The organism is Cellulosimicrobium sp. KWT-B (assembly GCF_002127155.1).
Lineage (GTDB): Bacteria > Actinomycetota > Actinomycetes > Actinomycetales > Cellulomonadaceae > Cellulosimicrobium > Cellulosimicrobium funkei.
This window is the reverse complement of record NZ_NEDO01000002.1, coordinates 568,105-798,790: the sequence shown is the minus strand read 5'-3', so window position 1 is coordinate 798,790 and position 230,686 is coordinate 568,105. Positions and strand designations below refer to the sequence as shown.

The window sequence follows — 230,686 nt, the reverse complement described above, 5'->3', positions numbered from 1 at the left end:
GCGGGCGAGGCAGGCGCGCGCGGCGCGGCCGAGGCGCGCGAGGACGACCTCCCGGCTGGGGGTCCACGCCGTGTACGACCCGAGGACCGTGCGATGTACGTCGACACGGTGATCGACCAGGCGGTCCGACGCGGCGAGTTCGACGACCTCCCGCTCGCGGGCAAGCCGATCCCCGGGCTCACGGGCACGCACGACCCGGACTGGTGGCTCAAGGCGGTGATCGAGCGCGAGCAGCTCACCGGTCTCGGGCCGCCGGCGATGCTCCTCAAGACCGAGGACCGCGAGCTCGACGACCGCCTCGACCGCGAGCTCGACGAGCAGGCCGTGCGCGAGATCCTCGCGGACTTCAACGCGCGCGTCGTCGACGCCCGTCGTCAGCTGCTCGGCGGGCCGCCCGTCGTGACTCCGACGCGCGACGTCGAGCACGAGGTCGCGCGCTGGCGCGCCCGTCGCACCGCCCGCTGACCACCGGAACCGGCTCGACCGGACCCGACCCCGGCCGACCGGTTCGCGACCCGCCGGGCGGGCGGCCGTCGTCGGGCCCGCCTAGGGTCGGCGGCATGGCGGACTGGCAGCCCGACGTCCTGGGCGACGACTACGAGCAGCTCACGCTGCCGCTCGCGCCCGACGAGGAGGGCGACGTCGTCGCGACGCTCGTGCGGCGCCGGCGCCCGGGGCCCGACCCGTACCTCGACGTGCTGTACCTGCACGGCTGGTCCGACTACTTCTTCCAGACCGAGCTCGCCGACTTCTGGGAGGCGCACGGCGCGCGGTTCCACGCGCTCGACCTGCGCAAGTACGGCCGCAGCCTGCGGCCCGGCCAGACGCCCGGGTTCGTCGCCGACCTCGCGACGTACGACGAGGACATCGAGGCCGCGCTCGTCGCGATGGGCCACCGGGGCGACGGGCGGTCCCCGCGCGAGGTCGTGCTCATGGGCCACTCGACCGGCGGCCTCACGCTGAGCCTGTGGCTCGCGCGCCACCCCGGGCGCGCGGCGGCGCTCGTCCTCAACAGCCCGTGGCTGGAGTTCCAGACGCGCGAGGTCGGCCGCCTCCTGCTCGAGCCCGTGATCGGCGCGCGCGCCCGGCTCACGCCCACGCGCCCGCTGCCGAACGTCGACCTCGGCTTCTACACGCGCTCCGTGAGCAAGGAGTTCGACGGCGAGTGGTCGTACGACCTCACGTGGCGTCCCCAGCACGGCTTCCGGACGACGCCCGCGTGGCTGTCCGCCGTCTTCCACGGCCAGCAGACGGTCGCGCGCGGCCTCGGGATCGGCGCCCCGGTGCTCGTCCTGCTCTCGGCCCGGAGCACGCTGCTGCCCCGCTGGTCGCCCGAGATGATGCGCACGGACACCGCGATCGACGTCGACGGCGTCGCGCAGCGCTCGGTCCAGCTCGGCGACCTCGTCACGGTCGCGCGCCTCGACGGCGCCCTGCACGACGTCGTCCTCTCCTCCCGGCCCGTGCGCGCGCTCGCGTACGGACGCATCGCGCAGTGGGTCGGGGCGTACCTGCCGCGGCCCGCGCCCGTCACCCCGCCCGTGCCCGACGCCGTCGCCCCCTCTCCCCGCGGCGCGCCGCGCGCGACGGGCGGCGTGGGCCGCGCGCTCGGCCGGCTCGGTGCCACGGTGCGTCACGCGGGACGGTCCGTCGCGCGGTCCGTGGGCACCGCCGTCGGGACGCTGCGCGGGCGGACCCGCCGCCGGTGACGCTCGACGACGACCTGCCTCTCGCCGACCGCACGACACATCGGAGTGACGCATGACGCTGCCCCCCGCCCCGCCCACGACCCCGGGCGGCGTGGCCCCCGTCGCCCGTCCCGCCCGTCGGCGGCCGCCGTGGCTGGTCCCGCTCGTCGTCGTGCTCGCGCTGGCCTTCGTCGCCGCGGTCGCGCTCGTCGCCACCCTCGTGCTGCGACCCGGCCTCGAGCGCCGGGCGAACATCGCCGCGGTGTCAACGGCGTTCGACGAGTGCGCCCTCGGCGGCACGGGGGCGACCGTCGACCGCGAGAACGGCTTCGTCGACCTCCGCCGCGTGGGGTCCTCGTACGGCCCGAGCTGGACCGACGTCGAGTGCCTCACGGACGCGCTCGCGATGCCGCCGGAGCACCTCGCGGCGCTGCAGGAGCCCGGGGGCACGGACTCCGAAGAGGTGCGCTGGGACGCCTACATGGCGCAGCGGCTGGAGGGCGACGGCGAGACGTACGTCTTCCTTTACCACGACTGGTCGGCGCCGATCTACGGGGACTGACCGCTCCTCGCGGTCGGAAGGGCCGACGCACCGCGGGTCGTGCACGGTCCGGTCCACCCGCAGGGGGAGGGCGCCGCGGCCGGGGTCGCACCGTCGGGGGATCTCCCGGGTGGCGGGGCACCGCTACCGTCGGCGACGTCGTGCGTGGCGTCGTCAGCTGAAGGAGCGGTTCGAGTGTTTCGCGAGGTTCCCGTCCTCCCCGTCGTCGTCCCGCTGGGGGCGGTGGTCCTCGGGCTGCTGCTGTGGCGCCTGCACCGGTCCGGTCGTCTCACGCTGCCGCGGGCCGCCGTCGCGCTCGCGCTCGCCGTCTACGCGGCCGGAGTCGTGGCGAACACGGTGTTCCCGATCTTCCTCGACAAGCCGGCGAGCAGCGCCGCGTGGGACGCCCACCTGGTCCTCGTGCCCCTCGTGGACTACGAGGTCGCCGACGCGGTGACGAACGTCCTCGTGTTCCTGCCGCTGGGCGTGCTCCTGCCGCTCCTCCTGGCGCGGCCGTCGTGGTGGCGCGTCGTGCTCATGGCGGCGGCCTTCAGCCTCGCGATCGAGGTCACCCAGTACGTCACCTCGCACCTGCTGGGTGGCGGTCACATCGCGGACGCCAGCGACCTGCTCTTCAACGTCGTGGGCGGCGCGCTCGGCCTCGGACTGTTCACCGTGCTGTGCCGCGTCCCCGCGCTCGACGCGTTCTTCGACCGCTTCCGCTGGTCCACGGCGTCGCGGCCGCGCAGGTCGCGCGCCGACAGGACGGACGCCCGTCGCGCGCGCTCAGCCGTCGAGCTCTGAGCGCACGAGGTCCACGATCCCGTCGGCCGCGGCCTCGACCTCGGCGAGGCAGTCCTCGAAGTCCTGCTGCCCGCCGTACCAGGGGTCGGCGATGTCGAGCACGTGCTCGGACCCGCCCGGCTCGACGCGCGGCGCCGCCGGGTCGAACGAGCGGTACAGGCGCACCGGCGCCGACGCGTCGAGGCGCCGCAGCGCCCGCGCGTGCTGGGCGGTCATCGCGAGCACGAGGTCGCGCGCGGCGAGGTCGCCCGCGCGCACCTGGCGCGCCCGGTGCGTCCCGTCGACGACGTACCCGTGCTCGGCCAGGACGGCCCGGGCGCGGCGGTCGATCGGGTTCCCCCGCTCCTCGTCGCTGATCCCGGTCGAGTCCACCACGACGCGGTCGCCGAGACCGGCCGCCTCGAAGCGGTCGCGCAGCACCACCTCGGCCATGGGGGAGCGGCAGATGTTGCCGGTGCAGACGGTCATGACGCGGTAGGGCCCGGGGCGGGTCTCGGCACTGGACATGGCCCCATTCTGCGCGAGGAGGGCGTTCCCCTCGCGTCCAGGTCGGTCGTCGGGCGGCCCGTGACCAGGGCGCCTACCGTGAGGAGATGATGATCGGGGCGGGGTCGGGACGGGTCGCCGTGACGGGCGCGAGCGGTCTCCTGGGGTCGAAGCTCGCGTTCCGGCTCGCCGCCGAGGGCGCGCCGCAACGCCTCGTGGTGCGCGACGCTGCTCGCGCGCCCAGCCTGGGCGACGACCCGCTGCCGGAGTCGGACGTCGCCGTCGTCGCCGGGTACACGGACACGCGCGGCATGGTCGAGGCGTTCACGGGGGTGGACACGGTCCTGCTCGTGTCCGCGCGCGAGGACGTCGACCGCGTCGCGCAGCACCGCGCAGCCGTGGACGCGGCCGTCGCGGCGGGCGTCCACCGCATCGTCTACGTGTCGTTCGTGGGCGCCGCCGCCGACGCCGTGTTCACGTTCGCGCGCGACCACTGGCGCACCGAGGAGTACATCCGCGCGACGGGCGTGCGGCACACGTTCCTGCGCGACAACCTCTACCACCGCGGGCTCGCGCTCATGGTGGGCGACGACGGCGTGATCCGCGGCCCCGCGGGCGACGGGCGCGTCGCGTCGGTCTCGCACGACGACATCGCCGACGTCGCGACCGTCGTGCTGCTCGACGCCGACGCGCACCGTCACGACGGCGTCACCTACGACGTCACGGGCCCCGAGGCGCTCACGCTCGCCGAGGTCGCGGCCGAGCTGTCGTCGGCCACGGGCCGCGACATCACGTACCACCCGGAGACCGTCGACGAGGCGTACGCGTCGCGCGACCGGTACGGGGCGCCGCGGTTCGAGGTGGACGGCTGGGTGTCGTCGTACACGGCGATCGCCGCGGGCGAGCTCGCGCACGTGAGCGACACGGTCCCGCGGCTCGTCGAGCGGCCCGCGCAGTCGTTCGCCGCGTGGCTCGACGACTACCCCGAGGAGTGGGCGCACCTGCGCCCCGCCTGACCCCCGTCGAGCGCGCGACGACGGCCTGCGCGTCGCCTGGTCGCCCCTCGCAGGACCGACCGGGCGACCCGGCGGGTCGCTCCACGGCGGTTCCACGCCGTGGGCGAAAACCCCTGGCGTGGCCGCGGGAGGCGGACGTACCGTCGTCGTACACGCGAAAGGAGGTGGTCCTGGAAGTGAAGATTCTTCGGACTCGTGAGGTGGTTGCGCGCTAGTCGTCGCGCAACCGATCCAGCAACGGACCGGATGCGGTGAGCCCGTGAACCGGGCGGGGTCTCCCGAGGGGAGCCCCCGGCGGCGAGCGAGTACCACGCAACCACCGGAGCCCGCGGGTGTCGTGCCCTCGTCCAGCACGACAGGAGGAACCCTCCAGCCCGCGGGCTTCTTGCTGCCCGCACCGTGCACTCACCGGACGGCGGGGGCGGGAGTCGCGGTGTCGGCGGCGTCGGGAGCGGCCGGCCCGACGGCGGCCCGGCGGCGCGGCGCCCCCATCGCCACGGCCGCGAGGGCGAACGCCGCGACGGGGACCCACAGCGCGGTGTGGAAGGCGGCGAGGCCCGCGTCCGGGCCCGTCGCGTCCCCGAGGGCGAGGACGCTGACCGCCGTCGCAGCCGAGATGCCGATCGCCGCACCGAGCTGGAACGACGTGTTGAGCACCCCGCCCGCGACGCCCTGCTCGGCGTCGGTCACGCCCGTCGTCGCGGCGATCGCGATCGGCCCGTAGACCAGCGCGAACGCCACCCCGACGAGTGCCAGCGACGGCACCATGACGGCGTACGCCCAGTCGAGCCCCGACCCGAGGAACCACGCCGCGGCGAGCGTGCCGGCGACCAGGCCCCCGACGATGACGCGCGGCACCCCGAACCGCTCCACGAGGCGCGGCGTGAGGACGGGGGCGAGCACGACGTCGATCGCCATGAGGAGCATCGCGAGCCCGGTCTGGAGCGGCGTCCACCCGCGGAGCTCCTGGAGGTACAGCGTGAGGAGCACCTGGAACCCGTAGAACCCGCCCGCGAAGAGCACGGCCGTGACGTTCGCCCGGACGAGCTCCACCGACCGGAAGAGCCGCAGCGGCAGCAGCGGGTGCGGGGCACGACGCTGCCGGCCGACGAACCCCGCCAGCAGCGCCGCGCCGCCCCCGAGCGCGGCGATCGTCCACGCGAGCCCGTCGCCCGGGTGCTCGAGGCGCACGATGCCGACGGCGAGCAGGACCATGGCGGTCGTCGCAAGGACGGCACCGAGGACGTCGAGCGCACCGCGGACGCGCGTCGTCGTGTCGCGCGGGACCGTGACCAGAGCGAGCGCGAGCAGCACGACGGCGACGAGCACCGGGGCGAAGAAGACCCACCGCCAGTGGACGGCCGCCAGCAGGCCACCGACGACGAGCCCGAGCGAGAAGCCCGCCGCCCCCGCGGCCCCGTAGACGACGAGCGCGCGGTTGCGGCGCGGCCCCTCGGCGAACGACGTCGTGATGAGCGACATCCCCGCGGGCGTGAGGAAGCCGGCCGCCACGCCCGTGACGAAGCGCGACAGGAGGAGCATCCAGCCGTCGGTCGCGAACCCGCCGAGCCCGGAGAACACGAGGAAGACGAGCAGCCAGACGACGAACATGCGGCGTCGGCCGTAGAGGTCGGCCGCGCGTCCGCCGAGGAGCATGAACCCGCCGTACCCGACGACGTAGGCGGTCACGACCCCGCCGAGCTCGCCGGTCGCGAGGCCGAGGTCGGCGCGGATGCCCGGGAGCGCGACGGAGAGCATCGCGATGTCGCTGCCCTCGAGGAAGATCGCCCCGCACAGCACGAGGAGCAGACCCCAGTCCCGGAGGCTGAACCGTGCGGCCTCCCGCGCGGCCTCGCGGCCGGCCTCCCGGCTGCTCTCGCGGCTGCGGCTCGTCGTCCCGTCGCCCATGGACGCCCCCTGTCGTCGTGAGCACCCTTCGGCACCCGGTTACCTCTTGATACCGAACCCATCGTGGGCCAGGATCAGGAGGCATGGAAGACGGCACATCACGCCCACCTGGTATCAACGCGGATACCGAGGCGGCGCGCCCTCGACCGGCGGGCGCGGCCGACCACGCCGCGACGGAGGAGGCGTGCGACCCGCGACCGCCCTCGCGCTGGGAGAGCGACGCCGACGTCTGGCAGTGGGACGCGCGCGAGGACTGCGAGGTGCGGCAGATCCTCGACCGCATCGCCGACAAGTGGTCGCTGCTCGCCATCGCGCTGCTCGACCGCCGCGTCATGCGCTTCACCGAGCTGAAGCGCGAGATCGACGGGATCAGCCAGCGGATGCTGTCGCGCACGCTGCGCCAGCTCGAGCGCGACGGCATCGTCGAGCGCACGGTCTACCCGACCGTCCCGCCACGCGTCGACTACGCCCTCACCGAGATGGGGCGCTCGCTCCACGCGACGACCAAGGCGCTCGTCGTCTGGACCGAGGCGCACCAGGAACGCATCGCGGCCGCCCGCAGCGCCTACGACGAGCGCGAGGCGGAGCTCCGGGACCTGTGACCCGCCCCGAGACGCCACCCCGCCCCTGGGCGCAGGAGACAGTCGCGTCCGGCAGGTCCCGGCGCGCGACTGTCTCCCGCACTCACGGGGTGGTGAGGTGGGGCTCCACGAGCTCGACGTAGCGGCGCGCGAGCGTGGCGACGACGTCGGCACCGGGAGCGGCCCAGACGTCGGCGTGGAAGATCTCGACCTCCACGTCGCCCGCGTACCCGGCGGCCGCGACGGACCGCGTGAAGGCCGCGAAGTCGACGTGGCCGTCGCCCATCATGCCGCGGCCCAGCAGCGTGTCCGCGGGCAGGGGCGTGATCCAGTCGCACACCTGGTAGCTGACGATCCGCCCCGCCGCACCGGCGCGCGCCACCTGCTCGTGGACCTTCGGCTCCCACCACAGGTGGTACGTGTCGACGACGACGCCCACCTCCGCGGGCGCGAACGGCTCGGCCAGGTCGAGCGCCTGCTCGAGCGTCGACACGACGCCGCGGTCGGCGGCGAAGATCGGGTTCATGGGCTCGATCCCCAGCGTCACGCCCGCGTCGCGCGCGGCCGGGACGAGCGCTGCGATCGCGTCCGCCGCCCGGGCGCGCGCCCCGACGAGGTCGCGGTCGCCCGCGGGCAGGCCGCCCGGCACGAGCACGAGCGTGCGCGCCCCGAGCGCGGCCGCCTCCGCGATCGCGGCGAGGTTGCTCGCGTGGGCGGCGGCGCGCGCGTCGGGGTCGCTCGCGGTGAAGAACCCGCCGCGGCACACGGACGAGACGCGCAGCCCGGCGTCGCGCACCCACCGCACGGCGGTGTCGAGCCCGACGTCGGCGACGGGCTCGCGCCACACCCCGATCGCCGGGAGCCCTGCCGCGACGCAGCCGTCGATCGCCTCACGCAGCGACCAGCCCGCCGTCGTGCGCTGGTTGAGCGAGAGCCGCGCGAGCCGCGGGTCGCCGACCGACGGCGTCGCCACACGAGCCGGCACCATCGACGGCACGTCTACGCTCCCCCGGCCCCCGCCGAGCAGGTGGTCCTGGTCCGTCCCACCGCCCGGACGAGCCGGGACGGCCTGCTCGCCTGACAGGATCGACCTGCTCGAACCCGACGGGAACTCCGAGATCTCGAGGCTCATGCGACCTCCTGCCCGACGACGGCCGGCACGTCCGCGCCCACCTCGACGCCGGCCGCCGCGAGGACGAGGCCGAGGCGGTGCGCAGCGAGGTCCGGGTCCGGCAGGAGGCGCGCCTCGTTGGCGAGCTCGAACGCGCGCGCGAGGTGCACGACGCTCCGGGCCGACTGCAGACCGCCGACCATCGTGAAGCCCGGCTGGTGGCCCGCGAGCCAGGCGAGGAACGCGATGCCGGTCTTGTAGTAGTACGTCGGCGCCTCGAACACGTGCCGCGAGAGCGCGAGCGTCGGCGCCATCTCGGCGTCGTAGCGGTCGAGGTCGCCGTCGTCGAGCGCGGCCAGCGCGGCCGAGGCGGCGGGCGCGACGGCCGCGAACGCGCCGAGCAGCGCGTCGGAGTGCCGTTCGCCGTCGCCCCGGATCAGCTCGGGGTAGTGGAAGTCGTCGCCCGTGTACAACCGCACTCCCTCGGGGAGTACAGCGCGCAGGCCCACCTCGTGCGCGGCCGAGAGCAGCGATACCTTGACCCCGTCGACCTTCGCGGCGTGCGCGCGCACGAGGTCGACGAAGGTCGCCGTCGCGACGTCGACGTCGCCCGACCCCCAGTAGCTCCGGAGGTTCGGGTCGAACGCCTCGCCCAGCCAGTGCAGCACCACCGGCTCGCGCACCTGGGACAGGATCGCGTCGTAGACGCGCACGTAGTCGTCCGCGGACGTCGCGACGCGCGCGAGGTGCCGCGACGCCATGAGGATCACCTGCGACCCGGTGCCCTCGACGAACTCGACCTGCTCCGCGTAGGCCCCGATCACGTCGTCGACGGTCCGCAGCTCGTCGGGCGCACGGTGGTCCGTGCCGGCGCCGGACGCGATGCGCCCGCCCAGCTCCTTCGCCTGCGCTGCGCTGCGCGACACGAGCTCCTGCACCGCGGGCCAGTCGAGCCCCATGTTGCGCTGCGCGGTGTCCATCGCCTCGGCGACCCCGAGCCCGTACCGGAACAGGTGCCGCCGGAAGGCGAGCGTCGAGTCCCAGTCGACGACGGCCGGGGCGCCCGGCACGTTCTCGCCCCGCGGGTCCGCCACGACGTGCGCCGCCGCGAACGCGACGCGCGAGCGGTACGGGCCGGGGTGGTCGGTCCACTCCCGGGGCGCACGGAGCTCGACGCGGCGCGTGCCGCCGTCGGCCAGCGGGACCCGCACCGCGTCCCCGGCCGTCACGCGCCCGCCTCGACGGCAGGCGCGACGAGGCCCGACGGGTCGGAGCCCGCCCCGAGCTCGACCCGACGACCCTCGCGCGACGACGCGTAGCCGGCGTCGACCAGGCGCAGCCCGCGGACTCCGGCGTCGAAGTCGTACGGGTGCGGCCGGCCGGCGTGGACGTCGCGCAGGAACTCCTCCCACTGGGCGCGGAACCCGTTGACGAACTCTTGGTTGTCCGGGACCTGCTCCCACTGGGCGCGGAAGTCCTGGTCGGTCGGCAGGTCCGGGTTCCACACGGGCTTGGGCGTGCGGGCCCGCGGCTGGACGCGGCACCCGAAGAGCCCTGCCACGGCGGACCCGAGCGTCCCGTCCACCTGGAACTCGACGAGCTCGCCCCGGTCGACGCGCACGGCCCACGACGAGTTCACCTGGGCCACGACCGGGCCGTCCGGCCCGGCGAGCTCGAAGATCCCGTACGCCGCGTCGTCGGCCGTGGCCCGGTAGGGCTCGCCGCGCTCGTCCCAGCGCTCCGGGATGTGCGTCACGGCCTTCGCCATGACCGCCTCGACCGGGCCGAACAGGTTCTCCAGCACGTAGTTCCAGTGGCAGAACATGTCGAGGACCATCCCGCCGCCGTCCTCGGCGCGGTAGTTCCAGCTCGGACGCTGCGCGGGCTGCCAGTCGCCCTCGAACACCCAGTACCCGAACTCGCCGCGCACCGACAGGATGCGGCCGAAGAACCCGCCGTCGATGAGGCGCTTGAGCTTGATCAGCCCCGGCAGGTACAGCTTGTCGTGCACGACGCCGTGGATCACCCCCGCGGCGCGCGCCGCGTCCGCGAGCTCCTCGCCGTCGGCGACGGACTCCGCGATGGGCTTCTCCGTGTACACGTGCTTGCCGGCCGCGAGCGCCGACAGCAGCGCCTTCTTGCGCTCGGACGTCACCTGGGCGTCGAAGTAGACGGTCGCCGTCGGGTCCGCGAGCGCCGCGTCGAGGTCGGTCGTGAACTCGGCGACGCCGTGCCGCTCGGCGAGCTCCGCGAGCTTCGTGCGGTTGCGGCCCACGAGGACGGGCTCCACCTGGAGGCGCGTGCCGTCGTCGAGCTCGACGCCGCCGTCGTCGCGGATCGCGAGGATCGAGCGGACGAGGTGCTGGCGGTATCCCATGCGGCCCGTGACGCCGTTCATGACGATGCGGACGGTGCGGTCGGGCGTCGTCGCGCCCGTGGTCTGGCTGGTCATCCTGCGGGTCATCCGTTCTGCGAGAGCGAGCGCTCGGCGGGGCGTCCGCCGAGGTAGAGCTCGGAGAGCTGGGGGTCGGCGAGGAGCTCGGGCGCGGGGCCGGTGATGTGGACGCGGCCCAGGTCGAGCACGCACCCGATGTCGGCGGTCTCGAGCGCGCGGCGCGCGTTCTGCTCGACGAGCAGCACCGCGACCCCGGCGTCGCGCATGCGCACGACCTGCTCGAAGACCGTCGACGTCGTCTTGGGGTCGAGGCCCATCGAGGGCTCGTCGAGGAGCACGACCTGCGGGCTCACCATGAGCGAGCGGGCGAACTCCACCTGCTTCTGCTGCCCTCCGGACAGCAGGCCGGCGAGCTGCTTCCACCGCTCGCCCACGACGGGGAAGAGGTTCTGCACGAACGCCACGCGCTCCGCGACCTTCTCCTTGTCGCGCAGCGTGTACGCGCCGAGGAGCACGTTCTCCGCGACGGTCATCTCGCGGAACACGCTGTGCCCCTGGAGCACGTGGGCCAGGCCGGAGGAGAGCATCTCCTGCGGCCCCTGGCCCGTGACGTCGCGCCCGCCGACGAGGATGCGTCCCGAGCGCGGCTTGAGCAGCCCGCTCGCGACCTTGAGCACCGTCGACTTGCCCGCGCCGTTCGGTCCGACGAGGCACACGACCGTCGACGCGGGGACCTTGATGGTCAGCCCGCGCAGCACCATCGCGGCGCGCCCGTACCCGGCCTGGACGTCGTCCAGCTCGAGGAGGTACTCCTGCTTCGCCCCCGTCCCGGGGGTCGGGTCAGACACCAAGGTAGGCCTCCAGCACTCGCGGGTCGGCTTGCACGACGGCGGGGGTCCCCTCGGCGATGGGCCGGCCCCGGTCGAACACGATGACGTGGTGGGACAGGCTCATGACCATGTCCATGTTGTGCTCGACGACGAGGAACGTCTTGCCCTCGGCGTTGAGCTCCTGCACGAGCGTCCCGATGCGCCCGATGAGCGCCGGGTTCACGCCGCCCGCCGGCTCGTCGAGCATGATCGTGTCCGGGTCGCCCATGAGGACGCCCGCGAGCTCGAGGAGCTTCTGCTGCCCGTAGGACAGGTTGCGCGCCTCGACGTCCTCCAGGTGGTCGATGCCGACGCGCACGAGCAGCGCGCGCGCCTTGTCGATCTCCTCCGGGTTGCGCGCCCCGGCGAGCAGCTCGCGCACCTTCGTGCGCCGCACCGCGACGAGCATGTTCTCCAGGACGGTCATGCGGGGGAACACGCGGCAGAGCTGGAAGCTGCGCCCGATCCCGGCGCGCGCGATCTTGTGCGGCGCACGCCGCGTGATGTCCTCGCCGCGGAACGTGACCGTGCCGGAGTCCGGCTTGATCATGCCCGTCACGCAGTTGAAGAACGTCGTCTTGCCCGAGCCGTTGGGCCCGATGAGTGCGTTGATCCTGCCGTGGTGGAACGTGACCGTGGCGTCGCGCACGGCGTGGACGCCCCCGAACGACTTGGTGAGGCCGACGGTCTCGAGGTTGCGGGTCGTCGGCGGGGTGGTGGTCGTGGTCATCGGTCCTTCTCCTCTCCCGTGCCCTCTGCCCTCGGCTCGCCGTCCCCGTGCCGCCCGTCCTGCCCGACGGCGGTGGCCGGCCCGGCGGTCGCGGCGCCCGCGGACGTGGTGGGGTCGGCTGCGGCACGGTTGCGCTCGAGGAGCTCGGCGGCCGTCATCTCGCGGATCGAGGAGTCCTGCGGGCCGAAGCGCTTCACGAGCGCCTGGGCGGCGGGGATGATCCCGTCGGGCATGAAGAGCACGACGACGCCGAGCAGCAGGGCCGTGGCGACGAGGTGGAACTGGGTGTCGCCGAACTCGAGCTTGAAGTACTCCAGGCCGGTGCCCACGACGACGGCACCGAGGAGCGGGCCGAAGAGGTGCCGGACGCCTCCGAACAGGGCCATCAGGACCATGTAGGAGCCGAGCATGATGGAGAACTGGAAGATCGGGTCGAGGTCGCCGAACCACAGGGCGTACATGCCGCCCGCGAGGCCGGTGAACGTCGCCGAGACGACGTACGCGACGAGCTTGTAGTTGCGCGTCGGGACGCCGAGCGCCTGGGCCTTGTCCTCGTCCTCGCGGATCGCCTTGAGCCCGGTGCCGAAGCGCGAGCGGTCGATCGCCCACCACGCGACGAGCATGACGGCGAGCAGCGCCGCGAACAGGTAGAAGAACGTGCGGTGGTGCTCGGGCCGCAGCAGGTCGGGGAACGGGCGCGGGACGACGAGGCCGTCGGACCCGCCCGTGAAGGACCCCCACGCCTGGAAGACGAGCAGCAGGATGAGCACGAACGAGATCGACACGATGACGAACGACGCGCCGCGCACGCGCAGCGCCGCGATCCCCACGGGGATGGTGACGAGCAGGACGAGCGCGCCTGCGACGAGCCAGGCGACGAAGCTCGGGAGGCCGACGTCGCGGATGAGCAGACCGGTCCCGTAGGCGCCGAGCCCGAAGAACGCGGCGTGCCCGAGCGAGACGTAGCCGGTGAACCCGCCCATGAAGTTCCAGGCGGTGGCGGTGCACGCGTAGCTCGCGACGACGATGCCGGCGGAGAGGATGTAGGCGTTGGGGGCCAGAGCCGGGAAGGCGAGGACGAGCACGACGCCGACGGCGAGCGCCGCGAGGCGGGCCACGCGGGCCCACGGGCGCCGAGCGGCAGGTGCGCCGGGGGCGGAGGGAGCAGCCGCGCCGTCGGGCACCGGGCGGGCGGCGGCGGCACCGCGGCGGCTCGCGGGACGGGTGTCAGAAGCGTTGGGCAAGGCGACCTCCGAAGAATCCCTGGGGCCGCAGCATCAGCGTCGCGAAGAGCGCGACGTAGAAGATGGTCTGCGCCCACGTGGTGCCGAGCGGCACCTGGAGCAGGCTCTGGCCGATGCCGAGGACCATGGCGGCGATCGCGGCGCCCGGGATGGACCCCAGGCCGCCGACGACGATGATCGCCATGAGCGGGCCGATCCAGTGCCAGTGCAGCGACGGGTAGATCGTCGCGTCGAGCGACAGCGCGGTCCCGCCGATGGCGGCGGTCGCGAGGCCGAGGCCGAAGCCGTAGCCGGCGACGCGGTCGGTCTTGATGCCGACGAGCTGCGCGGCCTCGCGGTGCTGGATCGTCGCGCGCAGCGCCTGGCCGAACCGGCTGTGCTTCATGAGCAGGTAGAGCAGCGCGAGGGACAGCGCCGCGAGCGCGAAGGCCACGAGCTTCACGACGGCGATCCGCGCGCCGAAGAACTCGATGCTCGCGCCCGAGTACGGGAGCTGGATGCGCCGCTGCGTGCCGCTCCAGACGAAGCCGATCATGCCCTCGATGAAGAGCGCGACGGCGAACGTGAGGAGGACCGACATCATCGTGAGCGTCGCGGGCCGCAGGCGCGTGATGAGCAGGCGCTGCATCCCGACACCGACGAGGAAGAACAGCGGCACGGTGACCACGAGCGACAGCAGGGGGTCCATGCCGGTCTGCTGGTTGAAGAACCAGGCGAGGTACGCGGCGAGGATGAGGAACGCCGAGTGGGCGATCATCACGACGCGCATCACGCCGAAGTACAGGGTGAGGCCCGCTGCCAGGAGGGCGTAGAGCCCTCCCAGCAGCACGCCGAGCACGAGGCTCTGGAAGAGCAGGGTTCCCGTCACGAGGCGATCACCAGGCCGGCTTGGGAAAGACGAAGTCGGCTTCCTTCGCGTCCTGCGGGAGAACGATCTGGATCTCGCCGCCGACGTACTGCTGGATGAGGTGGGCGCCCTGCGGCTTGCCCGTCTCGTCCCACGTCAGCGGCCCGACCACGGTCTCGACCTCGTTGTCCCGGAGCCACGAGACGAGCTCCTGCTGGCACTCGCCCTGCTCGGCGCACCCGACGGCCTCGACCGCGGCGGCGACGACCTGGCCGGTCGTGTACGCGTTGGCCTCGTCCTCGCCGGGCGGGTTGCCGTGCAGCTCCGTGTACCGCTCGACGAAGTCGACGTTCGAGGGCCAGCTCGCGGTCTCCGTGTAGCCCGTGGGCGAGAGGATGCCCTCGGTCTTCGCGCCGATCGCGGCGGAGAACTCGGGGTTGGTCGGCGCGGTCGAGAACGCGGCGAGCATCGGCTGATAGTTGAGCTGCTGCAGCGCGACGATGAGGTTCACCGCGTCCTGGTACTGCGTGCCGCCGATGACCATGTCCGCGCCGGAGTCGTTGATCTTCGCGGCGATCGAGGAGAAGTCCGTCGTGTTGGGCGGGTAGACCTCGTCCACCACGATGTCGAGCCCGGCGTCGGCGAGCTTGTCGCGCAGGCCGTACGCCGTGCCCTGGGCGAACGGGTCGTCCATCGCGGCGACGGCGACCGTCTGCGGCCGCTCGGCCTCGGGCATGTCGAGGATGTGGTCGGCGAGGTAGTTGTAGTGGTCGTCCGCGACGGCCGGGGCGGCGTAGAAGAGGTTCTCGAAGCCCTGCTCGAACACCTCGTTCGCGGCGCCGGCCGGCTCGACGAAGAGCATCCCGTACTCCTCGGCGACGCGGGCGCTCGGCACCACGAGTCGCGTGGAGAACGGGCCGAAGACGAGGTCGACCTCGTCCTGCGCGATGAGCGCCTCGTAGTCCTGCACGACGCGGTCCGCGTTGGACTGGTCGTCGAGGATCTTCAGCTCGACCTGACGACCGAGGAGGCCGCCGTCCTCGTTGACGAACCGGGCCCAGGCCTCGTAGCCGCGCTGGACCCCCTTGCCGGGCTCGGAGAAGTCGCCGGTGAGGGGGAGGGAGATGCCGACGACGATCGGGTCGTCCGCGCCACCGCCTCCGCCCCCGCCGTCGGACCCGCCGGAGCACGCCGTGAGGACGAGCGCCGCTGCGGACGCCCCGGCCACGAGGGCGAGCGCACGGCGTGCGCGGGGGCGGGTGGACATCCGTGGAGTCGACCGAGAATGCATGGACGTGACTCTCCCTACTTCGTCGTAGTGAAGACCTGAGGCCGTATTGCTCCGTACGAGACCGCTGCATTGCGAAAGCGCTTTCGTAAGCGCTTCCGCTAGAGTACGGTGCGGACAGCGGATGTGGCAAGCGTCACGTCGGGGAGGGCCCTCGGGTCGCCGACCGGGCGACGCACGGACGAGCGGAGCAGGGGTGCGTCGAGAGGGTCGGGCCACGAAGGGCCGGAGCGCGCTGCGGCTGGTGGACGTCGCCGAGCGGGCAGGCGTGTCCCTCGCGACCGCGTCGCGCGCGCTGTCCGGCAGCGACGGCGTGTCGGAGGTGCTGGCCGAGCACGTCCGCGAGGTGGCCACGCAGATGGGCTACATCGCCAACCCGCACGCCCGCACGCTCGCGGGGGGCACGACGTCGGTCGCGGGCCTGCTCGTCTACGAGATCGGCGACCCCTACTTCTCCGAGATCGCGAGCGGCGTCGTGCGCGTCGCGACCGAGCACGGCTGGAGCGTGCAGATCAGCCACACCGAGCGCGAGCCCAGCGCCGAGGTCACGCAGATCCGTCTCATGCGCGCGCACCGCGTGGGCGCGATCCTCGTCGCCGGGTCCGGGTACGTCGAGCCCGCGATGGAGGCCGACGCCGCGCGCGAGCTCGAGGCGTTCGAGGAGGCCGGGGGGCGCGTCGTCGTCATCGGGCGGCACCACCTGCCCAGCGACGCCGTGCTGCCCGACAGCGAGGCGGCCGCCGCGACCCTCACCGAGCACGTGCTCGGCCTCGGCCACCGGCGCCTCGCGATCGCCGCCGGGCCCGAGCGCCTGACGACCGTCACCGACCGCACCGCCGGCATCCGGGCCGCCGTCGCGGCGCACGGCCTCGACCCGGACGACCTGGTCGTCGTGCACGCGCCGTTCACGCGCGAGGGCGGCCGGGACGCCACCGCGCGCATCCTCGACGAGGCCCCCGGCACGACGGCGATCCTCGCGCTCAACGACGCGATGGCCACGGGCGTGCTGTCGCTCTTGCGCGAGCGCGGCGTCGTCGTGCCGCGCGACATGTCGGTCACCGGGTTCGACGACATCCAGGTCGCGCAGGACCTCGCGCCCGCGCTGACGACCGTGCGCCTGCCGATGAGCGAAATGGGTGCCGCCGCGTTCGAGATGGCGCTGCGGCCGCCGTCGGCCCGGCCCCGCCGCAAGCGCACCGACCACGTGCTCGTCGTGCGCGACTCCACGGCCCCACCCCGCCCGGGCCCGCCCCCGTGACCCGGGCCCTCGCCACCACCGCGCCAACAACGCGCCACCCGTGAGGCGGCGCGGGCGTCAGAAGGGCTTGCGCGCGACGACGAGGAAGCGCGGCGCCTCGTCGACGAACTCGTGGCCTGCGGCGAGGTGCAGGTGCAGGGCGCGCAGGGGCGCCTCGTAGCGCGCGACCGCCTCGGGCGAGAGCGACGCGAGCTCCGGCACCTGCCAGGCCATGAGCCGCAGGTACCAGAGCAGGGCGGACAGGTCGCGGAACCGGCGCAGGCCCTCGTGCTCGCGCGCGGCGTCGACCACGAACCCGGCCTCGCGGAGCACCTCGACCGCGGCGTCGAGCGTGACCGAGTCCGGGTCCCACGCCGGCTCGGCGCCGAGCGCGGTGCTCAGGCGCACGCCGTCGCGCGAGTCGGCCTGCTGCGTGAGGAAGACGCCGCCCGGCTCCAGCACGCGGAGCACCTCGTCCGGGTCGAACTCCTCGTGCCGGTCGAGGACGACCGCGAACTGGCCGTCGAAGAACGGCAGGAGCTGCTCGTCGTCGCCCTCCACGGGCCGCACCTCGACGCCGAGGGGCTCGAGCCGCCGTCGGGCCACCGGGAGGTTCGGGGCCCAGCCCTCGGTGGCCGCGGAGCCCACGGGGAACGGGCCGAGCGTGGAGAGGAGCTCGCCGCCGCCCGTGCCGAGGTCGAGCACCGGCCCGCGCCCGCTCGCGACGAGCTCGCGCGCGAGCGCGACGTAGTCCCACGGCAGCGGGTCCTCGACGACGCGGCCCGCCACGGGGGAGAGGTCGAACCCGACGACCGGGACCGCGCGGGCCCACGCGACGTGCTCCTCGAACGAGGCGTCCCGGGCGGGCACCGGCGCCTCGCTCGCGCGGTCGGGGGTGGCGGGGGTGTCGGGTACCGCGTCAGGCATGGGTCGATTGTCACCCGCCCGGGCGCCGGAGCCGAACGCGAGCGGTGCGCGGGCGCGGGCGCGCCACGACCCGACGGGGAGGACTCCCCATCGCCCGCACGACGGCGGGCACGGTAGCCTCCCCGGTGCCCGCCTCGCGCGTCCCGGACACCGGGTGCCGGCGGGCCGGACGACCGACGAGGGGACGAGGACGACGTGAGCGGTATGTGGGGCGCGGACGTCAACGAGCTGCGGAGGCTGGCGCAGTCGCTGCGGTCCGCCTCCGACCAGCTCGTGAGCACGACGTCCGAGGTCAGCGGCCTCGTCGAGGCGGCGGGCCGCTGGCAGGGCGGCGACGCCGACCAGTTCCGCAGCGAGTGGACCGGCACGTCCGTCGCGCTGCTGCGCGGCGTGAGCCAGACGCTCTCCGAGGCGTCGCAGGCCGTCCTGCGCCACGCCGACCAGCAGTTCGCGACGAGCACCGAGGGCGGGTCCATCCCGTCCCCGGGCGTCCCCGGGCCCGGCGTGCCGACCGGCCCCGGCGGCGGTCCTCCCGGCGCGGGCGACCCGCTCGACGGCTCGATCTGGGACGTCGGCGACACCGCGCTGTCCGCGTGGGGGGCGGGGAGCGGCGCGTGGATCGCGTACCGCACGTTCCTCGCCGCGCGCGGCTTCCTCGACGCGAGCCGGCTCGCGGCGCTGTCGCCCGCGGCCGCGAGCGCCCTGCAGCTCACGCGCGGGATGGCGGTCGGGGACGCGCTGAGCGTGCTCGGGCGCGCCACGACGTTCTCCCGGTTCATGGGCTTCGCGGGCGGCGCGGCCGGCGTGGTCGGCGGCATCAACCAGATCGTCAACACCCAGTACGACGGCGTGCGCGGCGGCGTCGACCGCGGCATGGGCGTCCTGTCCGTGATCGGCGGCGCGGGCACCATGGCGATCGCGGCGGGGCTCCTCACCAACCCGGTCGGCATCGCGGTCGTCGCGGGCGCGGCGGCGGTCGCGGGCGTCTGGGCGCTCGGCAACCTCGTCTACGACAACTGGGACTCGATCACGGGGTTCTTCTCGGACCCGGGCCCGTACCTCGCGGACGGCTGGAACGACGTCACGAGCTTCGTCGGGGACGCGGCCGATACCATCGGCGACGTCGCGTCCGACGTCGGTGACGCGATCGGCGACGGGCTCTCCGCCGCCGGCGACTTCATCGGAGGCCTCTTCTCGTGACCCAGCAGCCGACCATGCAGTGGTCCGCGGCCGACATCGCGGCCGCCGAGCAGACGCTCGCGCGCGCGGCCTCGGGCGAGGTGACGCACGTCGTCACGCTCACGGACGAGGAGGTCGCGATCCTCGACGGCCTCCAGAACCCGCAGCTCGTCCCGCTGCCCTGGCTCGACGCGCAGGAGGGCGCGGACCGCACGCTGGTCGGGCGCGTGGCCCTGCGGTCGCTGCTCGCGCGGGGTCTCGTGGTGCCGTCGGACGAGGAACGCCCGCCTGGGCCGGGCGGCGAGCCGCAGGTCGGGATCGACGCGGTCCCCGAGGTGACGGGCCCGCTCGTGCTGCGCCGCACGGCGTCGGCGATCCTGTCCGCGGACCGCACGACGGCGCTCGGCAAGCACTGGGTGTACGTCTACCTGCACGACGAGGACCGGGTGCTCGAGGAGGAGGTCGGGCCGAGCGGCCACCACTCCTTCAGCGTCTACCCGCTCGCCGAGCTCGCGGGGCGCCTCGCGGTGTTCCTCGACCCCGCGGCGAAGGCCGTGCTCGACGGCCGCGCCCGCACCTTCACGACCGAGCAGTTCGCCGCGGAGGCCCGCACGTCGCCCGAGCTCTCCGGAGCGGTCGCCGTCACGGTGCTCGGCGCGGTGCGCGCAGGCTCGGACACCCTCGTCCGGGTGAGCGTCTACGCGACGCCGGACGGCGTGTACGTCGTGCGCGGCGGCGAGCACGGCCCCGACGGCGCGCCCGTCACGCTCGAGCTGTCGGAGGTCGGGCCCGCGACGCTGCGCCGCCTCCCCGCCGAGCTGCTCGGCCGATGACGGCCGCACCGACCGGCGACCGCGCGACGCGCAAGGTGCGCCACTGGGCCGACGCGTCGCGCCTCGGCCGCCTCCGGCACGTCGAGGCCGCGACGCCGAACGGCCCCGCGTGGGCCGTGGTCCTCGTGCTCGTGCTGCTCGCGCCGGTCGCCAGCCTGGCCGACGGCGAGGTCGTCGCCGCGGCCGCCCTCCTCGTGGCCGTCGCCGCGGTGCTCGGCGTCCTGCTGTGGTTCCTCGGCTCGGAGAAGCTGCTCGTGCTCGACGGCGGCATCGTCGTGGGCTCGTTCGCGCCGTTCCTGCGCCCCACGGTGATCCCGTGGTCGGGGATCGACCCCCGCACGGTGTCCGCCGTCGTGGGCAACCAGCGCACGATCGGGCTCCTCCTGGCCGACCGCGGCGTGAGCGGCGCGTCCCGCACGGTGCTCTGGTCGCGCCGGCCGGTCACGTTCCTGGCGGTGTCGCCGGTCGTCGCGCGGCACGCGTGGGCGCAGGGCCAGCCCGTCGACCTCGCGACCGCCCCCGGCTTCGACCTGTGGGTCTTCTCGACGCGGCGGCCGTCCCGGCAGGCGCCCCTGGTGCACGCACTCGCCGCCGCGATGCACGACGCGCGGGTCCCCGGCGCCGACGCGGTCCTCCCGCACGCGCTCCCGCCGCGGCGGCTGCGCTCGACCGCCGAGGACGCCGACCACCTGGGCATCCCCGAGCGGTTCCGCCGCGCGCAGCTCCGGCGCGTCTGACTCCCCGGCGCGGTCAGGCGGAGGCGGGACCGAAGGCCGCGGCGAGGGGCGCCGTCGGGCCGTCGCCGGCCGTGCTCGCGCCGCCCAGCGCCCCGACCTGGAGCACCATCCACGGGCTGAACGCCCACGGCGTGGCGGCGACCCCGCGCGCGACGTCCCGCGGGTCGGCCCAGGCGAGCTCCATCACCTCGTCGGGGTTCGCCTCGACCGGGCCGGCGGCACGGGCGGCGTAGACGGGGCAGATCTCGTTCTCCACGACGCCCGACGCGTCGACGGCCCGGTAGCGGAAGCCGGGGACCGCGACCTCCAGGTCCGCGATCTCGAGCCCGAGCTCGTGCCGCGCGTGGCGGACGATGGACTCCTCGGTCGACTCCGTCCAGCGCGGGTGCCCGCAGAACGAGTTGGTCCACACGCCGGGCCACGTGCGCTTCGCGAGGGCGCGCCGCGTGAGGAGCAGGCGGCCCGCGTCGTCGAGCACGTAGCAGGAGAAGGCGAGGTGCAGGGGCGTCTCGGTCGTGTGGACCGCGGCGCGCTCGAAGGTGCCGGTCCGGCGGCCCTGGTCGTCGACGGTGACGACGTGGTCGGCGGCGACGGGGACGTGCGAGGTCATGCGGCCACTCTCGCACACGCCGCTCGCGGACCGGCAACCCCCTCCGGCACCGACGGTGAGCGGGGTCACTCCACCGGGTTCGCGGACGATCTTGCCGGACCCTCCGGGGCGTGAATTAAGGTGAGGGTAACCTCACTAGTGATGACCCGCCGGGCCGAGCGCCCCCGAGCAGATCCGAGCACCATGACCTCGCCCGCGACCGCCGCCACGACGGCCGACGTCCCCGGCGGCACGGCACCGGCCGGGACCGACCCCGCCGACCGTCCGGCCGGGGTCGCCCGCACGAACGCGGGGCGCAGCGTCGGGCTCGTCGTCGCCCTCGCGGTCCTCGTGCTCGCGATCGTGCTGAGCCTCGTCGTCGGCTCGAAGCCGGTCCCGCTCGGCACGGTCTGGGACGCCCTCACCGGCTACGACGGCTCGGGCGACCACGTGATCATCCGCGACCTGCGCCTCCCGCGGACGGTCGTCGGGCTGCTCGTCGGCACCGCGCTCGGCGTCTCGGGCGCCCTCATCCAGGCCATGACGCGCAACCCCCTGGCCGACCCGGGCATCCTCGGGGTCAACGCGGGCGCCGCGTTCGCCGTCGTGCTCGCCGTCGCGTTCCTCGGGCTCACGGACATCGGGTCGTTCATCTGGTTCGCGTTCGCGGGCGCCGTCGTCGCGACCGTCGCGGTGTACGCCATCGGGTCGCAGGGCCGCGGGGGAGCGACGCCCGTGCGCCTGACGCTCGCGGGCGTCGCGCTGGGCGCGGTGCTCGGCGGTGTCTCGCAGGGCATCACCCTGCTCGACCCGGCGGCGTTCGACCGCATGCGCTTCTGGGGCGCCGGCTCGCTCGCGGGCCGCACGATGGAGATGGCGGGGACGATCGCGCCGTTCGTCGTGATCGGGCTCGTCATCGCGCTCGTCGTCGCGCGCCCGCTCAACACCGTCGCGCTCGGCGACGACCTCGCGAGCTCGCTCGGCGCGCACGTGGGGCGCACACGCGTGCTCGTCGGCGTCGCGGTCATGCTCCTGTGCGGCGCGGCGACGGCCGCGGCCGGGCCCATCGCGTTCGTCGGCCTCATGGTGCCGCACGTCGCGCGGTGGACGGTCGGCCCGGACCAGCGCTGGATCCTCCCGTACTCGGCGGTGCTCGCGCCCGTCCTGCTGCTCGTGTCCGACGTCGTCGGCCGGGTCGTCGTCATGCCGGGCGAGCTCCAGGTCGGGATCGTCACGGCCTTCGTCGGTGCCCCGGTCCTCATCGCGCTCGTGCGCCGCTCGAAGGCGAGCGGGCTGTGAGCGCCCCGGTGCAGGACCGCCTCCCGGCCGAGGCGCCCGGTCCGGACCGGCGCGTCGACTTCGGCCGCCCGACGCGCGTCGTGCGCGGCCGGGGCGTGAGCCTGCGGCTCGACCTGCGCACGCTAGCGACGTGCGGGGCGCTCCTGCTCGTCGCGCTGGCCGTCGGCGTGGTCGCGCTCACCACCGGCGACTACCCGCTCACCGTGCCGCAGGTGCTCCAGGCGCTCGTCGGCGCGGCCGACGGCCCGGTGCACATGGTCGTCGTCGAGTGGCGCCTCCCGCGCGCGCTCATGGCGCTCGTGCTCGGCGCGGCGCTCGGCGCGAGCGGTGCCATCTTCCAGTCGCTCACGCGCAACCCGCTCGGCAGCCCCGACGTCATCGGCTTCAACACGGGCGCGTACACCGGGGCCCTCGTCGTCATCATGCTGCTCGGCGGCGGGTACGTCGGGGTCGCGGCGGGCGCGCTCGTCGGCGGGGTCGTCACCGCAGGCGTCGTGTACGTCCTCGCCTACCGGCGCGGCGTGCAGGGGTTCCGCCTCATCATCGTCGGCATCGCGGTGTCGGCGATGCTCGCGTCCGCCAACCAGTGGCTCATCGTCAAGGCCGACCTCGAGACGGCGATGGCCGCCGCCGTGTGGGGCGCGGGGTCGCTCAACGGCATGACGTGGGCGCAGGCGGTCCCCGCGTGCGTGCTGGCCGTGCTCCTGGCCCTGCCGCTCGTGTGGCTCGCCCCGCGCATGGGCCTGCTCGAGCTCGGGGACGACGCCGCGGCCGCCCTGGGCCTGCGCAGCGAGCGGGTGCGGCTCGCGCTCGTCGTCCTCGGTGTCGCACTCACCGCGCTCGTCACCGCGGCGGCCGGCCCGATCGCGTTCGTCGCGCTCGCCGCACCCCAGCTCGCGCGCCGCCTCACGGGCAGCGCGGGCGTGCGCATCCTGCCCGCCGCGTGCATGGGCGCGGTGCTCCTGGCCGCGAGCGACCTCGTCGCGCAGCGCGCGTTCGCGCCGACCCAGCTGCCCGTCGGCGTCGTCACCGTGAGCGTCGGCGGCGCCTACCTCGTCTGGCTCCTCGTCCGCGAGGCCCGCAAGTGACCCCGACCCCGCAGACCGGAAGGACCCCGGTGGCACCCACCCAGCTCGCGGACGCCCCTCACGACGCGGCCGCACCCGGCACCGCCGACCGTGCTTCGGCCCCCGCCGCCGACCGCCTGCACGCCGACGGCATCACCGTCGGCTACGACGACCGCGTCATCTCCTCCGGGCTCGACGTGACGATCCCCGACGGCTCGTTCACGGTGATCGTCGGGCCGAACGCGTGCGGGAAGTCGACGCTGCTGCGGGCGCTGTCGCGCCTGCTCAAGCCGTCGCAGGGCGAGGTCGTGCTCGACGGCCGCTCCATCTCGTCCATCGCCGCCAAGGAGGTCGCGCGCCGCCTCGGCCTCCTGCCGCAGTCGTCGATCGCGCCCGAGGGGATCACCGTCGCGGACCTCGTCGCGCGCGGGCGCTACCCGCACCAGAAGCTCCTGCGCCAGTGGTCCCGCGAGGACGAGGCGGCCGTGGTCGCCGCGCTCGCCGCGACCGGCACCACGGACCTCTCGGGCCGGCTCGTCGACGAGCTGTCCGGCGGCCAGCGCCAGCGCGTGTGGGTCGCGATGGTCCTCGCGCAGGAGACGCCCCTCCTCCTGCTCGACGAGCCGACGACGTTCCTCGACATCGCCCACCAGATCGAGCTGCTCGAGCTGTGCGCCGACCTCAACCGGGACCGCGGGCACACGCTCGTCGCCGTCCTGCACGACCTCAACCACGCGTGCCGCTACGCGACCCACCTCATCGCCATGAAGGACGGCGCGATCGTCGCCGAGGGCGCGCCGGGCGAGGTCGTCACGGCCGAGCTCGTGGAGGACGTGTTCGGCCTCCCGTGCCGCATCATCGCCGACCCCGTGACGGGCACCCCGCTCGTCGTGCCCGAGGGCCGGCCCCGCCGCGCCTGACGCGGCCCCGTTCTCCCGGTCGGACCACCCGCCCGACCGGCCCCCCACCGTCCTGCGCTCGCCCGCACCGCCTCGTCGGAGGAGCACCGCATGACCCGCACGACCCGTCTCTCGTCCACCCTGCCCGGCGCGCCCCGTGCGCGGCGCCGGCCCGCGCGCACGGTCGCGGCGGCCACGCTCGCGCTCGGTCTCACGGCCGTCGTCGCGGCGTGCTCCCCGGGCACCGACGCGGGCTCCGACGGCGCCGGGGACGACCAGCCGTCCGCGAGCGCTGACGGCTGGTCGTGGACGTCCTCGGGCCACGGCACGACGTACGAGCTCGACGAGGCGCCGGACCGCCTCGTCGTCGACGGCTACTCGGCCGCCGCGCTGTGGGACTACGGCGTGCGGCCCGACGGCGTGTTCGGGTACGGCTTCTCGGACACCGGGGCGCTGTCGATCGGCAACGCGCGGGTCGACGAGATGGAGGTCGTCGGCACCGACGCCGAGCTCAACCTGGAGAAGCTGCTCGCGCTCGACCCCGACCTCGTGATCGGGTTCGGCACGGAGGACGGCACGGCGTGGCGGTGGTGGGACGACAAGATCACCGAGGAGGCGACCGCCGTCGCGCCGTTCGTCGGGATGAAGTTCTCCGGCCGGCCCGTCGTCGAGGTGATCGAGGACTACGCGTCGCTCGCGGAGGCGCTCGGCGGCGACGCGGACACCCCGGAGGTCGCGGAGGCGCGCGCCGCGTTCGACGAGCGCCTCGACACCCTGCGGGCGATCGCCGCGGAGAAGCCGCTGACGATCCTGCCGCTCAACGGGGCCGAGGAGCTGTGGGTCGGGCAGCGGACCCTGGGCCAGCTCGCGCTGCTGGAGGAGCTGGGCTTCACGATCGGCGGCCCGCAGGACCAGCAGGCCTGGGCGGAGCTGAGCTGGGAGCGCGTGCCGGACTACCCGGCGGACGTCGTGCTCAGCTACACCGGCTCCGACGAGGCCATGGCGGCGAACCCCGTGTACGCGGGCCTGCCCGCGGTCCAGGCGGGGCAGGTCGTGGGCTGGGACGACAAGCGCCCGTTCACGTGGGCGAGCTACGTCGAGTGGTTCGACGAGCTCATCGCGGTGCTCGACGGCGCCGAGGTCGTCTCGGGGCCGCCCGCGTCCTGACCGTCCCACCAGTCGAGGACGACGGTCGCGTGGTACGTGAGCCAGCGGGACGGCTCGCCCGCGGGGGCGTCGACCTCGAACCACACGCGGCCCGGGTGGCGCCGGCCCTGGAGCCAGGTGCCGTCCGGGCGCCGCGCGCGGCGGACGTGCTCGACCGCGTCCGCCGCGCGCGGGTCCGGCGGCGTGCCGTCGAGCAGCGACGCGGCGCGCAGGTAGACCAGCGCGTTGAGCACGCTGTAGTACCAGCGGAACGGGTAGGCGAGGCGGAACGCCCAGTCCCCGACGGGCTCGCCGGTGCCGAGCCGGCGGAACAGGCCGCGGCGGAGCAGGTACTCCTCGCCGGCGCGGCGCGCGGCGCGCAGCTCGTCCGTGGCCCCGGCGTGCTCCTGGTAGGCGAGGAGGCCCTTGAGCGCGTTGAGCGTCGAGTGGTACGACGACACGGTCGCGCCCTCGACCCACGCGCAGTTCCACCCGCCGTCGGGCAGCCGACCGTCGAGGACGGTGCGGAGCAGCCTCGTCACGTCGACGCCGAGCCACGCGCCCGCGGCGAGCGTGTACCCGTTGATGCACCAGTCGACCTCGCCGCCCCAGTAGGGCAGGTCGTCGTACTCCCAGCGGCAGTGCTCGGCCAACAGCTCGGGCGTGCGGCGCGCGCGGAGCACCTCGGGGTCGAGGCCCCACTCGCGCAGCGCGACGAGCGACCAGGTGGTCGCGGTCCAGGGCTGGCCCTCCTCGGGCCTGCCCTCGGCGTCCGGCGCGGCCGCGCCGTCCACGCCGACGTCCGCGGGGAAGTACGCGCCGCCCGCCCACTGCCCGTCGGGGTCCTGGAGCGCGAGGAGCCGGGCGCCGAAGCCCTCGGTCGCGACGCGCGCCCGCGTCGCCCGCCACACGGAGGGCGGGGCGTGCACGACGTCGCGCTCCACCTGCCAGCGCAGCGCCGGGTCGGCGTCGAGCAGCCAGCCGACGACGTCGTCGTCGACCGGCCCGCCGGACGGTCGGTCGGCCATCCCGTCACGCTACGCCCGGGGACGGCCGACCGCCGTCGGTCAGACGAAGCCGAACACGGGCGGGAACACGAGGGCGACGACCGCCGCCCACGCCGCGTAGACGGGGAGGAAGCGCGTCTGCCACGCGACGAGGTCGGCGAACGGCCGGCGCCCGCGGAGGAACGCCGTCGCGAGCACGGCCGACCACGCGAGGTGGACGAGCAGCAGGAGGTTGAGCCCGAGCGCCGCCGCCTTGTTGGGGCTCACGCCGAACTCGGCGATGCGCGTGAGCATCGCGGTGAGCGCGACGGCGTCGACGGCGAGCGCCGCGCCGACGAGGACCACCAGGAGCCCGTCGAAGAACGAGCCGGGCGCGAGCGGGTCGCGCGCGGAGACGGAGTAGAGGAGCAGGCACAGGACGAGCACGAGGATCGCGTCCATGAGGATGAGCAGCTCACGGTCCACGGCCGCGAGGTTCCCCGCGGTCGCGAGGACGACGAACGCGGCGAGGAGCATGACGAGCGTCAGGGGCGTGAACACGCGCGTGAGCACGGGCGCGATGTTCTCGACGACGTTCTGCTTGGCCTCGACGAGCCAGGCGGCCACGATGAGCGCCGCCGGGACGCACAGGGTGAGGATCCAGGTGTCGAGGTAGGGCTCGAGGTCGACGCCGGCGAGCGAGAAGACCCCGATCGTCAGGCCGAGCAGCACCCCGCCCCCGAGCGCGATGAGCGTGTAGTACACGGCGAGCTCGCCCGTGAACCGCACGAAGTCCATGCGACGCGCGTCCGAGCGCCACCGCCCGCCCACGTAGGCGAGCCCGACGACGGACCACAGCGTCACCGGGGCGGCGAGCGCCGCGAGGACGAACGTCGCGTCCGTGGGCGCGAACGGGTACACGTTGAGCACGACGCCCAGCACGACGAACGGCACGACGAGCGCGCCGACGACACGCAGCGTGACCTGGCGCTTCCACGCGAGGTAGGCCGTGAGGAACGGCAGCACGAGGAGCCCGACGTTGAGGCCGACCGTCTCCCAGGGCAGGAGCACGGTCGCCACCTTGACCGTGACGCCCACCGCGACGGCGAGCCCGAGCACGACCGCGAGCTCGCGCCACGAGCGGGTGCGGCCCGGCTGCTGGCCCACGAGGACGAGCTGCTTCCACAGGCGCTCGGAGTGCTCCTGCGCGAACTCGCGCGACAGGTCGTCGAGCGTGCCCATGCGCTTCACGGCGACGAGGAAGGCCTCGTCGTCGTCGAGGCCCGTCGCGCGCAGGTCCTCGACCCGCTCGCGCAGGTGGTCCTCCATCTCGTCGACGTCCGCCGCGGAGATCGCCTCCCGGCGCCGGACGTACCCGCGCCACTGGTCGATCTGCGCCTCGAGCGCGGCGTGCGGGCCGGGGCTCGCGGCGCCGGCCGGCGCGGTCGCGGCGCCCATCAGGCCCACCCCTCCGCGACGCGCGGCGGGCTCTGCAGCCCGTCCTGGGCGGAGCGCCACACCTGCTGGAGCGCGTGCGCGACGACGTCCCACTGCGCCTGGCGCTCGACGAGCGCCTCGCGCCCCGCGGCCGTGATCGCGTAGTGCTTGCGACGCCGGCCGACGTCGGACGTGCCCCACGACGCCTCGACGAGCCCGAGGCGCTCCAGCCGGTGCAGCAGCGGGTAGAGCATGCCGTCGGTCCACTGCATCCGGCCGCCCGAGAGCTCGTCCACGCGCTTGAGGATCGCGTAGCCGTAGGACTCGCCGTCGGCGAGGATCCCGAGCACGAGCGGGGTGGCCGAGGCGGCCACGAGGTCCTTGTCGATACGCATAACGCTCCTATGCCTAGTTGTTCTAGGGGTTACGACCCTAGCAGATCTAGGGTTGGCCTCGGCGGCCTCTCCCGGCGCTACGGTGACGCGATGGACGCCGCGACCCACGCCCGCCTCGTGCGAGGCCACCTCGACGCCGCGACGCCGGAGGCCGTGCGCCGCCTGCGCGCCGTCGTCGACGCGCTCCCGGACCGCGCGGAGGAGATCGTCGTCACCGTCTTCCCCGACCAGGACGGCGAGGGCACGTTCGACGTCGTCGTGTCGCTCGACGGCCCCGACGCCGTCGTGCTCGACCGCGCGATCGCGCCGCACCGCACGCTGTTCGAGGTCGTGCACGGCGAGGACGGCCCCGTCCCGGACGTGCCGCTCGTGGCGCCCGGCCGCGAGCCGTACGACGCGCGCGACGTCGTCGTCGACACCGCCGCCGACTGGGTCGTGGAGGTGTGGGACGCCGCAGCGCGCGACAGGTCGCGCGTGCCGGGCGTGGTGGAGGGGCACGACGGCTACGGCACGTCCGTGCCGCGCGCGCTCGCGCCGTGAGCGGGGGAGCCGGGCCACGCGTGGTCACCGGGGGCGACCCCCGGAGGCGCCGCCTGGAGGAAGAGCACGGGCCGGGAATGCGAAAGTCCCGGTCAGGGAAGACCTGACCGGGACCTCGTCACGTGCGCGAGGGGGGAGTTGAACCCCCACGCCCTTTCGGGCACACGGACCTGAACCGTGCGCGTCTGCCTATTCCGCCACTCGCGCGTGCCGCAGAAGACTAGCACGGCGCGGGCGACCGACCGGCACCGCGCCGTCCTGCGTGACGCCCGCCACCCGGACGCACCGCGGCGTGGCCCCGTCGCCGACCACGACCTTCGTCGCCATCGAGCACGTCGTCGCTCCCGGGAAGAGCGGCGAGACGACGGCAACCTCGTGCTCGGCGGGGGAGCGGACGCCCGACGTTCACACGCTCCACCACGAAAGCGCCACATCCGTCCGGTAATCGTCCGACGAAACGGGCCTGCTGGTCCGACGCGATCGATACGATCTAGGTAGTCTGCCCGGACGCGGGTGCGCGGGGGCCACCGGGGGAGGGCGCCGGCAGAGCAGACGAGATCCGCGCGGCGTGAGCCGCGGCACGAGCGAGCACGAGGGAGGAGGTGGCATGGGAGTCCTGGACCGCTTCGAGAAGGGCGTCGAGCGCGTCGTGAACAACGCGTTCGCGAAGGTCGGGCGCAGCGAGGTCAAGCCCGTCGAGCTCGCGAGCGCGCTGCGGCGCGAGGTCGACGACCGCGCCGCCGTCGTCGACCGCGAGCGCACGGTCGTGCCCAACGAGTTCACCATCGAGCTGTCGGTGGACGACTTCGGCCAGGTCGAGGGGTGGGGCGCGGAGACGCTCGCCGACGAGCTGGCGTCGAACGTCACCCAGTACGCCGCGTCGCAGCACTACGCGTTCGTCGGCCCCGTGAGCGTGAGCTTCGAGCAGAACGACACGCTCGACGTCGGCCGCTTCCAGCTCCGCTCGGCGAGCGTGCGCGGCAACGTCGCCCCCGCCACGACGGCGTCCCCGAGCACGCGCCACCCGCTCGTCGACATCGACGGGCAGCGCTACCTGCTCACCGGTCCGGTCACGGTGATCGGCCGCGGCTCGGAGGCCGACATCGTCGTCGACGACCCGGGCGTCTCGCGGCGCCACCTGGAGATCCGCGTGACCCCGGAGGGCGTGATCGCGACGGACCTCGGCTCCACGAACGGGCTGTTCGTCGAGGGCCACCAGGTACCGGCCGCGACGCTGCTCGACGGGAACTCCCTGACGATCGGCCGGACCCGCATCATGTTCTGGACCGGCGCGTCCGACAACGAGGAGTGGTGATCCGGCCCGCATGACCGATCTCACGTTCACCCTGCTCCGGCTGGGCTACCTGGTGCTGCTCTGGGTGTTCGTGCTCTCCGCGATCGGGGTGCTGCGTCGGGACCTGTACGGCACGAAGATCACGCCGCGCCGCGGCAAGAAGGGCGGCCCCGCCCCGGCCGCCCGCCCGACGTCGGGCCCCACCCCGGCCGCGCCGGAGCCCTCGCGGCCCGCCGCGCCCGCGGGCCCGTCGCGGCTCGTCGTCACCGCCGGCCCGCTGACCGGCACGACGATCCCGCTCACGACGTCGTCGATCCTCATCGGCCGCGCGCCGAGCTGCACGCTCGTCCTCGACGACGACTACTCGTCGTCGCGCCACGCCCGCATCTTCCCGCAGCACGGGTCCTGGTTCGTCGAGGACCTGGGCTCCACGAACGGCACCTACGTCGAGGACCAGCGGATCGCCCAGGTCACCCCCCTGGGCCCGGGGACGCGGGTGCGGATCGGTCAGTCCGTCGTCGAGCTGCAGAGGTAGCCCGCAGTGAACATCGCCCTGCGCTACGCCGCGCGCTCCGACGTCGGGCTCGTGCGCTCCAACAACCAGGACTCCGGCTACGCGGGCCCGCACCTGCTCGTCGTCGCGGACGGCATGGGCGGCCACGCGGGGGGCGACGTCGCGTCGTCCATCGCGATCGCCGCGCTCGCCCCGCTCGACGGCGAGTCGCACGGCCCGGACGACGCGCTGGCCGAGCTCGAGCGCTCGATCGACCACGCCCGCCAGGACCTCGTGGACCGCAGCGTGACCGACCCCGAGCTGGTCGGCATGGGCACCACCGTCACCGCGATCCTGCGCGCGGGCAACAAGCTCGCCATGGCGCACCTCGGCGACTCGCGCGCCTACCTGCTGCGCGACGGCGAGCTGAACCAGGTCACGACCGACCACACGTTCGTCCAGCACCTCGTCGACACGGGGCGCATCTCGGCGGACGAGGCGGAGACCCACCCCCAGCGCAACGTCGTCATGCGCGTGCTGGGCGACTTCGACATCGACCTCACGCCGGACATGTCCGTGCGCGAGGCGAAGCCGGGCGACCGCTGGCTCCTGTGCTCGGACGGCCTGTCCGGGTTCGTCAGCCAGGAGACCATCGCGCAGACGCTCGCCGACACGGACGACGTCGACGCGTGCGCCGACCACCTGCTCCAGCTCGCGCTGCGCGCGGGCAGCACGGACAACGTGACGGTCGTCGTCGCGGACGTCGTGGACGTCGACGCCCTGCCCGACGGCGGGGCCCCCGGCACGGGCGCGCAGGTCGTCGGGTCCGCGGCGATCGACCGCGACGCCCCGACGTCGGCCGCGGACGGCCCGGCGGCCCGCGCGGCCGCGCTCATGGCGAGCACGAAGGCGACCGCCCCGGCCGAGGACCCGGACGCCGACGCGGCGGACGAGGACGGCGCGGAGGGTCGCACCACCCCCGAGGGCTCCGGCGACGACGAGGACGACGTGCGTCCCGGTCGCGCGCCCCGGCGCTGGGTCACCGTGGTCGCGATCCTGCTCGTGGTCGCGGGCCTGGGCGTCGCGGGCTGGGCGGGCTACCGCTGGACGCAGTCGCAGTACTACGTGGGCGTCGCCGACGGCCAGGTCGCGGTGTTCCGCGGCATCCCGGAGAACGCGGGCCCCGTCACGCTGTCGACCCCGATCGAGCTCACGGGGACGCGCGTCGACGAGCTGCCGGGCTACGTCGTCGACCGCCTGGAGACCACGATCCCCGCGCAGTCGCTCGAGGACGCCCGCGCCCGCGCCGAGCGGCTGGTCGCCGAGGCCACGGAGGACACCACCGAGACCCCCGCGACCGACGGCTCGACCGAACCGCCCGCGGACGGGACCGTCGACGGCGCGACGACGGGGACGCCGGACGCCGACGCGCCGGACGTGACCCCCGCGCCCACCGACGGCGCCGGCTCGGGGGCCTGATGGCCACGGTGGAGACCACCGAGGTGCGCCCCGGCCGGGGCGCGGAGCTCGGTCTGCTCGTCCTCGCGCTCGCGCTGGGCATCGGGGCGTACGCGCTCGTGGGCCTGCAGCTCACGGGCGAGCTCCCAGGGCGCTTCTACGTGTACAGCATCGGCACGGTCGTGCTCGCGGGCGCCGCGCACGTGCTGCTGCGGTTCAAGGCGCCGTACGCGGACCCGGTGATCCTGCCGATCGCCGTCGCGCTCAACGGCATCGGCCTGGCCATGATCTTCCGCCTGGACCTGGGCTCGCAGGTCACGGGTGGCACCCAGGACCTCGCGCCGCGCCAGCTCCAGTGGACGGCGCTCGGCATCCTCTGCGCGTTCGCCCTCGTCTGGTTCCTGCGCGACCACCGGACCCTGCGCCGCTACACCTACACCGCGATGATCGCGGGCATCGTGCTCGTCGCACTGCCGCTCGTCCCGGGCCTGGGCACCCGCATCAACGGCGCCCAGATCTGGATCAACCTGTTCGGCTTCTCGCTCCAGCCGGCCGAGTTCGCGAAGGTCGCGTTCGCGATCTTCTTCGCGGGCTACCTCGTGACGAACCGCGACACGCTCGCGCTCGCCGGCCCCCGCGTGCTCGGACTCCAGCTCCCGCGCCTGCGCGACCTCGGGCCGATCATCATCGTCTGGCTCGTCTCGCTCGCGATCCTCGTGTTCGAGCGCGACCTCGGGACCTCGCTCCTGTTCTTCGGCCTGTTCGTCGCGATGCTCTACATCGCGACCGAGCGCGTGAGCTGGGTCGTCATCGGTCTGCTCCTCATCGCGGTCGGCGCGGTGCTCGCGGCGTCGACGTTCGGGCACGTTCAGGCGCGCGTCGACGTGTGGCTGCACCCGTTCGACCCGGAGATCTTCGGCCGCAGCCCGGGTGGCTCGGGCCAGCTCGTTGGCGGCCTGTTCTCGCTCGGCAACGGCGGGCTCTTCGGGACGGGCTGGGGCGCGGGCTACCCGCGCACGGTCCCGTACGCGTTCTCCGACTTCATCTACGCGTCGCTCGGCGAGGAGCTCGGTCTCACGGGGCTCATCGGCATCCTGCTCGCGTACCTCGTCCTCGTGGAGCGCGGCCTGCGCACCGCGATCGGCGTGCGCGACGGGTTCGGCAAGCTGCTCGCGGGCGGTCTCGCGTTCGTCATGGCGTGGCAGCTCTTCGTCGTGGTCGGCGGGATCACGCGGATCATCCCGCTCACGGGCCTGACCATGCCGTTCGTCGCCCAGGGCGGTTCGTCGCTCCTCGCGAACTGGCTCGTCGTCGGGCTGCTCCTGCGCATATCGGACGACGCGCGGCGCCCCTCCTCCCTGCCCGTGCGCGGGCAGGTCGCGCCCGGCGGCGCGCGGAGCCGCACCGACTCCGACCCGGTCGCGGTCGTGGGCGGCGGCGCGGCCGTGGGCGCCCTGCCCGACGACGCCCCCACCACGGTCGGCGCGCCCGCCGTCCCCGGTCCGTCCACGGGCCCCGCGCGCGCGACGACGGGCGTCCAGCCCGCCGTCGGCCGCACCGGGGAGGTCCCCGACCACCCGGACGACCTGCGGACCGAGGTCGTGCAGCGCCCGGACGCGGGTGCCGAGACCGACCGTGACCCCTGGGGAGGAGCCCGGTGAACGTCCCCCTGCGTCGCGTCGCGACCGTCGTCCTCGTGATGTTCCTCGCGCTCATGGTGTCGACGACGTACATCCAGTTCGTCCAGGCCGACTCGCTCAACAACGACTCGCGCAACGCCCGCACGATCTACCGCGAGTACAACAAGTTCCGCGGCCCGATCGTCGTCGCGGGTGACGCCATCGCGTCCTCGACGCCGGTGGACGACGCGTTCGGCTTCCAGCGCCAGTACTCCAACGGCCCGCTCTACGCGCCCGTCTCCGGCTTCCTGTCGCTCACCAACGGGCGCACGGAGATCGAGGACAAGGAGAACGACTACCTCAACGGCGAGGCGAGCTCGCTGTGGCTCGACCGCCTGAGCGCGCTCTTCACGGGGCAGCAGCCGCAGGGCGCGTCCGTCGAGCTGACGATCGACCCGGCGGCCCAGCAGGCCGCGTGGGACGCGCTGGGTGACCAGCGCGGCGCCGTCGTCGCGATCGAGCCGAAGACGGGCCGTGTCCTCGCGCTCGTCTCGAAGCCGAGCTACGACCCGAACGAGCTCGCGACGCACGACACCGCCCTCGCGCGCCAGCGCTACCAGGAGCTGCTCAACGCCGAGGGCAACCCGATGTCGAACCGGGCCATCCGCGGCAACACGTACCCGCCGGGCTCGACGTTCAAGATCGTCACCTCCGCCGCGGCGCTCGAGAGCGGGCAGTACACGCCCGAGACCGTGATCCCGGCCCCGGACGAGCTGCCGTACCCCCAGTCGACGCAGACGATGAAGAACTTCGGCGGCACGCGCTGCTCGCCCACGGGCGAGATGACCCTCGCGGACGCGCTGCGCATCTCGTGCAACACCGCGTTCGGCGACCTGGCGATGACCCTCGGCGAGGACGCGATGCGCGACCAGGCCGAGGACTTCGGCTTCGACGCCTCGCTCGAGATCCCCATGGACGTCACGCCGAGCCGCTTCCCCGCCGAGGGCACGCCGGGCGCCGACGCCGCCGGGATCGCGCGCGCCGGCATCGGCCAGGGCGAGGTCAAGGTCACGCCGCTCCAGATGGCGATGGTCGCCGCCGCGATCGCGAACGACGGCGTGCAGATGGCCCCGTACACCGTCGAGACGATCCGCAACCCCGACCTCGACGTCGTCCGGCAGTCGGAGCCGCGCCGTCTGCGCACCTCGGTCTCCCCGTCGACCGCCGAGCAGCTCACCCAGATGATGGTGGGCGTCGTGCAGAACGGCTCCGGGAAGTCCGCGCAGATCCCGGGCGTGCAGGTCGCGGGCAAGACGGGCACCGCCGAGACGGGCGGCGAAGCCGCGCCGCACGCGTGGTTCACGAGCTTCGCCCCGGCCGACGACCCGCAGGTCGCGGTCGCGGTCATCGTCGAGAACGGCGGCTCGATGGGCAACGAGGCGACGGGCGGCGCGATCGCCGCGCCGATCGCCCGCGCCGTCATGGAGGCGGTGTTGAACGGATGAAGCCGGTCCGGGGGCTGACGCTCGGCAACCGCTACCGCCTCGTGCGGCGCATCGCCGTCGGCGGCATGGGCGAGGTGTGGGTCGCGGCCGACGACGCGCTCGGCCGCGAGGTCGCGGTCAAGGTCCTGCGGAGCGAGTACGCCGGCAACGAGGACTTCCTCAACCGCCTGCGCACCGAGGCCCGCAACAGCGCGGCGCTCTCGCACCCCAACATCGCGCAGATGTACGACTACGGCGAGACCAACGGCTCCGGGTACCTCGTCATGGAGCTCGTCGTGGGCGAGCCCATGGCGGACCTGCTGGAGCGCGAGCCGGTGCTCCCGCCCGCGCGGCTCCTGCCGATCCTCGCGCAGACCGCCCGGGCGCTGCACGCCGCCCACCTGTCCGGCGTCGTGCACCGGGACGTCAAGCCCGGGAACATCCTCATCGACCGCTCCGGCACGGTGAAGATCACCGACTTCGGGGTCTCGCTCGCGGCCAACCAGGTCCCGATGACCGCGACGGGCATGGTCATGGGCACGGCCCAGTACCTCTCGCCCGAGCAGGCCGTCGGCCAGGCCGCCACCGGCGCCTCGGACATCTACGCGCTCGGCATCGTCGCGTACGAGTCCATCGCGGGGAACCGCCCGTTCACGGGGTCCACGCCGGTGGACATCGCGGTCGCGCACGTCAACGAGCCGGTGCCGCCGCTGCCGACGTCGGTCGACCCGGAGCTCGGCGAGCTCGTCATGGTCATGCTCGCCAAGGACCCGCTGGCGCGGCCCCACCCGGCCGACGCGCTCGCACGCGTCTTCGAGGGCATCGCCGCGCGCCTCGCGAGCGACCCCTGGTCGGCACGCACGGGGGCGCCCGCCCCCACGCGCCACGCGCGCCGGGCCCGCACCACCGCCGACGACGTCCCCGCGCCCGAGCCGGACCCGGCACCCGTCATCACGCCGCTCGTCATCCCGGCCGCGGTGCGCGACCCGCACGCGCCCGACCCGGCGAACCCGTGGGTCGCCCCCGAGCCGCGTCGCGCCGCGCACGCCGCGCAGGCGGAGGTGCCGCCGTCGGCCGCGACGCCCCCCGGGCCGCCCGACGACGACGCCACCCGCGTCCGCCCGCTCGGCCGGCACGGCGGGACGGTCCCGGAGACCGCCGAGCCCGTCCCGGCGCCGCCCGCACCGGACGACGCCGCGCCCGGCCCCGCCCTCCCGTGGGAGCGCCCCGTCCCCGCGGCCCCGGCGGACGACCCGGCCGCCCCGCGGTCGTACCCGCCGCGCCGCGAGATGCACGGTCCGACGCGCTCCTCACGACGGCCGCAGCCCACCCGCGCGGGCACGCGCCCGGCCGGCGCGCCCGGGGGCTCGACGCGCGCCGAGCCCGTCGCCCCGGCGACCCGCGCCGAGGCGCGACGTCAGTCGCAGTCGGCACCCGTGCCCTCGCGCTCCGCGGGGCGCCGCACGTCGACCACGACGGGCCGCCGCCTGGGAGGCCTGCCCAACGGCCTGACCTGGCCCCTCGTCGCCCTCCTGGGCCTCCTGCTCGTGCTGGTGATCGCGACGATCGCCACGCTCGGGGACCGGGACGGCGACGGCGGCGACGCCGCCCCCGTGCGGGGCGCGGAGACCTCCGTCGAGGTCGCCGTGCCCGACGCCGAGACGCTCCCCGGACGGGTGACATCGTGACGACATCGTGGTGTTCCCCGCGTGGCCGCAGGGTCGCGGGTGGGATGATTGCGCCAGCTGTGCCGTGGGCGGACGCGCCCACGGCTCCGACGACACCGAAGGACGAATGAGTGGTGGACAACGCTCCCCGAGTGCTTGCCGGGCGCTACCAGGTCGGTGAGCTCATCGGCCGTGGTGGCATGGCCGAGGTGCACATCGGGCACGACAACCGCCTCGGTCGTACCGTCGCGATCAAGATCCTGCGCTCCGACCTCGCGCGCGACCCGTCGTTCCTCGCGCGCTTCCGTCGCGAGGCGCAGGCGGCGGCCTCCCTGAACCACCCGGCCATCGTCGCGGTCTACGACACGGGCGAGGACGTGCACGAGGACGCCACCGGCAACGCGGTGCACGTCCCGTTCATCGTCATGGAGTACGTCGAGGGCCACACCGTGCGGGACATCCTGCGCGACGGCCAGGCCGTGCCCATCGACGAGGCGGTCGAGATCACGGCGGGCGTCCTCGCGGCGCTCGAGTACTCGCACCACGCCGGGATCGTCCACCGCGACATCAAGCCCGCTAACGTGATGATCACGCCGACGGGCGCGGTGAAGGTCATGGACTTCGGCATCGCCCGCGCGGTCGCCGACTCCGCGGCCACCATGACCCAGACGCAGGCCGTCATCGGCACCGCGCAGTACCTCTCCCCGGAGCAGGCGCGCGGCGAGACGGTCGACGCGCGCTCCGACCTGTACTCGACCGGCTGCCTGCTCTACGAGCTGCTCACGGGGCGCCCGCCGTTCATCGGCGACTCGCCCGTCGCGGTGGCCTACCAGCACGTGCGCGAGGCGCCCGCCACGCCGAGCGCGATCGCTCCCGACGTGCCCGAGGTGCTCGACCGCATCACCCTCAAGGCGCTCGCCAAGGACCGCACGGCGCGCTACTCGAGCGCCGCCGAGTTCCGCGCCGACCTGGAGAACGCCGTGCGCGGCGGGTCGATCACGGCCCCGGCGCTCGGGGTCGCGGCCGCCGCCGCCGGCCTCGGTGCCGCCGCCGCGGCCGCCGACCTCCAGCCGACGATGGTCGAGTCCGCGACGCAGGTCATGGCACCGGCCGCCGCGGCGGCGAACCCCTGGGCGACCAGCGCGGCACCCGCCGTCCCGCCGGGGGAGCAGCCGCCCGGCGAGGACGACGAGCAGCCCAAGAGCCGCAAGGGCCTCATGTGGACGCTCATCGCGATCGGCGTGCTCGCGCTCGCCGCGATCATCACGATGATCGTCATCAACAGCCAGGGCGAGGACGAGCCGACGACCGGCACCGTCCCGACGCTGTCGGCGGGCGTCACGCCCGCGGAGGCCGAGCAGAGGATCACCGAGGCGGGCTTCGAGTACGCGCAGGCGATCGACCAGGACTCCACGGAGCCCGAGGGCACGTTCACCCGGACCGACCCCGCCGGCGGCACCACCCAGGAGCTGGGGGTGACCGTCACCGCCTTCTTCTCGGCCGGTCCCGACGCCGTCACCATCCAGGACCTCAAGGGCAAGACGCAGGAGGAGGCCCGGCAGTACCTCTCCGACGCCGGGCTCAACGTCGGCGACGTCAACACCGAGGACTCGCCGGACGTCCCGAAGGGCGCGGTGACGAAGACCGACCCCGGCGCCGGCCAGTCCGTGCCGGCAGGCTCGACGGTCAACCTGTTCGTGTCGAGCGGCCTCGTCGCGCTGCCGGACGTGACGGGCCAGCAGTTCGACGCCGCGAAGTCGACCGTCGAGGCGCTCGGCCTGAAGGTCGACCGCAGCGAGGAGGAGTCCGACGAGCCGGAGAACCAGGTGCTCTCGCAGCAGCCCAACGCGGGCAGCGTCCCGCAGGGGTCGACCGTGACCCTCAAGGTCGCCATCCCGCGCGCGGCGGAGACGACGACGGTGCCGTCGAACCTCGTCGGGATGACCGAGGACCAGGCGAAGGACGCGCTCGGTGGCGCCGAGCTGAACGTCGGCACCCGTCAGACGCAGGAGTCCGACCAGTGGCCGGCCGGCGTCGTGATCGGGTCCGACCCGCGCGGCGGGGCAGAGGTCCCCGTCGGCACCCAGGTGTCGCTCATCGTCTCGACCGGTCCCGGACCGTCCAACGGTGGGAACAACGGCGGCGGGAACAACGGCGGCGGGAACGGGAACGGCGGGGGCAACGGCGGAGACGGCGAGGGCTGACCCACCGCCCCCGGACCCTCCACGACGACAGGCCCTCACCTCGACGGAGGTGAGGGCCTGTCGTCGTGCGGGGCGTCCGAGGGGCCGGCGCCGCGCGGTGCTCGCTACTGGCGCACGAGCGGGGCCATGCCCGCGGAGCGCTCGACGGCGCCCTCCAGGCCGCACGCCTCGAGCCAGTTCGCGAGCAGGCGATGGCCACCCTCGGTGAGCACGGACTCCGGGTGGAACTGGACCCCGTGCAGCGGCAGGTCCTTGTGCTGGAGGCCCATGATGACGCCCCCGGCCGTCGTCGCCGTCACCTCGAGCTCCGCGGGCACGGTGTCGCTCACGACGGCGAGCGAGTGGTACCGCGTCGCGGTGAACGGGAGGGGGAGGCCCGCGAGCACGCCCTCGCCCTCGTGCTCCACGAGGCTCGTCTTGCCGTGCATGAGCTCGGGCGCGTGCGTGACCGTCGCGCCGTACACCTCGGCGAGGGCCTGGTGGCCCAGGCACACGCCGAGCATCGGCGTGCGCGACGCGGCGCACGTGCGGATCACGTGCTCGCTCTGCCCGGCCTCCTTCGGCGTGCCGGGCCCGGGGGAGACGAGGACGCCGTCGAACACGGTGCCGTCGACGTCGCGGAAGCGACCGTCGGCGTCGGGCTCCGGCACCGCGTCGTTGCGCACGACGAGGGTCTGCGCGCCCAGCTGGTCGAGGTAGCCGACGATCGTGTAGACGAACGAGTCGTAGTTGTCCACGACGAGGATGCGGGTCGGGTGGGTCATCGCTGGGCCTCCACGGACGCTGCGCCGGCGGCGTCGGTCTGGATGTTGGGGTCGTTGAACGGCATGTACTCGGACACGAGCGGGAACAGCCACTCGAAGCACGCGAGCACGACGGCGGCCGCGAGGACGAGCAGGATCAGCACCCGCAGCCACGCCGGGCCGGGCAGCACGCGCCACAGCGCCCCGTACATCACGAGCCTCCTTCGGCGGCGGGAGCGGTCTGGCCGACGAGCTCCGGCGGCGTGCCGTCCTCGACGGGCATCCAGTAGTCGAACTTCGCGTTGACGATGTACCGCGCGACGAGCGAGTTGAGGCCGATCGGGTGGCACGTCGTCAGCGTGAGGTACCGCTCGGTGGGCTCGACGCCGGGCTGCCACGGGACGGGCGCGATCGCCTCGACCTGGTCGGGCTTCACGGCCTGCATGTGGTCGACGCGGTAGACGTACCACGTGCCGTCGGCCTCGACGACGATCGGGTCGCCGATCTCGAGCTCCTCGACGTCGTGGAAGATCTTGCCGTACGTCTGCCGGTGCCCGGCGAGGGAGAAGTTCCCGACGGCGCCCGGCATGACGGTCTCGGGGTAGTGCCCGGCCATCGCCTGGTCGAGGATCGACCGCTTGTCGGTGCCCTCGGCGATCGGCATCATCTTGCCGTCCCAGCGCGGCACGTAGAGCGTGCCCCACACCTCGCCGAGCGCGGGCGCGGCGGGGACGGGCGGGTCGTCGCGCAGGATCGTCGTGCCGACGTCCGCGGCGTCCGGGGTCGGCGCCTGGATCTCCTCGAGCACCTGCGCCTGGACGCGGTCCGCCTGGACGTCCGTCCACCAGAGCTGCCAGACGACGTACAGGCCGAGCAGGATCCCCAGCGTGATGAGCAGCTCGCCGAGCACCCCCACGACGGCGGACACCGGCCCGCGACCCGAGCCGCGGTGCCCCGCGTGCCGGGCCGGTGCGGGGCTCGTCGCAGTCACGACGCCACCGCGTCGGACGGGCGCGCGTAGCGGAGCTCGAGCGCCCCCTGGTAGCCCGGCATCTCGATGTCGCTCTCGTCCTCGACCGACCAGCCGAGGTTCACCGCGTCGACGTACTCCTTGTACACCTGGACGCCCGGCGAGCGGTCGAGCGCGTCGCGCAGGGCCTCGGGGTCGCCCACGGCCTCGACGACGTAGGGCGGGGAGTAGACGCGGCCGTGCAGCAGCAGGATGTTGCCCGCGCAGCGGAACGCCGACGTCGCCGTGACGCGCTGCCCCTGGAGCGTCATCGCCTCGGCACCGCCCGCCCACAGCGCGTTGACGACGGACTGGATGTCCTGCTGGTGCACGACGAGGTCGTCGGGACGGATCCCCGCCGGGTAGCTGCCCTCGGGGGGCGCGTCGTCGAGCGTCACGGAGACGCCGGCACCCTGGACGGGCGTCGTCCCCGCGGCGACGGCGGTGCGCGCCGCGAGGTCGGGGTCGACGCCGGTGGGCGCGTCCCCGGTCTGCGACAGGCCCGCGACCTCCGCCGTCAGGGCGTCGACCTGCGTCGCGAGGTCGGCCACGCGGTCGGACTCGCGGTCGACGAGCTGCGCGAGGTTCTCCGGGTGCCGGGACTCGTCGCCGCGCGCCAGGCGCGCGTTCGCCGTGAACATGACCCCGGCGAGCGCGAGGACGAGCGCGACGGTCACGGCGGACCGCACGCGACGCGCGCGCGGCGTGCCGCCCGGGGCGGACGACGGCCCCTCGGCGGGGTCGTCCGGGCCCGTGGCGGCAGGGTCCGTGGTGCTCACGCGACCGTCTCCTTCCTGGGGGCGGACGAGGTCGTCGACCGGGTCTGCGTCGTGCGTCGGCGTGGTGCGTCGGCGTCGTGGACTGCGTGGTGCTGAGGTCGTGCGCGGCACACCTCGCGGCACGTCCTCCGCGCGCGGTGTCCGTGCCTATTGTGTGCGCCCACTACGCTAGTCGACGAACGTCGTCCACGATCGTGACGGACCTGTGCTCCGGCAGAGCCTCGCGGCGCGTCGACGACCTTCGCCCGACCCATGCACGGTTCCTGCACGACGACGGCAGGCGTCCGCTCCCGCGGTGCGTCCCGGCGCCGGCGCAGCGAGCCCCACCAGGACAGGAGCCCACCCTCGTGCCCGAGTCGAAGTCGCGCAAGAAGCCCAAGCCGCAGCGTCCGCCGAGCGTGCCAAAGCCCGAGACGGGCAACCCGCGCTGGCTCGTGCCCACGATGCTCGGGCTCATGCTCGTCGGGCTCGCGTGGATCGTGCTGTTCTACCTCAGCGGTCCGAAGCAGCTCCCCGTCCCGCCGCTCGGCGCGTGGAACCTGGGGGTCGGCTTCGCCTTCATCATCGCGGGCTTCGCGCTCACGACGCGCTGGAAGTAGCCGCACGCCGGGCGGGGCCTGGGCCCCGCCCGGTGCCGTCGGGCCGGGCCTCACACCGGTGTAGTTCCACACCTGTGAGTAACCCTGGGGATAACTCCTGTGGCCGCCTCGTCAGGTGAGATGGCCGAACTGGTCCGCAGCGGCGTAGGTGAGCCAGGAGGCGGCGACCAGCGCCACCACGACGACGACCGTCGCCCCCACGGACACGAGGGTGCGACGCTCGCGCGGCGCGTAGGCGTAGGCGGCGCCGAGCGCGAGCCCCACCACGAGACCGCCCAGGTGGGCCTGCCACGCGATGCCGGGGAAGAACAGCCCGATCGCGAAGTTGATGCCGATGAGCACGACGATCTGCATCGCGTTGCGGCCGGTCCGGCGCAGGACGAGCAGGATCGCCCCGAACAGGCCGAACACCGCGCCCGAGGCGCCGACGACGGGCTGGTACCAGGCCTCCGACGTCGGGCCCCCCGCGAGGAGCAGGTAGCCGACGGAGCCGCCGAGCGCGGAGAGCAGGTAGAGCGCCGTGAAGCGCAGCCGGCCGAGCTGCTGCTCGAGGAACGGGCCCGTGATCCACAGGGCGTACATGTTGAAGAGGATGTGGACGGGGCTCGTCGAGTGCAGGAACGCCGCCGTGAGGAAGCGGTAGGGCTGCAGCTCGCCGACCCAGGGCGCGAACGCGAGCATGTTCGTCCACGTGCCGCCCGTGACGAGCTGGAGGAGCCAGCTCACGACGCACAGGCCGATGATCGTGAACGTCACGACGGGCGGCCCGCCGCGCACCTTCCCACCCAGCGCGGTGCGCTGCGTCGGCGCCTGGCGGGCGGCGTCGCGCACGCAGTCGACGCACTGGACGCCGACCGCGGCCGGTCGCTGGCACTCGGGGCACGCCGGGCGCCCGCACCGCTGGCAGCGCACGTACGACACGCGGTCGGGGTGCCGCGGGCACACCGGCGGGACGGCGGGACCGTCGTGCGGTCCGGCCGTCCCGTACGCCGGCGGGCCGGGTGGCCCGGGAGGTGTCGCCGAGATGGTCAGTCCTCGATGGTGACGGACGTGATGACGATGTCCTCCTGCGGGCGGTCGCCCGGACGCGTGGGCGTCGCGTTGATCGCGTCGACGACGGCGCGGGACTCGTCGTCCGCGACCTCGCCGAAGATCGTGTGCTTGCCGTTGAGCCACGGCGTGGGGACCGTCGAGATGAAGAACTGCGACCCGTTGGTGCCCTCGGCCTCGCCCGTGACCGGGTTGCGGCGCACGCCCGCGTTCGCCATCGCCAGCAGGTACGGGCGGTCGAACTGGAGCTCGGGGTGGATCTCGTCGTTGAACGTGTAGCCGGGGCCGCCGGTGCCGGTCCCGAGCGGGCAGCCGCCCTGGATCATGAAGTCCTGGATCACGCGGTGGAAGATCAGGCCGTCGTAGAAGGGCTCGGTGCGCTCGGCGCCGGTGCGGGGGTCGGACCACGTCGTGGTGCCCTGGGCGAGCCCGACGAAGTTCGCCACCGTCTTCGGGGCGTGGTTCGGCAGGAGCTCGATCCGGATGTCACCTGCGGTCGTGTGGAGGGTTGCGAACATGGGCACCATCTTCCCACGAGACCCGCGCCCGACCCGTCCGGGGCGATGTCTCGCGGCGTGGCCGGGGTGGTGGCAGAGTGGGCGGAAACGCATCGCATCCGCACATTCGTCCCGTCGGACGACGACCCCGGGGAGCACGCATGACCCGTACTCGCTCAGCGAGCGACTCCGTCAAGGACACGCTCGAGTCGATCGACACCGAGAAGCTGAAGGAACAGGCCGCGCAGGCCGCCGCGACCGCGCAGAGCGCCGCGACCCAGCTCGCGGACCAGGCCAAGGACGCCGCGGTGCACGCCAAGGAGTGGGGCACGCCCAAGGTGGAGGCGTTCCTCGAGTGGCTCCAGCCGCGCGTCGAGAAGGCGTGGCAGGACAGCATCCAGGCCGCCGCGCCGCGCGTCGAGAAGGCCGCGACCAAGGCCGCGCCCGCGATCGACACGGCGCACGACCGCCTCGTGGAGGACGTGCTGCCGAAGATCGTCGCGAGCTTCAACGCCGCCGCCGCCAGCGCGGCCGACTCCGCCCAGCGCGCCGCGGACAACGCGGCCGAGGCGACCGCCGCCGCCACGGCCGCGGCAGCCGCCGCGTCGGGCAAGAAGGCGCGCAAGCTCGCGAAGCAGGCCAAGAAGGCGACGACGGAGGCCGCGAAGCAGGCGCAGAAGTCCGCGGGCAAGGCCGGCAAGAAGGCCGCCAAGCACGCCGACAAGACCGCGGAGAAGGCGGCCGCCAAGCTCGCCGCGGCCGCGGACAAGGCGGCGGCCAAGGCCGCCGAGGCGGACTCCTCGAAGGGCAAGGGCCGCACGCTCTGGTGGATCGCCGGTGGCGTGACCGCCGCGGGCGTCGGCTACGTGCTCTACCGCCGCGCGCAGCCCACGACCGACCCCTGGGCCGAGCCGTGGGAGCAGGAGCAGCAGCAGGTCCACTTCGACGACGTCGTCGGCGACGCCAAGCACGCCGTCGGGGATGCCGCCGAGTCGATCGGCGAGGCCGCGGGTGCCGCCGTCGCGAAGGGCCGCGAGGCCACGGACAAGCTGGCCGAGCGCGCCGCCGAGGTCCGCGACGACGTCACCGACCGCGTCACCGAGGCCGTCTCCGACGCGAAGGACGCCGCGAAGAAGGCGACGAGCCGGGCACGCAGCACCACCCGCGGCGGCGCTGCCGGCGCGAAGGACGCGGTGAAGGACACGGCGGAGGACGTCAAGGACGCCGCCGCGGACGCCAAGGACGACCTGGGCGACGCGGGCAAGAAGGCCCGCGAGGCCGCCGAGTCCGCGGCGCAGGACGCCGCCAAGAAGGCCGACGACGCCTGACGCTCCACCCCGCCGTCCTCGGACGGCGACAGACGACGAGGGGCCCGTCCCAGCAGGGACGGGCCCCTCGTCGTCCCCAGGGCGGACACCTCACGAGCACGCGGGCACGGCGGCGGCACGGCGGCGGCACACAGCCTCGGCGGCGGCACACAGCCTCGGCGGCGGGCACGCCGAGGCCGGACGCACGAAGACCCCGTCCGCAGCCGGACGGGGTCTTCGTGGTCGTGACGATGGTGGAGCCAGGGGGACTCGAACCCCCAACCCCCTGCTTGCAAAGCAGGTGCGCTACCAATTGCGCCATGGCCCCGGGTGACGCGGCCGGGGCCGGTCAGCGGCGAGAGGTGCTCACTCGAAGGTGTCGGTGACCTCTGCCCAGAGGTCGCGCTCGGCGTTGTCCTCCGTGTACTTGCGCCACACGAGGTACCCGGCGCCGGCGGCGAGGAGCAGGAGCAGAAGCTTCTTCATGGTGTTCCCCCTCGAGTGGGTTGGCAGTGGGCCTAAGAGGACTTGAACCTCTGACCTCTTCCTTATCAGGGAAGCGCTCTAACCGTCTGAGCTATAGGCCCGCACGCGCCTCGCCGGACAGCCCCAGGAGGGCTGCTCCGCTCGCAGGCAGCGATTGAGGTTACCCCACCGGGAGCCGCAGACCCAAACCGAGGGCCCGTGCCTCCCGGTCGGGGAGCCGGTGCGCGGTCAGTCGTCGGTGAGCGTGAGGTGCACGCCACCCACGAGCGCCGCGACGATGTTGTACAGGAACGCCATGATCGTCGAGAGCGCCGTGATGATGACGACGTTCACCACGCCGAGCAGCGTGGCGATCGAGATCACGCGGCCGAACGCGACGTACTGACGGATGTCGACGTCCGTCTCCGTGCCGACGATCTGCGTGAACAGCTCCTCGATCTTGTAGAAGACCTGCATGCCGTCCAGCACGTACCAGACGACGGCGGTCGCGACGACGGTCATGATCCCGATGGCGACCGCGAGGAGGAAGCCGAGCTTCATCGCGGACCACGGGTCGATGCGCGAGACCGCGAGCCGCACGCGGCGCGGGCCGCCGTCGGGCCGGACGGCGGGCGTCGCGCCCGTCGCGGTCCCCACGGCGGGCGTGGCGCCCGTGAGCGGGCTCGCGGTGCCCGTCACCCCGGCGGCGGAGTAGTGCATGGAGGCCCCGGCGGGAGCGCCGGCGGTCGCCGCGCTCGTGGGGGCCGAGGTGGTCGTGGGCACGCGCCTCACCGTCTCGTCGTCGATCTCGTCGTGCCCGCGCTCGGGCTCCGTCTCTGCGGGTGCGGCGGGGACCGCCGCCGACACCTTCTTCGCGGCCGTCTTCGCCGCCGCGATCGCCGCGGCCGCCGCCTTCACCGCCCCGGCACGCGCGACCGCGACACGGCTCTCGCCCGACGCGCGCTCCATGCCGTCGTCGTCCACCGTGCCCTGCGCGGGCGCCGCCTGGGCGGACGGGCCCGGGGGCGGCGGGGGAGGCGGCGGGACGGCGGCCGACGCCCCGTCACGCGGGGTCGCCGCCGCCGAGGCGCCCTTCGACGAGCCCTTCTTCGACGAGCCGTTCGACGACGTCCCGTCCGCCTCGCCGTGCCGGCTCGGGGACGCGGCCCCGGAGCGTGCCGACGCGTCCGTGTCCGGCCGCGGCACGGTCAGCCGCGGCGTGATGGTCGGCGGTGCGTTGTTCTCGCTGCTCATCTGGTTTCCTCGGTGGTTCCGGGGGCCGGGTCGGTCCCGCCCGCCCCGTCGGACGAGGCGGTCGCGTCGGTGGTCGGTGCGCTGCTCGTGTCGGTGACGCCCGGGGCCGTGCCGGTCCCGTCCTCGCCCTCCACGGTATCCCGATCCTCTCCGAGACGACGCTCGACGTTCCGCGCGACCGCGATGATGCGGTCGCCCTTGTCGGGCTTCGCGAACGTCACCCCCTGCGTGTTCCGACCGGTGAGGTTCACCTCGCCGACCGCGGACCGCACGATCTTCCCGCGCTCCATGATGACCAGGACCTCGTCGTCGGCCTCCGTCACCAGAGCCCCCACGAGATCTCCACGAGCCTCCACCAGGTTGGCGACCTTGATGCCCAGACCGCCGCGGCCCTGGACGCGGTACTCGTCGATCCGCGTGCGCTTCGCGAACCCGCCCTCCGTCACGACGAAGAGGTCGGAGCCCTCCTCGACCACGTCGGCCGAGAGCAGCTCGTCGCCGTCGCGGAACTTCATGCCCGTGACGCCCGACGTCGCGCGGCCGAGCGGCCGCATCGTGTCGTCGTCGGCGGGGAAGCGGATGGACTGGCCCTTGCGCGACACGAGGATGAGGTCGTCGTCGGCGTCCACGAGGAGCGCCGCGACGAGCTCGTCGGGCGTCCCGGACTCGTCCTCGCGCAGGTTGATCGCGATGAGGCCGCCCGAGCGCGGCGAGTCGTACTCCGACAGCCGCGTCTTCTTCACGAGGCCGCGACGCGTCGCGAGCACCAGGTACTGCGCCGCGTCGTAGTCGCGCAGGTCGAGGACCTGGGCGATCTTCTCGCCCGGCTGGAACGCGAGCAGGTTCGCGACGTGCTGGCCCTTGGCGTCGCGCCCGCCCTCGGGGAGCTCGTACGCCTTCGCGCGGTAGACGCGGCCGAGGTTCGTGAAGAACAGCAGCCAGTGGTGCGTCGTCGTCACGAAGAAGTGGTCGACGATGTCGTCCTCGCGCAGCTGCGTGCCGCGCACGCCCTTGCCGCCGCGCTTCTGGGCGCGGTAGCTGTCGCTGCGCGTCCGCTTCACGTACCCGCCGCGCGTGATGGTGACGACCATCTCCTCCTCGGCGATGAGGTCCTCGATGGAGACCTCGCCGTCGAACGGGAGGATCGTCGTCCGACGCTCGTCGCCGTACTTCGCGACGATCTCGCCCATCTCGTCGCCCACGATCGACCGCTGCCGCTCCGGCTTCGCCAGGATGTCCTGGTAGTCGAGGATCTGGCGCTCGAGCGCGTCGTGGTCGTCGAGGATCTTCTGCCGCTCCAGGGCCGCCAGACGGCGCAGCTGGAGGTTGAGGATCGCGGTCGCCTGGACCTCGTCGACGCCCAGCAGCTCCATGAGGCCCGTGCGGGCCTCCTCGACGTCGGGCGAGCGCCGGATCAGCGCGATGACCTCGTCGAGCGCGTCGAGCGCCTTGAGGTACCCGCGCAGGATGTGGATGCTGCGCTCGGCCTCCGCCAGCAGGTACCGCGTGCGGCGCACGACGACGTCGAGCTGGTGCGTCGTCCAGTGCCGGACGAACGCGTCGAGGCTCAGCGTGCGCGGCACGCCGTCGACGAGCGCCAGCATGTTCGCGCCGAACGTGTCCTGGAGCTGGGTGTGCTTGTACAGGTTGTTGAGGACGACCTTCGCCACCGCGTCGCGCTTGAGCACGACGACGAGGCGCTGGCCCGTGCGGCCCGACGTCTCGTCGCGGATGTCCGCGATCCCCTGGACGCGGCCCTCCTTGACGAGGTCCGCGATCTTCGCGGCCAGGTTGTCCGGGTTCACCTGGTAGGGGAGCTCCGTGACGACGAGGCACACGCGGCCCTGGATCTCCTCCACGTTGACCACGGCGCGCATGGTGATCGAGCCGCGGCCCGTGCGGTACGCCTCCTCGATGCCCTTGTGGCCGAGGATCGTGGCGCCCGTGGGGAAGTCCGGGCCCTTGATGCGCTGCAGCAGCGCCGCGAGGAGCTCCTCGCGCGAGGCGTCCGGGTGGTCGAGGTGCCACTGCACGCCCGCCGCGACCTCGCGGAGATTGTGCGGCGGGATGTTGGTCGCCATGCCGACGGCGATGCCCGCCGAGCCGTTGACCAGCAGGTTCGGGAACCGGGCCGGCAGGACCGACGGCTCCTGGGTGCGGCCGTCGTAGTTGTCCTGGAAGTCGACGGTGTCCTTGTCGATGTCCCGGACCATCTCCATGGCGATCGGCGCCATGCGGCACTCGGTGTACCGCGGGGCGGCCGCCGGGTCGTTGCCGGGGGAGCCGAAGTTACCCTGGCCGGCGACGAGCGGGTAGCGCAGCGACCAGTCCTGCACGAGGCGCACGAGCGCGTCGTAGATCGCGCTGTCGCCGTGCGGGTGGAACTTGCCCATGACGTCGCCGACGACGCGCGAGCACTTCGAGTAGGAGCGGTCGGGGCGGTAGCCGCCGTCGTACATCGCGTACAGCACGCGCCGGTGCACGGGCTTGAGGCCGTCGCGCACGTCCGGCAGCGCACGACCCACGATGACGCTCATCGCGTAGTCGAGGTACGACCGCTGCATCTCGAGCTGCAGGTCCACCTGCTCGATGCGCCCGTGGTGCACCGCGACCGCCGTCCCGTCGGCGTGCACGATCTCCTCGGACCCGTCGCCGGGAGCCGTGGGCTCGTTCTCGGGGTTCTGCTCGTCGGTCACGGTCTACCTCGTTCGTTCGTCTCTTCGTGCGTCGTCGTCCTGGAAGACCTCCGGACCCGCCCGGGAGGGCGGGCCGCGCCGGGGCGTCCGGTCCTGCCGCCCCCCGGCTCCGCGAGGAGCGGCTCAGATGTCAAGGAACCGCACGTCCTTCGCGTTGCGCTGGATGAAGCTCCGGCGGGACTCGACGTCCTCGCCCATGAGGACGGAGAAGATCTCGTCGGCCGCCGCGGCGTCGTCGAGGGTCACCTGGTTGAGGGTGCGGTGCTCGGGGTCCATGGTCGTGTCCCACAGCTCCGAGTAGTCCATCTCGCCCAGACCCTTGTAGCGCTGGATCCCGTTCTCCTTGGGGATCCGCTTGCCGGCGGCCTGCCCGGCGGCGAGGAACGCGTCGCGCTCCTTGTCGGAGTACACGTAGTCGTGCGGGGCGTTCGACCACTTGAGCCGGTAGAGCGGCGGCTGCGCGAGGTAGACGTGCCCGTTCTCGATGAGCGGGCGCATGTACCGGAACAGCAGCGTGAGCAGGAGCGTCGCGATGTGCTGGCCGTCGACGTCGGCGTCGGCCATGAGGACGATCTTGTGGTACCGGAGCTTCGTGAGGTCGAAGTCCTCGCCGATGCCGGTGCCGAACGCCGTGATGATCGACTGGACCTCCTGGTTGGACAGGGCCCGGTCGAGGCGCGCGCGCTCGACGTTGAGGATCTTCCCGCGGATCGGCAGGATCGCCTGCGTCCGGGGGTTGCGCCCGCGCACGGCCGAGCCGCCCGCGGAGTCACCCTCGACGATGAAGATCTCGCACTCCTCCGCGCGGTTCGACTGGCAGTCGCGCAGCTTGCCCGGCATGCCGCCGGACTCGAGCAGGCCCTTGCGGCGGGTGGCCTCGCGCGCCTTGCGGGCGGCGAGACGCGCCTGCGACGCCTGGATCGCCTTGCGGATGACGTCGCGACCCTCGTTCGGGTGCGCGTCGAACCAGTCGGTGAGCTGCTCGTGCACGACGCGCTGCACGAAGGTCTTGGCCTCGGTGTTGCCGAGCTTCGTCTTCGTCTGGCCCTCGAACTGCGGCTCGCCGAGCTTCACCGAGATGACCGCCGTCAGGCCCTCGCGGATGTCGTCGCCCGTGAGGTTCTCGTCCTTCTCCTTGAGGATGCCCTTGTCGCGCGCGTAGCGGTTGACCAGCGAGGTCATCGCCGCACGGAAGCCCTCCTCGTGCGTGCCGCCCTCCGTCGTGGAGATCGTGTTCGCGTAGGTGTGGACGGACTCCGAGTACGCGCTCGTCCACTGCATCGCGATCTCGACCGAGATGCGCTTCTCCGTGTCCTCCGACTCGAAGTCGATGACGTCGGGGTGGACGAGCTCGACCTTCTTCGCCGTGTTGAGGTGCTTCACGTAGTCGACGAGGCCGCCGTCGTACTTGTAGGTCACGGTGCGCGCGGGGGACGAGCCGGCCGCCGCGGTGCCGTCGGCCTCCGAGACGCCGTCGGCGTCCGCCACCGCGTCGTCCCCGCCCGTCACCTCGTCGCCGGTGTCGAGGTGGGCCGGACGCTCGTCCGTCAGCGTGATGCGCAGCCCCTTGTTGAGGAACGCCATCTGCTGGAAGCGCGCACGCAGGGTCTCGAAGTCGTAGTCGGTGGTCTCGAAGATCTCCGGGTCGGCCCAGAAGGTCTGCGTCGTGCCCGTCTCCTGCGACGGCTCGAGCCGCTCGACCGGCGCGACCGGCTTCCCGCCCTCGGTGAACTCCTGCCGCCACGCGTACCCGTCGCGCCGGACCTCGGACACCATGCGCGTCGAGAGCGCGTTGACGACCGACATGCCCACGCCGTGCAGACCGCCGGAGACGGCGTACCCGCCGCCGCCGAACTTGCCCCCGGCGTGGAGGATCGTCATGACGACCTCGAGCGTCGGCTTGCCCTCGGTCGGGTGGATCGCCACGGGGATGCCACGGCCGTTGTCGACGACGCGCACGCCGCCGTCGGCCAGGAGCGTCACGTCGATGGTGTCCGCGTGCCCGGCGAGGGCCTCGTCCACAGAGTTATCCACAATCTCGTACACAAGGTGGTGGAGACCGCGCTCACCGGTGGAGCCGATGTACATGCCCGGACGCTTGCGGACCGCCTCGAGGCCCTCGAGGACGGTGATGTTGCTCGCGTCGTAGCCGCCGCCCGCCGAGGGTGCCGCCTCCGCGGACGCCGTCGGGTCGGGGATGGCGGTGTCGGTGTGCTCTGCCACGGGCAGGACTGCTCCTCGTCGTCGTGCGCGCGACCGCCGTGTCCGTGCCGGACCGGCCGCCGCTGCTCAAAGGTTCCGGGCCCGCACCGCCGCCTGCGCCTGCTCCGTGCGAGGAGCGTCCGACCGGCCGCGGACGGCCGGTGGAGGCACCGCGGACGGGTTGCGCGGGCGGGTGGTGACAAGACCCGGAATGACCTCCCCAGTCTACCCGCCACGAGCCGAATTCCGCGGATCTCGGCCGTCCGGAGGACATCTCGCAGGACATTCGCGACGCGATCCGCGCCGTCCCGGCGGAAGTTCTCCACACGGTTGTCCACAGGCTCTGTGCACGACACTCGGGCGACCGTCGACGGTCGTCGAAAAAGTGCCCGCAGCAACCGTCCTGCGCTCCAGGTGGGAGCGCTACCGCAACCGACAAGTCGGGAATCGGTGTTTCACGCGGAAAGTGGTCTAATACCACACACCATCCTGATTCGCGCGTCGTCCGCGCAGCAGCGATATCACGCGGGCGGCTCGACCCCGAAGGGACCCCACTCAGTGAAGAGACTCCTCGCGAGCGCTGCGGCGACGGCGCTCGCGCTCGGCGGCCTGCTCGTGGCCACCGCGGCACCCGCCTCCGCTCACACGCCCGACGTCACCGCCGACTGCACGACGCTCTCGGTGAAGCTCTGGGCCTACTCGAAGAAGAGCAACGAGCTCACCGTCACCGTGGACGGGAAGGAGGTCGAGTCCACGACCTTCGAGCGCCAGCTCACGCGGTCGTACGACCTCGACCCCACGCAGGACCACACCTGGACCGTCTCCGTCGACGCGTCTGACGGCCGCCAGTACGACTACGAGCGGTCCGGCTCGACCCGGGCCTGCGAGACACCCGACGCCCCGGTCCAGGTCGGCGTCTACGTCTACCCCAAGCTGGACAGCACGAAGGACGCGGCCTGGGAGAACTCCGGCCCGCAGAAGATCGTCACGAGCGCCGAGATCACCCCGCCCGAGAAGCCGTGGGACAAGGCGTGGGTCGTGCAGCCCCTCGACCTGGACGACGTGCGCGAGGTCGCCCGGGCGATCCAGCCGGACGTCGACGCGGCCGGGCTGTGCACCGCCTGGGCCGTCCAGCAGGACCTCGTGGACCTGCCCGGCGGTCTCGACGACCTCCCGACGGACATCCGCTACTCGCCCGACGGCAAGCACCTCGGGGAGTTCCCCGAGGGCACGCTCGTCGCGTGGGACCACCAGGACCTCGCCGATCTCCTGCCTGAGGGCGCGTGCGACACCCCGAGGCCCGGTGCGCCCGCCCAGCCGGTCCAGGAGGAGGTCGACGTCCTCGTCACGCCGGCCGTGCCGACCGCCGTCGAGGTCTGCGGCACCGAGCTCACGGAGCAGAACCTCCCCGCCGAGTCGGAGGACGTCCGGTACACCCTCACGGACGAGGGCGTCGTCGCCGAGCCGAAGGACGCCGCGGCGACCTTCTCCCCCCAGACCGAGGAGCTGGGTTACCTCGTGACCGAGGACGGCCGGTTCGCGCTCTTCCCGCTCGAGGACCTCCTGCCGTCCGACGAGGCGTGCGCGCTCGTGCCCGGCGAGATCGGCGCCGTCTGCCAGGGCGACGTCCCGTACCTCGGCTACGAGATCGGGCTGCCCGAGGGCGTGACGGTCGACTCGGAGACCCCGCTGACGATCACCTTCCTGCACCCGAACGGCGGCGAGGACTACGTCGTGACGGACCAGCCGCTCAGCGGGACCCTCCTGTGGCCGGGCGCCTCCGCCGAGGAGCCGAGGCAGTGGCCCGGGTTCGTCCGGAACGAGGACGGCTCGTACACGGAGACCGACGGCAACTACGCCTGGACCCGCGACGGTGCCGAGGTGCTGTTCGAGGTCAACCCGTCGTACTCGACCGTGGTCGAGTACCCGCCGGCGACGAGCGCGTGCGCGAACCCGCCCGTCGCCCCCGTGGCCGTCGAGGACGTCGCCGGACCCGAGGAGCCGACCGGCCCCGCGCTCGCCACGACCGGTGCGACGGTCGCCGGCGCGGCCGCGTTCGCCGCGCTGCTCGTCGGCGGCGGGGCCCTGGTGCTCTGGCTGCGCCGTCGCGCCCAGGCCTGACCCCCCTGACGTGGTGACCAACGCCCCGGTCACCACCCGCGAGGCCCGCCGTGCCCCCTGCACGGCGGGCCTCGTCGTCGGTCCGGACCCTCTCAGCCCCAGGTGTCGCGGGGACCCGGCCCGCGGACGGACTTCTTCCCCCGGCGGAAGCTCGGGCCCGCCGGCCCGAGGACGGTCACCGTCTCGACGACCCCCTCGCCCACCTCGCGCGCGAGCCGCTCGAGCAGCTGCGGCGTGAGGAGCCGCACCTGCGTCGCCCACGCCGTCGAGTCGGCCCGCACGACGAGCACCTTGTCCTCGAACGTCTCGGGCTCGCAGTGGTCGGCGACCTGGTCGCCCACGACCTCGCGCCACCGCCCGACGACGCCCCCCACCGACACGTCCGCGACCCAGTCCCGCTCGCGCAGCAGGCGCGCGACGACGTCGCCCAGGAGCTGCGGGTCGCGGCCGCCCGGGCGCGCGCCCGACGTCGGCGGGTCCGCGAGGATGCGTCGGCGAGGCTCCTGCCCGGGCCGCAGCCCTTTCGCGCGCGCCGCCGCCTTGGCGCGGTTCAGGGCCTGTCGCGCCACCTCCGCCGGCGGGGTCAGCTCCACGACGTGGCCGACGGGCAGCCCCGTGGCGCGTCGCTCCGGGAGGTCGTCGGCCGTGCCGGGGCGCGCGTCGTCGTCCTGGCGGTCCGCCGGATCCCGGTCCGCGGGCTCAGTCCTCGACACGGTGCACCGTCCCGTCGTGCACGGCGAACCGCGCGCCGTCGAGCCGGCTCGGGACGTCGTCGGGCACGGCCGCGGTGATGATCACCTGGCCCGCGTCGGCCACGAGCTCGGCGAGCCGCTCGCGCCGCCGGACGTCGAGCTCGGCGAACACGTCGTCGAGCACGAGGATCGGCTCGCCGTCGGGCCCCCACTGGTCCGCCCACAGGAGCGAGTCGAGGCCCGCGGGGGCGCCGTCGCGCAGCAGCCGGTACGACGCGAGCCGCAGCGCGAGCGCGAACGACCACGACTCGCCGTGGCTCGCGTAGCCCTTCGCCGGGAGGCCGCCCAGGGTGAGGACGAGGTCGTCGCGATGGGGACCGACGAGGTTCACCCCGCGGTCGACCTCCTTCGCGCGCACGGCCTCCATGGCCTCCAGCATGCGCCTCTCGAGCGTCGCCACGTCGGGGATGCCCGACGCCGGTGCGTCGCCCGGGTCCGCGGCGTCACCTGTGGCGGGCGGCCCCACGGGACCGTCGTCCGCGTCGAGCGCCTCGTCCACGGACGAGCGGTACGCGATGCGCGCCTCGCCCTGCCCCGCGCTGACCTGCTCGTACGCCTCCGCGACGTAGGGCGTGAGCGCGGCCACGAGCTGCAGGCGCAGCGCCGTGATCTCCGCGCCGAGGCTCGCGAGACGCGCGTCCCACACCTCGAGCGTCGCGAGCGGCGAGGCCGCGGTCTCGGGTGCGTCGTCGTCGGGCGGCGGCTCGACGGCGGACGGCCTCCGCCGGCCGCGCCCGCGCAGCGCCGTCGCCGACTTGAGCAGCGCGCCGCGCTGGCGCAGCACCCGGTCGTAGTCCGCGAGGAGCGCCGCCACGCGCGGCACCAGGAGCACCGCGAGCTGGTCGAGGAAGCGGCGCCGTCCGTCCGGGTCGCCCTTGACGAGCGCGAGGTCCTCCGGCGCGAAGAGCACGGTCCGCACGATGCCGAGCACGTCGCGCGGCCGCTGGGCCGGGGAACGGTTGATCCGCGCCCGGTTGGCCCGTCCCGACGCGATCTCGAGCTCCACGGTGCTCGCCCGGTCGCCCCGCACGACGCGGGTCCGCACGACGGCGCGCGGAGCCCCCGCACGGACGAGCGCGGCGTCGCCCGCGACGCGGTGGCTCGCGAGCGTCGCGACGTACCCGATCGCCTCGACGAGGTTCGTCTTGCCCTGCCCGTTCTGCCCGACGAGCGCGTTCACGCCGGGGACGAGCTCGACGTCGACGGACTCGTACGAGCGGAAGTCGACGAGGGAGAGGTGCGAGACGTACATCGGTGCGGCGAAGGTCGAGGAGGTCGGAGGGGACCGGTCAGGCCGGGGGTTCGAGCGGCCCGGCTCCCGGGGAGGCCGGACCGGCCGCCTTGACCGCGTGCCCGCCGAACTGCTGGCGCAGCGCGGCGACGGCCTTGAGCGCGGGCGACTGCTCCTGGCGCGAGGCGAAGCGCGCGAAGAGGGCGGCGGAGATGACCGGCAGCGGGACGGCGTTGTCGATCGCCTCGTCGACCGTCCAGCGGCCCTCGCCGGAGTCGTCGACCCAGTCGTCGATCGCGGCGAGCTGCGGGTCCTCCTCGAGCGCCTTGACGAAGAGGTCGAGGAGCCACGAGCGCACGACCGTGCCACGGGTCCACGCCTTCATCGTGCCGTGCACGTCCTTGACGAGCTCGCTCTTCGCGGCGAGGAGCTCGTAGCCCTCGGCGTACGCCTGCATGAGCCCGTACTCGATGCCGTTGTGGACCATCTTCGCGAAGTGCCCGGCACCGACCTCGCCCGCGTGGACGAAGCCCTCCTCGCGCGGGCCGTCGGGACGCAGGGCGTCGAAGACCGGCATGGCCGCCTCGACGTACGTCCGGTCCCCGCCGACCATGAGCCCGTAGCCGTTCTCGAGGCCCCAGACGCCGCCCGAGACGCCGACGTCGAGGTAGCCGACGCCCTTCTCGGCCAGCTCCGCCGCCCGCGCCTGGTCCTCGGCGTAGTAGGAGTTCCCGCCCTCGATGACGAAGTCGCCCTCGCCGAGCAGGCCGCCGAGCTCGGTGACCACGCCGCGGGTCGCGTCGCCCGCCGGGACCATGACCCACACGATGCGCGGGCCGTCGTCGGGCAGCGCGGCCACGAGGTCGGCGAGCGTCGCGACATCGGACACCTCCGGACGAGGGTCGTAGCCGACGACCTCGATGCCGGCGGCGCGGACGCGCGCCCGCATGTTGTTGCCCATCTTGCCGAGGCCGACGAGGCCGATGCGCGTGACCATACGAGTCCTCCGGGGTGCGGTGGTGCGGTGCGAGCCGTCCGGCTCCGTCGGGGTCAGCCGGCGAAGCGGATCGGCACCAGCAGGTAGCGGTAGTGGGACGAGTCCTCGCCGTCCAGGGAGTCCTGACCCGTGAACTCGACCGGCTTGTTCGGGTGCGTGAAGCTCAGGCGCACGAAGTCGGTGCCGAGCGCGCCGAGGCCGTCGAGGAGGAACTGCGGGTTGAACGCCACCGAGATGTCCTCGCCGACGAGCACCGCCTCCAGCGCCTCGGACGCCTGCGCGTCGTCGCCCTGCCCGGCGTCCAGGACGACCTGCCCGTCCGTGAAGGACAGACGGATCGGCGTGTTGCGCTCGGCGACGAGCGACACGCGCTTGGCGGCGTCGATGAGCGGGGCGGTGGGGACGACGGCGTGGATGGGCGTCTCGTCCGGGAAGAGCCGGCGGACCGCGGGGTAGTCGCCGTCGACGAGCTGCGACGTCGTGTGACGGCCCCCGGCCTCGAAGCCGATGAGGTCCACGCCTGCGCCCGTGTTGAGCCCGATGTTGACGAGACCCGAGCCGCCGAGGGACTTCGCCACGTCGTTGAGGGTGCGCGCGCGCACGAGGGCCACGGCGGAGTAGCTCGGGGTCACAGGCGTCCAGGTGAGCTCGCGCAGGGCGAGGCGGTACCGGTCCGTCGCGAGGAGCGTGATCTTCTCGCCCTCGATCTCGACGCGCACGCCCGTGAGGAGGGGGAGCGTGTCGTCGCGGCTCGCCGCCACCGTGACCTGCGCGACGGCGTTCGTCAGCTCGTCGCCCGAGACGGTCCCGGAGAGCTCGGGCATCGCGGGCAGCGCCGGGTACTCGTCCACCGGCATGGTGAGGAGCGTGAACCGGCTCGCGCCGCACGTCACCGTGACCTTGTTGCCCTCGAGAACGACGTCCACGGGCTTCGCGGGCAGCGCCCGGGAGATCTCGGCGAGCAGCCGGCCGGAGACGAGGACCGTGCCGGGCTCGCTGACCTCGGCGGGGATCTCGGAGCGGGCCGAGACCTCGTAGTCGAAGCTCGACAGCCCGATGGTCCCCGACGCGTCGGCCTCGAGCCGGACCCCGGCGAGGACGGGCGCGGGCGGGCGGGTCGGCAGGGTTCGCGCCGTCCAGGTCACCGCGTCGGCCAGGACATCACGCTCAACCCGGAACTTCATCCCACACCCTCTCGTCCCCACGTCTCGGTCGGACCCGATCTTCACATGTGCCGCCCTGCTTCGCCGCGACGCCGGGCTCGCCGTCGGGGCCGCTCGTCCTCGCTCGTCCACCGGACAGGTCTGCCGCTGTGGACACGAGGTGCCGGGTCGCAGGTCCGCGCACACGTGTCGTGCATGAACCCTACGCGAGGAGGCGGGTGGGAGGAACTGGAACGGCAGGCCTGGGGACGGAGGCCCGACGGCGGTCTCCGCCGACGTCGCGCCCTCGCCGCGGCTCGACGAGGATCGGGAGCAGGCTCGTGGAGCACAGGTCGCACCGTCGGCCGCCGGAGCCTGATGAAGGCGTGTGGAATTTCCCCTCTGAGAACACTTTCGTCGTCGTCATAGGGGTTGTGGATCTCGTGGAAAACCGGTGTCCGCCCAGGTCAGAGGGCACAAATGCGTGTGGACGAACCGGTGAGCCCAGTGTGGGAAAGTCGCGGCGCCTGTGGGCGGCCGATCTGTCCCCACACGTCGTCCACCGATCGAGGGTGCCCCGTCCACACCGAGAGGGCCTTCGTCCACAGCTGTCCACAGAACTGTGCACATCCCCGGTGCGGGTGGGCCGTCCACAGGGTGTGTACGAGGATCTCCGTCCACAGGTTTCGGGGGGAAAACCATGATGTTGTCAGGATTTGTCGCGACACACGAGACCCTGTGGTCCACCGTCGTCGTCTGTATTCCGCGGATGTGAATACCCACAGGAGTCCTGTGGATGACTGTGGACAACTCCACCCACATGCTGTGTACGAGTGTCGTTCACGACCGTGGCTGGGTAGTCGCGTGGGCGCGTGGAGCCGATATCCACAGAATATGGCACCGCAGTGGGCAACCCTGTGGACAGCACGCGAGACCGGTGAGGAAGGGTCTTCGGGAGCTGGTGAGACCCTCCAGCGGCGGTGGACGACCCCGATGACACGTCGCTCGGGGAGGGGCGCGTCCGGTCCGCCCGGGGTCGTCGGACGGCGTCGCGTCGCGACGAGGCTCGACAGCCGGAAGAAGATCGGCCTGGTCGCCGAGGGATCTCGGTGATCTCGGACCCGCTCCGCGGGGGGTGACGAGAATCTCCGGGCAGAGACCTGGAACGTGATGGACGTGGATCGTCCGAGCTCGACGCAGGGCGAGGAGGGCCACCGGGGCGCGTGACGAGGAGGGCCACCGGGGGCGTGCGGTGCGACGCGAGAGAGCCCGGCCGCGACGCCCGACCGCGACGTGTGCCAGAGCAGCACCGTCCGGGCACGGTCGCGCCGCCTCAGCCGCGGTGCTGCTGCTTGATCCGGCTCGTGAGCTCCGTGACCTGGTTGTACGTGGAGCGGCGCTCGGCCATCTGCTCGGTGATCTTGCGGTTCGCGTGCATGACCGTCGTGTGGTCGCGGCCCCCGAACTGCTGCCCGATCTTCGGGAGCGACAGGTCGGTGAGCTCGCGGCACAGGTACATCGCGATCTGGCGAGCGGTGACGAGGACGCGCGATCGCGAGCTGCCGCAGAGGTCGTCGATCGTCAGGCCGAAGTACGCGGCCGTCTGCGCGATGATCGCGGCGGGGGTGATCTCCGCGCTGTCCTCGTCGGTGATGAGGTCCTTCAGCACGATCTCCGCGAGCGGGAGGTCGACCTGCTGGCGGTTGAGGTTCGCGAACGCGGTGACACGGATCAGCGCGCCCTCGAGCTCCCGGATGTTCGTCGAGATGCGCGACCCGATGTAGGACAGCACGTCGTCCGGAGCGGCGAGGCGTTCGCTCGACGCCTTCTTGCGGAGGATCGCGATGCGCGTCTCGAGGTCCGGCGGCTGGACGTCGGTGATGAGGCCCCACTCGAACCGGGAGCGCAGGCGGTCCTCGAACCCGTTGAGCTGCTTGGGGGGCAGGTCGGACGTGATGACGACCTGCTTGTTGGCGTTGTGCAGCGCGTTGAAGGTGTGGAAGAACTCCTCCATCGTCTGCTCCTTGCCCTGCAGGAACTGGATGTCGTCGATGAGGAGCACGTCGACGTCGCGGTAGCGCCGCTGGAACGCCCCGGCCTTGCCCTCGCCGATGGAGTTGATGAAGTCGTTCGTGAACTCCTCCGAGTTCACGTAGCGCACGCGCACGTTGGGGTACAGGTTGTGGGCGTAGTGCCCGATCGCGTGCAGGAGGTGCGTCTTGCCGAGGCCGGAGTCCCCGTAGATGAACAGCGGGTTGTAGGCCTTGGCGGGTGCCTCGGCGACCGCGACCGCGGCCGCGTGCGCGAACCTGTTCGAGGAGCCGATGACGAACGTCTCGAAGACGTACTTGGGGTTCAGCCGGCTCGGCTCGGCCTGGGGACGCGGCGGGGGAGGTGCCGGCAGGTCCGGGAGGAGCACGTCGTCGGGCTCGATGTAGGGGCGCTCCACCGCCGGCCGCGACGCGGGCGCGAGGACGGGGTCGGAGCTGAGCTCCGGGTCGACGGTGATGCCGAACCGGACGTCGCGCCCGAGGCAGGAGGACATCGCGGTCACCAGCTCGTCGCGGACGCGCGTCTCGAGGTACGTGCGGGTCTGCTCGTGGGGGACCGCGATGAAGACGGTGTCGTCCAGGATCGCGAGCGGCTTGGCCAGCCGGATGAACGCGATCTGCCGCGGGGTGATGTCCGGGCTCGCCTCGAGGATGCTCAGGGTCTGTGCCCAGACGTCGGCGATGTTCTCGTCCGGGTTGGCCACGGGCAGTTCCTCACGGGGGTCGACAGCGTGCGCCGGGCAGAGCTCCGGCCGTCGAGCACGCTGACGGGCCGGGCGGGGCTGCGCCGACGAGGAGTAAGGTCACGGATGGGGTGATGCTGGGGTCGATCGTGCCACGGGAACCCCTCATCCACATAGTTGTCCACAGGCTGTGGGTTGTAGGGTGAGGATGCTCTCACCGGCAGGATGCCGGGATCCGGGACGACGCCGCGCCATCGTCGCACGCGGCGAAGGTCACCCGTCGTGGTTTGACCCGGAGGGGTCGCGCAGCGTAACGTCAGACAGCCGTTCCAGGTGTTCTTGGCGCGCCCGCGTGGAGGAAACTCGACGCGAGGCCTCACGTCAGGAACTCCCTGCGAGGACCCGGTGCCCCCAGCAATGGCCATCCGGTCCGCGCGCCTGAGCGGTGACCGGGCGGGGGACCGCCCGGCGCACGACCCGAACCACCGGCAGGAGCCAACCGGAGCCTGTCACTGCATCGTCGAGGACATAGACGGTGTACCTCCCCGACGTTCTTGGAGTACCTCGTGAGCAAGCGGACCTTCCAGCCGAACAACCGGCGCCGGGCGAAGACCCACGGCTTCCGGCTGCGCATGCGGACCCGCGCCGGCCGCGCCATCCTGGCTGCCCGCCGCCGCAAGGGCCGCACCGAGCTCTCTGCCTGATCGCACGTGCTCCCCGCGGCGCACCGACTGCGCCGTTCCGTCGATTTCGAGCGGGCGGTGCGCCGCGGCGTGCGTGCTGGTAGGTCGACCGTGGTCGTGCACCTCTCGGAGGATCCCGAGGGCGCTGCTCAGCCGCAGGTCGGCTTCGTCGTCTCCAAGGCAGTGGGGAACGCGGTGCACCGCAACCTCGTGAAGCGCCGACTGCGCGCCGCCACGGCGTCGCGCCTCTCCGTGCTGCCCGCGCACGGGCGCGCCGTCGTCCGCGCGCTTCCCGGCGCGGCGCTCGCCTCCTTCGAGGAGCTCAGCGCCGACCTCGACAGCGGTCTCGTGCGTGCGACCCGTCGGCTCGACGAGCGAGCGGGCGAGCGTCGATGACGACGACCCACCCGCCGCGCGTCCCTGCGCCGTCCTCGCCCGAGGAGCCGGGGACCGACGAGCGCGGCATCGTCCGCCGGGTCGTCGACCTGCTGCGCCGGGTCCCCGCCCTCACGCTGATCGGCATGATCAGGGCCTACCAGTCGGTGATCTCCCCGATGACCGGGCCCACGTGCAAGTACTACCCGTCCTGCTCCCAGTACGCCCTCACGGCGGTGCGTCGTCACGGCGCCCTGCGCGGAACGGGCCTCGCCCTCTGGCGGCTGCTGCGCTGCAACCCCTGGAGCCTCGGTGGGGTCGACGATGTTCCGCCGGCACGACACACGCACTAGCCCGCTGCCCGGGAAACGGGCTTTCACACGCTTTGTCTGAAGTTGAGGGAGCAGTCACGGATGGACTTCTTCGCGTTTCTCTACCCGATCGAGTGGGTAGTCGCTTGGATCATGTACTTCTGCCACCAGGGGCTGACGTTCCTGGGGTTCTCCGATGGTCCGGGGCCCGCCTGGGTGTTGTCGATCGTCGGCCTGGTCATCATCATCCGCATCCTGCTGATCCCGCTGTTCTTCAAGCAGATCAAGGCCTCGCGCGGCATGCAGCTGCTGCAGCCCGAGATGCAGGCGATCCAGAAGAAGTACAAGGGCAAGACGGACCCCGCGTCTCGTGAGGCCATGAGCCGCGAGACGATGGAGCTCTACCGCAAGCACGGGACGAACCCCTTCGCCTCGTGCATGCCGATCCTGCTCCAGTCGCCGATCTTCTTCGCACTCTTCCGGGTGCTGAACTCGCTGAAGCCGATCTCGGACGGTACGTACTCGCGCGACAGCATCGGACCGATCGACGCTTCGGTGGCGAGCGACATCGAGAGCTCGTCGGTCTTCGGCGCCAAGCTCTCCGACGTCTTCCTCCAGACGGACGACCTGCAGACCCGCATCGTCATCGCCGTGCTCATCCTGGCGATGTGCGCGACGACGTTCTTCACGCAGCGACAGCTGACGATGAAGAACATGCCGAAGGCCGCTCTCGAGGGCCCGATGGCCTCGACGCAGAAGATGATGCTCTACGTCTTCCCCTTCATCTTCGCCGTCTCCGGCGTGAACTTCCCCGTCGGTGTCCTCGTCTACTGGACCACGACGAACCTCTGGTCGATGGGGCAGCAGTTCTACACGATCCGACGTATGCCGGCCCCCGGTTCTGAGGCGGAGCGCCTCCTCAAGGAGCGTCAGGCGCGCAAGCGTGCGGCGAAGGGCGTCGTCGAGGACGCGACGCCGGTCATCGAGCAGCCTCGCGGCCAGCGTCAGCAGCCCAAGCGCAAGGACCGCCAGAAGAGCGCCCCTCGTCCCGTCGGGACGGTGTCCGCGACCACCCCGGAGGATGCCCCGGTGGAGGACGCCCCGGCGGACAAGCCGACACCGGGCGGTGCCGCGAAGGGCGGGTCGGGTACCGGCGCGTCGAAGCCCGCGCCCAAGAAGAAGAAGCAGAAGTAGACCTGCGCCCGAGCGCGCACGTGCCGTGAGGAGCAACGCATGACGCCTACCGAGACGCCCGCGCCCGACGCGACGTCCACCGAGGAATCCGCCCCGGAGACCACCCGACTCGAGGAAGAAGGGGAGATCGCGGCGGACTACCTCGAGGAGCTCCTCGACATCGCGGACCTCGACGGTGACATCGACATCGACGTCGAGCACGACCGGGCCGCTGTCGAGATCGTCGCGGACGACCCCGCCGCTCTGAGCTCTCTCGTCGGCGACGACGGCGAGGTGCTCGATGCGCTGCAGGAGCTGACGCGCCTCGCCGTGCAGGCCAGGACGGGGGAGCGGAGCCGCCTCATGCTCGATGTCGCCGGTTTCCGTGCGGGCCGCCGTCGTGAGCTCACGGCGCAGGCCGCAGAGGCGATCGAGCGCGTGCGTGCCGAGGGCGCCAAGGTCTCGCTCGAACCGCTCAACGCGTTCGAGCGCAAGGTCATCCACGACGCCGTGGCCGCAGCCGGGCTGCGGAGCGACTCGGAGGGTGTCGAGCCGCAGCGCTACGTCGTCATCTACCCGGCAGACTGACACCGCCGGACGACTCCACCGCTTCTTCGCCCCGCGTTTCACGTGAAACGCGGGGCGAAGTGCGTTCCTGAGGGTGTGCAACTGCCCACGAGGTGCGAGTGATTCTGGGTGCGTAGCTGCTGACGATCCCGCCGGCAGGGGAGCCGCACAGGAGATGCGGGGCGCGGCGAGCGCCGGTGGCGGGGCGTGTGCGGTCCCGGGCCGATGCCCTGATAGACGGCGTTCGCTACGTCGCGACGACCGCCGTTCCTCGGGTCGGCGAGGAGAAGCGTGACGACGATCCTCGGAACGTGCGGGACCGTGGTCGGAGCGCGTCTTACCTCGCTCCGCACTCGGTGGGCCGCGCACGCTCCACGTCGTTTCACGTGAAACGATGAGGCGTTCGCACACGAGGAGGCAGACGACCCGATGCAGCACGAGGCCGCAGGCAACGAGGAGCCGGACATCCCCCGGGAGGCGTTGATCGAGTACTTCGGTGACTCGTTCGTCGTCGTCGAGAAGTTCGCCGAACGGTTGCGGAACGAAGGCGAGCTGCGCGGTCTCATCGGTCCGCGGGAGGTTCCGCGCATCTGGGATCGTCACATCCTGAACTCGGCCGCCGTCGTGCCCTTCCTGCCCAGGACCGGGCTGATCGCTGACGTGGGATCGGGCGCCGGCCTGCCGGGCGTCGTGATCGCCGCCATGCGGCCGGACGCCACCGTCTACCTCATCGAACCGATGGAGCGACGCTGCGCCTGGCTGACGGAGATCGCCGAGGACCTCTCCTTGCCGAACATCGAGGTCAAGCGAGGACGGGCCGAGGAGTATCACGGGGCGTTCGAGTGCGACGCGGTGACGTCACGAGCTGTCGCTGCACTCGACAAGCTCGCGCGACTGTCGCTCCCGCTGGTTCGACCCGGCGGAGAGATGATCGTTCTCAAGGGTCGCAACGTGAGTCGCGAGATCGATCCGGCGCGGAAGGTCCTGCGGAAGCTCAAGGGGTCGGAGCCGGAGATCATCGAGGCACCGACGCTCCCCGGCGTGGAGACCACGACGGTCGTTCGTATCGTGCGGCAGACTGGATCACGCTGATCTGGGGACGGGTGCCGAGGGCGTGAGCGACACGCCCGATCTCGGCCCCGAGATCCGTCGAAAGCCATGGCGCACGGCGGATGCTGAGAGGCGACGACGGAGAGGATGAGACGCGTGACGCAGAGCCCTGTGGGCCCCGACGGCTCCGAGGAGCAGGTGACGCTCTCCCACGACGGGGAGGGCGATCGGAGCATGGGAACCGAGGACGACCGCCGGGCAGCGCTGATGGCGAGTCTTCCCGTCGCCGACGAGTCGACGCCGTTGGCGGCCCAGCTCGCGGAGGACGCTCGCCGTCGGATCGACCTGCACGGGCGTCGCTTCCCCCGACCGGTGACCACCCGGATCATCACCGTCGCGAACCAGAAGGGCGGCGTCGGGAAGACCACGACGACGGTGAACCTCGCCGCCGGGCTGGCGATGGCCGGGCTCAACGTCCTGGTGATCGACAACGATCCCCAGGGAAACGCGTCGACCGCTCTCGGCGTCGAGCATCGTGCAGGGACGCCGTCGGTCTACGAGGTTCTCGTCGATGGCGACCCGTTGGCGAGTGCGGTGCAGCAGTGTCCCGACATCCCCACCCTCTGGTGCGTCCCGGCGACCATCGATCTCTCGGGTGCAGAGATCGAGCTCGTGTCGCTCGTTTCACGTGAAACACGGCTTCGTCGTGCGCTCGACGAGTATCTCGCCCAGCGTGAGCGCGACGGCCTCGAACCCATCGACTACGTCCTGGTGGACTGTCCCCCGAGCCTTGGCCTCCTGACGGTGAATGCCTTCGTGGTCGGTCGGGAAGTGCTCATCCCGATCCAGTGCGAGTACTACGCCCTGGAAGGCCTGAGCCAGCTCCTCAAGACGATCGAACTGATCAAGGCGCACCTCAACCCGGGGCTCCATGTCTCGACGATCCTGCTCACCATGTACGACGGTAGGACGAACCTGGCGCAGCAGGTCGCCAGCGAAGTCCGCGAGCACTTCCCGGAGCAGACGCTGCGCACGACGGTCCCGCGCTCCGTGCGCATCTCGGAGGCCCCGAGCCATGGGCAGACGGTCATGACCTATGACCCGGGCTCGACGGGGGCTCTCGCGTACCTCGAAGCGGCCCGCGAGCTCACGCAGCGAACGGAGAACCGCAGCGACGAGGGGGCGAGCGAGGACCGTCAACGGAACGCCGACTTGCGGCCACCCCAGGACCCTCCGGGGTCAGCACATTCCGGTTCCACGTCTCACCACGATCATGAGTTCGCCGGCACCATCGGTGGTCCCGGCCTGCGGCAGGAGGAACAGCGATGAGCGAGAAGCGCCGAGGGCTCGGTCGAGGACTAGGTGCCCTGATCCCGACGAGCTCCGAGGGCAGGCGGCCCGTCGACGTCTTCTTCCCGAGCCCTGCCACGGACGAGGCGAAGCACCACGAGACGGCCGGCGCCGCAGAGAGTTCTGTCGACCAGCAGGCCAAGGAGGGGGCAGCCACGTCGAGTCTGACGACTCTGGTGGCGGACGCGGACGCCGGGCCCGCTGACCTCGCGTCCCTCACCTCGCTCTCGGACGCGGACCTCGCTGAGCTGGATGCTGTGGCGGCGGGGGACACCGCCGACTCGAGCGCGAGCCTGGCGCGGACTCGCGACTCGTCGACGGCAGACCAGGCGACGACAGACCAGGCGACGATCGACTCGGTGACGACGGGCACGGTTTCACGTGAAACGATGTCGGGCTCCAGCCCGAAGGCGGGCGATGAGCAGATCTCCGAAACGGAGACTGGTGCCTCTTCACCTGCGGGATCGACCAGCGTGGAGGAGTGGGCAGGTGGGGCCGCCGACGACCTGGTGCCCGTTCCGGGCGCGCGGTTCGCCGAGCTCCCGACCTCGTCCATCCGACCCAACCCGCGGCAGCCGCGCACCGTTTTCGACGAGGGCGAGCTCGACGAGCTCATCGGTTCCATCCGGGAGATCGGCGTGCTCCAGCCGATCGTCGTGCGCCCGGTGCCGGGGGAGTCCGGCGCGTATGAGCTGATCATGGGCGAGCGCCGTTGGCGCGCGACGCAGGCAGCGGGTCTTGATGTCATCCCGGCTATCGTCCGTGAGACCGACGATGCCGACCTGCTGCGCGACGCGCTCCTGGAGAACCTGCACCGCAGTGCTCTCAATCCCCTCGAAGAGGCGGCCGCGTACCGGCAGCTTCTGGACGACTTCGGCTGCACCCACGAGGAGCTGGCGGACCGCATCTCGCGAAGCCGTCCGCAGATCTCGAACACCCTGCGTCTGCTGCGCTTGCCTCCGCTGGTACAGCGTCGGGTTGCTGCCGGAGTGCTGTCGGCAGGACACGCCCGGGCGCTCCTGGGGCTCACGGACGGTGCGGAGATCGAGCGCCTGGCGCAGCGCATCGTCGCCGAAGGCCTTTCCGTGAGGGCGACGGAGGAGATCGTCGCGATGGGCGGTCTGGACGGGGAGCGTCGCCCGCCGCGAACTCCTCGGGCCGGACAGCGGTCCGCGGCGATCGACGAGCTCGCGCATCGGTTGTCCGACCGCTTCGAGACGCGCGTCAAGGTGGACCTGGGCAAGAACAAGGGCCGTCTCACCGTGGAGTTCGCCTCCGTCGAGGACCTCAACCGCATCCTCGATGTCATGGCGCCCGACGATCCGGGTCTGTTGCGGAAGTAGACGACGATCGCGCCGGTGTTGTGGGCGCGGCTGCGTCGACCAGCGTCGGCTCGCGGGATCACCTAGCGGGGCGGGTGCGCACGCCATACGGCGAGTGCACCCGCCCCGTTGGCCTGTCGGGAGGACGGGCCGCACCTCGTCTGCTCCGCATTCTTACGGTGAGACGCCCGAGCCGGCCTCACGGGCGCGCGTCTCTGAGTCACATTGCCCGCAACCCCTGTCGGCCGGTCGCCACAACGCGCTGTGCCCGTGGTGCGTGGTGGGAACTGCGCATCTAGAGCCCACCCGCCTGGAGAAGGGGGGAGGGAAGACCGCCGTGTGAAGCACGAGGTTGTTCGGCGTGTGCTGGAACGCCTCGCTGCCGAGGACGGCCGTGTCTCGATGGCCGGCCTTCGGTCACTCCCTTCGAGCATTGTGTGCACGCGACGGTGATGGTTCCCGCCGGGAGGGAAGGGCGGGTGTTTCACGTGAAACGGCAGACCAGCGGCCGCGCGCGGTCGTACGCCGTGGAGCGCTCGCGGCTCGGCGGACCCGGCCTCGCCGAACGCTTCGCCGGGAGCGCCCGCATCGCGTACGCGCGCGAGGTCGTGGCGCCCCGGCTCGGGCCGACGCCGTCGCCGTTCGCCGCGTTCCTCCTCGCGTAGGGAGTCGAGACCCTCACCACGGAGCAGGCTGTGGTCGCGACGTGTTTCACGTGGAACATGTCCGGGACGACGTGGCTGCTGATCCGCTCCACGACGGCGAGCAAGCAGACGGTCGACGCCGAGCTCCTCATACGCTGCAGCGCCGGCTCATCGTCGAGGCAGCGTAGGCCCGCGGCGCTCTCCGCTCGGAGGCGCGCGCGTCGGAGGCGAGGCCAAACCGCCCCGGAGACGTTGGGCAGATCAAGCGCTCCGTGATGTGGCCGCTCTGGCACCCTGCCAACGGGTCGATGTGCGGGGCTGCGCCTCGCTGGTCTTTGCGCCGGAGACCGAGGAGCCCCGACACCGCGCAGATGCTCTGCCAACGGGATGGCCCGTGAGCGGGGCGGCCCTCGGGTCTTCGACGATGGGCCGCAGAGCTGTCGCTCACGGTTCGATGGCCGACGCCGCTCGATGCCGTTGCCATGCACCACGGCCGACCTCGGGCGCCGGTGGACGGTCCGCCGGAGTCCTCTCGTGAGAACACAGCGGCGCCGCGGTTGGTCGGTACGCGCGCGGGCCGGACAACGCGGCGCCCTTCGCTCACGCGCCGTGACTGCTGTTTCACGTGGAACATCGGAAGGTCGTGGCACCGTCCGATGCGGCTGGGCTGGACGCCGCGCACCTACCCGCACCGCGTCGTCCGGCTCCGCAGGTGAAGCGCCAGGGCGCGCGACGCATCGGCGGGGCTGGAGGCCACAGCCCGGCACCGGGGGAGGGGAGGGCTCCCGTGATGCGCCGCCAGGATCACCGGGGTGGACCTGGATGCAGGGGAGGTCAGAAGTGCCTGGGTCGGGAAGCCCGCCGCGTGAGGCTCGCTCTTCCCCCTCGCGACCATCCTGGCCCCGCGGCAGTCGTGGACGGTCAGCGACGTGACGCATCGGGACGGGCGAACCTCCGCCCAGCCGACACCTTCGCCTCCGTGGCTCCGTTGCACCGTGCGCGTCGCCGTGGGTGAGAAAGGTCTCCGTCTTCGGAGAATGAGACGACACAGGTGCGTCCACGCGAGCCAGACGTCTCCTCGCTCCGCAAGCGCGACGCCGTGCGGCGCACAGTCCATGGGCGCGGGTCCGGGAACGCCGGCCGGGGGGACGCGCGGGCGACGCCGGGCCGACTGCTCGTAGAGTGGGTCCGCTCGAAGTCGGCCGGTCTCATCGGGGGTGTTTCACGTGAAACGACGCGCCTGTCGGCGATCCTGACCCGACCTGTCGGAAGGGCGCGTAGTTCTCCGTACGAGGTCATGACGGGAACGCGGGTCGGCCGGGGAACGAGCATCTGCGCCAAGGTCGGGGTGGGGTCGCATCAGTCGGTGCCATCCCGTCAGGCCAACGCACCCGCCAACTCGGCCGCGGCAGGCCGTGGCATCGCCGTGGCTCTCGCTCACCAGTCCCGCCGGAGTGGGCCGAAAACGAACAGCGCCGCTGTTTCACGTGAAACAGCGGCGCCGGTCTCCCAGGCGGAAAGGAATCAGTGCCGGACGTGCGCGTTGACGAGAGACCGGTAGAGGTGCCCGAGATCGAGTCCGGCAGCCCGTGCCGCCTGGGGGAGGAGGGAGGTCTCGGTCATCCCCGGCGCGACATTGACCTCGAGGAACTGCACGACCCCGTCAGCGTCGAGGATGACGTCCGTCCGGGAGAGGTCGCGGAGACCGAGCGCGGAGTGGGCCCGGACGGCGACCTCGCGGACGACGCCGAGGACGTCGTCGTCGAGCCGTGCCGGCGCGAAGTACTCGGTGCGGCCCGGGTTGTAGCGTGCGTCGAAGTCGTACGGGCCCGTCGTGACGATCTCGACCGGCGGCAGGGCCTCCGGACCGCGGCCCAGGTCGACGACGCTCACGGCCAGCTCGACACCGCGGACGGCCTGCTCGATGAGTGCGACCTCGCCGTAGGCGAAGCAGTCCACCATGGCGCGAGGAAGCTGGTCGGCTCGCTCGACGAGCGTGACGCCGAGCGCGGACCCGCCATGCGTCGGCTTCACGACGAGCGGCAGCCCGAGGCGTGCGACGACCGCGTCGAGAACGGGCTGGGCGCCGAGCTCGCGGAACAGGCTCTGGGGGAGGGTGACGTACTCCGGGGTGCACAGGCCGGCCCCGAGGACGACGTTCTTCGCCACGGGCTTGCTCCAGGCCGCACGGCTCTCGCGCGGACCGGTGCCGACGTAGGGCACGCCGACGAGCTCGAGGACGTCGCGGATGGAACCGTCCTCTCCGCTGGCACCGTGGAGGAGCGGCCAGACGACGTCGGGTCGTGCGGACTCGAGGAAGGGGAGGAGGTCGGCGTCGACGTCGTGCACGGTCACCTCGAGACCGGCCGCGCGGAGGCTCTCCGCGACACGGCGCCCGGAGCGGAGCGAGACGTCGCGCTCGTGCGAGAGACCGCCCGCGAGGATGGCGACGTGCCCGCCCGGGGGGACGTCGTCGTCGGGCCGGAGAAGGTGAAGGTGCTGGTCAGGACGCTGCGCGTCCGTCGAGGTCGTGCTGTCGGCTACGCCGCTCGTCGTGGGGCTGCCCGTGGTCGTGTCCACTGGTGACGGACTCCTGTTCGGTGCCGCGGCCGCCCGGTGGGGCGGCCGCGGCGTCGTGTGGTGAGGGGCTTCAGGCCAGGTTCGGCGAGGGGTTCTCGACGTCCGTGACGTCGGGGTCGAGCTCGGCGTTGGTGCCGAAGATCTCGACGAGCTCCTGCTCGGCGTTCACGACGCCCGCGAGGCGACGGACGCCCTCGCGGATCCGCTCCGGGGTCGGGAAGCAGTAGGAGAGGCGCACATGGCTCGCGCCCGTGCCGTCGGCGTAGAACGCGGTCCCGGGGACGTAGGCGACGCGCGCGGTGACCGCGCGGGGGAGCATGGACCGCGCGTCGAGCCCGTCGGGGAGCTGGACCCAGGTGTAGAAGCCGCCGTCGGGCACCGTCCAGCGCGCCGAGGGGAGGTGCTCGGCGAGGGCGCCGATCATGGCGTCGCGACGCTCGCGGTAGAGCTCGCGGAACTGCTTGATCTGGCCCTTCCAGTCGCACGTGTCGAGGTAGGCGGCGATGGCGAGCTGCGACGCGTTCGACGGGCACAGGATCGCGGACTCGCTGGCGAGCACGAGCTTCTCGCGGACGGCGTGCGGCGCGACGACCCAGCCGACGCGGTAGCCCGGGGCGAAGGTCTTCGAGAACGAGCCGAGGTAGAGGACGCCGTCCTCGTCGAGGGATCGCAGCGCGGGGAGCGTCTGGCCGTCGAAGCCGAGCAGCCCGTAGGGGTTGTCCTCGATGACGAGGACGCCGTACCGCTGCGCGATCTCGAGGATGCGAGGGCGGCGCTCGGCGGTGAGGGTCACGCCGGCGGGGTTGTGGAAGTTCGGGACGGTGTAGAGCAGCTTGACGCGACGCCCGTCGGCGGCGAGGCGCGCGAGCGTCTCCTCCAGCGCCTCCGGGACGAGCCCGTGCTCGTCGAGGGGCACGTGCACGACGTCGGCCTGGTACGACCGGAACACGCCCAGCGCCCCGACGTAGCTCGGCGCCTCCGCGACGACCACGTCGCCCGGGTCGACGAAGATCCGCGTGACGAGGTCGAGCGCCTGCTGCGAGCCGGTCGTCACGACGACGTCGTCGGGGTGGCACTCGATGCCCTCGAGCCGTACGACGTCGAGGATCCGCTCGCGCAGGGTCTCGTCGCCCTGACCGGAGCCGTACTGGAGCGCCGTGGCACCGCGCGTCGCGACGAGGCGCTGCATGGTGTCGGCGATCTGGTCGAGGGGGAGGCCTTCGAGGTACGGCATGCCGCCGGCGAGCGACACGACCTCCGGCCGGTTCGCGACCGAGAACAGCGCTCGGATCTCCGACGCTCGCATCCCGTGCGCTCGCTCTGCGTAGGCACCGAACCACGGGTCGAGGCGGGTGCCGCTGGGAGCGGGCTGCTGCGAGGGAGTCGTCGGTCCAGTCACGATCCCCAGTGTGGCACGGAGGATCGGGGGATCGCGTGAAGACGCCGGAGGGCGGACCACCGTGCTGGTGGCCCGCCCTCCGGCGTGCGTGGTGCGAGGTCGCTCCGCAGACCGTGCGGTCGCGGGAGGCGACGGCTCAGACGGTCGTGGCGAGCACGGCGTCGATCTCCTCCGTGAGCGCGCGCTTGGGGCGCGCACCGATGATCGACTTCTGCAGCTCGCCGCCGACGTACACGTTGAGCGTCGGGATCGACACGATGCCGTAGGCGGCGGTCGTCTCCGGGTTCGCGTCGGTGTCGAGCTTGGCGATCTTGATCTTGCCGTCGTACTCCTCGGCGAGCTCCTCGAGGATCGGTGCGACCTGGCGGCACGGGCCGCACCAGGTCGCCCAGAAGTCGACGAGGACGGGGACGTCGGACTCGAGGACCTCAGCGCGGAAGGTGGCGTCGGTGACGGGGACGGTCGACATGGTGAACCTCCTGGGGACGTCGGTGGCTGCGGTGCAGGGTCAGGCCTGGAGCTCGGCGAGCGCCTCGGGCAGCTCGTCGGGGTTCGGCGTCTGCGGGGTGCCGGCGAGGTCCGCGAGGCCCGCCGCGTCCGCGAGCTCGGTGAGGTAGCGCTGCGCGTCGAGGGCGGCGGAGCACCCCGAGCCGGCGGCGGTGATGGCCTGGCGGTAGGTGTGGTCGACGGCGTCGCCGCACGCGAACACGCCCTCGAGGTTGGTCGCGGTGGTGCGCCCGACGACCTGGATGTAGCCCTCGTCGTCCAGGTCGATCTGACCCTTGACGAGCTCGGTGCGGGGCTCGTGGCCGATGGCGACGAACAGTCCCGTCGCGGGGAGCTCGCGCTCCTCGCCGGTCACGGTGTCGCGCAGCGTCACGCCCTCGACCTTCTTGTCGCCCTCGATCCCGGCGACCTCGCTGTTCCAGGCGAACTCGATCTTCGGGTCGTTGAGCGCGCGGTCGGCCATGATCTTCGACGCGCGCAGCTCGTCACGACGGTGCACCAGCGTCACCTTCTCGGCGAAGCGGGTGAGGAACGTGGCCTCCTCCATCGCCGAGTCGCCCCCGCCGACGACCGCGATGTGCTGGTCGCGGAAGAAGAAGCCGTCGCACGTCGCGCACCAGGACACGCCGCGGCCGGACAGGCGCTTCTCGTCGTCCAGGCCGAGCTCGCGGTAGGCGGACCCGGTCGCGAGGATGACGGCGCGGGCGCGGTAGGTGTCACCGTTGCCCGTCACGACGGTCTTGACCGGCCCCTCGAGGTCGAGCAGCGTGGCGTCGTCCCACTCGATGCGCGCGCCGAACCGCTCGGCCTGCTTCTGCATGTGGTCCATGAGCTCGGGGCCCATGATCCCGTCGGGGAACCCGGGGAAGTTCTCGACCTCGGTCGTGTTCATCAGCGCACCGCCGGCGGTCACCGACCCCGCGAGCACCAGCGGGGACAGGCCCGCGCGCGCCGCGTAGATCGCCGCGGTGTACCCGGCGGGACCGGACCCGACGATGATCAGGTTCTGGACGGCTGACTGCTCGGTCACGTGCTGCTCCTCGGATGCTCGGTGCGTGGCGGCCGACCACGCGAGAGTGTGAACGCCGCCGGGGCGGCTTCTGTTCCACGGTACGGGGGTTCGCGGGTCGGCGGGTGCTCGGCTCACCGTGGGTGCGAACCGACCGGCACCCGGCTCGCCGCGGCGATGGTCCCGGCGCCAGCCCGCGGCCGTGCCCGCCGACACGGTGCCGTGGGCGGGCGCTCCACGGCCTCGTGGCGCCAGAGCGACGGGCGGCCGGCGGCGTCGCAGGTGTCCGCGACGAGCACCGCACCGCGGGCACGAGCACAGCGGCAGGCGACGCCGTGGACCGTGGGGGACCCGGCGTCGGGCCCCCCACGACGTCAGGAGACGAGGATCTCGTTGATCTCCGCGCGGTACTCGCCGGCCGGGTTCTGCGGCAGCTCGGTGAACCACAGGACGATGGACTCGGCCTCGACCGGCTGCTCGAAGGTGAACGTCGCACCGGGGGAGAGCGGCCCGGAGGCGAGCACGGTGCCCTCGGTGGGGGTGTCCGGGCTCGTCGCGCGGATCTCGACGTTGCCGCCGTTCGTCGCGGTGTCGATGACGATCGACGAGACGGGAGCCTTCTCCTCCAGGGTGACGGCGAAACCGATCCCCGAGCGCAGCCCGGCGAAGTCCGCCGCGTTGTAGCGCCGCGAGATCCACGTCGTGTCCGGCTGCTGGTCGTGGGCCAGCGACGCCAGCTCAGGGTGCTCGCCGTCGTTGTTGCCGGCGGCGTCGCCCTCGGGGTCGAGCGCGGTGCCGGACGCGATCATCGGGCGGACCTCGGGCGCAGGCGGTGCCTCCTCACCTGCGGAGGCGTCGCCCTCACCGCCCTCGGCCGGTGCCTCCGACCCGCCCGCGGTGGGCTCGTTGGTCTGCACGGCGGGGCCGAAGCCGTCGAACGCCGTGTTGACGGCCCAGACGACACCCCCGACGACGAGGGCCAGCACGAGCACGAGGACGATCGGGGTCGCGTTGAACCGTCGCGGCCCGCGCCGCGACGGGACGGGCTCGCTCCAGGCCTGCGCGGCGTCGGGACCGGCGGGCGGGGGCGGCGGGGACGCCGGGTCGTACGGCAGGGGGACGGTGCCCGCGTCGTAGCCGACGGGCGGCGGCGGGACCGAGTACGCCTCGGCGGTGGGCGGCGGCACGGCGGCGGTGGCCCCGGTCGCCGCCCCGGCGGCGTACGCCGCCGCTCCCGCACCGGCCGAACCCGGCACCGCGCCGACGCGGTGGATGCGTCCGGTCGTCGGACGGCGGACGGGCGGCGCGGGCGGCGGCGTCCCGGGCGGCGCGCTGGCCGCGCCGTCGAACGCCGTCCGCACCGACTGGCGGCTCACACCGGCGGCGGGCTGCACGAAAGCGGGCAGCGCCGCGACGACGGAGACCTCGCCCCAGGGCTCGACCGCACCCACGACGTCGGCGGGCGAGCGCGGGCCCTCTCCCAGGGGCGTCGCGGTCCACTCCGCGGCGGTGCCGTGGGTGCCGGCGAAGGTCTCGGCGCACAGCTCGTCGAGCTCGGCGGGGACGTCGGGACGGACGTCCGAGAGGGCGAGCACGCTGTCGCCCGCGCGCTGCGCCGGCAGCGGGTGGATGGAGTCCGCGGCGATCCAGGGGACGTCGAGGGACGGCCCGGCCCAGCGGGCCGTCATCGCGTAGTAGAGGAGCGCGACGAGCCCGACGGCGTCCGCGCGCGAGGTCTGCTCGGCGTCGTGCTGGTCGTGGCCCGCCACGCCCGCGTCGAGCCCGAGGCCTGTGACGAGCACGCGGCTGCCGTCGACGCGCACCGCGTCCGGGCGCAGCGCGAGATGGTGGACACCGCGGCGCCGGGCGACCTCGAGCGCTGCGGCAGCCTCGCCGACGATGGCGCGCGCCTGCTGCGGGTCGACGATCCCGCCGGCGACGACCTCGCTCAGCGTGATGCCCGTGTAGCGCTCGGTCACGACGTACGCCACGCCGTCCTCGGACCCGACGTCGAGCACCCGCGTGAGGCGCGGGTCGACGACGAGCGCCGCGCGTCGTGCGGAGTCGAGCGCCTCGGCCACGTGTGCGCCGGTGACGACCGAGAGCCGCACCGGTCGGTCGAGGATCTGGTCGTGGGCCGACCATGCCGTGACGTCCGACAGGTCGGACGCGAGCTGCTCGTCGAGCCGGTAGCGCGCGACGAGCAACGTTCCTGGGGCCACGCCGTTCACCGGACCTCCTCCGTGTGGGACTCGTGGTCGAGACCCCATGGTACGCGGGCCCGGATTGCCCCCGTATCACCGGATACCCGCACGTCAGACGTGTCGCGTCACCGGCGGACGAGGCGTCTGACGCGGCCCACGAGCGGTCCCGCGAGCTGGTCGAGCTCGCGCACGCGCATGAGCTTGAGGCCGCCCGCGTAGACGAGGCCCATCACGGTGCCGCCGACCGCCACGACGACGACCGACTGCCACCACGAGAGCCCGTAGATCCCGTCGGCGGGGTCGCCCGAGAGCACGACGAAGGCCCGCAGCACGCCCCACCCGGCGACGGCGCTCACGAGCGCGGCGAGGCCGGCCTTGACGTGCAGGCGGAGGATCCGTGCGCCGTCGAGCCCGTGGAGGGTGCGCCGCAGGCCGACGGTGCGGAGCCCGACCGCCACGAGGTTGGACAGGCTCATCGCGAGGCCGATGCCCACGACCCACAGCTGGGGAGGGAGGACCTGCGTGCCGAGCCACGACACGCCGACGAGCACGAGCGTGCCCGGCACCTGGATCCAGAAGACCGTGCGCCCGTCCTCGAACGCGTAGTAGACCCACTTCATGAGGACCATGCCGCCGAGCGGCACGAGCCCGAGCGCCATCGCGCGCAGCACCATGGACACGGCCTCGCCCGAGGCGGCGTCCACCGAGGGCACGAGCAGCTTGGTGACGGGCAGGGCGAGGACGACGAGGACCGCCGTCGCGAACACCGTGAACACGCCGACGGTGCGCACGCCGCGCGAGAGGTCGTGCCGCACGCGCGCGAGGTCGCCCGCGTGGGCGGCCGCGCTCATGCCCGTGAACAGCGCCGTCGCGATGGAGACGGTCACGAGGGAGTGCGGCAGGAGGTAGATCATCAGCGCCTGCGTGTAGGCCGCGTTGCCCGCGACGGCCAGCGCGTCCGAGAAGGCGCCGGGGGCGCCCGTCACGAGCCCGGTGACGGCGCCCAGGGTCCCGGGGTCGTCGCGGTAGGCCCCGAAGGTCTGCGCGAGCGCCGCACGGGGCGCCTCGCTCGCGAAGCGCGTCGTGAACAGGACGCCGACCTGCTCCAGGAGGACGGCGGCGAACGTCCACAGGGCCACCTGGCCCGCGGACCGCAGGCCGATGCCGTGGAGGCCGAACCGCAGGTGCCAGCGGAAGCCTGCGCGCCACAGCGGGACGACGAGGATGAGCGCCTGGGCGGCGACGCCGAGCGTCGCGGTGCCGGCGAGGAGCGCGATCTTGGTCCCGTCCCACTGCGTGAGGTCGTCGACGTTCCCGGTCGCCGCCGGGCCGTACAGCGCGATGAACGCCGCGAACCCGGCGATCGACACGACGTTGTTGAGCACGGGCGCCCACATGAACGGGCCGAACTGCCCCCGCGCGTTGAGGACCTGCCCGAGCAGCGTGTACAGGCCGTAGAAGAAGAGCTGGGGCGTGCACCAGAACGCGAACGCGACGGCGAGCGACGTCTGCGGTGCCGTCCAGCCCGGTCCTGTGTACAGCGCGACGAGGATGCTCGAACCTGCCGTGAGCAGCGCGGACAGCGCCAGCAGGATCACGCCCGAGAGCGTGAGCAGCTTGTCGAGCCGCTCCTGCGTGTTGCGCGCGCGGTAGGCCCGCACGATCTGGGGGACGAGGACGGCGTTGAGCACGCCGCCCGCGAGGATCGCGAAGAGGACGTTGGGGATCTTGTTGGCGACGTCGAACGCGTCGGCGACGAGGCCCGTCGTGCCGATCGCGGCGACCAGCAGCACGTTGCGCACGAGGCCGAGGCCGCGCGAGACGAAGGTGCCGGACGCCATGAGCGCCGACGACCGGCCGAGACTCCCCGTGCGGGGCGCCGGGGCCTCGGTGGCGCCCGCCTCCGCGGTCTCGTCGGGGGTGCCCGACGCCGCGGGGTCGCCGGGGAGCGCGCCGCGGTCCGGGGCGACGGCACGCGCGGTGCCGGGGCGTGGCCCCCGTCCGGCACCCGCGGGCCGGACGTGCCGCGGCTGGCCGGGGCTCACTCGACGCGCTCCTCGTCGCGGCGGGGCGGTCCGTCGGGCCCGCCCGGCGCAGCGGCCGGCGGGTCCTGCGGTGACGGCTGGTCGAGCGTGGCGCCGGCCAGACGACGGGGCGAGCGGCCACGACGCACGGTGCGCCAGATGCCGGCGAACAGGGCGATGACGAGCAGGACGGCGACGACGACCGTGCCGACGGACTCCCAGTCGGCCCGCACCCGGACCACGAACTGCTGCGGCTCCGCGACCCGAACCTGGGGCTGCGCGGCGCTGACGAGCTCGACCTCGACCGTGACGTTGCCGCTCCCGAAGCCCTCGACCGGCACCCCGACGCTCGCCTCGGTCGGGACGAGGTCGCCGTCCGCGTCGCGCGTCGCCGCCGGGATCGTCACCGTCGTGCGCTCCGGGGCCCGCAGCCGGGGGTCGTCCGGACGGAGGACGACCTGGACCGTCGCGTCCTGCGTGAGGGTGCTGCGCACCCGGACCGGCAGGTCCTCCTGCTCGGCGACGAAGAAGAACGACGAGCGCGTCTCCACCGAGAGCCCGCCCCGCACCGCGGCGGACCGCTGCTCGGCCTGCTGGACGGCGAGCGTGCGCGACGGCGGCGCCGCGCGGTAGGCGACGGCCGTCGGCGTGACGAACGCCGGCTCGAGCGGGCGCGTGAGCGCCGTCGGGTCCGCCGCGACCGTCGCGAACGCGGCGAGCTCCGCGCGCGACCGGTCGAGGGACCGGAGCTCGGCGGCACCGATCTCGCCGTCGGCGGGGGCGTCCTCGGGCAGTGCTGCGCGGTCGACGGCGGGCGGCTCGACCGCGAGGAGCTGGTCCACGGGCGCGAGGTCGACCCAGCCGGAGTCGCGCAGCGCGTCGAGCCGCGCCGTGAACAGGCCGGGCTCGGGCTCCCACGACCGGGGCAGGGCGGCGAGGACGTGCCGCTGGTCGGCGGGGCGCTCGCGCGCGATCACGGCCGTCTCGGCGAGCAGGCGCTGCGTGGCGGAGACGCCGGAGCCGTCGCCGGCGGAGAGCAGCGCGGTGAGCACCGGGTCGGCGACGAGCGCCGTGACCGGTCCCGCGGACGTCGTCACCGTCGCGACGCCCGAGGGCGTGTACGTGAGCGACTCGTCCGGCGCGAGGCCGCCCGGGCCGACGACCGTCGCGGTCGCTCCCGACGCGACGGCGAGCGTCGTGGTCGCGAGGTCGGGGACGGCGTCGGCCGGCCAGGCGAGGTCGGTGCGCCACCCGCTCGTCGGGTCCGGGGGCGCGGGGCTCCCCGTCTCCGCGGCGTCGTCGGCGCCGTCGGTCGTGTCGTCGGCCGCCGTGCCCGACGCCGGGTCGGACGAGGTGCCCGACGACGGCAGCGGCGTCCCCTCGGGCAGTGCGAGGCCCGCGTGCGCGAACGCCGCGACGTCCGGGTCGTAGGCGCGCAGCGCGAACGTGGAGCGCCCGGCGGTCGCCCCGCTCACGGCGTCCGCCCAGGCGTTCACCGCCGGGTCGGCGGCGACGGCGGCGGCCGCGAGCAGCGCCGGGTCGGCGACCCAGCCCACGTCGGACGTCCCGCCCGTCGCGGCGAGCAGGCGGCCGAGCCGTCCTTCGCTGGCGACCGCGGCCGAGAGCGCGTCGTCGTACGCGACCGGGTCGGGGTCGACCGGGGGGCCCGTCACCGCCGCGACCACGCTGAGCCGCACGGGAGACACGTCGTCCGCCGGGGCCCGGAGCGCGAACGTGCGCTGCACGGCGAGGCGCGTACCGCCGTCGGACACGGCGACCGCCAGGCCGCGCGGGCCCGGGTCGTTGCCCGTGCCGAGGCCGAGCTCGGCGGCCGACGCGGAGAGCGTCACGTCGGCGCTCTCCCCGGGGGCGAGCGGCCGCCCGACGTCCTCGGTGGCGACGGTGGCGCCGACACGCCCGTCGAGACCGGTCGTCGTCCAGCTCTCGAGCGCGGACCGCGTGCGCAGCGCGCGGCGGTCGACGCCGAGGGTCACCGCGGGGGAGCCGAGCGTCTGCTCCGTCCCGTTCGTGACGCGCGCGGTGACGGTGAGGGTGCTGTCCTGCGCGAGGACCGTCGGTGCGAGCGACGTGAGCTCGAGCGTCACCGCGTCCTCGCCCTCCGGGACCGTGTCGGCCGCGGCGGGCGGGGCCGCCGTCGTGCCGCCGAGCAGGACGCCGGCCGCGACGACCAGCACCAGGAGCAGGGCGACGAGCAGCCGTGCGGACGGACCGCGGAGCGAGACCGGCGCGGCGCCGGGAGGGCGCGCACCGCTGCGGGAGGAGGGCGTCATGAGTGGTCGGTCGAGCTCCGTGGGGCGGGCGGTGCCGGGCCGCCGCGGCCGTCGTGCGGGTGGCCGTGCGGGCGGACGATCGTCCGGGTCACCCTACTCTCGACCACCCCGTGGAACCGCGTGCGACGGCCCTCGAGGACGCCCTGCGCGACGACGGCGATGCGCCGCTCGTTCGGGTACGCCAGCCGCGCGGGGAGGTCCGCGACCGGGATCCAGGCGACGTCCTCGGCCTCGCCGTCCGGGTCGCCCTCGACCGTGAGGTACCCGCCCGTCGCGCGGAGCAGGAAGTGGTGGACGACCTTGTGCACGCGCCGGTCGTCGCCGGTGAACCAGTAGTCGATGACGCCGAGGGGCTCCTGCACCGCGCCGCGGATGCCCGTCTCCTCGGCGATCTCGCGGACGGCCGCCTGCTCCGGCGTCTCGTCGCCCTCGAGGTGGCCCTTCGGCAGGCACCACTCCAGGCGGCCCCCGCGGTTGCGCCGCGCGATGATCGCCGCGCACGGGTGACCACCGTCGACCGTGATGACGAGCCCGCCCGCGGAGACCTCGTCGACCACCGGGAGAGGCGCCGGCGCGGGGCCCGGTCGCGAGCGCGGGTCGATGCGGAGGGCGTGGCCGCCCGGCGGGGCCGGGACGGGGGCGGGCTGCCCGCGGCCGTCGCCACGCCCGCCCGCCGGATCCCTCCGGGGGTCGTCGGCGTGCGCGGGGGTGGACATGGGTTCAACTTTACCGAGTGGGCACCCACCTCCCCGGGACCGGCTCCCCGGCGCGGGCGCCGCATCTGGCAGGCTTGGGTGTCGTGCCCCAGCCTTCGTCCCCCTCGCCGTCGCCCCAGCCGACACCGCCCGCGACGCCGCACGCGCTCGAGCTGCAGCGCCGGGCCCTCGCGGTGCTCACCGAGATGGCGCCCGCGGCGATCGAGCTCGGCGAGGCGTTCCGCGCCGCGGGCCACGAGCTCGCGCTCGTCGGGGGACCGGTCCGTGACGCCTTCCTCGGGCGGGCGAGCAACGACCTCGACTTCGCCACCTCCGCGTCGCCCGACGAGACCGAGGCGATCCTCGCGCGGTGGGGCGACGCGCACTGGGACATCGGCAAGGAGTTCGGCACGATCGGCGCGAAGCGCTTCGGGCGCGGCGGCCCCGGTGACGACCTCGTCGTCGAGGTGACGACGTACCGGACGGACGAGTACGACCCGACGTCGCGCAAGCCCGTCGTCGCGTTCGGCGACACGCTGGAGGGCGACCTGTCCCGCCGCGACTTCACCGTCAACGCGATGGCCGTGCGCGTGCCCGACATGACGTTCGTCGACCCGTTCGACGGCCTGGGCGACCTCGCCCGCCGCGTCCTGCGCACCCCGATCGCCCCCGAGCGGTCGTTCGACGACGACCCGCTCCGCATGATGCGCGCGGCGCGGTTCGCCGCGCAGCTCGAGTTCGACGTCGACGGCGGCACGCTCGCCGCGCTCGTCCTCATGACCGAGCGCATCGAGATCGTCTCGGCCGAGCGCGTGCGCGACGAGCTGTCGAAGCTGCTGTGCGGCGCCGCGCCGCGGCGCGGGCTCGAGGTCCTCGTGGACACGGGCCTCGCCGACCACGTGCTGCCCGAGCTGCCGGCGCTCAAGCTCGAGATCGACGAGCACCACCGGCACAAGGACGTCTACGAGCACTCGCTCACGGTCCTCGACCAGGCCATCGCGCAGGAGACCGGGCCCGACGGCGCCGTCCCCGCGCCCGACCTCGTGCTCCGCCTCGCGGCGCTCCTGCACGACGTCGGCAAGCCGCCCACGCGCCGGTTCGAGGACGGGGGCGGCGTGAGCTTCCACCACCACGAGGTCGTCGGCGCCAAGATGGTCGCCAAGCGGCTCAAGGCGCTGCGGTACGACAAGCAGGTGGTCAAGGACGTCGCGCGCCTCGTCGAGCTGCACCTGCGGTTCCACGGCTACGGCGACGGCGCGTGGACCGACTCGGCCGTGCGCCGCTACGTGACCGACGCCGGCCCGCTGCTCGAGCGCCTGCACCGCCTCACGCGCGCCGACTGCACGACCCGCAACCGGCGCAAGGCCCAGCGGCTGCGCGAGTCGTACGACGACCTGGAGCGCCGCATCGCCGACCTCCAGGCGAAGGAGGAGCTCGACGCCGTCCGCCCCGACCTCGACGGGCAGCAGATCATGGAGATCCTCGGGATCCGCCCTGGGCCGGTTGTGGGGAAGGCGTACAAGCACCTGCTGGAGCTGCGCCTCGACCGCGGCCCCGTCGACGAGGAGACGGCACGCGCGGACCTCCTGCGGTGGTGGGCCGAGCAGCCGGAGTCGTCGGTGCCCTGAGCGGGGCCCGTCCGCGTGCGCGCGGGTGAGCGCTCGGGGGCGAGAAGGAGCGGAAACACCGAAGGGGTGCCGCTCTCGGGCTGAGAGCGGCACCCCTTGCCGTGCTCGCGGGTGCGACGTCGTGCCGGACGCCTCAGACGTCGTCGGTGGCCAGGGCGGCCTCGACCTTCGCGTCCTCGGTGCGCGAGTCCACGGTGGGGGCGTCCTCGACGGGGGCGTCCTGCGTGCCGGGCTGCGCCGCGCCGTGGCCGTGCGCCGGCGGCGCGCTGCGGCGCAGGAGGAACGACAGGCCGACGGCGACCAGCATGACCGCCGTGCCCCAGACGAACGCGTCGCCGACGCCCTCGGCCAGCGCCACCCGGGGCGACGCGCCCGCCTCGCCGTAGGCGATCGAGCGCGACGTCATGACCGCGACGAACATCGCGGTCCCGGCGGCGCCCGCGAGCTGCTGCACCGTGCCGATCGACGCGGAGCCGTGCGAGTACTGGTGCGGCTCGAGCGACGAGAGCGCGGACGTGAACAGCGGCGTGAACATGAACGCGAGGCCCAGGCTCAGCGTGACGTGCAGCGCGAGGACGAACCACGGCGACGAGTCGGCGTGGATCGTCGTGAAGGCCGCGAGGGCCACCGCGACGACGCTCACGCCCGGGATGACGAGCGGACGCGGTCCCACCCGGTCGTAGAGCCGGCCGACGGTCGGGCCGAGCAGACCCATGAGGAGCCCGCCCGGGAGCACGATGAGCCCGGTCGCGAGCGGCTCGAGGCCCATCGCGTCCTGGAGGAACAGCGGCAGGAGGATGAGCGACCCGAACATCGCGACCATGCCGACGGCCATGATGCCGAGCGGCACGCTGAACCCGCGGTGCGTGAACACGCGCAGGTCGAGCAGGGCGCGGTCCTCGCGCTGGAGGATGATCTGCCGCCACGCGAACGCGGCGAGCGCGAGGACGCCGAGAGCGAGCGGCACGGCGGGCGGGACGACGGGCGTGTGGCGCGCGGCCTCCCCGATGCTCGAGAGCCCGTAGACGAGCCCGCCGAACGCGAACGCCGCGAGGACCAGGGAGAACGGGTCGAGGCGCGAGTGCGTACGGTCCGCGACGTCCCGGATGTACAGGAAGCCGAGGAGGAGGGCGACGAGACCGATGGGCAGCACGATGCCGAAGACCCACCGCCAGCTCAGGGAGTTGAGGATGAGGCCCGAGAGCGACGGCCCGAGCGCGGGCGCGGCGGCCATGACGATAGAGATGTTGCCCATGACCTTGCCGCGGATCGCCGGCGGCACGAGCGTCATGATCGTCGTCATGAGCAGCGGCATCATGATGGCCGTGCCCGACGCCTGGACGACGCGCCCGACGAGCAGCCACGCGAAGCCGGGGGAGAGCGCGGCGAGCAGCGTGCCCGCGCTGAACAGCGACATCGCGAGCAGGTACGCGCCGCGCGTCCCGAGCCGCTGGAGCAGGAACCCGGTCGCGGGGATGACGACGGCCATGGTCAGCATGAACGCCGTCGTGAGCCACTGGCCCGTGCTCGCGGTGATCCCGAGGTCCGCCATGAGCGGCGCGAGCGCCACGCTCATCGTCGTCTCGTTGAGGATCACGACGAACGCCGAGCCGAGCAGCAGCGCGATGACGAGGAAGTCCGCCCGGGGGAGGCGGTCGACGGCGGCCGAGGTGTCGTGGGTGGGGGAGGCTGTCACGGTGTGTCTCCGCTCGCGTCGGTGGCGGCCCGGGCGCAGGGTCGGACCCGGTCGGGGGCAGGGTGCGCTGCAGGGCAGCGCGACGGTCGCGTGCGGGGGCACGCGACGACGGTGTCGGTTCGGTCGGCGGGGCCACGAGCAGGGTGACGCGACCCGGGACGGCCCGCGCGGCGCTCGCCGCGACGATCCGTACCCTGTACGACCATTCACCATCCTGCGTTATTCCCGCCGACGGTGACGACCTCTTTTCCGCCCCGGACTCATCGGTACGCCGAGGGCAGAAGGCGGCCCGCGCGCGTCGCGCAGGCGGTCGAGCGGAGGGCTGCGTCAGGCGGGGGACGTGCGGGGGGAGGTCCCGGCGTCGGGCACGACGGCGTCGCCCGGCTCGGACGGCGTGCGCGCGCCCCGCGTCCACAGGACCAGGGCGGCGACGCAGTAGGCCACCGCCAGCACGGCGAACACGCCGCGCGACCAGCCCGTGTCCGGGAGGGTGAACGCCGCCAGGGCCGCCGCGCCCACGAACGCCGCGTTGTAGAGCACGTCGTAGAACGCGAACGCGCGGCCGCGGAACTCGTCGTCCGTGTCGCGCTGGACGATCGTGTCGACCGCGATCTTCGTGCCCTGGGCGGCCAGGCCCAGCAGCGTCGCGCCCGTGAACACCACCGCGCGCGACGGCGTCGTGACGAGCAGGAGCTGGCTCGCCGCCGCGAGCAGCAGCATGATCGCGATCCACACCTGCGGGCCGGTGCGGCGCGACAGGAACGGGGTGATGACCGCCGCCGCGGCACCCCCCACGCCGGTGAGCCCCACGACGAGCCCGAACGTCACGAAGCCCGCGTCCTGGTCGCCGGGGCTCAGGAGGTTGCGCGCGATGAGGATCGACGCGATGAACACCACGCCGTAGAGGAAGCGGTGCGTCGCCATCGCGAGCAGCGCCTGCCCCGGCGTGCGGCGCGCGACGAGGTACCGGGCGCCGTCGGCCAGACCGCGCGCGACCCGCGCGATCTCCGAGCGGATCGCGGACTCCGCCGGGCGCTCCGGGCCGAGCTGCGTGCGCCCGAGGCGCAGCGCCAGGAGCGACGCGACGCCGAAGACCAGCGCCGCGCACACGAGCGCCGACGAGTCCTTGACCCGGCCCGGCTCGAACGCCAGCCCGAGCACCACGCCGATCCCGCCCCCGACGAACGCCGCACCCGCGCCGAGCGTCGGCGTGAGGGAGTTCGCCGTGAGGAGCAGCGGGCCGTCGACGACCCGCGGCAGGCCCGCCGAGAGCCCCGCGAGCAGGAAGCGGTTCACGGACAGCGCGGCCAGGCCCAGCGCGTAGATCCAGCCGCTCACCCCGCCCGTCAGCATGAGCACCGCCATGCCGAGCGTGATGACGACGCGCACCGCGTTGCCCCACGCGAGGACCTGACGCCGCTGCCAGCGGTCGAGGAACACCCCGGCGAACGGGCCGACGATCGTGAACGGCGCGAGCATCACCGCGAACGCGCCCGCGATGGCCGCCGCCGTGCCCTGCGACTCGGGGGAGAAGAACAGGAGCGACGCCAGGCCGACCTGGAACATGCCGTCCCCGGCCTGCGACACGAGCCGGACGGCGAACAGCTTGCGGAAGCCGTCCAGACGCAGCAGCGCCCGCAGCTCGGAGATCACACCCACGCGGTCACCCTACGTTCGTCGTCGTGCGGTCGGACATGCGGTTGTCCCCCGTGGGGCATCGTGCGGGGGGTCGGAGGGTAGGGGGCCGACGACGTGGGTCGCGCTGGGAGGTCGGGCGGGGAGGCGCGCCGCGTCTACCATCCGCCGCTCGTCCCTCGCGGCTCCCGCCAGACCCGCCACGACGCGGCGCGCCTCCCCGCCCTCCCGGTGCCGTCTCACCTCGAGCGCGGCCGCGGCCGACGACGAACCCAGCCGAGCGAGGTAGAGCCCTGGTCCTCCTGCCGGACGACCAGGGCTCTACCTCGGCGGAGCGCTCAGTTTTCAGGGCTCCAGGTCAGCGCTCGACTCTTCGGTCGCGCTGGCCCTGCGCTCCGCTACGGCCGGGAGCCCGGCGAAAAGCGTGCCGGGCTCTCGACCTTCGCTGCACTCCGGATCAGCGCTCGACCTCACCGGCGATGAAGGCCTCCAGCTGCGCACGGCCCTTCGTGTCCTCCATCTGGACCGGCGGGGACTTCATGAAGTACGTCGAGGCCGAGAGGATCGGGCCGCCGACGCCGCGGTCCTTGGCGATCTTCGCGGCGCGGACGGCGTCGATGATGATGCCGGCGGAGTTGGGGGAGTCCCACACCTCGAGCTTGTACTCCAGGTTCAGCGGGACCTCGCCGAACGCGCGGCCCTCGAGGCGCACGTACGCCCACTTGCGGTCGTCGAGCCACGCGACGTAGTCCGACGGGCCGATGTGGACGTTGCGGTCCTCCTTCTTGCCGCCGAGCGGGCCCTCGAGGTTCGAGGTCACGGCCTGCGTCTTGGAGATCTTCTTGGACTCCAGGCGCTCGCGCTCGAGCATGTTCTTGAAGTCCATGTTGCCGCCGACGTTGAGCTGGTACGTGCGGTCCAGCACGACGCCGCGGTCCTCGAAGAGCTTCGCGAGCACGCGGTGCGTGATCGTCGCGCCGACCTGCGACTTGATGTCGTCGCCGACGATCGGGACGCCGGCCTCCTCGAACTTCGCGGCCCACTCCGGGTCGGACGCGATGAAGACGGGGAGCGCGTTGACGAACGCCACGCCGGCGTCGATCGCGGCCTGCGCGTAGAACTTCGCGGCCTGCTCCGAGCCCACGGGGAGGTAGCAGACGAGCACGTCGACCTGCGCCTCGCGCAGCGCGGCGACGACGTCGACCGGCTCCGCGTCCGACTCCTCGATCGTCTGCGCGTAGTACTTGCCGACGCCGTCGAGGGTCGGGCCGCGCTGGACGGTCACGCCGAGCGGCGGGACGTCGGCGATCTTGATCGTGTTGTTCTCGGAGGCGTTGATCGCCTCGGAGAGGTCGAAGCCGACCTTCTTCGCGTCGACGTCGAACGCCGCCACGAACTCCAGGCTCGACACGTGGTAGTCGCCGAACTGGACGTGCATGAGGCCCGGGACGGTGCTGCTCGGGTCGGCGTCACGGTAGAAGTGCACGCCCTGGACGAGGGACGATGCGCAGTTGCCTACGCCGACGATGGCGACGCGGATGGAGGTCATCCTCGCTCCTTGGTGTTCGTTGTTCCAGGGTCCTCGGGACGCCTCGCGCCGTCGGGCTCCTGCTCGGATGGTTCCGCAGGATGCGGGGTGCTGCTGGACCGCGCGCGGGCGGCGCCCCGGGCGTGCCCGGAGCTCCTGTCGCGCTCGGTGGTGATGAGACCGTCGAGCCAGCGCACCTCGCGCTCGACCTGCTCGAGTCCGTGGCGTTGCAGCTCGAGCGTGTACTCGTCGAGCCGCTCGCGCGTGCGAGCCGCGGACTCCCTGACCGCCTCCAGCCTCTCGGTGAGCCGGGTGCGCCGGCCCTCGAGGATGCGGATGCGGGTCTCGGCGTCGGTCTGCGCGAAGAACGCGAACCGGACGTCGAAGCTCTCGTCCTCCCACGCCGCCGGCCCGGAGGAGGCCAGGACGGTCTGGAGGTGCTCCTTGCCCTCGGCCGTCAGCTCGTAGACGATCCGCGCGCGCTTGCCCGAGAGGGCGGGCGCGAGGGTCGACTGCGCGGCCGACTGCTCCGTGCCGGTGATGAGCCCGCGGGCCACCAGCGACTTGAGGGCGGGGTACAGCGAGCCGTAGGACAGCACGCGGAAGGAGCCGAGCATGATGTTGAGCCGCTTGCGCAACTCGTACCCGTGCAGCGGTGCCTCCTTGAGGAGCCCCAGGATCGCGGTCTCGAGCACAGGTGTCTTGCTCCGCACGATCCCACCTCCTGACGCTCCTCGGCGTGCCCCGGAGGGACCCGCTGGGATCTTGTTCGACCCGATGTATCGAGTCGATACATCGACAGGTTAGGTCGTCCCGATGTGTCGTGCAATCCTGACCGCACTGTGACACGCGTCGTCGGGCATGTGAAGAACTCGCGGAGGCGGCGGGACGCCCGGGCGAATCAATGGCGGACGATCCCGCTCACGGTGCGCTGAACCCTTGTCGGGACAGGGTGACGCCCTATTGTTCAGGGTGGTCCGGCGTGCGCCGACCTCGTGCCCGACGGCGGCCCGCCCCCGAGGCGGGGCCCGTCCCGTCGGTCAGGTGGTCTCCGCACGGCGGCCCACGGGCGGGCCCGCGGTCGACGCGAGCCGGCTCCTCGATGCCCCCCAGAGGAAGGTAGACCGTGGCGCGATCCACGAGGACGAACGGACGGACGACCCCGCGCGGGCGCCGTCGGTTCTTCAACTACCCACGCTCGCACGTCAAGGGCGTCCGCCGCTGGCTGCCGTCGTGGCGCGTGGTCGTCGGGACCATGCTGACGGGCATCGCGCTCGTCGCGGGCGTCGCCGTCGCCGCGTGGTACACGACCGACGTGCCGACGAAGCTGCCCAGCGTCGGCGCCCAGACGTCGACCGTCTACTGGGGCGACGGCACGACCGAGATGGGCAAGTACGCGGTCGAGGACCGCGAGATCGTCGACTACGCGACGCTGCCGGAGTACGTCGGCAACGCGGTCGTCGCGTCCGAGGACCGCACGTTCTGGACGAACTCCGGCGTCGACGTCAAGGGCATCGCGCGCGCCTTCTACAACAACATCAAGGGCGGCGGCCGTCAGGGCGCGTCCACGCTGACGCAGCAGTACGTCGAGCGGTACTACACGAACACCGTGACCGACTACGCGGGCAAGGCGCGCGAGGCGATCCTCGCCGTCAAGATCACCCAGAAGCAGGACAAGCCCGAGATCCTCGGCAACTACCTCAACACCATCTACTTCGGTCGTGGCGCCTACGGCATCCAGGCGGCCGCCAAGAAGTACTACGGCGTGAACGCCGCCGACCTCACGGTGTCGCAGGCCGCGATGATCGCCGGCATCATCCCCAGCCCCACCAACTGGGACCCGGCCGTCAACCACGCCCAGGCCGAGGAGCGGTGGCAGCGGACGCTGCGGAACATGGAGGAGGACGGCCACATCACCGCCGAGGAGCACCAGGCGGCGGTCGCTGCCGGTTTCCCCGAGGCGGTCGAGTACGTCAAGTCCCAGAAGTACGACGGCCCGACGGGCTACCTCCTCGCCATGGTCGAGCAGGAGCTGGCCGGCGAGGGGATCGGCATCAGCGAGGACGCCCTCACGAGCAAGGGCTACAAGGTCACGACGACGATCGACCCGGCCATGCAGCAGGCCGCCGTCGCGACGGCGGACTCGCTCCCCCAGGAGGGTCGCGACGAGAACCCCGTCTCCCCGAACCTCCGGACCGCGATCGTCTCCGTCGACCCGAACGACGGGTCGATCCGCGCCCTCTACGGCGGCAAGAACTTCCTCGAGAACCAGTACAACAACGCGACCCGCGGGGCCGCGCAGGGCGGCTCGACGTTCAAGCCGTTCACGCTCATCGCGGGCCTGGAGAACGGGCACACGCTCGACGAGCGCTTCGACGGCAACTCGCCCAAGACCTTCCCCGGCGCCGACAACGGCGAGGACTGGAAGGTCCGCAACTTCGGCGACCACGACTGGGGGAACGTCGACCTCACCGAGGCGACCGCGCAGTCGGTGAACACCGCGTACGCGGAGCTCAACCTCGAGGTCGGTCCGGAGAAGACCGCGGACGTCGCGGCTCGCCTGGGCATCAAGGCGGACGTCGGGTCGAACCTGGCGAACGTGCTCGGTGACGCGACGGTGACGCCGCTCGAGCTGACCAACGCGTACGCGACCATCGCGGCCCAGGGTCTGAAGGCGACGCCGCACATCGTGGCGTCCGTGACCGACTCGCGCGGCAACCTCGTCTACCAGGCGCCGGGCGCCGACGACCGGACGCAGGAGTTCGACCCCGAGGTGATGGCCGGGGCGACGTACGCGCTCTCCCAGGTCGTCGAGACGGGGTCGGGCAAGCCCGCGCAGGCGATCGGTCGTCCCGCGGCAGGCAAGACCGGTACGTCGACGGACAACAAGTCCGCGTGGTTCGCCGGCTTCACCCCCGGTCTCGCGACGGTCGTCGGTCTCTACCAGTCCGGCCCCAACGGCGAGCAGGAGCAGATCACGCCGTTCGGCAAGTGGGTCAACAGCGAGATCACCGGTGGCTCGTGGCCGGTCGAGGCCTGGACGTCGTACATGCAGACCGCCGCGGCGAACCTGCCGGCGGGGGAGTTCCCGGACTACACCCCGCCCAAGCCGAAGCCGACGGAGACGCCCACCGAGACCCCGACGGAGACCCCGTCCGAGGAGCCGACGCCGGAGGAGACGGAGGAGCCCCAGCAGCCGGAGAACGTGGCCGTGCCGTCCGTCGTCGGCATGGAGGCGCGCGCCGCGCGCGGCCAGATCGAGGCCGCCGGCCTCAAGGTGCGGATCACCGAGGAGTTCTCCGACCAGCAGCCGCGGGGCTACGTCATCAGCCAGTCCTCGATGGACCAGGTGCCGCCGGGGTCGACCATCGCGCTCGTGGTCTCCAAGGGGACTGATCCGGGCCAGCAACCGCCGCCCGAGACGCCGGATCCGGAGGATCCGGACCCGTCGCCCACCGACACCGGGAACCCGGGTGGTGGAGGCAACCCCGGCGGGGGCAACGGCAACGTCGGCGGCATCATCCCGGGCAGGGGCTGACCGGCCCGTCGCCGCAGATTTCCGGGCGCCCGCGCCGAGCGGGTACCCTGGGGAGCTGCCGTCCGCCCGTCGGACGGCAGCAGCATGAAGCATGAACCCTCCTGTCACGGAGAGACCGTGACCGCGAAGACCAGAGGAGGTGGGTTATCCGCATGCGTCAGTACGAACTGATGATCATCCTCGACCCCGAGATCGAGGAGCGCACCGTCGCCCCGTCGCTCGACAAGTACCTGTCGGTCATCAAGACCGACGGCGGCTCCGTCGACAAGGTGGACATCTGGGGTCGTCGCCGCCTGGCGTACGACATCAACAAGAAGTCCGAGGGCATCTACGCGGTCGTCGACTTCACGTCGACCTCCGACACCGCCAAGGAGCTGGACCGTCAGCTCGGCCTCAACGAGGTCGTCCTGCGGACCAAGATCCTGCGCACGGACGCTCGCTGATCCTCCCCGCTTCCCCCGTTCGACCGTCCTGCACCGGTCTGCTGCACGCCGTAGCGCGTGTGGGCGCCGCGTGGTGGGATGAGCGACGCGAGAACGTTACGAGCGAGGCGCACGGCGCCGTCGACGACACAGACGACACACGAAGGAGCTGGCCATGGCAGGTGACACCGTCATCACGGTGATCGGGAACCTCACGGGAGACCCGGAGCTGCGTTTCACCCCCTCGGGTGCGGCGGTGGCCAACTTCACGGTGGCGTCCACGCCGCGGACCTTCGACCGCCAGTCGAACGAGTGGAAGGACGGGGACACCCTGTTCATGCGCTGCTCGATCTGGCGCGAGGCCGCGGAGAACGTCGCGGAGTCGCTGACGAAGGGCATGCGCGTCATCGTGCAGGGCCGCCTCGTCCAGCGCTCGTACGAGACCCGCGAGGGGGAGAAGCGCACCGTCGTCGAGCTGCAGGTGGACGAGATCGGTCCTTCCCTGCGCTACGCCTCTGCCAAGGTCACCCGCGCCCAGCGCTCGGGTGGCGGTGGTGGCGGCTTCGGCGGCGGTGGCGGCTACGGAGGTGGCGCCAACTCCGGCGGTGCCTCCGGCGGCGGATTCAGCTCCGGCGGCGGTCAGCAGCAGAGCGACGACCCGTGGGCCACGGCTGGTCCCGCGTCGTCCGGTGGCTCGTTCTCCGACGAGCCCCCGTTCTGATCGTCCGCCACTCCCAGAACACACACCCGTCCCCGCGGGTGCCGCGCCGCTCGTCGGCGCGGTCCGCGCGCGGGGATCGCACCTTGTAGAGGAGCAACACCATGGCGAAGCCTGTGGTGCGCAAGCCCAAGAAGAAGTCCAACCCGCTGAAGTCGGCCAAGATCGAGTCGGTCGACTACAAGGACACCGCGCTGCTGCGCAAGTTCATCTCCGACCGCGGCAAGATCCGCGCGCGTCGCGTGACCGGCGTCTCCGTCCAGGAGCAGCGCCAGATCGCCCGTGCGGTGAAGAACGCGCGCGAGATGGCGCTGCTGCCGTACACGTCGACGGCTCGCTGAGCGGGAAGGGAGAGAACTCATGGCCAAGCTGATCCTGACCCACGAGGTCACCGGTCTCGGTGAGCCCGGCGACGTCGTCGAGGTGAAGGACGGGTACGCCCGTAACTTCCTCGTCCCGCGCAAGCTCGCCACGCCGTGGTCCAAGGGCGCCGAGTCGCAGGTGACTGCGATCCGCAAGGCGCGCAAGGCCCGCGAGATCGCGTCGCTCGACGACGCGAAGGCGATCCGCGACTCGCTGCAGTCGAAGCCGGTCGTCGTCGAGGCGAAGGCCGGCGCTGCCGGTCGCCTCTTCGGCGCCGTCACGACGGCGGACATCGCGTCCGCCGTGACGGCCGCCGGTGCGTCGGTCGACAAGCGCAAGATCGAGATCGGTCAGCCGATCAAGGCGACGGGGGACTACACGGTCTCCGTCCGCCTCCACCCGGAGGTCTCCGCGACCCTCGCGGTGAAGGTCGTCGCTGCCTGATCTGCTGCTGAGCAGTCCGCGAAGGTCCGGCCCCTCCTCGGAGGGGCCGGGCCTTCGTCGCGTCCGGCCCCGTCGTGCTCGGCTGCGCGCGCCGAGCCCTCAGGCGGTGCCGGTGACCATCCAGGCGCTCCCGCGCGCACGGAGCCCGGTGGTGACGGCGCGCGCCGCCATGAAGACCCCCGCGAAGGCGAGCCAGAGCCACGCGAGGCCTGCCGCGCCGTCGGGCGCCCAGTGCCGGACGGCGAGCGCGAACGGCGCGTAGACCACGAGTGTCAGCATGCCCGCCCAGGCGAGGAAGCGGCCGTCCCCGGCGCCGATGAGGACGCCGTCGAGCACGAACACCCACCCCGCCATCGGCAGGAGGACGCCGCACACCGCCATGCCGACGGCGACGGCGGTGCGCACCTCGGGGTCGGACGTGAAGAGGAGCGCGAACCACCAGCCGCCCGCGGCCATGACGACGCCCAGGCCTGCCCCGGCGGCGACGCCCCACTGGAGGGTGCGTCGCAGGACGGCGCGGACGCGCGGGACGTCGTCAGCCCCCAGCCCGTGCCCGACGAGCGCCTGCGCCGCGATGGCGAGCGCGTCGAGCGCGAACGCCGCGAGCCCCCAGACGGAGTTCACGACCTGGTAGCCCGCGAGGGCGACCTCCCCGAGCCCGGTCGCGACGAACACGGTGAGGAGGATGGCGAGGCGGAGCGAGAGCGTGCGCACGAAGAGCGGGGCGCCGGCACGCGCGTTGGCCCAGATCCCGCCCGCGGCGGGCCGCAGCGACGCGCCGTGCCGCCGGGCGCCGCGCACCACGACCACGACGAGCACCGCGCCCATGGTGAGCTGGGCGACCGCCGTCCCGATGCCGGACCCGGCGATCCCGAGCCCTGCCCCGTAGACGAGCACGACGTTGAGGACCGCGTTGAACGTCGCGCCGCCCGCGGCGACCCACAGGGGCGTCCGGGTGTCCTGCATGCCGCGCAGCACGCCGGTGGACGCGAGGACGAGGAGCATCCCGGGGAGCCCGAGCGCGGACCAGCGGAGGTACACCACGGCGTGCTCGGCGACCTCACCCGTGCCGCCCATCGCGCCGACGGCCCACGGTGCCGTCGTCCACAGGACGGCCGCGAGGAGCGCACCCAGCCCGACGGCGAGCCAGAGGCCGTCGATCCCGGACTGGAGCGCCTCCCGCGTGTGGCCGGCGCCGATGCGGCGCGCGACGGCGGCCGTGGTGGCGTAGGCGAGGAAGACGCACAGGCCGACGAGGGTCACGAGGAGGGTCGACGCGAGGGAGAGGCCAGCGAGCTGCGCGGTGCCGAGGTGGCCGACGACGGCGCTGTCGACGAGCACGAACAGCGGCTCGGCCACGAGCGCGCCGAGCGCCGGGACGGCGAGGGCGAGGATCTCCCGGTCGAGCCAGGACCGGGCACGGCGACCTGTGGACGACGCATCGGGGCCGGACGACGGCCCGATGTCGTCGGGGTGGCCGGACGGTGTCCGGCGTGTCGTCGGCGTGTCGCCCGACTTTCTTTCTTCCACACCCCTGAGGGTAGTGATGAGGCTGGTCAGAGGCCGCTCACGGCGATGTACACAGGAAGATCGTGAGGTTGTCCACACCGTTTTCCACCGGGTGTGCACAGTGTGGGGGACTGTGTCCACAGGAACGGGGGTCCCTGTCCACCGGGCGTGCACAGGGCCGTTTGCAGGGCGTCCGGTCGCGATCTAGTGTCGCGGGGTCGTGCCTGTCGGAGGCGGGGGGCGCGGCCACCGGGACAGTCGTGTGGGTGGCCCGCGGTAGAACACGTGTACGACGAAGAGTGGTCCCGGTCGTGCGGTCCCGCAAGGGCCGTTCCAGTCCCGGGGGAGCGAGGGGCGCATGTCGATCGAGGAGCTCGAGGAGAGCTACGGGGGACCGGGGCCGTCGGGGTTCGACCGGACGCCGCCCCAGGACGTCGCCGCCGAGATGAGCGTGCTCGGCGGCATGCTGCTGTCGAAGGACGCCATCGCGGACGTCATCGAGCAGATCCGCGGCTCCGACTTCTACCGCCCGGCGCACGAGATCGTCTACGAGTCGATCATCGACCTCTACGGTCGCGGCGAGCCCGCCGACGCCATCACCGTCGTCGCGGAGCTCACCAAGCGCGGCGAGCTCCAGCGCATCGGCGGCGCGCCCTACATCCACGACCTCATGGCCGGCGTGCCGACCGCCGCCAACGCCGGGTACTACGCGCGCATCGTCCGCGAGCGTGCGGTCCTGCGCCGTCTCGTCGAGGCGGGCACGCGCATCGTGCAGCTCGGCTACGCGACCGACGGCGGCGACGTCGACGAGATCGTCAACAACGCCCAGGCCGAGGTCTACGCCGTGACGGAGCGGCGCACCACGGAGGACTACCTCCCGCTCGCCGAGATCCTCGGGCCCACGTTCGACGAGATCGAGGCCGCCCAGGGGCGCGGCGAGGGCATGACCGGCGTCCCCACCGGCTACTCCGACTTCGACCGGCTCACCAACGGCCTGCACCCCGGCCAGATGATCGTCGTCGCGGCGCGGCCGGCCATCGGCAAGGCCCTCGCGCTCGACACGCCCCTGCCCACGCCGTCGGGCTGGACGACGATGGGCGAGGTCGCGGTCGGCGACCTGCTGGTCTCCGCGGACGGGACGCCCACACGCGTCGTCGCCGCGACCGAGGTCATGGTCGACCGCCCCTGCTACGAGGTCGAGCTCGACGACGGCACCGTGATCGTCGCGGACGCGCAGCACCAGTGGGTGACCTCGACCCGTGCCCAGCGACGCGCGGTCCGCGCCGGCGAGACGCCCGAGTCGTCCGTCCGCACGACCGAGGAGCTCGCGGCCACGGTCCGTTGTGTCACGGCGGACAACCGTGCGAACCACTCGATCGCCACGACTGCACCGCTGGACCTTCCTGAGGCCGACCTCCCGATCCACCCCTACGCGCTCGGGGTCTGGCTGGGCGACGGTAGCTCTCGGCGCGCCGAGTTCACGTCCGCCGACCCGGAGATCGCGATGCGGATCGAAGGGCTGGGCTACGTCGCACAGCCGAGCGCGGACGACCTGCTCGCGCTCGGCCTGCCTACGGCCGACGAGATCCCCGTTGCCTACCTGCGCGCGAGCGAGACGCAACGACGCGAGCTTCTCGCGGGTCTGCTCGACACGGACGGGACGGTCACGCCGCAGGGAAGCGTCCAGATCTCGCTGACGAGCGAGCGCCTCGCGCTGCAGACGCGAGAGCTGGTCCTGTCCCTGGGATACCGCACGGGGTGGTCGACGAGGGCCGTCCAGGGTCGGGCCGAGTCCTCGTCCACGGCGTACACGATCACCTTCACGACCGAGGACGACGTTTTCTGGCTGGAGCGCAAGCGGCTCGTCCACAAGGAGCGACGTCGCCCTGGGACGGCGCGGCTCACCTCGCGGTTCGTGGTCGACGTCCGACGCGTCGACCCGGTGCCGGTGCGCTGCGTCGAGGTGGACCACCCGTCGCACCTGTACCTCGCGGGGCGGTCGATGGTGCCGACGCACAACTCCGTCCTCGGCATCAACGTCGCGACGCACGCCGCGGTGCACCACCAGATGGCGGCCGTCATCTTCTCCCTGGAGATGAGCCGCAACGAGATCACGATGCGTCTGCTCGCCGCCGAGGCGAAGGTGCCGCTCACGCGGATGCGCTCCGGGAAGATGGACGAGCAGGACTGGCAGAAGCTCGCCTCCACGATGGGCAAGGTCGCCGAAGCGCCGCTGTTCATCGACGACTCGCCGAACATGTCGCTCATGGAGATCCGGGCCAAGTGTCGACGGCTCAAGCAACGGCACGACCTCAAGCTCGTCGTCATCGACTATCTCCAGCTCATGAGCTCCGGCAAGCGCGTCGAGTCGCGCCAGCAGGAGGTCTCGGAGTTCTCGCGTGCGCTCAAGCTGCTCGCGAAGGAGCTCGAGGTTCCTGTCATCGCGATCTCGCAGCTGAACCGTGGTCCTGAACAGCGTGGCGACAAGAAGCCGCAGATGAGCGACCTGCGTGAGTCGGGCTGCCTCACCGAGGACACGAAGATCCTGCGCGCGGACACCGGCGCGGAGACCAGTCTCGGTGAGCTGTTCGCGCTCAACGCCAAGGACGTCCCCGTGTGGGCGCTCAACGACCGGCTCCAGTACGTGCGCCGTCACCTCACCCACGTGTTCCCCACCGGAGTGAAGCCGGTGTTCAGGATGCGCCTCGCGTCGGGCAAGGAGATCGAGGCGACGGCGAACCACCCGTTCCTCACCTACGACGGCTGGACGGCGCTCGGGGACCTGGAGGTGGGCTCACGCATCGGTGTGCCGCGCCACGTACCGGGGCCGGAGCGGAACCTGGAGTGGGACGACCGCAAGGTCGTCATGCTCGCGCACCTCCTCGGTGACGGGTCGTTCGTGAAGCGCCAGCCGATCCGCTACGCCTCGATCGATGAGCGGAACCTCGCGACCGTCTCCGAGGCTGCAGGCGCTTTCGGCATCACCCCGATCCGCGACGAGTATGCCGCCGCAAGGGTCACGACCCTGCGCCTCCCGGCGCCCTACCGTCTCGCTCGGGGTCGCCGGAACCCCATCGCCGAGTGGCTCGACGACCTGGGCCTGTTCGGGGCGCGCAGCCACGAGAAGTTCATCCCGACGAGCGTCTTCCACCTGCCTAAGCGTCAGATCGCGCTCTTCATCAAGCACATCTGGGCCACGGACGGCTCGGTGACGATCAACAAGAACGGGCGCAGCGGTCGGATCTACTACGCTTCGACGTCCCGTGAGGTTGTCGACGGGCTGTCGCGCCTCCTGCTCCGCTTCGGCATCTCGACGCGCGTGCGCATGGCGACACCTAAGGGGTCGTACCGCCCCGGGTACACGCTCGACGTGAGCGGGGTGGATGACCAGCGCCGCTTCCTCCAGGAGATCGGCGTGCACGGCGACCGCGGCGATGTCGCCGAGAAGCTGCTGACGATCATCCGCGAGACGCGGGCCAACACGAACGTCGACACCGTCCCGCCCCGAGTCTGGGACGACGTCCGCGAGATCCTTGTCGAGCGAGGCATGACGCACCGCGAGTTCGCGGCAGCGATCGGCACCGAGTTCTGCGGCAGCGCGCTGTGGAAGAACTCCCCGTCGAGGCACCGCCTCGGCAAGATCGCGGCTGTGCTCGAGAGCGAGGAGCTGGAGATCATGGCCGTCAACGACCTCCTGTGGGACGAGGTCGTCTCGATCGAGCCGATGGGGGAGAAGCAGGTCTACGACGCCACAGTCCTCGACGGGCACAACTTCGTCGCGAACGGCATCGCGGCACACAACAGCATCGAGCAGGACGCCGACGTCGTGATCCTGCTCCACCGCGAGGACGCCTACGAGAAGGAGTCGCCGCGCGCGGGCGAGGCGGATCTCATCGTCGCCAAGCACCGTAACGGCCCCACCGACACGATCACCGTCGCGTTCCAGGGCCACTACCAGCGCTTCGCCGACATGCAGATGTAGCGACGTGTTCTTGCCGTGTTGGTGTCGAGATGCAGACTGCTTTGACCGATCCTTCGTCTAGTCAATTCGCAAGGGGGTCGGCTGCTCGGAACGCGCTTGGGCGGTGCGCCGCGTCTGGTGGATGTCAGTGGCTCGTCAACGTCCCCCAACCACTGTGACACCACTGTCCGTGCTGACGATGGCTCGCGCGCGACCGAGAACTGGCGTCGCGGGAGGGCTGCCTCGTGCCGCGCGGCGAGGGGATCCCGAGGCCGGATGCGGTCGGTGGATAGTGCTACGGGGGAGTGGGGCGGATGCCCTCGCCGAAGTCGGGTGTTGGGCCGCCTGGGCGAGCGCGGTGGGTCGGCGCGGGGGAGGCGTGCGATCGAGGCCTGGACATTGGCGGCGAAGATGCCCAGAATCTGCCCGGGTCTGTTGAGTACCCGTGTGGCGTCCCGGCTGCCTCGTCCCTCGTTGCGGCTGGGACGTCCGTGTTGATGGTCGGTGTTGACGGTGAGTCCGGCTGCTTGCAGTCAGCGGTTGGGTCCGCTGAGCAGGCCGAGTTGCTGGGCGCGGGCGAGGGCTGCGGCGCGGCGTGAGACGCCGAGCTTGCGGTAGATGCTGCGGATCTGGGTGCGCACGGTGGCCGGGGAGACTTCGAAGCGTGCCGCGGCCTGCTCGGCGGTGTCCCCGGCGGCGAGTGCAGCCAGGACTGCCTTCTCGCGTCGAGACAGTCGCACGACCATGGTTTCTCGGGGGATGTTGACGCGTGGGAGTTTCCGGTTGATGAGCGGGTCGGGGATGCCGGTGAGTTCGGCGAGCTGGTTCAGGTCGTCGGGTTCTGCGGCGAGGAACGGCTTGACGTGGGCGGCGCCGGTCCGCAGTGCCATGGCCTTGCGGAAGGCGGCGGCGGCGTGGTGCTTGTTGCCGGTGCGCAGGTGCGCGACAGCGGCGGCGAGCTGCAGGCTCATCAGGTCAGGCACGGGGATCTGGACCTGTTCGAGAGCCTGTGCCGTGTAGCGGATCGCCTCGTGGGGTTCGCCGGAGACGATGTGTGCCCAGGCGACGTGCTGCTTCAGGGACAGTACGTCTGGGTGGCGGTCAGCGAGGTGGAGGAGCCGGTTGCCTTCCTGGGCGCGCAGCAAGAGCTTGGCCTCAGAGCGCAGGATCAGCTCGCCGGCGAGGGTGGCGGGGTGGGGGTCGAGCGCTCCGTGCAGGGTTCGTACCTCGTCGAGCTTGACGAGGCCGGCGTGCGGATCTCCGAACACGGCGTCGTAGCTGGAGTGGGCGTAGGCGATGAAGGGCCACAGCTCCAGGCTCTGCGTCGGGGGCCCGACCTGGTCGAGCGCCTGGCGGGCCTTCTCGGTGTCGGCTTCCTCGATCGCGATGAGGGCTTGAGCGATCCTGGCTCCGACGGCAGTGAGGTGCTCGATCCAGTCGGGCAGGGGGCCGGAGTTCTCCAGGGTGGTGAGCCAGGTGCGGGCGAGGTCGAGGTGGCCGCGGTAGGCCGCGATGAGTGCGAGGTTGGCTACCGCGTTGGCTCCGGCGTAGTGCCCGTGGGGTGGGGGTCCGGCTTCGGCGTGCGCCCGGGCGTAGAGGTGGGTGGCGTGGTCGAGCCGGCCGGCGAGCATCGCGGTCACGCCGCGCTGGGTGGACAGCCACCCGGGCTTGGCCGCGACATGTCCCGGGGTCCAGGGCATGGCGTGCTTGCCGCCTCGCAGGACGAGCTGCTTGGCCGTCCAGGCGCCGAGCCGTTCGGAGTCCGCGTAAGCCCCTCGTAGGCGGGCAGAGATCACCGCGATCGTGCCTGCGGTCACGAGGTCGGTGGGCTTGGTGAAGGTTGCCAGGCGCCCGGCGTAGCTGCCGCCTTGATCGGCGTAGAGATGCCGGTGCTGGGCATCACACGCCTGGTGAACCCGTACGCCGCTCCGATGGACCTCCGTTGTCGACATGCCATGGAACGCCGGCGTGGCCGACGGCCGGATCTAGGCTCGGATCGGCGGCGCGAGAGCCGTGAGCAGCCGCAGGCGTTCGGCGGTCGCGCTGCCGGGCGCTGCGGTGTAGACGAGCAGCGAGTGCGACTGTTCCGGATCGAGCAGGGTCTGGCAGTTGAGCTCGAGAGGGCCGACGAGCGGGTGGAGGTACCGCTTGACCGGGCGTGGTCGCACGCCCACCTCGTGCCGGCCCCACACCGTGCGGAACTCCTCGCTGCGGTCGAGGAGAAGATGGGCCAGGTGGGCCGCGCGCGACTGCGGTCCCCGCAGGGCGAGCGCGCCACGCAGCCCCGAGGCGTACATCCGGGAGTAGAAGGCGTGGTCCTCCTCCGGGTAGAGGTCTCGCGCCGACGGGTCGGTGAACCAGCGGTACCCGATGCTTCGCGCGGGGCCCGTGTATCGGCGCAGGTCGCCGACGAGCGCGACGCCGGGGGGCGTCTGCCACAGCGTCTCGCCGAGCTCGGTGACGATCTCTGCCGGAGTGTCTTCCAGGCGCTCGATGATTCGCAGGAGCCCGGGGTCCACGTGATCGCCGGCCGCGCCGGGCTCGGGCGGGCGATGCCCGGCGAGCCGGAACAGGTGGTCGCGTTCCGCGCGTGACAGGTGCAGGCCCTGCGCGATCGAAGCGACCATCTGCTCCGAGGGTTGCGGGCCACGTTCTCGCTCGAGCCGGGAGTAGTAGTCCGTGGACATGTGGCACAGGCTCGCGACCTCCTCGCGCCGCAGCCCTTCGGTGCGGCGCCGCGATCCGCGCGGCAGGCCCACGTCCTCGGGCTGGAGTACGGCGCGGCGAGTGCGCAGGAAGTCGGCGAGCCCCGCTCTGTCGATCATGGGTCCATCGTCACGTGCCTGGGGCTGCCGAGCCACGGATCGTCAGGCCGTGGATGGCGTGCTGTACCTGGGTGAACCTGGCATGGGGCCGCACACCGCACGGCCCGACCGCGTCCAGCACCGAGGAGTCTGCATGCCCAGAACGAGCCATGACATCACCGTCCCCGACCTCACGGGTCGGCGCGCCGTCGTCACGGGCGCGAGCGACGGCGTCGGCCTCCAGATCGCGACCCGGCTCGCCGCCGCCGGTGCCGAGGTCGTCATGCCGGTCCGCAACCCGCGCAAGGGAGAGGCCGCGGCGGCGCGCATCCGAGCCGGACACTCCGCAGCCCGCCTGACGATGCGCGAGATGGACCTGTCCTCCCTCGCCTCCGTGTCCTCGTTCTCGCAGACGCTGCTCGACGAGGGCGAGCCGATCCACCTGCTCGTCAACAACGCCGGCGTCATGACACCGCCCGCACGGCAGGTCACCACCGACGGGTTCGAGCTGCAGTTCGGGACCAACCACCTCGGCCACTTCGCCCTCACCGGCCACCTCCTCCCGCTCCTGCGGGCCGGGCGGGCCCGGGTGACCTCGCAGTCGAGCGTTGCCGCACGCCGCGGACGGATCCGCTGGGACGATCTCCAGTGGCAGCAGGCCTACGACGGGATGGGGGCCTACCGGCAGTCGAAGATCTCCGTGGGGCTGTTCTCGCTCGAGCTCGACCGGCGCAGCAGGGCACAGGGCTGGGACGTCACGAGCAACGTCTCCCACCCAGGTGTCGCCCCGACGAGCCTGCTCGCGGCGCGGCCCGAGCTCGCACGTGACTCAGAGGCGCGAGGCCGACGCATGATCGAGTGGCTGTCGTCCCGTAACGTGCTCGTCGGGACCGTGCAGACCGCGTCGCTGCCGGCCCTGCTGGCCGCCACGTCCCCCGGGGCGCGCGGTGGTGCCTTCTACGGACCGCAGTGGCCGGGCAGCGCGGGCGGTCCGCCCGGGGAGCAGAGGCTCTGGTCGCCGTTGCGTGACATCGCGGACGCCGCGCGCCTCTGGTCCGTCTCCCAGGAGCTGACGGGAGTCAGGTTCGGCTGACGGACCGAGGAGCGACTCGCTCGGCGCACGGCGCCCGACCAGCGACGGTTGTCGACCACGCACTGATCCTCGCGTCGCGCCGTCGTTGTATGTAAACGAACGTGCAGTTATTATCGCACCTCATGACGACGTTCCACGCATTTCTCGGTTGCAGTCTCGACGGGTACATCGCCGGACCGAACGGCGAGCTCGACTGGCTGACGTCCTTCGACAACACGGGCTACGAGGACTTCTTCGGCTCGGTCCAGGCGCTGGCGATGGGGCGCGGCACCTACGAGGTGATGCTCGAGTCAGCCCCGGACTACTACCGGGGCATGCCTGTCCACGTCCTGTCCTCCACGCTTGCTCCGGGGACTCGGTCCGACATGGGTCGTTCGCCCGTAGAGGTCCACCCTGACATCCCTTCGTTGCAGGCGAGCCTCGAGGAGGCGGGTATCGAGCGCGTCTACGCCGACGGGGGGCGCACGGTGCAGGCGTTCCTGGGTGCCGGGCGCCTCGCGGACCTGACGGTGACCCGCGTTCCCGTGCTGCTCGGTGACGGTATCCCGCTCTTCGGCCCCCTCGCCGACACCGTGCAGGCGCAGCTGGTCGCCTTGCACGTGACCGACCAGGGTGCCGTGCAGTCCGTCTATCGGTTCCCCACCCGCTGATGCCCCGGCCCAAGGTCATCAGCGACGAGGCGATCCTGGTCGAGGTCCTTCACCTCGTCCAGAGGATCGGCCCCGAGCGCTTCACTCTCGCAGCGGCCGGGAAGCAGACGGGGTTGTCGCCCTCGACGCTGGTGCAACGGTTCGGGTCGAAGCGGGCGCTCCTGCTCGCCGCCGACCGATGGGCCGTGGAGCGCTGGGTCGGCGGCATGGACGCCGTGCCGGGAGGGAGCTCGGCTCTCGATCGGCTGGTCGCCGGGATGTTGTACACGGTGGACCCGGGGACGACGGCCGAGGAGATGGCCAACTCGGTGTCTCTGCTCCAGATCGGCCTGGCGGACAGCGAGTTCCACGCGTCCACGAAGGACGGTGCGTCGCGACTGCGGACCAAGATCCTCGAGCGGCTGCGCGAAGCCGCGGCGAACGCAGAGCTCCAGCCCGCCGTCGACCTGGAGAGCCTGGCCGAACTCATCGAGATCACCTACCACGGGGCGATGATCCGCTGGGCGATCCACCGCGACGGTCAGCTCGTCCGGTCCATGGAGGCAGCGTTCACCCAGCTCCTGCGTCCCTATCGAGCCTGAGCGCCGCGGGAACCGTCGAGAGCGACCTGACGCCGTCGTCCGCGCGACGCTGACCGGCAGCGAGACCGGGCTGCGCCGGGTCCGAGAGGGTGCTCCGTGGAACCAGCGACGGGTGCGCCGACCGGTTCACGGGTTCGCGCGGCCTCCGCCAGCAAGCCGCGCGCGGTACGGCCCGGGCTGCTCCACCGATTCGCCGGCGGACGAGTCATCGGGTCCTTCCTCGCATCCGACACGAGCCGCACGGCGCGCTCATGCAACGTGTCCGGGTACCTCCTCGGTGCTGCCATGACCCTCATCCTCCGTGGATCGAGAGCCTCCATGGGATCCGGGGCGGTTCAGGTCCCCGGCCCCGACGATCCTGCACGACGCCCGAGCCGACTCACGACGCGAGGGTCGCGGATACCGCGACGGCAGTAGATGGCTACGCCGATGAGCTGATCCCGAACCGAGAGGCCGAAGAAGAGCGTGACTACCTCGGCGAGGACGTGGATGCTTGACGCAGCCGGCTTTCGCCGACCACGCGGCGCTCGGCTCGACGACGACGAAGGAGGCAGATGGAGGGCGTCGATCTTGCTTCCCCAGCGGGCCGCACGGACCGCGGCGGGTGGCGCCGCTGCTTCCCGTGGCGGCGGTCCGGCGACGAGGACCGCTGGGACGGTCTTCTGGACGTCGCGCTGATGATCGCGGTGCTCGTCCGCGGGTGGCTGGTGGTCCAGGAAGGGGACGCGGCCGAGGGAGTCGTCCTGGCAGCGGTCGCGGTGGTGCTGGCGTTGCGACGCCGCCACCTTCAGGTCGCGACGGTGGCCGTGTGCGCCCTGACGGTCGTCGTCGCCGCGCTCGGCGCCGACCCGACGATGTATGCGGTGCTCACCTGCGCCGCGCTCTTCAGCGCGGCGATGCATGGTCGATCCCGCTCGGTCCTGATCCTGGCGGCAGGCGTCCTCGTCGTGCTGGCTCTCACCGTCGCCGAGGCCGGTGACGGCCCCACGCTCGTGGTGTCCTTCCTCACGGTCACCACCTGGACGGCGCTGGCGCTCGGGCTCGGCTCCGCGGTGCGCGCGAACCGGGACAACGTCCTGGCGCTGGAGCACGAGGCGACGGCGATCCGAGCCGCCCGGGTGAGCGAGACGGCCCGCCACGTCACCGACGAACGCCTGCGCATCGCGCGGGACCTGCACGATGCGGTCGCCCACTCGATCGCCGCGATCAACGTGCAGGCCGGCGCCGCGGAGCGACATCTTCACACCGACCCCGCTCGGGCCCAGGACTCGTTGAGACAGGTACGCAGCGCCAGCCGGACGGCGCTGCTGGAGCTGCGCGACATCGTCGCCGTGCTCCGGTCGACCCAGCGGTCGGAGGACGACGACGTGGTGAGACGTGTCTCGGCGTCCGGCGTCCCGGCGCTGCTCGCCGAGGCCAGAGCACGAGGTGACGCGGTCCGCGCGGACGTGGACGCCGATCTCGACGGGTTGGACCCTGCGGTGGGTGCGGCGCTCTACCGTGTCCTGCAGGAGTCGCTGACGAACGCTCATCGCCACGGAGACGGAGGCGTCACGGTGACTGTCCGGGACGAGAGCGACGCGGTCGTCGTCGACGTGGTGAACCTCGCGGCGGTCGCGCGAAGCCGACCAGTCGGCGGCTTTGGCCTGGTCGGCATGCGAGAGCGCGTCGAGCAGGCCGGTGGGCGGCTGGAGACTGGTGCCGAGGCCGGCGTGTTCTCCGTGCACGCGTGGCTGCCTCGGACGCGGCGCCCGGTGCGGCAGGGCGGCGAGGCTTCTCCGGACGCGACGTGGTGACGCGCGTCCTGCTGGTGGATGACCAGGTCATGATGCGCACGGGTCTGCGCGCGATCCTGGACGGTGTGGAAGGCATCGTGGTCGTCGGCGAGGCCGCGGACGGTGCTGATGCGATTCGCCAGGCCGTCGACCTGCGCCCCGACGTCGTGCTGATGGACCTGCAGATGCCGGGTGTCCACGGTGTCGAGGCCACGCGCCGGATGCGGAGCGACCCGCGGCTGAGCGCCACCCGCGTCCTCGTCCTGACGACGTTCGACGGTGACGCCGAGACGGTCGCTGCACTGCGCGCCGGCGCGTCAGGTTTCCTCAGCAAGGGCGCAGGGCCCGAGGAGCTGATCGAGGCCGTCCTCGACGTCGCAGGTGGTCGAGCGTCACTGTCCGCGCACGCGCTGAGCGTCGTGGTCGAAGACGCCTCCCGGCGACAGGCCCGCGACACGCGGGACGAAGACCTCGCGCGCAGGATCTCCACGCTGACGGCACGAGAGCGCGACGTGGTCGCGGCCGCCGCTCAGGGTGCGGACAACGGTCAGATCGCCGCTCGACTGTTCATCTCGCCCTTCACCGTCAAGACGCACCTGAACCGCGCGATGACCAAGCTCGGTGCGAGGGACCGGGCGCAGGTGGTCGTGCTCGCCCACCGGGCAGGGATGGTGTAGCGGCGATCGTGGTGCGGTTCCGTGCTACTGCGGTTGCAGTAGCACGTGCGTTCCACGGGACGACGCGTCGTGCACCGGTGCGCCCACAGACTCGTCCTGCGGGTGGCTCGGCGCAGGGCCGCGCCACCCGACCACAGGCCTGAGCCGCGCTCACCGCAGCGCGTGCAGCACGCGCTCGACGTGGGGCCGCTCGCCCACCCCCAACCCCAAGAGGTTCTTCGCATGGCAACGTTCTTGTACCGGCTCGGGCTGACGGCGGCCAGACGCGCCCGCCTCGTCATCGGCGCCTGGGCAACGGCACTGCTGGTCGCAGTCGGCGCCTTCCTGGCTTTCGGTGGCACTCTCGTGGGGTCCTTCGAGATCTCCGACACCCCGACCACCCAGGTGACCGACGTGCTCCAGGCGCGGTTCACGGGCGCCGGTGGCGCCTCCGGTCAGCTCGTGTTCGCCTCGAGCGACGGATCCGCCCTCGACCAGCAGGACGAGGCCGCGATCGCCGAGCTCGTCCACGACGTGGCCGCGATCGACGGCGTCACGGCCGTGGTCGACCCGTTCGACGCGGCCAGCACCGCGCAGCAGCAGCGTCAACGGCTCGCGGACGGCGAGGTCGAGCTGGCGAACGCGCGCGACCAGCTGGACGCGGGGCAGGCGCAGCTCGACACCGCGCGTGCGCGGGCCGAGGGAGCGGGTCAAGACCCAGCCGTCGCTGCCGACGTCGCCGCGCAGCAGGCAGCGCTCGACGAGGCTCGCGCCAAGCTCGACGCGCAAGAGACCACCCTCGCTGAGGGGATCGCCCTGATCGAGCTGGCCGACGACATCACCCCCGTGTCGGACAGCAGGGAGGCGGCGATCGGGACGATCCAGTTCGACGAAGACCCGGTCGACGGCCAGGTCCTCGACGCCCTCGCCACCGTGATCGAGGACCATGCCATCGACGGCGTGCTGGTCGAGCGCGCCGGCAGCGCGGCAGAACCGCCGCAGATGTCCCTGTTCGGCCCGGGCGAGGCCGTGGGCCTCCTCGTCGCCGCCGTCACGTTGTTCGTCATGCTCGGCACGTTCGTCGGCGCCGGCCTGCCGTTGATCAACGCCCTCGTCGGCATCGGCACGGGACTCGCAGGTTCCCTCGCCTTCTCGGACGTCATCGAGATGAACACGGTCATCCCCGTCCTGGGCCTGATGCTCGGTCTCGCCGTCGGGATCGACTACTCGCTGTTCATCCTGAACCGGCACCGCAACCAGCTGCGCGACGGGCTGGCACTCCAGGAGTCGATCGGTCGCGCGAACGGAACGTCCGGCAACGCCGTGGTGTTCGCCGGCCTCACGGTCGTCATCGCCCTGCTCGCCCTGAACGTCACCGGGGTGGCCTTCCTCGGCCTGATGGGCACGGTCGCCGCGGTCTGCGTGCTGATCGCGATGGCAGTCGCCGTGACCCTCACACCAGCCCTCCTCGGCCTGCTCGGGAACAGGATCACACCGGCGAAGGAACGGCGAGGCTCCCGGGCGATGAAGCGCACGGCGCTGCCGTCGACCCCGATGAGCACTCGCCGCGCGGTCATCACGCTGACCGCGGGGCTGGGTGCGATGCTGGTCATGGCGATCCCCGCGCTGGACATGCGTCTCGGACTGCCGGACGGCGGCTCGGAACCCGTCGACTCCGACGCCTACCGGGCGTACGAGCTCGTGCAGGAGCAGTTCGGCGCAGGAGCCACCAGCCCGCTGCTCGTAGTGGCCGACCTCGGTGCTCCGGTGGACGAGACGGAGCTCGTCGCCACGCAGGTCCGCGTGGGCCAGGCGATCGCCGAGCTCGACGACGTCAGCGGCGTCGCCCCAGCAGGGGTCTCGGAGGACTCGCAGATGCTGGCGTTCCAGGTCGTCCCCACCCAAGGTGCCAACACTCTCGAGACCGAAGCCCTCGTGAACGACCTGCGGGACGGGTCGGACTCCCTCTCGGGCGTGACCTTCGGTGTGGCCGGGACGGCCAGTGCCAACATCGACATCAGCCAGAAGCTGGCTGACGTGCTCCCGCTCTACCTGGCGGTCGTGATCGGCCTGTCCCTGTTGATCCTCGTCGTCGTCTTCCGCTCGATCCTCGTCCCGATCACGGCGACGATCGGGTTCCTCCTGTCCGTGCTGGCGGCGTTCGGGGGCGTGACGGCGATCTTCCAATGGGGATGGTTCAGCGACGTGCTGGGCATCCACAACCCGGGCCCGGTCCTGAGCTTCATGCCGATCCTGCTCGTCGGGATCCTGTTCGGCCTGGCCATGGACTACCAGCTGTTCCTGGTGTCGGGGATGCGCGAGGCCTACGCCCACGGCGTGCCGGCTCGCGTCGCCGTCCAGCACGGGATGCACCACGGGAGGGTCGTGGTCACTGCCGCCGCGATCATCATGATCTCGGTGTTCGGCGGCTTCGTGTTCACCCACTCGGTCATGATCCAGACCATCGGGTTCGGTCTGGCTTTCGGCGTGCTGGTCGACGCGTTCATCGTGCGGATGCTGCTGATCCCCGCGGTCATGCACGTCCTCGGGAAGCACGCCTGGTGGCTCCCGAGCTGGCTGCACCGCATCCTCCCGGACGTCGACGTGGAGGGTGCGAAGCTCGAACGGGCGAGCACAGACGCCACCCCGAGCACCGCGCCGGTCCCGACAGCCTGAGAGTCCGGCACCGGTGGCGGGTGGCGGTCGCGGACGTCGCCCCCCGCACTGCGGGCAGTCGTGATGGAACGTGGCACGAGGCGTGCCACGTTCCATCACGGCTCGGGCATGCTCGAAAGGTCGGCGACGCTCGCAAGGCCCGGGTCCACCCGCTGTGCCTGGGGCCGCAGTCGCCGCCGGGGCGGGTTACGCCCCGGCGCGCCGCCCGACGCCTGCAGATCGACGAGTGCGGCGCAGCGCGTCGCGCCGGCGCGTACCGCCCGTGGCGACCGTGCAGCGAACACGATGCCGATCGCGAGGAGCGCCGCGCGACTGGTTCCGGTGCCATATCAACTTCAGCGTCGACGCCGAAAGTCCGCTGACCAGGCCCGATACGACGAACGTGGGGGCGCCTCTCGACGCGACCCTGCGGGCCTCAGCTGGTGGCACGAGAGCTCGGCGATCCGCGGCCGTGGCGTGCCGTCGCTGGGCTGCCTTTGCACCATGCAGCTCAGGGCTCGACGCGCCATCGACGAGTCGCCCGAGCCCGCGGGAAGAGCGTCACCGACACGAGGGCAAGCATCACCACCCCCGCGTTGGCGGCGAGGGTGCCCGCCCAGGTCGTCGGCGGGATGCCGAGGGTGAAGCTGGCGGCGTTGAACACCGTGTGGGTGAGGATGCACAGGAGCACGCCGTTCGTGCCCGCCACCCGGAAGATCGCGCCGTAGAGGAAGCGGAACGCCATGACCTGGACCGCGAACATCCAGAAGTCGATCTGACCGGACTCGTGGTTGGTGCCGGGGATGAAGAAGAGCGGCACGTGCCAGAGGAGCCAGACGATCCCGACCACCAGCGAGGACGGGACGAACCCCCACCGCCGATCGAGCCCGGGTTGCAGCGCGGTCATCCAGCCGGCCTCCTCCATGCCGCCGATGACGAGGTTGCCCGGCAGGGACAGGAAGAACATGAACCACGGGAGCGCGTGCGCGGAGGGGCCGGAGACCAGCAGGTGGAGCGCGAAGTACAGCGCGAGCGCGGAGAGGGCGAGCAGATACCCCGCGGGGCGGCCACGGACGGCGAAGACGAGGCGCAGCCACTCCCGGAGGCCTGAGACCCTCCGGTTCGCTCGCAGGACGACGTAGGAGGCGATCGCGGGCGAGAGGATGTAGAGCGCGAACGGCACGTTCGCCAGGAGCTCGGGAACCGTGGTGACGACGTTGTTCACCTCGTAGCCGGAGCGGGCCGCCACGATCAGACCGCCGGAGAGCCCGTAGGCGATGAGGAACGTGAGCGTCACGAACTGGCGAGCGATCCGTGCGTCCGTCACCCCGCAACGATAGGGCCGGCACCGAAGGCGGACGCCGCTCGTCCAGGAGCGCGGCACGACGTCGGCGCGAGGGGCCCGGACGGCAGCCGCACGTCGTCGGTGGGCGCGGCCGTCCGGTCGCTGCTGCGGACGAGGTGCGGTCGGGACGGCGGGTCGTCGTCCGCCGTCAGCCCGCGACCGCCATGCGCGCGAGCGCCTGGGCGGCGCGCTCCGTGACGACGGCGAGCGACGCGCCGACGTGGTGGTGCAGGGCGGTGCGGGCCTCGGGGAGCCGGTCGGCGAGCACGAGCTCGAGGATCCGGACGTGCTCGTCGACGGTGCTGCGGACGCGCTCGTCCTCGACGAAGTCGTACCTCCGCACGGCGCGCACCTTCTCGTTGACCTCCACGAGCGCCTCGGTGATGCGCTCGTTCCCGGCCGCGCGGGACAGCGCCGTGTGGAAGCGCTCGTCGAGCAGCACGAAGCCGGGGTCCGGTCGGGGAGGTGCGACGCGGAGCTCGACCCACCGCGCGAGCTCGGTGCGCAGCACGTCCGTGTCGTGGCGCAGCCCCGGGTTCTCGATGACGCGGTCGATCCCTCGGAGCTCGAGGGTCGCGCGCAGCTCGTCGAGGTCGCGCAGCGCGGCGAGGCTCGGCACGACGACGGCGTACCCGAAGTCGGTGCGCTCGACGAGGCCGTCGGACAGCAGGCGGGACAGCGCCTCGCGCACGGGGGTGCGCGACACGCCGAACCGTCGGCCGAGCTTGGGCTCGGTGAGCCGTTCGCGGGGGTCGACGCGCCCGTCGAGGATCTCGCCCCGCAGGCGTGCGTACACGGCGTCGCGCAGCGAGGTGGTGGCCCGTTCCGACGCGGTGACGACGTCCGCGCGGGCGCCCGGGTCGTCGGCCCGGGCCCCGGTCCGTGGTCTCACCGTCCGCACGCGCCGTGCCGTCGGTCGCCGGTGGCCACCCACCGCCCCGCGAGCACGGTGCCTACACCGCCATCGCCGCGCGGACGCTGTGCTCGGCGGCCTCGCCGCCCGCGCCGCGGCTCGTCACGCGCCCGGACTGCAGGACGACGTAGTCGCGCGCCGCGCCGAGCGCGAACCCGACGTGCTGCTCGACGAGCAGCACGGACAGCCCGCCCGCGTCGGTGAGCGTGAGGATCGCGTCCTCGATCTCGGTGACGACGGACGGCTGGATGCCCTCGGTGGGCTCGTCGAGCACGAGCACGCGCGGGCCGGTGAGGAGGGCGCGCGCGATGGCGAGCTGCTGGCGCTGCCCGCCGGACAGGAGCCCCGCCCGCCGGCCGAGCAGCCCGCGCAGGGCGGGGAACAGGTCGAGCGCCTCGTCGAGGCGGCGCGGCCCCTCGCGCGACGTGTCGGCGACGAGCTGGAGGTTCTCCCGCGCCGTGAGGTCGCCGAACGACTGCTGCCCCTGCGGTACGTACGCGAGACCGCGCCGCACGCGCTGGTGGGTCGGGAGGCGGGTGAGGTCCTCGCCGTCGAGCACGACGCTCCCCGACCGGGCCTTGAGCAGCCCGAGCGCGGTGCGCAGGAGCGTCGTCTTGCCGGCGCCGTTGTGCCCGAGCACGGCGGCGACGCCGCCGGCGGGCACGGTGACGTCGACGCCGTGGAGCACCATGGTCCGGCCGTAGCCGGCGTGCAGGCCCGTGAGCTCGAGCATCACGCCTCCTTCTCGTCGGTCGTCGTGGCCGACGACGTCGGCGCAGCGCCCCGTCGTCGGGCGCCGCGGGTCGCGCCCGCGCTGCCGAGGTAGACCTCCTGCACGCGCGGGTCGGCCTGGACCTCGGCGTACGTGCCCTCGGCGAGCACCTGCCCGAGGTGCAGCACGGTCACCGAGGACGCGAACGCCCGCAGGAACTCCATGTCGTGCTCGACGACCACGACGGTCCGCTGGGCGCCGATGCGTCGCAGCAGCTCCCCGGTCTGCTCGCGCTCGGCCTGGCTCATGCCGGCGACGGGCTCGTCGAGGAGCAGCAGCCGCGCGTCCTGGACGAGCAGCATGCCGATCTCGAGCCACTGCTTCTGCCCGTGCGCGAGGATCCCGGCCTGGACGTCGCGCAGGTGGGCGAGCCCGACGGTCTCGAGCGCCTGCTCGACGGCCGCGGGGGTCGAGGACCGGCGGCGCAGCAGCGTGAGCGGGCCGCGGCCGGCGCCGGCCGCGATGTCGAGGTTCTGCAGCACGCTCAGCTCCTCGAAGACGCTCGCGGTCTGGAACGTGCGCCCGACGCCCGCCCGCGCGATGCGGTGCGTCTTCTTCCCGAGGAGCTCGACGCCCCCGAACTGCACCGAGCCGGACGCCGGGGCGAGACCGGTGATCGCGTCGACGATCGTCGTCTTGCCCGCGCCGTTGGGCCCGATGAGGAAGCGCAGGTCGCCCGCGGTGACGGTGAGGTCGACGCCCTGGACGGCGACGAACCCGTCGAACTCGACGCGCAGCCCCCGGACCTGGAGGTAGTCGTGGCGGAAGCGCGAGTCGTCGACGCCGAGGACGGCCTGCGCGGCCTCCAGGTCGAGGCCGTCGCCCGCGACGCCGGTCTCGAGGACGGCGGCGCCGAGCGCCTCCACGTCGGTCGCCGCGTTCGCCGCGTCCGCGGCGGGCTCGGTGGGTCGGGTGGTCATGCGGTCCTCCCGGTGGTCGCGGGGTCGTGGTCGACGGCGGTCGTCCCCGCGGTGGCCGAACCGCCCGCGGTGGTGCCGCCGCCCGGGCGAGCGCCCTCCGAGGCGGCGTCGCCTGCCGGGGTGGGGCCGTCGTCGGGCACGGGGGTGCTGCGCGACCGGCGCCAGCGCGTGAACAGCTCGGCGAGGCCGCCGGGCAGGAACGCGACGACGAGGATGAACAGCGCGCCCTGCGCGTAGATCCAGCCGGACGGGAACGTCTCGGACAGGCTCGTCTGCGCCCAGCTCACGGCGACGGACCCGAGCACCGGCCCGAGCAGGGTGGCCCGGCCGCCGATCGCGACCCCGATGAGGAAGCCGATCGACGGCACGACCCCCACGTCGGCGGGCGAGATGATCCCGACGATCGGCACGAACAGCGCACCGCCCACGGCGGCCATGAAGGCGGCGACGGCGTACGCGACGACCTTGACCTTCGCGGGGTCGTAGCCGAGGAACCGCACGCGGTTCTCCTGGTCGCGCACGGCGACGAGCAGCTCGCCGAACCGCGACACCATGAGCTGGCGCGCGACCGCGACCATGACGAGGAGGGCCCCGGCGGCGAGGAAGAAGAGCATCCGCTTGTTCACGGGGTCGGCGAGGTCGTAGCCGAAGAACGAGCGGAACCCGTTGAGGCCGTTGGTGCCGCCCGTCGTCGCCTGCTGGCCGACGAGGAGGATCGCGAACGCGGCGGCGAGCGCCTGCGAGAGGATCGCGAAGTACGCGCCCCGGACGCGTCGCGTGAAGACGGCGAACCCGAGCAGCGCGGCGAGGCCAGCGGGCACGACCGCGATGGCGAGGATCGTCACGACGGGCGACCGGAACGGCTCCCACCAGCCCGGGACCTCGCCCGAGCCGTAGAGCATCATGAAGTCCGGGACGCCGTCCGGCCCGGCGTCCGCGAGCTTGAGGTGCATCGCCATGAGGTACGCACCGAGGCCGAAGAACACGCCCTGGCCGAGCGTGAGCATCCCGCCGCGGCCCCACGCGAGCCCGATGCCGACGGCGACCATGGCGAGGCACAGGAACTTCCCCAGCAGGCCGAGCCGGAACGTGGACAGCGTCGCGGGCGCGACGGCGAACAGCAGGACCGCGGCGACGGCGAACCCGACGACGACGCGGGCGCGCGACGAGCGGTACAGGGCGGCGAGCCGCGACGGGCTCCCGGTCGTGACGGCGGTCATGCGAGGCTCCTCGTCCGGACCGACACGAGGCCCTGGGGTCGCACCTGGAGGAAGACGACGATGACGACGAACACGAGCACCTTGGCGATGCTCGCCGTCGTCGAGTACTCGAAGGTCGCCTGGAGCAGCCCGAGCGCGAACGCGGCGATGACCGTGCCCTTGATCTGCCCGATGCCGCCGGCCACGACGACGAGGAACGCGTCGACGACGTAGCTCGTCCCGAGCGTGGGCCCGATGGACCCGAGCAGGGTGAGCGCGACGCCCGCGATCCCCGCGAGGCCCGAGCCGACGAAGAACGTGAGGCGGTCCGTCGCGCGGGTGGAGACCCCGCTCGCCTCGGCGAGGTCGCGGTTCTGCACGACGGCGCGGATCCGCCGCCCGAGCGGCGTCACCTTGAGCACGACGGCCAGCGCGACGACCGCAACGACGGCGAGCGCCAGGATGAACACGCGCGTCTTCGGGACGGCGAGGCCGAACAGGTCGACCGCGCCGCTCAGCCAGGCGGGGGCGCGCACGTCGACGTTGGGGGCGCCGAACACGTCGCGCGCGACCTGCTGGAGCACGAGCGCGACGCCCCAGGTCACGAGGAGGGTGTCGAGCGGCCTCTTGTACATGCGGTGGATGAGCGTCGCCTCGAGCAGCAGGCCCAGCAGCCCGCCGACGAGGAAACCGAGCGGCAGCGACACGAGGAGCGAGAGCCCGGCGTTCCCGACGACCCCCTGCACGACGAACGCCGTGTAGGCGCCCGCCATCATGAACTCGCCGTGCGCCATGTTGATGACGCCCATCTGACCGAACGTGAGCGCCAGCCCGAGGGCGGCGAGGAGCAGGACCGAGCCGAGGCTCAGGCCCGCGAAGAGCTGCGAGAACAGCACGTCCATGGGCGGTACGCCTTCCGGTGGGTGCGAGGGGGCAGGGTGCCACGTGCGGCGACGTGACGGGAGAGGTGGGGAGCGGGGTGTGCGCGCCGGGTCGTGGCGGGGCTGGCGGGAGCCCGCGAGGAACGAGCGGGCGGATGGTAGACCCGGCGCGCACACCCCGGTTCCCGCCGGGCTCGAGCCCGACGGGCCTCCCCGCCTACGAGAGGCCCTCGGCCCAGTCGTAGCCCTCGAGGTACGGGTCGGGCTCGATCGGCGCGCCCGAGCTCCACTCGGTGTAGATGAGGCCGTCGGGGCCGATCTTGCCGATGAGCGCGGTCTTGGCGACGTGGTGGTTGTCGCCGTCCACGGTGACGGAGCCCTCCGGCGCGTCGAAGGTCACGCCGTCGGCGGCCTCCTGGACGTCGGCGACGTCGAACGACTCGGCCTTCTCGACCATGCCCTTCCACAGGTAGAGCGACGTGTACGCGGCCTCCATCGGGTCCGACGTCACGCGGTCGGCGCCGTACTTCGCCTGGAACGCCTCGACGAACGTGGTGTTCTCCGGGCTGTCGATGGTCTGGTAGTAGTTCCAGGCCGTGAGCTGGCCCTCGACGTTCTCGATGCCGACGCCGCCGACCTCCTCCTCGGCGATCGACACCGACACGACGGGCATCGTGTCCGGGCCGAGCCCGGCGTTCTTGTACTCCTTGAAGAACGCGACGTTGGAGTCGCCGTTGAGCGTGTTGAACACGGCGTCGGCTCCGGCGGACCTCACCTTGTTGACGATCGTGGAGAAGTCGGTGTGGCCGAGGGGCGCGTACTCCTCGCCGAGGACCTCGATGCCGTGGGCCTCCGCGTAGGCGTTGATGATCTTGTTCGCCGTGCGGGGGAAGACGTAGTCGGAGCCGACGAGGAAGATCGACGTGACGCCCTGCTCCTCGAGGTAGTCGAGCGCGGGGACGATCTGCTGGTTCGTCGTCGCGCCGGTGTAGAAGATGTTCGGCGACGACTCGAGGCCCTCGTACTGGACGGGGTAGAACAGCAGCGAGTCCTGCGCCTCGAACACGGGGAGCATCGCCTTGCGCGACGCGGAGGTCCAGCCGCCGAACACCGCGGCGACGCAGTCGCTCGTGATGAGCTTCTCCGCCTTCTCCGCGAAGACGGTGGGCTCGGACTGGCCGTCCTCCTGGACGATCTCGAGCTGCTTGCCGAGCACGCCGCCGTCGGCGTTGATCTCCTCCGCCGCGAGGGCGAGCGAGTCCGCGACGGTCTGCTCGGAGATCGCCATCGTGCCGGAGAGCGAGTTGAGGAAGCCGATCTTGACGGTGTCGCCGGAGGTGTCGACGCAGCTCTCGGCGGCGCTGGTCGTGGAGCCCCCGCCCTCGCCGGCCTCCGTCCTCGCGCCGCACGCGGTGAGCGTGAGCGCGAGCGCGACGAGGGCGGCGGCCGGGGCGAGACGGGTCGTGGCGCGTGAAGGTGTCACGAGGGTCCTTTCAGCGGGTTCTCACAGCGGGGTTCTCGGCGGGTGCCGACGGCTGCCGGGCGGGCGGCCGCTCCTCGCGGGCTCCGGGTACGAGCGCGTATACGGCCGTGCGCCCTGCGCGGTGCCCACGGTCGTCGACGCTAGTGACGGCGTGTTTCGGGCGTTCTGCCCGGGTTGTTAACGGGGCGTGTCAGGCAGTCACGATCCGGTCACGCCGTCCTGCGCCGTGCGACGGCCGGTGGCGCGCAGGCCCGCGCCCAGCACCCCGACGGTCAGCGCGACGACGAGCGCGAGGCCGACGAGCCCTGCGACGCCGACGAAGATCCCGCCGACCTCGCCGTAGTCCGCGAGGGGTGCGCCCGCGAACGCGTGGTCGCGCGCGGCGTCGGCGAACCCGACCGACTCGGCGGTCGCCTCGAGCCCGTCGGGCGTCGCCGCGGCGAACGACGACACGACGACGGCCGCGAGCAGCGCCCCGGTGCCGAGGGCGAGGACGGCGCGCCGCACCGCGGCGACGGGGGCGGACGGCGCGAGCGCGGGGGCCCGGCGGGCCTCGACGGCCGCGACGCCCGGCGCGACGGCGAGCACGAGGCCGACGACGCCGGCCGTGATGAGCGCCTCGCCGAGCCCGACGAGGAGGTGCACGCCGAGCATCTGGCCGACGAGCTCGCCGACGGGGACCGGCACGGTCCCGCCGACGGCGAAGAGGCCCGCGAACACCGCGGCGGACACCGGGACGCTCACGAGCGCACCGGTGCCGGCGGCGGCCGCGGCGCCCCGGCCGCGCGTCGCGCGGAGCACGCCGCGCGTCACCGCCCAGCCGACGAGCGTCCCGACGACGGCCATGAGGAGCACGTTCGTGCCCAGGGCGGTGAGCCCGCCGTCGGCGAAAACGAGCGCCTGCACGAGCAGCACGGCGGTCACGGACAGGACGCCGAGCCACGGCCCGACGAGCGCCGCCGCGAGCGCCCCGCCCATGAGGTGCCCGCTCGTGCCGGCGGCGACGGGGTAGTTGAGCATCTGCACGGCGAAGACGAACCCGGTCGTCGCGGCCGTGAGCGCGACGCGCCGGGGGGTGAGGTCCTCGCGTGCCCGGTACGCGGCGTACCCGACGGCGGCGAGGGACACGACGGCGGTGGTCGCCGACGTGGGGTCGTCGAGGAAGTGGTCGGGGACGTGCATGTCAGGCTCCTGTCGTCAGCAGTGCGGTGCGGTGGTCGGGGAGGCCGGGGTCGGGGAGGCCGCGCGTGGCGCGCACGGCCGCCGCCCAGGCGGTGACGAGGCCGTCGGTGCCGGCGTCGTGGGTGCTCGCCCCCAGGTGGCGGACGACGGCGCCCGGTCCGTCGAGGTCGAGCCGCAGGGGGCCGGACGGGGCGGCGGCGTGCGCCGCGGGCGGCCGGGCGCCCAGGCACAGCACCGAGTCGACGACGCGGGCGTCGCCGAGGATCCCGGGCAGCGCCCGGTCGTCGTCGAGGTCGAGGTCCTCGACGAAGAGCTCGCGCGCCGCCCGGGGCGTGCCCCCCGCGGGTGATGACTCTCGCGGGGCCCCGGTCTCGTCGGTGGCTCGGGTGCGCGAGCGCAGGCGCCCACCCCGCTCGCCCGTCCGGCCGAGCACGAGCGTCTCGCGGAGCAGCGCGACGGCGCCCGTGCCGAGGCGCACGTCGGTGCGCCGGTCGACGTCTGCGCCGTCCGCGACGACGAAGGGCAGCGCGTCCCAGACGAGGAGGCCGTCGTCGTCCACCTGGACCGCGACGTCCCAGGACGCGGACCGGCCGCGCCCGGCGTACGCGACGGTGCCCGACACCTCGACCAGCTCGACCTCGACGCCGCGCCCGACGTGCACCTCGACCCGGACGCGGTCGCCGCCCAGGAGCAGCGCGCGCGTCGCGACGAGCGCGATGCGCACCGTCCCGGGGCTCGTGGACAGCACGCGCGGGCTCAGCGCGCCGGGGCGCAGGTCGCAGCGCACGCGGCCGCCCTCCCGGTACGCCCCGACGCGCGTCACGTCGTCCACGTGCGGCCCGTCGCCCGGGGTCAGCCGCGCCCGGGCGCGGTCGCCGGCTCCGCGGCTGCGGCGTCGTGCTCGTGGGCGGGGGAGCGGTCGTGGGCGCGCGAGTGGTCGTGCGCGGCGTCGCCCTCGCCGTGGGTGTGGAGGAAGCCGCCGCCGTCCTCGTCGGCGTGGAAGTGGGGCGCCATCGGACCCGGGTCCTGCGGCACGTGCGCGCCGGCCCGGTGCGCCGCGAGCAGCGTCTGCACCCACGTCGTGAGCGTGTCGATCGACTCGCGGTCGAGGCGCGAGAGCGCGAGCACGGGGGCGCCGTCGCGCGCGGCCGTCGCGTCGAGGACCATGCGCGGGACGTCCACCCCCACGTACGGCGCGAGGTCGGTCTTGTTGACGACGAGCAGGTCAGCCCGGGCGATCCCCGGTCCGCCCTTGCGCGCGACGTCGCCGCCCCCGGCGACGTCGAGCACGAAGATCTGCGCGTCGACGAGCGCGGGCGAGAAGGTGGCGGTGAGGTTGTCGCCGCCGGACTCGACGAGCACGACGTCGAGCGGCGCGAAGTCCTCCTCGAGGTCCTCGACGGCGAGGAGGTTGGCGGTCACGTCGTCACGGATCGCGGTGTGCGGGCACGCGCCGGTCTCGACCGCGCGGATGCGCTCGGGGTCGAGCACGCCGGCCGAGCGCAGGAACCGCGCGTCCTCGTCCGTGTAGATGTCGTTGGTGATGACCCCGAGCCGCAGCACCTCGGACAGCTCGCGGCACAGGAGCGCGATGAGCGAGCTCTTGCCCGTGCCGACGGGGCCGGCGACGCCGAGGCGCAGCGAGCGGGTCGTGGGGGTCGGGGCGATCGGGGCGTCGGGCAGGTTCTCAGGCACTGAACAGCCTCTCGGTGGTGCGGGCGTGGGTCTCGGCCCACTGCTCGACGAGCGGTGCGCCGTGCGCGGGGATCGCGCGGGGGTCGGTCAGGGGGGCGACGTCGTGGGCGAGCGCGTCGATCGCGGCCTGGGACGCGACGACCCAGCCCGTCGCGACGACCGGGTCGACGGGCTCGAGCTTGAGCGTGGCCGCGGCGACGGTCTGGGCGTCCTCGTACCCGACGAGGCGCGCGACCTGCAGCGCGGACAGCCCCGCGCACGCGGCCGTCACCCCCAGCACCAGGGGGCGCGGGGGCTGCGGCGCCCGGCGGCCCGACGGCGGTCGGTCGCCCGGACCGCCGCGTCGCTCGTCCGTGGGGCGTGCGGCGGCGACGAGCGCCGCCGCCGCGTCGAGCGCGGCGACCGCGGGGTGCCCCGCCCACAGGCGGCGCAGGAGCCGGAGGTAGCCCCGGCCGAGCCGCTGCGACGTCTCGCGGAGCGCAGGTGACGGCGTCCGCGCCGCCCACGCGACCCACGTGTCGGCGAGGGCGACCGCGACGGGCGGGGGGCCGTCGTCGGGCGCGAGCGCCGCGTGCCGCGCGACGACGGCGGTCGCGGCCTCGGTGCGCGTGACGGTGGCCAGGCGGGCGCGCACGTAGTCGGGGACGCGCGCGGCGGGCATCCCGGCGCGCAGCGCGGGCTCGAGGCCTGCGGACTGCGTGTGGCCGCCGGTCGGCAGCCGCGCGTCGGCGAGGAGCGCGAGCATGAGCTCGGCGCGCCCGTCGGCGTCGTGGCGGGGGAGGCCGTCCATGTCAGAACAGCGAGTAGAGCTGCGCGAGGGGCAGCCGGTCGGCGGGGGCGGGGACGACGAGCTCGCCGTCGACCTCGATCGCGAAGGACTCGGGGTCGATGTCGATCCGGGGCAGGTAGTCGTTGTTCCGCATCTGCGCCTTCCCGACGTCGCGCGTCCCGGCCACGGGCAGGAGCGTCCGGGCGAGGCCGAGCCGCTCCGCGAGGCCGTCGTCGAGCGCGGCGGGCGACACGAACGACACGGACACGTCGGCCCCGATCGCGTCGGCGAGCGCGGGCCGCATGAGCACGGGCTGCGGCGACGGGATGGACGCGTTCGGGTCTCCGAGCGCGCCCCACACGAGCGCGCCGCCCTTCATGACGACGCTCGGCCGCACGCCGAACAGCTTCGGCTCCCACAGGACCAGGTCGGCGAGCTTGCCGGGCTCGACGGACCCGACGTGCGCGTCGATCCCGTGCGCGACGGCCGGGTTGATCGTGTACTTCGCGACGTAGCGCCGGGCGCGCAGGTTGTCGGCCGGCAGGACGGGACCGGGGGCGCCGCCGGGGATCGGGCCGCGCCGCGCCTTCATGACGTGCGCCACCTGCCACGTCCGCGTCACGACCTCGCCGATGCGCCCCATGGCCTGGGCGTCGGACGACGTGATCGAGATGGCGCCGAGGTCGTGCAGCACGTCCTCGGCGGCGATCGTGGTCCCGCGGATGCGCGACTCGGCGAACGCGAGGTCCTCCGCCACCTGCGGGTTGAGGTGGTGGCACACCATGAGCATGTCCAGGTGCTCGGCGACGGTGTTCACCGTGTGGGGGAGGGTCGGGTTCGTCGAGCCGGGGACGACGTTCGGGTGGCTCGCGACGGTGAGGATGTCGGGCGCGTGCCCGCCGCCCGCGCCCTCGGCGTGGAACGCGTGGATCGAGCGGCCGCCGATCGCCCGCAGGGTCGACTCGACGAACCCCGCCTCGTTGAGCGAGTCGGAGTGGAGCGCGACCTGCAGGCCCCAGTCGTCGGCGGCCCGGAGCGCGGCGTCGATCGCCGCGGGCGTGGACCCCCAGTCCTCGTGCACCTTGTAGCCGCCCGCGCCGGCCATCGCCTGCTCGCGCAGGCCCTCGGCGCTCACGGTGTTCCCCTTGCCGAGCAGCAGGACGTTCACCGGGAGCCGGTCGAGCGAGCGGTGGATCGCCTCCAGGTGCCAGGCGCCGGGCGTGACCGTCGTGGCCTTCGTGCCCTCGCTCGGGCCGGTGCCGCCGCCCGCGACCGTCGTGATGCCCGTGGCGAGCGCCTCGACGACCTGCGACGGCGAGATGAGGTGCACGTGCGAGTCGATGCCGCCCGCGGTGAGGATCCGGCCTTCGCCGCTCACGACGTCCGTGCTCGGGCCGATGTGGAGATCGGGGTGCACGCCGTCCGCGACGTCGGGGTTGCCCGCGCGGCCGAGCGCGACGATCCGCCCGTCGCGGATGCCGACGTCCGTCTTGACGACGCCCCACCAGTCCAGCACGACGGCGTTGGTGATCACCGTGTCGAGCGCGCCCTCGGCGCGGGTCGTCGTGCCCTGGGCCATCGACTCGCGGATCGACTTCCCGCCGCCGAACACGACCTCCTCGCCCCCGAACGTGCGGTCCTCCTCGACCTCGATCCACAGGTCGGTGTCGCCGAGGCGCACCTGGTCGCCCGTCGTCGGGCCGTAGAGCGCGACGTAGCGCTCGCGCGAGATCGCGACCATGCGTCAGTCCTCCTCGGGTGCGGTGGGGTCAAGCGCGCCGCCGTCGGGCTTGCCGCGCTGGAGCCCGGGGACGCGCCGTCGGCCGCGCAGCGCGACGGCCTGGACCTCGGCGGACGCGCCGGGCTCGAACCGCCGCGACGTGCCGGACGGCACGTCCAGCCGGAAGCCGTGCGCCGCCGCGCGGTCGAGGTCGAGCGCCGCGTTGGCGTCGGGCAGGTGGAGGTGCGAGCCGATCTGGACGGGCCGGTCGCCCGTGTTCGTCACGACGAGGGTCACGCGCTCGTCGTCCGAGCGGTCGGCGTTGAGGACGAGCGGCACGTCCTCCGCGCCCTCCCGGAGCCGGATCGCGCCCGGTCCCGAGGTGCTGATGCCTGCCATGCCTCGCCGTCCTCTCGTCGTGCGTCGCGTCGCCGGGACCGGCTCAGGCGATGGGCTGGTGGATGGTGACGAGCTTGCGCCCGTCGGGGAACGTCGCCTCGACCTGGACGTCGGGCAGCATCTCCGCGACGCCCTCCATCACCTCGTCGCGGCCCAGCACGGCGCGCCCGGAGACCATGAGCTCCTCCACGGCGGCCCCCTCGCGGGCCCGCTCGATCACCCACGTCGTCAGGAGGGCGACCGTCTCCGGGTAGTTGAGCAGGACGCCGCGCTCGCGCCGGTCGCGGGCGACCATGCCCGCGACGGCGAGCAGCAGCTTCTCGGTGTCGGCGGGCGTCAGGTGCATGGCCGCGATCCTGTCGCGCCCGCGTTTCCGGCGTGTATACCCCGCGTTATACGTTCGTGTACCCGCTCCGCGCGGGTCGCCGCCCGCCACGCCTCCGCCGTCGTGCGCCGGCTCCGGGCGAGCCGTTGACCCCTGCTCGACCGAGGGCTACTCTCTCCGCCCCCATTCGGAAAGTTCGGCCGAAATTTCGGGGCCGCGACACGAAGGAGTGCCTGATGGATGGATCGACCGACCGCGCGTGCGAGACGACGCGGCGCCGACGCAGGGCGACGGGCCTCGTCGCCGGTGGGCTCGCCGGCGGGCTGGCGCTCGCGGCGGGCCTCGCCGTCCCGGCCGCGGCCGAGAGCGCCCCGGCCGCCGCCGAGGGCGCCCCGCGCACGGCGAGCCTCCCGGCGACGGCGACGTCCGCCGTCGGGCAGCCCGAGCCCGCCCTGACGGGCGCGCAGCGCGCGACGCTGGAGACGTACCTGGAGGACACGTACACCTCGCTGGAGGCCATGACCGACGAGGAGACCGGCCTGCCCGCGGACAACATCGAGGGCGACCTGGACCCCGCGTCGAGCAGCGCGTACACCTCGCCGACGAACATCGGCGGCTGGCTGTGGTCCACCGTCGTGGCGCGCGACCTGGGCCTGGTCGACGAGGCCGAGGCGCGCGACCGCCTCGCGACGACGATCGACACGGTCGCGTCGCTCGACCGCCACGACGCGAGCGGCATGTTCTACAACTGGTACGACCCGGCGACGGGCGACCGGGTGGAGACGTGGCCGGACGACGGCAACCCGGTGCACCAGTTCCTCAGCTCGGTGGACAACGGCTGGCTGGCCGCGGGCCTGCGCGTCGTCGCGGAGGCGGAGCCGAGCCTCGCGGAGGAGGCGCTGGCCGTTTACGACGGCATGCACTTCGGCGCGTTCTACAACGCGGAGGCGCGCCCGGACCTCGGCGTCGGGCTGCTGCGCGGCGGGTTCTGGGACGAGGAGCCGCCCGGGTGCTCGGTCGCCGGGGACTATCTCGGCACCGGTACCGACGTCTACTACACGTGCCACAACTACGACACGACGGTCTCGGAGACGCGCATCGCGACCTACCTCGGCATCGCCCAGGGCGAGGTGCCGCCGGAGGCCTACTACGCGAGCTACCGGACGTTCCCGGACACGTGCGACTGGTCGTGGCAGGAGCAGAAGCCGATCGGCGAGACGCGCGAGCACCTCGGCGTCCCGGTGTTCGAGGGGGCGTACCGCTACCGCGACCTCGCGGTCGTGCCGGGCTGGGGCGGCTCGATGTTCGAGGCGCTCATGCCGGACATGCTCGTCCCCGAGGCGGAGTGGGGCCCGACGTCGTGGGGCGTCAACCACCCGCTCGTGGTGCGCGCGCACAAGGAGCACGGCCTCGACGAGGCCGGGTACGGGGCCTGGGGATTCTCGCCCGCGAGCAACCCCTTCGGCGGGTACGCGGAGTACGGCGTCGACGCGATCGGCCTACGCTCCGACGGCTACCTGTCCGACGGCGAGACCGACGTCGACCTCGGCTTCGAGGGCTGCCGCGAGGCCACGAACCCGGCGCCGGAGTTCGGTGACGGCGTCGTGACGCCGCACGCGTCGTTCCTCGGGCTCGCGTACGACACCGAGGGCGTGCTCGACAACCTGGCCCACCTCGCCGACGACCTCGACGCGTACGGGCCGGGCGGGTTCTACGACTCGGTCGCGGTCCGCTCGGGCACGGTCGCCGAGCGCTACCTGTCGCTCGACCAGGCGATGATCGTCGCCGCGATCGGCAACGTCCTCGACGACTCGCGCCTCAAGGACTACTTCGTCGACGACCAGCTCGAGCAGGCGCTGCGCCCGCTCATGGAGGCGGAGACGTTCTCGGCCGTCGCCGACCTCACGCCCGGCGTGGGCGCCGACGTCGAGGTCGAGGCGCGCTGCCTCGGCAACCGGGCGGCCGTCGCGGTGCGCGCCACCAGCACGTCCGACGGCCGTACGACCGTCGAGCTCGCCACCCCGTACGGGACGCGGTCGTACGACGACGTCGCCCCGCACCGCAGCACCTACCGGGCGTTCTCGGCGCGCACGGCGGAGATCCCGTCGGGCACCGCGACCGTGACGGTGACGTCCGACGACGGCGCGACCGTCCAGGAGCTGCCGTACCGCTACGCGGGCGTCTCCTGCGGCTGACCCCCACGCACCGCGGCCGACCGCCGTGCCGCGCGCGTCAGGCGCGCGGCACGGCGGTCGACGCGCGCACGACGAGGCTCGTCGCGAGCTCCGTGCGCAGGGTGCGGCCGCTCGCGCTGCGTTCCCGGTGCACGAGCGCGACGGCCGAGGCGCCCATCTCGACGAGCGGCTGGCGCACCGTGGTGAGCGGGGGGTCGGTCCAGGGCGCGACGGGCAGGTCGTCGAACCCGACGAGCGAGACGTCGTCCGGCACGGAGCGTCCCGCCTCGCGCAGCGCCCGCAGCGCGCCGAGCGCGGTGTCGTCGCTGCACGCGAAGATCGCCGTCGGGGCGTCGTCGAGGGCGAGCAGCCGCTGCGTCTCCTCGTAGCCCGCAGCGACCCCGTAGGTGCTCAGGCGTACGAGGTCGTCGTCGACGGGCACGTCCGCCTGGATGAGCGCGGCGCGGTAGCCCGCGAGGCGGGCGAGCGCGTTGTCCTGCTCGGGGACGCCCGTGATCGTCGCGATCCGTCGGTGCCCCAGGGCGAGCAGGTGCGCCGTCGCCTCGAGCGCGCCCTGGAAGTTGGCCGCCCCGACGCTGAGCACGTCCTCGGGCGGACGGCGGCGCGGGTCGACGACGACGAGCGGCACCCCGGCCGTGGCGAGCGCGGCGCGCGCCTCGGCGTCGGGCACGGCGACGACGCTCACGAGACCGTCGGTGCCGCGGGCGAGCGCGTGCCGGACCCACGCGCCGCAGTCGTCGGGGTCCAGCTCGACGGACAGCACGACGTCGAGCCCGAGGCGCCGCGCCTCCGCCACCGCCCCGCGCACGACCGCCTCGGACCACGGGCCCTCGAAGTCGACGATCCGGACGTCGACGAGCCCCGTCCGCCGGGACGTGGGGGGCCGGATCTCGTAGCCGTGGCGCCGCAGGACCTCCGCGACCCGTTCGCGCGTCGCCGCCGAGACGTCCGGGCGCGCGTTGAGCACCTTCGACACCGTGGGGACGGACACCCCGGCGTCGGCCGCGACCCGGGCGAGGGGGACGCGCTGACCCGGCTGCGACGCTGCCATCCGAGCCCTCCGTCCGTCGTGCGACCCGCGGCCGGTCCGGCCGGGGAGCGTGCCCCGACCTCGGATCGTAGCGAGGCCCCGGGTCGCGACCGGACCTCCCCGGACGACGACGGCCCGGCCGGGACCGTGAGGTCCGGACCGGGCCGCCGTGCGTGCGCTCAGTCGTCGAGCGAGACGGTCCCGCGGGCGACGCCGCCGAGCCAGCCGAGGCTGGGCTTGGGCGTGCGCTCGAAGGTCTCCGGGTCCCACGCGACGAGACCGAACGTCGGGGCGAACGAGCCCCACTCGTAGTTGTCGAGCAGCGACCAGTGCAGGTAGCCGAGCAGCGGGAGGCCCGCCTCCATCTCGGCGTGCAGCGCGCGCAGGGCGTCGCGCGTGTAGTCGATGCGGCGCGCGTCGTCCGCCGTCGCGATGCCGTTCTCGGAGACGAGGACCGGCAGGCCGGTGATCTCGTGCCCGAGGCGCGCGGCCTCTGCGATGGCGGCCGGGTAGTACTCCCACCCGGTGAGCGTCTTCTCCGAGTCCTCCGGCGCGGGGAGCGGCCCGTCCACGGTGATCCGCGTGCGCGTGTAGGCCTGGACGGCGACGAAGTCGTCGCCGCGCGAGGCCTCGAGGAAGACGGTCTCGCGCGGGTAGGCGTACTCGCGCAGGACCTCCTCGGCGCCCGGGTCGGCGAAGAACTGCTGCGGCGCGACGGGCCACCCGACGGGCACCCCGACGGTCCGCACGAGCTCCACGGCCCGGCGGTGCGCGGCGATGAGGTGCTCGGTCGCGACCGGGTCGGGCGCGTGCATCGTGCCGGCCTGGAGCTGCTCGGTGCCCTTGGCGGCCGTGATCATCATCGCGAGGATGTTCGGCTCGTTGATGGTGAACACGTGCGACGCGCGGTCGAGCAGCGGCAGCACGTGCTCGACGTACCGCGCGAACCGCTCGACGGACCGCGGGTCGGTCCAGCCGCCGTCCTCCGCGAACCAGCGCGGCGACGTGAAGTGGTGCAGCGTGACGAGCGGCGTGACCCCGTGCTCGAGGCAGCAGTCGATCATGCGGCGGTAGTGGTCGACCTCGGCCCGCGAGAAGCGGCCCTCGGCCGGCTCGATGCGCGCCCACTCGATCGAGAACCGGTACGAGGTGAGCCCGGACTCGGCCAGCAGCCGGATGTCGTCGGCGTACCGGTGGTAGGAGTCGGCGGCGTCGCCCGACGGCTCGGCGAGGGTCGAGGCCGGGTCGACCTCGCGCGCCCACCAGTCGCTGTTGACGTTGTTGCCCTCGATCTGGTGGGCCGCCGTGGCGGCGCCCCAGACGAAGGACTCGGGGAAGGTGATCGACACAGGCTCTCCTCGTCGGTCGCCGGTCACTTGATGCCGGTCATGGCGATGCCCTGCACGAAGTAGCGCTGCAGGAACAGGAACAGGATGAGGATCGGCGTCACGACGAGCACGGACCCGGCCATGAGCAGGCCGTAGTAGGTGCCGTTCGAGCCGACCGAGTACAGCGAGAGCGCGACGGGGAGGGTGTACATGTTCTCCGTCTGCGCGACGACCAGGGGCCACAGGAAGTTGTTCCACGACCCGAGGAACGTGAGGATGCTCAGCGTCGCGAGCGGCGGCCCGCACTGGGGGAGCACGATCCGGAAGAAGACCCGGAACTCGCCCGCGCCGTCGATCCGGGCGGCCTCGATGAGCGCGTCCGGGATGCCGAGCATGAACTGCCGCATGAGGAACACGCCGAGCGGGCCGGCGAGGAACGGCAGGATGAGCGCCGGGTAGGTGTTGACGAGCCCCATGTTGGACACGAGCACGAACATCGGCACGAGCGTGACGACGCCCGGGACCATGAGCGTGAGCATGACGAGCGCGAACAGCACCTTCTTGCCGGGGAACTGCATCTTCGCGAGGGCGTAGCCGACCATCGAGCAGAAGACGATGTTGCCGAGCACCACGGCGACGGCGACGACGATCGAGTTGGTGAAGTACTGCCCGTAGTTGAGCTGGGACAGCCACCGCTCGTAGTTGTCGAGCGTCGGGTTCTCGGGCCACCAGGTGATGGGCCGCTGCAGGAGCTCGCCCTGCGTCTTGAAGCTGCCGAGCGCCATCCAGATGAACGGCATGAGCGTCAGGAGCAGCCCGACGACGAGCGCGGTGTACGTGGCGCCGCACGACCAGCGGATCGGGCGTCGCGGCCGACGGCGCGGCGCGTCCTGGGGGGCCGACGTCGCGGAGGGGGTCCGCGAGGACGTGACGGTCATGTCAATCCTCCTTCGACCGCAGCAGGCGGAACTGGACGGCGGCGAGGGCGGCGATCAGCGCGAAGAGCACGTACGCGGCTGCGGAGGCGAACGCGTAGTTGCCGTACCCGAACTGGTTGTAGACGTAGTAGCTGATGGTCAGCGTCGAGTTGACCGGGCCGCCCTTGGTCATGACGAAGGGCTCCTCGAACACCTGGAGGAAGCCGACCGACAGCAGCACCGCGCCGAGCAGCAGCGTCGGGCGCATCAGCGGGACCGTGATGGAGCGGAAGCGCCGCCACGAGCCGGCGCCGTCGACCTCGGCCGCCTCGTAGACGTCGCGCGGGATCGCCTGCAGGCCGGCCAGGAAGATGATCATGAGCGTGCCCATGTTGCGCCACGCGGCCATGAGGATGATCGACGGCATCGCCCACGTGCTGTCGTTGAGCCAGTCGGGGCCGTCGATCCCGACCCAGCCGAGCACGGTGTTGACGAGGCCCGAGTCCTGGAGGATGAACCGCCAGACGACCGCCACGGCGACGATCGACGTCACGACGGGCGTGTAGAAGCCGACGCGGAAGACGCTGCGGAACTTCTCGATGCCCGAGTTGAGCGCGACGGCCAGGGCGAGGCCGAGCACCATCGTCAGCGGGATGCCGACGAGGACGAAGTAGAAGGTGTTGACCAGCGCCTTGCGGAACAGCTCGTCCTGGAAGACGCCGGTGAAGTTCTCGATCCCGACGAAGTTCACCGCGAACGGGGTCTTGATGTCACGGATCGTGAGGTCCGAGAACGACATCCCGAACGACGCGAGCAGCGGCCCCAGCATGAAGACCGTGAAGACCGCGACGAACGGGAGCGCGAACAGCCAGGCGACGAGCGCTTGCCGTCGCCGGTGGACGGCGCCGGCCGTACGCCGGCGCCGTCCCTCGGTGGTGGTGGTCATGACTGACGGGCCCTGTTACCAGCCGAGCCCGAGCGTGTCGGCCTTGGCCTGGATGGCCTTGGCCGCGTCCTCGGAGGTCACCTGACCGTTCGCGACCTTCTCGGCCTCGGTCTCGATGGTGGCCGAGAGCTCGTCCCAGCTCGGGACGGTCGGCGGGGCGATCGTGTTCTCGAGCTGCTCCTGGAGCACCTGGGTGCGGGGGTTCGAGGTGAGCGCCTCGTAGTCCCACGCGCTGTTCAGCGCGGGCAGGTCGCTCGTCGCGTCGAACCACGCCTGCTGCGTCTCGGGCTCGGAGAGCCAGCGGATCAGCTTCCAGGCGCCGTCGGCGTTCTTGGCCTCGGCGAAGACGCCGAGGTGCGCGCCGCCGATGTAGGAGTCGTTGTTGGCGGAGCCGGCGGGCACGGGCACGGTGGCCACGTTCTGCTCGACCCAGTCCTCGCCCTGGAGGTCGGCGAGCACGTTGACCATCCACGGGCCGGAGATGAACGCCGGGTCGGAGCCGTCGACGAACGCGCTGTTCTGCGAGTCGCCGTAGCCGGACAGCGGCGACAGGCCCTCGGTGAAGAAGGACGCGTAGTAGTCGAGCGCGTCGACCATGGCCTGGTTGTCGAGGTCGAACCCGTCGCCGGCCTCGTTGAGGACGGAGCCGCCGGCCTGCGAGTAGAACGGCAGGATGACCTGCGTCGAGTCCTCGGCGTCGCCCATCGGGAGCTGGAGGCCGTAGGTCGAGCCGTTGGCCTTCATGGCCTCCGCGAACGCGGTGAGCTCCTCCCAGCTGGTGGGAGCCTCGACGCCCGCGGCCTTGGCGAGGTCGGAGCGGTAGTACAGGACGCGCGTCTCGACGTACCACGGCACGCCGTACGCGACGCCGTCGGCGACGGTGGAGGCGGCGGCGCCCTCGACGAAGTCGTCGTTGTCGACGAGGCCCTCGGGGACGGGGGCGAGGCCGCCGGTCGCGACCATCGTCGGCATGAAGGACGAGCCGATCATGATCGCGTCGGGCACGGTGCCCGCGGCGACGGCGGTCTGGAACTTCGTCATGACGTCGGCCCACGGGATCGTGGTGACCTCGACGTTCGCGTCGGGGTTCTCCTCCGTGAAGCCCTGGACGAAGTCGGGCAGCTTCTCGCCCTCCTCACCCATCGCCCAGATCGTGATGTCACCCTCCGCGGGCGCGTCGTCCACCGTCGTGGTGGAGCCGGCGCTGGTCTCACCACCCGTGGAGTCGTCGTCCGCGCGACCGCACGCGGTCAGGGCCAGGAGTCCGACGACGCCGATGGCGACCGCCTTGCGTCCGAGCTTCATGAGCAATCCTCCTCATCGAGCAGTCGGCTCGTCCGTGTGAGCCGCTGTGGAAACTACCTTAGCGTGCGCTCGGTTAGTATTTTCAACCGGGGCGTCCAGGCCGTACCGTTGGCGCCGACAGACCTGCCGAAGGAGACGGTGATGAACGAGAGCGACCCCGCAGGTGGCGGCGCCACGACGGGGACGGCCGGGGGCCCGGGGACGACGACCGCGACGGGCGCTCGCGGCACGACGGCGGCCGGCCTCCCCGACCGTCGCATCGTCCGCGGCGAGCAGCGCCGCCGCGAGATCCTCCGCACGGCGGTCGAGGTGTTCGGCGAGCAGGGCTTCCGCGGGAGCTCGCTGCGCGAGATCGCGGCCCGCGTCGGGATCTCCGAGGCCGGGCTGCTGCACCACTTCGGCAGCAAGGCTGGCCTCCTCACGGCGACCCTGGAGGAGCGCGACCGGCGCGACCGGGTGCGCCGCGGCGAGGACGAGGCCGCGGGCGCCGACCTGCTGACGACCATCCGCGACCAGGTGCGCCGCAACGCCGAGACGCCCGGCCTCGTGTCGCTCCACGTGGTCGTCGCCGCCGAGGCGACCGACGCGACCCACCCCGCGCACGACGTCGTCCGCGACCGCTACCGCGCGCTGCGCCACCAGGACGACACCCGCTTCCAGGACGCCGTCGCCCGGGGCGAGCTGCGTCCCGAGGTCGACCCGGCCGCGATCGGCCAGCTCTTCTCCGCCGTCATGGACGGCCTGCAGCTCCAGTGGCTGCTCGACCCCGACAACGTCGACATGGTCGCCCTCTTCGACCAGTTCCTCGCGCTGCTGCGCCCCGACGGCACGTCGCCCGCAGCACCCGAGCCCCGCACCACCGAGCAGGAGACCGCGTGACCCTCACCGCGACCGAGACCCCCGCCCGCGCCACGCTCACCTCGGGCGGCCTGACCGTCGAGCTCACCGGCGGCGGCGACGTGCGCGCCGTCAGCACGGACGGCCTGCTCGTGAACCAGTACCTGCCGGGCGAGCACGACCGCATGCCCGGCGGCATCCTGCTGCGCGCCACCCGCCCCGACGGCACGGTCGAGGTCGCGCGCCTCACAGGCTCGGCCCCCGCCGTGACGGCGGTCGAGGTCGGCGCCGACCGCGTCGTGTGGTCGGGCGCCGCGCTCGGGCTCGCCACGCGCGTCGCGCTCACGCTCGACGGGCGCGCGCTCGTCTGGCGCGTCGACCTCACGGCCGGCCCCGCGACGGACGCCGGCACGCGCTACGACGTCGTGCACGCGCAGGACCTCGCGCTCGCGCCGCCCGCCGCGGCGCTGTCGAGCGAGCCGTACGTGTGCCAGTACCTGCTGCACCGCGCGCTCGAGCACCCCGACGCCGGGACCGTGCTCGTCAGCCGGCAGACCATGTCTGCGCAGCCGCGCCTCCCGCTCGCGGTCGCGTTCCTCGTCGAGGGCGCCGTCGCGCACCTCACGGACTCGCTCCAGGTCTTCACCGCGCGCTCGCGGCGCGACGGGCTGCCGCACGGCCTGCTCGGGCCCGTGCAGCCGGGCGTGCTCCAGTACGAGTACGCGATGCCGACGCTCGTCTCGCGCCCGCTCGACCTCTCGACCGGGACCGCGGTCGTGCACGCCGTGACCGTGGTCGACGCCGACGCGCCCGGGCCGCTCGCGGCCCACCTCGACGAGGTGTCCGGCTGGGCCGCCGCCGCGGTCGCCGCCGCGGCCGCCGACCGCCCGACCGCGCGCTTCACGCCGACCGCCTCCGCGCTGCGCGACGCCCCGCTCCTCGCGGGCGACGAGCTCGACGAGGCCGGGCTGCTCGCCGCCGTCGGCCTCGCCGCCGACGAGGTGCTCCTGCCCGAGCGCGACGCCGACGGCACGCTCCTGTCGTTCTTCACCGCGACGGGGACGCACGTCGTCGACGCGCGCAAGGACACCGTGACCGAGCGCTCGCACGGGCACGTGCTCAAGGCGGGCGACGACGTGCTGCCCACGGACGACGTCCTCTCCACGACGGCGTTCGCGCCCGGCGTCTTCGCGTCGCACGTCGTGCTCGGCAACACCACGGCGAACCGCCTCGCGACCGTGCACCGCCACCACCTCAACCTCGTGCGCAGCAGCGGCCTGCGCGTGCTCGTCGACGACGGCCGCGGGCCCCGGCTCCTCGGCCTGCCGTCCGCGCTCGTGCTCGACGTCGGCGGCGTCCGCTGGCTCTACGAGACGCCGCTCGGGCGCGTCGACGTGCGGACCGTCGCGCACGACCGCGAGAACCGCATCGACGTCGCCGTGCGCTGCGAGCGCCCGCTGCACGTCACCGCGACCCTCGAGCTCGAGGACGAGGCCGGCGGCTGGCTCGCCGAGCACGTCCCCGCCGCCCCGGGCGACGCCGTCGTGGTGCGGCCCGTGCCGGGCGGCGACGTCGACGCGCACTACCCGGACCTGCGGTACGCCCTGGCGTCGTCTGCGCGGCTCGTCATCGAGGAGGCCGGTTCGGAGGCCGGCTCGGAGACCGGCGCCGAGGGCGCCGCGACCCGCCGCCTCACGAGCACGACCGGCACCGGGTCGCTCACGCTCGCCCTCACCGGCTCGCTGCGCGGGACCGACGCCGCGCTCGGGCTCCTCGCGGGCGCGCTCGACCCCCTGGCGGACATCGACGCGACCCTCGCGCGCCACGTCGAGACCGTCCGTGGCGTCGTGCGCGGGCTGCGGTTCGCGCCGCACGCGACGGTCGAGACGCAGGAGCTCGACCTCCTCGTGCCCTGGTACGCGCACGACGCGCTGATCCACTTCCTCGTGCCGCACGGCCTGGAGCAGTACTCGGGCGCGGCCTGGGGCACGCGCGACGTGTGCCAGGGCCCGTTCGAGCTCGCGCTCGCGGGCGGGCGCCACGACGTCGCGCGCGAGATCGTGCTGCGCGTCCTGGCCCACCAGCACACGTGGGGCGAGTTCCCGCAGTGGTTCATGTTCGACGCCTACGCGGAGCGGTACAACGACTCCTCGCACGGCGACGTCGTGGTGTGGCCGCTGTTCGCGCTCGCCCAGTACCTGGAGGCGAGCGGCGACCTCGCCGTGCTCGACGAGCACGTCCCGTTCTGGGACCACGAGCAGCGCCGCCCGGCCGCCTCGGGGCCCGACGCCGCGGCGACGGTCCGCGACCACGTGGCCCGCCTGCTCGACCACCTCGACCGCGACCGCCTGCCCGGCACCGCGCTGCCGGCCTACGGCGAGGGCGACTGGGACGACACACTCCAGCCCGCCGACCCGCGGATGCGCACCGACCTGGCGTCGACGTGGACCTCCGCGCTGCTCGTGCAGGCCGCGGAGCTGCTCGCCCGCACGACCGCCGGCCGCGACGACCTCGCCGCGCTCTCCGGGCGCGCGGGCACGCTCGCGGCGGAGGTCCGCGCGGACCTGCGCGAGCGCGCCCTCGTGGACGGCGTCCTCGCCGGGTACGTGCGTCACGGCGCCGACGGCGACGAGCTCGTCATCCACCCGTCGGACACCGTCTCCGGGATGCGGTACCGCCTCATCCCCATGACGCAGTCGATCATCGCGGGCATCCTCACGCCCGAGGAGGCCGCGGACCACGAGCGCCTCGTGCTGGAGCACCTGCACTTCCCCGACGGCGTGCGCCTCATGGACCACCCGGCCGCGTTCGACGAGGGCGTGCCGCACACGTTCCTGCGCGCCGAGCAGGCCGCGAACGTCGGCCGCGAGATCGGGCTCATGTACGTGCACGCGCACATCCGCTACGTCGAGGCGCTCGCGGCCCTGGGCCGCGGCCGCGCGCTCGACGAGCTGCTGCGCATCAGCCCGGTCGACCTCGGTCGGCGCCTCGCGCACGCCGCCCCGCGCCAGCGCAACGCCTACTTCTCGTCGAGCGACGCGGACTTCCCCGACCGCGAGAGCTTCGCGCGCGACTTCGACGGGCTCCGCGACGGCAGCGTCGGGGTGCGCGGCGGGTGGCGCGTGTACTCCAGCGGCCCCGGCATCTACCTGCGCCAGCTCGTCCAGGGCGTCCTCGGGCTGACCGAGCGCGGCGGGGAGATCGTCGTCGACCCGGTGCTGCCCGCGGCCGCGGACGGCCTCGCCGTCGACCTGGACCTCGGCGGCCGCACGCGCCGCGTGGTCTACCGCGTCACGGCGACCGGGGACGGCGTGCAGGTGCGTGCCGGGAGCGGCCCGGACGCGCTCGCGCCCGTGCCGGCGACCCTGCGCACCGGCGACTACCGGCAGCGCGGCGTCGTCGTCGCGACGCGCGACCTCGGGGACGCCGCGCACGTCGAGGTCACGGTGCCCGCCGGGTCGTAGGCCCGGCCGCCGGTCAGGTGCAGTCGACGCCCGCGTACGGCGTCTCGACGACCACGGGGCCGTCGGCGCCGGGGACCGTGAGCGTCGCGGTCGCCGCGTCGACCGACGCCGCACGGGCGCTGAACGCGCGGTACGCGTTGCGCCCCGGCGCCACCGCGTCGAACGTGCGCTCGCCGGCCGGCGTGCCGAGCGTGACGTCGACCGGTTCGCTCCCGACGTTCTCCGCGCGGACGGCGACGTGCGCCGTCCCGCCGAGGCACCGCGCGTCGGCCTCGACGTGGACGGGCGGCAGCTCCCGGACCCGCACCTCGCGGAACGACACGACGTCCGGCGCGGAGCCGTGCGCCTGGAGGCCGACGTACCCGACGAGCCCGCGCGAGCTCGAGTCCGGGTCGAGGGGGCGGTCGGGGAACGGCACGCCCGGCAGGTTCTCGTACTCGTTGATGACCACGCCGTCGCGGATCACCGTGTAGTGCTGCCCGACGACGCGCACCTCCAGCTCGTTCCACGTGCCCTTGGCGGTGGGCCGGGCCTCGTCGAGGCCGAGGTCGGCGAACCCGTAGACCGAGCCCGTCTTGCGCGGGTCGTTCGAGCCGCCCTCGGGGGAGTCGTTGACCTGGATCTCGTGGCCGCAGTTGACCGCGATCCACGACAGGTTGCCCGTCTCGTTGCCGTTGAACGTCGTCGGGCAGCCCTCGACCGGACCGGACAGGTCGGGGAACCGCACCTGGATCCCGCTGTTCGCGCGCGCGTCGCCGGGGGCGTCGTCGCGGAGCTCGACCACCATCGAGAAGTCGCCGTACTGGCGCACCGGGTACCAGAGGGTCCCGAACCCGCCGCCCGCTCCGGCGCGGCTGCGCACCGTGCCGTCGTCGAGACGGTCGAACCCGCCGTCGCCCGCGTACTCCCACGCGTCGAACGACTCCGGGGTGCCGTCGAGGATCACCTCGTAGCCGTCGTCGGCGGGTGCCGCGGTGGGCACGACCGCCGCGGCGGGCGCCGCGAGCGCGATCCCCGCGGCCAGGGCCGTCGCCCCGGCGAGCCGGGCGCGGCGCCCCCGGCCCTGGGTCGCGCGGGCGGGGGTACGGGTGGTGCTCGTCATCGGAACTCCCTCGTTCGACGCGGTCCGTCCACCCTCGCACGGTCCGCGCGGGCTCTCAACGGCACCCGGGCCGGTGCGAGAATCGACGCGTGGCCGGAGCCGAGGAGCGAGTGCTGGAGTCCGCGCGGGTCGCGTCCCGGCTGCGGGACGAGATCCTCGACGGCGTGCGCGAGCCCGGCTCGCGCCTCGTCGAGCGCGACCTCGCCGCCGGGTTCGGCGTGAGCCGCATCCCCGTGCGCGACGCGCTCAAGGTCCTGGAGGGGGAGGGGCTCGTCGCGCTGCGCCCGCACACGTGGGCCGTCGTGCGGGCGTTCACCGACGCCGACCTTGCCGACCTGGACGAGGTCCGCACCGTGCTCGAGCCGCTCGCGTTCCGCCTCGCCGCCGAGCGCCACGAGCCCGCGGGCCTGGATCGCCTGCGCGCCGCGCTCGACCGCGAGCAGGAGGGTGCGCGCGCGGCCGACCCCGTGGGGTCGCGCCGCTCGGCCGCCGACTTCCACGAGATCGTCACGGCGCTCGCGGGCAACCGGCTGCTCGACGACATGATGCAGGGCATCCGCAGCCGGATGCGCTGGGCCCTGTCGCAGCACGACGACCTCGCCGACGTCACCGACGAGCACGTGGCGCTGTTCGACGCGGTGCGTGCCCGGGACGGCGACCGGGCCGCGGAGCTCGCCGCGGCGCACGTCGAGAGCAGCCGACGGCGGCGGGCCGCCCTCGCGGCGCGCCGCGCCGCGTCGCGGGCCTGAGCGTCAGGCCGGCGCGTCAGACCGGCCCGGACGTCCCGTCGCCGACCGACCGGGCCGGGATCTGGACGGCCTTGTCCCACGCGCCGACCAGGCGGCCGTCGGAGGTCTCCAGGCGGAACGGTGCGAGCGGGAGGTTGCCGGCCCGGCGCCGGGCCCGCAGCACGTCGAGCGCGTCCTCGTCCGTCTCGGCGCCGAACGGCTCGCCGCGCCGCGCACCGGTGGCGGTGACGACCCGATAGCTCGTCATCCGGTCGTCGTCGTGGTGGACCTCGTCGGCGAGCGCGGCGACCTCCTGGGCGATCTCGAGGCTCGGCAGCGCGCCCCACGTGCGGCCGGGGCCGTCGAGGGTCCAGGTGCCGGTGTCGTCGCGCCGGACGACGTACTCGCGCGAGGCGCTGCGGGCACGCCAGGTCCGGTGGTCGACGGCGGTCCAGGTGAGCATGTTCATGTGCGGTGAGGTGGGTCGGACGACGGTCGGTCACTCGTCGGTCGAGCAGTTCCCCCCTGCCGTGTCCGGCGACCCACCGGCAGCGTACGCGTACCGATCGCGCGCGCGTGTCCACCCTGAGGAGGAGATCGGGCGGCGGGTACGGCGCCCGGGGTAGGCCGCTCGGGGGACCCCGTCGCCCGACGCGCGGCCCGACCGCGACGCTGCCATCATCGACCGGGTCAGCACGGCGCCGCCGAGCCGCTCGGCGCGGGCCGGCACGCGAGCGCGAGGGGCGTGGGGCATGACCGCTGAGGGCACGGCGCAGGGCACGACGTCCGGCACCACGAAGGTCACCGTCCTCACGCTCACGGCGATGGTCGTGGGCTCCATGGTCGGGGCGGGCGTCTTCTCGCTCCCGCGCCGCTTCGCGCAGGAGACCGGGGTCGCGGGGGCGCTCGTGGCGTGGGTCGTCGCGGGCGCGGGCATGTTCACGCTCGCCCTCGTCTTCCAGCGCCTCGCGGTCCGCAAGCCCGGCCTCGACGCCGGGGTCTACGCGTACGCGAAGGCGGGCTTCGGGGAGTTCACGGGCTTCTACGCCGCCGCCGGGTACTGGGCGAGCGCGTGCGTGGGCAACGTGACGTACTGGGTGCTCATCATGTCGACGCTCGGGGCGTGGGTCCCCGCACTGGGCGCGGGGGACACGGTGCTCGCGCTCGTGCTCTCGTCGGTCGGGCTGTGGCTCTTCTTCGCGCTCGTGCGCCAGGGGATCCGGGAGGCGACCGCGATCAACCGGATCGTCACGATCGCCAAGCTCGTGCCCATCCTCGTGTTCGTCCTGCTCGCCGTGCTCGCGTTCGACCCCGCGGTCTTCGCGGAGAACCTCCACGGCGCCTCGTACACCGGGTCGCTGTTCGACCAGGTGCGCGACACCATGCTCGTCACCGTGTTCGTCTTCCTCGGGGTCGAGGGCGCGAGCGTCTACTCGCGGCACGCGCGCCGCCGCGAGGACGTGGGGCGGGCGACGATCCTCGGGTTCACGAGCGTGCTGGCGATCTTCGCGTCGGTGACGATCGTGTCCTACGGGATCCTGCCGATGGCCGAGATCGCGGAGCTGCGCCAGCCGTCGATGGCGGGCGTGCTGGAGGCCGCGGTCGGGCCGTGGGGGAGCGTCTTCGTGGGCGTCGGGCTGATCGTCTCGGTCCTGGGCGCCTACCTCGCGTGGACCCTCATGGCGGCGGAGGTCCTGTTCGTCGCGGCCAAGGACCGGGACATGCCGCGGTTCCTCACCCGCACGCGCCGGGAGGACGTCCCGGTGAACGCGCTGCTGCTCAGCACGGCGCTCTCGCAGGTGGTCCTCGTCGTCACGTACTTCTCCGACGACGCGTTCGACTTCGCGCTCGACCTCACCGCGTCGATGACCCTCATCCCGTTCCTCCTGGCCGCGCTCTACGCGCTGCGGCTGCGGCTCACGCGCGAGACGTACGACGGCGCCCCCGCCCGCACCCTGACGGGCGACCTCGTCGTGGCGGTCCTCGCGTCGGCGTACACCGCGTTCCTGCTCTTCGCGGCCGGGCTCGACCTCGCGCTGCTCGCGTTCGTCTTCTACGCGCCCGTCACCGTCCTCTTCGTCATGACGCGCCGCGAGCAGGGGCGGCGGGCGTTCGGGCCCGCGGAGCTCGCGCTGCTCGGCGTCGTCGTGGCGCTCGCGGTGCTCGCCGTCGTCGGGCTCGCGGCGGGGTGGGTGTCGCTGTGAGACCACCGGACCGTACCGACCGCACCACCGAGAGGGAGCACCCATGAGCGTCGCGTCCGCCGTCCCGTCCACCGTCCCGCCCGCGCAGCACGGCGTCCACTCGGAGGTGGGGCGCCTGCGCAAGGTCCTCGTCTGCGCACCGGGGCTCGCGCACGAGCGGCTGACCCCGACGAACTCCGACGACCTCCTCTTCGACGACGTCATGTGGGTGGAGGCCGCCCAGCGCGACCACCTCGACTTCGTCAACAAGCTGACGAACCGGGGCGTCGAGGTGGTCGAGCTGCACGACCTCCTCGCGCAGACGCTCGCGATCCCCGAGGCGCGGGCGTGGGTGCTCGACCGCAAGGTCGTGCCGAACCAGGTGGGCCTGGGGCTCGTCGAGGGGACGCGGGCCTACCTCGACTCGCTGAGCGAGCGCGAGCTCGCGCGGTTCCTCGTCGGCGGCCTGGCCACGACCGACCTGCCCGACGACTACCGCACCGGCTACGTGGACCTCGCGCGCGAGTCGACGGGCGGGTTCGAGTACCTGCTCCCGCCGCTGCCCAACACCCTGTACACGCGCGACACCACGTGCTGGGTGTACGGGGGCCTGACGCTCAACCCGCTGTACTGGCCGGCGCGCCAGGAGGAGACGCTCCTCATGAAGGCGGTCTACGCGTTCCACCCCGAGTACCGGGAGTCGACGGTGTGGTGGGGCGACCCGGAGCAGGACTGGGGCCAGGCCACGCTGGAGGGCGGCGACGTCATGCCGGTGGGCAACGGCGCGGTGCTCGTCGGGATGAGCGAGCGCACGTCGCGCCAGGCGATCTCGCAGCTCGCGAAGGCGCTGTTCGACGCGGGCGCGGCGGAGCAGGTCGTCGTCGCGGGCATGCCGCGGCTGCGCGCGGCGATGCACCTCGACACCGTGTTCACGTTCGCGGACCGCGACCTCGTCACGGTGCACCCGGCGATCGTCGACGGCATCCACACCTTCACGCTGCGGCCGTCGGACCGTGCGCCGGGGGTCGAGATCACCGACGAGGGCGACACGCCCTTCGTCGACGTGGTGGCGCGCGCCCTGGGCCTGCCCGCGCTGCGCGTCGTGGAGACGGCGGGCGACGCGTACGCGTCCGAGCGGCAGCAGTGGGACTCGGGGAACAACGCCGTCGCCATCGAGCCGGGCGTCGTCGTCACCTACGACCGCAACACCCTGACCAACGCGGCGCTGCGGCGCGCGGGCGTCGAGGTCGTGACGATCGTCGGGGCGGAGCTCGGGCGCGGCCGGGGCGGCGGGCACTGCATGACGTGCCCCATCGCGCGCGACCCGCTCGACTGAGACGCCGCTCGGTGGACCACCGGCGCGGCACGGCTCCCGGGATACCCTGCACGAGCCGCCCACGACGAGAGGACCCGCCCGATGTCCGACCCCACCGAGCCGTACGAGCCGGTCGACGACCAGACCGTCATGCGGCCGCCGCGGCGGTACGGGGACGACGGCGCCGCGACCCCGGGCGGGACGCCGCCCCCGCCGCCCCCGCCCGGACCGGGGCAGCCCCACGCCCAGGTCCCGTACGGCACGGACCCGTACGGGCAGCGCGGGGCGCCGCCCGCGCCGCAGGGGTACCGCGGCCCGGACCCGCACGCGACGCTCCCGCCGGCGGACACGGGCGCGACCTGGCCCCCCGCGGAGACCGGCGCGACGTGGCCGCCCCCCGCGACGTCGTCGGGCCACACGCCACCCCTGCCGTCCGGGCACACCGCGCCCCCGCCGCCCGGGGCGTACGCGGGCGCGCCCGGCGCGCCCTACGGCGCCCCGCCCCACGGCACCCACCCCACGGCTCCGTACGGCAGCCCGTCCGGCCCGCACGGGGCGCCGTCGGGCCCGGGCTACGGCGCGCCCGACGACGCGACGGTCGTCCCGACGGCGACCGCGCCGCCGTCGGACCCGTACGGCTTCTCCCCGTACGCGACGCCGCCGGGCCGCGGCCGTCGCCCGTGGCTCGTGCCGGTGCTCGCCGGCCTGGGCGCGTTCGGGCTCGTCGCGGGCGCCCTCGGCGTGTGGCTCGGGCTGCGCGACGACTCCGCGCCCGACCCCGGGCCGACCACGGCCGAGCAGGCGCCCGCGACGTCGGACGCGCCGACGGAGCCGGAGCCGGAGCCGGAGGAGACCGAGGACCCCGCGGACACCGACGTCACGGACGACGAGCCGTGGCTCGCGCCGGAGTACCGCGCGGGCGCGGAGATGGACCCGGAGAAGGGCCCCGAGCTCGCGCCGATGTCGTGGGCGTACTTCTCCGACAACGACTACCTCGTCAACGACGACCGCATCGCCCTCGTGGCGCGGCGGGACTTCGCGTGCGACGACGTCCCCGCGATCCCCGCGATCCAGGCCCTCGCGGGCTCGTGCCAGGCGGGGTTCGAGGCGCGCGTCGTGTCCGACGACGGCCCGACCGTCGCGCTCGACGTCGTCGTGCTGGACGTCGGCTCGAAGGAGGAGGCCGAGCGCGCCGCCGCGGCGTTCAACGATGCGCCGGAGGGCGACCCCCTGGCCGACACCACCGGCCCGGCCCACCCGACCCTCGCCGCGGCGGTCCCGCAGCCCGGGTTCCAGGGCTCGTACGCGATCCTCGACGACGGGGACGCGCCGTCGGTGATGCTGAGCACGGGCACGGTCGTGATCATGTACCGGCTCGGGATCGACGACGGCCTGGAGCGCGACCAGGTGCTCCCGGTCGCGCAGGCGGTCGGGTTCGTCGTCACCGACCACGAGCTGGCCAAGTCGTTCGACGAGAAGAAGTTCGCGAAGCCCAAGGCCGGCTGAGCGGACCGTCCCGGCGCTGGCTACGCTGGGAGCGGTGATGGATCCCGCCGGGGCGCAGCCGCCCGAACCGCCGCCAGGGCTGATGGTTCCTGACTCGTCGCACGTCGGCGGGCAGGGCGCTGCCCGCGGGAGGAGTCCGCATGAGAGCACGGCCGCACGCGGGGCCGGTGCCCCAGCCCGCGCTCGACCGGATGGTCCCGTTCGCGGGGCACGCCGTGGTGGTGGGCGTCGTCCCGGGCGGTGACCCGCTCGTCGTCCGCACGGCGGCGGCCTGGGCGGAGGCCGCCGGGTCCCGGCTCGTCGCGGCGTACGCCGACGCGTCGCGCGCCGTGGTCGAGGAGCACGCGGACGGGTCCGTGACGCACGCGCCCCTCGACCCGGACTCCGCCGACGACGCCTGGCAGGACACCGCCGAGCGCCTGCGCGCCGAGGTCGGCGCGGAGCTCGCAGGCGTGCGCGTGCCGTGGGAGCTGCGCTACCTCGCGGGGCGGCCCGACCGCGCGCTGACCCACCTCGCGCGCGCCGTCGACGCGGCGGTGATCGTCGTCGGGTCGCGCGCGCCGGGCTCGCTCGCGCACGTGCGTGAGCTCGTCGAGGGGTCGGTCGCGGTGCACCTGGCCCACCACCAGCACCGTCCCGTGCTCACGGTCCCGCTCGCCGTCGTGGACTGGAAGGAGATCCGCACCCCGTGGGAGAGGTGACGCGCCGGACCCCGCTGCTCGCGCTCGCGGGCCTCGTCGCGGCCGGGGGAGCGGTCGGCACGACGGCGCGCGCGCTGCTCGAGCAGGCGTTCGCGCCCGTGCCGGGCGCGTGGCCGTGGACGACGTTCTGGATCAACCTCGTCGGCTCGTTCGTGCTCGGCGCGCTGCTCGAGACGCTGCTGCGCGCGGGCCCCGACTCGGGCCGGCGCCGGGCCGTCCGGCTCGGGTGCGGCACGGGCGTGCTCGGCGGCTTCACGACGTACTCGACGTTCGTCGTCGAGGTCGAGCGCCTCGCGAGCGGCGGGCACGCCGCCCTCGGCGCGGCCTACGCGCTGGGGAGCGTCGCGCTCGGGGTCGCGGCGGCGGTGGGCGGCGTCGCGCTCGCGGCCGCGGCCCGACGGCGGCGCGTCGTCCGGGGCGGTGGCGCGCGGTGACGGGGCTCCCCGACCTGCTGCTCGTCGCCGTCGCGGGCGGGCTCGGCGCGGCGTCCCGGTTCCTCCTCGACACGGTCGTCGCGCGGCACAACCGCTGGTCGACGCCGCTCGGCACCCTCGTGGTCAACGTGACGGCGTGCTTCCTGCTGGGGCTCCTCACGGGCTGGGGGACGACGCACCCGGGCCAGGGGGACGTCGTGGCCGTGCTGGGCGTCGGGTTCCTCGGTGGGTACTCCACGTTCTCGACCGCGTCGGTCGAGGGGGCGCGGCTCCTCCTCGCGGGCCGCGGCGCGGTCGCGCTCGTGCACGCGCTGGGGATGCTGCTCGTGTGCTTCGCGGCCGCCGTGGCGGGGATCGCGCTCGGGGGGTGAGACGTCGGGAGTCCAGATGCAACCCAGGGGTTGCGCTCGACCGGGCGCTGTGCAACTGTGGAGTTGCACAGCGAGACCTTCCCCACGGAGAGGACGCACCATGACCACCACCAACGAGCCGGCCGTCGTCGACACGGCGTCGTACACCGTCTCCCGGACCGTGACGATCGACGCCCCGGCCGCCCGCGTCTGGGCGGCGCTCACCCAGGAGGACCTCATCAGCCGCTGGTTCGGGCAGCGCACCTCCCTCCCCGACCTGCGCGTCGGCGGCGAGGGCGTGTTCAGCTGGCCCGACGTCCCCGACGTCCAGGTGCGGATCGAGGAGTACGACCCCACGACGACGTTCGCCTTCCGGTGGGGGACCCCGGTGGGGCAGCCGCTGGACGAGACGACGTCGACCGTCGCGCGCTTCACGCTCGAGCCCCAGGGCCCGACGACCGTCCTGCGCGTCGTCGAGACCGGGTTCGAGCGCACCGCCGACCCCGAGGAGCTGCTCGAGAGCCACCGGCAAGGGTGGACGAGCGAGCTCGACGAGCTCGTCGAGCTCCTCGAGGGCGCTCTCGCGGCCGAGGGCGGGCACGCGTGAGCGCAGCGGCGACGGAGCTCGCCCCCGTGTTCTCCGCGCTCGCGGACGACACCCGGTGGCGGATCCTCCAGGAGCTCGGCAGCGCGGACCTCTCGGCGTCCGCGCTCGCCGAGCGGCTCCCCGTGAGCCGGCAGGCCATCGCGAAGCACCTCGCCGTGCTCGCGGAGGTCGGGCTCGTCGAGTCGGTGCGCGTCGGGCGCGAGGTCCGGCACCGGGCCGTCGGGACCCGGCTCGGCGAGACCGCGCGCGCCCTCGAGGCCATCGGCGCGGCGTGGGACCGCCGGCTCGCGGCGATCAAGCGGATCGCGGAGGCGTAGCGGTCGTCGGTCAGGAGCCGGGAGCCGGAACGGGGTGCGCCGCGAGCGCCGACGCGACGGCGTGCAGGTTGTGCGCCATGAGGCGCCCGGTCTCGCGCGCCCACTCGTGGCCGTGGCCGGTCTGGACGTAGTCCGGCCCGGGCCCCGGGCCCTGGTTCCAGTAGGTCCACGCCTGCCCCGGGATCGTGTAGCCGATGTCCGCGAGGGCCCCGCTCACCTCCGAGATGACGTGGTGCGCGCCGTCCTCGTTGCCCGTGACCACGACCCCCGCGACCCGGTTGTACGCGACCGGGATCCCGTCGGGCCCCTCCTCGGAGATCATCGCGTCCATGCGCTCGAGCAGGCGCTGGGCGAGGGACGACGGGCGCCCGAGCCACGTGGGCGTGAGGACCACGAGGATCTCCGACGCCAGCAGGCTCTCGTGCACGCGCGGCCACTCGTCGCCCTCCCCGAGGTCGGTGACGACGCCGGGCGGCACGGCGAGGTCGACGAGCCGGACGTGCTCGACCTCGACCCCGCGGTCCTGGAGCGCCTCGGCGACCACACGCCCGAGCGCCTCGGTGTTGGACGGCTCCGGAGAGCTCTTGAGCGTGCAGCTGACGAACAGCGCCTTCATGGGGTCCTCCCGTGGCGCCGGGCGGTCGTGCCGCCCGGGACGGCCGGCGGCGGCTGGCTCCACCGTCCCGTCCAGCGTCACGGGGCCGCGCGCCGCTCGCAACGCGCGGCGTCGTCAGGGGAGGGCGGCGTCCTGGCGCCGATAGCCCTGCGCGAGCCGGACCTCGCCCTGCCCGACGGCGGCGACGTCGTCCCACGGCACGAGGAACGTGCCGCGGTGCCGGCGCCGCACGAGCTGCGGGACCGGCCACGGCGCGGTGACGCCCGTGCGCTCGTACCCGAGGAACGACGTCCCGGTCCGTGGGCTCACGAGGATCCCGACGACCCGCGCGCGCCCGACGCGGCTGCGCCGTCGCACCTGTTCGCTCAGCGCACGGTCCTCGGGGTGCGCGTCGTCGGGGTCGGCCCCGCCCGCGGGCGGGCCGTCGTCGGGCAGCGTGTCGAGGGCGAGGCGCACGTCGACGAGGAAGCCGAGGTCCTCCCCGCCGGGCCCGAGGACGCGCGCGTCGAGCAGGTCGCCGAGGATCACGACTCCTCCTCGGGGTCGTGCCGGCCGCCCGGGATGCGGCCGACCACGTGCTCGCGCAGCCAGTCCTCGGTCCAGTGCAGGTCGAGCGAGTCCGCGCGGACGGTGAGCTCGAGCGCCGTGCCCACGTGCCCGACGTCGGACCACGGCACGCGCTCCCAGCGCGACGCGGGCGGGCGGCCGCCGAGGAGGCGCGTCACGAGCACCGGCCCGGTGAGGACAGCGCCGACCTCCGCCGGCTCGCCGGGCACCGCGTCCCGCGGGCCGGCGTCCGGCGAGCGGTCCGGCACGGCGTCGTCCGCGGCGGGGGAGGCGACGAGCTCCAGGTCGTCGACGGTGGTGACCGGCTCGCCGTCGACGTCGAGCACCTGACGGCTCAGCAGGTGCAGGCGCGCGTCCACGACGCGCACCCCCGTCGGCGGGGTGGTGTCCCGGCTCATGACCCTGCTCCCGTCGCGATCATCAGGGGGATCGCCGCCACCGCCGCGACGACGACGATCACCAGGTAGACCATGCCGAGCGCGTTGGTCACGCGCCCGTTGACGTGCTCGCCCATGTACTCCGGGTCGTTGGCCACGAGGAGGATCGGCACGTACGTGAGGGGCAGCGCGACCGCGGAGAACACGACGGACATCTCGGTGACCGCCACCGGGTCGACGCTCGTCATGAGGATCGCCACGGCGAGCAGCAGCGCGACGACCATCGTCAGGTGGAAGCGCGCGGCGCGCGCGGGGCGGCGGAACTTCCCCCACGACCAGCCGAGGTACTGCGCGAGCGTGTACCCGCTCGACAGGGCCGTCTCGAGCGCGGCGCCGAACGTCGCCGCGACGATCCCGACGATCACCACGGCGAGCAGCAGCGTCCCCCCGGCCTCGGCGACGGGCAGCACGATCTGCGACAGCGACGACACCTCGATGCCCGCAGGCAGCAGCACGACGGCCGCGCACGCCGCGATCGCCACCGACAGGAGCCCGCCGAGCGGGAAGCCGACGAGCACGTTGACGCGGTTCTGCGCGAGGTCCTTCGCGGTCCAGCCCTCCTCGACGGCTCCGGAGGAGAAGAAGAACACCTCGTAGGGCGTCATCGCGGCGCCGAAGAGCGCGACGGCGTAGTACCAGTAGGTCGCGACGTGCTCCGTCTCCGGGGGCGACGGCGGCACCGCCTGGCGCAGCAGCTCGCCCCAGTCCGGTCCCAGCAGGAACAGCGCGACCCCGAACCCCACGAGCAGCAGCCCGAGCAGGCCCGCGACGTTCTCCATCACCTGGAACTTCACGCGCCACAGCACGAGCCAGACGGCGAGCGCCGCGACCGGCATCCACAGGCGCGGCTCGACGCTGCTCGCGAGGTGCAGCGCGAGCGCGATGCCGCCGATCTCCGCGGTGAGCGTGAGGAGGTTGATCGCGAACGACGCCGCCAGGTTCGCGCCCGCCGCCCGCGGGCCGAGGCGCTCGCGGATGATCTCGAACGTCGCGCGCCCGCTCACCGCCGCGACCCGGCCCGACATCGACGCGAACAGGCAGATCCCGACGACGCCCACGACCACGACCCACACGAGCGACAGGCCGAACCGCGACCCCACGACGGCGTTCGTGACGAGGTCGCCGATGTCGACGAACCCGCCGATGGCCGTGAGGATGCCGAGCGCGACCCCGAGCAGCTGCTTCACGCGCCACCCGCCAGGGCGAGCACCGTGTCGAGGTCGTCGGCCGCGCGCGCGAGGTCGGCCTCGAGCTCGGACGCCGTGAGCGGCACCGCCCCGGCGGCCGACAGGTCGCCGCCCGCCTCGCGCGCGACCCAGGCGCGCGCGGTGACGACCTCGGCCGTCGCGTCGGCGACGGCCGCGAGCCCCGCGTCGCGCTGCGCGGACGAGACGTCGTCGGGCGGCACGAGGGTGGTCAGGGCGGTCGTGGACTCCTCGAGCACCCGGACCTGGTCGAGCACGGCGGCGTCCGCGACGGGCGTCGTCACGCGGTCGGCGTCGAGCAGCCGCACGGTGAGCCGCGTCGTCTCGACCGCCGACCCGGCCTGGGCGACGGCGTCGGCGACGGCGGCGGTCGCCTGGCCCGGCTCCTGCCGGCTCGCCGTGCAGCCCGCCGTCGTGCCGAGCGCGAGCCCGAGCAGCAGCCCGAGCGCGGCCCCGGACCGGGTGATGCGCGCACGACGTCCCACGTCAGCGATGGTGCCGCTGCTCCGGGAGGCCCGCACCCCGACGGGCCGGCCCCCACCGGCCCCGGCCTCACTCCCCGGCGAGGCCCGCCTCGTGGGCGAGGATCGCGGTCTGCGTGCGGTTCGTGGTGCCGAGCTTGGTCATCGCGTGCGCGAGGTAGGCCTTGACCGTGGACTCCGCGAGGAAGAGGCGGCGCCCGATCTCGGCGTTGGACAGCCCGCCCGCGACCGCCGCGACGACCGCCCGCTCCTGCGGCGCGAGGCCCTCGACGCGGCGCCGGGCGTCGGCGCGGCGCGCCGTCCCGTCCCCGCCCGCGGCCGCGAGCAGGTGCCGGGCGACCGCGGGGGACAGGATCGCGTCGCCCGCCACCGCCGCGCGGATGCCGTGGTGCAGCTCCTCCGGCGTCGAGTCCTTGAGCAGGTAGCCCGCGGCCCCGGCCCGCAGCGCGGGGAGGACGTACTCGTCCGCGAGGAAGCTCGTCAGGACGACGACCGCCGTGCGCGGCCGCTCCCGGTGGACCGCGACGAGCGCGTCGAGCCCGTCCATGACGGGCATCTGCATGTCGAGGAGCAGCGCGTCCGGGTCGAGCTCGCGGACGAGCTCGACCGCGCGGGCGCCGTCGGCGCCCTCGCCGACCACCTCGAGGTCCGGCGCGGTCTCCACGAGCCGCACGATCCCGGTGCGCAGGAGCGCCTCGTCGTCGACGACGACCACGCGGATCATGTCGTCCTCCTGGGGAGCGTGGCACGGAGGCGGTAGCCGCCCGCGGGCGTGGGGCCGGCCTCCAGCGTGCCGCCCAGCAGGCCGACGCGCTCGCGCAGGCCCGCGAGGCCGAAGCCGCCGGTCGTCAGCCCGGTCGGGGGACGGTCGGGAGGGTCGTTGTCCACGGCGACCGTGACGCCGTCGGGCACGGGCGCCACCGACACGACCGTGCGCGCGCCGGGTGCGTGCCGGACGGCGTTCGTCAGCCCTTCGCCGACGACGCGCACGACGGTCCGGTCGACGAGGTCGGGCGGTGACGACGGCCCCACCGCGACGTGCGTCTCGACCGGCTGGCCGGCCGAGCGGGCCTCGGCGACGAGGGTCTCGACCTCGCCGCCGTCCGGCGCCCGGGGTGGGCCGGCGGTGGCGGGACCGGCTGCGGTGAGCGCGCCGAGCACCTGCCGCATCTCCGCGAGGGCGGCGCGGCCGCTCGCCCCGATCTCGTCCGCGACCCGGCGGACCTCGTCGTCGTGCGTGGTGGTCGCGAGCACCTCGGCCTCGACGACGGCGTAGCTCACGCGGTGCGAGACGACGTCGTGCAGCTCGCGCGCGAGCCGCGCCCGCTCGGCCGCCCGGGCGGCCTCGGCGCCGCGCTCCGCGTCCCGGCGGTCGGTGTCGGCGCGGTTCCGCTCGGCGCGTCCCGCGACGTAGGCGGCGAGCAGGGTGAGGGTGCCGACCCACAGGGTCGTCGGCCCGGACCCGGACGCCGTCACGTGCCACGCGGGGAGCGCGGCGGCGACCACGGCGAGCACGACGGCGCCGCTCGCCCGGGCCGAGGCGACCTCGGCGCCCACCGTGTAGAGGGCGGCGACGGTCGCGAGCGCGGGCGATACGAACGAGAGCGCGACGCACACCGCGAGGACGGCGAGCGGCCGACGCCGACGGAGCAGGAGCGCCGCAGCCGCGGCGGTCTGCGCGGCGAGCTCGGCGGCCTCCGGCGCCCAGCCGATCCCGGAGCGGGCCCGCAGCACGACGAGGAGCGCCCCGGCGACCGCGCTGGACGCCGCGACGAGGACGTCGGCCCGCGAGACCTGGACCCTCACGCCGCTCAGGCTAGCCACCGGCCGCCGCCCCGGCCCGGCGGCGCGGGCGCACGGAGTCGACTTTCGACGGTAGCGGTCGCCGCCGTTCGGGCGTGCCGGAGGACCCCTCGCGGGGCGGAACGTGGAGTCATCGGGAAACACCCGCCACGAGGACAGAGGAGCTCCACCATGAAGGTTCTTCGCACCGCCACCACGACCGCCGTCTCCGCCGCGCTCCTGCTGGGCGCCCCGCTCGCCGCGTTCGCGGACGACGGCGAGGCGTCGGCGCCCGAGGCGCCCGCACCCGAGGCGCCCGCCGCGGAGGCATCCGCCGCGGCGGAGTCCTCGTCCTCGTCCGACGCTCCCGCCCCGGCCGAGACGCCCGCCGCGCCGGCGGCCGACACCGCTGCGGCGGAAGCACCCGCGCCGTCCGACCCCGTCGTCGCGCCGGCGCCGGAGTCGCCCGCTGCCGAGGCCGCCTCGGAGGGCGTCGAGCCCGCCGCGGAACCCGCCCCCGAGGGCGTCGAGCCCGCTGCGGCCGCGCCGGTGGCCGACCCCGCCGTCGAGGACGCCGCACCGGCCGAGGACGCCACGCCGACCGACGGCGCTGCGCCGACGGACGACGCCGAGCCGACGGACGACGCCGCGCCGGCCGACGAGACCACGACGGCCGACACGACAGCGATGCTCCGCGCGACGGTCGCGGCCGGGCTCCTCGGTGCGACGCAGGCCGCGTACCCCGACTCGGAGTACCAGCCGCACTGGCACGACGGCTACTACCAGGGCTTCCCCTGCGACTACTGGTACTTCACCGAGCCGGCCGAGGGCGGGTCGGGCAAGGACTGGTCGGGGTGGTACGGCCAGCCGCAGCTGCACATCCTCCACCACACGCTCGAGGACGACGACGGCACCCTGCACATGGTCTACGACCGCGACATCGCGGGGTACTGGTACCACGCGTGGTCCGGCGACGAGTCCGTCACCCCGGACCCCGAGGGCATCCACTGGGAGAACACGTCCGCGCAGCAGACGATCCTCGTCAACGGCTACAAGGGCGGCAACGATGCGGCCGCCCGGGCCGCGGAGGCGCGGGCGCTGCTCGACAGCGCGGGCGTCACGACGGTCGGCACCCCCTGGGAGGAGTACGTGGGCTGGTACCAGTCCTCCATCGACCAGGGCTGGTACACGGTCGACGACGTGCGCGCGATGTACGACGAGCAGCAGCAGCGGAGCCTCGACTACACCGCGTACGAGGCGACGCAGTTCGCCGTCTGGTACTTCTCGACCGGGCACGACGTCATGGGCCTTTTCTTCGACGTCGACGCGTCGAACCACGTGACGGTGAGCGACTTCGCGCAGCAGCAGTTCGCCTCCTCGGGCAACGGCTACTCCAGCGACCGCGGCGCGACCCTCCAGACCGCCGCGTGGCTCATCGAGCAGGCGCTCACGACGAACGTCGTCATGCCGCAGCCGGGCTTCGTCTCGAACGGGTTCGTGCGCAACACCGACGGGTCGACCGACTACGGGTTCACGGCCTCGCTGGCCGGGGGCTCCGGGAACGTGCACGTCGAGCTCCGCACGGCGGACGGCTCGCCGATGCCGGCCGGGGTCGTGCTCGTGGACGCGCAGGGCCGGGTCGTCGACAGCGTGACGCCGGGCCAGAAGGTGTTCGTCCGCGTCCCGGCCGGCACGAGCGTCGCCGACCTGCCGCAGTTCCAGCTGTGGGGCTCGGCCCAGGGCACGCAGCAGGGCAGCCCGCACTTCTACACGGGCTGGGACCACAACAACCACGGCGAGGGCTCCGTCGACCCGGAGACCGGGCAGTGGACGCCGTCGACGTTCCAGCACTGGTTCATCGGGCTCGGTGAGCTCGACCGCCCGTCGACCGCCTGGGACTGGATCGGCGTGACGCTGGCCGACGAGCCGGAGGCGCCGGTCGACCCCACCGACCCGGTGGACCCGACCGACCCGACCGACCCGGTCGACCCGACCGACCCGGTCGACCCGGTCGACCCGGTGGACCCGGTCGACCCGGTCCAGCCGGTCGACCCGACCGACCCGGTCCAGCCGGTCGACCCCACCGACGGTGTCTACGCGGGCCCGACGGGGACGGTCGTCGAGGTGGCCGACACGACCGACCCGACGAACCTCGGGCTGACGGGCGCGCAGCCGGTCGCGGACGTCGAGCAGGCCGCCCAGCGCGACGCCCTCGCGACCACGGGGACGGACGCGAGCGTCCTCGCCGCCGGTGCGTTCATCGTCCTGGCGGGCACCGGCCTGGTCCTGGCCTCCCGCCGCCGCCGTTCGCCCGACGCCCGCTGAGCCCGGCGACGGCCCCGGTCGACCGGTCCTCGACAGGAAGCCCCGGCCCCGCACCGACACGGTGCGGGGCCGGGGCGTCGTCGTGCCCGGGCGTCGCCTCAGGCGGCCTGGACGCCCGCGAGCACGCGGTCGAGCGCCGGGCGCGGGTCGACCCCGGCCGGCAGGTCCTGCGCGACGGCGACGATCGACTCGGCGATGTCGCGCACCTTGACGTTGGCGAGGCTCGAGGAGCGGCGGAGCGACGCGAACGCGGCGTCGGGGGTGACGCGGTAGGCGAGCGCGATGATGCCCTTGGCCTGCTCGATCGCGGCACGGGACTGCGCCCACAGGCCGATCTGCTCGTTCGCCTGCACCCGCGCGCCGACGCCGACGACACTCGTCACGTCGAGCACGACGCCCCGGGCCACGGGCACGCCCGTCGGGTCGGTCCAGGCGACGTCGACGAGCACGATGACCGCGCGCTCCCGGCCGCGGGCGTCCTGGATGACCTGCACCTGGACCGGCGCCTCGCCGGACACCGCGCGCGCGATGGCGGTGAGCGTCTGCTGCCGGTCCTTGCCGGTGGCCCGGTGGTGCCACAGGAGCAACTCCGTCGTCGGGACGACCTCACCGGGGGCGTAGCCGAACAGCTCGACGAGCGGGTCCGACCACCACCACCGGTCCTCGTCCGGGTAGTAGCGGAACTCCCCGGCGGCGACCGCTCCCGGAGAAGCCACCCACGTCGAGAGGGCGGTGCTGTCGGCCGAACCGTTCACGTGTGCTCCTTGCGGCCTGGGAGCGGCGTGGAGCCGCTGCATGACTCCGTCGCCCCGGCGCACATGCTCCCGCACCGCGCCCCCGGGCGACGAATCGCGTGCTCAGGGGCGCGGCGGAGCGGTGCGACGCCGTGCTACGGGCGGTCGGGGACCGTTCCCGCGGGCGCCTGCACGGAGCCTGCCGCCGCGTCGGCCGCCGGGTCGGAGGCCTTCTCGGCCGCCCGCCCCGGGCGCGACGGCACGAGCTTGAGGCCCACCACCGCCGCGATGATCCCGGCGATGAAGACCACCTTGCCGACGCTCACGGACTCGTCGCCCGTGAGGATGGCGTAGGTGACGGTGAGCGCCGCGCCGACCCCGACCCACACGGCGTACGCGGTGCCGATCGGGATGTGCTTGGTCGCCCAGCCGAGGCCGAGCATGCTGAGCGCGAGCGCGACGAAGAAGACGACGGAGGGCCCGAGGACGGACAGCCCGTCGGACTTGCCGAGCGCCGTCGCCCAGACGGCCTCGAAGACGGCGCTGACGAGCAGGATGATCCACGGCACGGTCAGCTCACCGCCTTGAGCCCGATGACGGAGCCGACGAGCAGCACGAGCAGGCCGACGCGCGCCACGGTGGCGCGCTCCTTGCCCGTGACGAAGCCCCAGACGACGGTCAGCGTCGCGCCGATCCCGACCCACACCGCGTACGCGGTGCCGGTGGGGAGCGTGGTCATCGCCCAGGCGAGACCGACCATGCTCAGCGACATGGCGACGAAGAAGACGACGGTGGGGCGCCAGCGGCGGAAGTTCTCCGACGCTCCGAGCGCGGTGGCCCACACCGCCTCGAGCAGGCCCGAGAGGACCAGGACGAGCCAAGCCATGACAAGCAACCCTCCTGAGTCAGTCTTGTCCGTGCGGGTACTGCTCCCTCGTCCGCAGAGCTACCTCGACGCAACTCTGGTACTAACGTACCACATTTGACCTCTCCAGCCGCCAGCCGCGGCTCACGGTCGTCAGCTCGCGGAACCCCCAGGCGCGCAGCTGCGCGATCTCCTCGTGGTCCGTCGCGTCCGTGCCGACCAGGACACGGTGCACCCCGGCGAGCTCGAGCCACGCCCGGGCCTCGGCCAGCACCCCGGCCAGCAGGGCGTCGTCGGACCCCGGGCCGGGCGCGAGGTCCACCAGCTCGGCGGTGCCCCCCGTCGCGGCCTGCCGCTCGGCGCGACCGAGGGTCGTGTCGAGCTCGACGTACGCGGCCGTCTCCGCGCCGCGGTGCGCGGTGAACCGCACGCCCCCGCCGGGGCCGAGGGTGCGCCGCAGGGCGACGTCGTCCGGCACGGGGACGGCGCGGGGGAGCGCCGAGGTCGGGGCGAGCAGCACCGTCTCGGCGTGCTCTCCGGGACGGAACCCCGCGTGCACCAGGGCCTCGCGGACGTGCGGCCACTGCTCCGGCACCCCGTAGACGCCCGCGAACGGGAGCTGCCCGTCCGCGTACGCGACGCGCACCTGCCACGCCGCGAGCTGTGCGTGGCACGCGGCCGTCAGCGCGTCCGCGGCCGCGCGGGCCTCGGCGGACTGCTCCGGGTCCTCGTCGTCGGGCGGTGTGACGAGAAGCCACTGCACGAGGCCGGCGTCGCGGTAGTCCTCGCTCGCCTCCGGCCCGGCCGTGAACCGGTGCAGGTGCGCGGCGCCCACGACCCGGTGCCGGGACTCGACGACGAACGTCGCGCGCTCGACGACCCACGGGTCGACGACGTGCTCGTCGGGCTGGCGCTCCAGGCTCCCGAGCACGCTGTTGACCGAGAGCCGCGCGCCCGGGACGACGGCGGAGAGGTGGGAGTTGACGAGGTCCGTGAGCTGGTCGCGGTCGTCGCGACGGAAGGTCCGGACACGGGGTCGTGCAGTCATGCGGCTGCCTCCAGGGAAAAGGATGAGCTGGGAAGGCCGCCACGCGATGCGGTACGCGGGCACCCTAGCAGCCGCGGTCGCCCGCGGTCAGGGGCGCAGCAGCGCCTTGATCGCGCGCCGCTCGTCCATCGCGGCGTAGCCCTCGGCCGCGTCGTCGAGCGAGAGCTCGAGGTCGAACACGCGCGCGGGGTCGATGCGCCGCTCCAGCACGAGGTCGAGCAGCTCGGGCAGGTACTGGCGCACGGGCGCGGGCCCGCCGGACCAGTGCACGTGCCGGTAGAACATGTCGACCGCCGGGAGGTCGACGCCGTGCGGCAGCCCGACGACCCCGACGTGCCCGCCCGCACGGACGGCACCGAGCGCCTGGCTCATGGAGTCCTGCGTGCCCACCGCCTCGACGACGCTGTGCGCGCCGAGCCCGTCGGTCAGCTCGCGGACCCGCTCCACGCCCTCGTCGCCCCGCTCCGCGACGACCTCCGTCGCGCCGAACGCGCGCGCGAGCTCCTGGCGCGGCGCGTGCCGGCTCATCGCGATCACCTGGTCGGCGCCGAGCTGCGCCGCGGCGAGGACCGCGAGCAGCCCGACGGCGCCGTCGCCCACCACGACGACCGTCTTCCCCGGGCCGGCCTCGGCCGCCCGGGCGCCGAACCACCCGGTCCCCAGCACGTCCGACGCGGTGAGCAGCCCGGGCAGGAGGTCGTCGTCGGGCCGCTCGGGCGTCGCGACGAGCGTCCCGTCCGCGAGCGGGACGCGCAGCAGCTCGGCCTGGGCGCCGCGCACGGGCTCCCGGTGCACGCACGACGTCTGGTACCCGGCCCGGCAGATCGGGCACGTGTTGTCGGACGCGAAGAACGACCCGACGACGAGCTGTCCCGGGCGCACGGTCCGGACGTCCGCGCCGACCTCCTCGACCGTGCCCACGTACTCGTGCCCCATCGCGACGGGGTGCTCGACCCGGTTGACGCCGCGGTACGTCCACAGGTCCGACCCGCACACGCACGCGGCCTCGACGCGCACGATCGCGTCGGTGGGCGCGAGCAGGCGCGGGTCGTCGCGCTGCTCCACGCGGACGTCGTAGGGGGCGTGGATGACGGTCGCGCGCACGGGGGCTCCTCGGGGCGGGCGGTCGGGACGTCGTCGAGCCTACGGCGGGGTCACCCCGGGTGCTGGGCCTGCCAGAGGATGTCCTGGGCGGTCGCCGTGAGGGACCGGCCCTCCGCGTCGGCGCGCCGCACGAGCTCGTCGTACGCCGCGCCCATGTCGACGCCGAGGAGGAACGCGAGAGCGCCCTTGGCCTGCTCGACGGCGGCGCGGCCCGCGAGGGCGCGCGCGAGGCGACGGTCGAGCTCCTCCTCGCTCAGGTGCTCGGGCTGCGCGACGGCGAGCGTCAGCATGTCGGCGAACGCACTCAGGACGCGGCGCTGCTCCTCGGACGGCGTGACGGCGCGGACCGTGAAGATGTTGAGCCCGCCGATCACGCCGCCCTGCCACGCGAGCGGCGTGGTGAACACGCTGCGGTAGCCGGCCTCGACGATCGCGGGGCCCACGTGCGGCCAGCGCTCGACGATCTCCTGGCGACCCGCGGCCTCGACGGTCGCCTCGGTCGCGAACACGTCGACGCACGGCCCCTCCGTGCGCTGCGCCTGGTAGAGCTCGAGGTGGGTCGCCGTGTGCGACGTCGCGCTGAGCATCTCGAGCTCGCCGTCGGTCCGGACGAGGAGGCCGCCCGCGTCGCCGTCGGCGAAGCGCACGGCGTCCTGGACGAGGTGGAGCAGGACGTCCGTGATGTCGCGCTCGCGCAGGAGCGCGGCGGCCGCCTGGGCGAGGGAGTCGGTGGGGGTTCGCGGCGTCATGGTTCCTCGGTCCTCTGCGTCTGCACGGCGTTGCTCTCGTCGTAGGTGAAGCTCAGACGTCTTCTGACGACGTCGTCCGCGACGTCCTCGAGCGTGGTCGACCGGGCGAAGGCGTGCGCCCGCAGCACGGCGAGCGCGTCGCGGGGCGCCACCCGGAGCTGAGCGGTCACCATGCCGGTCGCCTGGTGCACCTCGGCGCGCGTCGACCAGTCGAGCGAGTCCAGGTCGCCCATGAGCGACAGGCCGACGACGTCGGCGAGGAACTGGACGTCGTCCGGACCTCGGGAGAGCGTGATCGACGTCGTGAGCAGGCTGAGCACGCCCATGACCCGGCCCCCCGCGTGCATGGGCACGGCGTGGTACGTCGCGGGACCGCTGATCGCGCCCACCACGTGCGAGAACACGGGGAAGGAGGTCCCGTCGCTCCGCCCGTCGACCTCGCTGACCACGATGCGGTCCTCGGCGAGCGCCAGCCGCGCCGGTCCCTCGCCGAGCATCTCCTCGAGGTCCTCGATGCGGGCGGCGACGCCGTCCGACGTCGCGACGGTGAGCCGGTCCTCCGCGGTCGCGGCGACGGTCAGCGCCGCGCTGTCCGCACCGAGCAGGGTCGCGCACGCCTGGCACATGCGTGCCGGCATTGCGAGCTCGTCGTCCGCGGCCGCGAGCGCGCGCGCCAGGAGGCCCAGCAGCTCCGATGCGCCCACGAACCGCCTCCGTCCTCGTCCAGCACCTCGCCCAGTCTTTCATCCGCCACCGCGCACGCTCGTCGAGCGACCTGCGGTTTCATCCCGCCGGGCCGCCGGGACCGTCCGTGCCCCGGTGCCGGTCGACGATCTCGCCGTCGCCCCCGCGCGGCGCGACCGACCGGATCACGGCCTCCGCCGTGGCGGGGACGCCGGCCGCGTGCCGGCTCGCCGTCGCGTGCAGCGCCCGGCGCGCGTCGTCCGCCGTCCCGCCGTCGAGCACGCGGAGCACCCCGACCGCCCGCTCCACGGTCGCGTCGTCCCGCCGCCGCAGGGCAAGCGCCTCGAGCGTCCGCGGACGGGACCGGAGCCGCATCTCCCGGGCGAGGAGGTGCACGAGCGCCTCGGCGACCCGCACCGACCGGTCCGGCCAGGGCCCGACGGCGCGCGAGTACAGCGTGAGCGTGACCACGACCCCGGGTCGGACCTCCGCGGGCGTGACGACGGCGCGTCGGAAGCCCTCGCGCGCGACCGCGCGGCGCCACGCGTCCCAGCGGGGCTCGTCCGCGGCCCGGGGCACGAGCTGGGTCGCCCGCTGCGCGACGGCCGCGACCCCCGGGCCGTCGGCCGCGAGCCGCGACGCGCGGTCGCACCGTGCGGCAGCGGCGCCGCTCCCGCAGAGCGGGGCGACGACGCCGTGCTCCGACAGCGTGATCGACACCTCGGCGGCCGCGTCGAGCGCCTGGGCGGCGCGGGTCACGTACTCCTGGAGGTCGTGCGCGAGGCTCATGGCCCGCTTCCCGCCCGGGGGGCCGAGACAGGGGCGGGTGCCGTCCCGCGGCGAACACCGCGGGCCTGTGGGCACCCCGCTTCTCCTGGGAACCACCCTCACCCCACCGTACGCCGGGACGCGGGCGGCGAGGGCGTGGCGTCGGGCGCGACCGACCGGTTGCAGGAACCCAGCACCGGGCTAGAGTCCCCGGAGTCGAGTCTGGACCTGGCTCACCACCCCGCTGAACGACGACGGAGACGACCCATGTCCGTGGAGAACCCCGCACCGCTGCACCCTGTCTCGCTCGGCGACGGCACGACGCCCGGGCAGTTCCGGGTCGACCTCGCGACCGACGCCTGGTGGTGGTCGCCGGAGACGTACCGCCTCCACGGCTTCGAGCCCGGGGAGGTCGTGCCGACGACGTCGCTCGTGCTCGCCCACAAGCACCCCGACGACCGCGACCGCGTCCGCGACCTGCTGGAGCGGGCCCGCGTCGACGGGGAGCCGTTCTCGAGCATGCACCGCATCATGGACGCGCGCGGCGCGGAGCGGGTCCTCGTGCTCGTCGGGCACGGCCGCCGCGACCGCGACACCGGGCGGCTCGTCGAGCTCATGGGCAGCTTCGTCGACGTGACGGTCGCCGTCCGGGACCGGGCGGAGCAGCAGGCCGAGCGTGACATCGCGGCCGCGGCCCGCAGCCGCGGGCCGATCGAGCAGGCCAAGGGCGTCGTCGCCGCCGCGCTCGGGGTCGGCACGGAGCAGGCGTTCGGGCTCCTCAAGCGCGTCTCGAACGACCGCAACGTGCGTCTCCGAGAGCTCGCCCGGCGGGTCGTCGAGGAGGGCACCGTGCCGAGCCCGGACCGGGCCCGGCGCGTCGTGTCCCTCCTGCGGTAGGCGCCGGGCCTCCGGCCGCCTCCGGTCAGCGGGGCGACCCCGGCAGGGCGGAGACGACTGCCGCCGCGAGCGCGTCGAGCGCGGGGCCGAGCTGGTGGTCGCGCGGCGCGCCGTGGCCCACCACGACGGCGGGCCCGCGGCGGGCGCCGGGAAGCACCGGCCCGGCGACGTACGCGCCGAGCGGGAGCAGGTCGAGCCCGCGCCGCGCGGCCCGTGCGACGACGTCGTCCTCGTCCGTGCCGGGCGGGAGCTCGAGCACGGCCTGCAGACCGGCCGGCAGACCGACGAGGCGGCAGCCGGGCAGCCGCTCGGCGACCAGGGCGGCGAGGCGGTCGCGTCGCGCCCGGTGCCGCGCCCGGGCCCGCCGCACCGCCCGGTCGTACTCGTGGTCCGCGAGGAACCGGGCGAGGGTGAGCTGGCCGAGGGCGTCGGGCGACCCGCCGAGGAGACGGCGCTGCGCGACGACGTCGTCCAGGAGCGCGGGCGGCACGGCGCCCCAGGCCAGCCCGACGCCCGGCGCGAGCGCCTTGCTCGCCGTCCCCGCGTAGACGACGTGGTCCGGGGCGAGGGCCTGGAGCGCACCGACGGCGCGGCGGTCGTACCGGAGCTCGCCGTCGTAGTCGTCCTCGACGACCGTCGCCCCGGTCCGCGCGGCCCACGCGATGAGCGCGCCGCGCCGCGCGGGGGAGAGGGGCACGCCCGTGGGGAACTGGTGCGCCGGCGTGAGGAGGACGACGTCCGCGCGGGGTCTCCCTGCCGGGTCGTCGAGCGCGCCGACGTCCGCGCCGCCGTCGTCCACGGGGAGGGCGACGACCTCCAGCCCGGCCGCCGCGAGGACGTCGCGGTGGGCCGCGTGCCCGTACTGCTCGACGGCGGCGCGGCGCGCCCCGCGCGCGACCAGCGCCCGCGCGACGAGCGACAGCAGGTCGGCGAACCCGTGCGTGACGACGACCCGGTCGGCGTCGGTCCGGACGCCCCGCGCGCGGCCCAGGTACGCCGCGAGCGCGGCGCGCAGGGTCTCCACGCCGCGCGGGTCGCCGTAACCGAGCGCGGCGTCGGGGGCGTCGGCGAGCGCGCGCCGGGCCGCGGCGAGCCACGCCCCGCGGGGGAAGGCCGACGCGTCGGGGACGCCGGCGCGCAGGTCCAGCGGACGGCGAGGCGGCACGGGCGCTGCGGGCGGCGCCGTCGGCCCGACGTCGCGGTGCGCCACCCAGGTCCCGGCGCCGACGCGGGACTCGAGCCATCCCTCCGCGGCGAGCTGGGCGTAGGCGTCGGCGACGGTGCCCCGCGCGACACCGAGGTCCGCGGCGAGCGCCCGCGCCGCGGGCAGCCGCGTGCCCGCCACGAGCCTGCCCTCGACGACGGCGGTGCGCAGCGCGTCCTGGAGGGACCGCGCCGGCCGCGTCGGCGAGAGCGTGAGGTGCAGGTCGAGTGCTCCCGCGAGAGACGGATCGGCCCAGGTTTCTCCCACGACATTGCACTGTAGACCCGGGCCGATGCTCCCTAGCGTGGACGGCATGACGACCACGGACACCCTGACCACCACCGCCGACGCACCTGTCGCCGTCCCCGCGCGGTTCGACGTCGAGGCGCTCACGCCCGACTTCTACGCCGCCGTCGCGGCGGTCGACGCGGCGGCGTCCGCCGAGGCGGAGCGTGCCGGGATCTCCCCGCTCCTCGCCGACCTCGTGCGGCTGCGGGCGTCGCAGCTCAACGGCTGCGCGTACTGCGTCGACCTGCACACGCGCACCGCGCGCCGCGCGGGCGCGGACGACCAGCTCCTCCAGGCGGTCGCCGTGTGGCGCGAGTCGGGCTTCTTCACGGCGCGCGAGCGGGCGGCGCTCGCGCTCGCGGAGTCGGTCACGCGGCTCTCGGAGACCCACGTGCCCGACGACGTCGCCGCGGCCGCGCTCGACGCGCTCGGCGAGCAGGGCACCGCGGCGGTGCTCGCCGTCCTCGTGTCGATCAACGCGTGGAACGCGCTCGCGGTGACGGCCCGCTGCTGGGCCCCGGAGCGGAAGTCCCGCTGACCGCGCTGCGGCGCGGCCAGCGGCGATCAGCGGCGGTCAGCGCCGCGCGAGCGTCCGGACGACCGCGGCGACGTCTCCCGGTGCCTCCTCGGCCATAAAGTGGCCCGCCGTCGTCGTGAGGTGCTCGAGGTCGGGCGCCCAGCGCCGCCAGACGCCCGCGGCGTCGTACCCGAGCTGCGCGCCCCAGTCCTGCTGCACCACGGCGACGGGCATCGCGAGCCGGTCGCCCGCGTCGAGCGACGCCTGGTCGTGCTCGACGTCGATCGTCGCGGTCGCGCGGTAGTCGGCCACGATCGAGTCGACCGCGTCGCGGCTCGACGCGAGGTAGTGCGCGCGCACGTCGGCGGGGATCGCGGCCGGGTCCTGCGTCCACGCGTCGAGGAAGGACCCGAAGAACGCGTCGGCGCTGTTGCGGATCATCGTCTCCGGCAGGCCCGGGGGCTGCGCCATGAGGTACAGGTGGAACGCGACGGCGGCGTCCACGCCGTGCAGCACGGCCCACGTGTCGAGCGTGGGCACCACGTCGAGGATGCCGAGGTGGCTCACGCGGTCGGGGTGGTCGAGCGCCGCGCGGAACGCGACGAGCGCGCCGCGGTCGTGGCCGACGAGGACGAACCGGTCGACGTCGAGCGCGTCGGCGAGCTCGACGACGTCGGCGCCCATGGTGCGCTTGGCGTAGACGTCGGGCGTCGTGGCGGCAGGCTTCGCGCTCTCGCCGTAGCCGCGCAGGTCGGGCACGACGACACGGTGGTCGCGCGCGAGGTCGGTCGCGACGTGCCGCCACATGTGGCGCGTCTGCGGGAAGCCGTGCAGGAGCACGACGGGCGTGCCCTCGCCCGCGGTCTCGGCGCGCAGCGCGACGCCGGGCGCGACCTCGACGGTGCGGGTCTCGAAGCCGGGGATGTGCATGGGGTGTCCTCTCTCGGGGCGGTTCTCGGCCGTGCCGGGGTCGTGCCCGGCCGGCTCGTCGCCATCCTCCGGGCGGCGGATCAGCGTCCGATCAGTGCCGTCCGATCAGTGCCGTTCGATCGGTGCCCCGGTGCGGCGAGAATGGCGGGGTGGTGGAGCTGCGCGTCGAGGTGCTCGGGCCGGTCCGCGTGCTGCGCGACGGCGCGGACGTCGACCCCGGCGGCCCGCGCCAGCGCGAGCTCCTCGCGCGCCTCGCCGCCGCCCGTGGGCGCCCGGTGCCGTTCGACCGCCTCGCCGACGACCTGTGGGACGAGCCCGGCGCGGGGACGGGCGACCGGCGCGGCGCGCTCGCGACGTTCGTCGGCGACCTGCGGCGGCGCCTGGAGCCCGGGCGCGCGCCGCGCACGCCCCCGCGCGCCCTCGTCACCGCGCACGGCGGCTACGCGCTGCGGCTCCCGGACGACGCGCTCGACGCGGCGCGCCTGGAGGCGGCCGTCGCCCGGGCGAGCGCGTCTCCCGGGGCCGGGGACGCGGCGTCGGGCACGACGCGCGCGCTGGCGGACGCCGTCGCCGCCTGGCGCGGCGAGCCGTACGCCGACCTGCCGGAGCGGGAGTGGGTGCGGGCCGAGCGCCGGCACCTCGTCGAGGTGCACGCGCGCGCCGTCGAGCTGCTCGCGGACGCGCTGCTCGGCGAGGGCCGGGCCGCGGAGGCGGTCGTCGTGCTCGACGCGCACGCCGCCGCGCACCCGTGGCGCGAGCACGCGTGGGCGCTGCTCGCGCTCGCGCTGTACCGGGACGGGCGGCAGGCGGACGCGCTCGACGTCCTGCGGCGCGCGCGCCGCCGCCTCGCCGACGAGCTCGGCCTCGACCCGGGCCCCGAGCTCGTCCGGCTCGAGCGCGACGTGCTGGGTCACGCGGCGTCGCTCGACGGCCCGACGCCGAGGCCGCGCCTCGCCGTCACGGCCCCCACCGGCTCGCGCACGCACCTGCGGTCCACGGTCGACGTCGCGCGCACGCTAGCCGTCGCCGGGGGCGACCACCTCGCGACCGCGCAGGAGCAGCGCGTCGCTGCGGCGCTCGCGGCCGAGGCGACCGGCGACCCGGTGCTCGCCGCCCGGACCGTCACCGCGTACGACGTCCCGGCCGTCTGGACCCGGAGCGACGACCCGGCGGCCGCCGACGCGCTCGTCGGCGTCGCGCGGCGGACCCTGGATCGCCTCGGTCCGGGCGCGGCGCCGGTGCTGCGCGCGCGTCTGCTCGCGGTGGTCGGCATCGAGCACCGCGGGACGCGCGACGCGTGGGCGTGGGCCGCGGCGGAGGACGCCGTCGGGATCGCGCGCGACCTCGGCGACCCGGCGACGCTCGCGCTCGCGCTCAACGCGCGGTTCCTCCAGTCCTTCCAGCGGCCGGACGCCGGTCCCGAGCGGGACCGGACCGGCGCCGAGCTCGTCGCCCTGGCGGAGGACCACGACCTCCCGACCTTCGCGATCCTCGGCCACCTCGTCCGGATGCAGGCGGCGTCGGGCGCGGGCCGGTTCGCCGACGCCGACGCCCACGCCGCCGCGGCCGAGGACGTCGCGGCGGGCTACGAGTCGCCCGTGGTCCCGATGCTCACCGCCTGGTACCGGGCGATGCGCGACGCCGAGACCGCCCCGCCCGACGCCGCGGCGCACGCGTACCGCGCCGCCGACGACCGGCTCGCCGGGGTGCGCATGCCTGGAGTGCGCGACGGGCTGCTCCCGCTCGCGCTCCTCACCGTCCGCGTGCGGCACGGGCGCCCGCTCGCCGGGATGGAGGCCGCCGACCTCGGCCCGTACGCCCCGTGGGCGGAGCCGCTGCTCGTGCTCGACGCGGGCGACCCCGACACGGCCGCGCGGCTCGCGCGCGCGGCGCCCGAGCCGCCCGCCGACCACCTGCGCGAGCTGCTGTGGGCGCTGCGCGCGGAGACCGCCCTGCGGCTCGGCGACCGCGCCCTCGCCGGGCAGGCCCGACGCACGCTCGCCCGCACCCCCGACGAGCTCGCCGGGGCCGGGTCGGGCCTGGTCTCGCTCGGGCCCGTCCGCGGCTGGCTCGACCGGCTCGACGAGCGCCGCGCGTCGTAGGTGCAGCCGTCCGGGGGAGGGCGTGAGGCCGCTCAGCGCTCCGGGAGCAACCCTGCCACGAGCGCGTCGACGACCTCGTCGGTCGGGATGTCGGGGTCGATCGGCGTGGTGAGACGGTCGAGGAGCAGCCCGTCGATCGCGTAGTGGAACAGGGCGATCTCCCGGCGTCCGCCGGGCAGGCCGGCCGACCGGTTGAACGCGACGTCGGCCTCGAATCCCGCGCGCAGCCACGGGCCGAGCACGGCCGCGAGCTCGCCCCGACGGCCGGACTCGAGCCGCAGCTCGAACAGGGCTCGGGTGACGTCGGCATCGGTCGACAACCGGCGCACGATGTCGCGGAGGTAGTCCGCGAACAGCGCGCGGTCGGGCGTCTGGGCCGCGCGTCGGGCGAGGTCCTCGGGTGCCGGCGCGAGCCGCTCCCCGATGCGCTCGAAGAGCCCCGCGACGAGGGCGTCTCGGCTCCGGAAGTAGTTCGACGTCGTGCCCGTCGGGACCCCGGCCTCGTCGTCGATCGCGCGGTGCGTCAGGCCGCGCGACCCCTCGCGGGCGAGCACGGCGATCCCGGCGTCCGCCAGGGCGCTGCGCCGTGCGGTGTTCTTCGCCATGCGCCGAGGCTATCGCAACCACTGCACCTGTTGTAGTCTCACCGAAAACCACTTCATCTGTAGTTGTCAGGAGACATGATGCGCGAGCTGACCTACTACGTCGCCGTGAGCCTCGACGGGTACATCGCCGGGCCGGGGGGCGAGTTCGACGCCTTCCTCGCCGAGGGCGACCACATGGCGCCCATCTGGTCCCGGTACCGCGGCACGGCGCCGACGGACCTGGCCGAGGCCGCCGGGCTGCCGGTCGCCGACGGCCCCTTCGACACCGTCCTCATGGGCTGGAACACCTACGCCGTCGGCCTCCCCGACCACCACCTGCCGAACCCCTACCGGCACCTGCGACAGATCGTCTTCACCCGCACGCACGAGGCGCCCGAGGGGAGCGAGGGCGTGCTGTTCACCGGCGCCGACCCGGTCGAGACGGTCCGCGCGCTCAAGCGGGAGGACGGCCGGGGGATCTGGCTGTGCGGCGGGGGAGCGCTCGCCGCCGTGCTCGTCGACGAGATCGACCGGCTCGCGCTCAAGGTGAACCCGGTGATGCTGGGCGCCGGCGTCCCGCTGTTCGGCGAGCGGGACTACGCGCCCCTCTCCTGGCGATCGACGGGCACGCAGACGTTCCGCTCCGGCGTCACGCTCGCGGAGTACGCGCGGGCGTGAGCGCCGGTCCCGGCGCGACGACCGTGCGCCTAGACGTCGAGCGGGCCCCGCACGACCGAGTCGCCCGAGTGGGAGGGGTCGCCGTCGAAGTGCTCCTCGGAGACGTCGACCACGGGGAACTCGGCGAGGTCCAGGCCGTCGGGCACGTCGAAGCGGCCCTCCGTGCCGTCGAGCACGCCGAGGCTCACGAGGCCGCTCAGGTCCTCCGCGAGCAGCCACACCTCGCGGTACGTGCCGTCGGGCGCCGGCGCGTCGACCGTCACGACGACCTGGCGCCGCCCGTCGGGCCGCTCCTCGACGCGCGCGTCGCCGCTCGCGCCCTGCCAGTCGGGCAGCGGGTCGAGCGTCGCGCTCGCGACCGTCGTCTCGGGCGGCTCGACCTCGCGGCGCTCCCAGAGGACGCCGCCCACGCCGCCGACGACGAGCGCGGCGGCGGCCGCCGCCGCGACCGGGACCCAGACCCGTCGGCGCCGCGACGCGAGCGGCACGACGACGGCCGTGCCGGTCGCGCCGCCGTCCTCCGTCCCGGGCTCGGCCACGCCCTGCGGGAGCGTCGGCGCGGACGGAGCGTCGGTGACCGCCGCGGGGGCGACGACGGGCGGAGCGGCGGCGCTCGTCAGGCCGAGCTCGGCCTGGACCCGCGACCACACCGCGGCGTCGGGGGCGACGAGCTCGTCCGCCGGGTCCGCGCCGTCGAACGCGTCGACGACGCGCGCGAGCCCGGCGACGGCGTCCGCGCACTCCGGGCAGGAGGACAGGTGCGCGCGCGCGTCGTCGTCGAGCACGTCCTCGCCGAGCGCGAGGAGCGCGAGGGTCTCGTCATCGATGTGCTGCACCGTCCACCTCCAATCGGTCGCGCAGCCGGATCAGGCTTCGTCGTACGTGGCTCTTGACCGTACCCAGCGGCAGGCCGAGCTCCTCGGCGATCTGCACGTGCGTCAGGTCGCGGAAGAACGCGAGCTCCAGGATCGTCCGCCCCGGGTCGCCGAGCCGCCGCAGCTCCTCGGTGAGGAGCACGCGGTCGGCGACGCGCCCGACGTCGGTGTCCTCGCTCGCCGCGCGGCCCGCGTCCGGGGCGGTCGTGGCCGCGGCCTCCTCCGACCGGCGGACCCGCGACCGCGCCTCGTGCGCGTCGGCCACCGTGTGCCGCGTGATCCCGACGAGCCAGGCCGGGAGCCGGGCCCGGTCGGGGTCGAACCGGGACCGGCCCCGCCAGGCCGCGACGAAGACCTGCTGGGTGACGTCCTCGGCGTCGGCGCGCGTGCCGAGCGAGCGGAGCGCGATCGTGTGCACGAGCGCGGACCAGCGCCGGTAGGCCTCGGCGAGCGCCTGCTCGTCGCCGTCGGCGAAGTCGCGGCCGAGGCGCCACAGGTCCGGGTCGGTGGTCCCGGTCTCGGTCACGTTCAGGGCGGGTCCTCGAGGGTCGGTGCCGACCACCCGGGCGGCAGCGGCGAGCGGGTAGCAGCGATCGTAGCGCCCGTGCGGGCCGTCACCGCGACGGGACCGCGGTCACGACGACGTTGTCCGAGTACGAGCGTCGCTCGGCGTCCCAGCGGCCGCCGCACGTCACGAGGACGAGGCGGCGCTCGCCGTCGCGGTCGAACAGCGCGTCGAGCGGCACGTCGGGCTTCGCGATGCTCCTGATGTCGGTCACTGTGTAGGTGTACGAGGTGCCCGTCGCGTCGACGACGTCGACGCTCGCGCCCGTCGTGATCTCGCGGAGCCGCGCGAACGGCCCGACGCCGTCCGGATCGTCCACGTGGGCCGCGACCAGGGTCGTCCCGGTGGGGCTCGCCGGGGCCGGTCCGAACCGGTACCACGCGGCGACGTCGCCGGAACCCGGGAGCGCCATGCGCCCCTCGGGGTCGACGCCCGCCGCCTCGACGGGGAGGTCGATCCCGAGGTCACTGACGACGACGCGCGCGGGTGCCGGCGGCGGGGGAGCCGGGATGTCCCGGGCCGGGCGCACCGGCACCGGTGCGTCCCGGGCCGGCCCGGGCGTCCCCGCGGTCGCCTCCCCGCCCTGGTGGGGGGCCGGGGTGGGGAGGGGGTCGGCCGACGGTCCGAGTCCGTCGGCAGACCCGTCGGCGGACGGCAGGGAGCATCCGCCGACGACCGCTGCGGTGACGAGCACCGCCCCCAGGAGGGTCCGGAGGCCGGCCCGCGCGCCCCGGGCGGGGCGCGCGGGACCGGCGATGGTGCGCTGCGTCATGCCGTCCGGTCGCTCCGGACGGCGTGGGCCGCGTGCTGCTGGCGCCATGCGCGCGCCAGCATGAAGGTGGCCGCGACGAGCAGCAGGCCGAACAGCGACGCACCGAACGCGATGGCGACGCCCGTCGCGGTGCTGCTCGGCGCGTCGGCCGCGAGGCCCGAGAGCCCGGCCGGGACGCCCGACGGCGACGAGTGCAGGCCCTCGACCGTCTGGGTCGCGAGGGCGAGGTTGCCGTCCTCGAGGCTGCCCCACGCGTAGGCGATGGTGTTGACGCCCTCGGCGACCGTGAGGTCGGCCGGGCCGAGCACGGGCTCCGTGGTGCCCGCGGCGGCGACGGTCGCCGAGATCGTGCCGGCCGGCAGGTCGAGCACGGCCTCCTTCGGGTTCTCCAGCCCCGTGACGACGGCGGTCCCGCCGGCGAGGACGTCGACCGCGGGCGCCGCGGCGACGTGGCGCACGGTGAGCCGGCCCTGGCCCGCGGCCGTGGGCTTCGCGTCGTTCGTGAAGAGCGTCGCGGTCGGCTGTCCGCCCGCGTCGAGGTGCGCGACGGCGGTGTAGCTCGTGCCGCCCGCGAGCTGGAGGTCGACCGGGCCGATGACCGGGGAGCTCGTGTCGGTCGCGTCGGGCGCCGTGATCGCCACCGTGTACGTCCCGGCGGGGAGATCGAGCGGACCCGCGAGGTCGCCGGGCTGGAAGTCGTCGAGGGTGAGCTCGTCGTTCACCCAGACGTCCACGGGCGTGTCCGGCACGCCGTGCAGGACGGAGAGCGAGGCGCCGTCGTCGGTGGCGGCCTGGGCGGGGAGCGCGACGGCCCCCAGCGCGACGAGGGTCGCTGCGCCCGCGAGCGCGGCGGTGCGTCGTGCGGTGCGGTGCATGGTGTCCTCCGGTGGTCGAGCCCGGTCCGTCCCGGGCGCTCGATCTGCTGACACCCCCTCTTCCCCCGCAGGTGCGGATCTGGATGCACACGCATCAAAAAAAGTGCCCGGCCCCGCGGGTGCGGGGCCGGGCACGGGGAGACCGGTCAGAGGTTCTGGGGCCGCAGCACCGCGCTGATGCCGTGCGCGATCTGGACGTTGCCCGTGTTGAGGTCGAGCTTGCTCTTCACGAGGAACGGGTCGACGTCGTTGCGGTCCTGGTCGACGAGGCGGACCAGGGCGAGGCGCTTGCTCAGCACGTCGACCCGGAACGTCGCGCCCTGCGCCGTGGTGAGGACGGCGTCGTCGGACCGCAGCGCGGTGCCGGAGTCGATCGTCGCGCCGGGGACGACGTGGTAGAGCAGCACCTGCTCGATCGCGTCGATGCCCACCGCCCCGGCGAGCGACGTGAGCACGCGCTCCTCCGTGGGCTGCCAGCGGTGCGTGAGGTCGAACGCGAGGAGCTGGAACGCCCGGTCGTTCGGCAGGAACGCGGTGAGCGGCACCGTGCCGTCGGCCAGGACCGCCACGGGGCTGTCCGGCTTGGCGGCGAGGACCGCGGCCACAGCCTGGTCGACGATGTCGAAGTCGTACCAGTTGCGGTCGAACGTGTCGCCGTCGGCCGCGAGCACGGAGGCGAGGCTCGTGGTGCCCGACGGCGGCGCCGTCGCGGGGGCCGGTGCGGCGACGGCCGGTGCGGCCGCGGCGGTCAGGGCGAGGAGCGCGGCTCCTGCCGCGGTGAGCGTGCGTCGGAGGTTCATCGTCGAGTCCCTTCGTCGTGCACGGGACGGCGGTGCGCCGTCGGACGCCGGGCGGCGTCCACCTCTCCTTCACCCGGACCGCCGCCCGCGGATGCACCCACCGCCGACGACTTCTTGACGCGCTCGACGCGCCGCCCGCTCAGCCCTCCGCGTCAGGCCCCTCCGTCGCGCCGCCCCCGAGGGGACGCGCGAGCGCGCGGACCGTCTCGATCGTGTCGGCCTCGGCCGCCGTCTTGTCGTCGCGGTACCGGACGACGCGCGCGAAGCGCAGCGCGAGCCCGCCGGGGTAGCGGGTCGAGCGCTGGAGGCCGTCGAACGCGATCTCGACGACCTGCTCGGGGCGCACGTGCACGACGTACCCCTCGTCGGAGGTCTGGAGCTCGCGGAAGCGCTGCGTCTGCCACGCGAGCATCTCGTCGGTCATGCCCTTGAACGTCTTGCCGAGCATGACGAACCCGCCCTCGGGGTCGCGCGCGCCGAGCCAGATGTTCGACAGCCACCCGCTGCGCCGGCCGGAGCCCTGCTCGACGGCGAGCACGACGAGGTCGAGCGTGTGCCGCGGCTTGACCTTCACCCAGCCGGCACCGCGCCGCCCGGCCGCGTAGGGCGCGGCGAGCGACTTCACGACGACGCCCTCCTGGCCCTCCGCGACGGCGGCGTCGAAGAACGCGGTCGCGGCCGCGTCGTCGTCGGTCACGAGGCGCCGCACGGCGAGCGGTCCCGCGGCGTCGGCGAGGAGCTCGTCGAGCACCGCGAGCCGGTCGCGCAGCGGCTCGTCCAGCAGGTCGCGGCCGTCGGCGTGGAGCACGTCGAAGAAGAACGGGGAGAGCTCGAGCGAGGCCGCGAGCTCGGCCTCCTCGGCGGCGCTGCGCTCGCCCTGGGTCGCGGAGCGGGCGGCGGTCTCCTGGAACGGGCGGGGGACGCCGTCGGGCCCGACGACGAGCGCCTCCCCGTCGAGGACGAGCGCCCGGGCGGAAAGCGCCCGCACGGCCGCGACGATCTCGGGGACGCGCTCGGTGATGTCGTCGAGCGAGCGGGTGAAGACGCGCACGTCGTCGCCGTCGCGGTGCACCTGGATGCGGATGCCGTCGAGCTTCACGTCCACGGCGACGGCGGTGCCCGACGGGTCGCCCGGCGCGGCGCCGAGCTTGTCGAGCGCGGCGCCCACGTCGGGTGCGGACTGCGCGAGCATCGGCCGCACCGGGCGGCCGACGGTGAGCCGGAACGTCGCGAGCGCCTCCGTCGCGGCCTCCGGGCCGCCCGCGGTGAGCGCCGCGCGGGCGACCGGCCCGGTCGCGCCCGCGAGCATGACCGCGCGCCGCACCGTGTCGGCAGGGACGCCCGCCGCCTCGGCGACGGCGTCGACCACCACGGAGTCGAGCGCGCCCTGGCGCAGCTCGCCCGAGACGAGCCCGGCGAGGAGCGACTGCTCGCGCGCCGTCGCGGCGCCGAACAGGGTGGCCGCCTCGGCCTGGCGCGCGGTCGACGACCCGGGGCCGGAGAGGTCCGCCATGCGGGCGAACGCGGCGTCGACGTCGGTCAGCGTGAGGCCGGGCTCCTCCGCGGGCGCGGGGAGGTCGCGCAGCGACCGCCACCCGAGCCCGGTGCGGCGCTGGCGCAGCTCGCCCGCGAGGTATGCGACGGCGATCTCCACCTCCGCGCTCCCGCCCGCGGCGTCGTCCGCGACGCGCCGCAGCAGGTCGGCGATGGCCGCGCGCTTGGCGAGGCGCGAGCGCGTGGCGGTGACGGCGTCGGACGTGGCGGCGACCTCGGCGAGCAGCATGCCCCATCCTCGCGCCGACCACCCACGCCTCGCCCGCCGGGGCGCGCTCAGGGGGAGGGGGCTACCACGACGTCGACCCGCCCGACCGACGGCAGGACGTGCCGCAGCGCGTCGTCGGCGCGGGCCGACGTCCTGTCGGCGACGGCGACCGAGGTCTCGGGCGGGACGAGGACGCGCGCCTGCACGGTGAGCCGGTGCCCTGCCCAGCGCAGACGGACGTCGTCCACGCCGTCCAGACCGTCCACCGCGTCGAGCGCGCGGCGGGCGCGGTCCGTGAGCGCGGGGTCGACGCCGTCCAGCAGCCGACGGCCGACGTCGCGCGCGGTGCCCCACAGGAGGACGAGGATCGCGACGGTGATGAGCAGGCCGACGGCGGGGTCGGCGAGGGGGACGCCGACGAGGACGCCGAGCGCGCCGAGCACGACCGCGAGCGAGGTGAACCCGTCCGTGCGCGCGTGCACGCCGTCGGCGACGAGCGCGGCGGAGCCGATGCGGCGCCCGACGCGGATCCGGTAGACGGCGACGGCCTCGTTCCCGGCGAACCCGACGACGCCCGCGGCGACCACCCACCCGACGTTCTCCACGGGCTGCGGGTCGGCGAGGCGCCGCACGGACTCGACGCCTGCGACGACGGCCGAGAGGGCGATCATCGCGACGATGAACAGGCCCGCGAGGTCCTCCGCCCGGCCGTAGCCGTGGGTGTACCGGCGCGTCGCGGCACGACGGCCGAGCACGAACGCGATCCACAGCGGCACCGCCGTGAGCGCGTCGGAGAGGTTGTGCACCGTGTCGGCGAGGAGGGCGACCGACCCGCTCACCGCCACGATGGCGAGCTGCGCGAGCGCAGTGAGCCCGAGGACCACGAGCGAGACCTTCACCGCGCGGATGCCCTGGCCGCTGGCGACGAGCTCGTCGTCGATCGAGTCGGCCGCGTCGTGGGAGTGCGGCACGAACACCTCGTGCAGCCAGCCGCGCAGGCCCGTCGGGTGCTCGTGATGATGGTCGTGGTCGTGGTCGTGGTCGTGGTCGTGGTCGTGGTCGTGGTCGTGGTCGTGGTCGTGGTCGTGGTCGTGGCCGTGGCCGAGGACGGCCGGCCGCGGCGCGGTCATCGCGCGGCCTCGTCCGCACCGCCCGCGGCCGGCTTCTCCGCCGCCTGGTGCGCGCCGTCGGCGTGATGCTGCGGGTGGTCGTCCACCGCGTGCTGCGCCTGGAAGACGGCCTGCGTCACGAGCGTGCGCGCGTGCTCGTCGATCAGCGAGTAGAAGACGCGGTTGCCCTCCTGGCGCGCACGGACGATCCGGCCCCACCGGAGCTTCGCGAGGTGCTGGGAGACCGCGGTCGGTGACTTGCCCACCACCTCGGCGAGGGCGTTGACCGGGAGCTCGGCGTCTCGCAGGGCGAGGACGATCCGGACCCGCGTCGCGTCGGCGAGCAGCGAGAACACCTCGGCCGCGAGCTCGACGTAGGGGCTCTCGGTACCGAAGGTGCAACCCTTCGTATCTTCACGCATACGCAGATAGTAGCGGTCCGGCTGACCCCCGTCCTTGCTCGGACGACCCCGTCGGTCTCGCCGTCCTCGACGCCTCACGGGCGGAGCAGCGCGCCCCCGTGGCTGCGAGGGCACGAGCCTCCGGACCGCCGAGCGAGGCGCACCGGTCGTACAGTGACCGCCGTGACGACCGAGCCTCCCGCTGACGTCGGCGCGGACTCCGGCGCCGCCGCGGGCACGGCTCACCGGCGACGCCGCCGTCGCCTGCCGCCGTGGCTGCTCGCCGCGGTGGTCGTCGTCGCGCTCCCCGCGACGGGGCTGCTCCCCGCGGCAGACGCGCGCGACCTGCTCGTGCGCACCGGGCCGGTCCTCGTGTTCCTCCTCGCCATCACGGTGGTCGCGGAGCTGTGCGCGGGCGCGGGCCTGTTCGACGCCGTCGCCGCCCGGGCGGCGCGGCTCGCCGGGGGTCGGCGGATCGTGCTGTGGGTGCTCGTCGTCCTGCTCGCGACGGCCAGCACCGTCGTGCTGTCGCTCGACACGACGGCGGTGCTCGTCACGCCCGTCGTGCTCGCCCTCGCCCGCCGCACGGGCACCAGGCCCCTGCCGCTCGCGCTCACCGTGCTCGCGCTCGCCAACACGGCGTCGCTCCTCCTGCCGGTCTCGAACCTCACCAACCTGCTCGCGGCGGACCGGTTCGGCACCGGGTACGTCGGGGTGATGTGGGCGCCGGCGCTCGCGGTCCTCGCGGTGACGGTCGTCGTGCTGCTCGCGCTGCACGGTCGCCACCTGCGGGGACGGTTCGACCTCGTGGGCCCCGGCCCGACGCCGCCCGACCGGGTGCTCCTGCGCCTCACCGGGGCCGTCGTCGTGCTCCTCGCGGTCGCGTTCGCGCTCGAGCTGCCCGTCGCGCCGACGGCGCTCGCGGGTGCGGCGGTGCTCGCGCTCGCGACGTGGTGGCGGCGCGTGCGCCCGCTCGTGCCGGTGCGCGAGATGCTGCCGTGGCGGTCGGCGCTCGTCGTGGCGGCGCTGTTCGTGGTCGTGGAGACCTGGCACGCGCACGGGCTCGGCGACCTCCTCGCCGCCGTCGCGGGCACGGGGACCGGACCGGGCGACCTCGCCCGCCTCGCCGCGACGGGCGTCGTCGCGGCGAACCTCGTGAACAATCTGCCCGCCTTCCTCGCGCTGCTCCCCGCGGCGGGCGAGGACGTCGAGCGGCTGGCGACCCTGCTCGTCGCGGTCGACGCCGGACCGCTGATCACGCCCTGGGCGTCGCTCGCGACCGTGCTGTGGTGGCAGCAGTACCGCCGTCACACCTTCGGGCAGGAGGCACCGCCCGCGTGGCACGTGATCCGCCAGGGCCTCGTGCTCGCACCTCTCGCCGTCGCGGCGGGGGTCGCCGTCGTGGTGCTGCGCTGACCGGCGAGATCCGGCATCGCGGCCGGCGTCTCGGTCGCACGCGGTACCGGGCTCGAGGTCGCGGCCTGGGAGAGCCGAGCGGTACGACGGAGCCCGCGCGAGAAGGTAGCTCTCGGGACGCGCGCTTCGTGCTCTCTCAGGCGGAGAGCTCGTGGTTGGCGAGACGGTTCATGGAGATGCCCTGCGCGGCAGCCTCCTCGACGAGCCGGCGGTGCATGGCCGGGGGATCCGCACACGGAACTCGCCGGAGTAGTGGCGCTCGGACAGGGGCTCGGGGACCTCTTCGCCAGAGGCTGCCAGGTCCTCGACCACCTCGGAGGCGAGCTTCCGGATCCCGGCGAACGCGGCGGCCGACTCGGGCTCGAGCCAGGAGAGGGAGGGTAGCTCGAGAACCGTACCGACGAACTCTCCGTCGTCTGCGGACCAGGACACGCGGTAGCTGTGGTGCTCGGCGGCGTTCACTTCTCCTCCTCCGTGGAGTCGTTCTCCTCGTGCATGGCCTCGATCCTGGCCATCGCCTCGTGGACCTGTCTCACAGGCGGTCGAACGGGGCGGCGTAGGTGAACCGCCCGGCGTGCTCGCCGCGCCAGGCGCTCAGGGCGCGCGCCTGGAAGTAGTCCCCCCACGCCGGCTCGGGAGCCTCGATGCCCAGGGCGCTCGCGGGCACGAACCCGAACCGGGAGTAGAGCGCCGGCTCCCCGAGCAGCACCACGACCGGTTCGCCGAGGGCGTCCGCCGCACCGAGGATCGTGTGCATCAGCGCGGAACCCACGCCGCGCCGCTGGTGGTCGCGACGGACGCTGAGCGGTCCGAGACCGAGCGCCGGCCGGCCCCCGAGCTGACCGCGGGTGGCGACGACGTGCCCGACCACCTGGGGGTCGTGGGACCCGGTCTCGGCGACCAGCGACAGCTCCGGGATCCACCCCGGGTCCTCCCGCAGCCACCCGACCAGGGTGGCCTCGCCGGGTGCGCCGTCGGGCTCGACCGACGGCGCGGCGTGCTCGACCGCGGAGAAGGCGTCCACGGTGACGGCCCGGATCGACTGGACGTCCGACGGGCGCTCGCGTCTGATCAGCATGCCGACACTCTCGACGGGCGCACGACCGAGGGCAACGGAAATCGCTGCCGCCGCTCCCGGGAGGACCGGTGACCGTGCCGCGCGTCGGCCCGGGTGCGCTCCTCGCGGGGCCGTGGTCGGATGGGGAGCGATGACTTCGCGATCGATGACGACACGAACCGTCCGCGCCGCCGCCTCGTCGCTGGCGGCGGTCCTCCTGCTCGGCGGGGTCCCCGCCGCGGCCGTCGCGGGCCCGGGGGGTGAGCCAGCCCGCACCGGCGCCGCCACGGCGTCGGCCCGCACCGGACCCGCCACGACGACGGCCGCCCAGGTCGAGGCCCCCGTGCCCGAGATCGCGTGGGGGCCGTGCGACGGCGACGGCCTCGAGGCGTTCGAGTGCGCGACGGCGCAGGTGCCGACCGACTACGACCGCCCCCACGGCCGCACGACGACCATCGGCCTGACGCGGCTCCCGGCGTCCGACCCCGAGCAGCGGATCGGGAGCCTGTTCACCAACTTCGGCGGCCCGGGCGGCCCGGGCGTCGAGACGCTGCACCTGCTCGGGGGCTCGCTCTTCGACGACGACGTGCTCGCCCGGTTCGACGTCATCGGGTTCGACCCGCGTGCCGTCGGGACGTCCGACCCCGCGACGTGCTTCCGCGACCAGGACCGCGAGAACGCGTTCCTCGCGGGCCTGCCCGCGTTCCCCGTGACCGACCGCGAGGAGGCGCGCTACCTCGGCCAGATGGCGGCGTTCGGGGCGTCGTGCACGCTGTTCTCGGGCGACCGGATCGCGCACGCGTCGACGGCGAACGTCGCGCGGGACATGGACCTGCTGCGCCAGGCGGTGGGCGACGAGCAGCTCAGCTACGTGGGGTACTCCTACGGCACGGTGCTCGGCGCGACGTACGGGGCGCTGTTCCCGGACCGCGTCCGCGCCCTCGTGCTCGACGGCACGATGGACGTCGACGCGTGGTCGGGCGTCGGGTCGCGCGAGCTGATCGGCGCCCGGATCGGGCAGGCCGCCGGCGCGACCGAGACGTTCGGCGAGTTCACGCGGCTGTGCGCGGAGGCGAGGCCGTCGGCGTGCGCGCTCGCGTCGCTCGGCGACCCGGCCGACGTCGTCGAGGCGACCTACGCCGCGCTCCGCGAGGCGCCCGTCGACGTGCCGCTCCCCGACGGCACGAGCGTGCGCGTCGGGTACCCGGACACGGTGGCGCTCGTCTTCCAGTACCTGTACGAGCCCGCCGCGTGGGGCGACCTCGACCTCACGCTCGCGTCGCTCGCGGTGCTGAGCGGCGCCGTCGAGCCGCCCGCGGCCGCGGACCGCCAGCGCACGCTCGGTGCCCTGCCCTCGCTCGGGGAGCTGCTCCGCCGCGCCGGGTTCGCCGAGGACTACGCGTCCGTCGGCGGCGCGCTCGCGAGCCTGTGCGTCGACACGACGACCCCAGGCCGGCCGTGGCAGTACCCCGCGAAGGTCGACGCGCTCGACGCGCAGTACCCGCACTTCGGGCGCTTCCGCGGCTGGGTGGGCGTCCAGTGCGAGTTCGTGCCCGTCGAGGACCGCGACGCGTTCACGGGCCCGTGGGACCAGACGACGGAGGCTCCCGTGCTCGTGGTCGGCACCCGGTTCGATCCCGCGACGCCGTACGGGTTCACGCAGCCCTACGCCGACCGCTGGCCCGACCCCCGCGTGCTCACCGTCGAGGGCTGGGGCCACACGATCATCGGCAAGAGCGCGTGCGCGGACGACGCCGTCGCGCGGTACCTCGTGGACCTCGACGCGACCGACGGCGCCACGTGCGAGCAGGACGTCGTGCCGTTCCAGGGCCCGTCGGTCCCGCTCGGGGAGGCGCTGCGCCTGCCGGTCGTCTGACCCGCTGACCTGCGGACCCGCCGACGCGCCGACCCGCCGGACGGTGCCCGCTGGTCCCGTGCGGTCGCGGCCGTTCGGCCCTACCGCCAGGTCCCGCCGTCTGCCCACCCTGGAGGCATGACCGGACCGGGCCGCCGCGTGACGGAGGCCGCCCGGCGCTACCCGTGGGTGGTCGCCACGGTGGCGGTGGGCGGTCTCGGCGGCGTGCTCGAGGCCTGGGGCCCGGACCGATCGGCCCAGGTCGTGGTCTCGGCGTTCGCGCTCGTGCTCGTCGTGGTCCGGGCGCGCGCGATGGTGGCTGACCTGCGGGCGGGCGCATACGGCGTCGACCTGCTGGCCGTCCTGTCCGTCACGGCCACGGTGCTCGTGGGGGAGTACTGGGCCGCGCTCGTCGTGTGTCTCATGCTCTCGGGCGGCGAGGCGCTCGAGGACTACGCGAACGGGCGCGCGCGGCGCGAGCTCTCGAGCCTGCTCGCCGGCGCCCCGCGCGTCGCCCACCGGGCCGGGCCCGGCGGGGAGCTCGAGGACGTCCCCGTCGACGACGTGCGCCCCGGCGACGAGGTGTGGGTGCGGCCCGGGGAGGTCGTCCCGGTGGACGGCGTCCTGCTCAGCACAGCGGCCACGTTCGACGAGTCGTCGCTGTCCGGGGAGTCGCTCCCGGTGGAGCACCGGCGCGGGGACGTCGTCCTGTCCGGGTCGGTGAACGGCGGCGGCGCGGCGCAGGTCCGGGCGACCGCGACGGCCGCGGGCTCGCAGTACCAGGCGATCGTCGAGCTCGTGAAGCAGGCGCAGGAGTCCAAGGCGCCGTTCGTGCGCCTCGCCGACCGCGTGGCGGTGCCGTTCACGGTCGCCGCCCTCGCGCTCGCCGTCGTGGCGTGGGTGCTCAGCGGTGAGCCCGCGCGCTTCGCCGAGGTGCTCGTCGTCGCGACGCCGTGCCCGCTGATCATCGCGGCCCCGGTCGCCTTCATGTCCGGCATGTCCCGCGCGGCGCGGAACGGGATCATCGTGAAGTCGGCCGGGACGCTCGAACAGCTGTCGCGCGTGCGCACCGTCGCGTTCGACAAGACGGGCACGCTGACCCACGGGGCGCCGGTCGTCGTGGACGTCCTGCCCGCGGGCGGCCGCACGCCGGATCACGTGCTCGCGCTCGCGGCCGCGGTCGAGCAGTACTCGGTGCACCCGCTCGCGGCGGCCATCGTCCGCGCGGCCCAGGAGCGGGACCTCGCGCTGCCCGCCGCACGGGACGCGACGGAGGAGACCGCCCGGGGAGCCCGCGCGACGGTGGACGGCCACGCGGTGGCGGTCGGCCGGCTGGCCTTCGTCGTCGCGGGCGCGCCCGCGGGCGTCCCCGTGCCCGGCGCGGGCCGCAGCGCCGTCCACGTGGGCGTCGACGGCGCGTACGCCGGGACCGTGCTCCTCGCCGACGAGCTGCGGGCCGAGGCCCGCCCCACCGTCGCCGCCCTCCACGCCGCGGGCGTGCGGACCACCGTCATGCTCACCGGCGACGGCGCGGCGACCGCCCGGCACGTAGCGGACCAGGTGGGCATCGACGACGTGCGCGCCGGCCTCCTCCCGCAGGACAAGGTCGACGCCGTCCGCGGGCTGCCGGACCGCCCCGTGATGATGGTCGGGGACGGCGTGAACGACGCCCCGGTCCTCGCGGTGGCCGACGTCGGCATGGCCATGGGCGCACGCGGCTCGACGGCGGCGACCGAGTCCGCGGACGCGGTCGTCGTCCGGGACGACCTCGCGCGCACGGTCGGCGCCGTGCGGATCGGCCGCCGCACGGTGCGGGTCGCGTGGCAGGCCATCGGCATCGGGATCGCCCTGTCCGGGCTGCTCATGGTCGTGGCCGCGACGGGGCGTCTCTCCGCGCTCGCGGGCGCGTGGCTCCAGGAGGGCGTCGACCTCGCGTGCATCCTGTGGGCGCTGCTCGCCACCCGCCCGGGCAGGGACGAGACGCCGCCCGGACCGTCCCGGTCGGCACCCGCCGCGGAGGTCGGCGAGCCGCTCGTGCCGGCGGCGTCGTCCCGCTGAGACCCGGCGTCCACCCGCCCACGGGCGGACGAGAGGATCGGACCCCGGACCCCCGGCACGGTCTCCGAGAATGCTCTGAGAATCGGCGGGCACGCTGTCTCGCATGAGCATCCTCACGACGCGCCGGACGTCGGCCCAGCAGGCCCAGCCCCAGGCCCGGCCCACGGCCCGGGCACGGCGCGGAGCGGGCGCACCCGCTCCGGGCGCGGTCGTCCTGCGGGCGGTGCTGGTCGGTGTCCTCGTGCTCGTCGTCGGGTTCTGGTGGCGGGGCACGCCATCGTCCGCCGGGGCGTCCCCGGCCGGCGCGCTCACCGGCATGGGGGAGCTCGTGGGGCTCGTCGCGTCGGTGCTGGTCTGCGCCCAGCTCCTCCTCGTCGGGCGCGTGCCCTGGTTCGAGCGTGCGGTGGGCCTGGACCGGCTCGTCGCGTGGCACCGCGTCCTCGGGACGACCGTCGTGCTCCTCGTCCTCACGCACACGCTCCTCATGGTCGCCGGGACCGCCCTGCCGGCGCAGGCCGCGTCCTGGTGGCAGGCGCTCACCCTCGTGCTGGCGGAGCCGGACATGACGGCCGCGCTGGTCGGCACCGGCCTGTTCGTGGTCGTGGGGGTGTCCGGCGCGCGCCTCGTGCGGCGGCACCTGTCGTACGAGGCGTGGTTCCTCGTGCACCTGACGATCTACGCCGGGGTGTACCTCACGTTCGCGCACCAGGTCACGGCGGGCGCGCACTTCGTCGGCGACCCGACGGCCCGCGCCGCCTGGGTGCTCCTCTACGCGGGCACCGCCGCGGCGCTGCTCACGTGGCGCGGGGTGCTGCCGCTCCTCGGCGTGCTCCGGGACGCGCCGCGCGTGAGCGCCGTCGTGCCGGAGGCCGGGGGGATGACGAGCGTGTGGGTGTCGGGTCCGGCGCTCGCGGACGTCGGGGCACGAGCGGGCCAGTTCTTCCTCGTGCGCTTCCTCGCGCGGGGCCACGTCGTCACCGCCCACCCCTACTCGGTCTCCGTCGCGCCCGACGGCGAGCACCTGCGCTTCACGGTCGGCGGCCTGGGCGACCACTCGCGCGCGGTGGCGCACCTGCGGCCCGGGACGCGCGTGCTCCTCGAGGGACCGTTCGGCCGTTTCACCGCCGCGCGGGCCCGACGCCGCGGTGTGCTGCTCGTCGCCGGGGGAGCGGGCGTCGGGCCCGTGCGAGCGCTCGCGGAGGACCTGGTCGCGCGCGGGCACGACGTCGTCGTCGTGCACCGCGCCCGGTCTCGGGCGGACCTCGGCGTCGGCCACGAGCTCGCCGACGCGCCGCTCACGTACCTGCCCGTCGTGGGCCGCCGGGCCGACCTCGGGTACGACCCCCTGGGCCCGGGGCGGCTCGACGCCCTGGTGCCCGACATCGCGTCGCGCGACGTGTTCGTGTGCGGCCCGCCCGCGATGGTCGCCACCGTCGAGGACTCGGCACGCCGTGCGGGCGTGCCGCGGTCCGCCGTCCACCGCGAGGAGCTGAGCCTGTCATGACCGGACGCCGCTGGAGAGGGACGATCGTCTACGCGGGGAGCGTGCTCGCGCTCGGCGCCGCCGCGCTCGCGCGGTACGGCGGGGTGCCGGGCCTCGCCGGGGACGGGTCCGGGACGTCGGGAGCTCCCGCCGTCGTCGCGGGGTCTGAGCCCGTGACCCCCGCGACCCCGACGCCGGCCCCCTCCACCGCAGGCTCGACGGACCCGGGCACGTCCCCGGCGAGCCCGGGCACCGGCACACCGGACCCGACGCGGGCGACCGTGACGGGGTCCGTCGTGCAGACACGGTACGGACCGGTGCAGGTCGCGGTCACATTCACCGGGACGCACCTCGACGCGGTGCAGACCGTGCGGTCGCCCAGCGGGGGAGAGAGCTCCCAGATCTCCGCGCGCGCCACGCCGCTGCTCGCGCAGGAGGCGGTGCGGGCGCAGTCCGCGCGCATCGACACCGTGTCCGGGGCGACCTACACCTCCGAGGGCTACCGCGAGTCCCTCCAGGCCGCGATCGACGCCCGGGGCTGACGGTGCGCCGGACGGAGACGGTCATGGGCCTGCCGATGTCGCTGGACCTGCGCGCGCCCGACGACGAGCGCGCGCGGGCCGCGGTCCGCGCGGCGTTCGCGGTGCTCCACGCCGCGGACGCGCGGTTCAGCGGGCGACGCGCGGACAGCGAGCTGTCCCGCCACCGGCGCGGGCTCGTCGTGCGGCCCTCCCGGGACCTGCGCGAGGTGCTCGACCTCGCGGAGGCGGCACGCGTCGCGAGCGGGGGCGCGTTCGACGTGCGCCGGTCGGACGGCACCCTAGACACCGACGGCGTCGTCAAGGGCTGGGCCGCGCAGCGCGCGGTGGACCGGCTGGTCGCCGCGGGGTTCTCCGACCTGTGCCTCAACGCCGGCGGGGACGTCGCCGTCCGTGGCGGGCCGGAGCCCGGCCGGCCCTGGGTGGTGGGCGTGCGCTCCCCGGCGCGCGCGGACGGGCTCGTGGCGCGGGTCGAGCTGCACGACGGCGCGGTGGCGACGTCGGGGACGTACGAGCGCGGTCTCCACGTGTGGGACGGGCGCACGGGTGCCGCCGCGCGCGGGCTCCTGTCGGCGACCGTCGTCGCGCCCGACCTCACGACCGCCGACATCCTCGCGACGAGCGTCCTCGCGCTGGGCGAGGAGGGGGTCGCGTGGGCGGTGGACCAGGGGGCCGCCCTCGTGCTCGCCGTCCTCCCGGACGGGACGGTCGTCAGCGACGGGCCGGCGGGCCGAGCGGCAGCGTGAGCACGAGACGAGCCCCGTGCGGCGCGTCGGGACGGTTCGTCGCCGCCACCGTGCCGGCGTGCTGCGCCGCGACCTCCGCGACGAGAGCGAGCCCGAGCCCGTAGTGGCGCCGGCCGTCGTCGTCCACGGCCGGACCGGGGCGCCGGGAGGCGAAGCGTGCGAACAGGTCTTCGGCGTCCTCGCCCAGACCGGGTCCGTCGTCGTCGACGAGGGCCTGCGCTGCCGACCCGGCGCGCCGCACCGTGACGACGACCTCGTGCGCCGCGTGGTCGACCGCGTTGTCCACGAGCGCGGTGAGCGCGCGGCGCAGCGCCGCCGGCGCCCCCACGACCGTGAGCTCGTCCGTCCCTGCGCGCCGCAGCGCGACGGAGCGCGACGCCGCGCGCGCCTCGGCCGAGCGCACGACGGCGTCGGCCAGCGCCGCGAGGTCGACGGGGACGAGGTCCACGGACCGCGTGTCCGCGGCCGTCAGCAGGTCGTCGAGCACGTCGCTCAGCGCGGCCGTGTCCTCGAGGAGCCCGTCGACGTCGCGCGCCACCTGCTCCGGCGTCCCCGGGCCCGGTCGCTCGAGCCGGCGGCGCAGGAGCTGCGCGCGCGTCGAGAGCAGGGTGAGCGGGGTCCGCAGCTCGTGGCTCGCGTCCGCCACGAAGCGCCGCTGCATCGCGAGGGCCTGCGCCGTGGGGAGGACGGCGCGACGCCCGAGCCACCAGCCCCCGACGGTGGCGAGCACGACCCCGACGGCCGTCGCGACACCGAGCGCGAGGAGGAGGCGCGCCAGCTCCTCGCGCGTCTCGGACGGGTCGAGGACGGCCTGGACGACGCCGTCCCGACGGTCCACCGTGAGCACCTCGAACGTGCCGGCCGAGGTCGTCACCCGCTCCCGCGCGCTCGTCCCGGTGCGCGCCACCTGCTCGACGAGACCCAGGTCGGGCAGGCCCGCCGGCATCCCGGGCGACGCCTCGACGCCGCGCGGCGAGGCCACGGCGACCCAGATCCCCGGGCCCGCGTCGGTGACCTCGTCGGCCGACGCCGCCGACTCGAGCCGACGGTCGTCCGCCTCGCCGAGCGCGCGCGCCACGACGGCCAGCACGACCGCCGCCACCACCAGCAAACTCACGAGCACGAGGAGACCCGTCTGCACCGCGAGGCGCCGGCTCGTGCGCCGCAGGAGGTCGCGCTCCGCGCCCGTGATCACAGCGCGCCCCACCGGTATCCCAGCCCGCGCACGGTCGTGACCGCCCGACGGCCGAGCTTGCGGCGCAGGTAGTACACGTAGGTGTCGACCACCCCGGGGTCGGACGCCTCGGGGAACACGCGGTCCAGGAGCTCGTCCCGGCCGAAGACCTGGTGCGGGTGCCGGGCGAGGACCTCGGCCAGCGCCGCCTCGCGCGCCGAGAGGTCGGCGGTCGTGCCCGCGTCCGTCGTCACGCGGCGGCTCCCCAGGTCGAGCGTGCCGCCCGGGAGGCGGATCGCGTCCGCCGCCGGGGACGCCTCGCCCCGCCGGCGCAGCGCGCGCAGCCGCGCCAGCAGCTCGTCGACGTCGAACGGCTTCCCCACGTAGTCCTCGGCCCCGGCGTCGAGGCCGGCCACACGGTCGGCCGGGTTGCCGAGCGCCGACAGCACGAGCGCGGGCGCCGTGACGCCGCGCGAGCGCAGCCGGGCGAGCAGGTCGAGACCCTCGACGGCGGGCAGGCCACGGTCGAGGAGCAGCAGGTCGTACTCGCGCGTGAGACCGAGGTGGAGCCCGCGCTGGCCGTCGTGCGCGACCTCGACGACGTACCCCTCGCTCCCGAGGAGCTCCGCGAGCATGTCAGCGAGCATGCGGTCGTCCTCGACCACGAGGACCCGTGCCTCGACTGTCATGCGGTTCCGCCTCGTCTCCCGGACGTGTCCATTCTGGCCGCCGGGCGGTCGGGCACAACTGCGGCCGACGCACCGCCGCCCGCCCGGAGCGGGTCCTCACGGACGGTCGCGACGTGCGACAGTGTTCCGGGCGTTCGAGCACAGGACGCCTGCCGTCCGACCGTGAGGCGCCCCGTGGCCACCTCGACCTCCCCGTCCGACCCCCCGGCCGCCGCCCTGGCCGAGGCGGAGCGGCTCGCCGTCGCGCTCGAACGCCGGGCGATGTCCGCGAGCGAGGTCTCGTTCACCATCGCCGACGCGCGCGCCCCCGGCATGCCGCTGGTGTGGGTCAACCCCGCGTTCACGGCGACGACCGGCTACACCGCGGACGAGGTGCTGGGGACGAACTGCCGGTTCCTCCAGGGTCTGGGCACCGACCGCGAGGCGGTCGCGAGGATCCGCGCCGCGGTCGACGACGGCAGCACGGTGGGCGAGACGCTGCTGAACTATCGCAAGGACGGCACGGCGTTCTGGAACCAGCTCACCATCTCGCCGGTCCACGACGACCACGGGACGCTCACCCACTTCGTCGGCGTCCAGGCGGACGTCACCGCCCGGGTCGAGGCGGAGCGGTCCCGCGAGGCGGCCCTCGACGCCGCGATCTCCGCGAACCACCGGCTGACCACGACCACCCGGCTCGTCGAGCGGCTGGGCGAGCTGCTCGGCACGGAGGACGTGCTCGCCGAGGCGGTACAGGCCGTGGCCGAGGTGTTCTCGTGCTGGGCGGTCGTCGTGACGTACCCGGACCGGAGCTCGCGCACCGACGTCGCCTCGCACGACCCGGCGCTCGCCGAGGCGGCCCGGCGCCTGTCCCGGACCCCGGGCTGGGCCGACCGCTCGCTCGCGGCGGTCGACGTGCTCGGGGGCGGTGCGCGGTTCGCGCGGCCGTTCGACGTCACGCCCGACCTCGTCTCGCCGCACGCGGACGAGGAGGAGCTCGCGGCGATGCGGGAGCTCGGGCTCGGCTCCGCGATGTCCGTGGGGCTGCGCGCGCGGGGCCGGGTCGTCGGCGTGCTCGCCGTCGTCAGCGCCCAGCCGGGATTCTTCGGCGAGGAGGACGCCGTGATGTTCGAGGACCTCGGGCACCGCATCGGCCTCCTGCTCGACAACGCGCGGCTCTACGAGCGCGAGCGCGACGCCGCGCACACCCTGCAGGAGCGGATGCTGCCCCGCCTCGCCCCGCTCGACGACCTCGACGTCGCCGTGGTCTACCGGCCCGCGGACGGCGCGTCGGGCGTCGCGGTCGGCGGCGACTGGTTCGAGGCTCTCGAGCTCCCCGACGGCCGCGTGCTGCTCGTGGTGGGGGACGTCGTCGGGCACGACATGCACGCCGCGGCGGCGATGGGCCAGATCCGGTCCGCGCTGTTGAGCGTCGCCGCGGACGGCACCACGCCCGACGAAGTCGTTGCGCGCCTCGACGGCCTCGTGAAGCAGTTCGGCCTCGCCGACGTCGCGACGTGCGTGGTCGCGACCCTCGGGCCACCGGACGTCGACGGAGGGCGCGAGCTCGTCTACTGCCGGGCCGGCCACCCGCCGCCCCTGCTCCGCACGCCCGACGGCGTCGTGCGGCCGCTCGACGGCGCCCTCACCACGCCGGTCGGGATCGTCACGCCCGGGCCGGTGGCGGCCGTCCACCTGCACGTACCGGCCGGGAGCGCGCTCGTGCTCTACACCGACGGCCTCGTCGAGTCGCGTGCGCGCGGCCAGCGCGAGGGGATCGTCGAGCTCGCGCAGGCCCTGCGCCGCGCCCCGGCGGACGCGGGTGCGGCGGCCACCCGGGACCACCTGCTCGACCAGGCCGGGGATCACCGCAGCGAGGACGACACGTGCCTGCTCGTCGTCCGCCTGCCGCGCGGGGGCGAGGCCGCGGCGTCCGACGGCGGTGCGCGGCCCCACGCCTGAGCGGCGGGCGCTACGGACCCTCGGCGAGAGGCCCCCGGAGCCGGGCCCGGTCGTCCTCGGTCCCGCCTCGGAGCCGGCGCGCGAGCGTGTCGCGCCAGCGCGCGGGCAGCGTCGGGAGCGCAGCGAGCGCCGCGGCGGCCGGGAGGTCGTCGCGGTCGAGGTTCATCACGCGGTTGACCTCCCGCACCGTCGCGCTCCGGTCCGGCCGGTCGACGACGACGGCGGTCGCGCCCGCCCGCACCGTGCCGGGCGTGAGCACGCGCAGGTACCAGCCCGTGCGGCCCGACGACTGGACCCGGTCCGGGAGGTCGACGAGGCCGTGCACGGCCGCGAGCTTGAAGCAGGGCCGGCGCGGCATGCTCACCTGGAGGGTCGCCGTCCCGAGGGCGAGCACGTCGCCCAGCAGCAGGTCGTCCTCGGTGAGCCCGCGCGTCAGGAGGTTCTCCCCGAACGCGCCGGGCGGGAGGTCCGCGCCGAGCTCGTCGCGCCACGCCGCGTAGTGCTCGACCGGGTACACGCACACGGCCTTCTCGGGGCCGCCGTGCACGCGCCGGTCGGCCTGCGCGTCGCCGTCGAGCCCTTCCGCCCCCACCGCGACGGGGCCGACGCGCGGCTGCTTGCGGAACGCCGTCGGCACGTCGCGCCCGCGGTGGGCCACCGTGCCCACCCCGCCGGTGCGCACCTCCAGCACGACGGCGCTCGCGGGCCCCGGGGTGGACGCGGGGGAGCGTGGGTCGCCAGGGCGGGACGGTGCGGCAGGGCGGGACGGTGCGGCGGGGCGGGACGGCACGGTGGCTCCTCTCAGGCGGCGCGACGAAGGCCGACGGCGGGGAAGTCGACGGGGACGTCGAGCGCCACGTTGACGTAGTTGGTGAACAGGTTGAGGGCGACGTGCGCGACGACCTCGACCACCTGCTCGTCGGTCCACCCCGCGTCGCGCACCGCCTGCACGTCCTGCGCGCTCACGTGACCGCGCTCGTCCACGAGGGCGAGCGCGAAGCGCAGCAGAGCCTCGACGCGCGGGTCGGACGCGGCGCCGTCCTGCGCGGCGGTGAGGTCGTCGCGCGCGACGCCGGCCTTGCGCCCGAGCGCGGTGTGGGCCGCGAGGCAGTACTCGCACGCGTTCCGGTTCGCGACGGCGACGGCGATCTGCTCGCCGACGGCCGCGCCGAGCGTGCCGGTGCCGAGGGCGCCGAACGCGCCCCACATGCTCTGCAGGGCGGCGGGCGAGTTCGCGACCGCCCGGAACATCGCCGGGACGCCGCCGAACGCGGCACGGATCTGGTCGAGCCCGTCGGCGACGGGGCCGGTGGCGGACTCGGGGCTGACGAGGGGGACACGGGACACGGGGATCTCCTCCGGGTGCGGGGACGCCGGCCCCGGACGGGCCGACGTCGTCCAGCCTCGCCGCCCGCGCCGGACGACGGGGAACGAATCGTCCTCGGAACGTGTCCGATCGTCTGGCATCCTGGGGCGATGGCTCCCGTCGACCGGCTCTCGCACCTGCTCGAGCGGTTCCGCGTGCGGACGCACCTCTTCCACACCGGGCCGCTGTGCGGCGTCACGACGTTCGACGCGCGGCCCGGGCGCGGGTTCCTGCACGTGCTCCGGCGGGGCGAGATGGACATGACCCACGTCGGCGCGGACGGCCGGGTCGAGCGCCGCAGCGTCGACCGCCCGAGCCTGCTCTTCTACCCGCGCCCGCTCGACCACGCCTTCCACAACGCACCCACCGAGGACTCCGACTTCGCGTGCGCGACGCTCGACGTCGAGGGCGGCGCCACCCACCCCCTCGTGCGCACGCTGCCGCCCGTGCTCGTGCTGCCGCTCGACGACGTCGCGGGGCTCGAGCCCGCGCTCGACCTGCTCTTCCGCGAGATCGACGACGTCCGCTGCGGCCGTCGCGTCCTCGCCGACCGGCTCTTCGAGGTCGTGCTCGTGCAGCTCTTCCGGTGGATCCTCGACCACGCCGACGACCTCGCCCTCCCGCCGGGGCTGCTCCCCGGCCTCGCCGACGAGCGCCTCGCGCCGGTGCTCGTCGCGGTGCACGAGGCGCCGGGGGAGCCGTGGACGCTCGCGTCGATGGCGCGCACGGCGCACCTGTCCCGGAGCGCGTTCGCCGCCCGGTTCACCGCCGTCGTGGGGCAGCCGCCCGGCGACTACGTGACCGGCTGGCGCATCACCGTCGCGCAGGACCGGCTCCGGGCGGGCGCCTCCGTGAGCCGGACCGCGACCGAGCTCGGGTACGCGACGCCCGCCGCGTTCTCGCGCGCGTTCAGCCACCGCGTCGGCCGCTCGCCGCGCGCGTGGCTGGCCGAGCGCGCGGACCCGGTCGCGGCGTCCGTGGCATCCTGACGCGGTGCGGTCGAAGGTGCGGTCGAAGGTGCGGTCGAAGGTGAGTGGCGAACGGTGCCGGCCGAACCGAGGCGGGTCGAGCCGGTGCGCGTCGAGCCGGTGAGCGAGGACGTCCTCGTGGACCGGGTCGTCGAGCGCGTGCTCGCCGTCGGGCGCGAGCGGCCCGGGTCGGTCCGCCTCCTCGTCGACGGCCACCCCTCCACGCGGCCCGAGGAGCTCGCCGACCGTCTGGTCGCGCCGCTGCGCGCGGCGGGCCGCCCGGTCGCGCGCGTGCGCGTTCAGGACTTCTGGCGTCCCGCGTCGCTGCGCCTCGAGCGCGGGCGGGAGGACCCCGACGCGCTCCTCGACGAGTGGGTCGACGTGGCCGGGCTCCAGCGGGAGGTGCTCGACGCCGTCGGGCCGGGCGGGTCCGGCCGCTACCTGCCGAGCCTGCGCGACCCCGCGACGAGCCGGTCGACGCGCGCCGCGTACGTCGAGGCCGAGCCGGGCCTCGTCGTCGTGCTCGACGGCGCGCTCTGCCTGGGCCTCGGCCTCGCGCTCGACCTCACCGTGCACCTCGCCCTGCGCCCCGCGACGCTCGCGCGCCGCACCGCGCCCGACGCGGCGTGGACGCTCGCCGCCTACGGCCGGTACGCGGAGGAGGTCCGTCCCGAGGACGTGGCGGACGTCGTCGTGCGGGTCGACGACCCGCGGCACCCGGCGCTCGTGGTCCGCTGAGCGTCAGCGGGGGAGGTGCGTCTCGACGAGCTCGACGATCGCCGGGTCGTCGGGCAGGGTGCGCGGCCGGAACCGGTGCACCTCGCCGCCCGGCAGGACGAGGAACTTCTCGAAGTTCCACGTGACGCGCCCCGCCTTGCCGTCCGCGTCGGGCGTCTTCTTGAGCTCCGCGTAGAGCGGGTGCGCGTGGCGGCCGTTGACGCGCACGCGGTCCACCACGGGGAACGTCACGCCGTACGTGAGCGAGCAGAACTCCTGGATCGCCTCGTTGCTGCCGAGCTCCTGGAGGAACTGGTTGCTGGGGAACCCGATCACGGTGAACCCGCGGTCGCGGTACTTCTCCTGCATCGCCTCGAGCGTCGCGTACTGCGGCGCGAGCCCGCACCGCGACGCGACGTTGACGACCAGCACGACGTCGTCCGCGTGCTCGCGCAGGGTGTGCGTCGTCCCGTCCATGGCGTCGAACGGGATGTCGTACAGGCTCATGGGACCTCCTCGGGCGAGGCGCCGGCGCGTCCGGGCCCGTCCCATCCTCGCACCGCGGGTGTGACGTCGTGCGGAACCCGTCCCGACCCCCGGTCGAGCGCGCGCGAGCCTGCCCGTGGCGTGCTGAAGTATGTGCGCGATGCCAGCAGCCGAGAGAAGGGACGCCTCCATGCGCCCGTGGACCCCGAAGACCGACATGGTGCGCCGGTTGTACGTCGCAGGCCGGGAGGCGACGAGCCCGGCCGAGGCGCTCCGCATGTCCCCGCAGGAGCTCGCGGAGGAGTTCGACCGCTGGCTCGAGGGCGTCCGCGCCGCGCGCGAGCAGTAGGAGCGGCGGAATCTCGCTGGCCTCCCGCGCCCGCGCGGGACAGACTCGGGGCATGACCACGCGGCTGCCGGACGACGGGCCGGGCCACGGCCCGGACGGGGGCCCGGACGACGGGCCGGACACCACCTCGCCCGTGATGCGGGCGGTGGTCGGCGTGGTCGTGGGCATCGCGATCTTCGCGTTCGTCGGCGTCGTGGGGTACTTCGCCGTCGTGACGGTCGGCATGCGGTCCTGGGCCGACCAGCGGGACTCCTCCGCCGAGCGATCGGTCGCGAGCGCGCCGGCCGGCACCGGGACCGCGCGCGAGACGACGCTCGACGCGTCGAACGAGGCGTACCGCCAGCGCCAGGGCACGCCTGAGCGCGACGCCGAGGCGGCACGCTCGGTGCCTGCTGTCCGCGCCGCGCTCGACCCGGTCGCAGACGGCTCGGCGGTCGATGCCGACGAGGTCGCGACGGCGCTCGCCGACGCGGGGTTCGAGACGGTGCAGGTCGTGGGCACGACGGCGTCCGGCGAGGTCGCGACGACCGTCGGCGTGGGCGTCGCCGTCCCGGGCGGCTGCGTGTTCGGGGGCGTCGCGCCCGACGCCGTGACGCTCGAGGCCGGCGGCCCGATCGCGGACGGCGGCTGCCTGGAGATGCCGGCGCACTGAGCCCCTCGTGCCGGGCGCCTGCGGCCGCGCGGCCCGGCCCGGGCGGTCCGGGAGGCCGCCGGGGCGGGTCGATCTCGCGACCTGCGGCTCCACCTGGGTACGGTCAGCGGGGCGGGCGACGGAGCCCGCACGGCTGACGGAGGATGAGAGATGCGGATCGAGGGCACGGTCGCGCTGGTGACGGGCGGGGCGTCGGGCCTCGGGCGCGCGACGGCGGAGGGCCTGGTGGCGGCCGGCGCGCGCGTCGTGCTGGCCGACCTCGCGTCGTCCGACGGCGCGGCGGTCGCCGAGGGTCTCGGCGGCGCGGCGCGGTTCGTCCCGACGGACGTGACGAGCGAGGACGACGTCGCGCGGGCCCTGGACGCCGCCGACGCCCTGGGCGGGGCGCGCGTCGTCGTGAGCTGCGCGGGGATCGTGCTCGCGCAGCGGGTCCTCGGCCGGTCCGGGGTGCACGCGCTCGACGCGTTCCGCCGCGTCGTCGACGTCAACCTCGTCGGCACCTTCAACGTCGTCCGGCTCGCGGCGGAGCGCATGCTCGCCCTCGACCCGCTCGGTCCCGACGGCCCCGGCCCCGACGGCGAGGAGCGCGGCGTCGTCGTGCAGACGGCGTCGGTCGCGGCGTTCGACGGCCAGGTCGGGCAGGCGGCCTACGCCGCGTCCAAGGCCGGGGTCGCCGGCCTCACGCTGCCGCTCGCGCGCGACCTCGCGCAGCACCGGATCCGCGTCATGACGATCGCGCCCGGGATCTTCCGCACCCCGATGATGGCGTCGCTCCCCGAGGCGGCGCAGGAGTCGCTCGGGGCGCAGGTGCCGCACCCGAGCCGGCTCGGGCGCCCGGAGGAGTACGCGCACCTCGTGCGCGCGATCGTGGAGAACCCGATGCTCAACGGCGAGGTGGTCCGCCTCGACGGCGCCATCCGCATGGCGCCGCGCTGAGCCGCAGTACCGCCGGGGGCCACGGGCCGCCCGACGCCGACAGGACCCCGGGCACGCGCCCGGAGGAGAGGAGAGGGACGATGCCGCCGTACACGACGGCGACCGACTTCCGGGCCGACCTGCTCGCCCGCGCGACGGCGGCCCAGCGCCGCGCGTCCGCCCGGAGCTTCCCGGGCGACGGCACCGTCGCCGGGGTACGCATGGGCGACGTGTTCGTGCTCGCGAAGAACGCCCTCGACCTGCCGGTCGACCAGATCGAGCTGCTGCTCGAGGACCGGATCCACGAGGTGCGGGCCGGCGGGTGCTCGATCATGGGCAAGGCGGCGACCGCCCGGCGCGTGACGGTCGAGCGGCACGCGGAGCTCGTCGAGCTCTTCCTGCGCCGGCACGACCGCATCGACACGTGGGACCTCGTGGACCTCACCGCGTCCCAGGTGCTGGGGACGTGGCTGCTCGACCGCCCGCGCGACGTGCTCGACGACCTGGCGCGCGCGCCCGACTGGCCGCGCCGTCGCTCCGCCGTCGTCGCGACGGCGGCGTTCCTGCGGCGCGGCCAGGTCGACGACACGTTCCGGCTGTCCGCGATGCTGCTCGACGACCCAGAGCCGTACGTCCAGAAGGGCGTCGGCTGGATGCTCCGGCACGCGGGCGACGTCGAGCCCGAGCGGCTGCGGGCGTTCCTCGAGGAGCGGGCCGCCACGATGTCGCGCGACGTGCTGCGCGCCGCCGTCGAGAAGCTGCCACCCGCGGAGCGCAAGGAGTGGCTCGCGCGCTGAGCGTCGGTCCGGCGCCTCAGCCCAGGCGGGTCACCGTCGGGTCGTCGCCCAGGTCGAGCCGCAGCAGCCGACCCTGGACCGCGGCGTACCGGGTGCTGGACGCCGAGGCGCTGCTCCAGCCGATCTCGCCGTCGCGGAGGTCGAGTGCGACGAGCCGCGTCGTGCTGTGCTCCTCGTCCTCCCACGCCGAGACGGCGAGGAGCGCGCGGGCGCCGTCGGTGAACGCCTGCCCGACGTGCAGCATCCCGGGGCCCACGGCGGGCCCCGCGCCGTCGTCGACCAGCTCGTCGATCGTGCGGGTCCACAGGGTGCGCCCGGTCTCCACGTCGACCCCGACGAGGACCGAACCCATGCCCTGGAGGACGACGGCGACGCCGTCCGCGACGACGTACGCGACCTCGGGGGAGTTCACCTCCGCGTTCTCCCAGCGCGGGCGCCCGGTCGCGTCGTGCGCGACGAGGTCCGTGACCTGGCGCGTGAGCACGAGGTCTCCCGCGGTCCCGTCCGTCGCGGTCGGGACGATCACCTCGCCCGTCGGCTCCCACCGGACGGCGCCGTCCGGCTCGAGCACGGCTGCCGCGCCGGTACCGTCCGGTGCGGCCCGGTCGCGGCCGACCGCGCGCAGGAGCGCGCCGTCGGGGAGCTGTGCGACCACGTCCGCGGGCTTCTCCGGGTCGTCGACGCGGGTGCCCTCGGGCGTGAACCGGGCGTCGACACCGCAGCCCCGCACGGCCACGAGCCCGGCGGAGCGGACGACGGCCCCGCCGTCGAGGTCGGCGTAGGTGGCGTCCTCGGCGACGGAGTACTGGTCGCACCCGCCCTCCTCGGCGACGAAGGGCAGCTCGTGCTCCCAGCGGACGGCGCCGGTCCGGGCGTCCTCCAGCGTGACGACGGCCGCGCGCCCCCCGGACAGGTCGGTGGGCAGGCCCGTCGAGGGGTCGGTCGGCACCGGGGCGGCGGGCGTGTCGCCGACGCGGCGGAAGCGGGCGACCGTGCCGTCCGGTCCGGGCGCCGACCAGCCGCGCGACGCGTCCAGGGGCCGGGTCGTGGCGGTGCCGTCGGCGTCGAGCACGGTCACCTGCGGGGCGGGGAGGGACGCCGTCCCGTCGACCGCCTCGCCGGTGGTCGTCGTGAGCAGCGTCCGGCTCGCGAGCGGCGAGGGGATGTCGTCGGTGACGCACACGAGCGTCTCGTCCGGCACCGGGGCCGTCAGCGCGAGCTCGAGCTCGCCGCCGCAGCGGGACGTGCGGGGCAGGGGCGCGGTCCAGCGGACCGCGCCGGAGTCGAGGTCGTGGGCGACCGCCTCGTCGTCGCGCACGACGACGAGGAGGCCGGGCAGCGCGGCGAGGGCGCCGCTCGTCTGCGCGTCCGTGGACCAGAGCTCCCGCGGCGCGCTCTCGACGGGCTCGACACCCCCGACGGAGCGGCGCAGCGTCTCGAGCGACCCGCGCGACGACGCGGCGTCCACGACCGCCATGCCGGCGACGACGACCCCGACGGCGGTCGCGCCCGCGAGCGCCAGGCGCAGGCGCCGCCGCCCGGCGCCGCTGGCCCGAGACGGGGCGGCCTCCTCGGGGCCCGGGCCCGGGCCCGGGCTCGGGTCCGGGTGCCGGTCCGGTCCCGCGTCGCCCGCGGCGTCGTCGAGCGCGAACGTGATCCGCGCGTGGTCGGGACGGCGTCGTCGGGGCACGCCCGCATCCTAGGCGAGCCGCCTCAGGGGGTCCCCGAGGGGTGGCCGGGTCACGACCCCGGGCGCGCGGCGGGCACCCGGCCGCAGTAGGGCTCGCGCAACCGCAGCCCTTCGCGGCGGGAGAACCAGACCGTGAGCACGACGGTGGCGCTGCCGAGGAGCGCGAGGTCGACGAGCAGCACGAGCGGCTCGATCGCGCCCTGCTCCATCGACGAGGCGCTGAAGGGCGCGAGGAGGAACAGGAAGAGGTTGTTGGCGACGTGCACGAGCACGGCCAGCTCGAGCCCGCCCGTCTTCCAGACGAGGAACCCGGTGCAGAGCGCGAACGCCGCGATGCCGATCTGCCCCACCCCGTCGTACCCGTGGCCGACGACGAAGAACGGGACCGGCAGGACGATCCCCCACACGGGCGAGCGCAGCCAGGTGCCGAGCATCTGCTGGGGAAGGCCCCGGAACGCGTACTCCTCGGCCGCGCACTGCAGCGGCCCGAGGATCAGGACGCACCCGAGGCTCAGCAGCAGGGCCGGGGTCACGGCCGGGGCCGCGAGGTCCGACGGCGGTCGGAGCAGGAACCCGCCCACGGTGACGACGCCGTAGAGCGGCACGACGAGCGGCACCGCGCTGCCGACGAGCCCCCACCGGAACCGCCCGGTGACCGAGTGGATCGTGCCGCGGCGCCGACCGCCCCAGCGCACGCCGAGCACGACAGCGGGCAGCAGGAGCGCGATGAGCCCGAGGCCGATCGCCCAGTCCAGCGGGTTGAGCGGGTCGGAGAAGTCGTCGGACGGCGTCGGCAGCCCGGGGCGGTAGGGCACCAGCACGGCGTAGGCGACCGCGACGACGGCGACCGGGGCGAGGAAGCCGAGATAGAGGAGCGCCGTCGCGCCGAACGTGGTGAGCGGGGTCCACCACCGTGCGGGGCGAAGGTCGACGTGGGCCGCCCGGTGGTAGGGGAAGGTGGTCGCGGTCGTGCTGTCGAGCGTGGGCCGGGACACGGGACCGATGAGCGGAGCGCCGGGCACGGGTGCCGTCGGGACGGGGCTCTCGTCGAGCGAGGGGTGCATGCGTCGAGCCTGGTCGGGCGGCTCGGGCCGCGGTATCGGTCATCGGTCTGATTTCCCGTCCTCAGCCGGGGCGCCGGGCTCGTCGGTGCCTACAGTGCTCCGGTGAGCATGTTCGCGCAGCGCCCGGCGTGGCGTCGGGTCCTCCGCGAGACCGGCCTCCTGGCCGCGGTCGCCCTGTCGGGTGCCCTGTTGTTCCTCGGCAACTTCGCTCTCAGTGTCGACACGCCGGGAGCGCAGGACGACCCCGTGCGGTTCGCCGCGCTCCTGTTCCTCGACCTCGCGTTCGGGGTCGCCGCGTGGGTGGTCGTGCTCTGGCGCCGCAGCGCGCCCTTCCTCGTCGCCCTGCTGCTCGCCGTGCTCGCCGTCGTCTCGACCGCGGCGGTGCCGGCGGCCCTCGTCGCGTTCGGTTCGCTCGCCACCCGACGCCGGGTGCGCGAGCTGGCGCCGGTCGCGGCGGTCTGGCTCGTCGGCGTCCTGACGGTGGCGGCCCTGGGGATCGACCTGGTCGGCGTGGCGCTGCCGTGGTGGGAGGTGGTGGTCGCGGTGGGCGCGACCGCGGTCGTCCTCGCCGTCGCGCTCGCCGCGGGCATCGCCGTCGGCGCGCGGCGGGACCTCGTCGCCACCCTGCACGAGCGGGTCCGGCTGACCGCCGAGGAGCAGCGCCTCGGCGAGGAGCGCGCGCGCCACCAGGAGCGCACGCAGATCGCCCGGGAGATGCACGACGCCCTCGCCCACCGCCTCTCGGTGACCGCGATGCACGCGAGCGTCCTGCGGCACCGGACGGACCTCGACGCCGCCGACCGGGACGAGGCCGTCGCCGCCCTGCACGACAGCAGCCGTCAGGCGCTCGCCGACCTGCGCGAGCTCCTCACCTACGCGCGGGGCCCGAGCCGGTCGGACGACGACCGGCCCCAGCCGACCCTCGACCGGCTCGACGAGCTCGTGGCCGAGACGCCGCTCGCCCGGACGGACTGCGCCGTCGACCTCGAGCGCCTGCCCCCGACCGTCAGCCGGCACTCGTTCCGGATCGTCCAGGAGTGCCTGACCAACGCCCGGCGGCACGCCCCCGGGCAGCGTGTCGACGTCGCCATCAGCGGCGCCCCCGGCCGCGAGCTGGCGATCGTCGTGCGCAACGCTCTCGCGGGGCCGCGCCAGGGGGCGCCCCGACCGGGCCTCGGCGTCATCGGGATGCAGGAACGGGCGCGGGCCGTGGGCGGGTCCGTCAGCGTCCGCCCGGGCGACGACGAGCACGTGGTGTCGGTGACGATCCCCTGGCCGGTCGCGTGAGCCGCCCGTCGCCCGACGTCGTCCGGGTGGTCACCGTCGACGACCAGCCGGAGGTCCGCTCGGCGCTGCGCCTGATGCTCGGCGGCGAGCCCGACATCGCCGTGGTGGGCGAGGCGGTCGACGGGGACCACGCGCGCGACGTCATCGAGGCCTGCCGGCCGGACGTCGTGCTCATGGACCTGCGCATGCCGCGCTGCGACGGCCTGGTCGCGACGGCGCGCGAGACCGCGCTCCGGCCGGAGACGGCGATCATCGTCCTGACGACCTTCGACACGGACCACCACGTCGTCCGTGCCCTGCGTGCCGGTGCGTGCGGGTTCCTCCTCAAGGACGCGCCGCCCGACGAGCTCGCCCACGCCGTCCGCGCGGCGGCCCAGGGGCGGCCCGTCCTCGCGCCGGCGGTGCTGCGGCGGGTGATGACCCTCGCGGCCGAGAACACCCGGCCGCCGGACGGCGCCGCGGTCGACGCCCTCGCGACGCTCTCCCCCCGCGAGCGCGAGATCGCGCGCGCCCTCGCCCGGGGGATGTCGAACGCGGAGATCTGCGCGGCGCTGTTCATCTCGCTCGCCACCGTGAAGACGCACGTCAGCCGGGTGATCGCCAAGCTCGGCGTGGAGTCGCGGACCCAGGTCGCCGCCCTCGTGCTGCGCAACGACCCGGAGCACGAATGACGGCGGCGGGGGTTCCCGCGGCGGACCGGGCGGCGTACGGTGAGCGCACGCAGCCCGAACGCCCTGGCAAGAATCTCCCTTTCGCCTCTCTGCTGTGAAACTTTGTGCCACACTGGCCCCGTGAGCAGCAGCACGCCAGGGGGCCCGTGGGTCGTCGGGCTCGACGTCGGGGGGTCGGGGAGCCGCCTCCTCGCCCGTCGCCTGCCCGCTGCGGCAGGCTCCGGTGCGAAAGCGGACGATGTCGCGCTGCCCGGCCGACCGGTCGCGATCGGGCCCACGGGGAGCGACGCCGCGGACGTCGTGCGCGACCTCCTCGACCGGCTCCGGGACGCGGTCCCCACCCTCGCCGCGGACGGCGTCGCCGCTGCCGCGGTCGGTGCGACCGGCCTCGCGTCCCTCGTGCGCGACCCCGCCGAGCTGCACGCCGCGCTGCGCACGGGCCTGCCTCCCGCCGAGGGCCTCGTGGTCGACGGCGACCCGTCCGTGCGGCCCGGCCCGCGCACCGCCGTCGCCGCGGACGCGCTCACCGCGCACCTCGGCGCGCTGGGCGGCCGTCCCGGCGCCGTCGTGGCGGTCGGGACCGGGGCGATCGCGCTCGGCACCGACCTGCGCACCGTGTGGCACCGCGTCGACGGGTGGGGCCACCTGCTGGGCGACCTGGGCTCCGGGTCGTGGATCGGCGCGCAGGGGCTGCGGGCCGCGGTCGCCGCGCACGACGGCCGCGACTCCGGCGGCTCGCCGGCGCTGCTCGCCGCCGCCGTGGCGCGGTTCGGCCCGGTGCCGTCGTGGCCGGGGCAGCTCTACACGCGCCCCGACCGCGCCCAGGTGCTCGCGTCGTTCACGCCCGACGTCGCGGCCGCCGCCCGTGCCGACGACCCGGTCGCGCGGCAGGTCCTCGCGGGCGCCGGCACCCACCTCGCGACGACGCTCGCCGCCGCGCTCGTCGACGGCGTCCCGCCGCTCGCCGCCGCGACCGGCGGGGTGCTGGGGATCGGCCCGCTCCTCACCGACGCGTTCCGGGCGCGGCTCGCCGTGCTGCGGCCCGACGTCGCGCTCGTCGACCCGGCGGGCACGCCGCTCGACGGCGCACTGCACCTGGCCGCGCGCCTCGCGACCGCCCCGGGCTCCGTCGTCGGGCACGCGCCCTGGCTCACGCTCGGCGACCCCGCCGCGCCACCGACCGCAGCGCCACCGACCGCCCCGCCAGCGACCGCGCCGCCCGGCACCGCCCCGCAGCACCCGACCACCGCCGAGGAGACCCCATGACCGCCGACGGCCTCGTCCGCATCCGCCAGGCCCTGCCGAGCCTGCGGCCCGCCGAGGCGCGCATCGCCGAGGCCGTGCTCGCCGACCCGGCGGCCGTCGTGGGCAAGACGATCACGGAGCTCGCCGCGCTCGTCGGGACGTCGCAGGCGACGGTCGTGCGGTTCTGCCGCGCGGTCGGGTACGCCGGGTACCCGGAGTTCCGCATCGACCTCGCGCAGGCGACGAGCCGCCGCGCCGTCGAGCAGGAGCGCGCGAACGTCGCGCACGGCGAGATCGACCCCGACGACACGCTGCACGACGTCGTCACGAAGATCGCGTTCCACGAGGCGCGCACCATCGAGGAGACGGCGCGCATGCTCGACCTCGACGCGCTGGAGCAGGTCACGGCCGCGGTCGCGCAGGCGACGCGGATCGACCTGTTCGGCGTCGGGTCGAGCGGGCTCACGGCGCAGGACCTCGCGCAGAAGCTCCAGCGCATCGGGCTGCTGTGCTTCGCGTCGCCGGACCCGCACGTCCAGCTCCAGTCGGCGGCGCTCCTGGCCGAGGGCGCCGTCGCGGTCGGCGTCTCGCACAGCGGGCTCACCGTCGAGACGAACGACGCCCTGCGCATCGCGCGCGACCGCGGCGCGACGACCGTCGCCGTGACGAACTTCCCCGAGTCGCCGCTCGTCGAGCACGCGGACCTCGTGCTCACCACGACGGCGCGCGAGACGCAGTTCCGGTCCGGCGCCCTGTCGAGCCGCATCGCGCAGCTCGCGCTGGTCGACTTCCTGTTCGTGCGCGTCGCGCAGCGCCTGTACGACCGCACGACCGCGAACCTGCGCGCGACGTACGAGGCCGTGCAGCCCCACCGCCTCGGCTACGACCGCCGGACGCGCCCGTGACCGCCGTCGAGACGCCCGGCCTCGAGCTGCGCACGGACCTCCTCACGCGGGTCGCGCAGGCGCACGACGCGTCGCACTACCTCCTGCGGCCCGAGGTCGTCGTGCGCGCGCACGACCGCGACGGCGTCGTCGCCGCGATGCGCGAGGCGACCCGCCGCGGGCTGCCGGTGACGTTCCGCTCCGGCGGCACGAGCCTGTCCGGCCAGGCGTCGGGCGCGGGCGTGCTCGTCGACACGCGCACGCGCTTCACCCGGGTCGAGGTGCTCGACGGCGGCGAGCGCGTGCGCTGCGAGCCCGGCGCGACGCTGCGGCTCGTCAACGCGCACCTGCTGCGGCACGGGCGCCGGCTCGGCCCGGACCCGGCGAGCGAGATCGCGTGCACGATCGGCGGGGTCGTGGCGAACAACTCGTCGGGCATGTCGTCGGGGACGGAGCGGACCGCGTACCGGACGGTCGAGGCGATGACGGTCGTGCTCGCGAGCGGGACGGTCGTCGACACGGGCGCGCCCGACGCCGACGCCCGCCTGCGCGCCGCCGAGCCCGCGATCCACCGCGGTCTCGCGGAGCTGCGCGACCGCGTGCGGGGCAGCGCGGCGGCGCGCACGGAGATCGAGCGCCAGTTCTCGATGAAGAACACGATGGGCTACTCCGTCAACGCGTTCCTCGACCACGACGAGCCCGTGAAGATCCTCGAGCACCTGCTCGTCGGGAGCGAGGGGACGCTCGGGTGGGTCGCCGACGTGACGTTCCGGACGGTGCCGCTCCTCGCGCACGCCGCGACGACCCTCCTCGTGCTCGACTCGCTGGAGCACGCGACGGACGCGCTCGTGCCGCTCGTCGCGTCGGGCGCGGAGGCGATCGAGCTGCTCGACGCGGCGTCGCTCCGCGTGGCCGCGGCGGACCCGGCCGCCGACCCCTCGATGCGCTCGCTCGCCTCGGGGGCGGGGATCCACCGGCAGACCGCGCTCCTCGTGGAGTACCGGGCCGCGACCCCCGAGGGTCTCGCGCCCTTCCAGGAGGCGGCGCGCGACGTCGTCGGCTCGCTCGCCGGCTCCCTCGCCGTCCCCGCCACGGTGACGACCGACGCCGCGACGCGCGAGCGCCTGTGGCGCGTGCGCAAGGGCCTGTACACCGCCGTCGCGGGCGCGCGGCCCGCGGGCAGCACCGCGCTGCTCGAGGACGTGGCCGTCCCCGTCGCCGACCTCACCGCGACGGTGCGCGACCTCGGCGCGCTGTTCGAGCGCCGGGGCTACGGCGACGCGGTGACGTTCGGGCACGCCAAGGACGGCAACCTGCACTTCATGATCACGCCGCGCCTCGGCGACCGCGCCGAGCTCGACCGGTACGCGGCGTTCAGCGACGACCTCGTCGACCTCGTGCTCGGCCACGGCGGCACGCTCAAGGCCGAGCACGGCACCGGCCGCATCATGGCGCCGTTCGTGCGGCGCCAGTACGGCGACGAGCTCTACGCCGTCATGCGCGAGGTCAAGCGGCTGCTCGACCCGCACGGCCTGCTCAACCCGGGCGTCGTGCTCACCGACGACGACCACGAGCACCTGCGGAACCTCAAGGTCGAGTCGTCGGCGGGCGGGGACGACGCGGCGCTCGTCGACCGCTGCGTCGAGTGCGGGTACTGCGAGCCGGGCTGCCCGTCGCGCACCGTGACGACCACGCCGCGCCAGCGGATCGCGCTGCTCAAGGAGATGGCCGCCGCGCCGCCCGCCGAGCGGCGCGAGCTCGAGCGGCAGTACGCCTACCAGGGCGTCGCGACGTGCGCCGCGGACTCGCTGTGCGTCGAGGCGTGCCCCGTGGGCATCGACACGGGCGTCGTCATGAAGGGCCACCGCGCGCGGTCGCAGCCGCGGCTCGTGCAGCGTGGGGGAGCGGCCGCCGCCGAGCACTGGGGGCCGGTGGTCACGGGCCTGCGCGCCGCTCTCGGCGTGGTCCAGGCCCTCCCGACGCCGCTCGTGCGCGTCGCGTCCGACGTCGCCCGCGGGGTCGTCGGGACGGACGTCGTGCCGCGCGTCGACGCCGACCTGCCCGGCCCGGGGCCGCGCCGCGGGACCACGGCCGTCGTGCCCGACGGCGGCGCCACCCCCGCGCGCGCGGTGCTGTTCGCGTCGTGCATGGGCGAGGTCTTCGCGCCCGCTGGGGCCGGCCTGCCCGGGGGCGCGTGCGGCGGGGACGGCGCGAGCCGCCCGGTCGGGGCCGAGGCCGCGTTCCGGGCGCTGTGCGAGCGGGCGGGCGTCGGGCTCGTGGTCCCCGACGGGATCGGCGGGCTGTGCTGCGGCACCCCGTGGTCGTCCAAGGGCCTGCCCGACGGCGCGGCCGCCATGGCCCGCAAGGTCGTGGACGCGCTGTGGGTCGCCACGCGCGAGGGCGAGCTGCCGGTCGTGTGCGACGCGTCGAGCTGCACCCACGGCCTCGCCGAGACGGCGCGCCACCTCACCGGGACGGACCCGCGCGACGAGCGGGCGCGCGACCGGTTCGCCCGCCTGCGGGTCGTCGACGCCGTGACGTTCGTGCGCACCGACGTGCTGCCCGGCCTCGCGGCCCGCGGGGTCGACGTCGCGCGGGCGGGGGACGTCGTCGTGCACCCGACGTGCGCGACCGTGCACCTGGGCGCCGTGGCAGACCTGCGGGCCGTGGCGGAGGCCGTCGCCGAGCGCGCCACCGTGCCGACGGCCTGGGGCTGCTGCGGGTTCGCGGGCGACCGGGGGATGCTGCACCCCGAGCTCACCGCGGGCGCGACGCGCGCCGAGGCGGACGAGGTCGCGCACCGCGCCGGTACGCTCCCCGAGGGGCGCTTCGACGCGTACGTGTCGAGCAACCGGACGTGCGAGATGGGCATGTCGCGCGCCACGGGCGAGGACTACGTCCACGTGCTCGAGCTCCTCGAGGCGGCCACGCGTCCCGGCGCGGCCGTCTGACCCCCGCGCGGTCGAGCCGGGAGCGGGCGATCGAGGTCGAGCCGGGAGCGGGCGCTCGGCGCGGTCGCTGCGACGCGGGGAGGCGGCAGACCGCTCGTCGCGGTGCATAGGGAGCGCTGACCGGTGGACGCCACCGCCGGCACGCCCCCAGGAGGACGACCGGATGGACGGCATCACCGCGATCGCGCAGCGGGTGGCTGCCATCGAGGCGACCCTCAGCCCCGCCCGCACCGTCGACGTCCGCACCGTCGACACCCGCGCCGCGGACGCCGTCGCGAGCGGCTCCGGCGCGCGCTTCGACGAGCTCCTCAGCACGGTGCTGGCGGGCTCGACCGGCACCGGCAGCACCGCGGTGGCGGGCGCGACCGGTCCCGACCGGACGCGCACGGTCGACGGCGTCCCCGGCGACCTCGCGGCCTACGGCAACGGGAAGATCTCCCGGTCCGCCCTGCAGGAGGTCGGGACGACCGGCCATCGCCTCTGGGCGCCCGCGGGCCAGGCGCTCGAGGGCCTGCTCGCCGAGGCGGCACGCGACGGCGTCCGCATCGGCATCACGGACTCCTACCGGTCCTACGACGCGCAGGTCGACGTCGCCGCGCGCAAGGGCCTGTACTCCCAGGGCGGGCTCGCCGCCGAGCCGGGGACCAGCCCGCACGGCTGGGGCATCGCGGTCGACCTCGACCTGGACGACCGGGCCCAGGCGTGGATGCGCACCAACGGCGGCCGCTTCGGCTTCGTCGAGGACACCCCGCGCGAACCGTGGCACTGGGTGTACCGGTCGTGACCGCGGGGGCGCGGGTTCCTCCCAGAGGAGCACTCTTTTCGAACGTTGCGAAAGCGCGTACGCTGTGTTCGTCCGGAGGCGGAGGTTCACGAGATGGCGACAGCAGGGTTGGCGGAACGCACGTACCTGCCGAGCGAGGCGGAGAAGCTCGCGGACGTGCACAGCTTTCTCGAGGCGCACGAGCGCGCTCAGGGTGCCGCGGTGCCCCCGCGCTACCTCTTGGTCGGAGAAGCAGAAGGCGACCAGGTCGAGCTTCCCGAGTCGATGTACCGACTGCTCGTGCAGGTGGTCGAGGCGCTGAGCTCGGGGAGAGCCGTCACGGTGGCGCCGCACTCGACCACCCTGACCACGCAGCAGGCGGCGGACATCCTCGGCGTCTCGCGGCCGACCGTCGTGCGCCTGATCGACGCCGGTGAGCTCCCGTCGCAGCGCCCGGGGACCCGGCGTCAGGTGCTGTTGCGAGATGTGCTGGAGTACCGCGAGCGTCGTCGCCAGCACCAGTACGACATGCTCGCGGCGACCGCCGTCGACATCGACGACGAGGACGACGTCGCTGCCGTCGCGGCGGAGCTGCGTGAGGTGCGTCGGGCCGTGGCGGCGCGCCGGCGCGGCTGACTGCTCGACCTGGGAGGATCTGCGGCGTGTTCGCCGTCGTGCTCGATACCTGCGTGCTCTGGCCGAGCCTGCAACGTGACTTTCTGCTGAGCCTGGCCGTCGAGGGGCTGTACCGACCTGTGTGGTCGTCCGCCATCCTTGCCGAGCTCGAGGAGCACGAGGCGCGCAAGCTGGTCCGCCGTGGTTCCGGGCAGTCCGATGCGGCGGTGGCCGCGGGACACCTGGTCAGCCAGATGACCAGCGCGTTCGACGATGCCTGCGTCCAAGGATGGGAGCCCTTGGAGGGCACCTACGGCTTGCCCGACCCGGACGACGAGCACGTCGTCGCTGCTGCAGTCGTCGGCGGAGCAGGCGCGATCATCACCGTGAACCTCAAGGACCTGCCGGCGGACAGGATGCCCGCGAGCATCCAGGTCAAGACACCCGCCGAGTTCGCGCTGGAGACGGTAGAGATCAGCCCGGACCGTGCCCTCCGCGCGGTCGAGAAGATCGCCGGCCGTCGCCGCCCGCCGCACGACACCGTCGACGGCTTGATGTCGATCCTGACCGAACGCTATGCGATGCAGGCGGCGGTCGACCTCATGCGGAGCGCGGCTTCCTGAGCCGGTGAGACTGCTGCGCGCGCGGCAGCTGCTCCGCCCCCTCGGCGGGTCTCGAGGGCAGGCCCACGGGCGACCCCAGCCCCGACAGCGCAGCCATGATTCGGCCGCGTTCCTGCCTGAAGTCCGTGCATCGGCGGACTTTCGACTTTTGATTGACACCCGACAGAAGCCTCGTAGGATGACGACCGAGTGGTAGGTGAATTTCACCCGACCGCTACGGCCCGACCGCCTCCGCGCGTGCCCCGGTGCACGTGGTGGCACTCTCCGTCCGCACGACGACGTGCGGGGGGATCGCGCTCGACGACGAGACGAGGAGGACCACCGGGCAGGAGGCGCGCAGCCCTCCCACCAGCACAGACAGACCGAGCCGCCCTGATTCCGTCGTTGGCGCGGCGGGGGCGACCCGGTCCGGATGACCCCTCACAGGCGACTGAACCTCACAGGAGCGGCATCAGATGAAGGATATCGACCGGCGTACGCGCCGGAACCGGCGGGTGACCGCGGCTCTGGCCGCCGGCGCCCTCGCGCTCACGGGCCTGGGCGCGGCGACGGCACCCGCCGTCGCGCACGACGGCGTCGACCACGGCGCGGAACCGGGCGCCGAGGCGGCGCTCGACTGGTCCAACTACGAGCGCGTGCTGCTGACGAAGGACGTGGGCGAGCCCATCGACCTCGCGATCCTCCCGGACTCGCGCGTCCTGCACACGGCCCGCAACGGCGACGTGCGGCTCACCGACCCGGCGACGGGCGTCACGCGCGTGGTCACGACGCTCGACGTCTACGCGAACTCGGAGGACGGCCTCCAGGGCGTCGCGCTCGATCCGGAGTTCGAGGACAACGGGTGGGTCTACCTCGTCTACGCGCCGCGCGACGCGGACGGCGACGGTGTCGCGGACACCCCGACGGGCAACGCGCCCAACTCGCTCCCGGCGGGCGAGGACGAGAACTACTGGGACCGCTGGGTGGGCGTGAACCGCCTCGCGCGGTTCCAGTGGACGGGCGACACGATCGACCTCGCGAGCGAGCAGGTGATCCTCGACGTCGAGGTGCAGCGCGGCCAGTGCTGCCACGTCGGGGCGGACATCGACTTCGACGGCGACGGCAACCTCTACCTCACGACGGGCGACAACACGCCCGCGAGCACCCCGGGCGCGAACGGCTTCGCGCCGAACAACGACGCCCCCGGCATGAACCCCGGCTTCGACTCGCGTCGTGGCGCGGGGAGCACGAACGACCTGCGCGGCAAGATCCTGCGGATCCACGTCGAGGACGACGGCTCGTACTCGATCCCCGAGGGCAACCTGTTCGCGCCCGGCACCGAGGGCACGCGCCCCGAGATCTTCGTCATGGGCGTGCGCAACCCGTTCCGGTTCGAGGTCGACCCGGAGACGAACTCGCTCTCCTGGGGCGACTACGGCCCCGACGCGACGAAGGCGGTCGCGGAGACCGCGGGCCGCGGGCCCATGGGCCTCGTGGAGTGGAACGTCGTCTCGCTCGACGACCCGCACAACGCCGGCTGGCCGTACGTCCAGGGCGACAACTTCGCCTACAACGACTGGGACTTCGCGACGGGCACGCCGGGGGAGTTCTTCGACCCCGAGAACCTCGTCAACGACTCCCGCTGGAACACGGGCCTGCGCGAGCTGCCGCCGGCCCGCGCCGCGACGCTCTGGTACGGCGACAACCCCGGCGACCAGCCGTGGGACGAGCTCGTGAACTTCGGCTCCGGGTCCGGCCAGGCGCCGATGGGCGGCCCCGTCTACCACTACGACGCCGACAACCCGTCGACCACGAAGCTCCCCGCGTACTGGGACCGCAAGGCGTTCTTCGGCGAGTTCTCGCAGGACTACCTCGCCGCGTTCACGGTCGACTGGGAGACGTTCGACGTGACGCACATCGAGGACTTCCTGCCGAACGCCGCGCTCGCCGCGGCGGGCCAGCCGCCGCACGACAACCCGATGGACCTCGAGTTCGGTCCCGACGGCTCGCTCTACGTGCTCGACTACGGCGACGGCTTCTTCCGCGCCAACCCCGACGCGGGCCTGTACCGGATCGACTACGCCGAGGGCAACAAGGCGCCCCAGGCGCGCTTCACCGCGACGCCCACGTCGTCGTCGCAGGCGCCGCTCGAGGTGACGTTCGACGCGTCGACGTCGTCCGACCCCGAGGGCGACGACCTCACCTACGCGTGGGACGTGGACGGCGACGGCACGTTCGACGCCGAGGGCGTCCGGACGACGCACACGTACACGGAGATCGGCGCGTACACCGCGCGCCTGCGCGTCACGGACGCGTCGGGCAAGTTCTCCCTCACGTCGCGCGTCATCTCCGTCGGGAACCAGGCGCCCGAGGTCACGATCGAGTACCCGGCCGACGGCGCGTTCTTCGACTGGGGCCAGGCCGTCCCGTACAAGGTGACCACGACCGACGCCGAGGACGACCTCGGCGGCGGCGAGGCGCCGACGCCGCACCTCACGTCGGGCGACCAGATCGGGGAGTGGCTCGCGGACGCCATCGGGCACGACGTCCTCGTCGAGACGCTCGGGGTCGACGCCGAGACGCTGGGCGAGGCCTCCGGCTTCACCCTCGACGAGCTCGTCGCGATCTCCGGCGGCGCCGTCACCGCGCAGATGGTGGCGGACGTGCTCGAGGCGTACGCCGCCGCGTTCGAGGACCCGCAGGCGGGCTCGGGCACCGTGTGCTCGCGCGTCGCGTGGACGTACGGCCTCGGGCACGACGAGCACGCGCACCCCGAGTCCACGGGCACGGGCTGCACGGGCGCGTGGCGCACCGACCCCAACTCGCCCGAGCACGGCCCGGGCGCGCTCCTGTACGGGGCGGTCGTCGTCACGTACACCGACGCGGGCCACAACGGCCTCCCGCCGGCCACGGGCGAGGCGACGCTGCGCCTCAACCCGAAGGAGCAGCAGGGCGAGCACGCGATCGGCCGCGAGGGCGTCGAGGCGTTCGCCGACGCGACCGCGCGGGGCGGCAACGCCGTCCGCGGGCTCGGCGCGGGCGACTTCCTGCGGTACGACCCGGTGAGCTTCGCCGGGATCGACGGCGCCGTGGTCCGCGCGAGCGGCGGCGGCGAGCTCGAGCTCCGCTGGGGCGCGGCCGACGCCGAGCCGTTCGCGACCGCCGTCGTCCCCGCGGGCGAGGGCTGGCAGGACGTCGAGATCACGTTCGACGCCCCCGAGGGGTCGGGCACGCTGTTCGTGACGTCGTCCGACGAGCTCGCGGTGGACGCGATCACCATGGTGGGCGCGGGCGCGGCGGACGTCACCGCCCCGACCGTCGCGCACACGCTCGCGCCGGAGACGCCCACGGGCGTCGGCGGCGTGTTCAACGAGCCGGTGCGGTTCTCCGTGCAGGCCACCGACGACGGCGCGGTCGCGAGCGTGCAGTACTCGCGCGACGCGGGCGCGACGTGGACGAACCTCGCGGCGAACCAGCAGTACGGCGTGACGTTCTCGCAGGACGGTGCGTACGACCTGCTCTACCGCGCGACCGACACGGGCGGCAACGTCTCCGAGGCCGGCGCGGTGTCGTTCACGATCGACCTCGACGCCCCGGACGAGCCGTCGGTCGCCTCAGCCACGACGGTCTCCGTCGGCGCCGCGCGCGTCTCCTACGGCGCGCCGGGCGAGGCCGTCGTCACGGTCACGGGCGAGGGCGGCACGCCCACGGGCGAGGTCGTGCTCACCACGGGCGAGACCGAGGTCGGGCGCGCGACGCTCGCGGACGGCACGGCGACGATCGCGATCGACCCGTCGCTCGCCGTCGGGACGCACACCCTCACCGCGACGTACGGCGCCGACGGCGTCTACACGGCGTCGGCGGGGACCGTGCGCCTCACGGTGGCCCAGGCCCGGTCGACCACGACGGGCAGCGTGGCGCCCAACCCGGTGAAGCCCGCCGTCGCGGCGAAGGCGACGCTCCACGTGGAGTCGTCGACCGGCGTCGTGCCCACGGGCGACGTGCAGGTGACGGTGCGCAAGAACAACGGCACCGTCGCGTCGCTCACCGGGACGCTCGACGCGGCGGGGGACGTCGTCGTGACGCTCCCGAAGCTCGCGGCGACCGGCACCTACCAGGTGCAGGCCCGCTACCAGGGGTCCGCCGGGGTCGCGCCCAGCACGGTGAACCTCACCCTCACGGTCCGCAGCTGACCGTCCCACCGGTGGCCCGGGCGACCCGCCCGGGCCACCGGCCCCCAGGCGTCCCCGGGTGCGGTCCCGGGGCGGCTCACCTCGAAGGAGAGACATGAGTTCACACCACCACCCGACGGTCTCGGCCAAGCCGATGACCCGTCGCAACCTGCTCAAGGCGCTCGCGGCGTCGTCGGTCGCCGTGGGCGTGGGGGCCGCCCTCGGTCCGTCGGCGGCGAACGCGCTCGGCGGCGCCCTCCCGACGGCGGTCGCGCCGTCCGGCGGGCGCAACCGGCTCGTGCCGGTGAACCGCATCGGCATCCAGCTCTACACCGTGCGGGACAAGGTCAGCTCGCTCGGGTTCCGGGCCGTGTTCGAGGAGCTCGCCGACATCGGCTACTCCGAGATCGAGTTCGCGGGCTACACGCAGGGGAGCGTCGGCGCGATCACCGTGCCGGAGATCCGGCAGCTGCTCGACGACAACGGCCTGCGCGCCGTCGGCGCGCACGTCAACCTCACCCCGGCGAACATCGACGCCGAGATCGAGAAGGCGCTCGCGCTCGGCATGCCGCACCTCGGCCAGGGCGGCCCCATCGCGGGCGGCTACGGCGGCCCCATCCCCAAGGCGCAGTGGCTCCAGGCCTGCGAGACCTGGAACCAGATGGGCGAGAAGGCCCGCGCGGCGGGGCTCAAGCTCTACTCGCACAACCACGCCCAGGAGTGGGCGTTCACCAGCGACGACCCGAACCAGCGCGTCTACGACCTGCTGTGGGACAACCTCGACCCCGAGCTCGTGTTCTTCGAGATGGACGTCTACTGGGCGTACGTGGGCCGCCATTTGTACCCCGGGTTCGAGCCGATCGACTACGTCACGCGCGACCCGCGCCGCTTCCCGATCCTGCACCTCAAGGACGGCAAGACGAACGAGTCCAGCGGCAACGGCTACGACATCATCGAGTTCGGCGCCGGCGACATCCCCTACCAGGCGTTCCTCTCCCAGCTCCGCGACCGAGGGCAGCGGTTCGGGCTGTACGAGCAGGACAACGCGGCGACCGTGGCCGAGCCCGGCAACGCCCTCAACTCCCTGGGCAACGCCCGCCGCAGCTACGGCGAGATCTCCTCGCTCCGCGGCTGACGCGGACCGACCACACCTGACAAGGAGCATCACATGAAGTGGAAGTGGAAGGTCCCGGCCGCCGCGCTGCTCGCGGTGGCCACGGCCACGGCGGTCGCGCCCGCGGCGCAGGCCGCCGACGTCGAGTGCACGACCGACCTCGGCGACCGGACCGTCAGCGGCGACCTCGTCGTCCCCGGGGGCGCGGACTGCGTCCTCGGCGGCGCGACCGTCGAGGGCGACGTCGTGGTCCAGCCGGGCGGCTGGCTCGACGCGACGTCCGTGACCGTGGGGGGCGACGTCGTCGCGACCGACGCGTACGGCGTGCTGCTCGACGGCACGAGCGTCGCCGGGGACGTCAGCGTCTACTCGGCGGGCACCCGGAACGGGTTCCTGTACCTCAACGACCTCACCGTCGGGGGCGACGTCGCGGCCGGGGGTGTGGACGTCGAGATCAGCGACTCGACCGTCTCCGGCGGGCTGCTCACGCAGGAGGCGAGCTACGTCGACCTGCTGCGCACGTCCGTGCGCGGCGACGCGACGCTCGACGGCTCCGCGTTCGGCGTGACGGTCGCGGGCGCCGTGGTCGGCGGCACGCTCACCGTGAGCAACGGTGCGCGCGACCTGCTCGTCGGCGCGACGGCGTCCGGCGAGGCCGACGAGTGGGGCAACGCGGTCGCGGGCGACCTCGTGCTCAGCGGGAACGCCGGCAACCTGCGGGTCGCGGGCACCGCGGTCCAGGGCACGATCCGCGCGACGGGCAACGACCCGGCCGCCGTCTTCGGGCCCGGGAACACCGCGGGCGGCGTCGAGGGCGACCACACCGGCGAGGAGCCGGGGGCCGCGCCCGAGGGCGACCAGGCCGTGGCCGTCACCGTGCCGCAGCAGTCCGGGGGCGAGCTCACGTGGTCGCTCGAGGGCTCGTCGCGCCTCGTCGACCTCGGTGTCGCGACCGAGGAGCTCAGCCACTACCAGGCCCAGGGCCAGCTCGTCCCCGTGCGTGTCCAGGACACGCGCGCGGGCGACCCGGCGTGGTCGGTCACCGGCCAGGTGTCCGACTTCACGGCGGGCGGCCAGACGGTGGACGGCAAGCACCTCGGCTGGACGCCGGGCGTCATCGAGAACGGCGGCGACGCCGTCGCCGGCGCCCCGGTCGCGTCCGGGTTCGACGAGGGCGAGGGCCTCAAGCAGGCACGCACCCTCGCGCGGGCCGACGAGGGTCACGCGCGCGGCGCGTCCGTGGTCGGCGCCGAGCTCGACCTCAAGATGCCGCTCGACACCCCGCGCGGCACCTACACCGCGACGATCACGCTCACCGCACTGGGCTGATCCCGCGGGACACCGCAGCCCGGCCCAGCACGGGCCGGGCGACCGGTCGGCCACCACGCACGCCGTGGTGGCCGGCCGGTCCGGCGGCTCTCGTCCGAGCCGCCCCACCTGCACCGACGAAGGACCGAGCGCATGACCCACCGCCGCACCTCTCCCGCCCCCGCGTCCCGCGCCCTGCGCGCGCTCGCCGGGCCCCTGCTCGCGCTCGCGCTCCTCGGCGCGCCCGCCGCCGTCGCGCTCCCCGGGCAGGCCGCGCCCGCCGCGCGGACGGCCGTCGCGACCGACGACGCGCCCGCGCCCGACCCGGCGCAGACCGTGCAGTGGGGCGTGCGTCCGGGAGACACCGCCCAGGGCGTCGACCGGCCCAACTTCGCGTACTCGCTCGCGCCCGGCGGCTCCCTGCGCGACAGCCTCGTCGTCTCGAACCACGGCGACACCCCGCTCGCGCTCGCCGTCTACGCCGCCGACGGCTTCCTCACCGACGACGGCACGCTCGACCTCCTGCCCGCGGGCGAGGAGTCGACCGCGCTCGGGTCGTGGATCGCCCTCGACCAGGCCGAGGTCGAGATCCCCCCGCAGGAGCGCGTCGAGGTCCCCTTCACCGTCACCGTGCCCGACGACGCGACCCCGGGCGACTACGCCGCCGGAGTCGTGTCGTCCCTCGTCGTGGTCGCCGAGGACGGCGTCACCACCGACCGGCGGCTCGGCTCGCGCGTCCACCTGCGGGTCCAGGGCGAGCTCGCCCCGGCGCTCGCGGTCGACGACGTGCGGCTCGCCTACGACGGCACGCTCAACCCGTTCGCGCCCGGCAGCGCGACCGTCACGTTCACCGTGACGAACGAGGGCAACGCGCGCGTCGCCCCGGCGACCGCCGTCCGCGTCTCCGGGCCGTTCGGGCTCGGCGCGACGTCCGCGACCGACGTCGACGTGCCCGAGCTGCTCCCCGGCTCGTCCGTCGAGCGGACCGTCGAGGTCGACGGCGTCTGGCCGCTCGGTCGCGAGGTCGCGACGCTGACGGTCGGCGGCGAGGTCGTGCCGCTGCCCGGGACGGTGCCCGACCCGGAGGTCGTCGTGCCGGGCGTCGTCGCGACCGCCACCACCTGGGCCGTGCCGTGGGTCGCGCTCGGCCTCCTCGTCCTCGTGGCGCTGCTCGTCGTCTGGCGCGTCCGCGCGCGGCGCCGGGCGCGGACCGCCCAGCAGCGCGCGGTCGACGCCGCCGTCGCCGCCGCGCTCGCCGAGCGTGCGGCGGGCGGGGCGGACGAGCCGACGACCGAGGAGCACCCGAACGAGCCCGTCGGCAGCCCGGCACCGGACCGGGACCCCTGGGCGAGACCTGCGCCGTGAGGTGTCCGGGCCGGAGCGACGGTGGTGGAGAGGGCGTCACCTGGCGCACCTGAGCCGCTGGAGCGGCACCGGACCTGCGGCTGAGCGACCCCGCCACGCGTGACGCGGGCTCAGCCGCCCGGCCGCGTGACGTCGTCGTGCGGGACGAGCACCTGCACCCCCGGCCGGTCGACGACGGTCGTCGTCGCGGCGTCGAGCGCGCGCCAGGTCTCGTCGCTGAACCCGTTGCCGGTCGACCGCACGAGCACGGCGGACGACCCCGACGTCAGGTAGCGCAGCGCCTCCTCCTGCCACGCGAGGTTCCGACGGCGCGGCACCGGCTCGCCGGCGGCGTCCCGCGCGCCGTGGTCGTACGAGTACCCCGACAGGTCCACGGGGAGCTCGCAGCCGCGCTCGAGGTCGCGGCTCAGCACGTCGAGGACGGCGAGGACCCCGGGGGAGTCGGCGCGGACGCATCCGTCGTCGGGGAGCGCCGCCGCCACCTCGGCCGTCGGGAACGGGGCGATGCGCGGTGCGGTCTGCACCGCGGCCATCAGAAGTGCTGCGGCGCCGGCGCTCAGGAGCGCTCCCGCCGCGGCTCGGCCCGGGCGGGGCAGGAGCGAGCACGCGGCGGCCAGGACGAGGACCAGCGCCGGTGCCGAGAACGCCGCGTACTGCGGGTACGCGGACGGCGAGAGCAGCAGGACGCCGACCTGCACCGCGAGCAGCACGACCCACAGCCGCCCGCGCCGCCCGACCCACGCCGCGACCGCGGCGACCGTCGCGAGCCCCAGCACGGTCCACGCCACGGCGAGCTGCTCCTGCTCCGGCACGAGGTCGCGCAGGCCGCCGGTCCCCGTGAGCCACACGAGCCGCTGCTCGAGGTCCGTCGTCGCCGGGGGCCGGGTGAGCTGGTCGAGCACGACCATGCGGACCATGTCCGACCCCGCGGCGAGGAGGAACGGGCCGAGCACCGTCACCAGCGCGACGACGGCGCCCACGGCCGCGCGGGCCGCGGTGCGCCACCCGGCGACGACCAGCAGCCAGAGGAGCACGACGAGCAGCGGCACCACGCCCCAGATCTTGACCGTCGCACCGAGCGCGAGGACGGCCCCGCCCGCCCAGAGCCACGGGCGCTCGCAGCCGGTGCCCTCCTGGCGCCGGTCCAGGCCGCGGAGCAGCAGCACGACCCCTCCGAGCAGGCACAGGGAGCCGAGGGGTTCGAGGAGCGTGAGCCGCTCGGCCCACGCCGCCGCGTACGACAGCGCGTAGAGGACGCCGCCCACGACGGCCGCCGTCGCGCCCCACCGGCGCGCCACGCGCGTCACGAGCACGGCGTTGGCCGCGCCCACGAGCATGATGCCGACGCGCGCGGCGACCAGGGCGTGGTCGTCGCTCGTCCACGTGGTGAGCGCCGCGAAGGGCGTCAGGGCGAGCGTCGAGCCGGGCGGGTGCAGCAGCAGGAAGTCGCGGTAGGGCACGCGGCCGTGCACGAGCGCCACCGCGGCCGAGAAGTACACGCCGTCGTCGTAGCCGCGGTACCCGCCGATCCCGGCCGAGCCACCGACGAGGTGCCACCGCACGAGGAACGCCAGGCCTGCCACGACGGCGGCCACGACCCACCCCCACCGCGCGGCAGCGGGCGCTCGGCGCGGGGCACGGGCTGCCAGGCTCACACCCGCCAGTGTGCGCCGGGGCCGCGGCGGGCGCGCGACGCGTCCTCCTAGCGGGACCCGACCGGGCGCTCCCGGCCGGGCTCCGGCAGGTCGTCGGCCGGGGCGGGCGCCGCCGGGCGCGGCAGCGGCCGGACCTGGCCGGCGACCGCGAGGGACAGCACCGTGGCGGCGCAGATCACGAGGAGCGCGTGGCGGGCCCCGACGCCGTCGACCAGCAGGCCGAGCAGCGGGGGAGCGCTGAGCATCGCGACCGTGGAGAACGACGTCGCGACCGCGACGCGGGGTGCGGCGTGCGCGGGGTCGTCGGACGCCGCGGCGATCGCGACGGGGTTCGCGAGCGCCGCACCGCAGCCCCACAGGACGATGCCGACCCACGCGAGCGGCAGCGTGGGCGCGAGGCCGAACACCAGGAGCCCGACGAGCGCGGAGGCGCCCGACGCCCGGAGCACCGCGACGCGACCGAACCGGTCGATGAGCCCGGTGCCCGCGAACCGGAACACCGTCATCGCGCCGACGAACGTCCCGTACGCCACCGCGCCGAGCGCCTCGCGCACGTCGAACCCGTCGACCACGGCGATCGACAGCCAGTTGCCGGCCGAGCCCTCCGAGAGCGACGACGCGAGCAGCACGAGCCCGATGAGGAGGGTGCGAGGCTCGCGCCACGCGGCGAGCGCCGCGCGGACGCCCGCGCCGCGCCGGGGTGCGGGGGCGCCGTCGGCCGCCGTCGTGCGCGCCGCGGCCCGCTCGGGCGCGATCGCCGTCGCGGGCGCGATGAGGAGCGCGCGGGCGGCCGTGACGACGAGCGTGACGACGACGACCTGCGTGGCGATGCCCACGTGCGCCCACGAGAACGCGGCGGCGACGAGCGCCCCGCACGCCGCCCCGATGGAGAAGGCCGCGTGGAAGTGGGGGAGGATCGCGCGCCCGACGTGCTGCTCCACCGACGCCGCGCAGATGTTGATGGGCACGTTGGTCAGCGCGCCGCACATGCCGTTGAGGAACGCGCCCGCCGCGAACACGCCGACGCTGCCGGTCGCCGTGCCGAGCGCGACGAGGCCGAACCCGACGACGTTCGCGGACGTCGCGACGACGAGCGTCGTGCGGCTGCCGAAGCGCGCGACGACCGCGCCCGTCACGACGACGGCCGTGAGGGTGCCGACCCCGCCCACGACGAGCAGCGCGCCGAGCTGGCCCGAGCTCAGCCCGAGCGCCTCGCGCACCGACGGCAGGCGGCTCATCCACGACGTGCCGATGACGCCGAACAGCGCGAACTGCACCATGAGCGCCCACCGCGCGCGCGAGACCACGGCGCGGTCCGTCAGGGCGCGCGCCGTCCCGGAAACCGGAGGGTTTGTTGACACTTGCCCCAGTCTACGGAGCGGGCAGGCCCCCGGGCCTCCGTTTTCCGCGGCGGCGACCCGTCAGAGGCGGACGGTCCCCGCGACGCACGTGACGCTCGACCCGCCGACCCAGACGGTCCCGGCGTCGTCGCGCTCGACGTGCACGCGCCCCGCCCGGCCGAGCGCGGCGCCCTGGGCGGCGACGTAGCGCCCGGGGAGGCGGCCGTCGCGCGTGAGCCACTGCCCGACGACGGCGTTGAGGCTCCCGGTGACCGGGTCCTCGGGGATGCCCATGGCGAGCGCGAACCCGCGCACCTCGACGGCGGTGCCGTCGGGGCCGCCGTCGTCCCCGTGCAGGCCGGCGACGCCCACCGAGAGGTCGGGGTGCTCCGCGCGCAGCCGGGTCCAGTCGGGGGTCAGGCCCGCGACGCGCGCGGCGGAGTCGAGCAGGACGACGCGCCAGCCCGGACCGTTGTCGAGCACCCGGTGGTCGAGCACGGCCGCGTCGGGGACGCCGAGCGCGGCGACGATCGCGGCGAGGTCGTCGGCCGGGACCGGCTCGTCGGTCAGCAGCGCGGGCGCGGCGAACGCGAGCCGCTCCGTGCCCTCCTCGCGCCGGACCGTCACGAGCCCGACGCCGCACTCCTGCACGACGACGTCCCCCGCGCGCGGTGTGCCGCCCGCCTCGAGCCACGCGTGGCACGACCCGAGCGTCGGGTGACCCGCGAACGGCAGCTCGCCCGCCGGGGTGAAGATCCGCAGGCGGTAGTCGGCACCGCCCGCTGCGCCGTCGGGCGTGGGCGGCAGGAGGAACGTCGTCTCGGAGAGGTTGGTCCAGCGCGCGAAGGCGGCCATCTGCTCGTCCGTGAGGTCGACGGCGTCGAGCACGACCGCGACGGGGTTCCCGAGGGTCGGCGTGCGGGTGAAGACGTCGACCTGGGCGAACGGGCGGGACGCGGTCCGGTCGGCGATGTCGCCGTGGCGTGCGGTCATGCCGTGAGCGTACGTCCCCGCTGGTGGGACGACTTTTGTCGACGGCGAGACGGAAGTTGTAGACACATCGATAGAACGGGGGCTAGCCTGTCCAGCGTTGTCATCGACGGAGCCAGGCAGGGGTTACGCTCCGTGGACTCGTAGTCCGACCGAGTAAGGAGCAACGATGCTCGAACGCACCAGCCTGCCGGTGTCCCGCCGGATCAGGTACCGACGCGGCGCGGCCGCCCTCACCCTCGGCGCCCTGGTCGTCGCGGGCTGGGCCGTCCCCGCCGCGGCAGAGCTCCCCGAGCAGGAGCCCGGCGTCACGCTGCGGACCTTCCAGCTCGCGCAGAACCCCGGCGGGGTCTGCACCCTGAAGTCCGGGCAGACGCCCAACGTCGACAAGCTCATGCCGACCATCGACTGGTCCACGGCCGAGCAGTTCGGCGCCGAGGACAACTTCATCTCGCAGGTGAGCGCGAACCTGCACGTCCCCGCGGACGGCCAGTACCAGTTCCGCGTGACCAACGACGACGGCGCGCTCGTCTACATCGACGGCCAGCTCGTCCTCGAGAACGACGGCCCCAACGACTCGACCTCCGTCGAGGGCAGCGCGACGCTCACCGCGGGCGTGCACGACCTGCGGGTCGACTACTACGAGGGCAGCGACAAGCAGCGCCTCACGCTCGCGTGGAAGACGCCGGGCAGTTCCTCCTTCCAGGTGATCCCGACGTCGGCGCTCAGCACCGAGGCCGGCGTCGTGCGCGTGACCGCGCCCGGCTACAAGTACTGCGAGGGCGCGACCGACACGGCCGGCGACGGCCTGCGGCTCGACTCCGTCAACCCCAACTACGAGCTCGTCGACCTGCGCCCCGCGGGCTTCGAGCCCAAGGTCTCCGGGCTGGCGTTCACGCCGGACGAGCAGCTCGCCGTCGTGACGACGGGCGAGGTCAGCTCCGGCGGCTGGCGCCCCGACCCGGTGTCCGGCGAGGTGTACTTCCTCGACGGCGTCACCACGGCCGACGGCCCCGAGGACGTCACGGCGACGCTCGTCGCGGACGAGCTGCTCAACCCGATGGGCATCGAGGTCGTCGAGGACTCGATCTTCGTCTCGGAGCGGTACCAGCTCACGCAGCTCACCGACCCCGACGGCGACGGCTTCTACGACACCCACACGAAGATCGCGGAGTGGCCCGACGGCGGCAACTTCCACGAGTTCGCGTTCGGCCTGATCCACGACGAGGACTACTTCTACGTCAACCTCTCCGTGGCCATCAACAACGGCGGCGCGACGACGAACCCGCAGCCCGCGGCCAACCGCGGCACGTCGATCAAGATCGACCGCGAGACGGGCGAGGTGAGCTACGTCGCGGGCGGCCTCCGCACGCCGAACGGCATCGGCTTCGGCCCCGAGGGCGAGATCTTCGCGACGGACAACCAGGGCGCCTGGCTGCCGTCGAACAAGCTCATCCACATCCAGCAGGACAAGTTCTACAACCACTACACGAACCCGGCCGGGCCGTTCGACTCGAACCCCGTCGCCCCGCCGGCCGTGTGGCTGCCGCAGAACGAGATCGCCAACTCCCCGGGCAACCCGATCCTCGTCGAGGACGGCGAGTTCGCGGGCCAGATGCTGCTCGGCGACGTCACGTACGGCGGCATCCAGCGCGCGTTCCTCGAGAGGGTCGACGGCGAGTTCCAGGGTGCGGTCTTCCGCCACACCGCGGGCCTCGAGGTCGGCGTGAACCGCGTCATCTACGGCCCCGACGGCGCGCTCTACGCCGGCGGCACCGGTGAGGGCGGCAACTGGGGCGAGTCCGGCAAGCTCCGGTTCGGCCTCCAGAAGCTCGTCCCCGTCAACGAGGACTCCTTCGACATGAAGGAGATGCGCGTGGTCGAGGGCGGCTTCGAGATCGAGTACACCGACCCGGTCTCCGACGAGGTCGTCGAGAACCTCGCCGACGCGTACCAGATCAAGCAGTGGCGCTACGTGCCGACGCAGCAGTACGGCGGCCCGAAGGTCGACGAGCAGCCGCTCTTCGTCACGGACGCCCAGGTGTCCGAGGACCGCACGACCGTCACGCTGAAGATCGACGGTCTCAAGCCCGGCCACGTCGTTTACGTCCGGTCCCCGCGCCCGTTCGCCTCGGCCGACGGCGCGGAGCTCCTCAGCACCGAGGCCTGGTACACGCTCAACTCGCTGCCCGGCTACGTCGCCCCGGCCGACCGCGGCTGGTACGAGGCGGAGCTGGCCCAGCCCCTCGGCGGCTCGAGCATCGGCTCGGACCACAGCAACTACTCCGGCTCCGGCTTCGCCGCGGGCATGACGAGCGTCGGCTCCGGCCGCACGTTCTCCGTGACCGTCCCCGAGGCGGGCACCTACCCGGTGAACGTGCGCTACGCCAACGGCATCCACCCGTACACCGAGCTGCGGTCCAAGAACGTCTCGCTCCACGTGAACGGCCAGGACCTCGGCCAGTGGAACTTCCCGACCACGGGGAGCTGGAAGGACTGGGGCGTGCAGACGCGCGACCTCGAGCTCCAGGCCGGCACGAACACCATCACGCTCGCGTACGAGACGGGCGACCAGGGCAACATCAACATCGACGTGCTCTCGATCGGCGAGAACCCGGACATCTGCACCCCGGGCGAGGTCGAGGACGGCTACACCGCCCTCTTCGACGGCACCCTCGCGAGCCTCCAGGAGGGCTGGCGCATGGCCGGTCCGGGTGGCTTCGGCCGCCAGGAGGACTGCTCGATCCAGGGCGCGGGCGGCATGGGCCTGCTCTGGTACAACCAGGAGCTCGGTGACAGCTACAGCCTGAAGCTCGACTGGAAGCTCCTCAAGGACGACAACGGCGGCGTGTTCGTCGGGTTCCCGAACCCGGGCGACGACCCGTGGGTGGCCGTCAACAAGGGCTACGAGATCCAGATCGACGCGACCGACGCCGCCGACCGCACCACGGGTGCCATCTACACGTTCCAGGGTGCCGACGCCGCGGCCGTCGAGGCCTCGCTCAAGCCGGTCGGCCAGTGGAACGCGTACGACATCCGCGTCGAGGGCGACCGCATCCGGGTCTACCTCAACGACGTGCTGGTCAACGACTTCACGAGCAGCGACCCGGCCCGCCTGGTCAACAGCTTCGTGGGGATCCAGAACCACGGCAACGGCGAGATGGTCAACTACCGGAACATCCGGTTCAAGGAGCTGACCGACGAGCCCGTCGAGGAGCTCGCGATCTCGACGACGGTCCAGACCCGCTGCCTCGCGGGCAAGGTCTACGTCGCGGTCCGTGCCACGAACGACGACACGGTGCCGGCGGACGTCACGCTCACGACGCCGTTCGGGACGAAGACGGTGACCGGCGTCCAGCCGGGTGCCTCCGCGTACCAGTCGTTCGCGACGCGTGCCACGTCGGTCGAGGCCGGCGCCGCGCAGGTCTCCGCGACCGGTGACGGCCGGACGTTCGGGGCGGACGCCGCCTACGAGGCCGTCAGCTGCGGCTGAGCCGATGACCCGGGGCGGGCGGCGTGAGCCGTCCGCCCCGGGTCGCACCGGGCGGGGGCGGCGGCACGAGCCGCCCCCGCCCGACCCGTCTCGTCCGGCGCCCGGCAGGGCGTCCCCGCAGGGCGGAGCGCGGTCCGACGGCGCTCCCACCCTCGCGTAGGGTGCTCACGTCCGCGCGCCGCCGCACGGACGCACCGCACGAACGTCGTGGGCGAGCCGGCCGAGGCCGACCCCACGACTCCCCGACGAGTTCCCGACGAGGGGAGCACCCATGACGCTCGGACGCCTCCTGCACCGGACCGGACGGTTCGCCGCCCGCCGCCGGGGCGTGGTCCTCGTCGTCTGGGCCGTCCTCCTCGTCGCGGGCGCCGTGCTCGGCGGGGCGGTCTTCGACAAGACCTCCGACGTCGACCCCGCCCCGCCGGGCAGCGCGTCCGCCCTCGCGGCGGAACGCCTCGAGGAGCTCGCCCCCGAGGGCGAGACCGTCGTCGCGGTGCTGTCCGGCCGCGACCACTTCTCCGCCGACCTCATCGCCCAGGCGAGCGAGGTCATGCACGGCATCCGCGCGATGCCCGGCGTCGTCGAGCTCTCCGACGCCTACACGGGCGGTGGGCTCATCGCCGACGACGCGCAGGGCTCGCTCGTCGTCGTCGAGCTCGACCCCGCGCTGTCCGACGACGAGGCGCTCGCCCTCGCGCACCGCGTCGCCGACGCGCTGCACAGCGTCGACACCCCCGAGGTGCTCGTGGGCGGCGCGCTGCTCGCGGAGGAGGCGTTCGTCGAGCAGGCGATCACCGACGCCGCGGTGGGCGAGGGGATCGCGATCGCGGTGCTCCTCGTCGTGCTCGTCGTCGTCCTCGGCGGCCTGCGGGCCGGCCTGGTCCCGCTGCTCTCCGCGCTCGCCGCGATCGCGGTCGCGCTGCTCGTGCTCAGCGGGCTGCTCGGCGTCGTGCCCGTCAACGAGTTCGCGGTGAACGTCGTGACCCTGCTCGGTCTCGGCCTGACTGTCGACTACTCGCTGCTCGTGCTCGCGCGCTTCCGCGAGGAGCGCGCCGCGTCCCCGGGCCTCCCGCTCGACGAGCTCGTCGGACGCACGCTCGCGACCGCCGGCCGCGCCGTGCTCGCCTCCGGCCTCGCCGTCGCGATCTCGCTCGCCGGGCTCCTCCTGCTCGGCGACTCCCTGCTCTCCGGCATGGCGGTGGGCGGCGCGATCGTGGTGCTCGTCGCGACCGCCGCCGGGCTCACGCTCGTCCCCGCGCTCGTCGCCACGTGGCACCGCGCGATCCCCGCGCCGGGCGCCCGCACCTGGTCCCACCCGTGGACGGGCCGCGGCGGCGCCGGCACGCTGGGCCGGCTCGCGCGCACCGCGCAGCGCCACGCCGTGCTCGTCACGCTCGGCGCGACGGCGCTCCTGCTCGCGCTCGCCGTGCCCCTCGGCTCGCTCACGCTCGGCAGCTCGGAGGTCCGCTCGCTGCCCGCCGACGCCGAGGCGCGCCTCGCCGCCGACGCCACCACCTCCCGCTTCGCCGACCTCGGCGTCGCGCCCGTCACCGTGCTCGTGGAGGGCCCGGTCGACGACCCGGCGGTGCCCGACCTCCTCGACCGGGCCGCCGCCCTGCCCGGTGTCGAGGACGCCGTGCAGGACACCGGCTACCCGCCCGAGGTCACCGTCGTCGACCTCACGCCCGACGTCGGCCCGGGCGGTGACGCGACGGCCCAGGAGGCGCAGGACCTCGTGCACGCCGTGCGCGCCCTCGACACCGACCTCGAGGTGCTGGTCGCCGGACCGGCCGCCGAGGTCGTCGACACCCAGGAGCACCTCGTGCAGCGGCTCCCGCTCGCCGCCGGGGTCGTGGTGCTCGCGACCTTCGTGCTGCTCTTCCTGCTCACCGGCTCGCTCGTCGTGCCGCTCAAGGCCCTCGTGCTCAACCTCCTCACGCTCGCGGCGACGCTCGGCGTCCTCGTCTCCGTGTTCCAGCACGGCGTCGGCGCCTCGCTCCTCGGGTTCGAGCCGTGGGGCGCGCTCGACGTCACGACGCCCCTGCTCGTCGGCATGCTCGTGTTCGGCCTCTCGACCGACTACGAGGTCTTCCTGCTGTCCCGCACCGCGGAGGAGTGGCGCGCCCGCCCGCCCGGCGAGGACCCGCGCGTCGCGAACGACCGGGCCGTGCTCCGCGGCATCACCGCGTCCGGCCCGGTCGTCACGACGGCGGCCGTCGCCATCGGCATCGTGTTCCTCGGCTTCGCGGCGGGCGAGCTCGTCGCGATGAAGGAGGTCGGCGTCGGCATGGCCGTCGCCGTGCTCCTCGACGTCACCGTCGTGCGCGGGCTGCTGCTGCCCGCGACGATGACGCTCCTGGGCCGGTGGAACTGGTGGCCCTCCTGGCGCGGGGGAGAGCCCGGGTCCGCCGAGGTAGAGCCTGGGTCCGCCGAGGGAGAGCCGCGGTCGGTCACACGTCGCGCATGACCTCGGTGACGAAGCGCGCGGAGCGCTCGCGGAGGCCGTCGACGCGGAGCTCGACGAACAGCTCGCGCATCGACGCGTCGTCGCCCATCTCGGTGCGGGTCGGGGCCCGGCGGACGTTCTGCGAGCAGAGGAACTGCGTGCAGATGAGGGTGCCGACGGTGTTGCCGCGGCGCCCGGCGGCCCCGGCGCGGCGCGCCACGTAGAGGCTGACGTCGTCCGTCACGACGACGTCCTCGCACCACGCGCACACCGCGCGCTTGCGCCGTCCGCCCGTCTTGGCGTCGGTCGAGCGCAGCAGGACGCCGCGCGGCTCGCCGTCGACCTCCACGACGGCGTACGCGAGGAGCGGGGCCTTGCGGTCGCGCCACCCGAGGTAGTCGAGGCGGTCCCAGTCGAGCGTGTCGAGGTCGGGGAGGGTCGCCTGCGCGGCCTCGCGCTTGGACGCGTTGACGAACGACGCGCGGATCTGCTTCTCGGTCAGGGGGTTCATGGGTTCGCTGCTTCCGTGTCAGGACGGTCCGCAGCCCGGCGAGCGTGCACGACGACGCGTGCTCGCCCGGGCGCACGACGGCGCCGCCGGGGGCGGGGAGGACGGCGTGCCCGCAGCCGTCGCGTCGTGACCGGCGCGGCCGGGCGACGACGGGGTCGTCGGACGGCGGTGCGCCCCGGAGCGCGGCGGGCGTCGGGGACGACGGCCTGCGGCCCGGTGGTCTCAGCGGGTGACGGTGCGGGGGGAGAGGGCGCCCGAGCAGGCCGCCATGGCCACCTCGCAGCCTGCGGTGCCGTGCATCCGCGTCTCCTCGTCCCGTGCGGCGCGCCGTCGGCGCGATCCTGAACCGTGGTCGTGCCCGTCCGGCACGACGGACGGCTGCCCACGGCAACCGTCACCCTCGATGGTGCGCCTCGGCACCCGCCGTCGTCAACGTGATTGTCGCCCGGGTCGCCGCGCACCCCCGGCGCGACGGCCGACGCCGTCCCTCAGGACGTCGCCCAGACGCCCAGCTCGTTGCCGCTCGGGTCGAGGAAGTGGAACCGACGGCCGCCGGGGAACTCGTACGGGCCCTCGACCACCTCACCGCCCGCGTCCCGCACGGCGGCGAGCGTCGCGTCGAGGTCCTCGGAGAACAGCAGGACGAACGGACCGCCGCGGGTCACGTCGCCCGACTCGGCCAGACGCAGACCGCCGGCCTCGTCCGCGCCGGACTCTGCCGCCGTGCGGATCCCGGCGTACCCGGGGCCGTAGGGGACGAACTCCCAGCCCAAGGCCGCGCCGTAGAACGCCTGCGCGGCGGCGAGGTCGGTCACGGGGAGCTCGACGTAGTCGATCGAGTGGTGGATGCCGTGCGCGTGGGTGCTCATGCACCCATCGTGACGCGGGCCACCCACGGTCGGCGCGCGGGCCGCTCGCCGGCACCACCGCGGCGGGTGGTTCCCCGGTGACCTTCGGCCCCACCCGGGTGACGAAGTGCTGGACCCGGCGAGCGGATCGCCCGGCCAGACTCGGAGGTTCCGCCGTCCACCGTCCGGGAGGAACTCCGTGCCCGTCGCCCTGCCGTCCCCGTCCGAGACCGCCGCACCCGCCGGGGAGCGGCTGGTGTCCGTGGAGGTGGTGGTGCCGTCCGGGGTGTTCTGGGCGGGGGAGGCGCGGAGCGTGACGGTCCCCGCGGCGTCGGGCACGCTGGGCATCCTGCCGCGGCACCAGCCGGTCGCGGCGTCGCTCACGGCGGGCCGGGTGCGTCTGCGCACCCCGGACCGTCCGACGGCCGAGCTGCGGATCGGGGGCGGGTTCGTCGTCGTCGACCAGGACGAGGTGACGATCCTCGCCGACGACGCGACGTGGGTGCCGGCCCGCTAGCCCGCTACGCGGGGTCGGTCGTCGTCCCGAGCTGCACGACGACGACCCGGTGCCCGTCGGGGTCGTGGACGTGCGCGAACCGGTCGCCGGTCTCGGCGTCGGCGTCGGGCCCGACGAACGGCTCGACCCCGGCCGCGGCGAGGCGTGCGAGGGTCGCGTCGAGGTCGTCGACGTAGAGCACGAGGTTGGGCAGGCCGTGCCGGACGAGCGGCGCGCCGCCCTCGGGGAGCGGCACGAGCCACAGGCCGGGCTCGTCGACGCGTCCGGGGCCGACGTGGAGCAGCGGGAACCCTTCCGTCTCCCCCTGGAACAACGTGCGGAAGCCGAACCCGTCGGCCCAGAACGCGGCGCTCGCGTCGAGGTCGCGGCAGAGCAGGACCGTGCGCCCGATCGTCGTCGTCATGCGACGAGCCTAGGGCGCACCGCCGACGCCGCGCCCGCGTGGGGCCCGGCCTCCCGGGGCGCGCCTGCGCCGTCGGGCATACCGTGGACGGCATGACGACCGACGGCGGCATCCGCAGCACGATCAGCGAGCTCGTGGCGCAGGAGCACCGGCTCCGGGAGCAGCTCGCCCGGGGCGAGATCTCGGGCCCGCAGGAGCAGGAGCGGCTCCGCGCGATCGAGGTCGAGCTCGACCAGTGCTGGGACCTGCTGCGCCAGCGCGGCGCCGCGCGCGAGTTCGGTGGCGACCCCGATGCGGCGACGGTGCGAGACCCCGGTACGGTGGAGAACTACCTGGACTGATCGCCGACGGCGACGTCCGGCTCCCGTTCCGACCTCAGAAGGAGAACCCCATGACCACGTCCAGCGAGCAGGCGGCGCACAGCCCCCTCCCCACCGGGACCGAAGGGCGCGACATCCCCGGTCACGCGGGCGCGGTCGCACGGTTCGTCGTGGCGTTCGCGCTGTTCGTCGGCGGGCTCGTGCTCATGGGGTCGGGCATGTCCGGCGTCGACGGCGGTGTGTGGCTCTTCGTGGGCGGCCTCGCGGCGGCGACGCTCGCCTTCGCCCTCCCGATGGCGGGCACGGGCACGACCGAGCGCTGACACCCTCGACACGGAGGCCGGGTCCTGACGGGACCCGGCCTCCGGCGTCTCCGGGGTCAGCCGAGCGTGGCCCGGACGGCCTTCGCCGCGGTGACGAGGTGCTCGAGCGACGGCACGGTCTCCTCGTAGCGGCGGGTCTTCAGGCCGCAGTCGGGGTTGACCCAGACGACGCGCGGGTCGATCGACTTCACGGCGAGCTCCAGCAGCTCGGTGACCTCCTCCGTCGAGGGCACGCGCGGGCTGTGGATGTCGTAGACGCCCGGCCCGATGCCGCGCGAGTACCCGGCGTCGCGCAGCTCCGGCACGATCTCCATGCGCGAGCGCGCCGCCTCGACCGACGTCACGTCGGCGTCGAGGCCGTCGATCGCGCCGATGACCTCGCCGAACTCCGAGTAGCACAGGTGCGTGTGGATCTGCGTCGCCGCCTCCACGCCCGACGTCGCGAGCCGGAACGACCCGACGGACCAGTCGAGGTACGCCGGCTGGTCCGCGCGGCGCAGCGGCAGGAGCTCGCGCAGCGCGGGCTCGTCGACCTGGACGATCCCGATGCCGGCGGCCTCGAGGTCCGCGATCTCGTCGCGCAGCGCGAGGCCCACCTGGTTCGCCGTGTCGCCGAGAGGCTGGTCGTCGCGCACGAACGACCACGCGAGGATCGTCACGGGCCCGGTGAGCATGCCCTTGACGGGCTTCTCGGTGAGCGACGCCGTGTACGCGGACCACTCGACCGTGATCGGCGCGGGCCGCGTCACGTCGCCCCACAGGATCGGCGGGCGCACGCAGCGCGACCCGTACGACTGCACCCAGCCGTTCGCCGTGACCGCGAACCCGTCGAGGTGCTCCGCGAAGTACTGCACCATGTCGTTGCGCTCGGGCTCGCCGTGCACGAGGACGTCGAGGCCCAGCTCCTCCTGGATCGCGACGACGCGCGCGATCTCCTCACGCATCGCGGTCGTGTAGTCCGCGTCCGACAGCTCGCCCTTCGTCCACAGCGCGCGGGCGCGGCGGATCTCCGGCGTCTGCGGGAACGAGCCGATCGTCGTCGTGGGCAGCGGCGGCAGGTTCAGGCGCTCCTGCTGCGCGGCCGCACGCTCGGCGTAGTCACCGCGCGCGAAGTCCGCGTCGGTCAGCGCGGCCGCACGCTCGCGCACCGCGGGCACGACGACGCCGCTCGCCTCCGCGCGCGACGCCACCGCCGCGCGGGACGCCTCGATCTCCTCCGCGACGGCGTCGCGACCCTCGGTCAGCGCGCGGGCGAGCGTCGCGACCTCGCCGACCTTCTGGTCCGCGAACGCGAGCCAGTCGCGCAGGCGCGGGTCGAGCGTCGTGCCCGACGCCGTGCCGGGCTCGGCGAACGTCTCGTCCTCGACGTCGTGCGGCACGTGCAGCAGCGACGTCGACGTGCCGACGGCGACCGCGCCCGCACCGAGGCTGCGCGCGGCGGTCAGCGTGTCGAGCTTTGCCGAGAGGTCGGCGCGCCACACGTTGTGCCCGTCGATCGCGCCGACGACGAGCGTCTTCGTCAGGAGGTCGTCGTAGGGCGAGTCCGGAAGGTCCGCACGGACGGCGTCGATCGCGATCGCTTCGACGTCCGTGCCCGCGAGGGTCGCCAGGAAGTCGAAGGTCGCGCCGTCGCCGTCCGGCGACGTCTCCAGCCCGCCGAACGGCGTGGCGACGAGGATCGCGGGCCGCGCGTCCTGCGCCGAACCAGGGGTTGCCGCCGGGTTTGCGGACGAGGCCGCCGAAGACCCCGGGCTCGGCACCGGGCGGAGGTCGGTCGCGAGGGCGCGGTACGCGGACCCCACGGCGGCGGCGAGCTCGGTGAACGGCACGTCGACCGAGTCGGTGACGAGGATCGGCTCGTCGAGCTGGACCCACGGCGCCCCCGCCGCGGCGAGCGCGCGCAGCAGGTCGGCGTAGGCGGCGACGACGTCGTCGAGGCGGTCGAGCGGCGAGTACCCGGCGGGCGCGTCGTCCGCGGCCTTGGACAGCGCCAGGAACGTCACCGGCCCGACGACGACGGGCCGCGTCACGACGCCGGCTTCCTTCGCCTCGACGAACTCGCGCACGACGCGGTCGTCGACGAAGCGGATCGGGGTGTCCGGGCCGATCTCGGGGACCAGGTAGTGGTAGTTCGTGTCGAACCACTTGGTCATCTCGAGCGGGGCGTCGTCCCCCTGGCCGCGCGCCACGGTGAAGTAGCCCGCGAGGTCGAGGCGGCCCGCGTCGTCGGTCAGCGGCGCGAACCGCGACGGGACCGCCCCGAGGGCCGCGGCGACGTCGAGCACCTGGTCGTAGAAGGAGAACGAGCCGGGGACGGACGCGTCGTCGGCGCCGAGGCCGAGGTCGACGAGCCGGCGCACGGTCGCGAGGCGCAGCTCGCGGGCCGTGGCCTCGAGCTCCTCGGCCGAGGTCTTGCCGGCCCAGAACGCCTCGACGGCCTTCTTCAGCTCGCGGCGGCGACCGATGCGCGGGTAGCCGAGCACGGTGCCGGCGGGGAAGCCGACCGGGTTCTGGGTAGGGGAGTGTACGGAAGTGGCCATGATCGAAACCTCTTGCTGGTCCGGAGGACCGGTCAGACGGGCGCGCCGTGCGTGGCGGCGCTCGTCGTGGGCAGGGAGGTGCCGGTGACCCACGGCCCGCTGGCCAGGTCCGGGACGAGCGGGGCGGCGGCGGCGCTGGCGCCGCCCCCGGTCCCGACCGACCCGCCGCCGAGGTGGACACCCTCGAGCAGGTCAAGAGCGGCGCGGTGCTTGTTGAACGTGTACACGTGCAGACCGGGCGTGCCCGCGTCGAGGACGCGCTGCGCGAGGTCGACCGAGTACGCGATCCCGTAGGCGTGCTGCGCCTCCGGGTCGGGCAGGGCGTCGAGCGCGTCCAGCAGGTGCTGGGGCGGGCGCACGCCCGTGAGCTCCTCGACGCGACGGAGCCGCGCGGGCTCCGTCGTGGGCAGCAGCCCGGCGAGGATGGGGATCGTCACGCCGGCCGCGCGGGCCTCGGCGACGAAGTCGGTGTACGACGACGCGTCGTAGAAGAGCTGCGTGATCGCGAAGCTCGCGCCGGCCTGCTGCTTCTGCCAGAGGCGGCGCACCTCCTGGGCGCGCGTCGTTCCGGCGGCGGGGTTGCCGTCGCAGAACGTCGCGACGGCGATCGTCAGCGGCCGGGCCGCGCCGCGCAGCGCGACGGCCGGGTCGGACGCGCAGCGCGACGCCTCGACCTCGCGCAGCAGGGCGACGAGCTCGGTCGACGACCGGACGCCGTCGGGTGCGGGCTGCCAGTCCGGCTGGTCGCGCGGCGGGTCGCCCCGCAGCGCGAGGAAGCTCCGCACGCCCTCGTCGAGGAAGTCGGTGATGACCGACTCCACGTCCTCGCGCGACGCCCCGACGCACGTGAGGTGCGCGATCGGCAGCACGGGCGTGCCCTGGAGCAGGCGTCCGACGACCTGGCGCGCGGTCGCGCGGTCGGTGCCTGCGGCGCCGTACGTCACGGACACGAAGTCGGGGTGCGTCGCGACGAGACGGCGTGCCGTCTCCCAGAACTTCGGGGCCGCGTCCGGTCGGCGCGGGGGCATGAGCTCGAACGACACCGTGGGTCGAGGACGGCCCGGACGGTGCGCGAAGGATGCCTCTGAGGTCATGCGTCACTCCATCGACCCTGGCGTTAGCACCTTTGTCCTCGGGAGGCTTCCGTCGGCGGGTTGCTGCGGTGTCGTCGAGCCAGGACTCTCGACCGCTCTGGATGGTTGCCACGATCCTACGACCCATCCGACATGCGGTCGAGAGCGCCCGCCAGGTGAGATGCGGAGGGTCGTCGGCGCTCCCGGTGCGACGAGTCTCAGGCCCGACGGCGCTCGGGCACGTGCAGACGGCGGAGGAACCGGTCGGTGCGCAGCGGCGGGCCGCGCCGGTCGAGGAGCGACACGACGACGACGGTCGCCGTCGCGAGCGGGATGGTCCAGGCGGCGGGCTGGGCGAGCAGGGCGCGCACGACGCCGGGGACGCCGTCGGCCGTGTCGCCGGACGGGCTCCCGTACCCCGCGGCGACGAGCGCGGACGACGCGAGCAGCGCCGTCGCGCACAGGACGGCGCCCACGACCATGCCCGCCACCGCGCCGCGCGCGGTGAGGCCGCGCCACCACACGCCGAGCAGGATCACGGGGGACAGGGCGGACGCGGCGAAGACGAACACCGTCCCGACGCTCGTCACGAGGCCCTGCGGGATGGTGACGAGCGCGAACGCGAGCGGGATGAGCGTGCACGCGACCGCCGACCAGCGGAAGGACCGCACGGTGCCGCCGAACAGGTCCTGGCTCACGACGCCCGCCAGCGCGACCACGAGCCCCGACGACGTCCCGAGGAACGCGGCGAACGCCCCGGCGACGACGAGCGCGGCGAGCAGCTCGCCGCCGAGCCCGGGCACGAGGCGGGTCGGCAGCGTGAGGACGACCGTGTCCGCGACGCCGGGCGCCGCGAGGTCGGGCGCGACGACCCGCGCCACGAGCCCGAGCGTGCTCGACACCATGTAGAACACGCTGATCATGACGAGCACGACGACGGTCGTGCGGCGAGCCGAGCCGCCGTCGGGCGAGGTGTAGAAGCGCACGAGGACGTGCGGCAGGCCGGTCGTGCCGAGCAGGAGGGCGAGCAGGAGCGAGACGGTCGCGTACGCGTCGAGGCCGCCCGGCCCGGCCTCGTGGGGGAACACGGCGCCGGGGTCGAACGTGACGACGGCGCCGCCAGGCTCGAACGCCCCGCCGAGCGCCATGAGCACGAAGACGAGCGGCACCGCGAGGGCGGTGAGCTTGACCCAGAACTGGAACGCCTGGACGAACGTGATGGAGCGCATCCCGCCCGCGGCGACGACGGCGCTCACCACGACCGCGATCCCCACCGAGCCGACCCACGGCGGCACCGCGGCCACGCTCGTGATGACGAGCGCCGCCCCGTGGAGCTGCGGCACCACGTAGAGCCACCCGATGACGAGCACGAGCACGCTCGTCACGCGGCGCGCGACCACGGAGTCGAGCCGGGCGTGCACGAAGTCGGGGATCGTGTACGCGCCGCTGCGCCGCAGGGGGCCCGCGACGAACAGCAGGACGAGCAGGTAGCCCGCCGCGTACCCCACGGGGAACCAGAACGCCTCCGCGCCGGACAGCAGCACGAGGCCGGAGAGCCCGAGGAACGTGCCCGCGGACAGGTACTCGCCGCTGATCGCCGACGCGTTCCAGACCGGCCGCACGGTGCGCGACGCGACGAAGAAGTCGCTCGTGGTGCGCGAGATCCGCAGGCCGTAGAACCCGATGAGGCCGGTCGCGAGCAGGAGCAGCGCGATCGCGACGAGGGGCAGCGCGCTGGTCACGGCGCACCGCTGTCGTCGGGGCCGGGCTCGTCGGGCCCGCCCGCGCCCTCGGCGAGCGCGCGGTACCGGCGCTCGTTGCGCGCCGCCGCGACCGCGAACACGACCGCGAACGCGACGATCACCGGGTAGAAGCCGTACGCGTGCACGAGCCACGGCAGCGGCACGCCGAGCAGCACGACGTCGTCCAGCGCGGGCACGCCGCTCATCGTCACCGTGAGCAGCGTGACGACCGCGAGGAACGACGCCACGCACGCCAGCCCGAGCCGGAGCTGGGCCCGCACGAGCCCGCGCGTGTAGGCGGTCGCGGCGTCGTCCGGCTCGCCGGTCCGCGCCGTGCCCGACGGCGCCCCGCCCCCCGGGGCGGCGCCCTCGCCGGGGCCGGGGCGAGGGTCGGGGCTTGCGGCGGGGACGTCCGTGGACCGGACGCGCACGCGCGCGTCCCGCCGCGGGTCGGTGCCCGTCACGGCGCGCCCCGGTGCGGCCCGAGGAGCGCCTCGCGCACCGCGGGCACCATGCGCCGGCTCACCGGGACCTCGTGCCCGGCGACGACGAGCGCGGGCTGCGCCCCGCCGAACCGCGCCGCGGTCACGGCCGCGCGGTCCACGAGGTACGACCGGTGCACGCGCAGGAACCCCGCGGGCGCCCACCGCTCCTCGAGGTCGGAGAGCGGCTCGCGCACGAGGAACTGCTCGGTGTCCGTCACGAGCCGGGAGTAGTCGCCCTGCGCCTGCACCCACCGCACCGCGCTGCGCCGGACGAGGCGCGTCGTCGTGCCGACCGTCACGACGAGCGTCTCGTCGGCCGGGGCCGCACCGCCCGCCGGGTCGCCGGCAACCGGTGGGGGAGCGGCGGCGCTCGCGGGCGGTGCCGCCGCGTCGGTCGCGGGAGCGCGCCCCGCCGCCGTGCGCTCCGCGACGCGCTCGACGACGCGGTCGACGGCGCGCGTGAGCCGCTCGCGCCGCACGGGCTTGAGCACGTAGTCGACGGCCTCGACGTCGAACGCCTCCAGCGCGCGCGCCTCGTCGGCGGTGACGAACACCACCGCCGGGCGGTCGGCGAACCGCGAGAGCGCGCGGGCGAGGTCGAGGCCGGTCAGCCCCGGCATGTGGATGTCGAGGAACGCCGCGTCCACCGTGCGCGACGAGAGCTCGCGCAGCGCCTCGGAGCCGCTCGCGACCCCGCGCACGGTGCGCACGCGCGGGTCGCGGCGGAGCAGGGCCACGAGCTCGTCGAGCACGGGACGCTCGTCGTCGGCGACGAGCACGTCCAGCCCGACGGCGTCCCCCGCCCCGCCGGGGACGCCACCGGCCGGAGCCGGGTCCGGGGTGGTCACGGCACGCTCACCTCCGTCTCGTGCAGCGGCTGCGACCGCGGGACGCGCAGCCGCACGAGCGTGCCCGAGCCGGGCGCGGTCTCGATGTCGAGCGCGTGGTCGTCGCCGTAGAGCTGGCGCACGCGCGTGTCGACGTTGCGGAGGCCCACGTGCGTCGTGTCGCGCGACGTGAGGAGCTCGCGCACGACGGCCGGGTCCATGCCGACGCCGTCGTCCTCGACCGTGATCTCCGTCTGGGTGCCCTCGTCGCGCGCGGTGATGACGATCGTGCCGCCGTGCTCGCGCGGCTCCAGGCCGTGGCGCACCGCGTTCTCGACGAGGGGCTGGACGGAGAGGAACGGGATGACGGCCGTCAGCGACTCCGGCGCGATCTGCAGGGTGACGGCGAGGCGGTCGCCGAACCGGGCGCGCTCGAGCTCGACGTAGGAGTGGATCGAGCGCAGCTCGTCGGCGAGGGTCGTGAAGTCGCCGCGCCCGCGGAACGAGTAGCGCGTGAAGTCGGCGAAGTCGAGCACGAGGTCGCGCGCCCGCTCGGGGTCGGTACTGATGAACGACGCGATGGCACCGAGCGCGTTGTAGACGAAGTGCGGGCTGATCTGGGCGCGCAGCGCGCGCAGCTCGGCCTGCGCGAGCGCCGTGCGCGACGCCTCCAGCTCGGCGAGCTCGAGCTGCGCCGCGCACCACTGCGCCACCTCGCCCGTCGCGCGCACCAGCGGCGGCCGCACGGTGTCGGCGAACGCCACGACGACGCCGGCGACGCGCCCGCCCGCGACGACGGGCGCCCCGACGGCGTCCTCGACGTCGCCGCTCTCGACGTGGCGCCGTCCCGACGCGAGGACGCGCTCGGCGACGCGCCGCGCGTCGGGCTCGAGCGTCGAGCTCCCGTCGAGGGCGACCGCGCCGTCCGCCGTGACGACGGCGAGCGCGTCGGCGCCGAGGAGCTGGCGCAGGGAGCGGGCCGCGCGGCCGACGTCGTCGCCGTCGAGCCCGTCGCGCAGGTGCGTCGCGGCGCGCGACGCGAGGTGGAGGGTGCGGAACGTCGCCCGGTCGGAGTCGCTCCCGAGCTCGCGCGACCCGCGTGCGAGCCGCCAGGCGAGCACGAGCCCGAGGGTGAGCAGGACGCCCACGACGAGACCGGCGGCGGCGCCGGCGAACACGGGCCCGGACATGCAGTGATCGTATCCAGCGCGGCGTCACCCACCCC

206 protein-coding genes, 3 tRNA genes, 1 pseudogene and 2 riboswitches (1 of these 212 cut by a window edge) are annotated in these 230,686 nt (G+C 74.1%); of the genes and pseudogenes, 94 read left to right on the top strand and 116 right to left on the bottom strand.

Annotated features, from left to right (window positions below; genetic code table 11):
- The 4 genes from B9L22_RS20510 to B9L22_RS09735 form a co-directional block, all read left to right on the top strand.
- Nucleotides 1-465: the 3' portion of a DUF1992 domain-containing protein gene (locus tag B9L22_RS20510; RefSeq protein ID WP_233139924.1), read on the top strand. 144 nt of this gene lie to the left of the window's left edge; 465 of the gene's 609 nt are visible here — the last part of the coding sequence; its start codon lies off the left edge, out of view; the stop codon is at nt 463-465.
- Nucleotides 466-560: 95 nt separating this feature from the next.
- Nucleotides 561-1,709 carry an alpha/beta hydrolase gene (locus B9L22_RS09745; protein WP_086150159.1) on the top strand — a complete coding sequence of 383 codons (1,149 nt, stop codon included), beginning with the start codon at nt 561-563 and terminating at the stop codon, nt 1,707-1,709.
- Nucleotides 1,710-1,761: 52 nt separating this feature from the next.
- The gene (locus B9L22_RS09740; RefSeq protein WP_086150158.1) at nt 1,762-2,250 is read left to right on the top strand and encodes a hypothetical protein; all 489 of its coding nucleotides are present in this window, start codon (nt 1,762-1,764) and stop codon (nt 2,248-2,250) included.
- Between the two features lie 174 nt (nt 2,251-2,424).
- Entirely contained in the window at nt 2,425-3,033 is a 609-nt protein-coding gene (locus B9L22_RS09735) for a VanZ family protein (protein WP_086150157.1), read from the top strand.
- On the opposite strand, the gene B9L22_RS09730 is transcribed toward B9L22_RS09735, so the two are convergent.
- Entirely contained in the window at nt 3,016-3,540 is a 525-nt protein-coding gene (locus B9L22_RS09730; protein WP_228485158.1) for a low molecular weight protein-tyrosine-phosphatase, read from the bottom strand. The genes B9L22_RS09735 and B9L22_RS09730 overlap by 18 nt on opposite strands.
- Before the next feature lie 86 nt (nt 3,541-3,626).
- On the opposite strand from B9L22_RS09730, the gene B9L22_RS09725 reads away from it, so the two are divergent.
- Nucleotides 3,627-4,535: an SDR family oxidoreductase gene (locus B9L22_RS09725; protein WP_198947263.1), complete on the top strand. Its 909-nt coding sequence runs from the start codon at nt 3,627-3,629 to the stop codon at nt 4,533-4,535.
- A gap of 405 nt (nt 4,536-4,940) precedes the next feature.
- Here the strand turns inward: B9L22_RS09725 and B9L22_RS09720 are convergent, their stop codons facing one another.
- Entirely contained in the window at nt 4,941-6,443 is a 1,503-nt protein-coding gene (locus B9L22_RS09720; protein ID WP_086150155.1) for an MFS transporter, read from the bottom strand.
- Between the two features lie 83 nt (nt 6,444-6,526).
- Here B9L22_RS09720 and B9L22_RS09715 point away from each other — a divergent pair, with 83 nt between their 5' ends.
- Nucleotides 6,527-7,045, top strand: coding sequence for a helix-turn-helix domain-containing protein (locus B9L22_RS09715; protein ID WP_086150154.1), 519 nt, complete (start codon nt 6,527-6,529; stop codon nt 7,043-7,045).
- 82 nt (nt 7,046-7,127) lie between these two features.
- Here the strand turns inward: B9L22_RS09715 and B9L22_RS09710 are convergent, their stop codons facing one another.
- The 8 genes from B9L22_RS09710 to B9L22_RS09675 form a co-directional block, all read right to left on the bottom strand.
- Complete coding sequence (locus B9L22_RS09710; RefSeq protein ID WP_198947274.1) at nt 7,128-8,012, bottom strand: sugar phosphate isomerase/epimerase; 885 nt, start codon at nt 8,010-8,012, stop codon at nt 7,128-7,130.
- 140 nt (nt 8,013-8,152) lie between these two features.
- Complete coding sequence (locus B9L22_RS09705) at nt 8,153-9,364, bottom strand: dihydrodipicolinate synthase family protein (RefSeq protein WP_086150152.1); 1,212 nt, start codon at nt 9,362-9,364, stop codon at nt 8,153-8,155.
- Entirely contained in the window at nt 9,361-10,587 is a 1,227-nt protein-coding gene (locus B9L22_RS09700; protein ID WP_198947262.1) for a Gfo/Idh/MocA family protein, read from the bottom strand. Before B9L22_RS09700 ends, B9L22_RS09705 begins: the two co-directional genes overlap by 4 nt.
- A gap of 8 nt (nt 10,588-10,595) precedes the next feature.
- Nucleotides 10,596-11,378, bottom strand: coding sequence for an ABC transporter ATP-binding protein (locus B9L22_RS09695; RefSeq protein ID WP_021479843.1), 783 nt, complete (start codon nt 11,376-11,378; stop codon nt 10,596-10,598).
- On the bottom strand, nt 11,371-12,129 hold the full coding sequence (locus tag B9L22_RS09690) for an ABC transporter ATP-binding protein (protein WP_021479842.1): 759 nt from the start codon (nt 12,127-12,129) through the stop codon (nt 11,371-11,373). Before B9L22_RS09690 ends, B9L22_RS09695 begins: the two co-directional genes overlap by 8 nt.
- Nucleotides 12,126-13,247 (bottom strand): branched-chain amino acid ABC transporter permease, encoded by a 1,122-nt coding sequence (locus B9L22_RS09685; RefSeq protein ID WP_021479841.1) that lies wholly within the window; start codon nt 13,245-13,247, stop codon nt 12,126-12,128. Before B9L22_RS09685 ends, B9L22_RS09690 begins: the two co-directional genes overlap by 4 nt.
- 109 nt (nt 13,248-13,356) lie before the next feature.
- Entirely contained in the window at nt 13,357-14,241 is an 885-nt protein-coding gene (locus B9L22_RS09680) for a branched-chain amino acid ABC transporter permease (protein ID WP_021482482.1), read from the bottom strand.
- A gap of 7 nt (nt 14,242-14,248) precedes the next feature.
- On the bottom strand, nt 14,249-15,487 hold the full coding sequence (locus B9L22_RS09675; protein ID WP_086150151.1) for an amino acid ABC transporter substrate-binding protein: 1,239 nt from the start codon (nt 15,485-15,487) through the stop codon (nt 14,249-14,251).
- Between the two features lie 217 nt (nt 15,488-15,704).
- On the opposite strand from B9L22_RS09675, the gene B9L22_RS09670 reads away from it, so the two are divergent.
- Nucleotides 15,705-16,766, top strand: coding sequence for a LacI family DNA-binding transcriptional regulator (locus B9L22_RS09670; RefSeq protein WP_255376894.1), 1,062 nt, complete (start codon nt 15,705-15,707; stop codon nt 16,764-16,766).
- 57 nt (nt 16,767-16,823) lie between these two features.
- On the opposite strand, the gene B9L22_RS09665 is transcribed toward B9L22_RS09670, so the two are convergent.
- Complete coding sequence (locus B9L22_RS09665; protein ID WP_086150149.1) at nt 16,824-17,672, bottom strand: class I SAM-dependent methyltransferase; 849 nt, start codon at nt 17,670-17,672, stop codon at nt 16,824-16,826.
- Between the two features lie 195 nt (nt 17,673-17,867).
- On the opposite strand from B9L22_RS09665, the gene B9L22_RS09660 reads away from it, so the two are divergent.
- The 3 genes from B9L22_RS09660 to B9L22_RS09650 are packed head-to-tail and all read left to right on the top strand — an operon-like array spanning nt 17,868 to nt 20,421.
- The gene (locus B9L22_RS09660) at nt 17,868-18,872 is read left to right on the top strand and encodes a hypothetical protein (RefSeq protein WP_137281383.1); all 1,005 of its coding nucleotides are present in this window, start codon (nt 17,868-17,870) and stop codon (nt 18,870-18,872) included.
- On the top strand, nt 18,869-19,684 hold the full coding sequence (locus B9L22_RS09655; protein WP_086150148.1) for a hypothetical protein: 816 nt from the start codon (nt 18,869-18,871) through the stop codon (nt 19,682-19,684). Before B9L22_RS09660 ends, B9L22_RS09655 begins: the two co-directional genes overlap by 4 nt.
- A complete protein-coding gene (locus tag B9L22_RS09650; RefSeq protein ID WP_086150147.1) occupies nt 19,681-20,421 on the top strand; it encodes a hypothetical protein in 741 nt (246 codons plus the stop codon). The genes B9L22_RS09655 and B9L22_RS09650 overlap by 4 nt, the downstream gene beginning before the upstream one ends.
- Before the next feature lie 13 nt (nt 20,422-20,434).
- On the opposite strand, the gene idi is transcribed toward B9L22_RS09650, so the two are convergent.
- On the bottom strand, nt 20,435-21,031 hold the full coding sequence (gene idi / locus B9L22_RS09645; protein WP_086150146.1) for an isopentenyl-diphosphate Delta-isomerase: 597 nt from the start codon (nt 21,029-21,031) through the stop codon (nt 20,435-20,437).
- Between the two features lie 183 nt (nt 21,032-21,214).
- Between idi and B9L22_RS09640 the strand changes: the two genes are divergently transcribed.
- From B9L22_RS09640 to B9L22_RS09625, 4 genes are all read left to right on the top strand, one after another.
- The gene (locus B9L22_RS09640) at nt 21,215-22,309 is read left to right on the top strand and encodes an iron chelate uptake ABC transporter family permease subunit (RefSeq protein ID WP_086150145.1); all 1,095 of its coding nucleotides are present in this window, start codon (nt 21,215-21,217) and stop codon (nt 22,307-22,309) included.
- The gene (gene fepG / locus B9L22_RS09635; protein WP_233139921.1) at nt 22,306-23,397 is read left to right on the top strand and encodes an iron-enterobactin ABC transporter permease; all 1,092 of its coding nucleotides are present in this window, start codon (nt 22,306-22,308) and stop codon (nt 23,395-23,397) included. The genes B9L22_RS09640 and fepG overlap by 4 nt, the downstream gene beginning before the upstream one ends.
- Nucleotides 23,398-23,426: 29 nt before the next feature.
- Nucleotides 23,427-24,296 carry an ABC transporter ATP-binding protein gene (locus tag B9L22_RS09630; protein WP_086150144.1) on the top strand — a complete coding sequence of 290 codons (870 nt, stop codon included), beginning with the start codon at nt 23,427-23,429 and terminating at the stop codon, nt 24,294-24,296.
- A 90-nt stretch (nt 24,297-24,386) separates the two neighbouring features.
- Nucleotides 24,387-25,442 carry an ABC transporter substrate-binding protein gene (locus B9L22_RS09625; RefSeq protein WP_086150143.1) on the top strand — a complete coding sequence of 352 codons (1,056 nt, stop codon included), beginning with the start codon at nt 24,387-24,389 and terminating at the stop codon, nt 25,440-25,442.
- On the opposite strand, the gene B9L22_RS09620 is transcribed toward B9L22_RS09625, so the two are convergent.
- The 3 genes from B9L22_RS09620 to B9L22_RS09610 are packed head-to-tail and all read right to left on the bottom strand — an operon-like array spanning nt 25,367 to nt 28,239.
- A complete protein-coding gene (locus B9L22_RS09620; protein ID WP_086150142.1) occupies nt 25,367-26,449 on the bottom strand; it encodes a squalene cyclase in 1,083 nt (360 codons plus the stop codon). The genes B9L22_RS09625 and B9L22_RS09620 overlap by 76 nt on opposite strands.
- A 39-nt stretch (nt 26,450-26,488) precedes the next feature.
- On the bottom strand, nt 26,489-27,865 hold the full coding sequence (locus tag B9L22_RS09615; RefSeq protein ID WP_086150261.1) for a permease prefix domain 1-containing protein: 1,377 nt from the start codon (nt 27,863-27,865) through the stop codon (nt 26,489-26,491).
- The gene (locus B9L22_RS09610; protein WP_024841614.1) at nt 27,865-28,239 is read right to left on the bottom strand and encodes a PadR family transcriptional regulator; all 375 of its coding nucleotides are present in this window, start codon (nt 28,237-28,239) and stop codon (nt 27,865-27,867) included. The genes B9L22_RS09615 and B9L22_RS09610 overlap by 1 nt, the downstream gene beginning before the upstream one ends.
- A 90-nt stretch (nt 28,240-28,329) precedes the next feature.
- Here B9L22_RS09610 and B9L22_RS09605 point away from each other — a divergent pair, with 90 nt between their 5' ends.
- On the top strand, nt 28,330-28,779 hold the full coding sequence (locus B9L22_RS09605; RefSeq protein ID WP_086150141.1) for a DUF6389 family protein: 450 nt from the start codon (nt 28,330-28,332) through the stop codon (nt 28,777-28,779).
- Between the two features lie 123 nt (nt 28,780-28,902).
- Here B9L22_RS09605 and B9L22_RS09600 read toward each other — a convergent pair.
- Nucleotides 28,903-28,986 (bottom strand) — tRNA-Leu (locus B9L22_RS09600).
- Nucleotides 28,987-29,386: 400 nt separating this feature from the next.
- Here B9L22_RS09600 and B9L22_RS09590 point away from each other — a divergent pair.
- The 7 genes from B9L22_RS09590 (at nt 29,387) to pknB (ending at nt 38,998) form a co-directional block, all read left to right on the top strand.
- Complete coding sequence (locus B9L22_RS09590; RefSeq protein WP_021480387.1) at nt 29,387-30,094, top strand: DUF3662 and FHA domain-containing protein; 708 nt, start codon at nt 29,387-29,389, stop codon at nt 30,092-30,094.
- 10 nt (nt 30,095-30,104) lie between these two features.
- The gene (locus B9L22_RS09585; protein WP_034652653.1) at nt 30,105-30,608 is read left to right on the top strand and encodes an FHA domain-containing protein; all 504 of its coding nucleotides are present in this window, start codon (nt 30,105-30,107) and stop codon (nt 30,606-30,608) included.
- A 6-nt stretch (nt 30,609-30,614) separates the two neighbouring features.
- Nucleotides 30,615-32,045, top strand: coding sequence for a Stp1/IreP family PP2C-type Ser/Thr phosphatase (locus B9L22_RS09580; RefSeq protein ID WP_086150139.1), 1,431 nt, complete (start codon nt 30,615-30,617; stop codon nt 32,043-32,045).
- On the top strand, nt 32,045-33,685 hold the full coding sequence (locus B9L22_RS09575; protein WP_086150138.1) for an FtsW/RodA/SpoVE family cell cycle protein: 1,641 nt from the start codon (nt 32,045-32,047) through the stop codon (nt 33,683-33,685). The genes B9L22_RS09580 and B9L22_RS09575 overlap by 1 nt, the downstream gene beginning before the upstream one ends.
- Nucleotides 33,682-35,148, top strand: a complete 1,467-nt coding sequence (locus B9L22_RS09570) for a penicillin-binding protein 2 (protein WP_085386958.1) — start codon at nt 33,682-33,684, stop codon at nt 35,146-35,148. Before B9L22_RS09575 ends, B9L22_RS09570 begins: the two co-directional genes overlap by 4 nt.
- On the top strand, nt 35,145-36,815 hold the full coding sequence (locus B9L22_RS09565) for a serine/threonine-protein kinase (protein ID WP_086150137.1): 1,671 nt from the start codon (nt 35,145-35,147) through the stop codon (nt 36,813-36,815). Before B9L22_RS09570 ends, B9L22_RS09565 begins: the two co-directional genes overlap by 4 nt.
- Nucleotides 36,816-36,925: 110 nt before the next feature.
- On the top strand, nt 36,926-38,998 hold the full coding sequence (gene pknB / locus B9L22_RS09560; RefSeq protein ID WP_086150136.1) for a Stk1 family PASTA domain-containing Ser/Thr kinase: 2,073 nt from the start codon (nt 36,926-36,928) through the stop codon (nt 38,996-38,998).
- Between the two features lie 104 nt (nt 38,999-39,102).
- Here pknB and B9L22_RS09555 read toward each other — a convergent pair whose 3' ends face one another.
- The 4 genes from B9L22_RS09555 to B9L22_RS09540 are packed head-to-tail and all read right to left on the bottom strand — an operon-like array spanning nt 39,103 to nt 41,529.
- Nucleotides 39,103-39,762, bottom strand: coding sequence for an aminodeoxychorismate/anthranilate synthase component II (locus B9L22_RS09555; protein WP_086150135.1), 660 nt, complete (start codon nt 39,760-39,762; stop codon nt 39,103-39,105).
- Entirely contained in the window at nt 39,759-39,953 is a 195-nt protein-coding gene (locus B9L22_RS09550) for a hypothetical protein (RefSeq protein ID WP_086150134.1), read from the bottom strand. The genes B9L22_RS09555 and B9L22_RS09550 overlap by 4 nt, the downstream gene beginning before the upstream one ends.
- Nucleotides 39,953-40,732 (bottom strand): class E sortase, encoded by a 780-nt coding sequence (locus B9L22_RS09545; protein WP_086150133.1) that lies wholly within the window; start codon nt 40,730-40,732, stop codon nt 39,953-39,955. Before B9L22_RS09545 ends, B9L22_RS09550 begins: the two co-directional genes overlap by 1 nt.
- Nucleotides 40,729-41,529, bottom strand: coding sequence for a DUF881 domain-containing protein (locus tag B9L22_RS09540; RefSeq protein WP_233139920.1), 801 nt, complete (start codon nt 41,527-41,529; stop codon nt 40,729-40,731). The genes B9L22_RS09545 and B9L22_RS09540 overlap by 4 nt, the downstream gene beginning before the upstream one ends.
- Nucleotides 41,530-41,876: 347 nt before the next feature.
- Between B9L22_RS09540 and B9L22_RS09535 the strand changes: the two genes are divergently transcribed.
- Nucleotides 41,877-42,128 carry a cell division protein CrgA gene (locus tag B9L22_RS09535; RefSeq protein ID WP_021483485.1) on the top strand — a complete coding sequence of 84 codons (252 nt, stop codon included), beginning with the start codon at nt 41,877-41,879 and terminating at the stop codon, nt 42,126-42,128.
- A gap of 111 nt (nt 42,129-42,239) precedes the next feature.
- Here the strand turns inward: B9L22_RS09535 and B9L22_RS09530 are convergent, their stop codons facing one another.
- The gene (locus tag B9L22_RS09530; RefSeq protein ID WP_233139919.1) at nt 42,240-43,049 is read right to left on the bottom strand and encodes a rhomboid family intramembrane serine protease; all 810 of its coding nucleotides are present in this window, start codon (nt 43,047-43,049) and stop codon (nt 42,240-42,242) included.
- Between the two features lie 107 nt (nt 43,050-43,156).
- Nucleotides 43,157-43,696: a peptidylprolyl isomerase gene (locus tag B9L22_RS09525; RefSeq protein ID WP_021483785.1), complete on the bottom strand. Its 540-nt coding sequence runs from the start codon at nt 43,694-43,696 to the stop codon at nt 43,157-43,159.
- A gap of 140 nt (nt 43,697-43,836) precedes the next feature.
- Between B9L22_RS09525 and B9L22_RS09520 the strand changes: the two genes are divergently transcribed.
- Complete coding sequence (locus tag B9L22_RS09520) at nt 43,837-45,003, top strand: hypothetical protein (RefSeq protein WP_086150132.1); 1,167 nt, start codon at nt 43,837-43,839, stop codon at nt 45,001-45,003.
- 231 nt (nt 45,004-45,234) lie between these two features.
- On the opposite strand, the gene B9L22_RS09515 is transcribed toward B9L22_RS09520, so the two are convergent.
- The 6 genes from B9L22_RS09515 to gyrB form a co-directional block, all read right to left on the bottom strand.
- A tRNA-Ala gene (locus tag B9L22_RS09515) sits at nt 45,235-45,310 on the bottom strand.
- Between the two features lie 38 nt (nt 45,311-45,348).
- Complete coding sequence (locus B9L22_RS20505; RefSeq protein ID WP_021483216.1) at nt 45,349-45,468, bottom strand: DLW-39 family protein; 120 nt, start codon at nt 45,466-45,468, stop codon at nt 45,349-45,351.
- Nucleotides 45,469-45,495: 27 nt separating this feature from the next.
- Nucleotides 45,496-45,569, bottom strand: a tRNA-Ile gene (locus B9L22_RS09510).
- A gap of 127 nt (nt 45,570-45,696) precedes the next feature.
- Entirely contained in the window at nt 45,697-46,701 is a 1,005-nt protein-coding gene (locus B9L22_RS20500; RefSeq protein ID WP_233139918.1) for a DUF3566 domain-containing protein, read from the bottom strand.
- A complete protein-coding gene (gene gyrA, locus B9L22_RS09500; protein ID WP_044144050.1) occupies nt 46,698-49,337 on the bottom strand; it encodes a DNA gyrase subunit A in 2,640 nt (879 codons plus the stop codon). The genes B9L22_RS20500 and gyrA overlap by 4 nt, the downstream gene beginning before the upstream one ends.
- A gap of 183 nt (nt 49,338-49,520) precedes the next feature.
- Nucleotides 49,521-51,596, bottom strand: a complete 2,076-nt coding sequence (gene gyrB / locus B9L22_RS09495; protein WP_233139968.1) for a DNA topoisomerase (ATP-hydrolyzing) subunit B — start codon at nt 51,594-51,596, stop codon at nt 49,521-49,523.
- A 561-nt stretch (nt 51,597-52,157) separates the two neighbouring features.
- Between gyrB and B9L22_RS09490 the strand changes: the two genes are divergently transcribed.
- A complete protein-coding gene (locus tag B9L22_RS09490) occupies nt 52,158-53,720 on the top strand; it encodes a hypothetical protein (RefSeq protein ID WP_086150130.1) in 1,563 nt (520 codons plus the stop codon).
- 92 nt (nt 53,721-53,812) lie between these two features.
- On the opposite strand, the gene B9L22_RS09485 is transcribed toward B9L22_RS09490, so the two are convergent.
- The 5 genes from B9L22_RS09485 to dnaA form a co-directional block, all read right to left on the bottom strand.
- A complete protein-coding gene (locus tag B9L22_RS09485) occupies nt 53,813-54,313 on the bottom strand; it encodes a DUF721 domain-containing protein (RefSeq protein ID WP_061268303.1) in 501 nt (166 codons plus the stop codon).
- Between the two features lie 106 nt (nt 54,314-54,419).
- Nucleotides 54,420-55,724 (bottom strand): DNA replication/repair protein RecF, encoded by a 1,305-nt coding sequence (gene recF / locus B9L22_RS09480; RefSeq protein ID WP_086150129.1) that lies wholly within the window; start codon nt 55,722-55,724, stop codon nt 54,420-54,422.
- Between the two features lie 37 nt (nt 55,725-55,761).
- Nucleotides 55,762-56,700, bottom strand: coding sequence for a phosphogluconate dehydrogenase (NAD(+)-dependent, decarboxylating) (gene gnd / locus B9L22_RS09475; RefSeq protein ID WP_034651935.1), 939 nt, complete (start codon nt 56,698-56,700; stop codon nt 55,762-55,764).
- 53 nt (nt 56,701-56,753) lie between these two features.
- Entirely contained in the window at nt 56,754-57,884 is a 1,131-nt protein-coding gene (dnaN, locus tag B9L22_RS09470) for a DNA polymerase III subunit beta (protein WP_034651929.1), read from the bottom strand.
- 1,291 nt (nt 57,885-59,175) lie between these two features.
- Complete coding sequence (gene dnaA, locus B9L22_RS09465) at nt 59,176-60,597, bottom strand: chromosomal replication initiator protein DnaA (RefSeq protein ID WP_043651559.1); 1,422 nt, start codon at nt 60,595-60,597, stop codon at nt 59,176-59,178.
- A gap of 545 nt (nt 60,598-61,142) precedes the next feature.
- Between dnaA and rpmH the strand changes: the two genes are divergently transcribed.
- The 9 genes from rpmH to B9L22_RS20015 all read left to right on the top strand — a co-directional run bounded on the left by rpmH (nt 61,143) and on the right by B9L22_RS20015 (nt 68,072).
- Complete coding sequence (gene rpmH / locus B9L22_RS09460; protein WP_034225701.1) at nt 61,143-61,280, top strand: 50S ribosomal protein L34; 138 nt, start codon at nt 61,143-61,145, stop codon at nt 61,278-61,280.
- 6 nt (nt 61,281-61,286) lie between these two features.
- Entirely contained in the window at nt 61,287-61,655 is a 369-nt protein-coding gene (gene rnpA / locus B9L22_RS09455; RefSeq protein ID WP_031315171.1) for a ribonuclease P protein component, read from the top strand.
- The gene (yidD, locus tag B9L22_RS20740; protein ID WP_021479903.1) at nt 61,652-61,987 is read left to right on the top strand and encodes a membrane protein insertion efficiency factor YidD; all 336 of its coding nucleotides are present in this window, start codon (nt 61,652-61,654) and stop codon (nt 61,985-61,987) included. Before rnpA ends, yidD begins: the two co-directional genes overlap by 4 nt.
- A gap of 60 nt (nt 61,988-62,047) precedes the next feature.
- Nucleotides 62,048-63,139 carry a membrane protein insertase YidC gene (yidC, locus tag B9L22_RS09445; RefSeq protein WP_086150128.1) on the top strand — a complete coding sequence of 364 codons (1,092 nt, stop codon included), beginning with the start codon at nt 62,048-62,050 and terminating at the stop codon, nt 63,137-63,139.
- 39 nt (nt 63,140-63,178) lie between these two features.
- On the top strand, nt 63,179-63,706 hold the full coding sequence (locus tag B9L22_RS09440; protein ID WP_086150127.1) for a R3H domain-containing nucleic acid-binding protein: 528 nt from the start codon (nt 63,179-63,181) through the stop codon (nt 63,704-63,706).
- A 408-nt stretch (nt 63,707-64,114) separates the two neighbouring features.
- A complete protein-coding gene (gene rsmG, locus B9L22_RS09435; protein WP_086150126.1) occupies nt 64,115-64,777 on the top strand; it encodes a 16S rRNA (guanine(527)-N(7))-methyltransferase RsmG in 663 nt (220 codons plus the stop codon).
- A 114-nt stretch (nt 64,778-64,891) separates the two neighbouring features.
- Nucleotides 64,892-66,064: a ParA family protein gene (locus tag B9L22_RS09430; protein WP_369824820.1), complete on the top strand. Its 1,173-nt coding sequence runs from the start codon at nt 64,892-64,894 to the stop codon at nt 66,062-66,064.
- Nucleotides 66,061-67,428 carry a ParB/RepB/Spo0J family partition protein gene (locus tag B9L22_RS09425; protein ID WP_143317217.1) on the top strand — a complete coding sequence of 456 codons (1,368 nt, stop codon included), beginning with the start codon at nt 66,061-66,063 and terminating at the stop codon, nt 67,426-67,428. The genes B9L22_RS09430 and B9L22_RS09425 overlap by 4 nt, the downstream gene beginning before the upstream one ends.
- A gap of 467 nt (nt 67,429-67,895) precedes the next feature.
- A complete protein-coding gene (locus tag B9L22_RS20015) occupies nt 67,896-68,072 on the top strand; it encodes a hypothetical protein (protein WP_158097184.1) in 177 nt (58 codons plus the stop codon).
- A 1,503-nt stretch (nt 68,073-69,575) separates the two neighbouring features.
- Here B9L22_RS20015 and B9L22_RS09420 read toward each other — a convergent pair.
- The 8 genes and pseudogenes from B9L22_RS09420 to B9L22_RS09385 all read right to left on the bottom strand — a co-directional run.
- Complete coding sequence (locus B9L22_RS09420) at nt 69,576-70,496, bottom strand: D-alanine--D-alanine ligase (protein WP_076404571.1); 921 nt, start codon at nt 70,494-70,496, stop codon at nt 69,576-69,578.
- Between the two features lie 205 nt (nt 70,497-70,701).
- Nucleotides 70,702-72,030, bottom strand: a complete 1,329-nt coding sequence (locus tag B9L22_RS09415) for a PLP-dependent aminotransferase family protein (RefSeq protein ID WP_304441589.1) — start codon at nt 72,028-72,030, stop codon at nt 70,702-70,704.
- A gap of 136 nt (nt 72,031-72,166) precedes the next feature.
- Nucleotides 72,167-72,499, bottom strand: coding sequence for a thioredoxin (trxA, locus tag B9L22_RS09410; RefSeq protein ID WP_021479912.1), 333 nt, complete (start codon nt 72,497-72,499; stop codon nt 72,167-72,169).
- 39 nt (nt 72,500-72,538) lie between these two features.
- Nucleotides 72,539-73,567, bottom strand: coding sequence for a thioredoxin-disulfide reductase (gene trxB, locus B9L22_RS09405; protein ID WP_086150122.1), 1,029 nt, complete (start codon nt 73,565-73,567; stop codon nt 72,539-72,541).
- 353 nt (nt 73,568-73,920) lie between these two features.
- A complete protein-coding gene (locus tag B9L22_RS09400) occupies nt 73,921-75,777 on the bottom strand; it encodes a protein kinase family protein (RefSeq protein WP_233139914.1) in 1,857 nt (618 codons plus the stop codon).
- 98 nt (nt 75,778-75,875) lie between these two features.
- Nucleotides 75,876-77,795 (bottom strand): murein biosynthesis integral membrane protein MurJ, encoded by a 1,920-nt coding sequence (murJ, locus tag B9L22_RS09395; RefSeq protein WP_340697512.1) that lies wholly within the window; start codon nt 77,793-77,795, stop codon nt 75,876-75,878.
- On the bottom strand, nt 77,792-80,065 hold the full coding sequence (locus B9L22_RS09390) for a DUF6049 family protein (protein WP_086150120.1): 2,274 nt from the start codon (nt 80,063-80,065) through the stop codon (nt 77,792-77,794). The genes murJ and B9L22_RS09390 overlap by 4 nt, the downstream gene beginning before the upstream one ends.
- A 128-nt stretch (nt 80,066-80,193) precedes the next feature.
- Nucleotides 80,194-80,781 (bottom strand): annotated as a pseudogene (locus B9L22_RS09385) (NUDIX hydrolase); the annotation flags it as partial.
- Between the two features lie 152 nt (nt 80,782-80,933).
- Here B9L22_RS09385 and B9L22_RS09380 point away from each other — a divergent pair.
- Nucleotides 80,934-82,388: a CCA tRNA nucleotidyltransferase gene (locus tag B9L22_RS09380; RefSeq protein WP_255376896.1), complete on the top strand. Its 1,455-nt coding sequence runs from the start codon at nt 80,934-80,936 to the stop codon at nt 82,386-82,388.
- A gap of 133 nt (nt 82,389-82,521) precedes the next feature.
- Here the strand turns inward: B9L22_RS09380 and B9L22_RS09375 are convergent, their stop codons facing one another.
- From B9L22_RS09375 to B9L22_RS09360, 4 genes are all read right to left on the bottom strand, one after another.
- Nucleotides 82,522-84,084, bottom strand: a complete 1,563-nt coding sequence (locus B9L22_RS09375) for an MDR family MFS transporter (protein WP_233139913.1) — start codon at nt 84,082-84,084, stop codon at nt 82,522-82,524.
- 327 nt (nt 84,085-84,411) lie between these two features.
- Nucleotides 84,412-85,743 carry an MFS transporter gene (locus tag B9L22_RS09370; RefSeq protein WP_086150117.1) on the bottom strand — a complete coding sequence of 444 codons (1,332 nt, stop codon included), beginning with the start codon at nt 85,741-85,743 and terminating at the stop codon, nt 84,412-84,414.
- A 433-nt stretch (nt 85,744-86,176) separates the two neighbouring features.
- Nucleotides 86,177-87,268, bottom strand: coding sequence for an inositol-3-phosphate synthase (locus tag B9L22_RS09365; protein ID WP_021482832.1), 1,092 nt, complete (start codon nt 87,266-87,268; stop codon nt 86,177-86,179).
- Nucleotides 87,265-87,960: a PadR family transcriptional regulator gene (locus B9L22_RS09360; protein WP_021482833.1), complete on the bottom strand. Its 696-nt coding sequence runs from the start codon at nt 87,958-87,960 to the stop codon at nt 87,265-87,267. Before B9L22_RS09360 ends, B9L22_RS09365 begins: the two co-directional genes overlap by 4 nt.
- 413 nt (nt 87,961-88,373) lie before the next feature.
- On the opposite strand from B9L22_RS09360, the gene B9L22_RS09355 reads away from it, so the two are divergent.
- From B9L22_RS09355 to rplI, 5 genes are all read left to right on the top strand, one after another.
- Nucleotides 88,374-90,785 (top strand): penicillin-binding protein, encoded by a 2,412-nt coding sequence (locus B9L22_RS09355; RefSeq protein ID WP_086150116.1) that lies wholly within the window; start codon nt 88,374-88,376, stop codon nt 90,783-90,785.
- A 152-nt stretch (nt 90,786-90,937) separates the two neighbouring features.
- A complete protein-coding gene (rpsF, locus tag B9L22_RS09350) occupies nt 90,938-91,228 on the top strand; it encodes a 30S ribosomal protein S6 (RefSeq protein ID WP_009863694.1) in 291 nt (96 codons plus the stop codon).
- Nucleotides 91,229-91,382: 154 nt separating this feature from the next.
- On the top strand, nt 91,383-91,928 hold the full coding sequence (locus tag B9L22_RS09345; protein WP_021481583.1) for a single-stranded DNA-binding protein: 546 nt from the start codon (nt 91,383-91,385) through the stop codon (nt 91,926-91,928).
- A 101-nt stretch (nt 91,929-92,029) separates the two neighbouring features.
- Complete coding sequence (gene rpsR, locus B9L22_RS09340; RefSeq protein WP_021481584.1) at nt 92,030-92,266, top strand: 30S ribosomal protein S18; 237 nt, start codon at nt 92,030-92,032, stop codon at nt 92,264-92,266.
- A gap of 19 nt (nt 92,267-92,285) precedes the next feature.
- Nucleotides 92,286-92,732 carry a 50S ribosomal protein L9 gene (gene rplI / locus B9L22_RS09335; protein WP_047230914.1) on the top strand — a complete coding sequence of 149 codons (447 nt, stop codon included), beginning with the start codon at nt 92,286-92,288 and terminating at the stop codon, nt 92,730-92,732.
- Between the two features lie 99 nt (nt 92,733-92,831).
- Here the strand turns inward: rplI and B9L22_RS09330 are convergent, their stop codons facing one another.
- Nucleotides 92,832-94,196 (bottom strand): MATE family efflux transporter, encoded by a 1,365-nt coding sequence (locus tag B9L22_RS09330; protein ID WP_086150255.1) that lies wholly within the window; start codon nt 94,194-94,196, stop codon nt 92,832-92,834.
- Between the two features lie 403 nt (nt 94,197-94,599).
- Between B9L22_RS09330 and B9L22_RS09325 the strand changes: the two genes are divergently transcribed.
- Nucleotides 94,600-98,223, top strand: coding sequence for a replicative DNA helicase (locus B9L22_RS09325; RefSeq protein ID WP_086150115.1), 3,624 nt, complete (start codon nt 94,600-94,602; stop codon nt 98,221-98,223).
- 512 nt (nt 98,224-98,735) lie between these two features.
- On the opposite strand, the gene B9L22_RS09320 is transcribed toward B9L22_RS09325, so the two are convergent.
- Nucleotides 98,736-100,154: a helix-turn-helix transcriptional regulator gene (locus B9L22_RS09320; RefSeq protein ID WP_086150114.1), complete on the bottom strand. Its 1,419-nt coding sequence runs from the start codon at nt 100,152-100,154 to the stop codon at nt 98,736-98,738.
- A gap of 33 nt (nt 100,155-100,187) precedes the next feature.
- Complete coding sequence (locus B9L22_RS09315; RefSeq protein WP_086150113.1) at nt 100,188-101,027, bottom strand: helix-turn-helix transcriptional regulator; 840 nt, start codon at nt 101,025-101,027, stop codon at nt 100,188-100,190.
- A 133-nt stretch (nt 101,028-101,160) separates the two neighbouring features.
- Here B9L22_RS09315 and B9L22_RS09310 point away from each other — a divergent pair, with 133 nt between their 5' ends.
- From B9L22_RS09310 to B9L22_RS09285, 6 genes are all read left to right on the top strand, one after another.
- Nucleotides 101,161-102,099 (top strand): SDR family oxidoreductase, encoded by a 939-nt coding sequence (locus B9L22_RS09310; RefSeq protein ID WP_086150112.1) that lies wholly within the window; start codon nt 101,161-101,163, stop codon nt 102,097-102,099.
- A 122-nt stretch (nt 102,100-102,221) separates the two neighbouring features.
- Entirely contained in the window at nt 102,222-102,749 is a 528-nt protein-coding gene (locus B9L22_RS09305) for a dihydrofolate reductase family protein (protein ID WP_143317215.1), read from the top strand.
- On the top strand, nt 102,749-103,330 hold the full coding sequence (locus tag B9L22_RS09300; protein WP_086150110.1) for a TetR/AcrR family transcriptional regulator: 582 nt from the start codon (nt 102,749-102,751) through the stop codon (nt 103,328-103,330). Before B9L22_RS09305 ends, B9L22_RS09300 begins: the two co-directional genes overlap by 1 nt.
- A 677-nt stretch (nt 103,331-104,007) precedes the next feature.
- On the top strand, nt 104,008-105,126 hold the full coding sequence (locus tag B9L22_RS09295) for a sensor histidine kinase (RefSeq protein ID WP_158097183.1): 1,119 nt from the start codon (nt 104,008-104,010) through the stop codon (nt 105,124-105,126).
- Nucleotides 105,123-105,782 (top strand): response regulator transcription factor, encoded by a 660-nt coding sequence (locus B9L22_RS09290; RefSeq protein WP_086150254.1) that lies wholly within the window; start codon nt 105,123-105,125, stop codon nt 105,780-105,782. The genes B9L22_RS09295 and B9L22_RS09290 overlap by 4 nt, the downstream gene beginning before the upstream one ends.
- A gap of 162 nt (nt 105,783-105,944) precedes the next feature.
- Nucleotides 105,945-108,437, top strand: a complete 2,493-nt coding sequence (locus B9L22_RS09285) for an MMPL family transporter (protein WP_233139912.1) — start codon at nt 105,945-105,947, stop codon at nt 108,435-108,437.
- A gap of 490 nt (nt 108,438-108,927) precedes the next feature.
- On the opposite strand, the gene B9L22_RS09280 is transcribed toward B9L22_RS09285, so the two are convergent.
- The 14 genes from B9L22_RS09280 to B9L22_RS09215 all read right to left on the bottom strand — a co-directional run bounded on the left by B9L22_RS09280 (nt 108,928) and on the right by B9L22_RS09215 (nt 122,040).
- A complete protein-coding gene (locus tag B9L22_RS09280; protein ID WP_086150108.1) occupies nt 108,928-109,743 on the bottom strand; it encodes a CPBP family intramembrane glutamic endopeptidase in 816 nt (271 codons plus the stop codon).
- A 166-nt stretch (nt 109,744-109,909) separates the two neighbouring features.
- Complete coding sequence (locus tag B9L22_RS09275) at nt 109,910-110,653, bottom strand: GntR family transcriptional regulator (protein WP_086150252.1); 744 nt, start codon at nt 110,651-110,653, stop codon at nt 109,910-109,912.
- A 61-nt stretch (nt 110,654-110,714) separates the two neighbouring features.
- Complete coding sequence (gene urtE / locus B9L22_RS09270; protein ID WP_061268117.1) at nt 110,715-111,407, bottom strand: urea ABC transporter ATP-binding subunit UrtE; 693 nt, start codon at nt 111,405-111,407, stop codon at nt 110,715-110,717.
- Nucleotides 111,407-112,366, bottom strand: a complete 960-nt coding sequence (urtD, locus tag B9L22_RS09265) for an urea ABC transporter ATP-binding protein UrtD (RefSeq protein WP_086150107.1) — start codon at nt 112,364-112,366, stop codon at nt 111,407-111,409. Before urtD ends, urtE begins: the two co-directional genes overlap by 1 nt.
- Nucleotides 112,363-113,586: an urea ABC transporter permease subunit UrtC gene (gene urtC, locus B9L22_RS09260; protein ID WP_086150106.1), complete on the bottom strand. Its 1,224-nt coding sequence runs from the start codon at nt 113,584-113,586 to the stop codon at nt 112,363-112,365. Before urtC ends, urtD begins: the two co-directional genes overlap by 4 nt.
- The gene (gene urtB, locus B9L22_RS09255; RefSeq protein WP_086150105.1) at nt 113,583-114,467 is read right to left on the bottom strand and encodes an urea ABC transporter permease subunit UrtB; all 885 of its coding nucleotides are present in this window, start codon (nt 114,465-114,467) and stop codon (nt 113,583-113,585) included. The genes urtC and urtB overlap by 4 nt, the downstream gene beginning before the upstream one ends.
- A gap of 196 nt (nt 114,468-114,663) precedes the next feature.
- Complete coding sequence (gene urtA / locus B9L22_RS09250; protein ID WP_086150104.1) at nt 114,664-115,929, bottom strand: urea ABC transporter substrate-binding protein; 1,266 nt, start codon at nt 115,927-115,929, stop codon at nt 114,664-114,666.
- 198 nt (nt 115,930-116,127) lie between these two features.
- Complete coding sequence (locus tag B9L22_RS09245; RefSeq protein WP_086150103.1) at nt 116,128-117,111, bottom strand: energy-coupling factor ABC transporter permease; 984 nt, start codon at nt 117,109-117,111, stop codon at nt 116,128-116,130.
- A 1-nt stretch (nt 117,112) separates the two neighbouring features.
- Nucleotides 117,113-117,943, bottom strand: a complete 831-nt coding sequence (locus B9L22_RS09240; RefSeq protein WP_198947261.1) for an urease accessory protein UreD — start codon at nt 117,941-117,943, stop codon at nt 117,113-117,115.
- Nucleotides 117,944-117,963: 20 nt separating this feature from the next.
- A complete protein-coding gene (ureG, locus tag B9L22_RS09235; RefSeq protein WP_233139911.1) occupies nt 117,964-118,806 on the bottom strand; it encodes an urease accessory protein UreG in 843 nt (280 codons plus the stop codon).
- Entirely contained in the window at nt 118,799-119,596 is a 798-nt protein-coding gene (locus B9L22_RS09230) for an urease accessory protein UreF (protein ID WP_233139910.1), read from the bottom strand. The genes ureG and B9L22_RS09230 overlap by 8 nt, the downstream gene beginning before the upstream one ends.
- 1 nt (nt 119,597) lies before the next feature.
- Nucleotides 119,598-121,316, bottom strand: coding sequence for an urease subunit alpha (locus B9L22_RS09225; RefSeq protein ID WP_086150102.1), 1,719 nt, complete (start codon nt 121,314-121,316; stop codon nt 119,598-119,600).
- A 3-nt stretch (nt 121,317-121,319) separates the two neighbouring features.
- Nucleotides 121,320-121,694 (bottom strand): urease subunit beta, encoded by a 375-nt coding sequence (gene ureB, locus B9L22_RS09220; RefSeq protein ID WP_086150101.1) that lies wholly within the window; start codon nt 121,692-121,694, stop codon nt 121,320-121,322.
- A 43-nt stretch (nt 121,695-121,737) separates the two neighbouring features.
- A complete protein-coding gene (locus B9L22_RS09215; protein ID WP_043654671.1) occupies nt 121,738-122,040 on the bottom strand; it encodes an urease subunit gamma in 303 nt (100 codons plus the stop codon).
- A 215-nt stretch (nt 122,041-122,255) separates the two neighbouring features.
- Here B9L22_RS09215 and B9L22_RS09210 point away from each other — a divergent pair, with 215 nt between their 5' ends.
- Nucleotides 122,256-124,214 carry a glucoamylase family protein gene (locus B9L22_RS09210; protein WP_086150100.1) on the top strand — a complete coding sequence of 653 codons (1,959 nt, stop codon included), beginning with the start codon at nt 122,256-122,258 and terminating at the stop codon, nt 124,212-124,214.
- 37 nt (nt 124,215-124,251) lie between these two features.
- On the opposite strand, the gene B9L22_RS09205 is transcribed toward B9L22_RS09210, so the two are convergent.
- From B9L22_RS09205 to B9L22_RS09185, 5 genes are all read right to left on the bottom strand, one after another.
- Nucleotides 124,252-125,265, bottom strand: a complete 1,014-nt coding sequence (locus B9L22_RS09205) for a LacI family DNA-binding transcriptional regulator (RefSeq protein ID WP_086150099.1) — start codon at nt 125,263-125,265, stop codon at nt 124,252-124,254.
- 158 nt (nt 125,266-125,423) lie between these two features.
- The gene (locus tag B9L22_RS09200) at nt 125,424-126,593 is read right to left on the bottom strand and encodes a glycoside hydrolase family 1 protein (protein ID WP_306303317.1); all 1,170 of its coding nucleotides are present in this window, start codon (nt 126,591-126,593) and stop codon (nt 125,424-125,426) included.
- A 23-nt stretch (nt 126,594-126,616) separates the two neighbouring features.
- A complete protein-coding gene (locus tag B9L22_RS09195; protein ID WP_086150098.1) occupies nt 126,617-127,510 on the bottom strand; it encodes a carbohydrate ABC transporter permease in 894 nt (297 codons plus the stop codon).
- Between the two features lies 1 nt (nt 127,511).
- The gene (locus B9L22_RS09190; protein ID WP_021481814.1) at nt 127,512-128,435 is read right to left on the bottom strand and encodes a carbohydrate ABC transporter permease; all 924 of its coding nucleotides are present in this window, start codon (nt 128,433-128,435) and stop codon (nt 127,512-127,514) included.
- A 15-nt stretch (nt 128,436-128,450) separates the two neighbouring features.
- A complete protein-coding gene (locus B9L22_RS09185; protein WP_061268126.1) occupies nt 128,451-129,740 on the bottom strand; it encodes an extracellular solute-binding protein in 1,290 nt (429 codons plus the stop codon).
- 141 nt (nt 129,741-129,881) lie between these two features.
- On the opposite strand from B9L22_RS09185, the gene B9L22_RS09180 reads away from it, so the two are divergent.
- A complete protein-coding gene (locus B9L22_RS09180; protein WP_082774551.1) occupies nt 129,882-130,619 on the top strand; it encodes a TetR/AcrR family transcriptional regulator in 738 nt (245 codons plus the stop codon).
- Complete coding sequence (locus tag B9L22_RS09175; protein ID WP_086150097.1) at nt 130,616-134,041, top strand: GH36-type glycosyl hydrolase domain-containing protein; 3,426 nt, start codon at nt 130,616-130,618, stop codon at nt 134,039-134,041. Before B9L22_RS09180 ends, B9L22_RS09175 begins: the two co-directional genes overlap by 4 nt.
- Nucleotides 134,042-134,054: 13 nt before the next feature.
- Here B9L22_RS09175 and B9L22_RS09170 read toward each other — a convergent pair whose 3' ends face one another.
- The gene (locus B9L22_RS09170; protein WP_086150096.1) at nt 134,055-135,143 is read right to left on the bottom strand and encodes a DUF1080 domain-containing protein; all 1,089 of its coding nucleotides are present in this window, start codon (nt 135,141-135,143) and stop codon (nt 134,055-134,057) included.
- Nucleotides 135,144-135,232: 89 nt separating this feature from the next.
- On the opposite strand from B9L22_RS09170, the gene B9L22_RS09165 reads away from it, so the two are divergent.
- Entirely contained in the window at nt 135,233-135,892 is a 660-nt protein-coding gene (locus B9L22_RS09165; protein WP_086150095.1) for a GntR family transcriptional regulator, read from the top strand.
- 16 nt (nt 135,893-135,908) lie between these two features.
- Here B9L22_RS09165 and B9L22_RS09160 read toward each other — a convergent pair whose 3' ends face one another.
- On the bottom strand, nt 135,909-136,340 hold the full coding sequence (locus B9L22_RS09160; RefSeq protein WP_086150094.1) for a hypothetical protein: 432 nt from the start codon (nt 136,338-136,340) through the stop codon (nt 135,909-135,911).
- A gap of 283 nt (nt 136,341-136,623) precedes the next feature.
- Between B9L22_RS09160 and B9L22_RS09155 the strand changes: the two genes are divergently transcribed.
- The 8 genes from B9L22_RS09155 (at nt 136,624) to B9L22_RS09120 (ending at nt 143,284) form a co-directional block, all read left to right on the top strand.
- Nucleotides 136,624-138,075, top strand: coding sequence for a basic amino acid/polyamine antiporter (locus B9L22_RS09155; RefSeq protein ID WP_085386982.1), 1,452 nt, complete (start codon nt 136,624-136,626; stop codon nt 138,073-138,075).
- A 43-nt stretch (nt 138,076-138,118) separates the two neighbouring features.
- Nucleotides 138,119-139,390 carry an arginine deiminase gene (locus B9L22_RS09150; protein ID WP_086150093.1) on the top strand — a complete coding sequence of 424 codons (1,272 nt, stop codon included), beginning with the start codon at nt 138,119-138,121 and terminating at the stop codon, nt 139,388-139,390.
- Nucleotides 139,391-139,471: 81 nt separating this feature from the next.
- Nucleotides 139,472-140,875, top strand: coding sequence for a hypothetical protein (locus tag B9L22_RS09145; RefSeq protein ID WP_086150092.1), 1,404 nt, complete (start codon nt 139,472-139,474; stop codon nt 140,873-140,875).
- A gap of 24 nt (nt 140,876-140,899) precedes the next feature.
- Nucleotides 140,900-140,974, top strand: a riboswitch (Fluoride riboswitch).
- A gap of 41 nt (nt 140,975-141,015) precedes the next feature.
- The gene (locus tag B9L22_RS09140; protein ID WP_086150091.1) at nt 141,016-141,576 is read left to right on the top strand and encodes a universal stress protein; all 561 of its coding nucleotides are present in this window, start codon (nt 141,016-141,018) and stop codon (nt 141,574-141,576) included.
- On the top strand, nt 141,564-142,010 hold the full coding sequence (locus B9L22_RS09135; RefSeq protein WP_233139908.1) for a CrcB family protein: 447 nt from the start codon (nt 141,564-141,566) through the stop codon (nt 142,008-142,010). Before B9L22_RS09140 ends, B9L22_RS09135 begins: the two co-directional genes overlap by 13 nt.
- Nucleotides 142,007-142,381: a CrcB family protein gene (locus B9L22_RS09130; RefSeq protein WP_086150090.1), complete on the top strand. Its 375-nt coding sequence runs from the start codon at nt 142,007-142,009 to the stop codon at nt 142,379-142,381. The genes B9L22_RS09135 and B9L22_RS09130 overlap by 4 nt, the downstream gene beginning before the upstream one ends.
- A gap of 100 nt (nt 142,382-142,481) precedes the next feature.
- Complete coding sequence (locus B9L22_RS09125; RefSeq protein WP_086150089.1) at nt 142,482-142,967, top strand: SRPBCC domain-containing protein; 486 nt, start codon at nt 142,482-142,484, stop codon at nt 142,965-142,967.
- On the top strand, nt 142,964-143,284 hold the full coding sequence (locus B9L22_RS09120; RefSeq protein ID WP_034652607.1) for a helix-turn-helix transcriptional regulator: 321 nt from the start codon (nt 142,964-142,966) through the stop codon (nt 143,282-143,284). Before B9L22_RS09125 ends, B9L22_RS09120 begins: the two co-directional genes overlap by 4 nt.
- A 10-nt stretch (nt 143,285-143,294) precedes the next feature.
- Here B9L22_RS09120 and B9L22_RS09115 read toward each other — a convergent pair whose 3' ends face one another.
- The 7 genes from B9L22_RS09115 to B9L22_RS19715 all read right to left on the bottom strand — a co-directional run bounded on the left by B9L22_RS09115 (nt 143,295) and on the right by B9L22_RS19715 (nt 148,397).
- A complete protein-coding gene (locus tag B9L22_RS09115) occupies nt 143,295-143,900 on the bottom strand; it encodes a flavodoxin family protein (protein ID WP_086150088.1) in 606 nt (201 codons plus the stop codon).
- A 114-nt stretch (nt 143,901-144,014) separates the two neighbouring features.
- The gene (locus tag B9L22_RS09110) at nt 144,015-144,428 is read right to left on the bottom strand and encodes a hypothetical protein (RefSeq protein WP_086150087.1); all 414 of its coding nucleotides are present in this window, start codon (nt 144,426-144,428) and stop codon (nt 144,015-144,017) included.
- Complete coding sequence (locus B9L22_RS09105) at nt 144,425-144,865, bottom strand: hypothetical protein (protein ID WP_086150086.1); 441 nt, start codon at nt 144,863-144,865, stop codon at nt 144,425-144,427. Before B9L22_RS09105 ends, B9L22_RS09110 begins: the two co-directional genes overlap by 4 nt.
- On the bottom strand, nt 144,862-146,091 hold the full coding sequence (locus B9L22_RS09100; protein ID WP_076404205.1) for an NRAMP family divalent metal transporter: 1,230 nt from the start codon (nt 146,089-146,091) through the stop codon (nt 144,862-144,864). The genes B9L22_RS09105 and B9L22_RS09100 overlap by 4 nt, the downstream gene beginning before the upstream one ends.
- A complete protein-coding gene (locus B9L22_RS09095) occupies nt 146,088-146,594 on the bottom strand; it encodes a hypothetical protein (protein ID WP_086150085.1) in 507 nt (168 codons plus the stop codon). The genes B9L22_RS09100 and B9L22_RS09095 overlap by 4 nt, the downstream gene beginning before the upstream one ends.
- 67 nt (nt 146,595-146,661) lie before the next feature.
- The gene (locus B9L22_RS09090; RefSeq protein WP_086150084.1) at nt 146,662-147,315 is read right to left on the bottom strand and encodes a response regulator transcription factor; all 654 of its coding nucleotides are present in this window, start codon (nt 147,313-147,315) and stop codon (nt 146,662-146,664) included.
- Entirely contained in the window at nt 147,312-148,397 is a 1,086-nt protein-coding gene (locus B9L22_RS19715; protein WP_143317211.1) for a sensor histidine kinase, read from the bottom strand. The genes B9L22_RS09090 and B9L22_RS19715 overlap by 4 nt, the downstream gene beginning before the upstream one ends.
- 168 nt (nt 148,398-148,565) lie before the next feature.
- On the opposite strand from B9L22_RS19715, the gene B9L22_RS20235 reads away from it, so the two are divergent.
- Nucleotides 148,566-150,698, top strand: coding sequence for a Cys-Gln thioester bond-forming surface protein (locus tag B9L22_RS20235; protein ID WP_143317209.1), 2,133 nt, complete (start codon nt 148,566-148,568; stop codon nt 150,696-150,698).
- Nucleotides 150,699-150,796: 98 nt separating this feature from the next.
- Here B9L22_RS20235 and B9L22_RS09075 read toward each other — a convergent pair whose 3' ends face one another.
- The 8 genes from B9L22_RS09075 to B9L22_RS20005 form a co-directional block, all read right to left on the bottom strand.
- Nucleotides 150,797-151,453 (bottom strand): ANTAR domain-containing protein, encoded by a 657-nt coding sequence (locus B9L22_RS09075; protein ID WP_158097182.1) that lies wholly within the window; start codon nt 151,451-151,453, stop codon nt 150,797-150,799.
- A 134-nt stretch (nt 151,454-151,587) separates the two neighbouring features.
- Complete coding sequence (locus tag B9L22_RS09070) at nt 151,588-152,001, bottom strand: multidrug efflux SMR transporter (protein ID WP_086150081.1); 414 nt, start codon at nt 151,999-152,001, stop codon at nt 151,588-151,590.
- Between the two features lie 2 nt (nt 152,002-152,003).
- Nucleotides 152,004-152,318 carry a multidrug efflux SMR transporter gene (locus tag B9L22_RS09065; protein WP_021482216.1) on the bottom strand — a complete coding sequence of 105 codons (315 nt, stop codon included), beginning with the start codon at nt 152,316-152,318 and terminating at the stop codon, nt 152,004-152,006.
- Nucleotides 152,319-152,400: 82 nt separating this feature from the next.
- Complete coding sequence (locus B9L22_RS09060) at nt 152,401-153,345, bottom strand: hypothetical protein (protein ID WP_086150080.1); 945 nt, start codon at nt 153,343-153,345, stop codon at nt 152,401-152,403.
- Nucleotides 153,346-153,432: 87 nt separating this feature from the next.
- Entirely contained in the window at nt 153,433-154,449 is a 1,017-nt protein-coding gene (locus tag B9L22_RS09055; protein WP_086150079.1) for a zinc-binding dehydrogenase, read from the bottom strand.
- Between the two features lie 50 nt (nt 154,450-154,499).
- Complete coding sequence (locus B9L22_RS19705) at nt 154,500-155,198, bottom strand: GAF and ANTAR domain-containing protein (protein WP_143317207.1); 699 nt, start codon at nt 155,196-155,198, stop codon at nt 154,500-154,502.
- The gene (locus tag B9L22_RS19700) at nt 155,195-155,902 is read right to left on the bottom strand and encodes an ANTAR domain-containing protein (RefSeq protein WP_158097181.1); all 708 of its coding nucleotides are present in this window, start codon (nt 155,900-155,902) and stop codon (nt 155,195-155,197) included. The genes B9L22_RS19705 and B9L22_RS19700 overlap by 4 nt, the downstream gene beginning before the upstream one ends.
- Nucleotides 155,903-155,981: 79 nt before the next feature.
- Nucleotides 155,982-156,671: a GAF domain-containing protein gene (locus tag B9L22_RS20005; protein ID WP_086150078.1), complete on the bottom strand. Its 690-nt coding sequence runs from the start codon at nt 156,669-156,671 to the stop codon at nt 155,982-155,984.
- A 246-nt stretch (nt 156,672-156,917) separates the two neighbouring features.
- Between B9L22_RS20005 and B9L22_RS20000 the strand changes: the two genes are divergently transcribed.
- On the top strand, nt 156,918-157,547 hold the full coding sequence (locus tag B9L22_RS20000; protein ID WP_158097180.1) for a PAS and ANTAR domain-containing protein: 630 nt from the start codon (nt 156,918-156,920) through the stop codon (nt 157,545-157,547).
- A gap of 25 nt (nt 157,548-157,572) precedes the next feature.
- On the opposite strand, the gene B9L22_RS09035 is transcribed toward B9L22_RS20000, so the two are convergent.
- Nucleotides 157,573-159,018 (bottom strand): PLP-dependent aminotransferase family protein, encoded by a 1,446-nt coding sequence (locus tag B9L22_RS09035; protein WP_233139906.1) that lies wholly within the window; start codon nt 159,016-159,018, stop codon nt 157,573-157,575.
- Between the two features lie 46 nt (nt 159,019-159,064).
- Between B9L22_RS09035 and B9L22_RS09030 the strand changes: the two genes are divergently transcribed.
- Nucleotides 159,065-159,577 (top strand): carboxymuconolactone decarboxylase family protein, encoded by a 513-nt coding sequence (locus B9L22_RS09030; RefSeq protein ID WP_086150077.1) that lies wholly within the window; start codon nt 159,065-159,067, stop codon nt 159,575-159,577.
- Between the two features lie 36 nt (nt 159,578-159,613).
- On the opposite strand, the gene B9L22_RS09025 is transcribed toward B9L22_RS09030, so the two are convergent.
- Entirely contained in the window at nt 159,614-160,486 is an 873-nt protein-coding gene (locus B9L22_RS09025; RefSeq protein ID WP_086150076.1) for an alpha/beta fold hydrolase, read from the bottom strand.
- Nucleotides 160,487-160,635: 149 nt separating this feature from the next.
- On the opposite strand from B9L22_RS09025, the gene B9L22_RS09020 reads away from it, so the two are divergent.
- Entirely contained in the window at nt 160,636-162,588 is a 1,953-nt protein-coding gene (locus B9L22_RS09020) for a BTAD domain-containing putative transcriptional regulator (protein WP_198947260.1), read from the top strand.
- A 32-nt stretch (nt 162,589-162,620) separates the two neighbouring features.
- Here the strand turns inward: B9L22_RS09020 and B9L22_RS09015 are convergent, their stop codons facing one another.
- On the bottom strand, nt 162,621-163,193 hold the full coding sequence (locus tag B9L22_RS09015) for a TetR/AcrR family transcriptional regulator (protein ID WP_086150075.1): 573 nt from the start codon (nt 163,191-163,193) through the stop codon (nt 162,621-162,623).
- A 78-nt stretch (nt 163,194-163,271) separates the two neighbouring features.
- Here B9L22_RS09015 and B9L22_RS09010 point away from each other — a divergent pair, with 78 nt between their 5' ends.
- Entirely contained in the window at nt 163,272-163,850 is a 579-nt protein-coding gene (locus tag B9L22_RS09010) for a dihydrofolate reductase family protein (protein ID WP_086150242.1), read from the top strand.
- A 29-nt stretch (nt 163,851-163,879) separates the two neighbouring features.
- On the opposite strand, the gene B9L22_RS09005 is transcribed toward B9L22_RS09010, so the two are convergent.
- The 8 genes from B9L22_RS09005 to B9L22_RS08970 all read right to left on the bottom strand — a co-directional run bounded on the left by B9L22_RS09005 (nt 163,880) and on the right by B9L22_RS08970 (nt 171,030).
- Complete coding sequence (locus B9L22_RS09005) at nt 163,880-164,686, bottom strand: anti-sigma factor (protein ID WP_086150074.1); 807 nt, start codon at nt 164,684-164,686, stop codon at nt 163,880-163,882.
- Entirely contained in the window at nt 164,670-165,251 is a 582-nt protein-coding gene (locus tag B9L22_RS09000) for an RNA polymerase sigma factor (RefSeq protein WP_198947259.1), read from the bottom strand. The genes B9L22_RS09005 and B9L22_RS09000 overlap by 17 nt, the downstream gene beginning before the upstream one ends.
- Nucleotides 165,252-165,339: 88 nt before the next feature.
- Nucleotides 165,340-166,062 (bottom strand): class F sortase, encoded by a 723-nt coding sequence (locus B9L22_RS08995; RefSeq protein WP_233139905.1) that lies wholly within the window; start codon nt 166,060-166,062, stop codon nt 165,340-165,342.
- Nucleotides 166,059-166,937: a DUF4397 domain-containing protein gene (locus B9L22_RS08990; RefSeq protein ID WP_086150071.1), complete on the bottom strand. Its 879-nt coding sequence runs from the start codon at nt 166,935-166,937 to the stop codon at nt 166,059-166,061. The genes B9L22_RS08995 and B9L22_RS08990 overlap by 4 nt, the downstream gene beginning before the upstream one ends.
- A 146-nt stretch (nt 166,938-167,083) precedes the next feature.
- Nucleotides 167,084-167,737 carry a fasciclin domain-containing protein gene (locus tag B9L22_RS08985; RefSeq protein WP_086150070.1) on the bottom strand — a complete coding sequence of 218 codons (654 nt, stop codon included), beginning with the start codon at nt 167,735-167,737 and terminating at the stop codon, nt 167,084-167,086.
- Nucleotides 167,738-167,876: 139 nt separating this feature from the next.
- Nucleotides 167,877-169,520 carry an ATP-dependent DNA ligase gene (locus B9L22_RS08980; RefSeq protein WP_086150069.1) on the bottom strand — a complete coding sequence of 548 codons (1,644 nt, stop codon included), beginning with the start codon at nt 169,518-169,520 and terminating at the stop codon, nt 167,877-167,879.
- A 47-nt stretch (nt 169,521-169,567) separates the two neighbouring features.
- Complete coding sequence (locus tag B9L22_RS08975; protein ID WP_086150068.1) at nt 169,568-170,629, bottom strand: cation diffusion facilitator family transporter; 1,062 nt, start codon at nt 170,627-170,629, stop codon at nt 169,568-169,570.
- Nucleotides 170,626-171,030: a metalloregulator ArsR/SmtB family transcription factor gene (locus B9L22_RS08970; protein WP_086150067.1), complete on the bottom strand. Its 405-nt coding sequence runs from the start codon at nt 171,028-171,030 to the stop codon at nt 170,626-170,628. Before B9L22_RS08970 ends, B9L22_RS08975 begins: the two co-directional genes overlap by 4 nt.
- Before the next feature lie 162 nt (nt 171,031-171,192).
- Between B9L22_RS08970 and B9L22_RS08965 the strand changes: the two genes are divergently transcribed.
- Entirely contained in the window at nt 171,193-172,425 is a 1,233-nt protein-coding gene (locus B9L22_RS08965; protein ID WP_086150241.1) for an SLC13 family permease, read from the top strand.
- Nucleotides 172,426-172,561: 136 nt separating this feature from the next.
- On the opposite strand, the gene B9L22_RS20490 is transcribed toward B9L22_RS08965, so the two are convergent.
- Nucleotides 172,562-172,642 (bottom strand): toxin-antitoxin system HicB family antitoxin, encoded by an 81-nt coding sequence (locus tag B9L22_RS20490; protein ID WP_233139959.1) that lies wholly within the window; start codon nt 172,640-172,642, stop codon nt 172,562-172,564.
- A 315-nt stretch (nt 172,643-172,957) separates the two neighbouring features.
- A complete protein-coding gene (locus B9L22_RS08955; protein ID WP_086150066.1) occupies nt 172,958-173,503 on the bottom strand; it encodes a GNAT family N-acetyltransferase in 546 nt (181 codons plus the stop codon).
- A 145-nt stretch (nt 173,504-173,648) separates the two neighbouring features.
- Here B9L22_RS08955 and B9L22_RS08950 point away from each other — a divergent pair, with 145 nt between their 5' ends.
- The 5 genes from B9L22_RS08950 to B9L22_RS08930 all read left to right on the top strand — a co-directional run bounded on the left by B9L22_RS08950 (nt 173,649) and on the right by B9L22_RS08930 (nt 180,163).
- Nucleotides 173,649-175,358 carry an alpha/beta hydrolase gene (locus tag B9L22_RS08950; protein ID WP_086150065.1) on the top strand — a complete coding sequence of 570 codons (1,710 nt, stop codon included), beginning with the start codon at nt 173,649-173,651 and terminating at the stop codon, nt 175,356-175,358.
- A gap of 117 nt (nt 175,359-175,475) precedes the next feature.
- Nucleotides 175,476-177,395, top strand: a complete 1,920-nt coding sequence (locus B9L22_RS08945; RefSeq protein WP_086150064.1) for a heavy metal translocating P-type ATPase — start codon at nt 175,476-175,478, stop codon at nt 177,393-177,395.
- A 103-nt stretch (nt 177,396-177,498) separates the two neighbouring features.
- Complete coding sequence (locus B9L22_RS08940; protein ID WP_086150063.1) at nt 177,499-178,899, top strand: ferric reductase-like transmembrane domain-containing protein; 1,401 nt, start codon at nt 177,499-177,501, stop codon at nt 178,897-178,899.
- The gene (locus B9L22_RS08935; protein WP_086150062.1) at nt 178,896-179,420 is read left to right on the top strand and encodes an FMN-binding protein; all 525 of its coding nucleotides are present in this window, start codon (nt 178,896-178,898) and stop codon (nt 179,418-179,420) included. Before B9L22_RS08940 ends, B9L22_RS08935 begins: the two co-directional genes overlap by 4 nt.
- Nucleotides 179,421-179,443: 23 nt before the next feature.
- Nucleotides 179,444-180,163, top strand: coding sequence for an FAD:protein FMN transferase (locus B9L22_RS08930; protein ID WP_086150240.1), 720 nt, complete (start codon nt 179,444-179,446; stop codon nt 180,161-180,163).
- Here the strand turns inward: B9L22_RS08930 and B9L22_RS08925 are convergent.
- Nucleotides 180,129-181,370, bottom strand: coding sequence for a sensor histidine kinase KdpD (locus B9L22_RS08925; RefSeq protein ID WP_143317201.1), 1,242 nt, complete (start codon nt 181,368-181,370; stop codon nt 180,129-180,131). The genes B9L22_RS08930 and B9L22_RS08925 overlap by 35 nt on opposite strands.
- The gene (locus B9L22_RS08920) at nt 181,355-182,026 is read right to left on the bottom strand and encodes a response regulator transcription factor (protein ID WP_086150060.1); all 672 of its coding nucleotides are present in this window, start codon (nt 182,024-182,026) and stop codon (nt 181,355-181,357) included. The genes B9L22_RS08925 and B9L22_RS08920 overlap by 16 nt, the downstream gene beginning before the upstream one ends.
- A 174-nt stretch (nt 182,027-182,200) precedes the next feature.
- Here B9L22_RS08920 and B9L22_RS08915 point away from each other — a divergent pair, with 174 nt between their 5' ends.
- Nucleotides 182,201-183,967 carry a SpoIIE family protein phosphatase gene (locus B9L22_RS08915; protein ID WP_086150059.1) on the top strand — a complete coding sequence of 589 codons (1,767 nt, stop codon included), beginning with the start codon at nt 182,201-182,203 and terminating at the stop codon, nt 183,965-183,967.
- A 10-nt stretch (nt 183,968-183,977) separates the two neighbouring features.
- Here B9L22_RS08915 and B9L22_RS08910 read toward each other — a convergent pair whose 3' ends face one another.
- A complete protein-coding gene (locus B9L22_RS08910) occupies nt 183,978-184,757 on the bottom strand; it encodes an MOSC domain-containing protein (protein ID WP_198947258.1) in 780 nt (259 codons plus the stop codon).
- A gap of 11 nt (nt 184,758-184,768) precedes the next feature.
- Complete coding sequence (locus B9L22_RS08905) at nt 184,769-185,314, bottom strand: carboxymuconolactone decarboxylase family protein (protein ID WP_086150057.1); 546 nt, start codon at nt 185,312-185,314, stop codon at nt 184,769-184,771.
- Nucleotides 185,315-185,443: 129 nt separating this feature from the next.
- On the opposite strand from B9L22_RS08905, the gene B9L22_RS08900 reads away from it, so the two are divergent.
- The gene (locus B9L22_RS08900) at nt 185,444-186,322 is read left to right on the top strand and encodes an AraC family transcriptional regulator (RefSeq protein ID WP_086150056.1); all 879 of its coding nucleotides are present in this window, start codon (nt 185,444-185,446) and stop codon (nt 186,320-186,322) included.
- Between the two features lie 54 nt (nt 186,323-186,376).
- On the top strand, nt 186,377-187,039 hold the full coding sequence (locus B9L22_RS08895) for a uridine kinase (RefSeq protein WP_233139903.1): 663 nt from the start codon (nt 186,377-186,379) through the stop codon (nt 187,037-187,039).
- Nucleotides 187,040-187,042: 3 nt separating this feature from the next.
- Here B9L22_RS08895 and B9L22_RS08890 read toward each other — a convergent pair whose 3' ends face one another.
- A complete protein-coding gene (locus B9L22_RS08890; protein ID WP_086150054.1) occupies nt 187,043-187,525 on the bottom strand; it encodes a glutathione peroxidase in 483 nt (160 codons plus the stop codon).
- Nucleotides 187,526-187,694: 169 nt separating this feature from the next.
- On the opposite strand from B9L22_RS08890, the gene B9L22_RS19995 reads away from it, so the two are divergent.
- From B9L22_RS19995 to B9L22_RS08875, 4 genes are all read left to right on the top strand, one after another.
- Nucleotides 187,695-187,853 carry a hypothetical protein gene (locus tag B9L22_RS19995; protein WP_021483806.1) on the top strand — a complete coding sequence of 53 codons (159 nt, stop codon included), beginning with the start codon at nt 187,695-187,697 and terminating at the stop codon, nt 187,851-187,853.
- Nucleotides 187,854-187,905: 52 nt separating this feature from the next.
- Nucleotides 187,906-188,505, top strand: coding sequence for a hypothetical protein (locus tag B9L22_RS08885; RefSeq protein ID WP_086150053.1), 600 nt, complete (start codon nt 187,906-187,908; stop codon nt 188,503-188,505).
- 150 nt (nt 188,506-188,655) lie between these two features.
- Nucleotides 188,656-189,441, top strand: a complete 786-nt coding sequence (locus tag B9L22_RS08880) for an SDR family NAD(P)-dependent oxidoreductase (RefSeq protein ID WP_086150052.1) — start codon at nt 188,656-188,658, stop codon at nt 189,439-189,441.
- Nucleotides 189,442-189,521: 80 nt separating this feature from the next.
- A complete protein-coding gene (locus B9L22_RS08875) occupies nt 189,522-190,217 on the top strand; it encodes a DNA alkylation repair protein (RefSeq protein WP_061268167.1) in 696 nt (231 codons plus the stop codon).
- A gap of 16 nt (nt 190,218-190,233) precedes the next feature.
- On the opposite strand, the gene B9L22_RS08870 is transcribed toward B9L22_RS08875, so the two are convergent.
- Together B9L22_RS08870 and B9L22_RS08865 are read right to left on the bottom strand one after the other, a co-directional pair.
- The gene (locus B9L22_RS08870; RefSeq protein WP_086150051.1) at nt 190,234-191,907 is read right to left on the bottom strand and encodes a PQQ-binding-like beta-propeller repeat protein; all 1,674 of its coding nucleotides are present in this window, start codon (nt 191,905-191,907) and stop codon (nt 190,234-190,236) included.
- A gap of 50 nt (nt 191,908-191,957) precedes the next feature.
- Nucleotides 191,958-192,971 carry a CPBP family intramembrane glutamic endopeptidase gene (locus tag B9L22_RS08865; protein WP_086150050.1) on the bottom strand — a complete coding sequence of 338 codons (1,014 nt, stop codon included), beginning with the start codon at nt 192,969-192,971 and terminating at the stop codon, nt 191,958-191,960.
- Between the two features lie 108 nt (nt 192,972-193,079).
- On the opposite strand from B9L22_RS08865, the gene B9L22_RS08860 reads away from it, so the two are divergent.
- From B9L22_RS08860 to B9L22_RS08805, 12 genes are all read left to right on the top strand, one after another.
- Nucleotides 193,080-194,258 (top strand): sensor histidine kinase, encoded by a 1,179-nt coding sequence (locus tag B9L22_RS08860; RefSeq protein WP_086150049.1) that lies wholly within the window; start codon nt 193,080-193,082, stop codon nt 194,256-194,258.
- A complete protein-coding gene (locus B9L22_RS08855) occupies nt 194,255-194,929 on the top strand; it encodes a response regulator transcription factor (protein WP_233139902.1) in 675 nt (224 codons plus the stop codon). The genes B9L22_RS08860 and B9L22_RS08855 overlap by 4 nt, the downstream gene beginning before the upstream one ends.
- 120 nt (nt 194,930-195,049) lie before the next feature.
- Nucleotides 195,050-196,195 (top strand): N-acetylglucosamine kinase, encoded by a 1,146-nt coding sequence (locus tag B9L22_RS08850; protein ID WP_198947257.1) that lies wholly within the window; start codon nt 195,050-195,052, stop codon nt 196,193-196,195.
- On the top strand, nt 196,192-197,079 hold the full coding sequence (locus B9L22_RS08845) for a MurR/RpiR family transcriptional regulator (protein ID WP_021482220.1): 888 nt from the start codon (nt 196,192-196,194) through the stop codon (nt 197,077-197,079). The genes B9L22_RS08850 and B9L22_RS08845 overlap by 4 nt, the downstream gene beginning before the upstream one ends.
- Nucleotides 197,076-200,009 (top strand): FAD-binding and (Fe-S)-binding domain-containing protein, encoded by a 2,934-nt coding sequence (locus B9L22_RS08840; protein WP_086150048.1) that lies wholly within the window; start codon nt 197,076-197,078, stop codon nt 200,007-200,009. The genes B9L22_RS08845 and B9L22_RS08840 overlap by 4 nt, the downstream gene beginning before the upstream one ends.
- A 163-nt stretch (nt 200,010-200,172) precedes the next feature.
- Nucleotides 200,173-200,793, top strand: a complete 621-nt coding sequence (locus tag B9L22_RS08835) for a D-alanyl-D-alanine carboxypeptidase family protein (protein WP_086150047.1) — start codon at nt 200,173-200,175, stop codon at nt 200,791-200,793.
- Nucleotides 200,794-200,886: 93 nt separating this feature from the next.
- Complete coding sequence (locus B9L22_RS08830) at nt 200,887-201,408, top strand: helix-turn-helix domain-containing protein (RefSeq protein ID WP_086150046.1); 522 nt, start codon at nt 200,887-200,889, stop codon at nt 201,406-201,408.
- Between the two features lie 26 nt (nt 201,409-201,434).
- Complete coding sequence (locus B9L22_RS08825) at nt 201,435-202,010, top strand: PIN domain-containing protein (RefSeq protein WP_086150045.1); 576 nt, start codon at nt 201,435-201,437, stop codon at nt 202,008-202,010.
- Between the two features lie 494 nt (nt 202,011-202,504).
- On the top strand, nt 202,505-206,182 hold the full coding sequence (locus tag B9L22_RS19990) for a PQQ-dependent sugar dehydrogenase (RefSeq protein WP_233139900.1): 3,678 nt from the start codon (nt 202,505-202,507) through the stop codon (nt 206,180-206,182).
- A gap of 94 nt (nt 206,183-206,276) precedes the next feature.
- Nucleotides 206,277-207,296: a sugar phosphate isomerase/epimerase gene (locus B9L22_RS08815; protein WP_034651214.1), complete on the top strand. Its 1,020-nt coding sequence runs from the start codon at nt 206,277-206,279 to the stop codon at nt 207,294-207,296.
- A gap of 33 nt (nt 207,297-207,329) precedes the next feature.
- Nucleotides 207,330-208,604, top strand: a complete 1,275-nt coding sequence (locus tag B9L22_RS19985) for a hypothetical protein (protein ID WP_086150043.1) — start codon at nt 207,330-207,332, stop codon at nt 208,602-208,604.
- A gap of 132 nt (nt 208,605-208,736) precedes the next feature.
- Nucleotides 208,737-209,948, top strand: coding sequence for a WxL protein peptidoglycan domain-containing protein (locus B9L22_RS08805; protein ID WP_086150042.1), 1,212 nt, complete (start codon nt 208,737-208,739; stop codon nt 209,946-209,948).
- Nucleotides 209,949-210,058: 110 nt separating this feature from the next.
- On the opposite strand, the gene B9L22_RS08800 is transcribed toward B9L22_RS08805, so the two are convergent.
- From B9L22_RS08800 to B9L22_RS08790, 3 genes are read right to left on the bottom strand one after another with little or no spacing between them, the layout of a single operon-like run.
- Nucleotides 210,059-211,603 (bottom strand): glycosyltransferase 87 family protein, encoded by a 1,545-nt coding sequence (locus B9L22_RS08800; RefSeq protein ID WP_158097179.1) that lies wholly within the window; start codon nt 211,601-211,603, stop codon nt 210,059-210,061.
- Nucleotides 211,604-211,650: 47 nt separating this feature from the next.
- Nucleotides 211,651-212,964 carry a sugar MFS transporter gene (locus B9L22_RS08795; protein WP_143317195.1) on the bottom strand — a complete coding sequence of 438 codons (1,314 nt, stop codon included), beginning with the start codon at nt 212,962-212,964 and terminating at the stop codon, nt 211,651-211,653.
- A gap of 60 nt (nt 212,965-213,024) precedes the next feature.
- Entirely contained in the window at nt 213,025-213,936 is a 912-nt protein-coding gene (locus tag B9L22_RS08790; RefSeq protein ID WP_086150039.1) for a PhzF family phenazine biosynthesis protein, read from the bottom strand.
- A 166-nt stretch (nt 213,937-214,102) separates the two neighbouring features.
- Between B9L22_RS08790 and B9L22_RS08785 the strand changes: the two genes are divergently transcribed.
- Nucleotides 214,103-217,426 (top strand): family 16 glycoside hydrolase, encoded by a 3,324-nt coding sequence (locus B9L22_RS08785; protein ID WP_086150038.1) that lies wholly within the window; start codon nt 214,103-214,105, stop codon nt 217,424-217,426.
- A gap of 271 nt (nt 217,427-217,697) precedes the next feature.
- Nucleotides 217,698-219,893 carry an efflux RND transporter permease subunit gene (locus B9L22_RS08780; RefSeq protein WP_086150037.1) on the top strand — a complete coding sequence of 732 codons (2,196 nt, stop codon included), beginning with the start codon at nt 217,698-217,700 and terminating at the stop codon, nt 219,891-219,893.
- On the opposite strand, the gene B9L22_RS08775 is transcribed toward B9L22_RS08780, so the two are convergent.
- Nucleotides 219,877-220,383: an FBP domain-containing protein gene (locus B9L22_RS08775; protein ID WP_086150036.1), complete on the bottom strand. Its 507-nt coding sequence runs from the start codon at nt 220,381-220,383 to the stop codon at nt 219,877-219,879. The two genes, B9L22_RS08780 and B9L22_RS08775, sit on opposite strands and share 17 nt — an antisense overlap.
- 488 nt (nt 220,384-220,871) lie before the next feature.
- Nucleotides 220,872-221,252 (bottom strand): VOC family protein, encoded by a 381-nt coding sequence (locus B9L22_RS08765; protein WP_086150034.1) that lies wholly within the window; start codon nt 221,250-221,252, stop codon nt 220,872-220,874.
- A gap of 178 nt (nt 221,253-221,430) precedes the next feature.
- Between B9L22_RS08765 and atpC the strand changes: the two genes are divergently transcribed.
- Entirely contained in the window at nt 221,431-221,748 is a 318-nt protein-coding gene (gene atpC, locus B9L22_RS08760; RefSeq protein ID WP_233139898.1) for an ATP synthase F1 subunit epsilon, read from the top strand.
- A 4-nt stretch (nt 221,749-221,752) separates the two neighbouring features.
- Here atpC and B9L22_RS08755 read toward each other — a convergent pair whose 3' ends face one another.
- A complete protein-coding gene (locus B9L22_RS08755) occupies nt 221,753-222,151 on the bottom strand; it encodes a VOC family protein (RefSeq protein ID WP_051028203.1) in 399 nt (132 codons plus the stop codon).
- A 92-nt stretch (nt 222,152-222,243) separates the two neighbouring features.
- On the opposite strand from B9L22_RS08755, the gene B9L22_RS08750 reads away from it, so the two are divergent.
- Both B9L22_RS08750 and B9L22_RS08745 read left to right on the top strand, forming a co-directional pair.
- Entirely contained in the window at nt 222,244-222,492 is a 249-nt protein-coding gene (locus tag B9L22_RS08750; protein ID WP_031316756.1) for a DUF2630 family protein, read from the top strand.
- Between the two features lie 50 nt (nt 222,493-222,542).
- A complete protein-coding gene (locus B9L22_RS08745) occupies nt 222,543-222,794 on the top strand; it encodes a hypothetical protein (RefSeq protein ID WP_021483231.1) in 252 nt (83 codons plus the stop codon).
- 56 nt (nt 222,795-222,850) lie between these two features.
- On the opposite strand, the gene metE is transcribed toward B9L22_RS08745, so the two are convergent.
- The 6 genes from metE to B9L22_RS08715 form a co-directional block, all read right to left on the bottom strand.
- A complete protein-coding gene (gene metE / locus B9L22_RS08740) occupies nt 222,851-225,334 on the bottom strand; it encodes a 5-methyltetrahydropteroyltriglutamate--homocysteine S-methyltransferase (RefSeq protein ID WP_086150033.1) in 2,484 nt (827 codons plus the stop codon).
- Between the two features lie 32 nt (nt 225,335-225,366).
- The gene (locus B9L22_RS08735) at nt 225,367-226,428 is read right to left on the bottom strand and encodes a methylenetetrahydrofolate reductase (protein WP_086150032.1); all 1,062 of its coding nucleotides are present in this window, start codon (nt 226,426-226,428) and stop codon (nt 225,367-225,369) included.
- 5 nt (nt 226,429-226,433) lie between these two features.
- A riboswitch (SAM riboswitch) is annotated at nt 226,434-226,536 on the bottom strand.
- Between the two features lie 89 nt (nt 226,537-226,625).
- The gene (locus B9L22_RS08730; protein ID WP_086150031.1) at nt 226,626-228,149 is read right to left on the bottom strand and encodes a cation acetate symporter; all 1,524 of its coding nucleotides are present in this window, start codon (nt 228,147-228,149) and stop codon (nt 226,626-226,628) included.
- The gene (locus tag B9L22_RS08725) at nt 228,146-228,613 is read right to left on the bottom strand and encodes a hypothetical protein (protein WP_086150030.1); all 468 of its coding nucleotides are present in this window, start codon (nt 228,611-228,613) and stop codon (nt 228,146-228,148) included. The genes B9L22_RS08730 and B9L22_RS08725 overlap by 4 nt, the downstream gene beginning before the upstream one ends.
- Nucleotides 228,610-229,419, bottom strand: a complete 810-nt coding sequence (locus tag B9L22_RS08720) for a LytTR family DNA-binding domain-containing protein (RefSeq protein ID WP_233139954.1) — start codon at nt 229,417-229,419, stop codon at nt 228,610-228,612. Before B9L22_RS08720 ends, B9L22_RS08725 begins: the two co-directional genes overlap by 4 nt.
- A gap of 59 nt (nt 229,420-229,478) precedes the next feature.
- Entirely contained in the window at nt 229,479-230,651 is a 1,173-nt protein-coding gene (locus B9L22_RS08715; RefSeq protein ID WP_086150029.1) for a sensor histidine kinase, read from the bottom strand.
- Nucleotides 230,652-230,686: the final 35 nt, after the last annotated feature.

Coding starts and splice junctions, on each gene's coding strand:
- B9L22_RS08920 (WP_086150060.1), bottom strand. CDS start 182,026: ATGACAGTCGAGGCACGGGTCCTCGTGGTCGAGGACGACCGCATGCTC.
- B9L22_RS08880 (WP_086150052.1), top strand. CDS start 188,656: ATGCGGATCGAGGGCACGGTCGCGCTGGTGACGGGCGGGGCGTCGGGC.
- B9L22_RS08875 (WP_061268167.1), top strand. CDS start 189,522: ATGCCGCCGTACACGACGGCGACCGACTTCCGGGCCGACCTGCTCGCC.
- B9L22_RS08885 (WP_086150053.1), top strand. CDS start 187,906: ATGACCACGCGGCTGCCGGACGACGGGCCGGGCCACGGCCCGGACGGG.
- yidD (WP_021479903.1), top strand. CDS start 61,652: ATGACGACGACCCACCCGCCGCGCGTCCCTGCGCCGTCCTCGCCCGAG.
- B9L22_RS08780 (WP_086150037.1), top strand. CDS start 217,698: ATGACGCTCGGACGCCTCCTGCACCGGACCGGACGGTTCGCCGCCCGC.
- B9L22_RS09365 (WP_021482832.1), bottom strand. CDS start 87,268: ATGACCTCCATCCGCGTCGCCATCGTCGGCGTAGGCAACTGCGCATCG.
- B9L22_RS09065 (WP_021482216.1), bottom strand. CDS start 152,318: ATGGCTTGGCTCGTCCTGGTCCTCTCGGGCCTGCTCGAGGCGGTGTGG.
- B9L22_RS09675 (WP_086150151.1), bottom strand. CDS start 15,487: ATGTCCACCCGCCCCCGCGCACGCCGTGCGCTCGCCCTCGTGGCCGGG.
- metE (WP_086150033.1), bottom strand. CDS start 225,334: ATGGCCACTTCCGTACACTCCCCTACCCAGAACCCGGTCGGCTTCCCC.
- B9L22_RS09325 (WP_086150115.1), top strand. CDS start 94,600: ATGTCGATCGAGGAGCTCGAGGAGAGCTACGGGGGACCGGGGCCGTCG.
- B9L22_RS09640 (WP_086150145.1), top strand. CDS start 21,215: ATGACCTCGCCCGCGACCGCCGCCACGACGGCCGACGTCCCCGGCGGC.
- B9L22_RS08945 (WP_086150064.1), top strand. CDS start 175,476: ATGACCGGACCGGGCCGCCGCGTGACGGAGGCCGCCCGGCGCTACCCG.
- B9L22_RS09665 (WP_086150149.1), bottom strand. CDS start 17,672: ATGCCTGACGCGGTACCCGACACCCCCGCCACCCCCGACCGCGCGAGC.
- urtB (WP_086150105.1), bottom strand. CDS start 114,467: ATGGACGTGCTGTTCTCGCAGCTCTTCGCGGGCCTGAGCCTCGGCTCG.
- B9L22_RS09575 (WP_086150138.1), top strand. CDS start 32,045: ATGGCCACGGTGGAGACCACCGAGGTGCGCCCCGGCCGGGGCGCGGAG.
- B9L22_RS09555 (WP_086150135.1), bottom strand. CDS start 39,762: ATGACCCACCCGACCCGCATCCTCGTCGTGGACAACTACGACTCGTTC.
- B9L22_RS09310 (WP_086150112.1), top strand. CDS start 101,161: ATGCCCAGAACGAGCCATGACATCACCGTCCCCGACCTCACGGGTCGG.
- B9L22_RS08815 (WP_034651214.1), top strand. CDS start 206,277: ATGAGTTCACACCACCACCCGACGGTCTCGGCCAAGCCGATGACCCGT.
- B9L22_RS08955 (WP_086150066.1), bottom strand. CDS start 173,503: ATGCTGATCAGACGCGAGCGCCCGTCGGACGTCCAGTCGATCCGGGCC.
- B9L22_RS09205 (WP_086150099.1), bottom strand. CDS start 125,265: ATGGCAGCGTCGCAGCCGGGTCAGCGCGTCCCCCTCGCCCGGGTCGCG.
- B9L22_RS09030 (WP_086150077.1), top strand. CDS start 159,065: ATGACGACCACGGACACCCTGACCACCACCGCCGACGCACCTGTCGCC.
- B9L22_RS09590 (WP_021480387.1), top strand. CDS start 29,387: ATGGGAGTCCTGGACCGCTTCGAGAAGGGCGTCGAGCGCGTCGTGAAC.
- B9L22_RS09125 (WP_086150089.1), top strand. CDS start 142,482: ATGACCACCACCAACGAGCCGGCCGTCGTCGACACGGCGTCGTACACC.
- B9L22_RS09010 (WP_086150242.1), top strand. CDS start 163,272: ATGCGCGAGCTGACCTACTACGTCGCCGTGAGCCTCGACGGGTACATC.
- B9L22_RS09390 (WP_086150120.1), bottom strand. CDS start 80,065: ATGACGCCCTCCTCCCGCAGCGGTGCGCGCCCTCCCGGCGCCGCGCCG.
- B9L22_RS09425 (WP_143317217.1), top strand. CDS start 66,061: ATGAGCGAGAAGCGCCGAGGGCTCGGTCGAGGACTAGGTGCCCTGATC.
- B9L22_RS20005 (WP_086150078.1), bottom strand. CDS start 156,671: ATGAGCCTCGCGCACGACCTCCAGGAGTACGTGACCCGCGCCGCCCAG.
- B9L22_RS08985 (WP_086150070.1), bottom strand. CDS start 167,737: ATGAACCTCCGACGCACGCTCACCGCGGCAGGAGCCGCGCTCCTCGCC.
- B9L22_RS09195 (WP_086150098.1), bottom strand. CDS start 127,510: ATGACCGTCACGTCCTCGCGGACCCCCTCCGCGACGTCGGCCCCCCAG.
- B9L22_RS09225 (WP_086150102.1), bottom strand. CDS start 121,316: ATGGTCGCGATCTCGCGCGAGCGCTACGTCGCGCTCTACGGCCCGACG.
- rsmG (WP_086150126.1), top strand. CDS start 64,115: ATGCAGCACGAGGCCGCAGGCAACGAGGAGCCGGACATCCCCCGGGAG.
- B9L22_RS09520 (WP_086150132.1), top strand. CDS start 43,837: ATGACCCGTACTCGCTCAGCGAGCGACTCCGTCAAGGACACGCTCGAG.
- B9L22_RS09315 (WP_086150113.1), bottom strand. CDS start 101,027: ATGATCGACAGAGCGGGGCTCGCCGACTTCCTGCGCACTCGCCGCGCC.
- urtC (WP_086150106.1), bottom strand. CDS start 113,586: ATGACCGCCGTCACGACCGGGAGCCCGTCGCGGCTCGCCGCCCTGTAC.
- B9L22_RS09210 (WP_086150100.1), top strand. CDS start 122,256: ATGGATGGATCGACCGACCGCGCGTGCGAGACGACGCGGCGCCGACGC.
- B9L22_RS09185 (WP_061268126.1), bottom strand. CDS start 129,740: ATGAAGCTCGGACGCAAGGCGGTCGCCATCGGCGTCGTCGGACTCCTG.
- B9L22_RS09140 (WP_086150091.1), top strand. CDS start 141,016: ATGAGAGCACGGCCGCACGCGGGGCCGGTGCCCCAGCCCGCGCTCGAC.
- B9L22_RS19985 (WP_086150043.1), top strand. CDS start 207,330: ATGAAGTGGAAGTGGAAGGTCCCGGCCGCCGCGCTGCTCGCGGTGGCC.
- B9L22_RS09715 (WP_086150154.1), top strand. CDS start 6,527: ATGGAAGACGGCACATCACGCCCACCTGGTATCAACGCGGATACCGAG.
- B9L22_RS09305 (WP_143317215.1), top strand. CDS start 102,222: ATGACGACGTTCCACGCATTTCTCGGTTGCAGTCTCGACGGGTACATC.
- B9L22_RS09300 (WP_086150110.1), top strand. CDS start 102,749: ATGCCCCGGCCCAAGGTCATCAGCGACGAGGCGATCCTGGTCGAGGTC.
- B9L22_RS08830 (WP_086150046.1), top strand. CDS start 200,887: ATGGCGACAGCAGGGTTGGCGGAACGCACGTACCTGCCGAGCGAGGCG.
- B9L22_RS09610 (WP_024841614.1), bottom strand. CDS start 28,239: ATGCGTATCGACAAGGACCTCGTGGCCGCCTCGGCCACCCCGCTCGTG.
- B9L22_RS09620 (WP_086150142.1), bottom strand. CDS start 26,449: ATGGCCGACCGACCGTCCGGCGGGCCGGTCGACGACGACGTCGTCGGC.
- B9L22_RS09245 (WP_086150103.1), bottom strand. CDS start 117,111: ATGCACGTCCCCGACCACTTCCTCGACGACCCCACGTCGGCGACCACC.
- B9L22_RS08845 (WP_021482220.1), top strand. CDS start 196,192: ATGACCGCCGACGGCCTCGTCCGCATCCGCCAGGCCCTGCCGAGCCTG.
- B9L22_RS09550 (WP_086150134.1), bottom strand. CDS start 39,953: ATGTACGGGGCGCTGTGGCGCGTGCTGCCCGGCCCGGCGTGGCTGCGG.
- rpsR (WP_021481584.1), top strand. CDS start 92,030: ATGGCGAAGCCTGTGGTGCGCAAGCCCAAGAAGAAGTCCAACCCGCTG.
- B9L22_RS09190 (WP_021481814.1), bottom strand. CDS start 128,435: ATGACCACCACCACCGAGGGACGGCGCCGGCGTACGGCCGGCGCCGTC.
- B9L22_RS09690 (WP_021479842.1), bottom strand. CDS start 12,129: ATGACCACGACCACCACCCCGCCGACGACCCGCAACCTCGAGACCGTC.
- rpsF (WP_009863694.1), top strand. CDS start 90,938: ATGCGTCAGTACGAACTGATGATCATCCTCGACCCCGAGATCGAGGAG.
- B9L22_RS09615 (WP_086150261.1), bottom strand. CDS start 27,865: ATGGGCGCCGCGACCGCGCCGGCCGGCGCCGCGAGCCCCGGCCCGCAC.
- B9L22_RS20000 (WP_158097180.1), top strand. CDS start 156,918: ATGTCCGTGGAGAACCCCGCACCGCTGCACCCTGTCTCGCTCGGCGAC.
- ureB (WP_086150101.1), bottom strand. CDS start 121,694: ATGGCAGGCATCAGCACCTCGGGACCGGGCGCGATCCGGCTCCGGGAG.
- B9L22_RS09230 (WP_233139910.1), bottom strand. CDS start 119,596: ATGGACGGCCTCCCCCGCCACGACGCCGACGGGCGCGCCGAGCTCATG.
- B9L22_RS09090 (WP_086150084.1), bottom strand. CDS start 147,315: ATGATCCGCGTGGTCGTCGTCGACGACGAGGCGCTCCTGCGCACCGGG.
- B9L22_RS09170 (WP_086150096.1), bottom strand. CDS start 135,143: ATGACGAGCACCACCCGTACCCCCGCCCGCGCGACCCAGGGCCGGGGG.
- B9L22_RS19995 (WP_021483806.1), top strand. CDS start 187,695: ATGCGCCCGTGGACCCCGAAGACCGACATGGTGCGCCGGTTGTACGTC.
- B9L22_RS08765 (WP_086150034.1), bottom strand. CDS start 221,252: ATGAGCACCCACGCGCACGGCATCCACCACTCGATCGACTACGTCGAG.
- B9L22_RS08750 (WP_031316756.1), top strand. CDS start 222,244: ATGACGACCGACGGCGGCATCCGCAGCACGATCAGCGAGCTCGTGGCG.
- B9L22_RS09060 (WP_086150080.1), bottom strand. CDS start 153,345: ATGACTGCACGACCCCGTGTCCGGACCTTCCGTCGCGACGACCGCGAC.
- B9L22_RS09745 (WP_086150159.1), top strand. CDS start 561: ATGGCGGACTGGCAGCCCGACGTCCTGGGCGACGACTACGAGCAGCTC.
- B9L22_RS08790 (WP_086150039.1), bottom strand. CDS start 213,936: ATGACCGCACGCCACGGCGACATCGCCGACCGGACCGCGTCCCGCCCG.
- B9L22_RS08940 (WP_086150063.1), top strand. CDS start 177,499: ATGAGCATCCTCACGACGCGCCGGACGTCGGCCCAGCAGGCCCAGCCC.
- dnaN (WP_034651929.1), bottom strand. CDS start 57,884: ATGAAGTTCCGGGTTGAGCGTGATGTCCTGGCCGACGCGGTGACCTGG.
- B9L22_RS08900 (WP_086150056.1), top strand. CDS start 185,444: ATGGCTCCCGTCGACCGGCTCTCGCACCTGCTCGAGCGGTTCCGCGTG.
- B9L22_RS08970 (WP_086150067.1), bottom strand. CDS start 171,030: ATGCGTGAAGATACGAAGGGTTGCACCTTCGGTACCGAGAGCCCCTAC.
- B9L22_RS08935 (WP_086150062.1), top strand. CDS start 178,896: ATGACCGGACGCCGCTGGAGAGGGACGATCGTCTACGCGGGGAGCGTG.
- B9L22_RS08975 (WP_086150068.1), bottom strand. CDS start 170,629: ATGACCGCGCCGCGGCCGGCCGTCCTCGGCCACGGCCACGACCACGAC.
- yidC (WP_086150128.1), top strand. CDS start 62,048: ATGGACTTCTTCGCGTTTCTCTACCCGATCGAGTGGGTAGTCGCTTGG.
- B9L22_RS08890 (WP_086150054.1), bottom strand. CDS start 187,525: ATGAGCCTGTACGACATCCCGTTCGACGCCATGGACGGGACGACGCAC.
- B9L22_RS08755 (WP_051028203.1), bottom strand. CDS start 222,151: ATGACGACGACGATCGGGCGCACGGTCCTGCTCTGCCGCGACCTCGAC.
- B9L22_RS09150 (WP_086150093.1), top strand. CDS start 138,119: ATGAGCGTCGCGTCCGCCGTCCCGTCCACCGTCCCGCCCGCGCAGCAC.
- B9L22_RS19705 (WP_143317207.1), bottom strand. CDS start 155,198: ATGACGCCGCGAACCCCCACCGACTCCCTCGCCCAGGCGGCCGCCGCG.
- idi (WP_086150146.1), bottom strand. CDS start 21,031: ATGACCTCGCACGTCCCCGTCGCCGCCGACCACGTCGTCACCGTCGAC.
- B9L22_RS08865 (WP_086150050.1), bottom strand. CDS start 192,971: ATGCACCCCTCGCTCGACGAGAGCCCCGTCCCGACGGCACCCGTGCCC.
- B9L22_RS08805 (WP_086150042.1), top strand. CDS start 208,737: ATGACCCACCGCCGCACCTCTCCCGCCCCCGCGTCCCGCGCCCTGCGC.
- B9L22_RS08995 (WP_233139905.1), bottom strand. CDS start 166,062: ATGACGCAGCGCACCATCGCCGGTCCCGCGCGCCCCGCCCGGGGCGCG.
- B9L22_RS09525 (WP_021483785.1), bottom strand. CDS start 43,696: ATGTTCGCAACCCTCCACACGACCGCAGGTGACATCCGGATCGAGCTC.
- B9L22_RS09720 (WP_086150155.1), bottom strand. CDS start 6,443: ATGGGCGACGGGACGACGAGCCGCAGCCGCGAGAGCAGCCGGGAGGCC.
- B9L22_RS08980 (WP_086150069.1), bottom strand. CDS start 169,520: ATGCTGCTCGCCGAGGTCGCCGCCACGTCCGACGCCGTCACCGCCACG.
- B9L22_RS09565 (WP_086150137.1), top strand. CDS start 35,145: ATGAAGCCGGTCCGGGGGCTGACGCTCGGCAACCGCTACCGCCTCGTG.
- B9L22_RS08715 (WP_086150029.1), bottom strand. CDS start 230,651: ATGTCCGGGCCCGTGTTCGCCGGCGCCGCCGCCGGTCTCGTCGTGGGC.
- B9L22_RS20505 (WP_021483216.1), bottom strand. CDS start 45,468: ATGAAGAAGCTTCTGCTCCTGCTCCTCGCCGCCGGCGCCGGGTACCTC.
- B9L22_RS20235 (WP_143317209.1), top strand. CDS start 148,566: ATGAAGGTTCTTCGCACCGCCACCACGACCGCCGTCTCCGCCGCGCTC.
- B9L22_RS09700 (WP_198947262.1), bottom strand. CDS start 10,587: ATGACCAGCCAGACCACGGGCGCGACGACGCCCGACCGCACCGTCCGC.
- B9L22_RS08775 (WP_086150036.1), bottom strand. CDS start 220,383: ATGAACCCCCTGACCGAGAAGCAGATCCGCGCGTCGTTCGTCAACGCG.
- B9L22_RS09025 (WP_086150076.1), bottom strand. CDS start 160,486: ATGCACATCCCCGGCTTCGAGACCCGCACCGTCGAGGTCGCGCCCGGC.
- B9L22_RS09440 (WP_086150127.1), top strand. CDS start 63,179: ATGACGCCTACCGAGACGCCCGCGCCCGACGCGACGTCCACCGAGGAA.
- B9L22_RS09345 (WP_021481583.1), top strand. CDS start 91,383: ATGGCAGGTGACACCGTCATCACGGTGATCGGGAACCTCACGGGAGAC.
- B9L22_RS09625 (WP_086150143.1), top strand. CDS start 24,387: ATGACCCGCACGACCCGTCTCTCGTCCACCCTGCCCGGCGCGCCCCGT.
- B9L22_RS20500 (WP_233139918.1), bottom strand. CDS start 46,701: ATGAGCAGCGAGAACAACGCACCGCCGACCATCACGCCGCGGCTGACC.
- B9L22_RS08990 (WP_086150071.1), bottom strand. CDS start 166,937: ATGCACCGCACCGCACGACGCACCGCCGCGCTCGCGGGCGCAGCGACC.
- B9L22_RS09740 (WP_086150158.1), top strand. CDS start 1,762: ATGACGCTGCCCCCCGCCCCGCCCACGACCCCGGGCGGCGTGGCCCCC.
- gnd (WP_034651935.1), bottom strand. CDS start 56,700: ATGGTCACGCGCATCGGCCTCGTCGGCCTCGGCAAGATGGGCAACAAC.
- B9L22_RS09115 (WP_086150088.1), bottom strand. CDS start 143,900: ATGAAGGCGCTGTTCGTCAGCTGCACGCTCAAGAGCTCTCCGGAGCCG.
- B9L22_RS08950 (WP_086150065.1), top strand. CDS start 173,649: ATGACGACACGAACCGTCCGCGCCGCCGCCTCGTCGCTGGCGGCGGTC.
- B9L22_RS09015 (WP_086150075.1), bottom strand. CDS start 163,193: ATGGCGAAGAACACCGCACGGCGCAGCGCCCTGGCGGACGCCGGGATC.
- B9L22_RS08785 (WP_086150038.1), top strand. CDS start 214,103: ATGCTCGAACGCACCAGCCTGCCGGTGTCCCGCCGGATCAGGTACCGA.
- rplI (WP_047230914.1), top strand. CDS start 92,286: ATGGCCAAGCTGATCCTGACCCACGAGGTCACCGGTCTCGGTGAGCCC.
- B9L22_RS08930 (WP_086150240.1), top strand. CDS start 179,444: ATGGGCCTGCCGATGTCGCTGGACCTGCGCGCGCCCGACGACGAGCGC.
- B9L22_RS09605 (WP_086150141.1), top strand. CDS start 28,330: ATGGACGCCGCGACCCACGCCCGCCTCGTGCGAGGCCACCTCGACGCC.
- B9L22_RS09710 (WP_198947274.1), bottom strand. CDS start 8,012: ATGGTGCCGGCTCGTGTGGCGACGCCGTCGGTCGGCGACCCGCGGCTC.
- B9L22_RS09145 (WP_086150092.1), top strand. CDS start 139,472: ATGTCCGACCCCACCGAGCCGTACGAGCCGGTCGACGACCAGACCGTC.
- B9L22_RS09105 (WP_086150086.1), bottom strand. CDS start 144,865: ATGAGCCGGGACACCACCCCGCCGACGGGGGTGCGCGTCGTGGACGCG.
- B9L22_RS09730 (WP_228485158.1), bottom strand. CDS start 3,540: ATGTCCAGTGCCGAGACCCGCCCCGGGCCCTACCGCGTCATGACCGTC.
- B9L22_RS08860 (WP_086150049.1), top strand. CDS start 193,080: ATGTTCGCGCAGCGCCCGGCGTGGCGTCGGGTCCTCCGCGAGACCGGC.
- B9L22_RS09155 (WP_085386982.1), top strand. CDS start 136,624: ATGACCGCTGAGGGCACGGCGCAGGGCACGACGTCCGGCACCACGAAG.
- recF (WP_086150129.1), bottom strand. CDS start 55,724: ATGTACGTCTCGCACCTCTCCCTCGTCGACTTCCGCTCGTACGAGTCC.
- B9L22_RS09585 (WP_034652653.1), top strand. CDS start 30,105: ATGACCGATCTCACGTTCACCCTGCTCCGGCTGGGCTACCTGGTGCTG.
- B9L22_RS08735 (WP_086150032.1), bottom strand. CDS start 226,428: ATGACCTCAGAGGCATCCTTCGCGCACCGTCCGGGCCGTCCTCGACCC.
- B9L22_RS09725 (WP_198947263.1), top strand. CDS start 3,627: ATGATGATCGGGGCGGGGTCGGGACGGGTCGCCGTGACGGGCGCGAGC.
- B9L22_RS09180 (WP_082774551.1), top strand. CDS start 129,882: ATGAACGAGAGCGACCCCGCAGGTGGCGGCGCCACGACGGGGACGGCC.
- urtE (WP_061268117.1), bottom strand. CDS start 111,407: ATGCTCGAGCTCACGGGCCTGCACGCCGGCTACGGCCGGACCATGGTG.
- B9L22_RS08745 (WP_021483231.1), top strand. CDS start 222,543: ATGACCACGTCCAGCGAGCAGGCGGCGCACAGCCCCCTCCCCACCGGG.
- B9L22_RS09650 (WP_086150147.1), top strand. CDS start 19,681: ATGACGGCCGCACCGACCGGCGACCGCGCGACGCGCAAGGTGCGCCAC.
- B9L22_RS09295 (WP_158097183.1), top strand. CDS start 104,008: ATGATCGCGGTGCTCGTCCGCGGGTGGCTGGTGGTCCAGGAAGGGGAC.
- B9L22_RS09160 (WP_086150094.1), bottom strand. CDS start 136,340: ATGAACATGCTCACCTGGACCGCCGTCGACCACCGGACCTGGCGTGCC.
- B9L22_RS09320 (WP_086150114.1), bottom strand. CDS start 100,154: ATGTCGACAACGGAGGTCCATCGGAGCGGCGTACGGGTTCACCAGGCG.
- B9L22_RS20490 (WP_233139959.1), bottom strand. CDS start 172,642: ATGCACCGCCGGCTCGTCGAGGAGGCTGCCGCGCAGGGCATCTCCATG.
- trxA (WP_021479912.1), bottom strand. CDS start 72,499: ATGTCGACCGTCCCCGTCACCGACGCCACCTTCCGCGCTGAGGTCCTC.
- B9L22_RS08835 (WP_086150047.1), top strand. CDS start 200,173: ATGGACGGCATCACCGCGATCGCGCAGCGGGTGGCTGCCATCGAGGCG.
- urtD (WP_086150107.1), bottom strand. CDS start 112,366: ATGACCACCCGACCCACCGAGCCCGCCGCGGACGCGGCGAACGCGGCG.
- B9L22_RS09215 (WP_043654671.1), bottom strand. CDS start 122,040: ATGCACCTGACGCCCGCCGACACCGAGAAGCTGCTGCTCGCCGTCGCG.